At 57.5% G+C, this 218716-nt stretch carries 213 protein-coding genes; 121 read left to right on the forward strand and 92 right to left on the reverse strand.

Translation table 11 applies throughout. The annotated features are described in order from the left end of the window. Positions 1 to 225, reverse strand: a 225-nt coding sequence (locus tag SHM7688_RS17670; RefSeq protein ID WP_306341277.1) for an acetyl-coenzyme A synthetase N-terminal domain-containing protein, incomplete at its 3' end; no start/stop codon positions are given. Between the two features lie 459 nt (positions 226 to 684). After that, positions 685 to 1206 carry a CBS domain-containing protein gene (locus tag SHM7688_RS17675; protein WP_058241280.1) on the reverse strand — a complete coding sequence of 174 codons (522 nt, stop codon included), beginning with the start codon at positions 1204 to 1206 and terminating at the stop codon, positions 685 to 687. Between the two features lie 82 nt (positions 1207 to 1288). On the opposite strand from SHM7688_RS17675, the gene SHM7688_RS17680 reads away from it, so the two are divergent. Further along, positions 1289 to 1471 (forward strand): hypothetical protein, encoded by a 183-nt coding sequence (locus SHM7688_RS17680; RefSeq protein ID WP_058241550.1) that lies wholly within the window; start codon positions 1289 to 1291, stop codon positions 1469 to 1471. 100 nt (positions 1472 to 1571) lie between these two features. Here the strand turns inward: SHM7688_RS17680 and SHM7688_RS17685 are convergent, their stop codons facing one another. Further along, positions 1572 to 2336 (reverse strand): nuclear transport factor 2 family protein, encoded by a 765-nt coding sequence (locus SHM7688_RS17685; protein ID WP_058241281.1) that lies wholly within the window; start codon positions 2334 to 2336, stop codon positions 1572 to 1574. 181 nt (positions 2337 to 2517) lie between these two features. On the opposite strand from SHM7688_RS17685, the gene SHM7688_RS17690 reads away from it, so the two are divergent. Continuing rightward, positions 2518 to 2895 (forward strand): winged helix-turn-helix transcriptional regulator, encoded by a 378-nt coding sequence (locus SHM7688_RS17690; RefSeq protein WP_058241282.1) that lies wholly within the window; start codon positions 2518 to 2520, stop codon positions 2893 to 2895. A gap of 68 nt (positions 2896 to 2963) precedes the next feature. Here the strand turns inward: SHM7688_RS17690 and nqrM are convergent, their stop codons facing one another. Beyond that, entirely contained in the window at positions 2964 to 3212 is a 249-nt protein-coding gene (gene nqrM, locus SHM7688_RS17695) for a (Na+)-NQR maturation NqrM (protein WP_058241283.1), read from the reverse strand. Positions 3213 to 3228: 16 nt separating this feature from the next. After that, a complete protein-coding gene (locus tag SHM7688_RS17700; RefSeq protein ID WP_058241284.1) occupies positions 3229 to 4251 on the reverse strand; it encodes an FAD:protein FMN transferase in 1023 nt (340 codons plus the stop codon). A 247-nt stretch (positions 4252 to 4498) separates the two neighbouring features. Between SHM7688_RS17700 and SHM7688_RS17705 the strand changes: the two genes are divergently transcribed. From SHM7688_RS17705 to SHM7688_RS17745, 9 genes are all read left to right on the forward strand, one after another. Next, entirely contained in the window at positions 4499 to 5836 is a 1338-nt protein-coding gene (locus tag SHM7688_RS17705; RefSeq protein ID WP_058241285.1) for a Na(+)-translocating NADH-quinone reductase subunit A, read from the forward strand. A gap of 3 nt (positions 5837 to 5839) precedes the next feature. Beyond that, positions 5840 to 7039, forward strand: coding sequence for an NADH:ubiquinone reductase (Na(+)-transporting) subunit B (locus SHM7688_RS17710; RefSeq protein ID WP_058241286.1), 1200 nt, complete (start codon positions 5840 to 5842; stop codon positions 7037 to 7039). Further along, positions 7032 to 7838: a Na(+)-translocating NADH-quinone reductase subunit C gene (locus SHM7688_RS17715; RefSeq protein ID WP_058241287.1), complete on the forward strand. Its 807-nt coding sequence runs from the start codon at positions 7032 to 7034 to the stop codon at positions 7836 to 7838. Before SHM7688_RS17710 ends, SHM7688_RS17715 begins: the two co-directional genes overlap by 8 nt. After that, positions 7838 to 8491: an NADH:ubiquinone reductase (Na(+)-transporting) subunit D gene (locus tag SHM7688_RS17720; protein ID WP_058241288.1), complete on the forward strand. Its 654-nt coding sequence runs from the start codon at positions 7838 to 7840 to the stop codon at positions 8489 to 8491. The genes SHM7688_RS17715 and SHM7688_RS17720 overlap by 1 nt, the downstream gene beginning before the upstream one ends. Next, the gene (gene nqrE / locus SHM7688_RS17725) at positions 8491 to 9099 is read left to right on the forward strand and encodes an NADH:ubiquinone reductase (Na(+)-transporting) subunit E (protein WP_058241289.1); all 609 of its coding nucleotides are present in this window, start codon (positions 8491 to 8493) and stop codon (positions 9097 to 9099) included. The genes SHM7688_RS17720 and nqrE overlap by 1 nt, the downstream gene beginning before the upstream one ends. Before the next feature lie 16 nt (positions 9100 to 9115). After that, complete coding sequence (nqrF, locus tag SHM7688_RS17730; protein ID WP_058241290.1) at positions 9116 to 10339, forward strand: NADH:ubiquinone reductase (Na(+)-transporting) subunit F; 1224 nt, start codon at positions 9116 to 9118, stop codon at positions 10337 to 10339. A 175-nt stretch (positions 10340 to 10514) separates the two neighbouring features. Continuing rightward, positions 10515 to 11117 (forward strand): NAD(P)H-dependent oxidoreductase, encoded by a 603-nt coding sequence (locus SHM7688_RS17735; RefSeq protein ID WP_058241291.1) that lies wholly within the window; start codon positions 10515 to 10517, stop codon positions 11115 to 11117. Beyond that, positions 11114 to 13057 (forward strand): cation:proton antiporter domain-containing protein, encoded by a 1944-nt coding sequence (locus tag SHM7688_RS17740; protein ID WP_083499105.1) that lies wholly within the window; start codon positions 11114 to 11116, stop codon positions 13055 to 13057. Before SHM7688_RS17735 ends, SHM7688_RS17740 begins: the two co-directional genes overlap by 4 nt. A 2-nt stretch (positions 13058 to 13059) precedes the next feature. Then, positions 13060 to 14448 (forward strand): MATE family efflux transporter, encoded by a 1389-nt coding sequence (locus SHM7688_RS17745; protein ID WP_223229212.1) that lies wholly within the window; start codon positions 13060 to 13062, stop codon positions 14446 to 14448. 21 nt (positions 14449 to 14469) lie between these two features. Here SHM7688_RS17745 and eda read toward each other — a convergent pair whose 3' ends face one another. Genes eda through gap form a run of 4 tightly spaced genes read right to left on the reverse strand, consistent with a single transcriptional unit; the run spans position 14470 to position 19439 of the window. Further along, complete coding sequence (eda, locus tag SHM7688_RS17750; protein WP_058241293.1) at positions 14470 to 15117, reverse strand: bifunctional 4-hydroxy-2-oxoglutarate aldolase/2-dehydro-3-deoxy-phosphogluconate aldolase; 648 nt, start codon at positions 15115 to 15117, stop codon at positions 14470 to 14472. Continuing rightward, complete coding sequence (edd, locus tag SHM7688_RS17755; protein WP_058241551.1) at positions 15117 to 16931, reverse strand: phosphogluconate dehydratase; 1815 nt, start codon at positions 16929 to 16931, stop codon at positions 15117 to 15119. Before edd ends, eda begins: the two co-directional genes overlap by 1 nt. Positions 16932 to 16970: 39 nt before the next feature. Then, a complete protein-coding gene (gene zwf, locus SHM7688_RS17760; RefSeq protein ID WP_058241294.1) occupies positions 16971 to 18425 on the reverse strand; it encodes a glucose-6-phosphate dehydrogenase in 1455 nt (484 codons plus the stop codon). A gap of 6 nt (positions 18426 to 18431) precedes the next feature. After that, positions 18432 to 19439, reverse strand: coding sequence for a type I glyceraldehyde-3-phosphate dehydrogenase (gene gap / locus SHM7688_RS17765; RefSeq protein ID WP_058241295.1), 1008 nt, complete (start codon positions 19437 to 19439; stop codon positions 18432 to 18434). A gap of 170 nt (positions 19440 to 19609) precedes the next feature. Here gap and SHM7688_RS17770 point away from each other — a divergent pair, with 170 nt between their 5' ends. Next, positions 19610 to 20608, forward strand: coding sequence for a LacI family DNA-binding transcriptional regulator (locus tag SHM7688_RS17770; protein ID WP_058241552.1), 999 nt, complete (start codon positions 19610 to 19612; stop codon positions 20606 to 20608). 22 nt (positions 20609 to 20630) lie between these two features. Here SHM7688_RS17770 and SHM7688_RS17775 read toward each other — a convergent pair whose 3' ends face one another. The 5 genes from SHM7688_RS17775 to SHM7688_RS17795 all read right to left on the reverse strand — a co-directional run bounded on the left by SHM7688_RS17775 (position 20631) and on the right by SHM7688_RS17795 (position 26107). After that, entirely contained in the window at positions 20631 to 21323 is a 693-nt protein-coding gene (locus tag SHM7688_RS17775; protein ID WP_058241296.1) for a sirohydrochlorin chelatase, read from the reverse strand. Then, on the reverse strand, positions 21320 to 21889 hold the full coding sequence (locus tag SHM7688_RS17780) for a DUF4202 domain-containing protein (protein WP_058241297.1): 570 nt from the start codon (positions 21887 to 21889) through the stop codon (positions 21320 to 21322). Before SHM7688_RS17780 ends, SHM7688_RS17775 begins: the two co-directional genes overlap by 4 nt. A gap of 103 nt (positions 21890 to 21992) precedes the next feature. Then, a complete protein-coding gene (locus SHM7688_RS17785; RefSeq protein WP_058241298.1) occupies positions 21993 to 24206 on the reverse strand; it encodes a hybrid sensor histidine kinase/response regulator in 2214 nt (737 codons plus the stop codon). A 3-nt stretch (positions 24207 to 24209) separates the two neighbouring features. Further along, positions 24210 to 25364, reverse strand: coding sequence for an FIST N-terminal domain-containing protein (locus SHM7688_RS17790; protein WP_058241299.1), 1155 nt, complete (start codon positions 25362 to 25364; stop codon positions 24210 to 24212). 56 nt (positions 25365 to 25420) lie between these two features. Beyond that, complete coding sequence (locus SHM7688_RS17795; RefSeq protein ID WP_058241300.1) at positions 25421 to 26107, reverse strand: response regulator; 687 nt, start codon at positions 26105 to 26107, stop codon at positions 25421 to 25423. A gap of 195 nt (positions 26108 to 26302) precedes the next feature. Between SHM7688_RS17795 and SHM7688_RS17800 the strand changes: the two genes are divergently transcribed. Beyond that, positions 26303 to 27061 carry an META domain-containing protein gene (locus SHM7688_RS17800; protein ID WP_058241301.1) on the forward strand — a complete coding sequence of 253 codons (759 nt, stop codon included), beginning with the start codon at positions 26303 to 26305 and terminating at the stop codon, positions 27059 to 27061. A gap of 132 nt (positions 27062 to 27193) precedes the next feature. After that, entirely contained in the window at positions 27194 to 27376 is a 183-nt protein-coding gene (locus SHM7688_RS17805) for a hypothetical protein (RefSeq protein WP_058241302.1), read from the forward strand. Here the strand turns inward: SHM7688_RS17805 and SHM7688_RS17810 are convergent. Then, complete coding sequence (locus tag SHM7688_RS17810) at positions 27364 to 28146, reverse strand: alpha/beta fold hydrolase (RefSeq protein ID WP_058241303.1); 783 nt, start codon at positions 28144 to 28146, stop codon at positions 27364 to 27366. The two genes, SHM7688_RS17805 and SHM7688_RS17810, sit on opposite strands and share 13 nt — an antisense overlap. Positions 28147 to 28205: 59 nt before the next feature. On the opposite strand from SHM7688_RS17810, the gene SHM7688_RS17815 reads away from it, so the two are divergent. Continuing rightward, a complete protein-coding gene (locus tag SHM7688_RS17815; protein ID WP_144432628.1) occupies positions 28206 to 28601 on the forward strand; it encodes a hypothetical protein in 396 nt (131 codons plus the stop codon). An 18-nt stretch (positions 28602 to 28619) separates the two neighbouring features. Here the strand turns inward: SHM7688_RS17815 and SHM7688_RS17820 are convergent, their stop codons facing one another. From SHM7688_RS17820 to glyA, 4 genes are all read right to left on the reverse strand, one after another. Beyond that, on the reverse strand, positions 28620 to 29792 hold the full coding sequence (locus SHM7688_RS17820; protein WP_058241305.1) for a winged helix-turn-helix domain-containing protein: 1173 nt from the start codon (positions 29790 to 29792) through the stop codon (positions 28620 to 28622). Between the two features lie 144 nt (positions 29793 to 29936). Beyond that, positions 29937 to 30806: a LysR substrate-binding domain-containing protein gene (locus SHM7688_RS17825; protein ID WP_058241306.1), complete on the reverse strand. Its 870-nt coding sequence runs from the start codon at positions 30804 to 30806 to the stop codon at positions 29937 to 29939. Positions 30807 to 31080: 274 nt separating this feature from the next. Next, positions 31081 to 31788: a class I SAM-dependent methyltransferase gene (locus tag SHM7688_RS17830; RefSeq protein ID WP_058241307.1), complete on the reverse strand. Its 708-nt coding sequence runs from the start codon at positions 31786 to 31788 to the stop codon at positions 31081 to 31083. 115 nt (positions 31789 to 31903) lie between these two features. Further along, the gene (gene glyA / locus SHM7688_RS17835) at positions 31904 to 33202 is read right to left on the reverse strand and encodes a serine hydroxymethyltransferase (protein WP_370733631.1); all 1299 of its coding nucleotides are present in this window, start codon (positions 33200 to 33202) and stop codon (positions 31904 to 31906) included. A 187-nt stretch (positions 33203 to 33389) separates the two neighbouring features. On the opposite strand from glyA, the gene SHM7688_RS17840 reads away from it, so the two are divergent. Beyond that, the gene (locus SHM7688_RS17840) at positions 33390 to 34151 is read left to right on the forward strand and encodes an NAD kinase (protein WP_058241308.1); all 762 of its coding nucleotides are present in this window, start codon (positions 33390 to 33392) and stop codon (positions 34149 to 34151) included. Positions 34152 to 34250: 99 nt separating this feature from the next. Here SHM7688_RS17840 and prpE read toward each other — a convergent pair whose 3' ends face one another. Next, the gene (prpE, locus tag SHM7688_RS17845; RefSeq protein ID WP_058241309.1) at positions 34251 to 36143 is read right to left on the reverse strand and encodes a propionate-CoA ligase PrpE; all 1893 of its coding nucleotides are present in this window, start codon (positions 36141 to 36143) and stop codon (positions 34251 to 34253) included. A gap of 327 nt (positions 36144 to 36470) precedes the next feature. On the opposite strand from prpE, the gene SHM7688_RS17850 reads away from it, so the two are divergent. After that, positions 36471 to 37067: a YceI family protein gene (locus SHM7688_RS17850; protein ID WP_223229213.1), complete on the forward strand. Its 597-nt coding sequence runs from the start codon at positions 36471 to 36473 to the stop codon at positions 37065 to 37067. An 87-nt stretch (positions 37068 to 37154) separates the two neighbouring features. On the opposite strand, the gene SHM7688_RS17855 is transcribed toward SHM7688_RS17850, so the two are convergent. Then, on the reverse strand, positions 37155 to 39434 hold the full coding sequence (locus tag SHM7688_RS17855) for an NADP-dependent malic enzyme (protein WP_058241555.1): 2280 nt from the start codon (positions 39432 to 39434) through the stop codon (positions 37155 to 37157). A gap of 354 nt (positions 39435 to 39788) precedes the next feature. Here SHM7688_RS17855 and SHM7688_RS17860 point away from each other — a divergent pair, with 354 nt between their 5' ends. From SHM7688_RS17860 to SHM7688_RS17885, 6 genes are all read left to right on the forward strand, one after another. After that, positions 39789 to 40196: a cytidine deaminase gene (locus tag SHM7688_RS17860; protein WP_058241310.1), complete on the forward strand. Its 408-nt coding sequence runs from the start codon at positions 39789 to 39791 to the stop codon at positions 40194 to 40196. Beyond that, positions 40197 to 41501: a thymidine phosphorylase gene (locus tag SHM7688_RS17865; RefSeq protein WP_058241311.1), complete on the forward strand. Its 1305-nt coding sequence runs from the start codon at positions 40197 to 40199 to the stop codon at positions 41499 to 41501. Then, positions 41502 to 42710, forward strand: coding sequence for a phosphopentomutase (locus tag SHM7688_RS17870; RefSeq protein ID WP_058241312.1), 1209 nt, complete (start codon positions 41502 to 41504; stop codon positions 42708 to 42710). Beyond that, on the forward strand, positions 42707 to 43693 hold the full coding sequence (locus SHM7688_RS17875) for an adenosine deaminase (protein WP_058241313.1): 987 nt from the start codon (positions 42707 to 42709) through the stop codon (positions 43691 to 43693). Before SHM7688_RS17870 ends, SHM7688_RS17875 begins: the two co-directional genes overlap by 4 nt. Continuing rightward, the gene (upp, locus tag SHM7688_RS17880; RefSeq protein WP_058241314.1) at positions 43690 to 44322 is read left to right on the forward strand and encodes a uracil phosphoribosyltransferase; all 633 of its coding nucleotides are present in this window, start codon (positions 43690 to 43692) and stop codon (positions 44320 to 44322) included. Before SHM7688_RS17875 ends, upp begins: the two co-directional genes overlap by 4 nt. A 121-nt stretch (positions 44323 to 44443) precedes the next feature. Then, positions 44444 to 45874 carry an SPOR domain-containing protein gene (locus tag SHM7688_RS17885; protein ID WP_058241315.1) on the forward strand — a complete coding sequence of 477 codons (1431 nt, stop codon included), beginning with the start codon at positions 44444 to 44446 and terminating at the stop codon, positions 45872 to 45874. Positions 45875 to 45913: 39 nt separating this feature from the next. On the opposite strand, the gene SHM7688_RS17890 is transcribed toward SHM7688_RS17885, so the two are convergent. The 4 genes from SHM7688_RS17890 to SHM7688_RS17905 all read right to left on the reverse strand — a co-directional run bounded on the left by SHM7688_RS17890 (position 45914) and on the right by SHM7688_RS17905 (position 49795). Then, complete coding sequence (locus SHM7688_RS17890; protein ID WP_058241316.1) at positions 45914 to 46924, reverse strand: hypothetical protein; 1011 nt, start codon at positions 46922 to 46924, stop codon at positions 45914 to 45916. Positions 46925 to 47066: 142 nt separating this feature from the next. After that, the gene (gene fsa, locus SHM7688_RS17895; RefSeq protein WP_058241317.1) at positions 47067 to 47720 is read right to left on the reverse strand and encodes a fructose-6-phosphate aldolase; all 654 of its coding nucleotides are present in this window, start codon (positions 47718 to 47720) and stop codon (positions 47067 to 47069) included. 229 nt (positions 47721 to 47949) lie between these two features. Next, positions 47950 to 48987, reverse strand: a complete 1038-nt coding sequence (locus SHM7688_RS20180; RefSeq protein WP_058241318.1) for a calcium-binding protein — start codon at positions 48985 to 48987, stop codon at positions 47950 to 47952. Between the two features lie 124 nt (positions 48988 to 49111). Continuing rightward, positions 49112 to 49795, reverse strand: coding sequence for a helix-turn-helix domain-containing protein (locus SHM7688_RS17905; RefSeq protein WP_058241319.1), 684 nt, complete (start codon positions 49793 to 49795; stop codon positions 49112 to 49114). A 78-nt stretch (positions 49796 to 49873) separates the two neighbouring features. Between SHM7688_RS17905 and SHM7688_RS17910 the strand changes: the two genes are divergently transcribed. The 4 genes from SHM7688_RS17910 to SHM7688_RS17925 all read left to right on the forward strand — a co-directional run bounded on the left by SHM7688_RS17910 (position 49874) and on the right by SHM7688_RS17925 (position 55001). After that, positions 49874 to 52069, forward strand: coding sequence for a primosomal protein N' (locus SHM7688_RS17910; RefSeq protein ID WP_058241320.1), 2196 nt, complete (start codon positions 49874 to 49876; stop codon positions 52067 to 52069). Positions 52070 to 52222: 153 nt separating this feature from the next. Next, complete coding sequence (locus tag SHM7688_RS17915) at positions 52223 to 53455, forward strand: MFS transporter (RefSeq protein ID WP_058241321.1); 1233 nt, start codon at positions 52223 to 52225, stop codon at positions 53453 to 53455. A 71-nt stretch (positions 53456 to 53526) separates the two neighbouring features. Beyond that, positions 53527 to 54402, forward strand: a complete 876-nt coding sequence (locus tag SHM7688_RS17920) for a 50S ribosomal protein L11 methyltransferase (RefSeq protein WP_058241322.1) — start codon at positions 53527 to 53529, stop codon at positions 54400 to 54402. Between the two features lie 251 nt (positions 54403 to 54653). Next, on the forward strand, positions 54654 to 55001 hold the full coding sequence (locus tag SHM7688_RS17925) for a hypothetical protein (RefSeq protein WP_058241323.1): 348 nt from the start codon (positions 54654 to 54656) through the stop codon (positions 54999 to 55001). 165 nt (positions 55002 to 55166) lie between these two features. Here SHM7688_RS17925 and SHM7688_RS17930 read toward each other — a convergent pair whose 3' ends face one another. Beyond that, the gene (locus tag SHM7688_RS17930; RefSeq protein ID WP_058241324.1) at positions 55167 to 55355 is read right to left on the reverse strand and encodes a DUF1127 domain-containing protein; all 189 of its coding nucleotides are present in this window, start codon (positions 55353 to 55355) and stop codon (positions 55167 to 55169) included. Between the two features lie 437 nt (positions 55356 to 55792). Between SHM7688_RS17930 and ruvC the strand changes: the two genes are divergently transcribed. From ruvC to SHM7688_RS17960, 5 genes are all read left to right on the forward strand, one after another. Continuing rightward, the gene (gene ruvC, locus SHM7688_RS17935) at positions 55793 to 56299 is read left to right on the forward strand and encodes a crossover junction endodeoxyribonuclease RuvC (RefSeq protein ID WP_058241556.1); all 507 of its coding nucleotides are present in this window, start codon (positions 55793 to 55795) and stop codon (positions 56297 to 56299) included. Beyond that, positions 56296 to 57030 carry a Holliday junction branch migration protein RuvA gene (gene ruvA / locus SHM7688_RS17940; RefSeq protein ID WP_058241325.1) on the forward strand — a complete coding sequence of 245 codons (735 nt, stop codon included), beginning with the start codon at positions 56296 to 56298 and terminating at the stop codon, positions 57028 to 57030. The genes ruvC and ruvA overlap by 4 nt, the downstream gene beginning before the upstream one ends. A gap of 3 nt (positions 57031 to 57033) precedes the next feature. Further along, a complete protein-coding gene (gene ruvB, locus SHM7688_RS17945) occupies positions 57034 to 58068 on the forward strand; it encodes a Holliday junction branch migration DNA helicase RuvB (RefSeq protein WP_058241326.1) in 1035 nt (344 codons plus the stop codon). A gap of 542 nt (positions 58069 to 58610) precedes the next feature. Beyond that, positions 58611 to 59528, forward strand: a complete 918-nt coding sequence (locus SHM7688_RS17955; RefSeq protein ID WP_058241328.1) for a transferrin-binding protein-like solute binding protein — start codon at positions 58611 to 58613, stop codon at positions 59526 to 59528. 85 nt (positions 59529 to 59613) lie between these two features. Continuing rightward, a complete protein-coding gene (locus SHM7688_RS17960) occupies positions 59614 to 60885 on the forward strand; it encodes a porin family protein (protein WP_058241329.1) in 1272 nt (423 codons plus the stop codon). Here SHM7688_RS17960 and SHM7688_RS17965 read toward each other — a convergent pair. Beyond that, on the reverse strand, positions 60836 to 61690 hold the full coding sequence (locus tag SHM7688_RS17965; protein ID WP_223229222.1) for a DMT family transporter: 855 nt from the start codon (positions 61688 to 61690) through the stop codon (positions 60836 to 60838). The genes SHM7688_RS17960 and SHM7688_RS17965 overlap by 50 nt on opposite strands. A gap of 141 nt (positions 61691 to 61831) precedes the next feature. Here SHM7688_RS17965 and dacB point away from each other — a divergent pair, with 141 nt between their 5' ends. After that, a complete protein-coding gene (gene dacB / locus SHM7688_RS17970; RefSeq protein ID WP_058241331.1) occupies positions 61832 to 63331 on the forward strand; it encodes a D-alanyl-D-alanine carboxypeptidase/D-alanyl-D-alanine endopeptidase in 1500 nt (499 codons plus the stop codon). A 237-nt stretch (positions 63332 to 63568) separates the two neighbouring features. Then, a complete protein-coding gene (locus SHM7688_RS17975) occupies positions 63569 to 65158 on the forward strand; it encodes a PAS domain-containing sensor histidine kinase (RefSeq protein WP_058241332.1) in 1590 nt (529 codons plus the stop codon). A 54-nt stretch (positions 65159 to 65212) separates the two neighbouring features. Here SHM7688_RS17975 and SHM7688_RS17980 read toward each other — a convergent pair whose 3' ends face one another. After that, the gene (locus SHM7688_RS17980) at positions 65213 to 65581 is read right to left on the reverse strand and encodes a tellurite resistance TerB family protein (RefSeq protein WP_058241557.1); all 369 of its coding nucleotides are present in this window, start codon (positions 65579 to 65581) and stop codon (positions 65213 to 65215) included. A gap of 197 nt (positions 65582 to 65778) precedes the next feature. Here SHM7688_RS17980 and SHM7688_RS17985 point away from each other — a divergent pair, with 197 nt between their 5' ends. Both SHM7688_RS17985 and SHM7688_RS17990 read left to right on the forward strand, forming a co-directional pair. After that, entirely contained in the window at positions 65779 to 67428 is a 1650-nt protein-coding gene (locus SHM7688_RS17985; protein WP_058241333.1) for a lysine--tRNA ligase, read from the forward strand. A 154-nt stretch (positions 67429 to 67582) separates the two neighbouring features. Beyond that, positions 67583 to 68014, forward strand: a complete 432-nt coding sequence (locus SHM7688_RS17990; RefSeq protein ID WP_083499106.1) for a DUF4864 domain-containing protein — start codon at positions 67583 to 67585, stop codon at positions 68012 to 68014. A gap of 37 nt (positions 68015 to 68051) precedes the next feature. Here SHM7688_RS17990 and SHM7688_RS17995 read toward each other — a convergent pair whose 3' ends face one another. Further along, positions 68052 to 68942 carry a DMT family transporter gene (locus SHM7688_RS17995; RefSeq protein WP_058241334.1) on the reverse strand — a complete coding sequence of 297 codons (891 nt, stop codon included), beginning with the start codon at positions 68940 to 68942 and terminating at the stop codon, positions 68052 to 68054. A gap of 314 nt (positions 68943 to 69256) precedes the next feature. Here SHM7688_RS17995 and SHM7688_RS18000 point away from each other — a divergent pair, with 314 nt between their 5' ends. The 3 genes from SHM7688_RS18000 to SHM7688_RS18010 all read left to right on the forward strand — a co-directional run bounded on the left by SHM7688_RS18000 (position 69257) and on the right by SHM7688_RS18010 (position 72596). Continuing rightward, positions 69257 to 70438, forward strand: coding sequence for an aspartate aminotransferase family protein (locus SHM7688_RS18000; protein ID WP_058241335.1), 1182 nt, complete (start codon positions 69257 to 69259; stop codon positions 70436 to 70438). 11 nt (positions 70439 to 70449) lie between these two features. Further along, positions 70450 to 71373: an ornithine carbamoyltransferase gene (gene argF, locus SHM7688_RS18005; protein WP_058241336.1), complete on the forward strand. Its 924-nt coding sequence runs from the start codon at positions 70450 to 70452 to the stop codon at positions 71371 to 71373. A gap of 185 nt (positions 71374 to 71558) precedes the next feature. Beyond that, positions 71559 to 72596 carry a 2-dehydropantoate 2-reductase gene (locus SHM7688_RS18010; protein ID WP_058241337.1) on the forward strand — a complete coding sequence of 346 codons (1038 nt, stop codon included), beginning with the start codon at positions 71559 to 71561 and terminating at the stop codon, positions 72594 to 72596. 18 nt (positions 72597 to 72614) lie between these two features. Here SHM7688_RS18010 and SHM7688_RS18015 read toward each other — a convergent pair whose 3' ends face one another. The 4 genes from SHM7688_RS18015 to SHM7688_RS18030 form a co-directional block, all read right to left on the reverse strand. Beyond that, on the reverse strand, positions 72615 to 74096 hold the full coding sequence (locus tag SHM7688_RS18015) for an inorganic phosphate transporter (RefSeq protein WP_058241338.1): 1482 nt from the start codon (positions 74094 to 74096) through the stop codon (positions 72615 to 72617). Between the two features lie 88 nt (positions 74097 to 74184). Next, complete coding sequence (locus SHM7688_RS18020; RefSeq protein WP_058241339.1) at positions 74185 to 74643, reverse strand: NUDIX hydrolase; 459 nt, start codon at positions 74641 to 74643, stop codon at positions 74185 to 74187. Between the two features lie 104 nt (positions 74644 to 74747). After that, positions 74748 to 77192 carry an ATP-dependent helicase HrpB gene (gene hrpB, locus SHM7688_RS18025; RefSeq protein ID WP_058241559.1) on the reverse strand — a complete coding sequence of 815 codons (2445 nt, stop codon included), beginning with the start codon at positions 77190 to 77192 and terminating at the stop codon, positions 74748 to 74750. A gap of 38 nt (positions 77193 to 77230) precedes the next feature. Then, a complete protein-coding gene (locus SHM7688_RS18030) occupies positions 77231 to 77983 on the reverse strand; it encodes a DUF3108 domain-containing protein (RefSeq protein ID WP_058241340.1) in 753 nt (250 codons plus the stop codon). 34 nt (positions 77984 to 78017) lie between these two features. On the opposite strand from SHM7688_RS18030, the gene meaB reads away from it, so the two are divergent. The 5 genes from meaB (at position 78018) to SHM7688_RS18055 (ending at position 81257) form a co-directional block, all read left to right on the forward strand. Next, positions 78018 to 78989 (forward strand): methylmalonyl Co-A mutase-associated GTPase MeaB, encoded by a 972-nt coding sequence (meaB, locus tag SHM7688_RS18035; protein ID WP_058241560.1) that lies wholly within the window; start codon positions 78018 to 78020, stop codon positions 78987 to 78989. Between the two features lie 135 nt (positions 78990 to 79124). Further along, positions 79125 to 79823: a hypothetical protein gene (locus SHM7688_RS18040; protein ID WP_058241341.1), complete on the forward strand. Its 699-nt coding sequence runs from the start codon at positions 79125 to 79127 to the stop codon at positions 79821 to 79823. Between the two features lie 154 nt (positions 79824 to 79977). Next, positions 79978 to 80268 carry a 50S ribosomal protein L28 gene (rpmB, locus tag SHM7688_RS18045; RefSeq protein ID WP_058241342.1) on the forward strand — a complete coding sequence of 97 codons (291 nt, stop codon included), beginning with the start codon at positions 79978 to 79980 and terminating at the stop codon, positions 80266 to 80268. A 111-nt stretch (positions 80269 to 80379) separates the two neighbouring features. Next, on the forward strand, positions 80380 to 80730 hold the full coding sequence (locus tag SHM7688_RS18050) for a hypothetical protein (protein ID WP_144432629.1): 351 nt from the start codon (positions 80380 to 80382) through the stop codon (positions 80728 to 80730). Positions 80731 to 80765: 35 nt separating this feature from the next. Then, positions 80766 to 81257, forward strand: coding sequence for a copper chaperone PCu(A)C (locus SHM7688_RS18055; RefSeq protein WP_058241344.1), 492 nt, complete (start codon positions 80766 to 80768; stop codon positions 81255 to 81257). Between the two features lie 73 nt (positions 81258 to 81330). Here SHM7688_RS18055 and SHM7688_RS18060 read toward each other — a convergent pair whose 3' ends face one another. Continuing rightward, a complete protein-coding gene (locus tag SHM7688_RS18060) occupies positions 81331 to 82026 on the reverse strand; it encodes an NAD-dependent deacylase (protein ID WP_058241345.1) in 696 nt (231 codons plus the stop codon). Between the two features lie 133 nt (positions 82027 to 82159). Between SHM7688_RS18060 and SHM7688_RS18065 the strand changes: the two genes are divergently transcribed. After that, positions 82160 to 82591 (forward strand): low molecular weight protein-tyrosine-phosphatase, encoded by a 432-nt coding sequence (locus tag SHM7688_RS18065; protein ID WP_058241346.1) that lies wholly within the window; start codon positions 82160 to 82162, stop codon positions 82589 to 82591. Between the two features lie 141 nt (positions 82592 to 82732). Here SHM7688_RS18065 and SHM7688_RS18070 read toward each other — a convergent pair whose 3' ends face one another. Continuing rightward, on the reverse strand, positions 82733 to 83698 hold the full coding sequence (locus tag SHM7688_RS18070) for a LysR family transcriptional regulator (protein ID WP_058241347.1): 966 nt from the start codon (positions 83696 to 83698) through the stop codon (positions 82733 to 82735). 89 nt (positions 83699 to 83787) lie between these two features. On the opposite strand from SHM7688_RS18070, the gene hisD reads away from it, so the two are divergent. Further along, positions 83788 to 85098, forward strand: coding sequence for a histidinol dehydrogenase (hisD, locus tag SHM7688_RS18075; RefSeq protein WP_058241348.1), 1311 nt, complete (start codon positions 83788 to 83790; stop codon positions 85096 to 85098). Positions 85099 to 85100: 2 nt separating this feature from the next. On the opposite strand, the gene SHM7688_RS18080 is transcribed toward hisD, so the two are convergent. Then, positions 85101 to 85421, reverse strand: coding sequence for a hypothetical protein (locus SHM7688_RS18080; RefSeq protein WP_058241349.1), 321 nt, complete (start codon positions 85419 to 85421; stop codon positions 85101 to 85103). Positions 85422 to 85628: 207 nt separating this feature from the next. On the opposite strand from SHM7688_RS18080, the gene SHM7688_RS18085 reads away from it, so the two are divergent. From SHM7688_RS18085 to SHM7688_RS18100, 4 genes are all read left to right on the forward strand, one after another. Further along, a complete protein-coding gene (locus tag SHM7688_RS18085; RefSeq protein ID WP_058241350.1) occupies positions 85629 to 85949 on the forward strand; it encodes an antibiotic biosynthesis monooxygenase family protein in 321 nt (106 codons plus the stop codon). Positions 85950 to 85996: 47 nt separating this feature from the next. Continuing rightward, positions 85997 to 86404 (forward strand): universal stress protein, encoded by a 408-nt coding sequence (locus SHM7688_RS18090; RefSeq protein ID WP_058241351.1) that lies wholly within the window; start codon positions 85997 to 85999, stop codon positions 86402 to 86404. A gap of 25 nt (positions 86405 to 86429) precedes the next feature. After that, positions 86430 to 86930: a hypothetical protein gene (locus tag SHM7688_RS18095; RefSeq protein WP_058241352.1), complete on the forward strand. Its 501-nt coding sequence runs from the start codon at positions 86430 to 86432 to the stop codon at positions 86928 to 86930. 453 nt (positions 86931 to 87383) lie between these two features. Beyond that, positions 87384 to 87683, forward strand: a complete 300-nt coding sequence (locus SHM7688_RS18100; protein WP_058241353.1) for a TFIIB-type zinc ribbon-containing protein — start codon at positions 87384 to 87386, stop codon at positions 87681 to 87683. A gap of 63 nt (positions 87684 to 87746) precedes the next feature. On the opposite strand, the gene SHM7688_RS18105 is transcribed toward SHM7688_RS18100, so the two are convergent. From SHM7688_RS18105 to uvrB, 3 genes are all read right to left on the reverse strand, one after another. Beyond that, on the reverse strand, positions 87747 to 88130 hold the full coding sequence (locus tag SHM7688_RS18105; protein WP_058241354.1) for a hypothetical protein: 384 nt from the start codon (positions 88128 to 88130) through the stop codon (positions 87747 to 87749). A gap of 99 nt (positions 88131 to 88229) precedes the next feature. Next, positions 88230 to 88745 carry a hypothetical protein gene (locus tag SHM7688_RS18110; RefSeq protein ID WP_144432630.1) on the reverse strand — a complete coding sequence of 172 codons (516 nt, stop codon included), beginning with the start codon at positions 88743 to 88745 and terminating at the stop codon, positions 88230 to 88232. Between the two features lie 126 nt (positions 88746 to 88871). After that, entirely contained in the window at positions 88872 to 91064 is a 2193-nt protein-coding gene (uvrB, locus tag SHM7688_RS18115) for an excinuclease ABC subunit UvrB (protein WP_058241356.1), read from the reverse strand. Between the two features lie 519 nt (positions 91065 to 91583). Between uvrB and SHM7688_RS18120 the strand changes: the two genes are divergently transcribed. Then, positions 91584 to 91895 carry an ETC complex I subunit gene (locus SHM7688_RS18120; protein ID WP_058241357.1) on the forward strand — a complete coding sequence of 104 codons (312 nt, stop codon included), beginning with the start codon at positions 91584 to 91586 and terminating at the stop codon, positions 91893 to 91895. 95 nt (positions 91896 to 91990) lie between these two features. Here SHM7688_RS18120 and SHM7688_RS18125 read toward each other — a convergent pair whose 3' ends face one another. Continuing rightward, the gene (locus SHM7688_RS18125; RefSeq protein WP_083499125.1) at positions 91991 to 92932 is read right to left on the reverse strand and encodes a LysR substrate-binding domain-containing protein; all 942 of its coding nucleotides are present in this window, start codon (positions 92930 to 92932) and stop codon (positions 91991 to 91993) included. Between the two features lie 157 nt (positions 92933 to 93089). Here SHM7688_RS18125 and ugpB point away from each other — a divergent pair, with 157 nt between their 5' ends. From ugpB to SHM7688_RS18150, 5 genes are all read left to right on the forward strand, one after another. Continuing rightward, positions 93090 to 94394: a sn-glycerol-3-phosphate ABC transporter substrate-binding protein UgpB gene (gene ugpB, locus SHM7688_RS18130; RefSeq protein WP_058241359.1), complete on the forward strand. Its 1305-nt coding sequence runs from the start codon at positions 93090 to 93092 to the stop codon at positions 94392 to 94394. An 88-nt stretch (positions 94395 to 94482) separates the two neighbouring features. Further along, positions 94483 to 95364 carry a sn-glycerol-3-phosphate ABC transporter permease UgpA gene (gene ugpA / locus SHM7688_RS18135; protein ID WP_058241360.1) on the forward strand — a complete coding sequence of 294 codons (882 nt, stop codon included), beginning with the start codon at positions 94483 to 94485 and terminating at the stop codon, positions 95362 to 95364. Further along, positions 95364 to 96215 (forward strand): sn-glycerol-3-phosphate ABC transporter permease UgpE, encoded by an 852-nt coding sequence (gene ugpE / locus SHM7688_RS18140; protein ID WP_058241361.1) that lies wholly within the window; start codon positions 95364 to 95366, stop codon positions 96213 to 96215. Before ugpA ends, ugpE begins: the two co-directional genes overlap by 1 nt. Positions 96216 to 96226: 11 nt before the next feature. Further along, entirely contained in the window at positions 96227 to 97276 is a 1050-nt protein-coding gene (locus SHM7688_RS18145) for a sn-glycerol-3-phosphate import ATP-binding protein UgpC (RefSeq protein WP_058241362.1), read from the forward strand. Continuing rightward, on the forward strand, positions 97276 to 98199 hold the full coding sequence (locus tag SHM7688_RS18150) for a glycerophosphodiester phosphodiesterase family protein (protein WP_058241363.1): 924 nt from the start codon (positions 97276 to 97278) through the stop codon (positions 98197 to 98199). The genes SHM7688_RS18145 and SHM7688_RS18150 overlap by 1 nt, the downstream gene beginning before the upstream one ends. 68 nt (positions 98200 to 98267) lie before the next feature. On the opposite strand, the gene SHM7688_RS18155 is transcribed toward SHM7688_RS18150, so the two are convergent. Together SHM7688_RS18155 and SHM7688_RS18160 are read right to left on the reverse strand one after the other, a co-directional pair. Beyond that, positions 98268 to 101861 carry a hydantoinase B/oxoprolinase family protein gene (locus SHM7688_RS18155; protein ID WP_058241364.1) on the reverse strand — a complete coding sequence of 1198 codons (3594 nt, stop codon included), beginning with the start codon at positions 101859 to 101861 and terminating at the stop codon, positions 98268 to 98270. Between the two features lie 98 nt (positions 101862 to 101959). Next, positions 101960 to 102466 carry a winged helix DNA-binding protein gene (locus SHM7688_RS18160; protein WP_223229214.1) on the reverse strand — a complete coding sequence of 169 codons (507 nt, stop codon included), beginning with the start codon at positions 102464 to 102466 and terminating at the stop codon, positions 101960 to 101962. Positions 102467 to 102649: 183 nt separating this feature from the next. Between SHM7688_RS18160 and SHM7688_RS18165 the strand changes: the two genes are divergently transcribed. Both SHM7688_RS18165 and SHM7688_RS18170 read left to right on the forward strand, forming a co-directional pair. After that, positions 102650 to 103285 (forward strand): sigma-70 family RNA polymerase sigma factor, encoded by a 636-nt coding sequence (locus SHM7688_RS18165; RefSeq protein ID WP_083499107.1) that lies wholly within the window; start codon positions 102650 to 102652, stop codon positions 103283 to 103285. Beyond that, entirely contained in the window at positions 103282 to 103917 is a 636-nt protein-coding gene (locus SHM7688_RS18170; RefSeq protein WP_058241366.1) for a ChrR family anti-sigma-E factor, read from the forward strand. Before SHM7688_RS18165 ends, SHM7688_RS18170 begins: the two co-directional genes overlap by 4 nt. Positions 103918 to 103975: 58 nt before the next feature. Here the strand turns inward: SHM7688_RS18170 and SHM7688_RS18175 are convergent, their stop codons facing one another. The 3 genes from SHM7688_RS18175 to SHM7688_RS18185 form a co-directional block, all read right to left on the reverse strand. Then, on the reverse strand, positions 103976 to 105085 hold the full coding sequence (locus SHM7688_RS18175; protein ID WP_058241367.1) for a CobW family GTP-binding protein: 1110 nt from the start codon (positions 105083 to 105085) through the stop codon (positions 103976 to 103978). Positions 105086 to 105186: 101 nt separating this feature from the next. Continuing rightward, positions 105187 to 105912 carry an SDR family NAD(P)-dependent oxidoreductase gene (locus tag SHM7688_RS18180; RefSeq protein ID WP_058241368.1) on the reverse strand — a complete coding sequence of 242 codons (726 nt, stop codon included), beginning with the start codon at positions 105910 to 105912 and terminating at the stop codon, positions 105187 to 105189. After that, a complete protein-coding gene (locus SHM7688_RS18185) occupies positions 105909 to 106694 on the reverse strand; it encodes a DUF1365 domain-containing protein (protein WP_058241369.1) in 786 nt (261 codons plus the stop codon). The genes SHM7688_RS18180 and SHM7688_RS18185 overlap by 4 nt, the downstream gene beginning before the upstream one ends. Positions 106695 to 106858: 164 nt before the next feature. Here SHM7688_RS18185 and SHM7688_RS18190 point away from each other — a divergent pair, with 164 nt between their 5' ends. From SHM7688_RS18190 to SHM7688_RS18200, 3 genes are read left to right on the forward strand one after another with little or no spacing between them, the layout of a single operon-like run. Then, the gene (locus SHM7688_RS18190) at positions 106859 to 108205 is read left to right on the forward strand and encodes an NAD(P)/FAD-dependent oxidoreductase (protein WP_058241370.1); all 1347 of its coding nucleotides are present in this window, start codon (positions 106859 to 106861) and stop codon (positions 108203 to 108205) included. 16 nt (positions 108206 to 108221) lie between these two features. Next, on the forward strand, positions 108222 to 109475 hold the full coding sequence (locus tag SHM7688_RS18195; RefSeq protein ID WP_058241562.1) for an MFS transporter: 1254 nt from the start codon (positions 108222 to 108224) through the stop codon (positions 109473 to 109475). Further along, positions 109472 to 110050, forward strand: coding sequence for a DUF3833 domain-containing protein (locus SHM7688_RS18200; RefSeq protein ID WP_058241371.1), 579 nt, complete (start codon positions 109472 to 109474; stop codon positions 110048 to 110050). Before SHM7688_RS18195 ends, SHM7688_RS18200 begins: the two co-directional genes overlap by 4 nt. Before the next feature lie 436 nt (positions 110051 to 110486). Here the strand turns inward: SHM7688_RS18200 and plsY are convergent, their stop codons facing one another. The 5 genes from plsY to SHM7688_RS18225 all read right to left on the reverse strand — a co-directional run bounded on the left by plsY (position 110487) and on the right by SHM7688_RS18225 (position 114425). Further along, positions 110487 to 111098 (reverse strand): glycerol-3-phosphate 1-O-acyltransferase PlsY, encoded by a 612-nt coding sequence (plsY, locus tag SHM7688_RS18205; protein ID WP_058241372.1) that lies wholly within the window; start codon positions 111096 to 111098, stop codon positions 110487 to 110489. Next, positions 111098 to 112372 (reverse strand): dihydroorotase, encoded by a 1275-nt coding sequence (pyrC, locus tag SHM7688_RS18210; RefSeq protein ID WP_058241373.1) that lies wholly within the window; start codon positions 112370 to 112372, stop codon positions 111098 to 111100. Before pyrC ends, plsY begins: the two co-directional genes overlap by 1 nt. Further along, the gene (locus tag SHM7688_RS18215) at positions 112369 to 112806 is read right to left on the reverse strand and encodes a hypothetical protein (RefSeq protein WP_058241374.1); all 438 of its coding nucleotides are present in this window, start codon (positions 112804 to 112806) and stop codon (positions 112369 to 112371) included. Before SHM7688_RS18215 ends, pyrC begins: the two co-directional genes overlap by 4 nt. Next, positions 112806 to 113366, reverse strand: coding sequence for a hypothetical protein (locus SHM7688_RS18220; RefSeq protein ID WP_058241375.1), 561 nt, complete (start codon positions 113364 to 113366; stop codon positions 112806 to 112808). The genes SHM7688_RS18215 and SHM7688_RS18220 overlap by 1 nt, the downstream gene beginning before the upstream one ends. 105 nt (positions 113367 to 113471) lie before the next feature. Next, positions 113472 to 114425, reverse strand: a complete 954-nt coding sequence (locus SHM7688_RS18225; protein ID WP_058241376.1) for an aspartate carbamoyltransferase catalytic subunit — start codon at positions 114423 to 114425, stop codon at positions 113472 to 113474. 147 nt (positions 114426 to 114572) lie between these two features. Here SHM7688_RS18225 and SHM7688_RS18230 point away from each other — a divergent pair, with 147 nt between their 5' ends. From SHM7688_RS18230 to SHM7688_RS18250, 5 genes are all read left to right on the forward strand, one after another. Continuing rightward, positions 114573 to 115376: a uracil-DNA glycosylase gene (locus SHM7688_RS18230; RefSeq protein ID WP_058241377.1), complete on the forward strand. Its 804-nt coding sequence runs from the start codon at positions 114573 to 114575 to the stop codon at positions 115374 to 115376. Next, the gene (locus tag SHM7688_RS18235; RefSeq protein WP_058241378.1) at positions 115373 to 115978 is read left to right on the forward strand and encodes a metallophosphoesterase family protein; all 606 of its coding nucleotides are present in this window, start codon (positions 115373 to 115375) and stop codon (positions 115976 to 115978) included. The genes SHM7688_RS18230 and SHM7688_RS18235 overlap by 4 nt, the downstream gene beginning before the upstream one ends. A gap of 49 nt (positions 115979 to 116027) precedes the next feature. Continuing rightward, positions 116028 to 116570: a molybdenum cofactor biosynthesis protein B gene (gene moaB / locus SHM7688_RS18240; protein ID WP_058241563.1), complete on the forward strand. Its 543-nt coding sequence runs from the start codon at positions 116028 to 116030 to the stop codon at positions 116568 to 116570. Positions 116571 to 116709: 139 nt separating this feature from the next. Then, positions 116710 to 118164: an efflux RND transporter periplasmic adaptor subunit gene (locus SHM7688_RS18245; RefSeq protein WP_058241379.1), complete on the forward strand. Its 1455-nt coding sequence runs from the start codon at positions 116710 to 116712 to the stop codon at positions 118162 to 118164. Between the two features lie 3 nt (positions 118165 to 118167). Then, positions 118168 to 121566, forward strand: coding sequence for an efflux RND transporter permease subunit (locus SHM7688_RS18250; RefSeq protein ID WP_058241380.1), 3399 nt, complete (start codon positions 118168 to 118170; stop codon positions 121564 to 121566). Here SHM7688_RS18250 and SHM7688_RS18255 read toward each other — a convergent pair. After that, positions 121558 to 122376, reverse strand: a complete 819-nt coding sequence (locus SHM7688_RS18255; protein ID WP_223229215.1) for a protein-disulfide reductase DsbD domain-containing protein — start codon at positions 122374 to 122376, stop codon at positions 121558 to 121560. The genes SHM7688_RS18250 and SHM7688_RS18255 overlap by 9 nt on opposite strands. Before the next feature lie 180 nt (positions 122377 to 122556). Between SHM7688_RS18255 and SHM7688_RS18260 the strand changes: the two genes are divergently transcribed. Next, on the forward strand, positions 122557 to 123111 hold the full coding sequence (locus SHM7688_RS18260) for a YqgE/AlgH family protein (RefSeq protein WP_058241564.1): 555 nt from the start codon (positions 122557 to 122559) through the stop codon (positions 123109 to 123111). Between the two features lie 56 nt (positions 123112 to 123167). Here the strand turns inward: SHM7688_RS18260 and SHM7688_RS18265 are convergent, their stop codons facing one another. Beyond that, positions 123168 to 124115: an L-threonylcarbamoyladenylate synthase gene (locus SHM7688_RS18265; protein ID WP_058241382.1), complete on the reverse strand. Its 948-nt coding sequence runs from the start codon at positions 124113 to 124115 to the stop codon at positions 123168 to 123170. A 117-nt stretch (positions 124116 to 124232) separates the two neighbouring features. Between SHM7688_RS18265 and SHM7688_RS18270 the strand changes: the two genes are divergently transcribed. The 5 genes from SHM7688_RS18270 (at position 124233) to SHM7688_RS18290 (ending at position 128392) form a co-directional block, all read left to right on the forward strand. Next, complete coding sequence (locus tag SHM7688_RS18270) at positions 124233 to 125954, forward strand: acyl-CoA dehydrogenase family protein (RefSeq protein ID WP_058241383.1); 1722 nt, start codon at positions 124233 to 124235, stop codon at positions 125952 to 125954. After that, a complete protein-coding gene (locus SHM7688_RS18275; RefSeq protein ID WP_058241384.1) occupies positions 125954 to 126997 on the forward strand; it encodes an MBL fold metallo-hydrolase in 1044 nt (347 codons plus the stop codon). Before SHM7688_RS18270 ends, SHM7688_RS18275 begins: the two co-directional genes overlap by 1 nt. Positions 126998 to 127011: 14 nt before the next feature. Beyond that, positions 127012 to 127461 (forward strand): DUF6173 family protein, encoded by a 450-nt coding sequence (locus SHM7688_RS18280; RefSeq protein ID WP_058241385.1) that lies wholly within the window; start codon positions 127012 to 127014, stop codon positions 127459 to 127461. A 121-nt stretch (positions 127462 to 127582) separates the two neighbouring features. Next, the gene (locus SHM7688_RS18285) at positions 127583 to 127717 is read left to right on the forward strand and encodes an aa3-type cytochrome c oxidase subunit IV (RefSeq protein WP_058241386.1); all 135 of its coding nucleotides are present in this window, start codon (positions 127583 to 127585) and stop codon (positions 127715 to 127717) included. 39 nt (positions 127718 to 127756) lie between these two features. After that, a complete protein-coding gene (locus tag SHM7688_RS18290) occupies positions 127757 to 128392 on the forward strand; it encodes a hypothetical protein (RefSeq protein WP_083499109.1) in 636 nt (211 codons plus the stop codon). Positions 128393 to 128471: 79 nt separating this feature from the next. Here SHM7688_RS18290 and SHM7688_RS18295 read toward each other — a convergent pair whose 3' ends face one another. Continuing rightward, positions 128472 to 128798: an AzlD domain-containing protein gene (locus tag SHM7688_RS18295; RefSeq protein WP_058241387.1), complete on the reverse strand. Its 327-nt coding sequence runs from the start codon at positions 128796 to 128798 to the stop codon at positions 128472 to 128474. Continuing rightward, the gene (locus tag SHM7688_RS18300; RefSeq protein ID WP_058241388.1) at positions 128795 to 129511 is read right to left on the reverse strand and encodes an AzlC family ABC transporter permease; all 717 of its coding nucleotides are present in this window, start codon (positions 129509 to 129511) and stop codon (positions 128795 to 128797) included. The genes SHM7688_RS18295 and SHM7688_RS18300 overlap by 4 nt, the downstream gene beginning before the upstream one ends. Positions 129512 to 129673: 162 nt before the next feature. Between SHM7688_RS18300 and SHM7688_RS18305 the strand changes: the two genes are divergently transcribed. From SHM7688_RS18305 to SHM7688_RS18320, 4 genes are read left to right on the forward strand one after another with little or no spacing between them, the layout of a single operon-like run. Continuing rightward, positions 129674 to 130561 (forward strand): formate dehydrogenase accessory sulfurtransferase FdhD, encoded by an 888-nt coding sequence (locus SHM7688_RS18305; protein ID WP_058241389.1) that lies wholly within the window; start codon positions 129674 to 129676, stop codon positions 130559 to 130561. Further along, complete coding sequence (mobA, locus tag SHM7688_RS18310) at positions 130558 to 131181, forward strand: molybdenum cofactor guanylyltransferase MobA (RefSeq protein WP_058241390.1); 624 nt, start codon at positions 130558 to 130560, stop codon at positions 131179 to 131181. The genes SHM7688_RS18305 and mobA overlap by 4 nt, the downstream gene beginning before the upstream one ends. Then, entirely contained in the window at positions 131178 to 131672 is a 495-nt protein-coding gene (gene mobB / locus SHM7688_RS18315) for a molybdopterin-guanine dinucleotide biosynthesis protein B (RefSeq protein ID WP_058241391.1), read from the forward strand. The genes mobA and mobB overlap by 4 nt, the downstream gene beginning before the upstream one ends. Positions 131673 to 131690: 18 nt before the next feature. After that, positions 131691 to 132962 carry a molybdopterin-binding protein gene (locus SHM7688_RS18320; RefSeq protein ID WP_058241392.1) on the forward strand — a complete coding sequence of 424 codons (1272 nt, stop codon included), beginning with the start codon at positions 131691 to 131693 and terminating at the stop codon, positions 132960 to 132962. 59 nt (positions 132963 to 133021) lie between these two features. On the opposite strand, the gene SHM7688_RS18325 is transcribed toward SHM7688_RS18320, so the two are convergent. Together SHM7688_RS18325 and greA are read right to left on the reverse strand one after the other, a co-directional pair. Beyond that, positions 133022 to 134044, reverse strand: a complete 1023-nt coding sequence (locus SHM7688_RS18325) for a hypothetical protein (protein WP_058241566.1) — start codon at positions 134042 to 134044, stop codon at positions 133022 to 133024. Positions 134045 to 134069: 25 nt separating this feature from the next. Next, a complete protein-coding gene (greA, locus tag SHM7688_RS18330) occupies positions 134070 to 134540 on the reverse strand; it encodes a transcription elongation factor GreA (RefSeq protein ID WP_058241567.1) in 471 nt (156 codons plus the stop codon). Between the two features lie 251 nt (positions 134541 to 134791). Here greA and SHM7688_RS18335 point away from each other — a divergent pair, with 251 nt between their 5' ends. Both SHM7688_RS18335 and SHM7688_RS18340 read left to right on the forward strand, forming a co-directional pair. Then, positions 134792 to 136441 carry an electron transfer flavoprotein-ubiquinone oxidoreductase gene (locus tag SHM7688_RS18335; RefSeq protein ID WP_058241393.1) on the forward strand — a complete coding sequence of 550 codons (1650 nt, stop codon included), beginning with the start codon at positions 134792 to 134794 and terminating at the stop codon, positions 136439 to 136441. A gap of 235 nt (positions 136442 to 136676) precedes the next feature. Beyond that, a complete protein-coding gene (locus SHM7688_RS18340) occupies positions 136677 to 138383 on the forward strand; it encodes a tetratricopeptide repeat protein (RefSeq protein ID WP_306341278.1) in 1707 nt (568 codons plus the stop codon). Positions 138384 to 138536: 153 nt separating this feature from the next. Here the strand turns inward: SHM7688_RS18340 and SHM7688_RS18345 are convergent, their stop codons facing one another. Continuing rightward, positions 138537 to 139538 (reverse strand): polyprenyl synthetase family protein, encoded by a 1002-nt coding sequence (locus SHM7688_RS18345; RefSeq protein ID WP_058241395.1) that lies wholly within the window; start codon positions 139536 to 139538, stop codon positions 138537 to 138539. Positions 139539 to 139597: 59 nt separating this feature from the next. Here SHM7688_RS18345 and SHM7688_RS18350 point away from each other — a divergent pair, with 59 nt between their 5' ends. The 3 genes from SHM7688_RS18350 to SHM7688_RS19485 all read left to right on the forward strand — a co-directional run bounded on the left by SHM7688_RS18350 (position 139598) and on the right by SHM7688_RS19485 (position 140933). Continuing rightward, the gene (locus SHM7688_RS18350; RefSeq protein WP_058241396.1) at positions 139598 to 139819 is read left to right on the forward strand and encodes a putative signal transducing protein; all 222 of its coding nucleotides are present in this window, start codon (positions 139598 to 139600) and stop codon (positions 139817 to 139819) included. Further along, complete coding sequence (locus SHM7688_RS18355; protein ID WP_058241397.1) at positions 139816 to 140568, forward strand: tRNA1(Val) (adenine(37)-N6)-methyltransferase; 753 nt, start codon at positions 139816 to 139818, stop codon at positions 140566 to 140568. Before SHM7688_RS18350 ends, SHM7688_RS18355 begins: the two co-directional genes overlap by 4 nt. A 200-nt stretch (positions 140569 to 140768) precedes the next feature. Beyond that, positions 140769 to 140933 (forward strand): YdcH family protein, encoded by a 165-nt coding sequence (locus tag SHM7688_RS19485; RefSeq protein WP_083499111.1) that lies wholly within the window; start codon positions 140769 to 140771, stop codon positions 140931 to 140933. Positions 140934 to 141039: 106 nt separating this feature from the next. On the opposite strand, the gene yddG is transcribed toward SHM7688_RS19485, so the two are convergent. Next, positions 141040 to 141906: an aromatic amino acid exporter YddG gene (yddG, locus tag SHM7688_RS18360; protein WP_058241398.1), complete on the reverse strand. Its 867-nt coding sequence runs from the start codon at positions 141904 to 141906 to the stop codon at positions 141040 to 141042. Then, positions 141903 to 142853, reverse strand: coding sequence for a transcriptional regulator GcvA (gene gcvA / locus SHM7688_RS18365; protein WP_058241399.1), 951 nt, complete (start codon positions 142851 to 142853; stop codon positions 141903 to 141905). Before gcvA ends, yddG begins: the two co-directional genes overlap by 4 nt. A gap of 116 nt (positions 142854 to 142969) precedes the next feature. On the opposite strand from gcvA, the gene SHM7688_RS19800 reads away from it, so the two are divergent. Next, positions 142970 to 143128, forward strand: coding sequence for a hypothetical protein (locus tag SHM7688_RS19800; protein ID WP_158500712.1), 159 nt, complete (start codon positions 142970 to 142972; stop codon positions 143126 to 143128). 75 nt (positions 143129 to 143203) lie between these two features. On the opposite strand, the gene phbB is transcribed toward SHM7688_RS19800, so the two are convergent. The 5 genes from phbB to SHM7688_RS18390 all read right to left on the reverse strand — a co-directional run bounded on the left by phbB (position 143204) and on the right by SHM7688_RS18390 (position 147868). After that, positions 143204 to 143926 (reverse strand): acetoacetyl-CoA reductase, encoded by a 723-nt coding sequence (gene phbB / locus SHM7688_RS18370; RefSeq protein ID WP_058241400.1) that lies wholly within the window; start codon positions 143924 to 143926, stop codon positions 143204 to 143206. A gap of 195 nt (positions 143927 to 144121) precedes the next feature. Next, positions 144122 to 145300, reverse strand: coding sequence for an acetyl-CoA C-acetyltransferase (locus SHM7688_RS18375; RefSeq protein WP_058241401.1), 1179 nt, complete (start codon positions 145298 to 145300; stop codon positions 144122 to 144124). Positions 145301 to 145547: 247 nt separating this feature from the next. Further along, entirely contained in the window at positions 145548 to 146393 is an 846-nt protein-coding gene (locus tag SHM7688_RS18380; protein WP_058241402.1) for an EAL domain-containing protein, read from the reverse strand. Positions 146394 to 146596: 203 nt separating this feature from the next. Further along, entirely contained in the window at positions 146597 to 147223 is a 627-nt protein-coding gene (locus tag SHM7688_RS18385) for a DUF4189 domain-containing protein (RefSeq protein ID WP_144432631.1), read from the reverse strand. Positions 147224 to 147256: 33 nt separating this feature from the next. After that, positions 147257 to 147868, reverse strand: coding sequence for a TlpA family protein disulfide reductase (locus SHM7688_RS18390; RefSeq protein WP_058241568.1), 612 nt, complete (start codon positions 147866 to 147868; stop codon positions 147257 to 147259). Positions 147869 to 147890: 22 nt separating this feature from the next. On the opposite strand from SHM7688_RS18390, the gene argH reads away from it, so the two are divergent. The 5 genes from argH (at position 147891) to SHM7688_RS18415 (ending at position 154050) form a co-directional block, all read left to right on the forward strand. After that, positions 147891 to 149282 carry an argininosuccinate lyase gene (gene argH / locus SHM7688_RS18395; RefSeq protein ID WP_058241404.1) on the forward strand — a complete coding sequence of 464 codons (1392 nt, stop codon included), beginning with the start codon at positions 147891 to 147893 and terminating at the stop codon, positions 149280 to 149282. Positions 149283 to 149357: 75 nt separating this feature from the next. Then, positions 149358 to 149555, forward strand: a complete 198-nt coding sequence (locus SHM7688_RS18400) for a hypothetical protein (protein WP_058241405.1) — start codon at positions 149358 to 149360, stop codon at positions 149553 to 149555. A 101-nt stretch (positions 149556 to 149656) separates the two neighbouring features. Then, entirely contained in the window at positions 149657 to 149974 is a 318-nt protein-coding gene (locus SHM7688_RS18405) for a DUF2834 domain-containing protein (protein WP_058241406.1), read from the forward strand. A 187-nt stretch (positions 149975 to 150161) separates the two neighbouring features. Further along, complete coding sequence (gene lysA, locus SHM7688_RS18410) at positions 150162 to 151433, forward strand: diaminopimelate decarboxylase (RefSeq protein WP_058241569.1); 1272 nt, start codon at positions 150162 to 150164, stop codon at positions 151431 to 151433. Between the two features lie 43 nt (positions 151434 to 151476). Next, positions 151477 to 154050 (forward strand): TIGR02302 family protein, encoded by a 2574-nt coding sequence (locus SHM7688_RS18415; protein WP_058241407.1) that lies wholly within the window; start codon positions 151477 to 151479, stop codon positions 154048 to 154050. Positions 154051 to 154084: 34 nt separating this feature from the next. Here the strand turns inward: SHM7688_RS18415 and SHM7688_RS20115 are convergent, their stop codons facing one another. Continuing rightward, positions 154085 to 155260: a zinc-ribbon domain-containing protein gene (locus SHM7688_RS20115; RefSeq protein ID WP_058241408.1), complete on the reverse strand. Its 1176-nt coding sequence runs from the start codon at positions 155258 to 155260 to the stop codon at positions 154085 to 154087. Between the two features lie 143 nt (positions 155261 to 155403). Between SHM7688_RS20115 and SHM7688_RS18425 the strand changes: the two genes are divergently transcribed. The 4 genes from SHM7688_RS18425 (at position 155404) to SHM7688_RS18440 (ending at position 158492) form a co-directional block, all read left to right on the forward strand. Beyond that, entirely contained in the window at positions 155404 to 156081 is a 678-nt protein-coding gene (locus SHM7688_RS18425) for a cell division ATP-binding protein FtsE (RefSeq protein ID WP_058241409.1), read from the forward strand. Next, positions 156078 to 156980, forward strand: a complete 903-nt coding sequence (locus SHM7688_RS18430; protein WP_058241410.1) for a cell division protein FtsX — start codon at positions 156078 to 156080, stop codon at positions 156978 to 156980. Before SHM7688_RS18425 ends, SHM7688_RS18430 begins: the two co-directional genes overlap by 4 nt. Then, positions 156980 to 157723 (forward strand): lysophospholipid acyltransferase family protein, encoded by a 744-nt coding sequence (locus tag SHM7688_RS18435; RefSeq protein WP_058241411.1) that lies wholly within the window; start codon positions 156980 to 156982, stop codon positions 157721 to 157723. The genes SHM7688_RS18430 and SHM7688_RS18435 overlap by 1 nt, the downstream gene beginning before the upstream one ends. Before the next feature lie 130 nt (positions 157724 to 157853). Then, the gene (locus SHM7688_RS18440) at positions 157854 to 158492 is read left to right on the forward strand and encodes an N-acetylmuramoyl-L-alanine amidase (protein ID WP_058241412.1); all 639 of its coding nucleotides are present in this window, start codon (positions 157854 to 157856) and stop codon (positions 158490 to 158492) included. A gap of 50 nt (positions 158493 to 158542) precedes the next feature. Here the strand turns inward: SHM7688_RS18440 and lpdA are convergent, their stop codons facing one another. From lpdA to mdh, 9 genes are all read right to left on the reverse strand, one after another. Continuing rightward, positions 158543 to 159940, reverse strand: a complete 1398-nt coding sequence (gene lpdA, locus SHM7688_RS18445) for a dihydrolipoyl dehydrogenase (RefSeq protein WP_058241413.1) — start codon at positions 159938 to 159940, stop codon at positions 158543 to 158545. 78 nt (positions 159941 to 160018) lie between these two features. Next, a complete protein-coding gene (locus SHM7688_RS18450) occupies positions 160019 to 160408 on the reverse strand; it encodes an MAPEG family protein (RefSeq protein ID WP_058241414.1) in 390 nt (129 codons plus the stop codon). A gap of 827 nt (positions 160409 to 161235) precedes the next feature. Continuing rightward, positions 161236 to 162729 (reverse strand): 2-oxoglutarate dehydrogenase complex dihydrolipoyllysine-residue succinyltransferase, encoded by a 1494-nt coding sequence (odhB, locus tag SHM7688_RS18455; protein WP_058241415.1) that lies wholly within the window; start codon positions 162727 to 162729, stop codon positions 161236 to 161238. A 3-nt stretch (positions 162730 to 162732) separates the two neighbouring features. Then, complete coding sequence (locus tag SHM7688_RS18460; protein ID WP_058241416.1) at positions 162733 to 165693, reverse strand: 2-oxoglutarate dehydrogenase E1 component; 2961 nt, start codon at positions 165691 to 165693, stop codon at positions 162733 to 162735. Between the two features lie 231 nt (positions 165694 to 165924). Next, positions 165925 to 166812 (reverse strand): succinate--CoA ligase subunit alpha, encoded by an 888-nt coding sequence (gene sucD / locus SHM7688_RS18465; RefSeq protein ID WP_058241417.1) that lies wholly within the window; start codon positions 166810 to 166812, stop codon positions 165925 to 165927. 13 nt (positions 166813 to 166825) lie between these two features. Beyond that, positions 166826 to 167359 carry a hypothetical protein gene (locus SHM7688_RS18470; protein ID WP_058241418.1) on the reverse strand — a complete coding sequence of 178 codons (534 nt, stop codon included), beginning with the start codon at positions 167357 to 167359 and terminating at the stop codon, positions 166826 to 166828. 5 nt (positions 167360 to 167364) lie between these two features. Then, positions 167365 to 168558 carry an ADP-forming succinate--CoA ligase subunit beta gene (gene sucC / locus SHM7688_RS18475; protein WP_058241419.1) on the reverse strand — a complete coding sequence of 398 codons (1194 nt, stop codon included), beginning with the start codon at positions 168556 to 168558 and terminating at the stop codon, positions 167365 to 167367. A gap of 343 nt (positions 168559 to 168901) precedes the next feature. Beyond that, positions 168902 to 169558, reverse strand: coding sequence for a hypothetical protein (locus SHM7688_RS18480; protein WP_058241420.1), 657 nt, complete (start codon positions 169556 to 169558; stop codon positions 168902 to 168904). Positions 169559 to 169725: 167 nt separating this feature from the next. Then, the gene (mdh, locus tag SHM7688_RS18485; RefSeq protein ID WP_058241421.1) at positions 169726 to 170688 is read right to left on the reverse strand and encodes a malate dehydrogenase; all 963 of its coding nucleotides are present in this window, start codon (positions 170686 to 170688) and stop codon (positions 169726 to 169728) included. A 221-nt stretch (positions 170689 to 170909) separates the two neighbouring features. Between mdh and SHM7688_RS18490 the strand changes: the two genes are divergently transcribed. Next, the gene (locus SHM7688_RS18490) at positions 170910 to 171116 is read left to right on the forward strand and encodes an SHOCT domain-containing protein (protein ID WP_058241422.1); all 207 of its coding nucleotides are present in this window, start codon (positions 170910 to 170912) and stop codon (positions 171114 to 171116) included. Between the two features lie 84 nt (positions 171117 to 171200). Then, the gene (locus SHM7688_RS18495; protein WP_058241570.1) at positions 171201 to 171896 is read left to right on the forward strand and encodes a sulfite exporter TauE/SafE family protein; all 696 of its coding nucleotides are present in this window, start codon (positions 171201 to 171203) and stop codon (positions 171894 to 171896) included. 9 nt (positions 171897 to 171905) lie between these two features. Here SHM7688_RS18495 and SHM7688_RS18500 read toward each other — a convergent pair whose 3' ends face one another. Further along, entirely contained in the window at positions 171906 to 172223 is a 318-nt protein-coding gene (locus SHM7688_RS18500) for a hypothetical protein (protein ID WP_058241571.1), read from the reverse strand. 308 nt (positions 172224 to 172531) lie between these two features. Between SHM7688_RS18500 and SHM7688_RS18505 the strand changes: the two genes are divergently transcribed. The 15 genes from SHM7688_RS18505 to SHM7688_RS18570 all read left to right on the forward strand — a co-directional run bounded on the left by SHM7688_RS18505 (position 172532) and on the right by SHM7688_RS18570 (position 185006). Continuing rightward, positions 172532 to 173386, forward strand: a complete 855-nt coding sequence (locus SHM7688_RS18505) for an HpcH/HpaI aldolase/citrate lyase family protein (RefSeq protein ID WP_058241423.1) — start codon at positions 172532 to 172534, stop codon at positions 173384 to 173386. 78 nt (positions 173387 to 173464) lie between these two features. Then, complete coding sequence (locus SHM7688_RS18510) at positions 173465 to 174016, forward strand: NnrU family protein (protein ID WP_058241424.1); 552 nt, start codon at positions 173465 to 173467, stop codon at positions 174014 to 174016. 4 nt (positions 174017 to 174020) lie between these two features. Next, the gene (locus SHM7688_RS18515; RefSeq protein WP_058241425.1) at positions 174021 to 174224 is read left to right on the forward strand and encodes a DUF1737 domain-containing protein; all 204 of its coding nucleotides are present in this window, start codon (positions 174021 to 174023) and stop codon (positions 174222 to 174224) included. Continuing rightward, positions 174224 to 175255 (forward strand): MaoC family dehydratase, encoded by a 1032-nt coding sequence (locus SHM7688_RS18520; protein ID WP_058241426.1) that lies wholly within the window; start codon positions 174224 to 174226, stop codon positions 175253 to 175255. Before SHM7688_RS18515 ends, SHM7688_RS18520 begins: the two co-directional genes overlap by 1 nt. Before the next feature lie 7 nt (positions 175256 to 175262). Further along, a complete protein-coding gene (locus SHM7688_RS18525; protein ID WP_058241427.1) occupies positions 175263 to 176015 on the forward strand; it encodes a DUF4344 domain-containing metallopeptidase in 753 nt (250 codons plus the stop codon). 53 nt (positions 176016 to 176068) lie between these two features. After that, positions 176069 to 176737: a DUF1194 domain-containing protein gene (locus tag SHM7688_RS18530; protein WP_083499112.1), complete on the forward strand. Its 669-nt coding sequence runs from the start codon at positions 176069 to 176071 to the stop codon at positions 176735 to 176737. 256 nt (positions 176738 to 176993) lie between these two features. Next, a complete protein-coding gene (gene sdhC / locus SHM7688_RS18535) occupies positions 176994 to 177377 on the forward strand; it encodes a succinate dehydrogenase, cytochrome b556 subunit (protein ID WP_058241429.1) in 384 nt (127 codons plus the stop codon). A 12-nt stretch (positions 177378 to 177389) separates the two neighbouring features. Next, positions 177390 to 177761 carry a succinate dehydrogenase, hydrophobic membrane anchor protein gene (sdhD, locus tag SHM7688_RS18540; RefSeq protein WP_058241430.1) on the forward strand — a complete coding sequence of 124 codons (372 nt, stop codon included), beginning with the start codon at positions 177390 to 177392 and terminating at the stop codon, positions 177759 to 177761. A gap of 21 nt (positions 177762 to 177782) precedes the next feature. Then, the gene (gene sdhA, locus SHM7688_RS18545) at positions 177783 to 179597 is read left to right on the forward strand and encodes a succinate dehydrogenase flavoprotein subunit (RefSeq protein WP_058241431.1); all 1815 of its coding nucleotides are present in this window, start codon (positions 177783 to 177785) and stop codon (positions 179595 to 179597) included. Continuing rightward, a complete protein-coding gene (locus SHM7688_RS18550) occupies positions 179597 to 180232 on the forward strand; it encodes a hypothetical protein (RefSeq protein WP_058241432.1) in 636 nt (211 codons plus the stop codon). The genes sdhA and SHM7688_RS18550 overlap by 1 nt, the downstream gene beginning before the upstream one ends. 46 nt (positions 180233 to 180278) lie before the next feature. Beyond that, positions 180279 to 181109: a hypothetical protein gene (locus SHM7688_RS18555; protein WP_058241433.1), complete on the forward strand. Its 831-nt coding sequence runs from the start codon at positions 180279 to 180281 to the stop codon at positions 181107 to 181109. A gap of 53 nt (positions 181110 to 181162) precedes the next feature. Beyond that, positions 181163 to 181942: a succinate dehydrogenase iron-sulfur subunit gene (locus SHM7688_RS18560; protein ID WP_058241434.1), complete on the forward strand. Its 780-nt coding sequence runs from the start codon at positions 181163 to 181165 to the stop codon at positions 181940 to 181942. A 176-nt stretch (positions 181943 to 182118) separates the two neighbouring features. Then, the gene (locus SHM7688_RS19805) at positions 182119 to 182280 is read left to right on the forward strand and encodes a hypothetical protein (protein ID WP_158500713.1); all 162 of its coding nucleotides are present in this window, start codon (positions 182119 to 182121) and stop codon (positions 182278 to 182280) included. Positions 182281 to 182414: 134 nt separating this feature from the next. Continuing rightward, positions 182415 to 184055, forward strand: coding sequence for an FAD-binding dehydrogenase (locus tag SHM7688_RS18565; protein ID WP_223229216.1), 1641 nt, complete (start codon positions 182415 to 182417; stop codon positions 184053 to 184055). A 90-nt stretch (positions 184056 to 184145) separates the two neighbouring features. Next, complete coding sequence (locus SHM7688_RS18570; RefSeq protein ID WP_058241436.1) at positions 184146 to 185006, forward strand: urea carboxylase-associated family protein; 861 nt, start codon at positions 184146 to 184148, stop codon at positions 185004 to 185006. A 191-nt stretch (positions 185007 to 185197) separates the two neighbouring features. On the opposite strand, the gene SHM7688_RS18575 is transcribed toward SHM7688_RS18570, so the two are convergent. From SHM7688_RS18575 to SHM7688_RS18600, 6 genes are all read right to left on the reverse strand, one after another. Beyond that, complete coding sequence (locus SHM7688_RS18575) at positions 185198 to 185785, reverse strand: HNH endonuclease (RefSeq protein ID WP_058241437.1); 588 nt, start codon at positions 185783 to 185785, stop codon at positions 185198 to 185200. Between the two features lie 231 nt (positions 185786 to 186016). Further along, positions 186017 to 187738: a DUF1302 family protein gene (locus tag SHM7688_RS18580; protein WP_058241438.1), complete on the reverse strand. Its 1722-nt coding sequence runs from the start codon at positions 187736 to 187738 to the stop codon at positions 186017 to 186019. Between the two features lie 112 nt (positions 187739 to 187850). Continuing rightward, a complete protein-coding gene (locus SHM7688_RS18585) occupies positions 187851 to 188516 on the reverse strand; it encodes an alpha/beta hydrolase (protein WP_058241439.1) in 666 nt (221 codons plus the stop codon). A 121-nt stretch (positions 188517 to 188637) separates the two neighbouring features. Next, positions 188638 to 189342 (reverse strand): purine-nucleoside phosphorylase, encoded by a 705-nt coding sequence (gene deoD, locus SHM7688_RS18590; RefSeq protein WP_058241440.1) that lies wholly within the window; start codon positions 189340 to 189342, stop codon positions 188638 to 188640. 201 nt (positions 189343 to 189543) lie between these two features. Continuing rightward, positions 189544 to 189858, reverse strand: coding sequence for an H-NS histone family protein (locus SHM7688_RS18595; RefSeq protein WP_058241441.1), 315 nt, complete (start codon positions 189856 to 189858; stop codon positions 189544 to 189546). A 175-nt stretch (positions 189859 to 190033) separates the two neighbouring features. Beyond that, positions 190034 to 192028, reverse strand: coding sequence for an ethylmalonyl-CoA mutase (locus SHM7688_RS18600; protein WP_058241442.1), 1995 nt, complete (start codon positions 192026 to 192028; stop codon positions 190034 to 190036). 190 nt (positions 192029 to 192218) lie between these two features. Here SHM7688_RS18600 and SHM7688_RS18605 point away from each other — a divergent pair, with 190 nt between their 5' ends. The 8 genes from SHM7688_RS18605 to SHM7688_RS18640 all read left to right on the forward strand — a co-directional run bounded on the left by SHM7688_RS18605 (position 192219) and on the right by SHM7688_RS18640 (position 200537). Then, complete coding sequence (locus tag SHM7688_RS18605) at positions 192219 to 193577, forward strand: 1-acyl-sn-glycerol-3-phosphate acyltransferase (RefSeq protein WP_058241443.1); 1359 nt, start codon at positions 192219 to 192221, stop codon at positions 193575 to 193577. Positions 193578 to 193727: 150 nt separating this feature from the next. Further along, entirely contained in the window at positions 193728 to 195014 is a 1287-nt protein-coding gene (gene ccrA, locus SHM7688_RS18610; protein ID WP_058241444.1) for a crotonyl-CoA carboxylase/reductase, read from the forward strand. 171 nt (positions 195015 to 195185) lie between these two features. Next, positions 195186 to 195884, forward strand: coding sequence for a substrate-binding periplasmic protein (locus SHM7688_RS18615; RefSeq protein ID WP_058241445.1), 699 nt, complete (start codon positions 195186 to 195188; stop codon positions 195882 to 195884). 111 nt (positions 195885 to 195995) lie between these two features. After that, positions 195996 to 196523, forward strand: coding sequence for a hypothetical protein (locus SHM7688_RS18620; RefSeq protein ID WP_144432632.1), 528 nt, complete (start codon positions 195996 to 195998; stop codon positions 196521 to 196523). A 211-nt stretch (positions 196524 to 196734) separates the two neighbouring features. After that, positions 196735 to 197457: a hypothetical protein gene (locus tag SHM7688_RS18625; protein ID WP_188128112.1), complete on the forward strand. Its 723-nt coding sequence runs from the start codon at positions 196735 to 196737 to the stop codon at positions 197455 to 197457. 287 nt (positions 197458 to 197744) lie between these two features. Beyond that, entirely contained in the window at positions 197745 to 199277 is a 1533-nt protein-coding gene (locus SHM7688_RS18630) for an ATP-dependent DNA helicase (RefSeq protein ID WP_058241448.1), read from the forward strand. A 2-nt stretch (positions 199278 to 199279) separates the two neighbouring features. Beyond that, positions 199280 to 200008, forward strand: coding sequence for an SDR family oxidoreductase (locus SHM7688_RS18635; protein ID WP_058241572.1), 729 nt, complete (start codon positions 199280 to 199282; stop codon positions 200006 to 200008). Between the two features lie 58 nt (positions 200009 to 200066). After that, the gene (locus SHM7688_RS18640) at positions 200067 to 200537 is read left to right on the forward strand and encodes a GNAT family N-acetyltransferase (RefSeq protein ID WP_058241449.1); all 471 of its coding nucleotides are present in this window, start codon (positions 200067 to 200069) and stop codon (positions 200535 to 200537) included. Between the two features lie 304 nt (positions 200538 to 200841). On the opposite strand, the gene SHM7688_RS18645 is transcribed toward SHM7688_RS18640, so the two are convergent. Then, positions 200842 to 202755, reverse strand: coding sequence for a PhoX family protein (locus SHM7688_RS18645; protein ID WP_058241450.1), 1914 nt, complete (start codon positions 202753 to 202755; stop codon positions 200842 to 200844). A gap of 310 nt (positions 202756 to 203065) precedes the next feature. Further along, complete coding sequence (locus tag SHM7688_RS18650) at positions 203066 to 203551, reverse strand: VOC family protein (protein WP_058241451.1); 486 nt, start codon at positions 203549 to 203551, stop codon at positions 203066 to 203068. A gap of 205 nt (positions 203552 to 203756) precedes the next feature. Here SHM7688_RS18650 and SHM7688_RS18655 point away from each other — a divergent pair, with 205 nt between their 5' ends. Beyond that, a complete protein-coding gene (locus tag SHM7688_RS18655; protein WP_158500714.1) occupies positions 203757 to 204695 on the forward strand; it encodes an alpha/beta fold hydrolase in 939 nt (312 codons plus the stop codon). 59 nt (positions 204696 to 204754) lie between these two features. Here SHM7688_RS18655 and trpS read toward each other — a convergent pair whose 3' ends face one another. Continuing rightward, complete coding sequence (gene trpS, locus SHM7688_RS18660; RefSeq protein ID WP_058241453.1) at positions 204755 to 205795, reverse strand: tryptophan--tRNA ligase; 1041 nt, start codon at positions 205793 to 205795, stop codon at positions 204755 to 204757. A 74-nt stretch (positions 205796 to 205869) separates the two neighbouring features. Between trpS and SHM7688_RS18665 the strand changes: the two genes are divergently transcribed. Continuing rightward, a complete protein-coding gene (locus SHM7688_RS18665) occupies positions 205870 to 206556 on the forward strand; it encodes a rhomboid family intramembrane serine protease (RefSeq protein WP_058241454.1) in 687 nt (228 codons plus the stop codon). A 15-nt stretch (positions 206557 to 206571) separates the two neighbouring features. Here the strand turns inward: SHM7688_RS18665 and SHM7688_RS18670 are convergent, their stop codons facing one another. The 4 genes from SHM7688_RS18670 to SHM7688_RS18685 form a co-directional block, all read right to left on the reverse strand. Then, positions 206572 to 207117 (reverse strand): HdeD family acid-resistance protein, encoded by a 546-nt coding sequence (locus SHM7688_RS18670; protein WP_083499114.1) that lies wholly within the window; start codon positions 207115 to 207117, stop codon positions 206572 to 206574. A gap of 135 nt (positions 207118 to 207252) precedes the next feature. Next, on the reverse strand, positions 207253 to 208800 hold the full coding sequence (murJ, locus tag SHM7688_RS18675) for a murein biosynthesis integral membrane protein MurJ (RefSeq protein ID WP_058241456.1): 1548 nt from the start codon (positions 208798 to 208800) through the stop codon (positions 207253 to 207255). Then, positions 208797 to 211607 (reverse strand): [protein-PII] uridylyltransferase, encoded by a 2811-nt coding sequence (locus SHM7688_RS18680; RefSeq protein ID WP_058241457.1) that lies wholly within the window; start codon positions 211605 to 211607, stop codon positions 208797 to 208799. The genes murJ and SHM7688_RS18680 overlap by 4 nt, the downstream gene beginning before the upstream one ends. Further along, entirely contained in the window at positions 211567 to 212745 is a 1179-nt protein-coding gene (locus SHM7688_RS18685) for a penicillin-binding protein activator (protein ID WP_370733656.1), read from the reverse strand. The genes SHM7688_RS18680 and SHM7688_RS18685 overlap by 41 nt, the downstream gene beginning before the upstream one ends. Before the next feature lie 113 nt (positions 212746 to 212858). Between SHM7688_RS18685 and rsmI the strand changes: the two genes are divergently transcribed. From rsmI to gshB, 3 genes are all read left to right on the forward strand, one after another. Beyond that, a complete protein-coding gene (gene rsmI, locus SHM7688_RS18690; RefSeq protein WP_058241458.1) occupies positions 212859 to 213719 on the forward strand; it encodes a 16S rRNA (cytidine(1402)-2'-O)-methyltransferase in 861 nt (286 codons plus the stop codon). A 34-nt stretch (positions 213720 to 213753) separates the two neighbouring features. Further along, the gene (locus SHM7688_RS18695; protein ID WP_058241459.1) at positions 213754 to 214128 is read left to right on the forward strand and encodes a YraN family protein; all 375 of its coding nucleotides are present in this window, start codon (positions 213754 to 213756) and stop codon (positions 214126 to 214128) included. A 68-nt stretch (positions 214129 to 214196) separates the two neighbouring features. Next, positions 214197 to 215138: a glutathione synthase gene (gene gshB / locus SHM7688_RS18700; RefSeq protein WP_058241460.1), complete on the forward strand. Its 942-nt coding sequence runs from the start codon at positions 214197 to 214199 to the stop codon at positions 215136 to 215138. A 104-nt stretch (positions 215139 to 215242) separates the two neighbouring features. Here the strand turns inward: gshB and SHM7688_RS18705 are convergent, their stop codons facing one another. The 4 genes from SHM7688_RS18705 to SHM7688_RS18720 all read right to left on the reverse strand — a co-directional run. Beyond that, positions 215243 to 216757, reverse strand: coding sequence for a YifB family Mg chelatase-like AAA ATPase (locus tag SHM7688_RS18705; RefSeq protein ID WP_058241461.1), 1515 nt, complete (start codon positions 216755 to 216757; stop codon positions 215243 to 215245). Between the two features lie 78 nt (positions 216758 to 216835). Continuing rightward, a complete protein-coding gene (locus SHM7688_RS18710; RefSeq protein ID WP_058241462.1) occupies positions 216836 to 217708 on the reverse strand; it encodes a glutathione S-transferase in 873 nt (290 codons plus the stop codon). 58 nt (positions 217709 to 217766) lie between these two features. Beyond that, positions 217767 to 218345 carry a histidine phosphatase family protein gene (locus SHM7688_RS18715; RefSeq protein ID WP_058241463.1) on the reverse strand — a complete coding sequence of 193 codons (579 nt, stop codon included), beginning with the start codon at positions 218343 to 218345 and terminating at the stop codon, positions 217767 to 217769. After that, positions 218342 to 218716: bifunctional adenosylcobinamide kinase/adenosylcobinamide-phosphate guanylyltransferase (locus tag SHM7688_RS18720; protein WP_083499115.1), on the reverse strand; the 375-nt coding region annotated here is incomplete at its 5' end. The genes SHM7688_RS18720 and SHM7688_RS18715, both read right to left, overlap by 4 nt.

Genomic DNA, 218716 nt, shown 5'->3' on the forward strand with positions numbered 1-218716 from the left:
TTCAAACCATTTGATGTCCACATTGCCCGGGGCGAAGGAGGTGTTCTTCACCTTGCTGTAAGGCTTGATCCACTCCACGCGCTTGCCATGCTCTCCCCAAAACGCCTCAGGATCCGCAAGCGAAGACGCATACATCTCCTCGTAGGTGGCGGTGTCAATATGAGCGTTTTGGGTCAGTTCGGCAGATGGCGAAAAGCTGGTGGGTGCTTTGGCGTCCAGTGACATGAAGGCTCCTCCCTCGGTCCAATAACTTAATCTCCTCTCTCAGGTGCGATGACCTGAGACCCCGATGGCAGAATAGGCAAATGAGAAAACAAGTGAATAAGGCGCAGAAATAAAACAGAAAATCTGTAAATATATTTCCTGAACAGCATGTGTTTTTGTAAAGGAATTATGGGTGGGCCGAGGAAACCCTCTATTTGCAAGGAGTTGGTTAACCTGTGTGAATCCGGGGTTAACGGGCTCTGTGCTGGTAAATGCAGCTGTTACCGCGAACATCTTGTGGCCCCACCCTGTGACAAAGCGGAGCAGAGGTGTGGGCGCAGAGGCCGTGAGGTTGAATTTGGCGATTCTTGGAGGGGGAGATCAGCGATAAAGTGTGGGCGCCAGCTGCGCAACGGTGCGCTGTGGCTTTATGCTGACTTTGAGGCGCGCAGACGGGGGCCGCCTGCGCGCGACTGGGTGTCAGCCCACGATGAGTTGTTTCATTTGCAGGGCTTCATGCTCAAGCTGGGTGAGACGGAAATTGACAAGATCGCCGATGGTGACCATGCCCAGCAGGCCGCTGTCATCTGCAACCGGCATGTGGCGGAAGCGGCCTTCGGTCATGCGGCGCAGCACATCCACCATGGCATCGCCGGGCGCACAGACCTGTACCTCGCTGGTCATCACGTCTTCGACCTTCTGGGGGAGGGTCTGGCCGGGGGTGTCAGCCAGCTTGCGGACAATATCACGCTCCGACAGGATGCCTTGGAGGCTGCCGTTGGCATCGGTCACAAGAAGCGCCCCGATGTGTTTGTCACGCAGCACTTCCACAGCCTTGCCCAGGGTATCTTGTGGGCGGATGGCAAAGACATTTTTGCCTTTCTGGTCCAAAACCATATGCACCGAAGCGGAGGCTGCCGACATATTGGAGCTGGCAGACTGGCTCACGGTCTTGGCTTTTTCTTCCGATTTGCGGTTGGGTGCTTGGTAGGAACTGGGCATGTATGAAGGCTCCTTGCATGGAAAAAGTTCAGAGGTTATGGGTCCAGCCTAACCACAAGTTTCGCCTTTGGGGGATTTTTCTTTGCCTGACGTGACGCTTTCTCCGGCGCTGGCCACTGTGCTGTTTGTGCTCGCCTGTCTGGCGGGCCACCGCTATCGCCGGGTCTGGAAAGAGGAGGGCCCACGCTGGCAGCTTTGGGTCTCGGGCCTGCTGGCGGCGGGCTGTCTTTTGGCAGTGGCTTTGTTTCCCGTGGTGCCCGTCTAGGATCAGACCCTTTTGGGCGGTACGCGGTACGCGCCCGCCCTGCGGCCGTCTGGCGTTATTTGGGATACAGCCAGATCGACCGACTTTAGGATGAGGGGCGTTAGAACTTGCCGTTGTCATGCGCCATCTGGGCAGGTGTGGGGGCAACCACATCCCAGTGCTCCACGATCTTATTGTCTTCGATCCGCCAGAGATCAAAGAAAGCCCATGGCTCCCCGCTGACGTTGGCATCTGAGGCGACAAAGACAAAGTTGCCTTCTGCAACAACGATCTGTGGTTCAAATTTGGTGATGACATAGCCCTGGTCAGCCCAGGCCTTTGTGCCTGCCATCAGCCCATCGATGCCGTCGGCAAGTTGTGGATTGTGCTGCATGTAGACTTCTGAATATTGCGGTGCCTTCTCGGGCGCGGCGCCGCCAAGGACGTCGCGCACAAACCCCAGCACCAGCGCTTTGTTGGCTTCTGTATGGTCGTGGTCCTTGATCTCTGTTGGGCCGTCAAGCATGCCGCGCCCGGAGGCTGTGGTTTGCGGGATAGGCTGTAGATTGTCCCAATGTTCTGCGACTTTGCCGTCTTGCACGCGGAAGATATCAAAGGCCGCGAGGCTGGGTGCGCCGAAGGCATCGGCGTTGTCAAAGCTGCTGTGCAGTACCACCAGATCCCCTTCGGCGAGGACGCGGTGGGTTGTCACGGTCATGCCGGATTGTGCGACCATTGGAATGAAGCCAGCCAGCCCCTGTGCGCCGGTGGGGATCTGTGGATTGTGCTGAATATAATCCGGGGTGACCAAGGCGTCTGCAGCCTGTGGATCGTGATCAACGAATGCGGCGGTGAAAAAGGCGAGGACGAGTTCTTTGGGGGTCATGTTGTTTTCCTTTGATTCGATGTTTTTCCTTAAGTGGTAGCTAATTAATACTAGATAGCAATTACGTACTTTGAACGAACCAGGTAGGGTGAAAGCTACCACCTAGGACAGGCGAGCTTGCGTATTCAGATGTTCTTGGCGTAGATGTGCAGATGGTCTTCAGTTGATACGAGGGTGTAAAATGCTACCGATTGGTGTTGCGAATAAGGCGGAGGCGTCCAACTGCTCGATCCGTTCTGTGCTGTCTAATGTGACGGGCAAGTGGCGGATGATCATCATCCTTGCGCTTGAAGATGAGCCCAAGCGGTTTGGAGATTTGAAGCGCTGTATTGGCGATGTTACGCAAAGTGTGCTGACGGACAATCTGCGCGGATTGCAGCGGGACGGCTATATCACCCGTTCGGTCGAGACGGGGCCGCCGATCGCCGTGTCATATGAGCTCACCCCTCTGGGGCGCACGCTTTTGGAGATGCTCAAGCCACTGGTGTTTTGGTCTCATGAGCAGATGGAAGAAGTGCGCCGGCAGCGTATGGAATATGATCGCGCACAGACCAAGTGAGGCGCGCAACAAAAAATGCCGCACGAGACGGTGCGGCATTTGAAAAATTCAAACTAACAACAGATTTTTCAGCTCTGAACGGTGTCTTCCGCTTCCATTTGTTCAAGCATTTTGCGTGCACGTGGACATTGCAGACGTTCCCGCAGCGGGCTGTCCGGATCGATGTCTTTGGCGCAGACCACGCATTTGTCGGAACCGCTGATCGCGTTGAGCCCGCCGCAGGATCCTTTGATGGTTTTGCCCATGAACATCACCCCAAGCGACATGCCCAGCGTGACCAGAAGCAGCAGCGCAAATGCGATCATAAACGTTTCCATGAGAGGTATGCCTTTTCTACCCGAGTTGCACGACGTCAAATTGCGTGCTGGCTTCGGAGACGAATCGCATGTCTCCGGAAGACGTGTTCCTGTCTATAAAGAGCGCCGCAATGCCGCGCTCTTCGGCGATCTGCATACCGCGTTTTGTGCCAAGTGCAAGCAATGCCGTGGCCCAGGCGTCTGCGAGCATGGCGTTTTCAGCCAGCACCGTGACGGACGCGGTGGTATGTGTGACCGGGCGCCCGGTCTGGGCGTCCAGAATATGTGAATAGCGGATGCCATACTTTTCGAAGTAGTTGCGGTAATCTCCAGAGGTGGCCATGCCAACGTTGGATACACCCACAACCTTAAGAATACTTCTTTGCAGAGCATCTGGCTCTTCTATGGCGATTTGCCAAGGCCTGCTCTCAGCATTTTGACCGGAAGTGACGATATCGCCACCGATTTCCACCATGTAGTTGGTGAGGCCAAAATCCGCGAGCACCGCGCCAAGGCGATCGACGCCAAAACCCTTGCCTATGGCGGAGAGATAAAGGCCTCCCTCAGGCACATGTTTGGTCACGGTCTGCCCATCTAAGGATAGAACGCGGCTTTGGCCGGTGTGAATCTGTGTGGCCCGAACCTCGGCATCGGGCGGCACGCTGCCCGGTGGCCGGGCTGCGCCGAAGCCCCAGAGATCAATCAAAGGGCCAAGCGTGATGTCAAACTGCCGGTCGCTGGCGTGATGCACATCCTCTGCGGCCTTCAGTAAGGTGGCCATGTCTGCGGAGAGGGGCAGGGGATCGGCTCTTCGGTGCGCATTGATCGCGGAGACCTCTGAAGCGGGGTTCCAGTTCGACATCTTGATGTCCACGTCCTGCAGCGCGTCCTGCAATGCGGCATCCAGCTCTTTTGGGTCGACGTCCGCGTCATTGACTGCCACCACCGAATAGCTTGTGCCCATAGTCTGTCCGGTGAGCAGCAGGTCAGCGGCACCGCGTTTGCAGGCTGCCAATGCCAGCGTCATGAAGATAAAGCTGCGGCGGGAGAGTTTGGGCATAAGAATCAACGTTACGTCAACTGGGCTAAGGAAGGGCAAACCGCCAGCGCATCAGCGAATTTTTGCGGCAGTTTGCAACGCCTGCTGGTCTGGCGCGGAATTTCGAGCGCACGTTATTGCTCTGGTAAGTCAGAAACAATAGGAAAGTGACCGTATTGGGACTGGTTGTTGGGCGAGACTCCGCGTATACGGCAGGCGCAATCAGACAAGACTTGTAAGACGAACCTAACGACAGGATGGCATTGGCGTGCAGCATTTTGCGCTACGAAAAGGCCTAAACCTTCCGATCACCGGGGCCCCCGGCGACGGAATCCATGAGGCTGCAGCGGTAAAAACCGTGGCGGTCTTGGGGGCCGACTATATTGGATTGAAGCCACGTATCGCCGTATCAGAAGGCGATATAGTAGCCGCAGGAGCGCCGATTCTGGCGCATAAAGACTCACCAGAAACAAAAGTGGTTTCGCCGGTCTCCGGTCGCGTCAAAGCGATCAACCGGGGCGCGCGCCGAAAGCTTTTGAGCGTTGTGATCGAGGTGGATGCTGCCGCGGCTGAGCCGGTGGACTTCTCCGATGTGGGAGACATCAGCACGCGCGAAGGTCTGGTTGAGCGGCTCTGTGCGGCGGGTCTGTGGACCGCATTCCGCACGCGGCCTTACTCAAAAGTGCCTGAAGCGGATACGACGCCCGCGGCGATCTATGTGAACGCAATGGATACGGAGCCGCTTGCGGCGGACCCGGCGGTTGTGATTGCAGATGCGGCAGAGGCCTTTGCCAAAGGGCTGGCGGCGATCGCGGGTCTCACTGAAGGTAAGACGTATCTCTGTCATGCGCCGGGCGCTGATGTGCCAAGTGTGGACGGTGTTGAGGTCGCGACCTTCTCCGGTCCGCACCCTGCCGGGCTTGCAGGCACACATATGCATTTCCTGGAGCCACCAAGCGCCGCGAAGACGGTCTGGACCATCGGGTATCATGATGTGATTGCCATTGGGCGTCTGCTGACCACGGGTAAGATCGACAGCACACGCGTCGTGGCACTGTGTGGGCCGCTCTGTGCCAAGCCGCGTCTGGTGCGCACCGTGGATGGGGCTTCTCTGACGGATCTGACCGCAGGTGAGATGAACAGCGACGTGCCTGTGCGTCTGGTGTCCGGCTCGATCCTGAGCGGCTATGCCGGAGAAGAGGTGGAAGCTTATCTTGGGCGCTATGCACGTCAGGTGACGCTGATCGAAGAAGATCACAAGCAGATCCCGATGGGCTGGATCCGTCCGATGCCAAGCAAATACTCTTTCCTGCCAGTGCTGGGCTCTGCTTTCTCCAAGAAGCTTTACCCGCTGACCTCCAACCTGAATGGTGGACGGCGTGCGATGGTGCCGCTGGGCACTTTTGAAAAACTGATGCCGCAGGATTTCCTGCCAACGCAGCTCACACGGGCCTTGTTGGTGATGGACACCGACGAAGCACAGAAGCTGGGAGCGCTGGAGCTGGACGAAGAAGACCTCGGTCTGATCGGGTTTGCCTGTCCGGCGAAATATGAATACGGCGAAGCGCTGCGCGATAGCCTTACTAAGATTGAACGGGAGGGCTGATTGATGGGAGTGCGTAACTTCTTTGATCGGATCGAACCGAACTTCACGAAGGGTGGCAAATACGAAAAGCTGTTCCCCATCTATGAGATGGTGGAGAGCTTTCTGTTCACTCCGAAGACGGTCACGACTGCGGCGCCACACGCCCGCTCTTATGTCGATATGAAGCGGATCATGACCTATGTCGTGATCGCCACAATCCCCTGTATCATCATGGGGCTTTACAATGTGGGTCTGCAGGTCAACTCGGCCTATGAGACTTTCCCACCAAGTGGCTGGCGCGCGGCGATTATCTCTGCGCTGGGCATTGGTTTTGATGCCAGCAACCCGCTGGCAAATTTTGCCCATGGGTTGCTGTATTTCTTGCCGATTTACATCACCACGCTTGTGGTTGGGGGCATCTGGGAAGTGATCTTTGCCACGGTGCGTGGCCATGAGGTGAACGAAGGCTTCCTTGTGACCTCCATGCTGTTTGCCCTGATCATGCCACCGTCTGCCCCATTGTGGCAGGTTGCGTTGGGCATTTCCTTTGGGGTGGTGATCGGCAAAGAAGTCTTTGGCGGGACCGGCAAGAACTTCCTGAACCCGGCGTTGACTGGCCGTGCTTTCCTGTATTTTGCCTATCCGGCAAACATGTCCGGTGACACGATCTGGACCCCGGTTGACGGCTTCTCTGGTGCAACCGCGCTGTCTGTCTCTTCCTCTGCTGGCTATGAGCAGCTGGCGGCACAGGGCATGAACTGGATGAACTCCTTTGTGGGCACCGTTCAGGGCTCCATTGGTGAGACCTCGGCACTGGCCTGTCTGATTGGTCTGTGCTTCCTGCTGATCACGCAAATTGCCAACTGGCGTCTGGTTGTGGGCTGTATGGCGGGGATGATTGGCTTCACCCTGCTGCTGAACGCCATTGGCTCTGACAGCAACCCGATGTTTGCCATGCCTTGGTACTGGCACTTTGTTGTGGGCGGTTTCGCCTTTGGCATGGTGTTCATGGTGACCGAGCCTGTGTCTGCGAGCCACACCAATGTGGGCCGCTACATCTACGGCGCGCTGATCGGTTTCATGGTTGTGATGATCCGTGTGATCAACCCGGCCTTCCCTGAGGGCATGATGCTGGCGATCCTGTTCGGCAACGTGTTTGCGCCGCTGATCGACTACTTCGTGATCCAAGCCAATATCAAACGGAGAGCTAAACGCCATGCCTGAGGATACTAAGCAAATGGGCCCGATCCGGCGTTTTCTGGCACTGCCACCTGACTCTGTGCCAAAGACCGTTTTTGTGGCCGTAACCCTCTGTCTGCTCGCCTCCATGGTGGTGTCCGCTGTTGCGGTATCCCTGCGGCCTGTGCAGGAAATCAACAAGCTGAAAGACAAGCAGATCAATATTCTGCAGGTTGCCGGTGTCTATGATCCTGAAGTGGACGTACTGGAAGCCTTTGCCGCGTTTGAGCCGCATGTTCTGGAGCTGGCGACAGGTGAATTCACCGATAAGTTCGATGCGGCCACTTTTGATGACCGTGCGGCTGCCGACAATCCAGAGACCTCTGTGGCGCTGGAAGACGATCCGGCCGGTATCGGACGTCAGTCCCGCTTTGTGACCGTTTATCTGTTGCGCGATGACGCGGGCGCCATTGACCGGGTGATCCTGCCGATCCACGGCTATGGTCTTTGGTCGACGCTTTATGGCTTCATTGCGCTTGAAGCCAACGGCAACGACATTTTTGGTCTGCAGTTTTACAGCCACGCCGAGACTCCCGGTCTGGGTGCGGAAGTGGACAACCCACGCTGGAAAGCGCTGTGGCCGGGCAAGCGGCTTGCAGATGAAGATGGCAATTTGCAAATCACCGTTGCCAGAGCTGCGCCGCCTGCTGGTGCAGACTTCCACGTAGATGCGCTGGCTGGGGCGACCCTGACAAGCGTGGGCGTGAACAACCTCGTGCGTTTCTGGATGAGCGAAGCTGGCTATGCGCCCTTCCTTGAGAACCTCAAAGCGGGAGAGATCTGATGGCACAAACTCGTAGAGAAATGCTGATCGACCCATTGGTCGACAACAACCCGATCACCTTGCAGGTTCTGGGCATCTGTTCTGCGCTGGCGGTGACGTCTTCGTTGCAGGTGGCTTTCGTGATGTCCATCGCGGTGACCGCAGTAACGGCGTTTTCATCCATGTTCATTTCGATGATCCGCAACCAGATCCCCGGATCGATTCGGATCATCGTGCAGATGGTGATCATCGCCTCGCTGGTGATCATCGTGGATCAGGTGCTCAAAGCCTATGCCTATGAGATCTCCAAAACCCTGTCGGTGTTTGTGGGTCTGATCATCACCAACTGTATCGTGATGGGCCGGGCGGAAGCCTTTGCCATGAAGAACCCACCGATTGCGTCCTTCATCGACGGTATCGGCAACGGTCTTGGCTATGGTCTGATCCTGATGCTGGTGGGTGTGATCCGTGAACTGTTTGGCTCTGGGTCGCTGTTTGGCATCACCATAATGGAAACCGTGAACAACGGTGGCTGGTATGTGCCCAATGGTCTGCTGTTGCTGCCGCCATCTGCGTTCTTTGTCATCGGTCTGTTGATCTGGGCGTTCCGCAGCTGGAAGCCAGAACAGGTTGAAGCGCGTGAATATAAAATCCAAGTGGTGGAGGCGCACTGATGGAAGCCTTGATTTCTCTGGCAGTCAAAGCGGTTTTTGTTGAAAACCTCGCGCTGTCCTTCTTCCTCGGCATGTGTACCTTTATCGCCGTGTCCAAAAAGATTTCCACGGCCATGGGGCTGGGGATTTCGGTGATGATCGTGCAGGCCATCACGGTTCCGGCGAACAATCTGATCCTGAACAACCTGCTGGCGCCCGGCGCACTGGCATGGGCCGGGTTCCCGGATGTGGATCTGACCTTTCTCGGCCTGATCTCCTATATCGGGGTGATTGCCGCGCTGGTGCAGATCCTTGAGATGGTGCTCGATAAGTATTTCCCACCGCTTTACAACGCGCTGGGCGTGTTCCTTCCGCTGATCACAGTGAACTGCGCGATCATGGGCGGCTCGCTGTTCATGGTGGAACGCGGCTACAACTTTGCTGAGGCAACCACCTACGGTATTTCCTCCGGCTTTGGCTGGGCGCTTGCAATCACCGCGATGGCCGGTGTGCGTGAGAAACTGAAATATTCGGACATTCCCGATGGTCTTCAGGGCCTAGGCATCACCTTCATCACCGCAGGTCTGATGGCGATGGCCTTCATGTCCTTCAGCGGCGTGAAACTCTGAGGAAGGCAAGACAGATATGGCAACTTTTGGATTAGGTATCCTTCTGTTCACCCTGATCGTTATTGCATTGGTGACGATCATTCTGGCGGCACGGTCTAAGCTTGTGTCCACGGGTGACGTGAACATCACCATCAACGGTGAGAAAACCATTTCCGTTCCCGCAGGTGGCAAGCTGTTGCAGACGCTGGCGGAGCAGAAGCTGTTTGTGCCGTCCGCCTGTGGTGGTGGTGGCACATGTGCGCAGTGTCGTGTGAAAGTGCATTCCGGCGGCGGGTCGATCCTGCCGACGGAAGAGAGCCACATCACCAAGCGTGAAGCGGGCTGTGGCGACCGTCTGTCCTGTCAGGTGGCAGTCAAGCAGGACATGGACATCGAAGTGCCTGAAGAGGTGTTTGGCGTGAAGAAGTGGGAGTGTACTGTACGCTCCAACGACAACGTCGCGACCTTCATCAAAAACCTCGTTCTGGAACTGCCGGAAGGCGAAGATGTGAACTTCCGCGCTGGTGGTTACATTCAGATCGAGGCCCCGGCGCACAAGCTCTCCTACAAGGATTTTGCGATTCAGGAAGAGTATCACGAGGATTGGGACAAGTTTAACCTGTGGCAGTATGAATCCACAGTGAGCGAGCCCATTGAACGTGCGTATTCGATGGCGAACTACCCGGATGAAAAAGGCCTGATCATGCTGAACGTGCGTGTGGCCTCGCCCCCTCCGGGCAGTCAGGGCATTCCTCCGGGTCAGATGTCGAGCTACATCTTCAACCTGAAGCCAGGTGACAAGGTGACAATCTCTGGTCCGTTTGGGGAATTCTTTGCCCGCGAGACACAAAAAGAGATGGTCTTCATTGGCGGTGGTGCCGGTATGGCGCCGATGCGCAGCCACATCTTTGATCAGCTCAAACGCCTTGAGAACCGTGATCGCAAGATCACCTTCTGGTATGGTGCGCGGTCCAAGAAAGAGATGTTCTTTGTTGAGGACTTCGACCAGCTGGCAGAAGAATTCGACAACTTCGAATGGCATGTGGCGCTGTCGGATGCGATGCCGGAGGATGACTGGAAAGGCTACACGGGCTTTATCCACAATGTTCTCTTTGAAGAGTATCTGAAGAACCACCCAGCCCCAGAAGACTGCGAGTTCTACATGTGTGGTCCGCCCATCATGAACCAGTCTGTGATCAACATGCTGCTTGATCTGGGTGTGGACCGCGAAGACATCATGTTGGATGACTTCGGCGGTTAAGCCAAAGCAAGACAAGATCAGAAAACGCCGCTCTCCGGAGCGGCGTTTTTCTTTGCAGCCCTCGTTGTGAGTGGATGCACAGCTTGCAGGCTTGGCCTTCGGAAAAACTGCTGGCAAGGTGCTCTGAGCGAACAAAAACCCCGGTAGGGCATTCCGGTGGGGAGGACATCATCCAATGCGTGTATTGGTCTATCAGGCGCATCCCGGTGCCGTGCATTCCATGGCCAACAAGGCGATGAATGCGGCAACACAATCGGTCGAGGGTATCACCTTTGTCGATTTATACGCGGAATATCCGCGAGTTGATATTGATGTGGCGCGCGAGCAGGACCGCCTGTTGGCGCATGATGCGATCCTGTTTCAATATCCGCTGTTTTGGTATTCGACCCCGTCTCTGATCAAGGAATGGCAGGATCTGGTGCTGCAGCATGGGTTTGCCTATGGCCGCGAAGGTCAGGCGCTTGCCGGAAAATACTGGTCTATGGGCATCACCTGTGGTGCGCCGCAGGAGGCCTATGGGGCGGATGGCTACAATGGGTTTGATCTGCGCACGCTGCTCACCCCGATGGAGCAGACAGCCCGGCTTTGCCACATGCGCTTCCTCTCTCCCTATGTGCTCTACGGTGCGCTTGAGAAGCGGGAGAATGGCGGTTTGGGGCCGCATGCCGAAGGCTGGCGGCGCTGGTTGATCGGGCTGCGTGATGACCGGGTGCTGCTTGAGAAAGCCAATGCGCTGGATGTGGTGCAAGAGCATGATCTGAACGAGGTGATCCAATGACCGGTTTTTTGTTGCTGGCCACTGTTTTTCTGATTGCCGGGGTTCTGGCGGTGCCTTTGGCGTCGCGACTGGGGCTGGGATCTGTGCTGGGCTATCTGATCGCGGGGATTGTGATTTCGCCAATCCTGCATTGGTTGCATGTGGATATCATTGAAATTCAGCATTTTGCCGAATTTGGCGTGGTGATGATGCTGTTCCTTGTCGGGTTGGAGCTGGACCCGAAGATGCTTTGGGCGATGCGCAGGCGTCTGCTGGGGCTTGGCGGGTTGCAGGTGGCGGTGACCACGGGGCTGATTGCGGTGATCTGCATGGGCTTTGGCCTGAGCTGGAGTGTTGCGCTGGCTTTGGGCATGGTTTTTGCGCTCTCCTCCACGGCGATTGTGCTGCAGACTTTGAACGAAAAGGGGCTGATGCAGGCGCAGGGCGGGCAGGACTCTTTTCAGGTGCTGTTGTTTCAGGACATTGCGGTCATTCCCATGCTGGCGCTGTTGCCGCTTCTGGCGATGCCTGAGCTTGCGGATGTGGCCGGGCAGGTTTCTGCGGACCAGCACGGTGATGGACATGGGGATGGACATGGGGATGGGCACGCTGCGATGAGCCTCGTGGAGGGGCGCCCCGGCTGGCAGGTGGCCATGATCACGCTTGCGGCGGTTGCGGCGATTGGTGTGATTGGCAATTTTCTGGCCCGGCCGCTGTTTCGCTTTGTGGCGATGGCTAATCTGCGCGAGGTCTTTGTGGCCACGGCGCTGGCATTGGTGGTGGGGATCGCGCTGTTGATGTCGCTGGTGGGGCTGTCGCCTGCTTTGGGCACGTTTCTGGCGGGCGTGGTGCTGGCCAATAGTGAATACCGCCACGAGCTGGAAAGCGATATCGATCCGTTTCGGGGGCTCCTGTTGGGGCTGTTTTTCATGACTGTGGGCGCGGCGATCGACTTTGGCCTGTTGTGGGGGAATTTTGCCCTCGTGATCGGCGCCGCGCTTGGGGTGATGGCGCTGAAGGCAGGGGTGCTTTATGCGCTGGCCCGGATGTTCAAGCTGACCGGCAGCGACCGTTGGCTGTTCACTTTGGGGCTCGCACAGGCCGGGGAATTTGGCTTTGTGTTGTTGAGCTTTACGGTGGCAAGCCATGTGATCCCGCCGGAGGTGGCACAGATCGCGCTGTTGGTGGTGGCCCTCTCTATGTTGCTGACGCCGGGGCTGTTTATCCTCTATGATCGGGGGATTGCGCCACGGTTTTTACAGGCGCAGGACGCGGCGGCGGAGGATATTGATCACCGCAGCAAGATCATCGTGGCAGGGTATGGGCGGTTTGGTGGGATCGTGGCACGGATGCTGCGCCAGATCGGGGAACAGCCGGTGGTGGTGGATTATTCCTCCCACCAACTGGAGATGCTGCGCCGCTTTGATACCAAAGTGTTTTTTGGCGATGCCACGCGGGCGGATCTGTTGCATGCGGCCGGGATTGAAGACGCAAAGATGCTGGTGATTGCCATTGATGGCAAAGATCAGATCACCCATCTGGTGGAGCATGTGGCCCGCCATCATCCGCATGTGCATATCGTGGCGCGAGCGGTAGACCGGGGCCATGTCTATGATCTTTACAGTGCAGGCGCCAAAGACATCATTCGCGAGACGTTTGACAGTGCGGTTCGGGCCGGACGGGCCGCCTATGAGGCGCTTGGGATCCATCCTTTTCAGGCCGAGCAACTGGCACGCCGCTTTACCAAAGCGGACCGGGATTTGCTGGTAAAAACGGCGGCGGTGCATAAGCCGGGGGTCTTGCTGGCGGACAATGCCGAGTTTGTTGAGCTGGCCAAGGAGCTCAATGCGCGTATGGAAGAAGAGCTGTTGAATGCCAAGGACGGGTTTGGCGTGGATGGCCATCAGGGCTGGGTGCCGCCGCCTGCCAACGTTGGATCAGACCCGGAAGAGGGGCGCTGAGTTTGGCGAAAGCGGTCTTTTTGCAAGGGGCTTTGATGCGCCATGTGGCGGTGATGTCGCTGACCTCATCTGTGGGGTTGATGGCGATCTTTGCGGTCGATTTTGTCGATATGATTTTCATTTCGATGCTTGGCAACAAAGCGCTTGCTGCGGCGGTGGGCTATGCGGGCACGCTGTTGTTTTTCACCAATGCCTTCAACATCGGGCTGTCGATTTCGGCAGGCTCTCTGGTGGCGCGGGCGATTGGCGCGGATCAGCCGGACAGGGCGCGGGAATATGCCGCCTCCGTGGCGGTGCTGGGCGTGCTGATGGGGCTGGTGCTGCCTTTGGTGGTTCTTGGCAATCTGGCTCCGATCCTGAGCTGGCTCGGGGCGGAGGGGGACACGCTGGCGCTGGCGCAGCGCTATGTGCGGATTGTGATCCCCACGATGCCATTGATGTCGCTGGCGATGGTCGGCATGGCAGTCTTGCGCGCCCATGGCGATGCGCGGCGCTCGATGATGGGCACGGTCTTTGGTGGGGCGGTCAACGCCGCGCTGGATCCCCTCCTGATCTTTGGTCTGGGTCTGGGGCTTGATGGGGCGGCCTATGCCTCGGTCATGGCGCGGATCGTCATGTGCAGCTACGCCGTGGTAAGCGTGTGGCGGGTGCACAATGGATTTGCCCGCCCAGCGCTGCCTGTGCTGATGCGGGATGCGCGGGCGATTGCGGCCATTGCCGCCCCGGCCATTCTCACCAATGTGGCCTCGCCTGTTGGCAATGCGATTGTCACGCGAGAGGTGGCGGCCTATGGCACCGATGCGGTGGCGGCGATGGCGGTGATTGGGCGTCTGATGCCGGTGGCTTTCGCGGTGGTTTTTGCGCTCTCAGGCGCGATTGGACCCATTGTTGGCCAGAACTTCGGGGCCGGGCTGTTTGCGCGGGTGCGCGGCACGCTGGTGGCAGGGTTGCAGTTTCTGCTGGGCTATACGCTTCTGGCCGCACTCATTCTATTTGTGGCGCGTCAGATGATTGCCGATGTGTTTGAGGCCAGTGGAGAGATGCGGACTTTGATCTATCTGTTCTGCGGGCCTTTGGCGTTGATGCAGTTTTTCAATGGGGTGATCTTTGTCTGCAATGCCTGTTTCAACAATCTCGGCCATCCGATCTATTCCACATATGTGAATTGGGGGCGGCACAGTTTGGGCACCTATCCCTTTGTCATCGCAGGTGGCGCGCTTTGGGGGGCGTCTGGTGTGCTGATGGGGCAGGCTGTGGGGGGCGCGTTCTTTGCGTTGGCCGCGTTGCTGCTTGCGCTGAAGACCATCCGCAGGATCAGCACGCCCGAACCGGTGGATCCCTTTGCCAAAGACAGCACATTGCATCACGTCAGTGGGCGGCGGAACTGGTAGTCGGGCGCGGCAGCATCGGCGTTAGCGCGGCAGTTGTGCGGCGTCCTGTGCGAGTGCCTCGATCTGATCCCAAGCGCCCGCGTTCATGAGGTCTGCGGGGGCGACCCAACTGCCACCGGCACAGACCACATTGGCCAGCTTGAGATAGTCCGGCGCATTCTGAGGATTGACGCCGCCGGTGGGGCAGAAGCTGATCTGGGGCAGGGGGCTGGCCAAAGACCCCAGGAACTTTGCGCCGCCTGCGGCCTCAGCCGGAAAGAACTTCAGCATGTCATAGCCGCGCTCAAGCAGGGCCATGGCTTCGCTTGCGGAGGCCGCGCCGGGCAAGAGCGGCAGCCCTTCGGCTTCGCAGGCCTGCAACAGCGTGTCCGTTGCCCCCGGCGAGACCCCAAAGGTGGCCCCGGCGGCTTTCGCCGCTTTGACATCTTCTGGTGTGAGCAGCGTGCCTGCGCCAACCATGCCGCCGGGCACGTCTGACATGGCGCGAATGACATCCAGCGCGGCTGGGGTGCGCAGGGTGACTTCCAATGCGGGCAGCCCGCCCGCCACCAATGCCTGCGCCAGAGGTTTGGCATGGGCGACATCCTTGACAACCAGAACCGGCACAATCGGCGCGGCGTTGCAGATTTCACGGGCGCGCAGGCTGGCCTCTTTGGGGGTGATCGGCATCAGTAGGATCCTTCAAAAATGGAGGCGCCGGTTGTGGCAGCGCCCACGGCATTGCGGAACGCGGCAAAGAGTTCGCGGCCTGTGCCCGCTTCATATGCGGAGAGATCGGTGCTGGCAGGGGGGCGGTCTGTGACGCCTTCGGTCAGAATTGTAAGCGCCCCGCCTTCGGCATCTACCCGCAGGATGTCGCCATCTTTGAGCTGGGCAATTGGCCCGCCATCCAGCGCTTCTGGGCTGACGTGGATTGCGGCAGGAATTTTACCGGAAGCACCTGACATGCGCCCATCGGTGACAAAGGCCACTTTTTGACCGCGGCCCTGCATGATGGACATGAGAGGTGTCAGGCTGTGCAGCTCGGGCATGCCATTGGCTTTGGGACCCTGAAAGCGCACCACGATGATCACATCTTCGGTCAACTCCCCGGCCTGAAAGGCCGCTTTGACCTCATCCTGATCATGGAAAACCCGTACCGGGGCCTCCACAAAGCGGTGCTGGGGGGCGACGGCGGAGATTTTCATTACAGCGGTGCCAAGATTACCGGTCAGGCGGGCCAAGCCGCCGGTGGGCTGAAACGGACCATGGGCGGGGCGCACAATTTTTTCGTTGAGCGAGGTTGTGGTGCCGGGCTGCCAGGACAGCGCGCCATCAATCAGCTTGGGCTCTTGCGTGTAATGCGCCAAGCCATCGCCTGCGATGGTTTTTGTGTCAGGGTGCAGCAGATTGGCGGAGAGCAACTCGCCGATCATGTAGCCCAGCCCACCTGCGGCGTGGAAGTGGTTCACATCGGCCAGTCCGTTGGGATAGACGCGCGCCAGGAGGGGAGTGATGTCAGAGAGCTCGGCGAAATCTTCCCATGTGAGCACCACGCCACCCGCGCGGGCCATGGCGATCAGATGGATCAGAAGGTTGGTTGAGCCACCAGTGGCATTGAGACCGATCATGCCATTCACAAAGGCTTTTTCATCCAGAATGTCACAGGTGGGCGTGTAGCTGTTGCCCAAGGCAGACAGGGAAAGCGCGCGGCGGGCGCCTTCTGCGGTGAGGGCATCGCGCAGGTCCGTGTTGGGTGAGACAAAGCTGGCACCGGGCAGATGCAGGCCCATAAATTCCATCAGCATCTGGTTCGTGTTCGCCGTACCATAAAATGTGCAGGTGCCGGGACCGTGGTAGGCGGCCATTTCTGAGGCCATGAGTTCGGCGCGGTCGGCTTCACCGGCGGCAAAACGCTGGCGGACTTTGGCTTTCGCGTCGTTGGAGATGCCGGAGCTCATCGGGCCTGCGGGCAGGAAGACCGCCGGGAGGTGGCCAAAACTCTGTGCGGCAATCACAAGGCCGGGCACAATCTTGTCACAGACGCCCAGATAGACCGAGGCGTCAAAGGTATTGTGGCTGAGTGCGACACCTGCGGCGAGGGCAATCACATCGCGTGAAAACAGCGACAGCTCCATGCCCGCTTCGCCCTGCGTGACGCCATCACACATGGCGGGCACGCCGCCAGCCACCTGTGCCGTGCCGCCAGCCGCGCGCACAGCGTCGCGGATCACGTTGGGATAGCGTTCAAAGGGCTGATGGGCGGACAGCATGTCATTGTAGGCCGTGATAATGCCGAGATTTCCAGCGGATCCGGTGGCCAGCGCGGCTTGATCTTCCCCTGCGCCTGCGTAGGCGTGGGCCTGTCCTGAGCAACTCAGGTGGGCGCGGGCTGGGCCTTTGCTGGCCGCTTGTGACATGCGCTCCAGATAGGCATCCCGATGCGGTTTGCTGCGTGCGATGATGCGCGCGGTGACTTTTTCAACGGTTGGGTGGAGCGGCATCAGGGCCATCCTTCCTATTTTGAGCGTCGAGGCAGGGGGTTAGTCGCCAATGGGGCGCCAGCGGCGACCGCCCTGATGCATCAGCATCAGCGCTTCTTCGGGGCCGGAACTGCCAGGGTCATAGAGCATGGGGCGTTGGCCAGCCTCTTCCCATGCGGCAATCATCGGATCGGCCCAGGCCCAGGCCGCTTCGACTTCGTCGCCGCGCATGAAGAGGGTTTGATCGCCGCGGATCACGTCCATCACCAGACGTTCATAGGCGTCCTGTGAGGTGAGATCCTTGCCCAGCGCATCGGCAAAGGACATGTCCATCGCCACCTCAGTAAGGCGCATGCCGCCGGGGCCGGGTTCTTTGATGGTGGTGCGCAGGGTGATGCCTTCGTCTGGTTGCAGGCGGATGATCAGCGCGTTGCCTTTGCGCCCCTCCATCTTGTTGGGGAAGATGTTGTGGGGCGGGTCCTTGAAGATCACGGCAATTTCGGACACGCGATCGCGCAGATGTTTGCCGGTGCGCAGATAAAACGGCGTGTTGGCCCAGCGCCAGTTGCCCACGGTGAGCTTCATGGCGATGAAGCTTTCTGTGCGGCTGTCGGGGTTTTCCACATCGTCAAAATAACTTTGGTTGTCCCGCCCGGTGCGGTACTGGCCGCGCACAATGTCCCGCAGGGGCACCGGATCCAGCGCTTCGATCACCTTCACTTTTTCATCGCGCACCGAGTTGGGCGTGAATTTGGAGGGTGGCTCCATGGCAATCAGGCAGAGCAGCTGCATCAGGTGGTTTTGCACCATGTCGCGCATCGCGCCGGATTGATCATAATAGCCGCCACGCCCGGCCACGCCGAGGCTTTCGGCCACGGTGATCTGGACATGATCGATGTGGGTGGCGTTCCAGAGCGGTTCAAACAGGGAGTTGGCAAAGCGCAGGGCCATGAGGTTCTGCACGGTTTCTTTGCCGAGGTAGTGGTCGATCCGGTAGATCTGTGCCTCATCAAAATGGCGCAGCAGATCCCGGTTGAGGGCGCGGGCGCTTTCCAGATCGTGACCAAATGGTTTTTCTACCACGATACGGCTTTGCGGTGTGGCGATGGCATGGGTGCTGAGCCGTTCGGCAATGGCCCCAAAAAGTGCAGGGGAGACCGAGAGATAGAAGGTGCGGATCGTATCGGGGCGCAGGATCTTTTGCAGAGCGTCCCAGCCGGTGTCGCCGGTAGCGTCGATATGCACATAGTCGAGCCTTTGTAAAAAGGCGTCGAGCTGATCCTGCGGGCGCAGGTCTGGGGCGACGAATTCCGCGATGGCTGCGCCGACCAATGTGCGGAACTCGGCACTCTCCATTTCTGAGCGCGCCGAGCCGATGATTTTGGCATCAGATGGCATTTGTCCCGCGCGAAAGCGGTGGAAGAGGCCGGGCAGAATTTTGCGCCGGGCCAGATCCCCGGTGGCGCCAAAAATCACAAGATCAAAAGGCTCTACCGGAATAACGCGCGCGACCATCTGTGTTTATCCTTTCAAAAGGGCGCCTATGCGGCGGCCGGTGTCGAGCATGCGGTTGGAGAACCCCCACTCGTTGTCATACCAGCTTACCACACGCACCAGCCCGTCGTCTGTGACGCTGGTCTGTGCCGGGGCAAAAACAGAAGAATGCGGATCATGGTTGAAGTCAGCGGAGACCAAGGGCGCCTCTTCATATCCCAGCACCCCTTTCAGAGGTCCTTCGGCGGCGGCTTTGATGGCAGCATTAACGTCTTCTGCGGTGGCCTCTTTGGCTGGCACAAACACCAGATCCACCATGGAGACATTGGCGGTGGGCACACGGATTGCGGAGCCTTCAAGCTTGCCTTTCAGATGTGGCAACACAAGGGAGATCGCACGGGCGGCCCCGGTGGAGGTGGGGATCATCGAGAGCGCGGCGGCGCGAGCGCGGTAGAGATCCTTGTGGTTGGTATCATGGGTGGGCTGATCGCCAGTATAGGCGTGGATCGTGGTCATATAGCCAGTTTTGAGGCCAAAGGCATCGTCGAGCACCTTGGCCACCGGGGCCAGGCAGTTGGTGGTGCAGGAGGCGTTGGAAACGATGATGTCCTCAGCCGTCAGCGTGTCATCATTGACGCCAAACACCACGGTTTTGTCGGCGTCTTTGCCGGGAGCGGAGATCAGCACGCGCTTTGCACCGGATTTCAAAAGCAGCTCGGCCTTGTCTTTGGCGGTGAAAATACCGGTGCATTCATAGGCCACATCCACATCAGACCATGGCAGTTCCTGCGGGTCGCGGATGGCGGTGAGGCGGATGGTCTGACCGGCCACTTTCATCACGTCGCCTTCCAGAGTGACATCGGCATTCAGGCGGCCATGCACGCTGTCGTACTTCAGCAGGTGCAGCAGGTGATCGTTTGGGGAGAGGTCGTTGATGGCAACGATTTCGATATCATTTGCGCCGCTCTCAATCAGGGCCCGCAGGACGCCGCGTCCGATGCGGCCAAACCCGTTGATGGCAATCTTGGTGGTCATGTGTCTTTCTCCAACAGCAATAGTCTGCGCTTTTCGATCGTGTCGCCGATAGCGCCACCGTTAGCGCTATCGGTATCTTGGTTCACGATTGAAATCAAGAGGCGTCTTGTCTGGTTTAATTTGTCGCTTTGGGGTTGCTTTTGGGCAGAGTTGTGTCAGACGATCTGATCATGGGAAAAAAGCTTCTGCTGAAAGACATAGCCAAGTTGGCCGGAGTCAGCGAAATGACCGCCTCACGCGCCATGCGTGGGGCGCAGGACGTCTCCGAAGCCACACGCCAGAAGGTTGAAAAGATTGCGCGCGAGGTTGGCTATGTGCCGAATCGCATTGCCGGGGCTCTGGCCTCCAAGACGGTGAACCTTGTTGGGGTGGTGGTGCCGAGTCTGAATTCCTCGGTATTTCCGGAGGTCTTGTCTGGCATCAGCTCAACATTGAAAGCGACGCCTTTGAAGCCGGTGATCGGTGTGACTGGCTATGATCTTCTGGAAGAAGAGGAAGTGATCCGCGAGATGCTGAGCTGGCGGCCCACGGGTGTTGTGGTGGCGGGGCTTGAGCACAATGAGGCGGCGCGCACCATGCTGGCCAATGCGGATTGTCCGGTGGTGGAAGTCATGGATGTGGATGGCACCCCTGTGAAACACTGTGTGGGGATTTCACATCTGGAAGCGGGGCGCGACATGGCGCGGACGATCCTAAAGGCGGGATATCGGCGCATCGGTTTTATCGGCACAAAGATGCCGCAGGATTACCGTGCGGAAAAGCGCTTCAAGGGATTTGTCGAGGCTCTGGCAGCGGAGGGGATCTCGCTGGCTGATCAGGAGCTTTACTCCGGTGTGTCTTCCATTGAGACGGGGCATAAGCTGACCGAGCTTTTACTGGCACGGACGCCGGATCTTGAGTGCATCTATTTTTCGAGCGATGTGCTGAGCGTTGGGGCCTATATGCATTGTCTGTCAAAGGGGATTTCGGTGCCCGGTGATCTGGCTTTGGCGGGCTTCAACAATCTGGAGCTGCTGCGCGGGTTGCCCTTGACTTTGGCCACAACCGATGCGCATCGCTTCCAGATTGGGCAGAAGGCTGCGGAAATCATTCTGGAAAGTCAAAGCGGCGAGCACCCGGCGCAGGTGGTGACGTTGCAGCCGGAGGTGACGACGGGACAGTCGCTCTGAGATCGCGCCGCTTGGCTTGGGTTCAGGCGGTGTCTTTGAGAGACTGAGCGACCATCTGGGCCACCTGTGGCCAGGTGCCAAGGGGCGGCAGTAAGTCTCCTGCAAACGCCGCTTTGTTCAGCGCTTCGGGAATGTCTTCGCGGCAGTGATCCCCTTCGAGCGCAAAAAATGGCAGGCAGAGGGTCTGTGGTGGCAGATCTCGCGCAGCCTCCTCCACAAAGGGGGCCTCTTCGACAAAACCCACCGAGATGGGAAGATCGGGCAGTTGGGCGGCCAGTGCGGCCTTGAACGCATTGGCGGATTCTGCGGCTTTGGGGCCTTTTGCAGAGCCATGCGCCGCCAGCAGCAGGCGGCTTTCGCTCAGGGCCCATCCCCGTGCTGTCAGGGCATCTCTCACCAATTGCGCGGCAAAACCCGGCAGGTTCGGGTCAAAGCCCAACGGGGGGAGAATGGTCACCTCAGCGCCGTTCAGGCGACGCGGCAGGACTTTGCCCACAAACCAACCATCCGCCATGAACATGGGGAAAACCGGCGCGTTGGGAGGCAGCGCAGCCGCTTCGCGTTCCAAGGCTTCGGGCATGGCCAAAGTGGCCGCCCGAATGGTCCAGTCCGGCAGGTGTTTGCGCACGGCTTCTGCGAACCCCATGAGCCAGAGCTCTGGCGGCACGGGGGCAGAAGGCTGGCCGTGGGCCACGATGAGAGCCTCACGGCTCATGCGGCAGGCTCTTGGAAGGCGGCGGCGAGGGCGGCGGGCAGGTCAAATTCGGCCAGCACGCGCGCGCGGCCTGCATCAGACATTTTGCGCGCGGTTTTCACAACGATATCGAGTACTTTCTCTTCGGGGTGCTTGGCGGCAAAGGGCGCAAAATACCATTTCAGGAAGACAAAACAGATGATGTCTTCAAGCGCCTGCACTTCGGCGTTGCGCTTCAGACCCTCTTTGCGCAGCATGGTGCCGGCCGCGATGATGTCTTCTTCTTCATAGCCCGCTTCCGACATGATGGCGGACACGCGGTTGGCATGGTGAATGCCCAGCTCACGGCGCCATTTCAGATAACCTGCGCGGCCCTCGGGGAAATCGGCCCGTTTGAGCACCCAGCGTTCGATGTGTTGACCGCGTGCAGCGATCTGAAAGGCCTCGGATGCCTCGGGAAAGAGGCGGTTGGCCTCTTGTGTCATACGACTACCATAGAGCAGCGCTTCGGGCTGGCCATCCTCGATATTTGGATCTTTGGCGTTGGCGGTATCTATGGCGTCCAATACGGATTGAAGGCGTGTCATGACTGGCTCCGGGCTGCGGTGTTTTGAGCGATTTTAGGCAGCAAGCTGCTGTCGGGAAAGGGGATATTCTACGTCGGCGCGGGATGGATGTTTTCAGGATACGTCAGGCATCGGGGTTTGGTGCATTTTGTAGCGCTTTTTGCAGGTGTTCCAAATCGAGAGGTTTGTGCAGCAGCGGGGCCTGAAGCTTCTGGCACAGGGCGGTGACCTCCGGATCGCGATTGGCAGTGATCACACAGGCCGGTAGCGGGCCATATAGCGCACGTAGCACAGAGATCAGATCGGTGCCGGTGGCACCGTTTTCAAGCTGATAATCGGCCAGAACCACATCCGGGGCGATGTCGATTTCGCGCAGCAGATCAAGCGCTTCGACGTCGCTGCCACAGGAGAGCACCTCCGCGCCCCAGTTTTCCAAGGTCATGGTGATGGCTTCGCGCAGTTCAGCATCATTTTCCACAAGCAGGATGATGCGATGGGCCAGTGGCGTGCGGTCGGGGGGCACAGGGGGCAGGGACGGGTTGGGGGCGGCTGGGGCGCAGGCCAGCGGCAGGGTGACGCAAAATCGGGTGCCGCGACCGGGATCAGATTGCAGGGACAGCGGATGGTCCAGCAGGCGGCAGGCGCGCTCGACAATGGCCAGACCGAGCCCAAGGCCTTCGGCGGGGCTGGCGGGGGCATGGATGCGGTGGAACTCGTCAAAGACTTTTGTTTGTTGATCCAGCGCGATGCCGGGGCCGGTGTCCCAGATCTCCACAGTGACGCAATCGCCGCGCCGTCGGGTGCCGATGAGCACACGCCCCTGATCGGTGTAGCGCAGGGCGTTGGCGATCAGGTTTTGCAGGATGCGCCGCAGATAGGTGGCGTCAGACTGTACTGTGGTGTCTGGCGCGCGCAGGTCAAAGCGGAGATTCTTGTCGCGTGCGGCGGGCGCGAATTCATCATGCAGCTGACGCAGTAAAACACCCAGCGGGATCTGGGCGCGATGCACCGCGGCGCGGCCTGAATCAAGCCGGGAGATGTCCAGCAGAGCGCCGAGAATGTCTTCCACGCTTTGCAGCGCGCTGCTGGCTTTGGCGAGACGATCGCGGTGTTCGTCATTGTCCAGATCGCTGTCCAGTGCCGCCATATAGAGTTTGGCGGCGGAGAGTGGCTGTAACAGATCATGGCTGGCGGCGGCCACGAAGCGGGATTTGGAGGCATTGGCGCGTTCTGCGTCTGCCAGCGCGTCGCGCAGCTCCAGCGTGCGATCCTGCACCCGGCGTTCCAGCGTTTCATTGACCTGAGAAATGGCGCGCAGGGCGCGGCGTTCGGTGGTGATGTCTGTGAAGGAAATCACAAATCCCCCATCCGGCATGGTCTGCGCAAAGACCGCCAGAATGCGATCTGCGCCCAGTTCCACCTCGAATGTGAGCGCGGCGCGGGCGCGGGTTTGAGAGGCCCATGTGCAGAGCGCCTCCGCATCCGCAGCACTTTGAAAGGCGAGTTTGCGGGAGAGCTGTTCGAAGATCGTGGCAAAGGGCAGACCGAGACGGAAGCGGCGCAGGGGAATGGACAGAAGCTCCCCAAGGCGCCGGTTCCAGCCCACCAGACGGGCTTCGCGGTCAAAGATACCAACGCCCTGTTTGAGGTGTTCGAGCGTGGCTTTGATCAGGCGGGCCTGATCATCAAGCAGGCGTTCGCGTTCCTGCCGCTCAATCAGCATCATGTCGGTGACATCGGTCTGAAGCACCACGGTGCCGCCATCCCGTGTGCGGTGCTCAGAGACCTGAAGCCAGCGGTCCCCGGCCATGCGGGCGTTGAACACCACATGCTGTTCGCGGTGGCGCGTCATGCGGCGATCCTGCCACTCTTGGGGCGTGGTGCCATCGGGCAGCTCCAGAAACGGGCTTTGGGAGACGATGCGCACATAGTCGGCAAAGGGCAGGCCCGGTTTGAAGAGGTGGTGCACGTCGCGCATATGTTTGCCAAACCGCGTGTTGCAGAGCACGAGCGTTTCATTGGCATCAAAGAGTGCAAAACCCTCCTGTACGGTTTCAATGGCATTGGCGAGATTGGCACGGGCGGCCTGTGCTTCGGCATTGGCGCGCGCCAGAGAGGCGTTGGAGGTGTTCAAAAGATCGAGCGCATGCTCCAGCTCCAGCGTGCGGGCGCGCACCTCCTCTTCGAGGCGCACGGCACGTTCAAACTGGGCATAGGCGACACCGGTGGTGTCTGGGCGGGCCTCGGCGCGGCGCATGAGTGTGCCCACGATGGTGAGCAGTTTGGCGTTTTGTCGCTCCAGCGTGTCTTTGGGATCCACAAGGGCGCTGGCTTCCATGGATTAGCCCTCCTGTGGGGGGTAGATGGCGACGCCGGTGAAGGTGTGGTTCACATGCATCGAGTTGACCTGTTCGCCATATGTGGAGAAGCCCACCACACGGTGTTTTACCAGCACGCGGGAGATGTCATTGGTGAGCTGTTTCTGCGTGGCTTCTACGCGGCGCAGCAGGCAATCGCAGCCGAGTATAAGCGCGGGCGCGTGTTTGCTTGAAAGGCTGGCCAGCTCACGATCCAGATGCGCCACCATATCATCTGGTTCCGCCAGAGACAGCACAACGCCTTCGTCTATCGCGGAAAAGAAAACCAGATCGCCATTGTCGGCCACTTTTTGAATGGCGCGCACGTGGGTTTGGTCGCCGATGCGCACAACCACCGGATGGGCGGCGAACGTGAAGGTGGAGAGCTGCTCGGGGTCTTTGCCCAGCAGGCGGGCATATTCGCGGGCGGCGGGTTCAGCGTTGATTTCCTGCACCAGGCGCTTGGCGGGATCTGCGGCGGTGACGACCATGCGGGTTTCCGTGGGTTGCAGGTGATCGGTTTTGAACACATGCACGGGACAGCGGGACCGGATCTGCACCAGAACAGCTGCATTTTCATGGAAGCGGCCGCTGTGCAGCACATAAGTTTGACCAAAGGCGTCGCCATCTCCGGCGGAGCCGCCAAACAGTGGCACGGGGCCAAGGCCCATGGCCAGATCCGCGGCCAGCGCGTCTTCGCGCATCGACAGGCCATCCACCATGAGAAAGGCAAATTCGGAGGTCCAGCGCGGATGGCTTTCGGCCAAGGCTGTGCGGTTGTGGATCATCGTGGTGATCCGATCCTGCGCGCGGATGTCGTTCAGATCTTCAATGAGCAAGGTTTTGGTGGCGAAATGACTTGAGGGCAGCCCTATGGCCACAATCTCGCCTTCGGTGTAGCCGGTTTCGCCCAGCTCGCCTGCGGTCGTGCAGCCCACGACCTCGGTGGCTGTGAAGTGGCGCTTAAGCCCGGTGATCAGTGCAGGCAGATCGGTTTGGGGCGAGACAAAGAGAATGATCAGCGCCAGAGGATCCGGCCCAAGTGTCGCCGCCAGTTGAGCAAGTGCATCGGCGTGGTCTGCGGCGGCAAAACCGCGGCGCACGATGTCTGTGGTTGTGAATGGCGTGCTGGCATCCATGCTGGCAAACTCCTTCTGCGGCCTCTCCCTTGACCGCTGAGGGTAGAGTAGGCGCGCTAGCCGTTGCTGCGCAAGTGCTCCTCAAAGCTGGCCTCTTTGGCAATCAATACGGCCTGTGTGCGGCTATGAACGCCCAGCTTGCGCATGATGGCTGTGACATGGGCTTTGACTGTGGTTTCCGCAATGGTCAGTTCAAAGGCAATTTGCTTATTGAGTTTGCCTTCGCAGATCAGATCAAGAATGCGCGCCTGCTGTGCGGTCAGGGATGTGAGGCGGGCCACAGCATCTTGCGTGGCATCCTCAGTGTCGGGCGTAGGCATATGACCTTCTGGCAGGAAAGTCGCGCCACTTGCCAGCGTATCCAGAGCGCGGCGGAACATATCACGCTGGCTGTGTTTGGGGACAAAGCCTGCGGCACCGGCCTGAAGCGCGGCATTGATGGTGCGGCTGTCGGCCATGGAAGAGACAACAAGGATCTTGGCTGGGGTGGCTTTGCGCAGGCGGATTAATCCGTCAAACCCATTCACGTCCGGCAGATTGAGATCCAGCACCACCACGTCTGGGGTGGCCTTGGTTTCCAGAGCGGTCAGGGCTTCGGCCAGACAGGGCGCAGTGGCGATCTCGGTGATTGGGGAGACCGCCTGAAGTGTCATGACCAAAGCGTCGCAAAACAGCGGATGATCATCCACGACCAGTGCGCTGGTGAACCGATTGGGGGGCAAGGAAGCGTGAACGGTAGCCATGGTCCAACCGTAACAGAGCCTGCGGGGAGGCCAAGGGGGTCAAAGGTCGTATCATGGGGCTTTGCTGGAAATGCGAGGTTGTGACTAAAGGGAGGCGGGGAGTTGCCGAAAGGATGCCGCAGGCTTTGTGCGAAAGGTGTTTCGTGCTTAGGTAGAGAGAACGCCCGATTGGGGCTGCAACGCAGGAGCAGAGATATGGCACGTATGCGTATGGGTACTATTGGGCGAACCGTCGGCTTGGCCGCAGGGCTTGTGGCTTTGAGCGTCGGCGGGGCCTTGGCGGAGTTTCAGACCTTGGAGGGCAGCGTCAGCTACCGCGAGAAGATCGCCCTGCATCCGGAGGCTTTGGTTGAGATCACGCTTGAAGATGTGAGTAAAATGGATGTGGCCGCCACGGTATTGGCGCATCAGACTGTGCGCCCGCAGGGGCAGGTGCCTGTTGATTTTGCGCTGCGCTACGATGACCGCATGGTGGTGGACAGCGGGCGCTATTCCGTGCGGGCGGTGATCCGGCTCGGAGAGGATGTGCTGTGGCGCAGCACGCGCAGCTTTGCGGCGCTGACACAGGATGCGCCAGAACAGGTAGATGTCATGGTGGAACGTGTCAGGCTGGATGCCCCTTCGGCCCTGACCACGGGGGCGTGGCTTGTGGTGCGGATAAACGGCGAGGATGTGGCGGGTGATCGCTTGCCTCAAATGGAATTTGGCGAGGATGGTCGTGTCAGTGGCACGAGCGGATGCAACCGTTTCAACGGCAGCTATACGGCCAAGGGCAGCGCGCTTGAGTTCGGCCCGTTGGCGAGCACACGAATGGCCTGTCCCGGGGCGCTGGGCGCACAGGAAATGACGTTTTTTCAAGCGCTGGAGACGGTGGTTGGCCATGCGGTGCAGGATGGGCATACCGTCTTTGTGGATGCGGAAGGCACAGCCGTGATCAAGCTTCTGGCACAGTGACCTGCCGCATGGATTTGGCGTCAGATCAAGCGCGATGCGTCTGTTTGGGCTGATCCAAATCAAGGTGATTCTTGAGGTGCTGTGTCAGGGAGGACAGGATCACATCAAAGGACCAGAACAAAGGAGAGTCCCATGTTGCGTCTGTCGTTGATCCTGCATCTGTTTATCGGTTCCACACTGGCTGGCGTCGGCGTGATTGCGGCGCTTGTGTCAGGCTATGACACGGCCATGGGATTGGCCTGTGCCGCGCTGATCGGTTTTTTGGTGGCGTTCCCAGTTAGCTACAAAGTGGCGCAGGCGCTTTACGCGCGCTGATCCATATCCAGCCAGGTCTTGACAGAGGCCACAAACTCTCGCGGTTTTTCCGCATGCAGCCAATGGCCCGCGCCTGTGATCTTCGCAAAGCGGGCCTTGGGGAATTTTTCCCGGATCACCGGGCGGTGCGCATGGGTAACATAGTCGGACTGCGCGCCGCTCAGAAACAGGGTGGGACCGTCAAAGTGGCCAGCCACCTCCGGAAAGCCCAAAACATTGGGCATGTCCCGTTCCAGCACATCCAGATTGAGCCGCCAGCGCATTTCTTTGAGATCCAGTGACTGGGTGAAGAAGGTTTGCAAGGTAGGATCGTCCAGCATGTCAGCAAGTTGGGCGATCGCATCTGAACGTTTGTTGACTTTGGTCAGATCCACGGCGCGCATGGCTTCGATGTTGCGGTTCTGATCATGGCCATAGGTCACCGGCGCAATGTCTGCCACGATCAGGCGGTTGACCAGCTCAGGCTGGGTGAGCGCCAGCAGCATGGAGGCTTTGCCGCCCATGGAATGCCCCAGCACATCCATAGGGACTGGCTTGAGGCGCATCTGCGCGTCGATCACCTCTGCGAGATCGGCGGCCATGCCTTCATAGGAGTGGCTGTCCTGCCAGGGGCTGAGACCATGGTTGCGCAGATCCACGCAGACCACCCGGCGCTCTGTGGCCAGCCGTTTCGCCACGGCACCCCAGTTGCGGCCGGAGCCAAACAGCCCATGCACAATGAGAAGATCAGGTTGGTCAGTGGCGGTGCCGTGTTCGATCAAGTTCAACATGGTGCCGTGATAGCGCGGTGCGTGCGCGGGGGCCAGAGTTGTGCGTTGCAAATCCCGCAATGAGACGCCTAAATGACCTTATGACAGCGGATCTGGACATTGATACAAAAGTGGCGCGGCTTTTGCTGTTGGCGCGGCAGAAATTTGGTGTGCGGGCAAAATCGCTGGAGCGGGCGATGCGCAAGATCGGGCGTCGTGTGCCAGCGCGGCTGCATCGTCAGGCCAAGGTGATCAGCACGGCGCAGCGACTGAGCGTACATCCCAAGCTGCGAATGCAGGTTGATGCGGCGGCTGTGACGCTGGCTTTTGAAGAGATCGAGCGCCATCTGGCCGCCATAGATGTGCGGGCGCGGCGCATGGATCGGCTGTTGGATGTGCTAGGGTCTGTGAGTTTCAACCTGATCGCTTTGACTGCGCTGTTGATGATTTTTCTCCGCTGGCGGGGGCTGGTTTGACGGCCCAATGCCAAGCGTTCAGGCGGGCTGGCGCGGACAGTCCCACAGAATGGTCGGAGCGCCAATGAAGCGGCCCATGCGGGTCAGTTCGGCATCAAGCTTGCGCGCCCGTGCCTCCGTCCATCGGACAGAGGTCTCGCGCCAGAGGTTTTTCACCATGATTTCGCCGGATTTTCGGTTGGCTTTGGCTTCGAGGCGCCCGACAAGCCGATCGCCTTCCAGCAGTGGATAGACATAGTAGCCCCATTGTCGCTTGGCGGCAGGAACAAAGATTTCAATGCGATAGTCAAACCCAAAGAGCTGTGACAGCCGGTTTCGGTCCCGGATCAGGGGATCAAACGGGTTGAGGATGCGCAGGCGAGATGTGGGGGTAGAGGTGTTGGCGAGGGTTTTGGCAATATCAGGCGGGGCGAGCATGGGGCGCCAGTCGCCCTGCGCAGTTTCGATTTCCACCTCGATCAGTGAAGTATTGGCGATCCAGCTGCGCACATCGGCGGTGTCTACGGCCTCCCAGAAACGCTTGATGTCGCCGGTCGTGGCAAACCCAAGCCGGGCGAGCGCGGCATTGCAAAGCCATGAGATCTGCTCTTGTGCGGGTATGTCGATGGCGCGGACTTCCGCAGGGATCACCCGCTCTGGCAGATTGTAGAATTTCTTGAAGTTGTGGCGAAAGCAGGTGGCCAATTCCCCCGCGTACCACATGTAGTCCAGCGCGCGTTTGTGTGGGGGGCGGGCCCACATTTCCTTGGGGCCGTCAACTTTGGTGTCAAAGGCTTCGGTAGAAAGCGCCCCCTGCGCCGCGATGCGGTCTTTGATGTTCAGGTCTGTGCAATCCACCATGGCCTGTGCATACCAGCCTTTGGCGTCCATCCGCGCTTTGCGGCGGGCAAATTGCGCACGCCAATAGGGGTAGGTTTCGATGGGCAACACCGAGGCATCATGGGTGAAATGCTCAAACACGGCGCGCTCTTTGGCCAGAAGGTGGTCAAGCATGGGCTCGCGGTAGTTCTGATTGCGCGACCACAGAATATGGTGATGGGCACGGGAGAGCACCTGAATGCTGTCGAGCTGCACAAATCCGAGCGCCTGAATGGTGGCGCGCGGATCTGCTGGGCCGGTTGGGGGCTTAGACAGCCCCTGTTTGGACAGCCACAGATGGCGCGCGGCACGGTTTGATATCTGCAAGCTCATGGGCGCAGCCTAGCGCAGGGATGAGAACATTTAAAGAACAAATGCGTGGCGACAGGCTCAGCTGCGCTGAGCCGGGCCCAAGGCTTTGCGGCTTCAGCTGTGCTGAAGTGTCAAAGGCGCGGGAGTGTTTGTGTGTGATCCCCATCAGGCCGTCGCATGGAGCCATTTGGCAAAGCGGCGCAGGCGGGGGCTGTCTCGGCCGTTAACTGTGAGCACATGATAGCCAAGCCCTTCGGTGGGGAGGGCACAGAGACAGGTCAGCGCGCCTGTGCCCACATCGCGTTCCACCAGCGAGCGTGGATGTACCGAGACCCCAAGACCGGCCAGCGTGGCAGAGAGCACAAGTTCATTGCTGTCCAGCACGGTGATGTTGACCCGATCCAGATCAAGCCCGGCTTCTTTGACAACCCGTCGCCATTCCATGAGATGCGGCTCCATCAGCCAGGGCAGGCTTTCGGCCTCCTGCAACGTCTGTGTCCCATGGGCATGCAACAGCTCGGGCTGGGCCACCACCCAGAACTCTCCGGCGGTCAAAGGCGTGCTTTGGACGCCGGGCCAGTCGCCATTGCCAAAGCGGATCGCCATGTCAAACCCGTCTCGTTTCAGATCCACAAGAGCAATGCTGGGGGTGATGGCCACGGGAATGTCGGGATGGGCCTGCCAGAAGGCGCCGATGCGCGGCATGAGCCAGTTCATGGCAAAGGAGGGGGTCACGCTTAGGGCAAGAGGGCGGTTTTCCTGTCTTTGCCGCAGGCTGTGCACCGCATCAGACAGGATGCCAAAGCCTTCATTGAGCTGGCCTGCGAGCTGTTGTCCGGCCTCGGTCGGGGCCACACCTCGGCCTGCACGAAACAGCAGGCTTTGTCCAAACTCCGCCTCCAGATGGCGCACATGTTGGGCAATGGCCGCGTGGGTCACATTCAACTCGCGGGCGGCGGCGCTGAGGCTTTTGTGGCGCGCGGCGGCCTCAAAGGCGCGCAGAGCAGACAGAGAGGGCAGTGCGGACCAGTCCATATGAAACCTCAACTTACATTTCAGAAATCATATTGAATCGCATGTGGGCATAAAGTCTAGAACAATAGGTGCATGGTATCAATGCAGAGGATCACGGTATGTTGGGAATTCTTTCAAGTTCAATCCGAGTGGCCACACGAGAAGAGCGCTGGGCGCCAGAGACGCGTGCGGCGGCTTCGCCTGCGCCGCTCTCACAGACGCCGCAGGATATGCGCGCCCGTGATGCGGGGCGTTCGTCTTGGCCGTGGTCACGCGCACGGGGTGGCGTCTGAGCCTAGGAGGCGGGTTTCTGCCATTCCATGATGTGCAGATAAGGCGCGCGGTTGTAGGTTTCTGCCCGCGCGCCGCCGGATGCGCGCGGCTCATCAAAATGGATGAGCTGAAATCCCGCAGAGAGCAGGGCCTGCATGTAGAAGGCTTGGGGGCGGTGCCAATTCTGAATGCGAATCCCGCTCCATTCTGCCCAGCTCGGGAAACTGTCCAGATAGCGATCCATTGTGAGCGTTGTTGTGCCATCCGCGTTTTTCACGGGGGTCCCTTTGCTTTGGCAAGCGGTGGTGAAGCTGTTGAGATTGGCAATGAGAAAGCGCCCGCCGGGGCGTAGAACGCGGTGCGTTTCGCGTAGGGCCGCTGGGATATCGGGAATGTCGATCAGTGTCAGGTAGCTGACGACCATATCGAACTGAGCCTCGGAGAAGGGCAGGTCTTCGGCTTTGGCCACATGGTAGCTGGCCTGCCCGCGCGAGCGGGCATGCGCCACCAGGGATTCTGTTGGATCAATGCCCACAACCGTCTGAACCGCTGACGCGAGACGCCGGCAAAAGCGCCCTTCACCACAGCCCAAGTCCAATACCGATTGAGCCCCGGAGGCGACAACGCGCGCCTGCATCGGCGCATCCAGTACAAACTCGCGACTGAAATCTCCTGTTTCTCCCATGCTGGCGATCCAGGCAGAGGCGGAGGTCTCCCATCCATCATTCATCGTTTGTCTTACGTCCTGTTTGTGGCGCGATGCCTGTTCCGAAAGGGATGTCACAAAAGCAAAGACCGCCGCTGGGATGTCCAGCGGCGGCCTGCAAAAATATAAAATCCGAGAGTTACAGGTTCGGATACATTGGGAAGCGGGCGCAGAGGGCCGCCACTTTGGCTTTGACAGCCTCTTCCACAGCGCCGTTGCCCTCTTCGCCATTGGCGGCAAGGCCATCGACCACTTCAACAATCATGTCAGCAATCGCGCGGAACTCTTCTTCGCCAAAGCCACGGGTGGTGCCGGCTGGGGTGCCCAGACGGATGCCGGAGGTGACCATTGGTTTTTCAGGGTCAAACGGAATGCCGTTTTTGTTGCAGGTGATGTGCGCGCGGCCCAGTGCTTTTTCGGTGGCGTTGCCTTTCACGCCTTTGGGGCGCAAGTCGACCAGCATCACATGAGTGTCGGTGCCACCGGTGACGATGTCCAGACCACCTTTGACCAGTTGGTCGGCCAGCGCCACGGCGTTTGCACGCACCTGCTTCTGGTACTCTTTGAACTCTGGGCGCAGGGCCTCGCCAAAGGCCACGGCCTTACCTGCGATCACATGCATCAGGGGGCCGCCCTGAATGCCGGGGAAGATCGCGGAGTTCACCTTCTTGGCGATGGCTTCATCGTTGGTCACGATCATGCCGCCGCGTGGACCGCGCAGAGTTTTGTGGGTCGTGGTGGTGGCAACATCCGCATAGGGGAACGGGGAGGGGTGCTCGCCTGCGGCAACCAGACCGGCGAAGTGCGCCATGTCGACCATCAGATATGCGCCTACGGAATCAGCGATTTCGCGGAACTTGGCGAAGTCGATCTGACGTGGAATGGCAGAGCCGCCAGCGATGATCAGCTTGGGTTTGTGCTCATTGGCCAGCGCCTGAACCTGATCGTAGTCCAGCAGGCTGTCTTCTTTGCGCACACCGTATTGCACGGCGTTGAACCATTTGCCGGATTGGTTTGGCTTGGCACCGTGGGTCAGGTGGCCACCGGCGTCCAGAGACATGCCGAGGATGGTGTCGCCGGGCTGCAGCAGGGCGGTGAAGACACCTTGGTTGGCTTGGGAGCCGGAGTTTGGCTGCACGTTGGCAAATTCCACACCGAAGAGCTCTTTTGCGCGGTCGATGGCGAGGTTTTCGGCCACATCCACAAACTGGCACCCGCCATAGTAGCGGCGGCCGGGGTAGCCTTCGGCGTATTTGTTGGTCAGCACAGAGCCCTGCGCTTCCATCACGGCGGCGGAAACGATGTTCTCGGAGGCGATCAGTTCGATCTCGTCGCGCTGGCGGCCCAGCTCATCTGTGATCGAGCCAAACAGTTCAGGGTCGCGGGAGGCGAGGGTTTCGGTGAAAAAACCGGCATCACGGGTCGTGGTCATGGGCATCTAGCTCCTGATGAGAGGTTCGCGTTGGATGTTTCCTAATGGAAACACAGAGGGGTTGAAAGGTCCCAAAGCGACGCAACGCCTTGCCTGAGCGCCGCAGATGGTGCAGGGGATAAACATATGTCGCTATAGGAAACCTTTGGCGGAGCAGGGAAACTTGGCCGCTTGTCTGTAAGTGGGGACCGTGATGTCCGAGAGAATCGCCTTTATGGCCAGCAATGCGCCGGTGGCACAGACCGCGCGGGCGGCACTGATCGGGCGCTATGGGGATGTGGCGCCGGAAAGTGCGGATGTGATTGTGGCGCTGGGCGGCGATGGCTTCATGCTGCACACGCTGCATGACACGCAGGAGCTTGAAGCGCCGGTCTATGGTATGAACCGGGGCACGGTGGGCTTTCTGATGAATGCCTATTCTGAAAGTGATCTGCTTGAACGTCTGGCAGCGGCAGAAGAAGAGACGCTGAACCCGCTGGCGATGCGGGCCACCTGTGTCAACAATTCGGTGCATGAGGCGCTGGCAATCAATGAGGTCTCGCTGTTGCGGGCGGGCTCACAGGCGGCCAAGCTGCGCATCAAGATTGACGGGCGTCTGCGCATGGAGGAGCTGGTCTGTGATGGCGCCTTGATCAGCACGCCTGCGGGATCGACCGCTTATAATTATTCTGCACATGGGCCGATCCTGCCGATTGGCTCTGATGTCTTGGCTCTGACGGCGATTGCGCCATTTCGCCCCCGTCGCTGGCGTGGGGCGCTTCTGCCCAAGCAGGCCACTGTGCGCTTTGAAGTGCTGGAGGCAGACAAGCGTCCGGTGATGGCCCATGCGGACAGTCGATCCATTGAACATGTGGCGGCGGTGGAGATCCTGTCGGATGACCGGATCGCTCACCGCATTCTGTTTGATCCGGGCCACGGTTTGGAAGAGCGGTTGATCCGTGAGCAATTTGTCTGAATAGAAACAGAGAAAGCCGCGCCCAATCTGAGCGCGGCTTTTTTGATTATGTATCAGATCCTGAGCGGAGGGCGGAGCAGCGCCCCGCCAGCCACTGGATCAGGCTTTGGCATAGCCGAGGCTTTGCAGCGCCACGGTGATCTCATCAAGGATGGCCGGATCATCGATCGTGGCGGGCATTTTCCATTCGGTGCCATCGGCGATGCTGACCATGGTGCCGCGCAGGATTTTGCCAGAGCGGGTTTTGGGCAGGCGATCCACCACAACGGCCAGTTTAAAGGCGGCCACCGGGCCGATCTTTTCACGCACCAGCTTGACCACTTCCTTGACTACCTCTGCATGGTCACGATCTGCGCCTGCGTTCAGGCAGAGGAAGCCCACAGGCATCTGGCCTTTGAGTTGATCTGCAACGCCGATCACGGCGCATTCTGCCACATCCGGGTGTCCGGCCAGCACTTCTTCCATGCCGCCGGTGGAGAGGCGGTGGCCCGCCACGTTGATGACGTCGTCGGTGCGCGCCATGATGTAGACATAGCCATCTTCATCAATCATGCCCGCATCGCCGGTTTCATAATAGCCGGGGAAGTTGGTCAGGTAGGATTTTTTGAAGCGGTCTTCTGCATTCCACAGGGTTGGCAGCGTGCCGGGAGGCAGCGGCAGTTTGCTGACAATGGCGCCAAGCTCTCCGGGAGGAAGCTCGTTGCCACCCTCATCCAGCACTTTCATGTCATAGCCGGGCATGGGCACGGAGGGGCTGCCGAGTTTCACCGGCAGGAGTTCGATGCCGACCGGGTTACAGATGGCGGGGTAGCCCAGCTCTGTCTGCCACCAGTGGTCGATGATGGGTTTTTGCAGCTGTTCCTGTGCCCAGATGATCGTATCCGGATCGGCGCGTTCCCCGGCGAGGAAGACCTGCTCCATACAGGACATGTCATATTTTTTGACAAATTCCCCTTGCGGGTCTTCGCGTTTGACAGCGCGGAAGGCGGTGGGCGCGGTGAAGAAGGTTTTGACCTTATGCTCTGAAATCACGCGCCAGAACGTGCCGGCATCCGGCGTGCCTACGGGCTTGCCTTCAAACACGATTGTGGTGTTGCCGTGGATCAGAGGCGCATAGGTGATGTAGCTGTGGCCCACCACCCAGCCCACATCCGACGCTGCCCAGAAGACGTCGCCGGGATCGACGTTGAAAACGTTTTTCATGGTCCAGTTCAGTGCAACCAGATGGCCTGCGGTATGACGTACCACGCCTTTGGGCTGACCGGTGGTGCCGGAGGTGTAAAGAATATAAGCGGGATGGTTGCCTTCGACTGGCACGCATTCAGCAGGTTCCACGCCATATTGGAAGCCATGCCAGTTTACATCCCGGCCTTCGATCAGTTGGGCCACTTCCTGTTCGCGCTGAAAAATCACGCAGAAGTCGGGTTTGTGAGTTGCCAGATCAATCGCGCCGTCCAATAGGGGTTTGTAGTGCACCACGCGGCCGGGTTCCAGACCGCAGGAGGCGGCGATGATGGCCTTGGGTTTCGCATCGTCAATCCGTACCGCCAGTTCGTTGGAGGCAAAACCGCCAAAAACAACGGAATGGATTGCGCCGAGACGGGCGCAGGCCAGCATGGCTTCGAGAGCTTCTGGGATCATCGGCATATAGATGATGACACGGTCGCCCTTTTCCACACCCTTGGCGCGCAGTGCGCCTGCGAGAGAGGCGACGCGATTGCGCAGCTCTACATAGGAGATTTCCCGTTTGGAGTGGGTGATCGGGCTGTCGTGGATGATGGCGGTCTGTTCACCGCGACCGGCTTCGACGTGGCGATCCACGGCGTTCCAGCAGGTGTTGACCTTGGCATCGGAAAACCACTCGTAGAGATGGTCGCCTTTGTCAAACAGGGCCTTTGACGGAGCTGTGTCCCAGTCAATGGCCTCAGCGGCATTCATCCAAAAGGCTTCCGGATCATCTTTCCATGTCTGATAGACGTCCTGATACGTCATGGTGGCTCCTCCTCATTCTATAGCAAATGGATAAGGGAGCCTTTGCCAAGGCGGCAAGCCCCGTGGGCAAGACCTGTAAGAATATCGTAAATAAATTTGCAGGAAACTTTTCGTGCTTTCTGCAAATTTTTGCAAATCCCTTGATATCCCCCGTCTTCGCAGGAAATTTTGCGAGTTTTGCAAATTAGCAAAGTTTGCAGCTCTGGGCGAGAGCTCTCCGAGCGCTCGCGTGATTGTGTGGCGGTTGTGACCTTGGAAGTTGAGCCAGTGGCCACAGGGCGCCGTAATCTGTGGTATTGTGAAACGGGAAACGGTTGGGATGAGTTTATGGGACTGATGGATTTGCGCCAGATCAGGCGCGGTGTATGGGCGCTGCTTTGCTTGCTGGGAGGGGCGGTGGCTGCGCTTGCCGCGCCGGAGCACTATGTGCTGGATAAGGAAAACAGCGTTGTGGGCTTCACCTATTATCTGAGTGACACAGCTACGGAAGGGACGATGCCTGTGGCCTCAGCTGATCTGTTGCTGGATTTGCAGGATGTGCGGCGGAGCAAAATTGACGTCACGCTGAGTCCGGCACAGGCGAAAGCTGGGTTTATCTTTGCCACCGAAGCGTTGAAAGGGGCGCGGGTGCTGGATGTGAGCAATCACCCCACCATTCGGTTTGTGGCTCGCGAAATCAGTGGCACCATCCATGGCGCGCAGGTGACGGGGGATTTGACGGTACGCGGGGTGACGCGCCCGGTGACGCTGGCAGCGCAGCTGTTTCGTCAGCGTGGCACTGAGGCGGGGGATTTAAACAATCTGTCGATCCTTTTGACCGGGCAGTTGGACAGGCGGGCGTTTGGGGCGGTGGGCTATCCTGATCTGGTTGGCCCAAACATTGATCTGCGCATTCTGGCGCGGGTGACCAAAGACAGCCGCTGATGTTGGTGCCTCGGGTGTTGATGGACCTGAGCGCATAAAGGGCGCCTGCGCGGCGCCCTTTGTGTTGTAAAAATTTTTGCTAAGGCTTTACCCGTAGTGGGTGACAGGAGAGCCCGCGATGGCGGCCATATTGAGCAGGCCGCGTGTGGTGATCGAGGGGCTGACGATGTGGGCGCGGTTGCCCATACCCATCAGGATTGGACCCACTTCCAACGCGCCCGCCCGCATTTTCAGAATGTTGCGAACACCAGAGGCGGCGTCGGCATGGGCAAAGACCAGCACATTGGCTTCGCCCTCCAGGCGGGTGCGAGGGAAGATGCGTGCCCGCAGCTCCGGATCCAGCGCTGTGTCCACGTTCATTTCGCCCTCATAGGCAAAATCACGTGGCTTGCTGTCTAGAATTTCGATGGCTTCGCGCAGCCGTTTGCCGGAGCCGACGCGATGGTTGCCAAATTGGCTCTGGGAGCAGAGCGCGATTTTGGGCTCCAGACCAAAGCGGCGCACATGGCGGGCTGCGCCTTCGGCGATGCGGGCAATGTCCTCGGGGGAGGGCAGCTCATGCACCTGCGTATCGGCGATAAACAGCGGGCCGTCTTCAAGGATCATCAGAGAGAGCGCGCCATGGGGGGAGAGGTTTTTATTGCCCAGAACCTGCTCCACATAATTCAGGTGCCAGCGGTATTCTCCAAAGGTGCCACAGATCAGGCTGTCGGCTTCTTCGCGGTGCACCATGATGGCGCCAATCGCGGTGGAATTCGTGCGCATGATGGCCTTGGCCAGATCCGGGGTGACACCTTCGCGCTCCATCAGCTCGTGATAGCTGTTCCAGTAGTCGAAATAGCGCGGATCGTTTTCCGGGTTCACAATCTGGAAATCCTGACCGGGACGGATGGCAAGGCCTGCGCGTTCGCAGCGGGCTTCGATCACCTCGGGGCGGCCAATCAGGATCGGGGTTTCCGTGGTTTCCTCCAGAATGGCCTGCGCTGCCCGCAGAACGCGCTCATCTTCGCCTTCTGAGAAGACAATGCGGCGGGAGGCTTTGCGGGCCGTTTCAAACACCGGGCGCATCAGCAGGGCGGATTTGAAGACCGACTGGTTGAGCGTATGCACATAGGCGTCGATGTCAGGGATGGGGCGGGTGGCAACACCGCTGTCCATGGCGGCCTGAGCCACAGCGGCGGAGACCACGCCGACCAGACGCGGGTCAAATGGTTTGGGAATAAGGTATTCTGCCCCAAAGGTGAGTTGCTCGCCCTTATAGGCGGCGGCCGCTTCGGCGGAGGTGGTGGCACGCGCGAGCTCGGCGATGCCGTTCACACAGGCCACGCACATTTCGTCGTTGATTTCCGTCGCCCCAACATCCAGCGCGCCGCGGAAGATGAAAGGGAAGCAGAGCACGTTGTTGACCTGATTGGGGAAGTCAGAGCGACCTGTGGCGATGATCGCATCCGGGGCCACTTTGCGTGCCCCATCCGGCATGATCTCCGGGGTTGGGTTGGCCAGAGCAAAGATGATCGGCTGCGCCGTCATTTTTGCGACCTGTTCGGGTTTCAGCACGCCGGGGCCTGAGAGGCCGAGGAACATATCCGCGTCGTCGATGACGTCGTCCAGTGTGCGCAGGTCAGAGGCTTGGGCAAACTCGGCTTTCTGCGGGTTCATATCCTCTTCGCGGCCTTCATAGACCAGACCGTGAATGTCGCAGAGCCAGATGTTTTCACGCTTCACGCCCAGTTTCACCAGCATGTTCAGGCAGGCAATGCCCGCTGCACCGCCGCCGGTGGAGACAATTTTGATGTCTTCAAAGCGCTTGTTGGCCACGCGTAGGGCGTTGGTTGCGGCGGCGCCGACCACAATCGCCGTGCCGTGTTGATCGTCGTGGAACACCGGAATATTCATGCGTTCGCGACAGATTTTTTCGACGATGAAGCAATCGGGGGCTTTGATGTCTTCGAGATTGATGGCGCCAAATGTCGGGCCCATGGCACAGACAATCTCTGCCAGCTTTTCGGGGTCTGCCTCGTCCAGTTCGATGTCAAAACAGTCGATATTGGCGAAATTCTTGAACAGAACCGCCTTACCTTCCATCACGGGTTTGGAGGCCAGAGCGCCGATATTGCCAAGGCCCAGCACGGCAGAGCCGTTGGACACCACGGCGACAAGGTTTTGACGCGCGGTGTAAAGCGCTGCGTTTGCGGGATCTTCTTTGATTTCGAGGCAGGCTTCGGCCACGCCGGGAGAGTAGGCGCGCGAGAGATCACGGCCATTGGCCAGAGGTTTGGTGGCGCGGATCTCCAGTTTTCCGGGTTTAGGATGAGCGTGATAAAAAAGCGCCGCATCCCGCAGCGATTGATTGCGATTGTCCGACATTGGAGACCTCTGTGTGGCACTGTTGGTGCGGAAAAAAGAAATTAGTTCAGCTTTAAACCAGTTTTCATGCGGTGAAAACGCGGAATTCTGACGCAACGGCATTGGCTTGTATTTTTGACCGTTTGGTTACATTCTGTGGCGATCGAAAATTTATGCGTGCGCAGGGCTGGGGCGCGGCGAAGATCGTCCCTTTACCTTTGTGCTGGACGGGAGGAAGCTGGTGCCAAGATGGCGCGGGTCTGGTTCAGCGCCATGTGACGTCATGCCGGCTGTCTGTCCGGCTTTGTGAAACTCAACGGCGGCATCGCAGGGCTTCTGGCGATGACGGACGTGATCCATTGAAGGTGAACGGGAATGACACTGGAAAAAACAGCCTTTGAGGTGCGTGAAAACGCCTATGCGCCATATTCCAAATTCAAGGTGGGGGCGGCTGTGCGGGCGCAAAGCGGTGCCATCTATGCGGGCTGTAATGTGGAAAATATCGCCTATCCTGAGGGGACCTGTGCCGAAGCCGGGGCGATTGCGGCCATGGTCGCGGCGGGGGAGACGCGGTTGACCGAAGTGTTTGTGGTCGCTGACAGCAAGGAGCCGGTGAGTCCCTGCGGTGGGTGCCGTCAGAAATTGGCGGAGTTTGGCGGTAAGGACACGACGGTGACCTTGGCCAATCTGGATGGGGTGCGTGTGACCATGACCATGGCAGAGTTGCTGCCGGGCGCATTTGGCACGGATCACATGGATGCGGATCACGAGGACCGGGACTAAATGGACGCACGTTCAATCATCGCGCATCTGCGTCGTGGAGAAACACCGAGCCGTGAGGCATTGGCGTGGTTTGCGCGGGGGCTTGCTGAGGGCACGGTCAGCGATGCGCAGGCTGGAGCCTTTGCCATGGGAGTCTGTTTGCGTGGTCTGTCAGAAGAAGGACGCGTGGCGCTGACGCTGGCGATGCGAGACAGCGGCGACCGGATGGCATGGGATCTGCCTGCGCCAGTATTGGACAAGCATTCCACCGGTGGTGTGGGCGATTGTGTATCGCTCATTCTGGCCCCGGCTTTGGCAGCCTGTGGGGCTTACGTGCCGATGATTTCAGGCCGTGGCCTTGGGCACACGGGAGGCACGCTGGACAAGCTGGAGGCCATTCCGGGATTGTCCACAGGCTTGAGTGAGGCGCGGTTCAAAGAGGTTGTGGCACAGGTGGGCTGTGCCATTGTCAGTGCGACAGCGGAGATCGCGCCCGCGGACAAGCGGCTTTACGCGATCCGGGATGTGACGGCGACTGTGGAAAGTCTAGATCTGATCACAGCGTCCATTCTGTCCAAAAAACTGGCGGCTGGTCTTGAGGGGCTGGTTCTGGATGTGAAAGTCGGAACCGGTGCCTTTATGAAATCCCCCCAAGAGGCACGCGCGTTGGCGCAATCCTTGGTGGGCACCGCCAATTTGGCAGGCTGTCCGACAAGTGCGGTGATCTCGGATATGAACCAGCCGCTCGCGGCGTCGCTTGGCAATGCGCTTGAGGTGGCTGAATGTATGGCGGTGCTCTGTGACGGGGCGGGTGGGCCTCTTGCGGAACTGTCTGTGGCTCTGGGTGCGCGTCTGCTGGCCAATGCAGGCATGGCACGCGACATGGACGCAGGGCTGCGCCAGATGCGTGACGTGTTGGACAATGGCAAAGCCGCAGAGGTGTTTGGCCGTATGGTGGGCGCAATGGGTGGTCCGACGCGCTTTACAGAGGAGTGGCGGCGGTTTTTGCCTGAAGCGCCGGTCATACGGGAAATTGCTGCGCCCGAAACGGGCTATATCACTGCCATTGACGGCGAAGCGCTGGGCCTTGCTGTGGTGGGGCTTGGCGGGGGGCGTCAGGTTGAGAGCGATGTGATCAACCCTGCGGTCGGGTTCTCGGATGTGGTGCGCCTTGGGCAGTATGTGGAGGCGGGCCAGCCGCTGCTGCGGGTGCATGCGGCGCGGGAAGCTGCTGCGGAGGCGGCTGCGGTGCAGGTGCGCGCGGCCATTGCCATTGACGCCACAATGCCGGATATACCGCCGCTTGTTCATGAGGAGAGCTCATAAATGGCACGGGTGTTTTTGGTGGTGATGGATTCCGTTGGCTGCGGTGGGGCCGTGGATGCGGATCGCTTCTTTAATGAGGCCTTGCCGGACAGCGGTGCCAATACGCTGGCCCATATTGCGCAGACCTGTGCAGAAGGGCACGCCGATGAAGGGCGTTCTGGGCCTTTGATGCTGCCGCATCTGGATGGGCTTGGGCTTGGCGCGGCGGTGCGGCTGGCGTCTGGGGCGCAGACACCGGGCCTTGCGGCGACACCAACCGGTTTTTGGGGAGCCGCGAATGAGCGCAGTCCGGGAAAGGATACCCCCTCTGGACATTGGGAACTGGCCGGACTGCCCGTGCCATGGGACTGGGGATATTTCCCCAAAGGCTCGCCCTGTTTTCCCGAAGACCTCGTAGCTAAAGTGTGTGAGCTGGCGCAGACCGACGGTATTCTTGGCAACTGCCACGCCTCTGGTACGGTGATCATCAATGAACTGGGCGCGGAGCATCTGCGCAGCGGATGGCCGATTTGCTACACCTCTGCTGACAGTGTGTTCCAGATTGCGGCGCATGAGACGCATTTTGGGCTGGAACGGTTGATTGATCTCTGTCGGGCGTTGGCACCAAGCCTGCATGCGATGAAAATTGGCCGGGTGATTGCGCGGCCTTTTGTGGGCGATGCGGAAACCGGATTTGAGCGGACCACCAATCGCCGGGATTTCGCGATTGCCCCACCGGAGCCGGTGTTGACCAACTGGGTGCAGGATGCCGGGGGCGCGGTGCTGGGCGTGGGCAAGATCGGCGATATTTTCACCATGGCAGGCATCGACAGCTGCACCAAGGGCAGCGACGCCAAATTGATGCAGGATTTGCATGGGCTGGCCGAAACCGCGCCGGATGGTAGTCTGACATTTGCCAATTTTGTCGAGTTTGACAGCCTGTATGGGCATCGCCGTGATATCGCGGGGTATGCACGTGCACTGGAGTGGTTTGACCGAGAAATCGGTGCTTTTATGCAAAAGATGACACCGGGAGATCTGCTGATCCTGACGGCGGATCATGGCAACGATCCGAGCTGGTCGGGCACAGATCACACGCGCGAACGTGTGCCGGTGCTTTGTGCAGGTGTTGGGCCGGGAGAAGCCGGATTGATTGACTTTGTGGATGTGGCGGCGACGGCGGCGGCTCATCTTGGCATCATGCCGCCGCGCGGAAGGAGCTTCCTATGACTGTGGCAGACCTGCCAAAGCTGGAGTTGCATATCCACCACGAAGGCGCGGCGCCGCCAGCCTTTATCAAGCAGCTCGCCCATGAAAAGAAAGTGGACCTAAGCCGGGTGTTTACGCCGGATGGCGGGTATGCCTTTGAAAATTTCGTGCATTTCCTGAGCGTTTATGAAGCGGCGAGCTCTGTGCTGACCGGGCCTGAAGAGTTTGCCCGGCTGACGTCGGCCTGGCTTGAGGAAAGCGCGGCCAATGGGGTTGTGTACACGGAGAGTTTCATCAGCCCGGATTTCTGTGGTGGCGGAGATCTTGGGGCCTGGCGCGAATATCTGGCTGCCATTGAAGAGGCGGCGGCAGCAGCGGAGCGCAAGCATGGCATCACGCTGCGCGGTGTGGTGACGGCCGTGCGCCATTTTGGCCCGCAAAAATCCAAACGTGCATCGCTGTATGCCGCCGAGACGGCGGGTCGGTTTGTGGTTGGCTTTGGTATGGGCGGAGATGAGGGGCAGTTTGCACAGGGCGATTTTGCCTATGCCTTTGATCAGGCGCGCGAAGCCGGGCTTAAGCTGACGACCCATGCGGGGGAGTTTGGTGGCGCCGAAAGCGTTTGGGATGCGCTCAATGATCTGAATGTGGCGCGCATTGGCCATGGTGTGCGGGCGATAGAAGACCCTGATCTGATCAAGGAACTCGTGGCGCGTCAGATCACGCTGGAAGTCTGTCCCGGATCCAATGTGGTGTTGGGACTGTTTCCTGATTTTGCTGCGCATCCAATTCAGGCATTGCGCGAGGCGGGTGTGCAGGTCACCGTGAGTACAGATGATCCGCCATTTTTTCACACGACCATGCGCCGTGAATATGAGATGCTTGCGCAGGCCTTTGGCTGGGGCGTTGAGGATTTTGCAGAGATCAACCAGACCGCGCTGAGGGCGGCGTTCTGTGATGAAGAGACCAAGGCCGTCGTGGCCAAGAGACTGGAGAAAGCCTGATGGATCATTTGACCGTAGTGGATCACCCGCTGGTACAACACAAACTGACAATCATGCGCGATGCGGCCACCTCAACCGGGGAGTTTCGCCGCCTGCTGCGTGAGATCAGCCAGTTGCTGGCCTATGAGGTGACACGTGAGTTGCCGATGACCACCAAGACCATTCAAACGCCGATGGTCGAGATGGAGGCCCCGACATTGGCGGGGCGCAAGCTGGCCCTGGTGTCCATTTTGCGGGCAGGCAATGGCTTGCTTGATGGGATGCTGGAGCTCGTGCCGTCTGCGCGGGTTGGCTTTGTGGGGCTGTATCGGGATGAAGAGACACTGGAGCCCGTGCAATATTACTTCAAAGCGCCGGGTGAGTTGGATGAACGTCTGGTGATTGCTGTGGATCCGATGCTGGCCACGGGCAACAGCTCTGCGGCTGCCATTGATCTTCTGAAAGAGAAGGGGGCGAAGAATATCCGTTTCCTGTGCCTGCTGGCAGCGCCCGAAGGCGTGGCGCGGATGAAGGAAGCGCATCCGGATGTGCCGATCGTCACGGCCTCTTTGGATGAGCGTCTCAATGAGAAGGGCTATATCCTGCCCGGGCTTGGAGATGCCGGAGATCGGATGTTTGGCACGCAATAAGACGCTGTAAAGGCCCTAATTTGGTTAATTGTGTCTAAAATTTGACCACAATAGGGCCTTTCCTTGGTTTACTCATCTTCCATGTATTTGGTAGGATGCCCCTACATCTTGTGGGGGCATTATGAAGCTGAGCAGATTTCTAGCGATTGGCGTAATCGCAGCATCTACGGGACTGGGGGTGGCACATGCCCAGTCGATCAATGCCAGACAGACGCCGGCGGAATTTCCTCCGGCGAGTTTCAAAGGCAAGCAGTTTGTCGATAGCCGAGGTTGTGTCTATATCCGTGCGGGTGTGGATGGGGCCACAACCTGGGTGCCGCGTGTGACGCGGGACCGCAAGGTGATTTGTGGTTTCAAGCCGACGTTTGATGCGGCGGCGCGTACCGCGCCTGCTGCGGCCCCCAAGCGTGACAAGAACGTGGTGCAAATTCAGCCCGCAGCATCGGAAAGCACAGCTGCAGCGGCAACATCTGCACCTGCTCCTCAAAAAACGCAGCCAAAAACCGTGAAGAAGACCTCGGCGCCTACCGCAAAAAAGGTGGCCACACCTGCGGCTGCGACCGCGCCTGTGGTGACGACCGCAGCGCTCAAGCCGCCCAAGAAAGTGGTCAAACAAAAAAGAGGCGAGCCGCTTTACACCACGCCCACGGCAGTGCGCCCGACAACAAATGCCAAAGTCATTGCCCCGGCTGCCGCGCCAGTGGCTGCGCCAACTACGACGACCCCGGTTAAAACGGCACCAAAGGCCGCTGTTGCGCCCACCGCAACAAAGCCGCGCCGCACATCCACGCAGGCGCCCCGCGCATCGGGCATCGTTTCGCCCTGTCGTGAGGGCATTACCACTTACAAGGGTTCGCCGGTGCGTTGTGGTCCGCAGGCGCAGTCACCTGTGACACCAGGCACGGGGCGGCCGACTGCCACACCGCCGCAAATGCGGTTTGACAAGAACAGTTCATTGCGCCGCCCTGCGGTAGGGACGGTTGTGAAGGTCAGTGAGCTTGCAGAGGTTGCGCCGGATGTGCGTGTTGTGCCTTTGCATGTTTATGAGAACAACCTGACCAATCAGGTGGATTCCAGAGTGCGAGAGGGATACCGCCGCGCCTTTGAGGATGGCCGGTTGAGTGAGACACGTGCCCAGATGACTGTGGCTGGTATTGCGCAGACCGAGGCGATCTGGACCAATACGGTGCCGCGTCGGTTGATCCAGCGCACTGTTGATGATGCGGCATCTCCTGTTGCCCGAGCGGCCACTTCGGATGACGTCATTGCCCCGACAGCTGTGGCCACCAAATCGGAACCAGTGACAAAATCTCTGCGTCTTGCGGGCACGCCTTATGTGCAGGTCGGCACCTTTGGGGATGCGGCGCAGGCGCAGGCAGCAGCCAAAAAGATCCGCCGGATGGGGCTGCCGGTGCGTATTGGCAAATACAGTCAGAATGGCGCGACGCAGCGTATTGTTCTGGCCGGGCCGTTTGCCGCAGAAGACAACGCGAGCGCTGCGCTTTCCAAGGCGCGCGGTGCGGGCTTTGGAGGCGCGTTTTTACGCCAGTGACTGACGCTGCGCGCTGAGATTTGGTAAGGCTGTGGCAGGTCAGCTGCCGCAGATTCCCTGCAGTGCGACCCAGTAGCGGTCGCTCAACACCGGTTCAGGCAATTCCTCGGTGAAAGGCGCAGCTTCAATCAGGGGCAGGGTGCTTTCGCCGGAAGGATCCATAGCCAGCGCATAGGGTTTCAGTCGCACGCGCCGCTCCTCAAAGGCAGCGATCAGTGTTTCATCGGCCGTGGCGCGGGGGGGGGTGGCGAAAAGATCTTCGAGATGGCGGACCAGAAGCGCTTCGGGCAGGGTTCCAGAAGTCAGCAGGCGCAGGCTGGCGGAGATGCCTCCGCTTTCCAAGACCCCGCGCAGCGGATCGGGGCTGGCGGTCTGGGCGGCCACCACAAACCCTGCCGCCACATCTGGTTCTTCATAGTCTTCGACCGCATCGCGCCCAAGCAGCACGATATTGCCGGGCAGGGCCACGGCCTCGCGCAGGGCGCTGGGAATGACGGTGATCACGCGCACTTTGAGACGTTTTTGCAGAGCATCCACCGCAGCGATGGCATCTGTGCTGCGACAATGCTGCCCGGTGAGGCGGGTGGTGAGCTGCATCATGTCCTGACCGATGGTCTGGCGTGCCACATTTGGCACGACGCGCAGCGCATGGTTGACCAAGGCCCCCGGCAACCAGAACACACCCAGCCCCAGAATGCCAAGCGTTGTGGCGGCGATCACCCCTTTGCGCAGGCGTCCACTGTTTTTGGTGGGCCGTGCCACAGCCTTGCGCAGTTGCTCAATCGCCTCAATCACTTCGAGATGATCTTCGCCAATTTCGATTGTTTCGCCCTCATCGCCATCGGGGAAGAACACCGCAGGCAGGGTGCCCGAGTTTTGGCGGCGCACGGCAGGCAGCGACCAATGTGCCAAGGCGCGGTCATTGGTGTCTTTGATCACCAAAGTCGCGTCCCCGAGGGAGACAATCACGTCGCGCCGTTGGGCTTCGGGAGTGTCACGCCAGAGGGCCATGGCTTCGAGGCGTTGGAATTTATCTAGTGCGGTGCTCATGTAGGATCTGGTGGGCGGGTCTGCTCTGCCTCTTCTCCACAGTATGGTAGCATGGGGCGAGAGGCCGGGGCAATCTGCCTCACGCAGGCCGTCATGAAAAAGGCCCGGTAAAAACCGGGCCTTTCCATGTCTTGGAAGAGACTTACAGGATTTTGATGCCTGCGTCTTTGATATCAGCCAGGAAAGCGTCGAGGCCTTTGTCTGTCAACGGGTGGTTGATCATAGATTTGATCACGGCTGGCGGTGCGGTCATCACGTCGGCACCAACCAGCGCGCATTGGGTGGCGTGGTTCACGGTGCGCACGGAGGCTGCCAGAATTTCGGTTTCAAATCCGTAGTTGTCATAGACCTGACGGATGTCTGCGATCAGATCCATGCCGTCGAGGTTGATGTCATCAAGGCGACCGATGAAGGGCGAGATGAAGGTTGCGCCAGCTTTAGCGGCCAGCAGCGCCTGATTGGCGGAGAAACAGAGGGTTACGTTGACCTTGTGGCCGTCGTCTGTGAGCGCCTTGCAGGCCTTCAGCCCGTCCCAGGTCAGAGGAACTTTGACAGCGATATTGTCGGCGATTTCGACAAGTTTGCGGCCCTCGGCGATCATTGCATCTGCTTCGGTGGAAACCACCTCTGCGGACACAGGACCGTCTACAAGGTCACAGATTTCTTTGGTGACTTCCAGAATGTCACGGCCGGATTTTTTGATCAGAGACGGGTTGGTTGTCACGCCGTCGACCATGCCGGTGGCGTTCAGTTCAGCAATGGCGTCGATCTCGGCGGTGTCTACGAAGAATTTCATATCGGTTCCTCTACTGCAGTGAGCAGGCAAAAAGGCGATGCGCGCAACTGCGGGATTGCACTGCGGCTGGCACCGCTTTACCCGATCAGGCGCTTTGCGAAAAGCAGGAAGTCACTTTCCATACTGAAATTCCGTTAGCGATAACGAAATTTGCTTCTGAACGCCAAAGGGCGGAGACCGCATTGGGCCTCCGCCAGTATCTCTTGGGGTAAGCTGCGCAGGCCAGTGCTTAGCCGAATTCGGAATAGGGTTCGGTGACGCCATAGAAGACGCCCCGGTCTACGGCGATATCGGCCGCGTCAATCTGCTGATCCAGGATCACAACTTGCCCGACCGCGTCACCATCGTGGGCGCCGCCATTACCGCCTTGGTTTGAGACGAAGGTCAAAACCGTATCGATGTCGCCATCATTGTCAAAGTCCGTATAGATCGCTTCTTCGAGTTCCACTGTGTGGCCCTTGAACACCAGCGTGTCGCCTTCTGCGGCGTCGAAATCGGTCACCACTTTGGTGCCGATGGTTTCCACCCAGTGGTCATGGGCGTTGTCGTTTTCGCCTGCCACGCCATTCATGGAGTAATCCGTATCGCCATTGGCATCGGTGTGTTTGGCAAGGATCTCTGCTTTGGCGTCGATCAGCCAGCGGAATTCCAAGGTGTCTGCACCGCTTCCGCCTTGCAGATAGTCCGTGTCTTCCACTGGCTCATCTGGGTTGACCAGAGCATCGGCATCCTGTGCAGGCACAGGCTCGCCGCCCCATGAAAATCCATAAAGGGTGTCGTTGCCTGCGCCTCCATAGAGCATGTCATTGCCTGCGCCGCCTTCCAGAACGTCATCGCCGGAGTTGCCGTAGAGCCTGTCTGCGCCCTCGCCCCCATGCAGGGCATCTGCGCCGCTGTTGCCATAAAGTAGATCTGCACCGTTGCCGCCATGAACAATATCGTCGTCGCGCCCGCCTGACATGGTGTCGTTGCCCGCGCCGCCATTGAGCATGTCATTGCCGTTGCTGCCTTTGAGAAGGTCATCGCCCGCGCCGCCATCCAGCATATCCGCCCCGTTGCCGCCATTGAGCACGTCATTGCCAAGCCCGCCATAGGCCATATCATCGCCGTCGCCAGCTTTGACGCTGTCATGGCCTTCACCGGCATCAATGGTGTCGTCGCCACCATGTGCCGTGATCGTATCATTGCCCGCCAGACCGCGGATCACATCGGCAAACTGTGTGCCGGTTAGAACGTTGTCCAAGAGGGTGCCCAAGAGAGTGCTCATTTTACCCGATCCTTTTCTCGTGTTGCTACACCTCAGTGCTAGGCGGTCAGGATGGGGGAAGTACACAGGTGGTGTTATGCCGATTTATGCACTATATTTCAGCGTGTTATCGGCAGTTTTTTGCTCATTTATCTGGTCGTGGTTTGGGCCCGGAAGTTATCGCTTCAAAACCGGGAATGCGGCTGTAAGCAATCTGTGATTGGCCTGCCTTGCTGCCGGCAAAGGTGATCTGAATGTCCCCGGCGTTGTCCAGCGGCTGGGCGAAGACATCGTGATCATGTACCGCCAGAACAGCCAGTTCATCGCCCACATCGTGCATGGGGAACATCGACACCACGATGACACCTCCCGCTTCCACGCGCCGAGGCTGCAAGAATGGGTTGATTTTCATCACGGCGAGCAGCACATCTCCGTCAAAGAAACCGTGTTCATTCAGAATGTGCATGATATGGGCGAGAACCTTTGTGTCCTGAAGCAAGGAGCCGCCGTTGTCGTTAGACAGCGCTTCGCGTTCAAAGCGGGGAGAGGCGCCTAGCAGCGTGCCATCCTTTTGCCAGAGCGCCACCGCAGAGCCGCTTTGCTCCATCAGCAGGCGCATGGTTTGATCCGGTGCCAGTGTGCGATTGCGCAGCACGTCCTCCAAGATGGCCTGTTTCACCTGCAAAGACGGCTCGCGTATACCGCGTTCCCACCGGCTGACTGCGGATTGATCTACATTGAAGTCCTGAGCCATTGCTTCTTGTTTCAGGCCGTGCCGCTCGCGATAGTCGCGACATAACTTGGCCCAGTCTTGCCCTTTTGGCAGCATGTGGGATACCTCTGAGTGCCAATGCGCCGAAAAGAGGCGCGGCGCGCGCGAATGCAAGCTATCCGGGAGCAGAGTGTAATGGAAGAGGGCGATTTCTTTGGCAGTGGCGCCCCTGTTTCGGTGCTGACTGCGCAGCCCTTGGACCGGTTTCTGGATTACAAAGCCCCAGAGGGAGGCTGTGTGCTTGGCGCTTTTGTCGAAGTGCCGCTGGGGCCGCGCAAAGTTTTGGGCGTGATTTGGGGGCCGGGCAGCGGCGGCTTTGATCTGAGCCGTCTGCGCGCGGTGAACCGTGTTCTGGATGTCGCCCCCATGGGGGCAGATATGCGCGCCTTCTTGCAGCGTGCCGGGGAGTATACGCTCACGCCGCTGCATGCCATGTTGCGGCTGGCCACCCGTGCGCCGGGCTTGTCGGATCCGCCCTCGATGCGCAAGATCTATCGGCGGGGCACAGGCACGCCGGATCGGCAGACCGATGCAAGGCGGCGTGTGTTGGCCACATTGGAAGATTACGGTGACCTGTCGTTCACCATGGGGGAACTGGCCGATATGGCTGGGGTCACAAATTCGGTCATCAAAGGATTGGTCAAACAGGGTGTGGTGCGGGAAGAAGCTGCGCCCCGGGATGTGCCTTTTGCCAGACTGGATCCTGAATATGGCGGCAAGGCCCTGACAGAGGATCAGGAGGCTGGCGCGGCCCAGTTGCGCGCAGGGGTGCAGACAGGACGCTATGGCACAACTCTGCTGCGCGGAGTGACCGGCTCTGGCAAGACAGAGGTCTATCTTGAGGCGGTCGCTGAATGTCTGCGCAAGGGGCGGCAGGCGCTGGTGCTCTTGCCGGAGATTGCGCTGACGGCGGAGTTTCTGACACGGGTTGAGGCGCGTTTTGGCGCGAAGCCTGCGGAGTGGCATTCGGGTGTGACGATGACAGAGCGCCGCCGCACCTGGAAGATGGTGGGGGCCGGAGGCGCGCAGATGGTGATTGGCGCGCGCTCAGCGTTGTTTCTGCCCTATCGTGATCTTGGCTTGATTGTGGTCGATGAGGAACATGACACCTCCTACAAACAGGAAGATGGGGTGCTTTATAATGCGCGCGATATGGCGGTGCTGCGCGCTGCACTTTGTGAGGCGCAGGTGGTGCTGGCCTCAGCAACCCCAAGCCTTGAGAGCTGGACCAACGCAGAACTGGGCAAATACAGCAAGCTTGAGCTAACCAGCCGCTACGGCGCCTCGGTCCTGCCGGAAATGCGCGCGATTGACATGCGGGCAGAAAAACTGCCTGCCAGTCACTGGATCTCTCCAACGCTCAAGGCGGCGGTGGATGCGCGGATTGCCAAAGGGGAACAAGCGCTGTTGTTCATCAACCGCCGTGGCTATGCGCCGGTCACCATCTGCCGGGCCTGTGGTCATCAAATTGGTTGTGACAGCTGTGATGCGCGTATGGTGGAGCACCGCTTCCTCAAGCGCCTGATGTGCCACCAGTGCGGCGAAACCAAACCCATGCCGGAGGCCTGTCCTTCCTGTGAGGTCGAAGGCAAGCTGGCGCCGGTTGGCCCGGGGGTGGAGCGTCTGGCAGAGGAGGCCAAAGAGCTTTGGCCGGAAGCGCGTCAGGCGGTGCTAAGTTCGGATCTCTTTGGCTCGGCGCGGGCGCTGAAAGAAAGTATCGAGGCCATCGCACAGGGCGGTGCCGATATTATCATCGGCACCCAACTGGTGGCCAAGGGGCACAACTTCCCCTTGCTCACGCTGGTTGGGGTGATTGATGCGGATCTGGGGTTGCAAGGCTCTGATCTGCGCGCCGCAGAGCGGACCTTCCAACTGATGCGTCAGGTGGCGGGGCGTGCGGGGCGCTCCGAGCGGGCGGGGCTGGCGCTGTTGCAGACCTTTCAGCCCGAACATCCGGTAATCCGCGCCATCCTGAGCGGCGATGAGACAGGGTTCTGGCGCGCCGAAGCAGATGAGCGACGCCATGCGGTGGTGCCGCCCTTTGGGCGCATGGCCGGCATTATTCTCTCTGGCAGCGACGTGAGCCAGGTGTTTGATCTGGGCAATGCATTGGCGCGCAATGCGGGCGCACTCAAGGCGATTGGTGCAGATGTCTATGGGCCCGCTCCGGCCCCAATCGCGCGGGTACGCGGACGCCATAGGGTGCGCCTTTTGGTGAAGGCAGACAAATCCGCACCGCTACAGGCCGCCCTTGCGCAATGGGTCGGCCAATTCCGGCTGAAAGGTGACTTGCGCCTTGCGGTGGATATCGACCCACAGAATTTTTACTGACGGCCTGCTTCATTTGACCAAAAATATTCCGGAGCGCGAGGCAGCGCCTCGCTTACACGATCTGTTCCAAGTGACAGGTGGTGCGGAGGTGCGCAGGTCTCTCTACCATGGTCGGGGGTCGCCTTTCGTGGTCTTTGGGCGTATGCGCTGTGTATGTTTAGGAAAATCCCCATTGATGACGCGCATCTCCTGCCGTGGTGGCGGCGTCCGATCACACTCCTGTTTCTGATGGCGTTGGCGATGCCGATTGCCTTCAACACCTGGAGTGCGCTGCTCAATAACTTTGTGATTGAGGTAGCGGGCTTTGACGGCTCTGACATTGGCCTGCTGCACACAGTGCGCGAAATTCCCGGATTTCTGGCAATTGGCGTGATTTTCCTATTGCTGTTCATCCGCGAACAGGTGTTGGGCATGATCTCCCTGCTACTGTTGGGCGTGGCCACTGCGCTGACCGCCTACTTCCCCAGCATGGGGGGGATTTTGATGATCACGCTGCTCAGCTCAATTGGCTTTCATTATTATGAGACGGTGAACCAGTCGCTGCAGCTGCAATGGCTGGACAAAAAGCGCGCGCCTAAGATGTTGGGGTGGCTGGTTGCGGCGGGTTCTGGCGCGACATTGGTGGCCTATGGGCTGATTGTGTTGAGCTGGAAACGCTTCGATCTGAGTTATGAGGTGGTTTATCTGGCGGGCGGCGGTATCACGGCGGTGATTGCAGTCTATTGTCTCTTCGCCTTCCCGCAATTTGAGGGTCGCACGCCGCAGTCGCGCAAAATGGTGCTGAAAAAGCGCTATTGGCTTTATTACGCGATGCAGTTCATGGCCGGGGCCCGTCGTCAGATTTTTGTGGTGTTTGCCGGGTTCATGATGGTGGAACGCTTTGGCTTTGATGTGCATGAGATCACCGCGCTCTATCTGATCAACCTTGTTGCCAATATGATCTGTGCGCCTTTGATTGGGGCCGCTGTGGCGCGCTTTGGTGAGCGGCGCACGCTGATTTTTGAATATGCCGGGTTGGTGATCGTGTTTTTGGCCTATGGTGGGATCTATTTCTTTGGCTGGGGAATTGTCTTGGCGGCGACGCTGTATGTGGTGGATCACCTGCTCTTCTCGCTGGCTTTGGCGTTGAAAACCTATTTTCAGAAAATTGCCGATCCGGAAGACATGGCGCCGACCGCGGCTGTGGCCTTCACCATCAACCACATCGCCGCCGTGTTTCTGCCGGTGCTTTTGGGGCTGTTGTGGCTGATCTCACCCGGTGCGGTTTTTGTATTGGCGGCCTCTATGGCGGCGATTTCACTGGGGCTGGCCTTTTTGATCCCGCGCCACCCGGAAAAGGGTAATGAAACCCGTTTGACCCGACCTTTGGCGGTGATGGCCAAGTAAAACAATGGTCTCAGGCTTGACGGCGGCGAGGGGAGACCCTAGGCCGCTGTCAAAGCTTCAGGAGACCGCTCATGCCCACATTTACCGCATTCACCACGCTGCCCGGAAAAGCCCAAGGCGAAGCGCTTGGCGAGGCGATGGAGCGTCTTGTGCCCGAACCCACCGGCGTTGGGGTTTTTGAAATCGAGGATGGCTCTGGTCTTTGGGAAGTTGGGGGCTACTTTACGGAAGCGCCTGATGAGGCAGGGCTTGCCGTGCTGGCGGCGGCTTTTGACGCCAAGCCTTTTGTGGTGTCTGAGTTGCCAGAAACGGATTGGGTGGCCAAGGTGAAGCGTGAACTTGCTCCGGTGCAAGCGGGGCGGTTCTTTGTCTACGGCAGCCATGATGCGGACAAGGTGCCCGCAGAGGCGGAACCTCTTTTGATTGAAGCGGCCATGGCCTTTGGCACTGGTCACCATGGCACCACGCTGGGCTGCCTGAAGGCTTTGGACCGTCTGGCCGTAGAAGGTTTTGTGGGACAGAATGTGGCGGATATCGGCTGTGGCACAGCCGTGCTTGGCATGGGAGCAGCCCGGATCTGGCCCAACCCGGTGCTGGCCAGCGATATCGATGAAGTGGCTGTGGATGTGGCGAAGGCCAATGTGGAGGCCAATGGGTTGTCCGGGCGTGTGATCTGTCTGGAGGCCGCTGGTTTTGGGCATCCTGATCTTGCGGCGAAAGCGCCATATGATCTGGTGTTCGCCAATATCCTGAAAGCACCGCTGGTCGATCTCGCCCCTGATATGGGAGCCAACATTGGTGCGGGGGGACATGCGATCCTGTCCGGTATTCTCAATGAACAGGCGGATGAGGTGGTTGCGGCCTATGCTGCGGCGGGCTTTGCGGTGCACACCCGCGAAGAAATTGGGGAATGGACCACGCTGACGCTGACCCGCCAAAGCGCCTGATCCACGCTTTCACAGCTAGAATCACATCACAGGGCGTCTCTTCGGAGGCGCCCTTTGTTTTTGTGTTTGTTTCCAATCTGAAGACAGTTTTTGCTATCTTATTAGGTTGTTTCGCCTGCGGTGGGGTATTTGTGAAATTGTGAGCAGTTTTGTCTCGAATTGGCCCTATTTGGAGGGCTGCGCCTTATTTTCGCCACATTTCGCGACCAGTTTTAGCCATGTTTGGTGGGGGCCAAACCTGAGTTGATGCCATGAGTGAATCTCAAGCAGAATTTCACGACCGTCTTGCCCGGATTTATCGGAAGCAAGCTGAAACCGGTCTCACATCTCGCAAATCCGTCACCATTGATCGCAATGGGTACGTCATTGTGCGTGGCGCCGGACGTGGCCGCGGTTTCCCTTGGGCGGGGCTGATGATGGTTGTGGTGTCATTCTTCGTCATCAAGGGTGTGATGATGTCTCAGATCGGGGCAGATTTTTACACGCAGAATGTTGTGCGCCTGAGCGGTGGCACGCAGGTGGAAAAGGCGGCGGCCTGGACCATGCGGCCAGACCCGATTTCCAGTTGGCTGGCAACACAGATCAAGGCCAACCTTTGATCACATAGAGTTTCGTGGATCCCTCCAAGATCCCAGACGGCCCCGGGTCTCTCTCCCCGGGGCCGTTTCTTTTTGTTTGGGCCAAAAGAAAACCGCAGCCCCTTGGAGGAGCTGCGGTTTCGACCCAAGGGCCCGAAAACCATGTGAGTGGGGCAGTGCCGATGCTCAGCGGAAAGAGGCGATGTCGGCGCGGGAGAGGCCGATGTCGTTGAGTTCGCGATCCGAGAGCAGTTCCAGGGCGTTGCGGGTCTTACGTTTGTCGTTCCATTCCACGAACAGCGCGGTCAGTGCTGCGAAAGTGTAGCCGAGACGACCGGCAAAACGGGTGGACGTAGTGGTTTCAAAAGTGGCCATGTCAGCGTTCCTTCTCTTTGAGTGCTTGAGCACCATGCGTCTGATCTGCCATGCGCTTTGGGCGTCACACCGCAGAAGGCGGCACAACAGGCAAGCGTATGGTTTTGGAGAAAACGCACAGTACTGAATGGTCTGTGTTTTCGATGGAGGGCACATATGGAATGCAATCTCCACAAACAAGACAGTTTTGTGACATAGGTGGCATGCGAAAAATGCATGGGTGTGAAGCGCGAATATTTCCATAAAAATAAGGGGCAAATGCGACGTCTTATTGACCATTTTCGACGTGTCTTCGAAGGGGGAGGCGGCCCGGTATGGCTGAGGGCGCTGCGCGCAAAAATACGCATGTTTCGCCCCGCTTGCGTGATCAGGCTTGGCGTTTGTTCTTGTTTCGTGCTACTGCGGATGGAACAACAACAAAACAAATGGGGCAGCAGATGCGCGTATTGGGAATTGACCCGGGATTGCGGAACATGGGCTGGGGCGTGATTGACGCCAATGGCAGCCGACTGACGCATGTCGGCAATGGCATTTGCCATTCGGTGGGACAGGATCTGGCGGCGCGACTGTTGTCGCTGCATGAGCAGCTGACCGATGTGGTGGCCCGGTTTCTGCCCGATCATGCTGCGATTGAACAGACATTTGTCAACAAAGATGGGGCGGGGACGCTGAAGCTGGGACAGGCACGCGGCGTGGCGCTGCTGGTGCCGGCGCAGGCGGGGCTGACCATTGGCGAATACGCGCCCAACAAGGTCAAGAAGACGATTGTTGGGGTTGGTCATGCGGAAAAGCATCAGGTGGAACATATGGTGAAGTTGCAGTTGCCCGGTGTGCAGATTGCTGGGCCGGATGCTGCAGATGCGCTGGCCATTGCCATGTGTCATGCGCATTATGCGCGCGCAGGGGCAGGCTATTCGGAAGCCTTGAAGAAAGCGACGGCATGATTGGAAAGATTTCTGGGCGGCTTGAGTATAAGACGGCGGACCACGCACTGATTGATGTGCGCGGTGTCGGCTATATTGTCTATTGTTCGGAGCGCACGCTGGCGGGACTGCCTGCGGTCGGGGAGGCGGTGGCGCTTTATACGGATTTGCTGGTGCGTGAAGACCTCTTGCAGCTTTATGGCTTTGCCAGCCTGTTTGAAAAGGAATGGCATCGCCTGTTGATGAGCGTGCAGGGGATTGGCGCCAAGGCCAGTCTGGCCATTCTCAGTGCTTTGGGAGCCGAAGGCGTGAGCCGGGCAATCACGCTGGGTGATGTGGCGGCGATTAAAGTTGCGAAAGGTGTTGGCCCCAAGACCGCGCAGCGGGTTGTGATTGAACTGAAGGACAAGGCACCGGAGGTGATGGCGCTGGGCGGGAGCCTGAGTGCGGCTATGGCCGGAGCCAGTGATGTCGCGCCAGAGGTAGAGGACGCGGCGGCACCGGGGTCTGATGAGGTGATTGAGGAACCGGCACGTGCCCCGGTGATGTCCAGCGGCGCGTCTGCGGCGAGCGGGGCTGCGGCTGCGGCTTCGATGAGCGTGCAGGCGGATGCGCTTTCGGCATTGGGCAATCTCGGATACGGACCTGCGGATGCGGCCACGGCGGTGGCGCAGGCGGCCAGCGACATGCCGGGGGCAGATACAGCGGCTCTGATCCGTGCAGCGCTGAAACTTCTGGCCCCGAAGGGATAAGACATGGACCAGCCTGATCCGACATTGCGCCCGGAGCCGCGTCCGGAGGATGCTGACCGCGCCTTGCGTCCGCAGGATCTCAGCGCCTTTATTGGCCAAGCGGAAGCGCGCGCCAATCTGCGCATTTTCATCGAGAGTGCCCGGCGTCGTGGCGAGGCTATGGATCATACACTGTTTCACGGGCCACCAGGCCTTGGCAAAACCACGCTGGCACAGATTATGGCGCGTGAATTGGGCGTGAACTTCCGCATGACCTCGGGGCCGGTTCTGGCCAAAGCGGGGGATTTGGCCGCGATCCTGACCAATCTTGAAGCGCGGGATGTGCTCTTTATTGATGAGATCCATAGGCTCAATCCGGCGGTCGAAGAGGTGCTCTATCCGGCGATGGAAGATTTTGAGCTGGATCTGGTGATCGGGGAAGGCCCCGCCGCGCGCACGGTGCGTATTGAATTGCAGCCTTTTACGCTGGTGGGGGCGACGACGCGACTGGGGCTGTTGACGACGCCTTTGCGGGATCGCTTTGGCATCCCGACACGCTTGCAGTTCTACACGGAAGACGAGCTCAATGAGATCGTGACACGCAATGCGCAGAAATTGGGCGTGCCCGCGATGGACGGCGGCGCACGTGAGATCGCGCGGCGCTCGCGCGGCACACCAAGAATTGCTGGGCGGTTGTTGCGTCGGGTGGTGGACTTTGCCCTGGTCGAAGGCGATGGCGTGATCACCAAGGAACTGGCTGATGGCGCGCTGACCCGCTTGGGCGTGGATAACCTTGGGCTGGATGGGGCGGACCGGCGCTATCTGATCTTCATTGCGGAGAACTATGCCGGTGGTCCGGTGGGGATCGACACAATCAGCGCCGCGTTGAGTGAAAGCCGCGATGCACTGGAAGAGGTGATTGAGCCATTTCTATTGCAACAAGGGTTGATCCAGCGCACGCCACGGGGGCGCATGTTGGCGCAGAAGGCTTGGAAGCACCTTGGATTGGCGGCCCCCAAACGCCCCGATCAAAGTGACTTGTTTACCCCTGAAAAGTGACTTTTGGGCCTGTGCACAGGTGCAGAGACAGCTGTGCACGGCGTGTCTGTTTGTGACACACGTGGTCTCTCCGACTCATAAGGAAGCTGCGGGGCGCGTGCATGCGTTGATCGGGCGGCGAATGCTGCACCAATCGCGCGAAAATATCCGTTGGTTGATATTTGAGACAAATTCCCTCGAAATAACACTTGGTAAAGACGCTGTTAATTTTCCCGTAATTCGGGTGCAGACTTTACGTGTTTATCTATTTTGTTGAGGATTTTTAAACCCGGCTCATCACGCATTTGTGTCGGAAAATGCAGGGTTTTTCGCGACTGTGCTCGAAGCATGGAGGGCTTTTCCACAAGCTGCAATAGGCCCGTTTTTTATGGGTTTTTTGGCAAATTTCCTTCGAGCTTTTGTCGTTAACAAGCTGGCAAGGTCCGCGCAACCGCTCGTTAAGAGTCTGGGTGTTCATTGGGTCTCGGGATTTGGGCGGATGACTATAAGGCTGAAAAAGCTTTTCGCTCTTCAACTGAAACGTCAATGTAGTGGGTACTGAAATGCTGAAATTCTCTCTCAAAACAGCACTTTTGTTGGGCGCCGTTGCTTCTGTGGCAAGCTGTGGCAAGACAATTGAAGACTTTATCGAAGATGAAGTGGGCCGCCGCGCCAATGATCTGGCGGGTGAACGTCTGTTGCAGGTGCACGGCGAAACCACTTTGAATGGCCGCACACGCAGTGGTGATATGTCCACGGATGGGAGCGGCACCGTGACCAGCGGTCGTCTTGATGGCGAGCGCAATGGCAGCATGCGGGTCAATGCAACCTTGGGTGATATGGACGAGCTGAGCTTCTCCAATGGCACCACAACCACCCAGTTCAGCAAAGCAGCTGGCGACAATATTGATGATGGAGCGGATCAACTGGTGGTGCGTGCCACTTCTAGCGACGGCCGTCGTCGGGCTTGGTTGGGCAATGCTATCGCCTTGGACTTTGATCACCAGACCTTCGGTGTTTGGGCAGATGGCGTAGGTACCACCAACGGCAGCGTGAATGTGGGCAGCTTTGGGCGGCGCACCGAGACTGCTGACATGCCGATTAGCGGCACGGCGACTTATCTTGGTACATCTGCAGGTGTGTCTGTCACTTCGGATGGGCGGGCGTTGCAGACACAGTCGCAGATCGCCGTAACCACATCGGATTTCTCCAATGTGAACATCGCGAGTACCAATACTTATGTCAGCAACATGTCGGGTGGCAGTGCTTGGCGCGGTCAGCATCTTGATTTTGTGGGGACTGGTACGATCTCTGGTAACCGCTTTGAAGCCAACATCAATGGTGTTATCCCCTTCAGTGCAACCAGCACGGGTGATGTGGATGGCTATTTCTACGGTGATAATGCCGAGGAAGTTGGCGGCACATTTGAGATGAATGGTGCTGTTGGTAACTATACCGGAGCCTTTGGTGCAGACCAATAAACGGGTTCCATAAACACAGATGCCGTCCGACTTGGCCGTGGGGGCTTGGGGCGGCATCTGAGCCAGTAATAATAGGAATGCTAGTATGGCCCGGGGTTTCTTCAACAAGGTGCGCAGCACGACGACGGCTTTGTCTATTTCACTGATGACCGTAGCCATTGCGCCATTTGCTCAGGCTTCAAATACTGCGACGCCACAAGTGATGGAGATTGAAGAGGCCTTTGATTACGCGATGTTTGCGGTTCATGAAGGCAAAGCGGCAGCAGCCATTCCTGTCTTTGAAGCCATTCTGGCGGAAGATCCTACTTTGGTGCGTGTGCGTCTGGAATTGGCGCGGGCTTTGTTTATGGCCGAGCAATGGGCGCGGTCGCGCGAAGAGTTTTTTCGTGTGTTGTCTGGGGATCTGCCAGAACCGGTGCGCCAGAAAGTTCTGGCCTTCATCCGTCAGATTGATGCCAGACGTGGGTTTGACTGGGATCTGTCGCTAGGATTCACCACCGCAGGCAACAGTTTGGACTACAAAAGCGAGCGGGTCCATTTTGACAACCCTACCGCTCCACATTTTGATTTTGATCGGCCCGTAGAGCGCGTGCCTGCTGTACGGTTGAACGGCACCATGAGTCTGCGTCGGCAAATTGACGGATTAAGCTCAGACGCAGTGGGCGTGATGGGGTTTACAAGCCTCTCTCTCAATGCGTTGGAGGCCAAAGGCAGCCAATATGATGACTACACTTTGCGCGCCCGGTTCGGTCTGCGCTTGTTGACACAAAGGACAACTGTGTCCCTCGCGCCTGTGTACTCAATACGCTTTCTTCAAGGTGATCGTTATGAAGACCGTGCGGGCCTGGAGTTGGCCTTTGAACGTCGCAGCTTGGTAGGGGGATCCGCCTATGGGCGCGTGAGCTATGTTGCTGTAGACAACGCGCGGGATGATGGGCGCGATGGTACAGATTTTGAGACCACACTTGGGTTCCGGCGCTCTGTGGGAGGGCGTGCGATTGTTGGCGGTGAGATCAGTTATCAGGATCGCCGGACCGATGACTTCATCCCCTTGGTCAAAGGGAGCAAGTATTACACGATTAGCCTGTATTCCTCTGTGGATGTGGGCGGCGGCTGGACGCTTCAGCCGCGTGTCTTCCGGCGCTTTCAAGACGCTCAAGAGACGTTCCCGAACCTTATCAACAACCCGGATGCATACACCACAGGGGCCAGTCTCAAGGTGGAGCGTTCCGACATTTTCCTGCCCGGAGGCTACACACCCTTTCTGCAGGTGGAGTATGAGCGCCAACGCAGCGGGATGGACGCGTTTAGCTACGACTCCCATTCGGTCCAGATCGGGATTGAGCGGCGGTTTTGAGGCGAGCCGCTATGGCGGAGGCGATGCCTGCGCCTATAATAAGAAGAAGGCCGAGCCATGTAAGGCTATCGGGGAGCTGGGCAAAGACCAACCAGCCGAGGGCCACGGCACTGACCAGTTGCAGATAGACGAAGGGCGCGAGCACGGCGGCTTCGGCGCGGGCGTAGGCAAAGAGCAAAAGCAAATTGCCGCCCATGGAGAATGCGGCACTTGCGAAGGTGAGACCTGCCATCTCCAACGTCATTGGCGGAATGTGTGACAGGCTGAAAGGGGTCAACAGTAGGGCGCTGATCAGCAGTTGTGTGAAGATCATACTTCCGGGGCGGCCTGCGTCCGCAAGCCAGCGTGATGCGGTCAGGAAGCACCCATAAAACAGCCCGGCGAGAGCGGCCCAGAGCAGTCCCGGCGACATGTCTACACCGGGGCGAACAACGAGCAGCACGCCGACAAAGCCGACACCCATCAGCAAGGAACGTAAGAGGGTGACACGTTCTCCGAGCAGGAGTGCAGAGAGGACGTAGGAGACGATTGGACCTACAAAAAACGCGGCAAAGACGTCAGCCAGAGGTGCGGTTTGCAGCGCGGTCTGGATGCTGCTGATGCCGCCGGTCAGGATGAGGGCGCGCAGCCAGATGCGCCAATTGGTCAGAAGACGGAGCGTGTCAGCGCGCATGAGAGGCAGGGCGAGAAGACCGCCCAGAGCGAAGCGAGACCAGGCCACAAAAAGCGGGCTGGCGCCATGGGTCTGAGTCAGCAGCTTACCTGCCGTATCGCCCGCGGGGATCATCGACATGGCGACGAACATCAACACAAAAATCTTCCACATAAGATGCAGGTAACATGTTGGCGCTATGACAGAAAGAGATAGTCTCCAGATGCGTTTTATGATCAGGCGGGGCAATCGAAGCGCTTGAAAGCTGCGTCGGCATGAGGGTAACGTTTTGCCATGAAAAAGGTATTTTCGCGTCGTGCATTTTTGACAATGGGAGCTGCCACTTTTAGCAGTACGCTTTGGGCGGAGGCGCCTGCGCGGTCGTTGCGCCCGGTTCTGCGGCCTGCGGGGGGGCACCAGAGTGCGCGGCCACAGGCTCCGGCTTTGGAAGAGCTGATCCGGGAAAGCGGGCTGAGTGGCAAGGTGAGCGTCGCTGTGGCTCGTCAGGGGAGTGCGTCAGTGCTTGAGGGGCATCAGGCCGCATCCGGGCAGCCCCCCGCAAGTGTGACCAAGGTGCTTACGGCGCTTTATGCGCTGCACTATCTGGGCCCTTCACACCGGTTCATCACGAGCCTTGTTGCGGTTGGTGACGTGAGCAATGGGGTGTTGCGGGGCGATCTTGTGCTGCGCGGCGGGGGGGATCCCACGCTGGACACCAATGGTCTTGCTGATCTTGCGCGCACATTGAAGGCTGCGGGCATCCGTGAGGTGAAAGGGCAGTTTCTTGTCTGGGGCGGCGCGATGCCATCTGTGCGGCGGATTGATAAAAAGCAGCCTGATCATGCGGGGTATAATCCGGCGGTGTCCGGTATGGCACTGAACTACAACCGGGTGCATTTTGAATGGAAACGCGCTGGCAGTGGCTATGCGGTCAGCATGGATGCGCGCAGTGATCGGTATCGTCCTGATGTCACCATGGCGCAGATGAAAATCGCAAATCGCCAGCTGCCAGTTTACACCTATAAGTCACAGGGTGGGCGTGACCAGTGGACGGTGGCCAGCGGCGCCTTGGGCAAGGGGGGCGCGCGGTGGCTGCCTGTGCGGGAGCCTGAAATCTACGCTGGTGAGGTTTTCAGAACTCTGGCGCGGGCACATGGCATCGTGATGAAGGCGCCGAAAAAGGCCAATGGTGCGCCGCGTGGTGTGGTCGTGGCGCGGCATCAAAGTGCTGATCTGCGGACCATATTGAAAGGCATGCTGAAGTATTCCACCAATTTGACCGCCGAAATGGTTGGCATGGCGGCCACGCAGGCGCGTGGCACGCCGTTTACAACCCTCAAAACCTCGGCGGGGGCGATGAACCGCTGGGCCCGGGATCATCTGGGTATGCAGGATGCGGCTTTGGTGGACCATTCGGGATTAGGAGAGGCTTCTCGGTTACGTGCGGATGAGATGGCATTGATGTTGGCGCGGGCTGGGCAGCAGGCGGTGTTGCGCCCGATTTTGAAGGTCATTCCTTTGCGTGATGCCAATGGCCGGGTAAACAAGAACCATCCCATCAAAGTGAAGGCCAAAACAGGCACGCTGCATTTTGTGAGCGCGCTGGCTGGCTATGCGACAGCTGCGGACGGAGGCGAATTGGCGTTTGCGATCTTTGAGGCAGATGTCAGTGCGCGCAACAGGCTGATTGGTGCCGATCGGGAGAGGCCGAAAGGTGCACGCAGTTGGAATGGGCGTGCGAAGAAGCTTCAACAGAAGCTGATTGAGCGCTGGAGCACGGTTTACGGAGCTTAGTCAAAAAAATTCAACTCAGCCTTGTAAAATTGGTGTTTTAAGGGGCTGGTGCGACATTTTGGCTTGAATTTCTGGACAAAGATACGAACTGATGGCTGCCGGTATCGCGACGGTGCCAAATGTTGGGGCACGCGGCGAGCGGCGTTCTGGCAAGGGTTCGGTAACCAGTTTTCGTTAGGACATGGAAAATTGCTCACACCTCCAAAAGTTGGAGGGCAAGGTGCGAAACGGCGCGGCATGGAATTCGACTTCCCAAATCCTCATGATCTTCTGGATGCCATTTCGGTGGGTATCTTCTTGCTGCAGGTCTGTGACGACGGGATGCCGCGGTATATTGCCATCAATGACATCGGGGCAGCCCGCATTCGAAAGACCAAAGACGAGGTGCTTGGCAAAACAGCCCTGGAAATCTTTGGTGGCTCAATGGGGGAACGTGCCTTGGCGCAGCATTTGCGTGTTGTTGCCGCTGCGGAGACCACGACCTATAACACGGTGCTTCCGTTTCCTAAGCGGGTGATGGATATGCGCACCACGCTGACGCCGATCTTTGATGCAAGCGGCAAGCTCACGCATCTGCTGGGAACGGCATTGGATGTCACATCAGAGCGCGAGAGAGATACGGCGCTGGAGCTCACGAGACTTGCCAAGGAAAAGGCGGAGCAGGCGGGGCAGGCAAAAGAGCAGTTCCTTGCCAATATGAGCCATGAGATCCGCACGCCGATGAATGGCATTCTTGGCATGTGTGAGTTGTTGCGTGAAACTGATCTGGATGGGACGCAGAGCCTCTATGCGGGTACGATCTTCAATTCTGCGAATGCGCTTTTGGGGATTGTGAATGATGTTTTGGATTTCTCTAAAATTCAGTCTGGCAAAGCCTCTCTGAAGGAGGTGCCGTTTTCGTTGCTGGATGTTGTGATGGATGTGACCACGCTTTTGCGCACCAGAACAGATGGAAAGGGGCTGGCGCTTTATGTTGATTATGCCCCGACGGTGCCAACCACGTATCTTGGTGATGCCAGCAAGATCCGGCAGATATTGCTCAACTTGCTGGGCAATGCGATCAAGTTTACGGACAAAGGCCATATCGTGGTCAAGGTGGAGCGAGACGCCGAAGATGAGGCGTTTGTGCTGTTGTCTGTGACAGACACAGGTCCAGGTATTGAAGAGACGCGTCGCGAGGAGATTTTCTCGGCCTTTGCGCAAGTGGACGGTCCCTCCCATCGCAAGGAAGAAGGCACTGGGCTAGGCTTGGCCATTACGCAGGCTTTGGTTGAGTTGATGTCTGGACGTGTGGACGTGGTGTCGGAAGTAGGGGTGGGATCAACCTTTACCGCTCGGGTGGCGTTGCAAGGGACCGATGCTCAAGTAGAAGCACTCATACATGACCCTGATACCGTGGCGGCGGCATCCGTTCACGACACAGTGCCGATTGCCAAGGTCACGCGCCCCACTGCGCCTGCGTTGGCTGGCGTGCGTGTGTTGGTTGCTGAAGACAATCGCACCAATCAACTGGTGGTGCAAAAGATGTTGGGGCAAACGGGTGCGGATGTGCAGATTGTGCCCAATGGGCAAGCCGCCGTTGACGCTTATCAAAAAGAGGGCTGGGACATGATCCTGATGGATTTGTCTATGCCGATCATGGGCGGTTTGGAAGCGACCCGTGTCATTCGTCAATTTGAGAAAGACACGGGCCGGGACGCCTGCCGGATTGTGGCTTTGACGGCAAATGCACAGCCCCGCGATGCTGTGGCCTGTCGGGAGGCCGGAATGGATGAATTCCTGACCAAGCCGTTTCGCAAAGACGAGCTTTTTGCGGTTATCTCATAAAAAACGCGCCCGGATCGGGGCGCGTTGGTTTTTGCTTTAACGGCAGACGTTTGCTTAGGTCATATGGCGGGCGCGGGCGCCACGTTCGATGGCCGCCGCGTGCAACCGGTCGATATCCAGCTCATAGCGGATTTCCTCTAGAATGCGCAGCTCTGGTTCCTGAAGCGTGCCATCGGCTGCGGCAACGTCACAGGCCAACGCATAGGCGGTTTCATAGAGGTGTTCGGGCAGATCATGGCGCACGAGGCCAAAGAGAGCGGAAAGGCCGTCTTCTTGTTCAAACAGGTCAAAGACCATTTGGCTGATGTGTTTCAACCGGTCGATGTCATACTCACCAAACACTGGCAGGTTGTTCACAGCCACCTGGATTTTGACCAGTTCTGCGGTGCGGATGTTCTCATCTGAGGCCGAAACGGCGATCATCACCGCCACCAGACAATCCTGCGGGGTGAGCGTTGTTGGGGTCTTATCCGGCACGGGGGCATCCTTTGAAATAACCTTGTTGCGGTGCAGAATATTGACTGACAGGGCAAGGAGCAATAGGAAGCGGCGGATTGTCGGGCGCAATGAGGCGCTTGGCATGATTTTGCTGAAACCAATCCCGACATCGGAGATGGACAATGTCTGACCTGCGCGACGCAGCCCTCGTATCCAAAGCCTGGCCATTTGAAGAAGCGCGCAAGCTTCTCAAACGCTACGCAAAGGGCGCGCCGGAAAAGGGCTATGTTCTGTTTGAAACCGGCTATGGCCCTTCTGGTCTGCCGCATATCGGGACATTTGGCGAAGTCGCCCGGACCACGATGATCAAAGTGGCCTTTGAGGCGATCAGCGACATCCCAACCAAGCTGATCTGCTTCTCTGACGATTTAGACGGGCTGCGGAAAGTGCCGTCGAATGTACCAAACCCCAATACGCTTGAGCCTTATCTGCAGATGCCTCTGACGGCTGTGCCTGATCCGTTTGGCACCCATGACAGCTTTGGTGAGCACAACAACGCCATGCTGCGCCGGTTCCTAGACACTTTTGGCTTTGAATATGACTTCTACTCGGCGCGGGAATTTTACAAATCCGGTCAGTTTGACGAGGTGCTGAAACGTGCGGTGGACAACTATGACGCCATCATGGCGATCATGTTGAAATCCCTGCGTGAAGAGCGCGCGGCCACCTATTCGATCTTCCTGCCGCTGCACCCGGAAACCGGCCGTGTGCTGTACGTGCCGATGAAAAAGGTCTGTGCAGAGACCTACACCGTCACCTTTGACGATGAAGACGGCAAAGAATGGACCGTGCCGGTGACCGGCGGCAATGTGAAGCTGCAGTGGAAGCCGGATTTCGGGGCACGCTGGGCCGCGCTGGGCGTGGACTTTGAGATGTATGGCAAGGAGCATGCCACCAACGAAAAGATCTATGATGCGATCTGTCGCGCTTTGGGCGGACGTGCGCCAAACCACTTCTCCTACGAGTTGTTCCTGGATGAAAACGGGCAGAAGATTTCCAAGTCTTCTGGCAATGGCGTGTCGATTGATCAGTGGCTGACTTATGCCTCTACTGAAAGTCTTGCGTATTTCATGTACCAGAAGCCCAAGACAGCAAAGCGCATGCATTTTGATGTGATCCCCAAGGCGGTAGATGAGTATCACCAGCAGTTGCGCGCCTATCATGGGCAAGACATTAAGGCGCAGCTCAACAATCCGGTCTGGCACATTCACGGGGGTGACGTGCCGCAGTCAGATATGGTGGTGCCCTATTCGATGCTGCTCAATATTGCCTCGGTGTCAAACGCAGAGGACAAAGAGACGCTCTGGGGTTTCATCCAGAAATATGCGCCAGAGGCAACCGCAGAGACCCATCCAGGTATGGATGCAGCGGCAGGCCATGCTGTGCGCTATTTCAATGATTTTGTGAAGCCTGCAAAAACCTATCGTGCGCCCACAGATCAGGAGCGCGCGGCGCTGGAAGATTTGGCTGGCGCTTTGAGTTCTGCAGAAACCGCTCTGGCGGTGATTGCGGCCAAAAACGCGTTGGTGGGCAATGAGGAACCGCTACCAGAGCCTGATTTTGGTGATGAGGAATTCCTGCAGTCCATCGTTTTTGCGATTGGTAAAACCCATAAATTTGATCCGCTGAGGGATTGGTTCAAGGCCATTTATGAGGTGCTTCTGGGGGCCTCACAGGGGCCGCGCTTTGGGGGCTTCATTGCGCTTTATGGCGTGGAAGACACCGTGGCCCTGATCCATAAGGCGCTCGCTGGCGAACTTGTGGCTGGGTGATGCGGCGTTGATTCAGCGGACTGCGCCTGCGGGCGCAGACAGATTTCACAAGGCCCCGTTTTGCGGGGCCTTGTCCATTTTGAGGTTGGTGTGACGCTGATGTTTTGATCTGGTTTCCTGTTGAAGGCGTATCTTCAGCAAGGGAGGAAAGATCATGAAACATGTGTTACTGGCCCTTGTGGTTGTGATGGAGTTTTCTCGCAGTGGGTTTGCTCAGGCGCAGGTCTCGCGTCAGGAGATGGGCGCAGCGGCTGATATTCAGGCGGTGATCAGCGCACAGATGGACGCTTTTCGCGGAGATGATTTTGTGCAGGCCTTCAGTTTCGCAGCGGAAAACATTCAACGTCTGTTTGGGACGTCGGAGAATTTCGCTGTGATGGTAAAGCGGGGCTACCCGATGGTGCACCGTGCGGAGGATGTGCGGTTTGGTGCGTTGCGCCCTGACGGTAATGCGCTGTGGCAGCGGGTTTTGATACGCGATGCCCAAGGTGTTGTGCATGTGCTGGAGTATCTGATGATCAGTGATGGGGAGAGCTGGCGCATTGCGACGGTACAGCTTTTGCCGCCATCAGATGTGGGAGCGTGACCGGGGTGTTGGCTACGTAAGTCATTGAGGTGATATGTTACTTTGACGCGTGGCGTGCCTCTCGCCAAACCAGAATGGCTGCGGCGCAGAGGATGAGTGCTGTGCCGATCCAGCTCACGCGGTCGGGAATTACACCGAAGATGATGGCATCATAGAGCGCCGCGAAGGCCAGAGCGGCGTAGAAAAACGGCGCGACAAAGCTGGCGTCGGCGAGACGCATGGCATTGATGAAACAGGTTTGCGCAGTGGCCATCAAGAGCCCGATGCCTGCAAGCCCTGCCCATTGAGCGGGCGTGGGAGTTTGCCAGACAAAAATCACCACAGCAGAGGCGATGGTGAGTCCCAGCGCGTTGTTGATCAGCAGGATTTGAAAAGGGCGCTCCCGGCCCGTGAGTTTTTTCATGAAGATGACCTCGCCGCCCAAAAAACAAGCCGCGCAGAGGGCCAGAATGGCGCCAAGTTCCAGCGCGCCTGCACCGGGGCGGGTGAGGACCATGGCCCCCGTGAAGGCCAGTGCGGCGGAGCCCCAGCGCCATGGGCCGATCTTTTCGCCCAAAAAAGGAATCGCGAGCAACATGCCCACCACAGGGTTGAGGAAGCTGATCGCGGTGGCGTCTGAAAGTGGGATAAAGGCGGCGGCTGCGAACATGAGTGTCACACCGCCCCAGCCCAGAGAAGATCGGCCGATATGCAGCTTCCAATTGGGGCGTTGCAGTGTAGGTCGTAGGATCATCGCCGCAGTTGCAAAGCCCAGAAAGGCAAACAGGAACCGCCCGTGGCTGATCTGTAGCGGGTGCATCGCAGGGCCCAGCGTGCCTGTGCCGAGCGCCTTGGCCAGCAGTGTTGTGCCAGCGACAAAGGCGGAGGCCAAAAGGGTCAACCCAGCAGCGAGCGGCGGGTTTTGGGAGGTCGCGGCATTATTATCCATGCTGGTGTTATGGGGGGTGTTGGCAGGGGGAGCAAGGTGTCGGAAATCATGCCCGATTTGGTGACCTCTTTGCGCAAAAAGCGCCAAAATGCGCCGTATCGAAATATAGGGGTTCCCATTTGGATGTTTTCATTCTAGGGAGGACACATGATCAAACGCTGCGATATCCTTCACCTGCGACGCCGACGCCTGACCGCGTAACCGGCCCTTGATCTCTTGCGCCACAAACTGGCGCAAACATTCTCAAAAACATTGACGCAAACGCCTCCTGTGATGCAGTCACTGAGGCTCATGATCTAAAGAGGAAGATCGATATGATCCCGTCTATTTTGCCGACGTACAACCGCGCCCCGCTCACTTTTGAGAGCGGTGAGGGAAGCTGGATGATCGAGGCGGATGGCCGACGTTTTCTGGATCTGGGCGCGGGTATTGCAGTGAACGTGCTTGGACATGCCAATCCGGTGCTTGTTGAGGCGTTGACGGCGCAGGCGGGTAAGCTCTGGCATGTTTCAAATCTCTACAACATCACACAGCAACAGGCGCTTGCAGATAAGCTGGTGGCCAGCACATTTGCGGATACGGTGTTTTTCACAAATTCCGGCACAGAGTGCTGCGAGCTGGCGGTGAAAATGGCACGCAAATACTGGTACGATAAGGGGCAGCCCGAGCGCGTGGAGATCATCGCTTTTGAAGGGGCGTTTCATGGCCGCAGCTCCGCTGGTATCGCTGCGGCGGGTTCTGAGAAACTGGTTGCAGGCTTTGGCCCTTTATTGCCGGGCTTCCACCAGGTGCCTTGGGGGGATGTTGATGCGGCCGAAGCGCTGGTTGGTGACCAGACCGCGGCGATTATTGTCGAGCCGGTACAGGGGGAGGGCGGTATTCGCCCGCTGCCAGATGCGGATCTTAAGGCACTGCGGGCGCTCTGTGATGCGGCGGGCATTCTGCTGATCATGGATGAGGTGCAATGCGGTGTGGGCCGGACCGGCAAGCTTTTTGCCCATGAATGGGCCGGTGGGACACCAGATATCATGATGGTGGCCAAAGGCATTGGTGGCGGTTTTCCACTGGGCTGTGTTCTGGCGACGGAAGAGGCTGCAAGTGGCATGGTCGCAGGCACGCATGGGTCAACCTATGGCGGAAACCCCTTGGCCTGTGCCGTGGGTGGCGCGGTTATGGACATGGTCGCCAATGATGCATTTCTAGGCGAGGTGAACCGCAAATCCGGACTTTTGCGTCAGAAACTTGAAGGTCTGGTTGCGGCCCATCCGGAAGTGTTTGAAGAGGTACGCGGTGCAGGGCTCATGTTGGGGCTCAAATGCGCAAAAGTGACCTGTGGCGATGTGGTGGCTGCCGGGTATGACAATGAGGTTGTGACGGTGCCAGCGGCGGACAATGTTGTGCGTCTGTTGCCGCCGTTGACAATCAGTGACGAGGAAATTGCCGAGGCCGTGGCGCGGCTGGAGAAGGCGGCGTCCCAGTTGGACGCAGGGAAATAAGGACCATAGCGATGAAACATTTTCTGGATATCAACACCACCGATGTGGCCGACCTGCGCGGCATGATTGAAAGCGCTAAGACCATCAAGAATGCGCGCAACGGACGCCCCAAGGGCGCGCTTGACGACGATCTTCCGCTGAAAGATCACATGGTGGCGCTTATTTTTGAGAAGCCTTCAACGCGGACGCGTGTGAGCTTTGATGTGGGTGTGCGTCAGATGGGCGGGCGGACCATGGTGCTGTCAGGCTCAGAGATGCAGTTGGGTCATGGAGAAACTGTGGCGGACACGGCAAAGGTGTTGAGCCGCTATGTGGATCTGATCATGATCCGGACCTTTGAAGAGGCGACGCTGCTGGAGATGGCGGAAAATGCCACGGTTCCTGTGATCAATGGTCTGACCAACCGCACGCACCCTTGTCAGATCATGGCGGACATCCTGACCTTTGAAGAAAAGCGCGGCCCCATCGCGGGCAAAAAAGTGGTCTGGTCTGGGGACGGTAACAATGTGTTTGCCAGCTTTGCCCATGCGGCGGGGCAATTTGGCTTTGACTTGACCTTTACTGGTCCGCAGACCCTCGACCCCGAAGCTCTGTTTATTGAAGAAGCGCGTGCCAAGGGCGTCAAGGTGGAGATCGAGCGCGATCCGATCAAGGCGGTACAGGGCGCTGATCTGGTGGTGACGGACACATGGGTGAGCATGCATGATGCGGCCTCCATGCGGGAGCGTCGGCACAATCAACTGCGCCCCTATCAGGTCAACGAAGATCTTATGAAAGAAGCTGCGGATGACGCGCTGTTCATGCACTGTCTGCCGGCGCATCGCAATGAAGAGGCCACTGACGCAGTGATGGATGGCCCGGCCTCTGTGATCTTTGATGAGGCGGAAAACCGGCTGCATGCGCAAAAGGCAGTAATGAAATGGTGTCTGACGTAACCCACTGTTGAGGCATCGCAAAACAGAAGGCGCGACCGCAGGGTGGCGCCTTTTTTGCGTTCAGATCAGCGTGGTTTCGGGGGCTTCAATACCGTGGTGAACTTACGAAGGACCCAGATTGCCGCAGTTTTGCCTCAAACTATCCTTATTCAGCGGGCGGGACAGAAGCAGGGAGTGCGTTGGGGATGCGCGAGGCACCACAAAGGAAAACGCGGCCACGGATCGTGGTGGCCGGGGCGGGCAGCATTGGCTGTTTTGTTGGCGGTATGCTGGCAGAAGGAGGCCATGATGTGACTCTGCTGCTGCGTGCGGCAACGCGGGAGGAGCTTTCCAAACATGGGCTCCTGCTGACGGATTTTGCCGGGATGGATACGGCATTGTCACCAGATCAGTTTGCCATGGACACGGATCCCGCCTGTCTGGCTGGCGCGGACATCGTGTTGCTGACCGTGAAAAGCGCGGCGACAGCGGAGATGGCAGCACAGATTGCGCGCCATGCGCCACAGGGGGCCGTTGTTGTGAGCCTGCAGAATGGCGTCCAGAATGCGCCTTTGTTGCATGATCTGTTGCCGGAATTTGATGTGCGCGCCGGAATGGTGCCTTTTAATGTGCTTTGGGTTGGTGGCGGGCGGTTTCATCGGGGCACCAGCGGCGACATTTGCATCGCAAAGGGCAAGGGGCATGTGGCGCGTCATCTCAGTCTGCCGGGGCTGCAGGTGCATGAACATAAAAACATGGCTGCGGTGCAATGGGGCAAGTTGCTCATCAATCTCAACAATGCGTTGAATGCCCTTTCAGGTTTGCCGCTGCGCAAACAAATAGGGGACATGCGCTGGCGACGGCTCATGGCGGCGCAGATGGTTGAGGCACTCGATCTGCTGAGGGCGGAGGGGATTGCAACAGTCAATCCGGTTGCTGCCGTGCCCATGCGCTGCGTGCCTGTGATCCTGAGGCTACCAACATGGGCGTTCCGGTGGGTGGCCAAGGCCATGCTGTCAATTGATCCAAATGCGCGCAGTTCGATGTGGGAGAATCTGGATCGGGGCCGCATGACAGAAATCGAAGAGTTGCAGGGCAAGATTGTGGCTCTTGCGGCAGATCAGGGAACCACAGCCCCCATCAATAGTGCGATTGCAGAGTTGATCCGAGAGGCCGAAGCGGCGGGCGCGGGGGCACCGGTCTTGTCGCCGCGAGAGGTGCGGCAAAGATTGCGGGCGGCGTGAACCGCCCGCGCTTTTCGTTTAGCCAGTGATGCCGTTGAGAATGAAGAAGATCACAGCGGACATAGATGCGGCCGCAGGCACGGTGATGACCCAGGCGGCGACGATGGTCATGAAATGACTGCGGCGCACCAGTTTGCGGCGGCGCCGTTCTTCCGGCGCGATGCGGGCTTCTGCTGGGCGTTTGTCGGCGGACTTGCGCAGACGCCGCTCCGCATCCCACTCGCGGAAGAAGCCAACGCCAAAAATGCCGCCGACGGCGATGTGGGTGGAACTGACAGGCAGGCCGAGCCATGAGGCGACAATCACTGTGATGGCGGCAGAGAGTGCCACACAATATGCGCGCATTGGGTTCAGTTTTGTGATCTTCTCGCCGACCATGCGGATCAGTTTGGGGCCAAAGAGAAACAGGCCGAAAGAGATGCCAAAGGCCCCGATGATCATCACCCATGTTGGGATCGCCACTTTTGCGGCAATATCGCCAAATTCGGCAGCATGCACGATTGCGGCCAGTGGGCCGACGGCATTTGCCACGTCATTGGCACCATGGGCAAAGGACAGCAGGGCGGCCGAGAACACCAGTGGGATGCCAAAGAGCACCTTGAGCGATTTGTTGCGGTTTTCCAGCCCTTCGGATTGCTTGCGAATGAAAGGTTTGGAGACTGCGTAGAACAGTACGCCCGTGCCGAGACCGATCAGCAGAGCAGTCTGGATGTCGATTTTGATGATCCGCTTGAGGCCTTTGAGGGCCAGATAGGAAGCGAAGGCTGCGGCCATGATGCCGATCAGCACAGGCACCCAGCGGCGCGCGGCGGCGATTTTGTCATCCTGATAAATGATGCGTGATTTGATGAAGGCGAGGAAGCAGGCTGCGATGACGCCGCCGAGCACAGGTGAAATCACCCAAGAGGCGGCGATCTTGCCCATGGTGGGCCAGTTCACAGCCGCAAAGCCTGCGGCGGCGATCCCTGCGCCCATGACGCCACCCACAACAGAGTGTGTGGTGGAAACCGGCGCGCCCACCCAGGTGGCGATGTTGACCCAGAGCGCGGAAGAGATCAGCGCAGCCATCATGGCCCAGACAAAGATCTCAGCCTGACCGATGCCAGAGGGATCAATGATGCCTTTAGAAATGGTGGACACCACATCGCCCCCAGCCAAAAGCGCGCCTGCGCTTTCAAAAATAGCTGCGATGGCAATTGCACCGCCCATGGTAAGCGCATTCGCCCCTACGGCCGGGCCCATATTGTTGGCCACGTCATTTGCACCGATGTTGATCGCCATGTAAGCGCCAAAACCGGCTGCTGCGATGATGATCATGGTGTTGGGCTGTTCGCCCGTGAGCAGGCCTGCGATCCCAGCGGCCAAAACGATGAAGGCGAGGGCGATGCCCAGACCAACCATGGGGCGCGCGACATAGAGCGTTGCGGATTCAAGATGTGAGATGCGGTGAAGGTCGCGGTCCAGCGTGGACCAGTGCTTGCCGTCGTGAGGCGTAGACATAACAAAGTTTCCCGGCTTGGTTTGAGCGGGCTGTATCCTTGTCACACAGGCGATGCAATGGGGGTGTTACAAAACCGTTACAAAACTGTCACATTTGCCGCAAAAGCGCCTGAAGCTCTGGTTCATGCACCATTTCGGCCGCTTCGGCAGGGGCAACCCATTTGCGGGTGCGTTGATCAGCCTCTGGGAAGTCATCTACGATCTTTTCGACTTTGGTTTCGAAAACGGTGACATCCACGGCAATTTCCAAACCACCGTCTAAGCGCTTGTCATAGCCATATACACCAAAGGGGTCTTCGTTGATGTTGGCTTTCTTCACGCCAGCTTCTTCCCAAGCTTCTTGCAGAGCCGCGCCGGCGGCGTCGAGACCTTTGATGGGCCATCCTTTGGGCAGTACCCAACGCCCGGTGTCACGGGAGGTGACCAAAAGCACCTGACGGCTTCCGTCGTGATCGCGTGTACAGAGCGCGGCCACCTGAATGCGGCGCGGACGCTGCAACATTGGAGCCAGCACGTTTTCATACGCGATTTTGAGAGGATTGGTCATGGGCTGCTCTGGTCGTTTTTATGTATTTATAATGTCACATTATTTTGTCGTTGCATTGTATATACGTTTGCTTGTGGAAAACGTCAAGGTGTCTCACGTTTTTCTTATCTGGCCCGACGTTTGGCGCGCAAAGTGGGATCTGCTTGTGTGGGATCTTCAGGCCAAGGGTGTTTGGGGTAGCGCCCGCGCATGTCTTTGCGCACATCGGCATAGGAACTGGCCCAGAAACCGGGGATATTCATGGTGGTCTGCACGGGTTTCTGGCCAGGCGACAGAAGGGTGACGCGCAGGGGCGTGTTGCCAATCATGGGGTGGGTTGTCTGACCAAAGAGCTCTTGGAGGCGCAGGGTGATTTCGGGGTGCTCCCCCGCGTAATCAATCGGAATTTTGCGGTCCAGAGGTGTTGTGAAATGTGCTGGGGCGAGGCGGTCCAAGAGACTCATCTGGTTCCAGTCAAGTTGCGCGCGCAGAGCATCAAGGATGTCAAATTTCTTCCAATGTTCCGCCGTTTTGACGCCACCGATATGGGGCAAAAGCCAATCTTCTATGCCCGCGAGCAGCGCGTCTTCTGTCATCTCTGGTAGTGTATGGCCTGAGGCTCGGATCAATTCCACCCGTGCAACAAAGCGTTTGGCGGCCGGGGAGAATACCAAGCCAAGATCACGGACACCATCCAGCATGGCCAGAGCGATGGATTCTTCGGGCGCGTCTTGCCAGATGCGGTCATCAAGGGCAATCGCGCCGAAGAATTCTTGGCGTCTTGCGATTACGCGGCGGTCTCGTTTTGACCATGCGCAATGATCCTGCCACGAAATCTGATCGGGAAAAAGATCGCGGATCTGCGCTTCGGAAATCTGGATGGCCTGACGAATGCGGGCCTCGCGCGGATTTCCGTCAGTGTCGGTGACCACAATCAGGCGCGTGTTTGCCATCGGGTCGCTGTCATCCATGACGGCGCCTTTGCCTCCTGAGAGTACAAAACGGGGCGCGTCACCTTTGCGGTGCAGGCCGATCCGGTCCGGATAGGCTAGAGCGGCGAGTTCTGCGGCACTGTGCGTGGTGTGTTGTTGGTTTGGCGCGGTTTTGGCAAGGCGTTTTGCTTCGTCTCGCAAGGCATGCAAGGCGGTGCGGTTGACCCCATAGGGGCGCCGCTCTGTGAAGGCTCGCACGTCGGACAAAGCCTCCAGTCTGAGGCTCAGGTCGGTGGGCGCGCCGCGGCTGAGGGGATCGCGGGCTGCCAGAAGGGTAGCCATCTGCGCAGCCTGCGGCCCTGCGAGGATCAACATATGCGCCAACCGTGGGTGAAGCGGCACTTTGGCGATGGCTTTGCCATGGGCAGTGATGCGGTTGTCGCTGTCCAATGCGCCCAGCATGCGTAGAACGGTCTGCGCCTCGGCAAAGCTGCCAGCATTGGGGTGGGTCAGGAATGCCAGATCGGTTGGAGAGGCACCCCAGAGAGCCAGTTCCAGTGCCAGCCCTGTGAGATCGGCGGCTTCAATCTCGGCAGGTGGATATGGCAGGAGCGCCCCTTCTTCGCCCTTTGTCCACAGGCGATAGCATGTGCCTTCGGCGACACGGCCCGCACGGCCTTGTCTTTGAGTCGCTTCGGCGCGGGTCACACGCTCAGTGACAAGGCGTGACATGCCTGAGCCGGGATCGAAGCGCGCGCGGCGCGCGCGGCCGGCATCTACGACGACGCGCACGTCCTGAATGGTGAGAGAGGTTTCCGCAATCGACGTGACGAGCACCACTTTGCGCCCCTGAGCCGCAGGGCGAATGGCGGCCTGCTGATCCTTGAAGGGCATGGAGCCATAGAGGGGATGGATCGTGCAGTCGGCAGGCAATTTCAGCAAAGCCTGCGTGCGGCGGATTTCACCTTCGCCGGGCAGAAATACGAGCACACCGCCTTCCGTTTCCTTGACCGCCTGTGCAATCAATTGTGCAGTGGCCTCTTCCAGATGTGTGTTTTTGGGCAGTGGTTTTTCCAGCCAGCGGGTGGTGACTGGAAAAGCGCGCCCTTCTGAGGTGATGACGGGGGCGTCACCCATCAGCTTTGCCACCGGTTCGGCATCCAATGTGGCCGACATGGCCAGCAGCAAAAGATCGTCGCGCAGCGCGTCGCAAATCTCCAGACAGAGCGCGAGGCCAAAATCCGCGTTCAGCGAGCGTTCGTGAAATTCGTCAAAGATCACTGCACCGATGCCAGAGAGTTCCGGATCGGATTGAATCATGCGGGTCAGAATGCCTTCGGTGACGACTTCAATGCGGGTGTTTTTTGACACTTTGCTTTCGCCACGCACCCGGTAGCCGACGGTGTCGCCGGGTTTCTCGCCCAATGTCTGGGCCATTCTCTCGGCGGCGGCGCGGGCGGCAAGACGGCGGGGTTCGAGCATCAGAATGCGTCCATCCGTCAGCCCGGCATCGCGTATGGCCAGAGGCACCACAGTGGTTTTGCCTGCGCCTGGTGGGGCTTGCAGTACCGCGCGATTGTGGGATTTGAGGGCCTTGAGAAGTGGCTCCAGGGCGTTGTGAATAGGCAGATGCATCATGGGGCCGTTATCGGTCAGCGCGCGCGTGGCGTCCAGTGTCACTCTTGCCGGATGACCTTGGCCTTGCCATGGCGGGACGTCAGATGCACCTCTTGCGCACGCCAGACGTTGCCTTGCTTTTGATAGACAATCGACAGGGGGGAGGTTTTTAGCTCTGCGAGATCTTCAGCGGAATAGCCGCCGATGCGATCATAGGTGCCTGAACAGGTCACCCCCTCTGCCGAGGTCCGACGGGTTTTCAATGTGATACGTACTAGGCGCGTTCCATCAAATTGGGTCTGATCGACCGTGCAGAGCGTTTCTTCGGTTTGGTCTCGCAGGGTGAGCCACATCATGGAAAGCGGATCAAAGGCCCCTTTGAGAGCGCTTGGCTCAATAGGGACATCTGGTTCTTGTAGCCCCTTGGTTTTGACCATGCGATCTCCTTGCCTGCGCAGGCTGGTTTCAGAGATGCGCTTGCCGGTGTTGATGCGCCCTGTATAGGCGCGCGGCAGGAGGTCGGATCCTTTCAGGCCGCCACCTCCCTCAATTGAGAAACGGATTTTTTTCAACACGCCTGCAAGGCCGGTGGTTTCAAAAATGCCCTTGCCAGAGTAGTTTTGCGCGGTCTCTGACATGGTCACGCGCAATTCACCAACCTTGATACCGAATGCATGAACGGACCAGCGTTGTGTGATCTGTTCTGCTGTGGCCGCGGGAGGGGCCATGACTGCGGCACAGAGCAGCAGAGCCCATAAAGTGGCATGGCGCAGGAAGCGCTGGGCTAGACAAAGGCAGGTGTCACGCGGCATGAAGATTTCCAAACAGAAAACACGGGTACCGGCAATGAATATCGCAGATCTGCGTGACAGAATACTGAAACAAGAACGCCGTGCCTTGGCACGGGCGATTACGCTGGTTGAAAGTGCACGAGAGGATCACCGTGCCCAAGCAACGGAACTTCTGGAAGGGCTGAGCGGGGCAGGGCGGCAGTCGCTCAGAATTGGTTTGTCAGGTACGCCGGGCGTGGGCAAATCTACATTCATCGAGAGTTTTGGGATGATGCTCACAGCGCAGGGGCTCAAGGTCGCCGTGCTGGCAGTGGATCCTTCTTCCGCGCGCAGCGGGGGATCCATTCTTGGGGATAAGACGCGGATGGAACGGCTGAGCCGGGATCGCAATGCTTTTATTCGACCGTCGCCAAGCCAGACACATCTTGGCGGTGTGGCACGTCGTACACGTGAGGCTGTGGCGCTCTGTGAAGCGGCCGGTTTTGATGTGATCTTGATTGAAACTGTCGGCGTCGGTCAGTCTGAAACCGTGGTCGCGGAAATGTCCGATCTGTTTTTGTTGCTGTTGGCACCAGCAGGGGGCGATGAGCTTCAGGGTGTGAAGCGCGGCATCATGGAAATGGCGGACATCATTTTGGTAAACAAGGCTGACGGTGCGTTGAAAGCCACCGCCATGCGCACCTGTGCGGATTATGCGGGGGCTTTGCGCCTTTTGCGCAAGCGCCCGCAGGATCCAAAAGGCTTCCCCAAAGCGATGACCGTCTCCGCGCTGGAAGAAGATGGGCTCAGCGCGGCATGGGATGAAATGACGGAACTGATGGAATGGCGCAAGACCGAAGGGCATTGGCGCGCGCGGCGTGCAGCTCAGGCACAATTCTGGTTTCATGAAGAGGTGCGTCAGGGTTTGTTGGCGCGGCTCAATCAGATCTCTGCGCGCACAAGGATGCAGGAACTGGACGCGCAGGTCGCGGCAGGGGCGATGACCCCGTCACAGGCGGCGTTGAGCATGCTGGAAAATCTAGAATAAGACGCCGCCCTGCCTCTCGATTTGTGTTAAGATATTGGTCGCACTTGCGCGATAGTCATATTTTGTTCAGTCTGAACAGATACCTGCCAGTAGGCATGTTCGAAGTGGCCCTGATGCAGAGAGGGAGGGTGCCATATGGATCTTCCAGAGCCGCGCGACTTTGGATGGGACCTGAAGGGTCATGGGGGTGCGTTTTCTACTGTGACGCATCTTTCTGATGGGCGAACACTCTTTGAAGTGGAGCATTCTCCTGTGCAGGGGGTGACCGCCGAGATGCTGCATTGGTGGTATGGTGTTTATGCGGATCTGACTTTGGTGATTGATGGAGAGCGATACCCAGCTTTCTTGGTGGCACACCCAACGGAACATGTCTCACTGACAAGTGAGAAGCACGATGCGGGCGCGCCCCTTGCGCCGGGCGACCATGTGACTTTGGTGGAAGTCTACGGTGGTGATCTCCGGCGTTTGGTGAACCAACGCTTTGAAGTTACCCATCTGGATGCGTCTCGCTATGCTTTGCAGGTCAAAGTCAAAGGTGTGGTGATTGCAGATGTCGAGTTTCGCTACAGGGATGGCGATAATGGTGCCGCAGTGCGCAACACCTTTACCCTAGGACTGCGCAGAGGGTTGTGGAAACCTTTTGTAAACCGGCTTTTACTGCCGTGGGTTTATCATGAAGACAAGACTTATGCCTGGGTCCAACACAGTATTGAAGAGATTGGAAATCTCGAGAATTTCCTGCCCGAGATCTACGCCCGGCGGGATCAAGGCATGACGATCTACTGGAATCGTAATCAGCCTCCCGATAGAGATCCACATTATGTTGCGACCTGAGGTGCTATTTCGGTGAACGGCGTGTTGAATCACTTGACGCCCCCTCCAAATGCGCCTAATGACGCCAAACGAAATTCCGGGCGCGGCCTTGGCAGCGCCTTTTTGATTTTGACGGGGCCGTATCCCCGTAGACCGTTAAAACGAGGATGAACCCATGTCGCGCCGTTGCGAACTGACCGGAAAAGGCCCAATGTCTGGCAACAATGTCAGCCATGCTAACAACAAAACCAAGCGTCGCTTTCTGCCGAACCTGAACGACGTGACACTGCAGTCCGAGACACTGGGCCGTGGCGTTAAGCTGCGCATCTCCGCAGCCGCCCTGCGCACGGTGGATCACCGCGGTGGGCTGGATGCGTTCTTGGCAAAAGCCAAAGACGAAGAGCTGTCCACAAACGCTCTGAAAGTTAAAAAAGAGATCGTGAAAGCACAGGCCGCAAACGCCTGATCGCATGGCTCTTTTTGAGAGTATTGGCAGCCTCGCAGAATTGCGGGGCTGTTTCTTTTTGTCGCTCTTTTCATTCCGTAGAGCGCGTGGCTATATGCGCGCATGGTGAGGATGATCCGGACATATGTGAGCCTGATGCTTGTGGCGGTGCTTGTGCTGACTGGGCACAGTATGGCCATTGCGCGTGGCATGCCCGGTGCGCAGGGGTACGCAGAGTACTGCATTGGCGAAACGCCGGTGATGGTGCCGGTAGATGCCGAGGGTAACCCCACGGGCGCACCGCATCTGTGCCCGGATGCAAGTTTCTCTTTGCTGAATTGGGTGGATGTGGCTCCGGGTGTGGCCGCAGCTCCGGTGGCATTTGTGCGCCTTGTGCAGATGTCGCCGAACACTCTGCCACCTGTGATTCGAGTGATTGCCTCGACAGCCCGTGCGCCGCCTACTGGTGTGTCTCTTTCTTAAATTCCAACTGACACACTTGCGGACAGGAGAAACTTATGTCCTTCAAAACCATTGCTCTTGCGGCGACCACCGCTCTTTCTTTTGCTCTGCCGGCCTTTGCTCAGAGCGCTATCACGGTAGAAGATCCATATGCCCGTGTTGCTGGCAAGATGGCCAAAGCTGGCGCAGCATTCATGGTGATCGAAAACAGCGGTGATGAGGATGATCGCCTGATTTCAGCGACATCTGATGTGGCGAAGCGCACTGAGCTGCACACACATAAGGAAAACGCTGAGGGCCATATGCAGATGCTGCATGTCAAGGAAGGTTTTGTTATCCCCGCTGGCGGGACGCATGCTTTGGCGCGTGGCGGTGATCACGTGATGTTCATGGGGCTGACCCAGGGTTTGGATCACGGTGACATTGTGAATGTGACTCTGATCTTTGAAAAGGCTGGTGAGGTTGCGCTGGAGATCCCTGTGGATTTGGAACGCAAAGCCGATCATGGCGCGATGAAGCACGGTGACCACGCAGGCCACGGCAACTGAGGCTGAAGGCCATAAAGGGCGCAGTGTTGCGCCCTTCTGAAGGTCACCATTGGGTGGCCTTTTTCATTGGTGATTAGCGCAGAAGTTCCTGCTGTACCCAAGCTGGGACAATCTCGGTTGCCGGGCCGAGATGGACTTCGGCAAAGCGTGAGACGCCGGATGATGGCTCCAGATTCAGTTCTACGGTGTGGGCACCGTGGTAGTCTGCCTCCGCGACAAAATTGGCTGCTGGGTAGACTTCACCTGATGTGCCAATCGAAACAAACAAATCTGCTTGTGTAAGGGCGTCGCTGATCTGTTCCATATAGTAGGGGATCTCCCCGAACCAGACGACGTCGGGGCGCGTCGCGGGCGCCGTGCAGGCGGGGCACCTGTCGTCTGGCCGCATGTCCACAGGCGCGCGCCAGCGATGCCCGCAGCTGTGACATAGGGCACCAGCCAGTGCACCATGCATGTGAAGCACATTCTGGCTGCCCGCTTTCTCGTGGAGGCCATCCACATTCTGCGTGACGATCAACACATTGCCGCTATGTGTTTTTTCGAGATCCGCAAGCGCCTTATGTGCCGCGTTTGGGGCTGCTTGTGCGGATTGTTTGCGGCGCGCGTTGTAAAAAGCGTGCACCAGCTCAGGGTTGCGGGCAAAGCCCTCCGGCGTGGCGACATCTTCGATGGCATGCTGTGCCCAAAGACCGCCTTCGTCACGAAATGTGCCCAGTCCGCTCTCCGCGCTGATGCCTGCGCCAGTCAGGATGACGATGTTGTCGGCCATGGTGATGTCCTCGTGCCTGATGATCGAAGCCCCTTATTCTTGCGGGTACTGTGCCAAGGCTGGTTTTGGGACACAAGACGCTTGACGCAAAGGTCAGACAGAGCACAATCGCGCCAGACATAGGAAGGCCATAATGAAAATACTTTTTGTCTGTCTTGGGAATATCTGCCGGTCCCCCACGGCGGAGGGGGTCGTGCGACGTTTTGCACCTGAAGCAGAGCTTGATAGTGCAGGGGCCAGCGGCTGGCATGTGGGCGAAGCCCCCTATGCGCCCATGCAAGAGGCAGCGATGGCGCGGGGATATGATTTGTCTGATTTGCGCGCGCGCCAATTTGTGGCGACGGATTTTGCTCGGTTTGATCTAATCATTGCCATGGACGCGGACAATCTCGCCAATGTTGAGGCGCTGCGACCGGCGGGCAATGAGACGCCTGTGCGCCTTTTTACAGAATACGCACCGCAGAGTGGCGCTGAGGCGGTGCCGGATCCTTATTATACGCGGGACTTTGACCAGACACTCGATCTGATCGAAGACTGCGCAAAAGGCCTTATAACGACGCTCTGAGCAGCAGGGCATGGTTCTATATTTCGTTTTTTGGAATTTGTGGCGTGGAGTTTGTGAAGCAGCAGTCGCGCGCCTTGCACAACACGATGGGGCTCTGAAAGGGTTTGAGAAACGCTCTCAGGACCCGTGCCCATGTCGCTCTCAGCGCTCCAAAACTCGAAAGTCTCTTTCCAGCCAGGGGAATTTCTCGATGGCGGGGCTGATCATATGGGCGCGCAGGAGGTTGCGCATGGTTTGGGCCACGTCGCGCGGAACAGTATCGGCCCAGTCCCCGCTGGCCAGAAGAGAAATGGTGCGGCTGAAGGGCGTGAAAGGCAAAGGGTGGGCCGTGACCTGATCGTGAAAGCGCGCAGCGCGCAGATAACCCAGAGGCGTTGTGATCGCCCAGCCGATGCCGCGCGATACCATCGCCATAAGGGAAGGATTAGAGCCGATTTCAAAACGCTGCGGAAACTCCAGCTTGCACCGTTTCAAATGCGCTTCGATCTGACGGCCAATCAGTTGTTCCTGTCCGTAGCGCAGCATGGGCAGGTTTGTGAGTGCGGTCATGGTGTCGCCCTGAGCAGGCAAATACCCCACCGGTGCAACAAGAATAAAAGGATCACGGGTCAAAGGGTATTCTGTAATGCCGTCAATGACTTCTCCAGAAGAGGCTGTGATGGCAAGGTGCAGATCTCGGGCGCGGATCGCCTCGGTGATTTCGTGGCTTGGCGCGGTGACAAGGCGGAAGCGACAGCGTGTCATCGACTCCGCCAAAGTGGTCACGAGCCGGGGCGTCAGATCGTTGTCGAAGTCATCAATGATGCCCATAGAGAGTTGGGTGAGGTGCGTGAGGTCCATCACCGAGAGTTCGCTTTGGGCAAGGCGCAGTTCGGCGAGCACGGCACTCGCACGGCTGAGGTAGGCGCGTCCCGCTGGTGTCAACTGCATCGGGCGTTTCCCATGGTCCAGAAGATCTGTGCCAAGGGCGCGTTCCAGATTTTTGATCTGCTGCGACACAGCTGGTTGAGACAGGCCGGTGATTTCTGCTGCCTGCGCAACAGCACCAGTCGCGGCCAGCGCTTCAAACACTTCAAGCCCCCGCAGGGTGACGCCTTTGTTGAGCATTATGTCTCTCCCGTAGATTTGCTTTTTGTGAATAGGGATACGGGGTGGGTCAAGACAAGACTTCAGGAAATGTGAGCAAGGAGCCGGTTATGGCGGTGACATATTTGAAAAAAGCGGATCCGGCCATTCTGGCTGCTGGCCAAGCGGAGGCACGCGATACTGTGGAGATCATGCTGACGCGTATCCGGCAGGGCGGTGAGGCCGTCGTGCGTGACTATGCGCAACGGCTGGATCAGTGGGATGGCGCTCTTGTGGTGGAACGGAATGAAATGGCGGAGGCCGCAGCGCAGGTGGCGCCTGAATTGCGTGACGCGCTGCGCTACGCACATGACAATATCCGGCGTTTTGCTGAAGCACAGAAAGCGAGCTTGACGGAGTTTGAAACCGAACTGCGCCCGGGGCTATTTGCAGGGCAGGGGGTGATCCCATTGCAGGCTGCGGGCTGTTATGTTCCGGGGGGGCGATACAGTCATGTTGCCAGTGCGCTGATGAGCATCACAACTGCGCGCGTGGCCGGGGTGGCTGACATCACCGCCTGTTCCCCCCCGCGTTTGGGTGAGGGCATTCCATCAGCAATTTTGTACGCCATGTGGCTAGCGGGCGCAGATCGGGCCTTGGCTTTAGGTGGCGTGCAGGCGATTGCGGCCATGACAGAAGGGTATTTTGGCGCGGGAAAAGCCGATATTCTGGTTGGCCCCGGCAATCAATATGTGGCTGAGGCCAAACGGCAATTGTTTGGTGAGGTCGGAATCGACATGTTCGCAGGACCAACAGATGTGCTCATCGTCGCGGATGAAACGGCCGATGCGGAAACGGTTGCTTGGGATCTCGTCGGGCAGGCCGAGCATGGGGCCAATTCACCTGTTTGGCTCGTGACCACATCGAAGGCGCTTGCGGCGGATGTGCTCGACCTTGTGCCTGCATGTTGTGCGGCGTTGCAAGAGCCTAATCGCAGCGTTGCGAAGCAGGCATGGGAGGAACGCGCAGACGTCATGCTCTGCGATACGCGCGAGGAGATGGCGATCTGTGCGGATCGCTATGCACCGGAGCACCTCCATGTTCAGGCGGCTGATTTGGCGTGGTGGCAGGGCAGGTTGCAGTCCTACGGGTCGTTGTTTTTGGGCGCTGAAGCCTGTGTGACCTTTGGCGATAAGGCGGCAGGGCCCAACCACGTGCTGCCCACGGATCAAGCCGCGCGCTATACGGGGGGACTGTCGGTGCATAAGTTTCTGAAAACAGTGACGTGGCAGCGTGTGGAGGCTGATGCCTTGCCAGATTTGGTGCGCGCCTCCGCCACAATTTCGCGTCAAGAAGGCATGGAGGGGCATGCCATCAGTGCAGAACGGCGCGGCGATTTGCACCGCCCAGCACCAAATTTGAAAGTCGCTCAGTCTGGCTGATATTAGCGCAGGTGATTGCAGCTTGCGGTGACGTCATTGCCAAAGCTTTTGTAGCGCAGCCAGAAGGTTTCGTGGCTGCGGCGATCTGATTGGCGAATTTCCTGCGCCTTGTGGGGCTCTTTGATGAAACTCGCAGCCAGTTTTTGATCAGAGCGGGAGAGCGATTGATTTGCCACCTTCTGAATGCAGCGGCACATGGATCGCGTTGCGCCATCGCGATCTGACCGCAGGCAGGCGCGCGTCATGGTGCCTGCTTCAGTTTCAGAAGGAAGAAATGGTATCAAAATCGCTGCTGCAAGCAGCGTGCAAAGGATGTTTTTCATGACTGCCTCGTACTCGTATCCGGGGCCGTGGTTTTCCATCTGTGCGCCCGGTTCTTACCTCGCCTCACTATGATGCAGTTGCGCAAAGGATGCAATCACAAGCGCGTGGGCTCTCATTTGTACAAATTTGTAGCGCGGATCTTGGGGGAAATATGTGGTCAACGCGGTTTTTGCTGGTCTAGGCTAAAGAGTATGGAGGAGACATAGATGCCAAAAATCTCTCAGGAGGCGGCCCTTCAGACCGTCATAACAACTTTCGAAATGACACCGGGGACCTGTCAAGATCTGATGGATGAGCTGACAGAGGCCTATGCGCAATTCATATCTAAGCAGCCGGGGTTTATTGCGGCTGGACTGCATGTGAATGACGCACAAACGCGCATTGCCAACTACTCGCAATGGCAGCGTCGTGAGGATTTTCAGGCGATGTTGCGCAGCGAAGAGATGCGCATGCGCAATCGCCGTATCACGCAGTTGTGCCGCAGCTTTGAACCGGTCATGTATGATGTTGTCGCTGCCTTTGATTGACCCTATCTTCTTGAGAAGACACCCAATCCGTTGGTTAGGAGAGTGCTTTGTATAAACATGTTTTGGTGCCTGTGGCCTTTGATGAAGATCATGATCCTTCTGAAGCGATTGCGGCGGCGGGGCTTTTGGTGAGTGAGGGTGGGAGGGTCACATTGCTGCATGTTATGGCACATGTGCCAAGCTACGTGATCAACTATGTTCCTGAGGGGTTTCAGGCGGAGGCGCAGGCGGCAATAATCGCCAGTCTGGAGGCCATGGGGAGCGAGTTGCCCCATGCCACTGGCGTTGTCGCCGAAGGCACGGCTGGCAAGACAATTGTGAAATGGGCCGGGCAGGAAGATGTGGATTGTATCGTGATCGCCTCTCACCGCCCAGGAATGCAGGATATTGTGCTTGGAAGTACCGCAGCACAGGTTGTGCGCCATGCGGCCTGTGCTGTACATGTGACCCGGTAGAATTGGTTCGGAAAGGCTGACACATATGAAGATGTTCAAAAGGTTGCGCGGTGTGGCTGCGGTTTTGACGTTTGCTGTTGCGCAGCCGGTGTTGGCGGAAACGGACTATGGGTTTTCCAATCAGCAGACCAAACGTACAGTAGACACATTCACCTATGGGATTGAGCAATGTGCCACTGTGGATGTGGTGTATCGGTTGGATTGCTTGCGCCAGACCTACAGTCAAACGGTGCGCGTGATTTCCAAAGCGTCAGTGTATTGGGAGGCGGAAGTAGCGCTTACGCGCGTAAATCGCGGCCTTTATTCCTTTGTGCGGGCCAACATGGATGCCGAGGTCGGCCGTGCGCGGGTCAATGGTGGACGGATCAAAGCGGTTACCGAGGAGTCGCTGCCACAAGCGCGTGCCCAGTATATGGCCGCGGTTGATCGCGCTGCAGAGGAGATGCGGAGCGGATCCTCGGTTGAGGCGCGCTATTTTGAGCCCATCGCAGAAGCGATTCTTGCCTCTAAAGAGCTCCTTCAATAGGCGCTTTCATCGGCGTGTGATCTTGGGCGCACACGTATCAGCGGTGAAGCGCGGTACAAACTGAAGACAATTAGACGTAAAACAAAAACGGCGCGTAGGAAAAACCTTGGCGCCGTTTTTTGTAGCTGGCTGGACTGTGTCTTCCTGCGTGCGTGGCTTGCTGTCTTGCTGGACCTGGCGAATGGCTGGGCCTTGCTGGATTGCTTGCTTCGTACGTGAGTGGGCAGTCTGGCTCGCTCTCTTTTGAGATCTACATAAGATGATTCAGTGTGGTTTGCAAGAAAAACGTTTAAAAACAAATAATTGATTAATTTTGTCGGGCATTGGGTGTCGTGAGTATTTTTGTCGGAATTGGCATTGGGTCGCTTCTGGATCGGTAAATTACTACTCTCACACATGAAATTCGGGAACGGCCTCCTATCTAAAGAGAGTGACGCAGTTAGGAGGAACTTGATGAAATGTCCAATTGATGGTGCGACGCTGGTGATCGCGGATCGCAATGGTGTTGAAATCGACTATTGTCCGCAATGTCGGGGCGTATGGCTGGATCGCGGCGAATTGGACAAGATCATTGAGCGCGCCGCAGCTTTTGCGGCACCTCCACCACCTCCGTCCTCCGAGGCCGTCCAGCCAGCCCCGCAACGGGGCTATGACGGACGTGGACAGGAAGCGCACTATGATCCGCGCTATGACAGCAAACGGCGCAAAAAGAAAAAGATGAGCAGCTTTCTGGATGACATCTTTGATTTCTGATGCAGGCTAGATTTCGGGGGGCTAAGGCCCCCCCTTTTGTTGCTGTGGATATGATTGTGTAGGTTAAGCTTCGGGATAGCTGGCGAAACACTGTTGAGACTGAAGGGCGGCCTGACCGCGGGTATAGATCAGATCGTCACGCAGCTCGTCGCGCCTTTCACGCTCTGCCCAGATGTCGATTTCTACCGGCACTTCGAGGGTGTGATATTCAGTTTCATCACAGCGGTACTTGCGGCCTTTGTCATCGTGGCAGTGTTTGGGGACAACAAATGGTTCTTCGTAGCGGTGGATTGCATAGCCCCTTGCAATATTGGCATCTGCTTTGGCGATGGCGTGTTCAATACGTTTTACGCTGCGCTCTGATGTGGCGAGGCACCGCTCCAATGGCGTGGCGCAGGCGGCAATAGAGGAAAGAGTGAGCAGGGTGAGGGCGCATTTTGCGTGCATGTGTGACTCCGTTGTTTGAACGGAGCCATGGTGCAGGGTGGCCTGACAGGCAAAAACGCGATGGTGTTATTGGATAGCACGGTCTGCAATGGGCATGAGTTACCGTTTGAAGGCAACACGTAAGTCATCAATGGCGCTGATTTGACCTTCTGAGAGCTCGCCCTGCACAAGTGGATAGAGCACATCCTGAAGTTGATCCCAGGCGGCGCCATTATCGATTTTATTGAGACGTCGTGCCAGACGCGGCACCGCAGCAGCAGGCCCATCACATTGGGTCATCAGCCAGCGGCCAAGCACTTCCATTTCTTTGGTCTCTTCCTCGGTGCAGCGCAGCTTTTGACGTAATAAAAAATGGAGCTTGTCGCGCTGTTCCTGTGTGGGCAGCCCGTCGGCTTCTACGAAGGCCTGCGCGATCGCACAGATCGCAATTCGCGGGTCATCAATTCCCTCAACAGGATGTTGCCCAGTTTTGCGGCGAAAAGCGAGACGGCGCGGGGCGTTGATTACAGTGGTGCCGATGTCGGCGGCGGTGTCGATGGCTTCGCGCGGGTTCATCCGCACCCACCACCATATGGCACCGCCAATAGCGGTAAGAAGAGCGATAAGAATATGCATCGGGAAACAACCCTGGAAGTATTGATGAAAACTACGGTAGTTTAATCAACTTCGGGTGGTGGTGAGAAGGGGCGTTTCAGTGTGACGTTTGGTCGGCGGTGCGCAGTGAATGCGCACCCTACGGGGTTAGCGGCTTCGTTTGCTTCTTGTATTTCCGCCGCGTTGTCCGGCGCGACCCGCTGTTGAGCGGCCTTTGCTTTTCACAGCCTGTTCTTCGGCGGCTTTGATCGCGTATTGCCGCGCCATGGGGTCGTCAGCAACGGCGAGGTCCACGGCTTCAAGCCGTTTGATCTCATCGCGTAGGCGGGCGGCTTCCTCAAACTCGAGGTTCTCAGCTGCCTTGCGCATGTCGTCGCGCAAGCCAGAGAGCACAGCTTCGAGATTGCTACCAGCAAGCGGGGTGTCGATTTTTGCGGTGACGCGGCTTTGGTCGGTGTCGCCCTGATAAAGCCCGGCAAGCACATCCTCGACGTTCTTTTTCACCGTTGCCGGGGTGATGCCGTGCTCTTCGTTATAGGCGATCTGTTTGGCGCGCCGACGGTTGGTTTCGCCAATCGCGCGCTCCATGGACCCGGTCATGCGGTCGGCATACATGATCACCCGGCCATCGGCATTTCGCGCGGCGCGGCCGATGGTTTGTACCAAGGAGGTTTCAGAGCGCAGGAAGCCTTCTTTGTCGGCGTCCAGAATGGCCACCAGACCACATTCGGGGATATCCAGACCCTCACGCAGTAGGTTGATGCCGACCAGCACGTCAAAGGCGCCAAGGCGCAGATCGCGCAGGATTTCAATGCGTTCCAGCGTGTCGATGTCGCTGTGCATGTAGCGGATCTTGATACCCTGTTCGTGCAGATATTCGGTGAGATCCTCGGCCATCCGTTTGGTGAGTGTGGTCACCAGCGTGCGCAAGCCTTGTGCGGTGACTTTGCGGATTTCATCCAGTAGATCATCCACCTGCATTTCTACAGGACGGATCTCCACCTCTGGATCCAAAAGTCCGGTTGGGCGGATCACCTGTTCTGAGAAAACGCCGCCGGATTGATCGAGCTCCCAGCCCGCAGGGGTTGCGGAAACAAAGACGGATTGTGGGCGCATGGCGTCCCATTCCTCAAACTTGAGCGGGCGGTTGTCCATGCAGGACGGCAGGCGGAAGCCGTGCTCGGCTAACGTGAACTTGCGGCGATAGTCGCCGCGATACATGCCGCCGATCTGTGGCACCGACACGTGACTTTCATCGGCAAAGACAATGGCGTTGTCGGGGATGAATTCAAACAGGGTGGGCGGCGGTTCGCCCGGTGCGCGGCCAGTGAGGTAGCGGGAGTAGTTTTCGATGCCGTTGCAGAAGCCCTGTGCCTCCATCATTTCCAGATCAAAGTTGGTGCGCTGCTCCAGCCGCTGCGCCTCAAGCAGTTTGCCTTCGTCCACAAGCTGATCCAGCCGCTGGCGCAGTTCTTTTTTGATGTTGATGATGGCCTGGTTCAGCGTTGGCTTTGGGGTCACATAGTGGCTGTTGGCGTAGACGCGGATTTGCTCAAACGTATCGGTCTTTTCGCCAGTGAGCGGGTCAAATTCGGTGATGCTTTCCAGTTCCTCACCAAAGAAGGAGAGTTTCCAGGCGCGGTCCTCAAGGTGGGCGGGGAAGATTTCCAGACTGTCGCCGCGCACCCGGAAGGAGCCACGCTGAAAAGCTGCGTCGTTGCGGCGGTATTGTTGGGCGACGAGATCGGCAATGACTTGGCGTTGGTCGTATTCGCCGCCTGCTTTGAGATCCAGGGTCATGGCGGAGTAGGTTTCCACCGAGCCGATGCCGTAGATACAGGAGACCGAGGCCACGATGATCACATCGTCCCGCTCCAGCAGGGCGCGCGTAGCGGAGTGGCGCATGCGGTCGATCTGTTCGTTGATCTGGCTTTCCTTCTCAATGAAGGTGTCAGAGCGCGCCACATAGGCTTCGGGTTGGTAGTAGTCATAGAAGCTGACGAAGTATTCGACGGCGTTTTCAGGAAAGAAGCCTTTCATCTCGCCATAAAGTTGCGCAGCCAGGGTCTTGTTAGGGGCGAGGATGATGGCAGGGCGCTGAGTTTCCTCAATCACCTTGGCCATGGTGAAGGTTTTACCGGTGCCGGTTGCGCCAAGCAGCACCTGGTTGCGTTCGCCATCGTTCACGCCTGCGGATAGTTCTGCAATCGCGGTCGGCTGATCACCGGCCGGTTCAAACTCCGTATGCATGACAATGCGTTTGCCGCCCTCCAATTTGGGGCGGCGCGCTGCCTCCGGATCAGGGCCATTGAGAAGCGGGGCGTTGGCGGCGTCACTCATTTGAGATTCCAATTGCGGGTTGTCTACGCGTCTGGGTGATTTTGGTCTTCTTTTGTTCTTATGCAAGGGCGAAAGTGCGCTCCGCGCTGCAATAGGCGGTGACTCAAAATTTTGCGACGCAGCAAAAATTTACTTCGCAAGTGCAGAAGTTTTTGATCGACGAGTCAGTAAAAAACCCAAGAATGACGTAGGGTCATGTGTCTTTGTGCGGTTTTTGGTAAGAAATTCTGGGTGATATTGAAATTTTAGAATAAAAATTACAGCCGTCTCGCAATTAAATATGTGTTGCGCTTGCCAAAGGAATGGGTTGCTCGTTATGGTCATGCAGCAAGCAGCCGGGTGCAAAGCTCTGTTCAAACCGCACTTACACCCCTCGCTCCCCGCGGGTTGGCCGAGTTTTCTGGTTGCTTGCAAGCTTCCCTTTCCAAAGATTGAAGATTTACAGCGAGTTCTGCGCTATTCTGTCTCTTGCCGCTGAAGCGAGAATCCTTGATAAAGCAGCAAGCCAAGGAGAGCCTTATGATTGCGCGCATCTATCAGCCAGCCCGTACGGCCATGTCCTCCGGGACAGCCAAAACTCATCAATGGGTTCTGGAATACGGACCATCGGAAGCCAAGGACATTGACCCGCTGATGGGGTGGACCGGTTCCGGTGACACGCAAAGTCAAATACGCCTGAAGTTTGACAGCAAGGAAGCTGCTGTCAGCTACGCGCGTGAGCACAATATCGAGGCAGAGGTGATGGAGCCACATCAGCGCAAGCCCAACATCCGTGCGGGTGGTTATGGTGAGAATTTTGCGACCAACCGCAGGGCCCCCTGGACACACTGAATTTTGCATAGAGCGCTGTGAGAGGCGGCTCATCCAGAATTTCTGAAACGCCGATGGGGAAACTTTCCGTCGGCGTTTTTTGATGAAGTTCTTGGCTAATGGGCGGAGGACGCGGTTGCACCAGACCTGGTGCGCCGGGACATTGGTACCGTGTATGGGGCCAGACTGTCGGTGAAGGCTTTGATAAAGTCAAAGACCAGTGGCGAGGCATTTCCCGTAATGGGGCGTAGAATGGACAGACGGTGATCAAGTTGTGGGGCAAACGGACGAATGATCAGGCCCTGATCTCGGTATTGCTCGGCATCTAGCGCGCTGACGACTGAAACACCGTGGCCCTGTGCCACAATTGTGCATGCGGCGGTGAATTGACGAACTTCGATCCACGAGTTTATTTGGGCACCATCCTCCGCGAAAGCGCGCTCCAATTGGCGAAAGAACGGGCTGTCTCTGCGAGAATGAATGAGTTTTTCCTGTTGTATGTCGCTTGGTCGCAACAATGCCCGCTCCGCGAGGGGGTGACCCTCGGGCATGATCAGGACAGAGCGGATTTTTACGTCCGTTGCTTCCGTCGCGGGGTGGCCGGAGAATCCATCAGTGATGGCGCAGTCATACTGTTCTCCAATGATCCATTCCAAGATGCGTTCGGGGCGGTCGGGCTCCAGTGTGACAGTGACTCCGGGGCGGTCGGCCAGAAAATCCACCAAAACGCCGGGCAGGTGACTGGTGGCGAAGCCGGGCAGGCATGCGATACGAATGTGCCCGCTCTTGCGTTCTGCAATGTCGCGGCGCAAGTCATCCAGATGGTCCAGTCGGTCCAGAATCCGACTGACTTCTGCCAAAAGATAGCGCGAGTCGCTGGTGGGTTCCAGAACACCACGGCGACGTTGGAAGAGCTCAAAACCCACAGATTTTGAAAAGTCGGACATCAAGCGACTCACAGCAGGTTGTGAGATGCCTAGAACGGCTGCTGCCTTTGTTATGGAGCCGGTTTCAGCCACGGCGCGGAAGGCTTCAAGCTGTCGGATTTGGAATTTCAACGCGGTGTTTCCTTCGGTTTTGTCCATAATTGCATTGCTTTATGACATGCATATAACATTGAGCTATGTTTGTGTCGCAAAAGTTTAACTTGAATTATTTTTGGGATCGGCGAATTCTCTGCCTGAAATTTAGTCAATTCACCGAGGGACAAGAGAGATGAATTTCACTAAAGCAACTTTTTCGGGGGTCGCGCTGGCCAGTTTGATGGCGGGCGCAGGGTTTGCCCAGACTGAAATTCAGTGGTGGCATGCCATGGGTGGTGCAAATGGCGAACGTGTGGACAAGATCGCCGCCGACTTCAATGCCAGCCAGTCTGAGTACAAAGTTGTTCCGACCTACAAGGGGAACTACACCGAGACCATGACGGCGGCAGTTGCGGCGTTCCGTGCCAAAGAGCACCCGCATCTGGTGCAGGTTTTTGAAGTTGGCACAGCGACAATGATGGCGGCCAAAGGCGCGATCTACCCTGTGGAAAAAATGATGGCGGATGCGGGCGAGAGCTTTGATAAATCTGATTACCTTCCAGCAGTGATTTCCTACTATCAGACGCCGGAGGGTGAACTGCTTTCCATGCCATTTAACAGCTCTACACCTGTTCTTTGGTACAATGCCGACGCTCTGAAAGCGGCCGGTGTTGAGGCACCAAAAACTTGGGATGACGTCAAAGCCGCGTCTCAGGCGCTGGTGAACAACGGTATGGAGTGCGGCATCAGCTTTGGCTGGCAGTCCTGGGTGATGGTGGAGAACTTCTCCGCTTGGCACGACCTTGAAATGGGCACTAAAGAAAACGGCTTTGCTGGTTTTGACACAGAGTTCACCTTCAACAATGAAAAAGTGGCCGCACGTCTGGATGACATCGCAGCCATGTCTGAAGGCAATCTGTTCAAATATGGCGGTCGTCGCGGCGACTCGCTGCCGATGTTCACCAATGGTGAGTGCGGCATGTGGATGAACTCTTCTGCATACTATGGCTCCATCAAAACGCAGGCGGGTTTTGAGTTTGGTCAAACCATGCTGCCATTGGACACCAATGTCGCAGATGCGCCGCAAAACTCTATCATTGGCGGCGCGACCCTCTGGGCTTTGGCAGGGCATGAGGCTGACGAGTACAAAGGTCTGGCACAGTTCATGACATATCTGTCTTCGCCAGAGGTTCAGGCGTGGTGGCACCAGGAAACCGGCTATGTGCCGATCACCACAGCGGCCTATGAGCTGTCCAAAGAGCAGGGGTTTTACGATGCAAACCCAGGCACTGATACGGCCATCCAGCAGTTGAGCCTGAACACGCCAACCGCCAATTCCCGTGGCATCCGCTTTGGTAACTTCGTGCAGGTGCGCGACGTGATCAACGAAGAGATGGAAGCGCTCTGGGCGGGTGACAAAACCGCTCAGCAGGCGCTGGATGCGGCTGCGGATCGTGGCAACGATCTGCTGCGCAAGTTTGAGCGCGCTGCGAAATAAAGACGGGTAACTCCGAGCGCCTGGTGGCTTGTGTAAGCTGCCGGGCGCTTTTGCCGTCTCACGACCTTTCTCCTATAGCCGGGGTAGCATGCTTAAGCGCGTTCATTTCCCTTCTTCGGTGCTGCCCTTTTTGCTGGTGGCCCCTCAGATCATTGTCACGGTGGTCTTTTTCCTCTGGCCTGCAGCGCAGGCGATCTATCAGTCGTTCTTGATTGAGGACGCTTTTGGGCTGTCCACCGAGTTTGTCTGGTTTGAGAATTTCGAACTGTTGTTTGCCGATGCGCATTACCTCGACAGTTTTTGGCGCACGCTGTTTTTCAGCGCGGCGGTGGCCCTCCTGTCGATGTCAGTGGCTCTGATCCTTGCTGGCTTTGCAGACCGGATCGTGCGCGGAGCCACAGCCTATCGCACGCTGTTGATCTGGCCCTATGCGGTGGCGCCAGTGCTGGCCGGGGCGCTGTGGGTGTTTATGTTCAACCCCACGCTGGGCATCTTCCCATATTTTCTGGACATGCTGGGTGTCGACTGGAACCACTATCTGAACGGGTCTCAGGCGATGGCATTGGTGATCTTTGCAGCCGCCTGGAAGCAGATTGCCTATAACTTCCTGTTTTATCTTGCCGCGATGCAATCCATTCCTCTATCTCTCATTGAGGCGGCCGCGATTGACGGCGCGGGGCCGGTGCGCCGGTTCAAGGATTTTGTATTTCCGCTGATCTCTCCGACGACCTTTTTCCTTCTGGTGATCAATGCGGTCTACGCCTTCTTTGACACTTTTGGCATCATTCACGCCATCACTCAGGGTGGTCCGGCCAATAGCACCACGATCCTGGTCTACAAAGTCTTCAATGATGGTTTCGTTGGTCTCGATCTGGGCGGATCTGCTGCACAATCCGTGATCCTGATGTTCCTTGTCATCATCATGACGGTTGTCCAATTCCGCTATGTTGAAAGAAAGGTGGAATACTGATGGTTGAAAATCGTCCCCTTCTTACGTTTATTTCCCATCTGGTGTTGATCCTCGGCGTGGTGATTGTCGCGCTGCCGATCTGGATCACCTTTGTGGCGGCGACGCATGATGCCGTGCGCATGACGCAGGCGCCCATTCCTTTGCTGCCTGGGGCGCATTTCTGGCAAAACTTCAAAGACACGCTGTTTGGCTCCGGACTTTCCAGTTCGGCTGGCGCGCCGGTATGGCGTATGTTGCTGAATTCGCTGGTGATGGCACTTCTGATTGCCTCGGGCAAGATTGTGATCTCCCTGCTGTCAGCTTTTGCGATTGTCTACTTCAAGTTCCCATTCCGCATGGGGTTCTTCTGGATGATCTTCATCACTTTGATGCTGCCAGTAGAGGTACGCATTCTCCCGACTTTTGAGGTTGTCGCCAATTTGGGCATGCTCAACAGCTACTGGGGGTTGTCGGTGCCTTTGATTGCCTCGGCAACAGCGACATTCATGTTCCGTCAGGTGTTTCTGACCATCCCTGATGAGATGCTGGAAAGTGCGCGGATTGATGGGGCAGGGCCGATGCGGTTTTTCTGGGATATCCTGATCCCACTGAGCCGCACCAATATCGCCGCGCTGTTTGTGATCCTCTTTATCTTTGGCTGGAACCAGTATCTTTGGCCTTTGCTGATCACAACGGACAGCGACATGACGACCATTGTCATGAGTATCAAGGAGATGCTGGAAGTCGCTGAACAATCTCCACAGTGGCACATCGTGATGATGACCGCACTTTTGGCAATGATCCCACCGGTGTTTGTGGTGATCGGCATGCAGAAGCTCTTTGTGCAAGGGCTGACTGAGACAGACAAATAGGCAATACGACCATGGCATCCATTACACTCAAAGACCTTGTGAAGGCCTATGGCGACACAGAGGTTCTGCACCACATTGACGGACAGATCGCGGATGGCGAATTTGTCGTTATCGTTGGCCCTTCGGGATGTGGCAAATCCACCTTGCTGCGCATGATTGCGGGGCTGGAAACCGTGACAGGGGGCGACATACAGATCGCGGATCAGGTGGTGAACGATCTGGAACCGGCCGACCGTGATATCGCGATGGTGTTCCAGAACTACGCGCTATACCCCCACATGACCGTGCGCGAGAACATGGCCTATGGCCTCAAAATTCGGAGAATCTCCAAGGCGGAAATCAATCGTCGGGTGGAAGAGGCTGCGGATATTTTGGAAATCCGTCCCTATTTGGAGCGTAAGCCGCGCCAGCTTTCCGGTGGCCAGCGCCAGCGTGTGGCCATGGGGCGTGCGATTGTGCGCGATCCGCAAGTCTTCCTGTTTGATGAGCCATTGTCGAATCTCGACGCCAAGCTGCGCGTGCAGATGCGTTTGGAAATCCGCAAACTCCAACAGAAACTTGGTGTGACATCAATTTATGTGACCCATGATCAGGTAGAGGCCATGACGCTCGGCGACCGTTTGATGGTGCTCAATGGTGGCTATGTGGAGCAGTTCGGCACACCGATTGAACTCTACGATCGACCGCAATCAATGTTTGTGGGCGGCTTTATTGGCAGCCCTGCGATGAATTTTCTGCCAGCGGATGCCGACGGGGCGACGATCACCTTGGCCAACGGCACAACATTGGCCGGCGAAGTACGTGCGGGGGCGGTGACAATGGGTATTCGTCCAGAGCATTTGATCCGTTCTGAGGCAGGCCCTGTGCGTCTAAAAGTCCAGATGATGGAACAACTGGGTGCGAACACCTTGCTGCATGGCGTTTTGGAGGGTACGCAGACCGAAATGGTGGCGAGTTTGCCCGGTCACGTGACGGCAGAGCTCGGTGCTGTTTTGTCTTTTGAGGCGGCCGCAGAGACACTGCATTTCTTTGCGCCTGATACGCAAAAACGGATCGAGTGATGAGCCAATTTTTACAACTCGCAGGCTTTCGGGCTGGTCCCGATGGTCCGCGTGTCTCTGGACACCGGGGCGCGCGTGGTGTTTTGCCTGAAAACACCTTGGAGGGTTTTGCCTTCTGTCAGACCATCGGCGTGGACTCGATTGAGTTTGATGTGGTGATGACCAAGGATCGTGTGCCGGTTGTTGTTCACAATCACACGCTGGATGGATCGCTGGCGCGAGACGCCTCTGGTCTGTGGTTGCCAGATCCTGGGCCTCGCGTTGCAGAAATGACGTTCCAAGACCTGCGCGCCTGTGACATTGGTGCCGCCAACCGCGCGACGGAATATGGGCGCCGTTACAGCGATCAGGCCAGATTGCCCAGTGCGAGAGTGCCGACTTTGGATGAGGTCTTGGCATTTGCGGCCAAGAGCGATCTGTATCTTTTCGTGGAAATGAAAACGGATCCGGATGCGCCCGACATGGAGCAGGAACGCCGTGATATGGCGCAGGCGGTGGTTGCCGCCGTGCGCAAAGCCGGAGTTGCAAATCGGGTGGCCATGCACAGTTTCGACTGGGGCATTCTGGATGTTTGCCGAAAGATCGCACCAGATCTCCCAACCTCTTATCTGTCTTACGTGACAAAAAATCCGCAGGAAGAGGCGCAATCCGCTGACCGCACAGTTGAGCCAGACTTGACGCAGTTGACCATGTCACTGCCTCAGGCGGTTGCTGATGCGGGGGGGCAGATGTGGTGCCCCTTTTTTATGGAGGTCACCCAAGAGCAGGTCGAGGAAGCGCATGCGCTTGGCCTCTTGGTGAATGCATGGACTGTCAACAGCGTGCGAGACATCAATCGGATGATTGATATGGGGCTTGATGGAATCGTGACAGATTTTCCTGGACGCGTGCAAGATTGCCTTCTGCGGCGCAACCTCAAGTGAGGATTGGTGTTCAAGTGTCTGTTTTTAGTAAAATATAGCGGACACTTGAACGATTAAGTGTTTATTAATCAGACTGGGCCAAAGCCGCCGCCGCCCGGTGTTTCCATGATGAAGACATCTCCGCAGGTCAGCTCTGTCTGATCATTTCCTTTCAGTGTCTCGACCCGGCCATCTGCCCTTTGGACGCGATTGATACCAATGCCTCCAGGAGCGCCGCCTGCGGTGCCATGTGGAGGGATGATCCGGTGAGAGGATAGCACTGTCACGGTCATGGGTTCGTTAAATCGCAGACGCCGCAGGATGCCCTCACCTCCAGACCACTGGCCTGCGCCTCCTGATCCCTGCCTGATGGAGAACTCCTCCACTTGCACTGGGAAGCGGGTTTCCAGCACTTCAGGGTCCGTCATGCGGGTGTTCGTCATGTGGCTGTGGACCGCGCTCGTGCCATCAAAGCCTTCCCCTGCACCCGTGCCGCCACAAATGGTTTCGTAGTTTTGATGGGTGTCATTGCCATAGACAAAATTGTTCATGGTACCTTGGCTGCCGGCGATCACGCCAAGCGCGCCATAGAGTGTATCGGCAATCGCCTGACTGACTTCGGTGTTGCCTGATATCACGGCGGCAGGCGCTTTGGGGTTGATCATACACCCTTCAGGCACGATCAAAGAAAGCGGCTTCATACAGCCTTCGTTCATAGGAATGTCGCTGCCGACCAGTGTCCGGAAGACATAGAGTACCACCGCGCGGCAGATTGCCAGAGGCGCGTTGTAGTTTGTTGGGCTCTGGCCAGAGGTTCCGGTGAAATCAAGCGTGGCACTTCGATTGGCTTTGTCCACCGTAATGGACACCTCAATTTTGGCCCCACTGTCCAATGGGTAGGAGAAAGCGCAGTCATGCAGCACGTCGAGCACGCGGCGCACGCTTTCTTCTGCGTTGTCCTGAACGTGCTCCATATAGGCTTGCACAGTGGCGTGGCTAAACTGTTTGGTGATTTTACGCAGTTCTGCTGCGCCGGTTTCGTTCGCTGCAATCTGTGCCGCCAGATCGGCCATGTTTTGATCAATGTTGCGGCAAGGGTAGGGGCCCGATGCCAGCAAGGTGCGCGTGGCCTCTTCCTGTAAGGTGCCTTGGTTCACGAGCAGGAAGTTGTCGATCAAGATGCCTTCTTCTTCGATGTGTCGGCTGTCAGGCGGGGCGGATCCCGGCGTTTTGCCGCCAATGTCGGCGTGGTGCCCGCGTGAAGCCACCGTGTAGAGGATCTGCTCCCCTTCCGGGGCAAAGACCGGGGTTATGACGGTGACATCGGGGAGATGGGTGCCACCGTTGTAGGGGTTGTTCATCATGAAGACGTCGCCGGGGCGGATCTTGCCTGCGTTCAGGCGCAAGATGGTGCGCACGCTTTCCGACATGGAGCCAAGGTGCACAGGCACATGCGGCGCGTTGGCCACAAGGTCGCCGTTCTGATCAAAGATGGCACAGGAGAAGTCGTAGCGCTCTTTGATGTTCACGGAATAGGCCGTGTTTGCCAGCGTCGCGCCCATCTGCTCTGCGATGGACATGAAGAGGTTGTTGAAAACCTCCAGCATGACCGGGTCTACGGAAGTGCCAATGGCTTCGGAGCGGGCCAGTGGCACAACACGTTTGAGCACGAGATTGCCACCTTGGGCGCATGTGGCCTGCCAGCCTTCTTCAATCATATTGGTGCCAGTCGGTTCTGTGAGAATGGCTGGGCCGGTCACAGATTGTCCGAGGCTCAATGTCTCGCGGTCCACCAGCGGGACATCTTGCCAGCGACCTCCAGTGTAAAGTCGCACGTGGGCTGGGGTGGTGTTTGCGCCTACTGGATCAGGCAGTGTGACGGGCTCGCCGGTTTGGCCAATGGCCTCGGCGACCACCACATCGATGATCAGATCACTGGTGTCCGGGGCAAAGCCGAAGCGCTGTTTGTGTGCCGAGACAAACGCCGTACGCATGTTTTTGATATCGCCGTAGGGTACGCTGAGGCTTTGTTGTGCTCCAGCGGGGCGGATATGTGCCGCCTGAGTGACGGTGATGTCCGCATCTGAGACGCCTTGCTCTGCGACCTCTGTGCGTGCCGCCTGTGCCAAGATGGCCAATTGGGTGGCCGCTTCTGGGGCATCAAGCGCACATCCCAACTGGCTTTCGCGCATGGCGCGAATATCTGCCAACCCCATTCCGAAAGCCGAAAGAACACCTGCGAAGGGGTGAATGAAGATGCTTTCCATCCCCAGCGCATCGGCAACAAGGCAAGCATGCTGCCCGCCAGCTCCGCCGAAGCAATTCATGGTGTATTGCGTCACATCATAGCCACGCTGTACGGAGATTTTCTTGATTGCATTGGCCATATTTTCAACGGCAATCCGCAAGAAGCCTTCGGCCAATTCTTCAACAGATTTGTCTGTGCCGATTTCTGTGCGCAGGACGTTGAACTTCTCTCGTACGGCGTCTTCATCCAGTGGCAGGTCTCCATTGGGGCCAAAGACATGCGGGAAGTGTGCGGCTTGCAGTTTGCCCAGGAGAACGTTGCAGTCGGTGACGGTGAGTGGGCCGCCACGGCGATAGGCGCATGGCCCTGGATTTGCCCCGGCGCTTTCGGGGCCAACTTGCATGCGGCCATCGCGGAAACTGAGGATGGAGCCACCACCGGCAGCCACTGTGTGGATCGACATCATTGGCGCCCGCATGCGCACACCGGCGACCTCTGTTTCAAACGAGCGTTCGTACTCACCGGCATAGTGACAGACGTCGGTGGAGGTGCCGCCCATGTCAAAGCCTATGAGTTTTTCAAAACCGAGTTCGGCCGCAGAGCGCACCATGCCCACTACGCCGCCTGCCGGACCGGAGAGAATGGCGTCGCGCCCCTGAAACAGCCGAGCATCAGTAAGCCCGCCATTGGATTGCATGAACAACAGCCGTCCACAGCCTCCATTCGCAGTATCCAATGCCGTGGCGACCTGATCCACATAACGGCGCAGGATTGGAGAGAGATAGGCATCAACGACGGCTGTGTCGCCGCGCCCGACCAGCTTGATAAGGGGGCTTGTTTCGTGGCTGAGGGAGATTTGCGTGAAGCCCAACGCCTGAGCAGCTTGGCCCAGAGCCTTCTCATGATCGGGGAAGCGATAGCTGTGCATCAGTGCGACTGCGACAGAGCGGTAGCCGGCCTGATGAGCGCCCTTGAGCGCGGCGCTGGCCTGCGGCAGATCAAGCGGCGTAAGGATATTGCCATCGGCATCCAAACGCTCCTCGATTTCGATCACCTCGTCATAGAGCAGTTCAGGCAACTCGATGTTGAGGGCAAAGAGCGAAGGGCGATTCTGATAGCCGATCCGCAGCAGATCCCGCAGACCTTTGGTGATCAACAGTACGGTGCGCGCACCTTTGCGTTCCAAAAGCGCGTTGGTGGCCACCGTTGTGCCCATTTTAACGGAGTCGATGGCACCGGCGGGAATTGCAGCGTCCGTCGGGAGCTTCAGAAGCTGTCGGATGCCATGCACGGCCGCATCGTTGTAGCTTTCGGGGTTTTCGGAGAGCAGTTTGTGCGTTTGCAGGTGCCCATCCGGCGCTTTGGCCACGATGTCTGTGAAAGTGCCACCTCGGTCGACCCAGAATTGCCATGCACCGCTGTGTTCTTTGCTCATCACTCTCTCCTGAATGAGGTGTTTTCGATTTATGCGCAAAACATCGATATTTTGTCAACGTAACCGAATGCAGCGTCCCTGCCGCTGTTGATGCTGGGTTAAAGTGAGGCTGCCGCGCGGCTTGCTTGATCGTATTGGCCAGACAGAGAGCGCAGAGATGAGGCGATTTCGCGCATATCCGCGCCTGAGAGATCCAGCTTGGACAGGCCATCAATGAAACAGCGCTCACGCACTTGGCGATAGGCATCACAGGCGGCTTGGCCAGCCTCCGATGTCCGATAGAACACTTCTTTGCCGCGTTTCTCGGATTGGATAAGCCCAATCTTTACAAGCTTTTTCAAGGCATAGTTCACTGTGTGGCTGTCTTCGATATTGAGCAGGAAGCAGATGTCGGTAAGACGTTTTTCTTTGTTGCGATGATTGACGTTGTGCAATGCGAGAATTTCCAGAGACGTCAATTCTGCGTGCCCGGCGGCGGACATGCAGCGTGTCATCCACCGGGAGAAGGCATTGTAGGCGATGATCATCCCATATTCGATTTCAGAGGCTTCCCAGCCTTCCCCTTCTGCGAGGTGACGGGAAGAGACAATAGGGCGCTTTTCCATGAGGATATCCATCTGTTTTGTCGGCATTACATCTGTAATCTGTTGGTATCCGATCCGATCCAAGGTGCAAAGAGCGCTGATTTGAGGGACGAACTTTCAGAGTGGAGCGCCGGGCGTTGGCAAAAAAACACAGTTTTTGTTCAGTGGCGTGATCTGCTTTGCAAGTGTCCGCGTAGTAGGGATATGGTGAGTGCAACACTTGATATCCCCCGCGTCCGGCTCAAAGCGCCAAAGGCGCGCCCGAAAGAAAGGCAGCGCGTGACGCAGGCCAAGGCGGAGCCCTCCCGAGAAACCCTGTGGATGATCGCTGTGCGTGATCACCGCGATAAGGCGGCGTTTTCCGCGCTGTTCGATCATTTTGCGCCCCGGTTGAAGGGCTTTGTGATGCGTAATGGCACGTCTGCTGCTCAGGCTGAAGAGATCGTGCAGGACGTCATGCTGACCCTGTGGCGCAAGGCACATATGTTTGATCCACACCGCGCACAGGTGTCCGCTTGGGTGTACCAAATCGTGCGTAACCGTCAGATCGACGTGGCACGTAAGGAAAATCGGCCGATGCCGGAGGCATTGAAGGAAGAGCCTGAAGCAGAGCCGGATGCGAGCCAGATTGTTTCGATTGAGCAGGAAACAGGGCAGTTGCGCGATGCTTTGCAAAGGTTGAGGCCTGAACAGCGTGAAGTGATAGAAAAGGCCTATTTGGGAGAGCTGACTCATCAGGAGATCAGTACGCAAACAGGCCTGCCGTTGGGAACCATCAAATCGCGAATTCGTCTTGGCCTGCAGCGTCTAAGGCATGAGTTGAAAGATCTGAGTGAATGACCTCGATTAGCCATCATATCCCGGAGCCGATGCTGGCGGCTTACGCGGCAGGTACGCTGCCGCATGCCTTTTCCGTGGTTGTAGCAACCCATATTTCAATGTGTTCTGAATGTCGGGCCGTTGTGGAGGCACATGAAGCCGTGGGCGGCATTGTGTTGGACGACATGCTGCGCGCTGATGTTTCGAGTTCCATGAAGTCCAACGTGCTTGCGATGTTGGATGATCCTTTCCAAGATACGCCGGTTTATCAGCGGCGTGGTCCTTACCCGGGGCCTGTGATGGAGGCGCTGAAAGGTCAGGAGCCACGCTGGAAGAAGCTTGGCATGGGGGTTAGACAGGATATCTTGTCGGAAGATAAACACGGGAGCGTCCGGTTGCTTTACATTCCGCCAGGCCAAGCCGTACCAGATCATGGGCATAACGGCTTGGAGTTGACGCTTGTGCTGCAGGGTAGCTTTTCGGATGAAACCGGTCAGTTCGGCGTTGGCGATGTCGAGGTCGCAGATGAAACCTTGGAGCATACGCCGATTGCGGGCATGGAGGATGTTTGCATCTGCCTTGCGGCAACGGACGCGCGTTTGCGTTTCAATGCGTTTGTGCCACGGCTTTTGCAGCCGATATTCAGGATTTAAACGTCTAAACATCGAGACATGGCCACGCAAAAGGGGCCTTTTGTGGCCCTGAGTTTTCTCAGGGCCAGTTTTTTTGTTCAGTTTTCTGCCAACCCGGAAAGACGTCTGGCTGCGGCGGTGCTTTGGTTGCGCGTAGCATATCAAAGCTGCGTTCCAGCTCTTTTGATGTCATGTCGCGTGCGATCACAACAATCCGCGTGGTAGTGTCGTCTTTGGGCCAGTTATTGAGTGGCACCGGCGGATCAAAGATATGCTGCACACCATGAAACACAAAAGGTGTGGGGATGTCTTTCAGGAACACAATGCCCTTCACGCGCAGGAGGTCAGGGCCTTTTACGGCAACGAGTGTATCCAGCCAATGGTCAAAAACGCGATCATCTAGCGGAGCCTCCAGCTGCATTGAGGCTGTTTCAATGCGTGCGTCATGGGGAGAGAGCGTTGGTTTGGATGTGGATTGAGACAGGCCGGACAGATTGGCAAGGGGATCTGCCATCGGTGCGCGTGTTTCGCGAGTCATCCAGGCAAGGACATTCTCGGTTTCCGAGCCGCGACGCATTCCTGAGAGGCCAAAAAGAAGTGCGGGCGACTGTTTGGCCTCGCGGGTTGTTAGAATTTTTGCAGAAGGGTTCAGGGCCTCAAGTCGTGTGTGCAACGCCTTTACATCACGACGATGTGCCAAATCGGTTTTGCTGATCAGTAGGAGGTCCGCTGTCGCTGCCTGAGACACAGCCTCAAACTGCGCATCAAGTGTAGCTTGACCGTTGATGGCATCTACAAGGGTCACAACACCATCCAGCATTGTATTGCGGGCGAGGTAAGGATCGACGATCAGCGTTTGTCGGATTGGTGCGGGGTCTGCAAGCCCGGTGGTTTCGATGACAATCCGGTCAAAGTCGAGACTGCCACTTTCGCGGCGTTCCATCAGGCCAGCGAGCGTATCTGACAGGTCTCCGCGGATGGAGCAACACAAGCAGCCCGAAGACATCAGAACCACTTCTTCGTCTGTGGCTTCGATTAGATCATGGTCTAGGCCGACTTCGCCAAACTCATTCACAACAACAGCAATTTTGCCTGCACAGTTGTCAGAGAGCACCGCATTTAGGAGGGTTGATTTACCGGCCCCCAAGAAGCCCGTGAGCAATGTGATTGGAAGGCGGGTTTCGGCCATTACGATCATTTCTTATCAGCGCAAACGATACGTAGCCACTTAATGGTATATTATAACAATATCAAGCGCTGGGTTTGAGCCTCTCTGGGATCACCATTATATCATTTGCCGCGATAGATTATCCAATCTGGCAGAATGTGCAGCAATTTGAGCGCCCAAGAGAACGGGCGTGGAAAATCTGTGCGAAACCGGCGCCCGCGCATGGCGCGCAATACGTGTTCTGCGGCTTCGTCTGGCGTCATCAGCATCGGCATTTTGAATGCGTTTTTATCCGTAAGGCGCGTTTTGATGAAGCCGGGGTTTGCAAGCCGCACCGTGATGTTTAAATCCTTGAGATCATGGCGCATGGTTTCCGCCAAACTGACAATGGCCGCTTTGCTGGCACCGTAGCCAATTGCTTTTGGCAGACCGCGATAGCCAGCCAAAGAGCCGATAAGGGTAATGTCACCGCTGTTTTGGGCGACAAATTTTGGCATCACGGCTCCCAAGACACGCATCGCGCCCGTGAGGTTGACATCCACGACCCGCAGGGCGGTGTCCTGCTGCCATTGCTGTGCCGACATCGGCTCATAAGCTCCAGCATTGTAGATCACGCCATCCAAGCCTCCGATCGAGTTGGCGGCGGCTTTGACAGCGGCATCATCCGTGACATCCAAGATCAACACACGTGTGTTTGGCAGTCCAGCCGCAAGGGAGGCAAGGCGAGGACCATTGCGCGCGGAGATGACCAAATGTGCGCCTTCAGCGCTCAGCTTCTCAGCCAATGCGCGGCCCAGGCCTTCACTTGCCCCCACAAGCCAGAAGGTTTTGTCTTTGAAATGGGTCATTTTTGGGTCACCGGCGAAGAGGAACCTTCAGACAGAAGTCCGTCTGGCGGGGCTTTGCGTTTGTGAAAGCGAGCTCCTTTCAACTTAAGGATTAGAGCTTGCCACAAGATAAGAGCGACAACACGCCCTGCACCCAGTGGCCGCCGCAATGCGCCCCACAAAAGGCTGCGGTTCGAAACCGGCGCACGTGGGCCAAAGAGCGTGGCAATCACACCTTGGTCGCGATTCTCATAGGCAATGCGAATATGTAGGTCTTTGTCTGTCAGGGAAAAGTTGAAACGGTAGGCCCCCTCAACTGTCTGAAACGGGGATACATGCATGAGTTTTTCGGCGTGCATTTGATCTGAGGGCGTGATGGGGCGGAAATCGTCATGCGCACAGAAATAGCAATGGCGATCACCTACCGTATTGTTCACCTCCGCGACAAAGGCACATGGCTCTCCGTCGATCAGCGCAATCCAGAAGCTCACCGGATTGAAGTGGAACCATAGAAAATTTGGCTGCGTCAAAAGCAAGATTTCGGCGTTGGCCACGGGGAAGTCACGTGCGCTTAGGACGTCGTGGAACCACGACATCCCGATCCCCTGTCCGCGTTCGCCTCCATGATGACGATCGTGGATCGACCACAGGTTAAAGTGATTGCGAGACAGTAGAGCTGCCGGTGCATCGGTTGCATGCTCAGCGAGGTCAATCAGCACATAGTCCACGCTGTAGCGAAACGCATTTTTCAGCGCGCCGCGTCGTGCATGTGTGGTATGGCCCTGAATATGATCTATGGTCATGGTTGTTTTACGTTACCTGCATCGTGACAGATCACAAGTTACGGGGAAGTTGGGGGAATTTCGATGTCGTTGTTGGCCTGATCAGCTATTGCGGCTGTGGCAGAATGAACCAAGTTGCTCATCGCGTCGTATCTGCCTCAAAAGGACCAAAAAACGAGGATTTCATGTTTGATCAGACAACGAATTTGCGCCGCAAGATTGCAATTGTTGGCTCGGGTATTTCGGGCCTCTCTGCTGCTTATGCCTTGTCTGAGCATCATGATGTGACTGTGTTTGAGGCAGAAGGGCGGCTTGGGGGGCATGCTCGTACTGTGCTTGCGGGGCGCAATGGCGACCAACCCGTGGATACGGGGTTTATCGTCTTCAACTATGCGACCTATCCTCATTTGACCAAGCTTTTCGATGAGTTGAAAGTGCCTGTGGCCAAGAGTGAAATGAGCTTTGGGGCCTCAATTGACAATGGCTGGCTGGAATATGGCCTGAACAATCTGAGCGCGATTGGAGCGCAGAAACGTAATCTTCTACGGCCCAAGTTTTACGGCATGATCGCTGACATCCTGCGATTTGGAAAACGCGCGGAGCAAGCGGCTCAAAATGATGATAAAACCATTGGCGAATTGGTCTCTGAACTGGGGTTGGGTGAGTGGTTCCGAAATTACTACTTGATGCCAATGTGTGGGGCGATTTGGTCCACACCAACGCAGGACGTCGATCAGTTTCCCGCCAAGTCCCTTGTGCAATTCTTCAAAAACCATGCGTTGCTGGCTGGTAACAAGCAGCATCAATGGTGGACGGTTGATGGCGGCAGCATTGAATACGTAAAGCGTCTGGAGACTGCGCTGCTGCAGCGTGGATGCAGCTTACGCCTCAATGCGCCCGTGCAGTCCATTAAGCGCGGCTTCCTGGCAGGGCGCGTTGTTCCGGGCGTCATGGTTAAGGCACAGGGCAGTGATGAAGAGGTGTTTGATGAGATCATTCTCGCCTGTCACTCAGATCAGGCGCTGCGTATCCTTGGTCAGGATGCAACGCCAGCAGAGAGCGCGGCACTTGGCGCTATCCGCTATCAACCCAACCGGGCCGTGCTGCATCGAGACCCTTCCTTGATGCCAAAGAACCGCAAATGCTGGTCCAGCTGGGCGTATCGCTCTCAAAATGGGGCTATCGGCGTGACTTATTGGATGAATCGTTTGCAGAACATCGCGGACAGTGATCCACTTTTCGTGACTCTCAATCCAACGCAGGACATTCCAGCCGATCTCATTTACGATGATGTGAACTTTGCACATCCTGTCTTTGATAAAGCGGCTTTGAGGGCGCAGCGCGAGATTGCAGCCATGCAGGGAAGTAACAATACTTGGTTTGCAGGGGCCTACAACCGCCATGGGTTCCATGAAGATGGCATTCATAGTGCGATGCAGGTTGTGGCGGGCATGGCGGAGAAACAACAAGTTCTGAAAGCCGGTGTTGTCGATGTGGCCGCCAATGAAACCTGGCTGCGAGACAGTGCCTGAACGGAGGCCTGCCAACTTGGACGTTAAGCCCACGCGTGGGGTTTATTCCCGCGTCAGCCTATACGCGTTTGTTTTGGCGGCAGCGGGCATCCCCCTTTATATTCATTTGCCGCGGTTCGTGTCTGTCGAACTTGGAATCAGCCTTGCTTCGCTTGGCGCAATCTTGTTGGCGATACGCGTTGTGGACCTGGTACAAGACCCGTTTTTGGGGTGGCTGATTGACCGGTTTCCCAAGGCACAGTTGTATTTTGGCATGGCCGCGATTGTCGGTCTTGCGGTGGGCTTTCCTTTACTTTTCAGTCGCGCAGATGTGTTGGCCGCCGGTGGTTTGGGCGCACTTGCTCTGGTTTTGGTGCTGTTGTTTTCAGCCTATAGCCTCGGCATGATCCTTCTGTATGGGCGCAGCGCGACCCTCGCGCGTGTCCCCACATCAGCAGAACTTCTGAAACTCGCAGGCTGGCGGGAAGCGGGGATGTTGCTGGGCGTGATTTTTGCCGCGCTTTTGCCAACCATCTTGGTCAGCTTGGGCGCCTCAGGGCAAGGCTACGGGCCCTTCGGTTGGGTGTTGGCAGTCGCAGCGCTAGCTTTGGGGGTTCTGAGTGCCCCGATATGGTTGCGCCCCGTGGTGCAGGGGGAGCGGTTTTCGCTTGTGGAACTTCGGCAAGCCGGCGCAATACGGTTGTTGCTTTTGGCACTCGTGAACAGTTTGCCTGTGGCAATCACCTCAACACTTTTCTTGTTTTTTGTGGAAGATCGCCTTGCGCTACAGGGGCTGGCAGGGCCGCTTCTGGTGTTATTCTTTCTGAGCGCCGGGATCAGCGTGCCGCTTTGGACCAGAGCAGCGGCACGTTTTGGTGGGCGGATGACGCTTTTGATAGCCATGCCGTTGGCAATAGGGGCGTTTGTTGGTGCGGCTTTTCTGGCTTCGGGAAGTGTTTTGGCTTTTGCCGCGATTTGCGTCGCCTCAGGGGCGGCGCTTGGTGCAGATATGGTGATCCTCCCAGCGCTCTTTTCCGTATCCCTCACAAAGGCACGGCTGAGTGCTGCATTGGCATTTGGGATCTGGTCCTTCGCTGGAAAACTGGCATTGGCCCTGGCGGCTTTTCTGGTGTTGCCTGCCTTGCAAGTGAGCGGGTTTGAACCAGGCGCACCCAATACGCCGGAAGCGTTACAGGCCTTGAATATCGCCTACGCGGTTGTGCCCTGCGTGTTGAAACTTTTTGCGTTGGCTTTGATGTTAACGCTCCCTGCCGAGGAGGCGGATGTATGAAACTCTTGACGATCCTATTGGTGCTTGTGGTTGGAGTATTGATTGCCAAAAATCGACTGTGGAGTTTTCGTGCTCAACAGTCGAGTGATTACGCGGGGCTCGGCCCCAGTATTTCTCTTATGGAGCATCTGAATGGAGAAATACTTTCAGAGGGTTTGATCTATGGTCCGAACGGGCGCGTTGCCAATAGTTTCGTGGCGCGCATGCATGGGGTTTGGAATGGAAATACAGGCACGTTGACTGAAAATTTCACCTATTCTAATGGCAAAGAACAGGCCAGAAAGTGGAATTTGACGATTATCGATGACACTCGGTTTACGGCCATCGCAGATGATATTGTTGGCGTTGCTACCGGGGAAGTTTCGGGGGCTACGATCCGTATGGACTACACAATCGTGCTGCCGGAAGATGCTGGTAGCCACAGGTTAAACGTCACGGATTGGCTATATTTGACCAACAGTGGTGTGATCTTGAACCGCTCGGAAATGCGAAAGTTCGGACTAAAAGTGGTTGAGTTGGTTGCTACCATGCGCCCAGACCCCGAAGCACTGATGCAACAGGAAGCTGCGGAATAGGGCGCAAGGATTAGGGCACAGGCACGCGCCCATCGTTCACAACCAGATACTCGTTACCCAATAGGACGCGTGCCCGCTCGGCGGTAAGAGGCTCACCGCCTTCTGTGCGTGGCGCAATTACGCACGCCACTCATTCCAAACCTACAAACGACGCAACTTACACGCCGCCGCGACATAAAAGTTTTGTCAGAGTTCTTCCGGCTTCAATTCTGCCTGGAGTGTCTCGCCAAAAGGCGGAGTGTATTGCATCGAAAATTTAGCTGGCGCCTTATACTCAAAATAGGCAGACGCGCGCTCTTGGCCTCTTATTCAAAGTAAATTTAGTTTAGTTGAAGTGTGGAAATTATGCCGCAGAGCAGCATTTTGGTCAAGTTAGGTTTGTAGGACTTGAAAAATAGGGCGATCTATTCGCCCTTTAATTGATTTTACTTTTGAATCAGCTTTTCTTTGAGCCGATTTTAGGTTCTGTGCCGGAGCGTAGGCGCGTCAGGTTTTCACGGTGTCTCCAAAGAATGATCCCGGTCAAAGCCAGCGACAGGCAGGCCGCAGATGAAAATCCCAATACCAACATCCAAAGTGTGCTTGCGCAGGCGGCAACCAGTGCTGAGAGCGACGAGATACGGCTAACAGCGGCAGTGGCCAGCCAGGTCAGGCAGCAGGCGATGCCGACAGGCCATGCCAATGCGAGCAACAGGCCGAGGAACGTGGCGACTCCTTTGCCACCTTTGAAGCCAAGCCAGACTGGATAACAATGACCCAGAAATGCCATGAGACCGGCCAACTGTGCCGCATCTTCCCCTGCCACGCAGCGCGCCATAAGCACCGCGACAGCCCCTTTGCCGCCATCCAGCAAAAGGGTTAGCGCGGCTGCTTTCTTGGAGCCGGTGCGCAGAACGTTGGTGGCACCGATGTTGCCAGACCCAATGTCACGTAAATTGCCGAGCCCCATGAGCTTGGCCAATACCATGCCAAAGGGAATGGAGCCGAGCAGATAGCCGAGCACGGCCCAGAGGGTCAGCCCAAAGGGCGCAGTTTCAATGATTGGCATCAGTCTCTCCGATAGACGGCTTCGCCCGCCACATAGGTTGCCAGAACTTTACCCTGCATCCGGGCACCATCAAACGGGGTGTTCTTGGATTTGGACTTGAGCTTGAAGCGGTCCAAGACAAATGGTGCATCCGCATCAAACAGGACGAGATCGGCAGGCGCTCCTTCTGCGATGCGGCCAGATACCAGTCCCAGGCGTTTGGCCGGATTGAGCGCGAGGGCGCGGAAGAGCTCGGGCAGGGTGAGGTCACCGTTGTGATAGAGCCGCATCGCTGCTGGCAGAAGCGTTTCCAACCCGACGGCACCAGCGGCCGCTTCTTCGAACGGCAGGCGCTTGCTTTCTTCATCCTGCGGTGTGTGCATGGAGCAGATAACGTCGATCAAACCGCTTTTGACGGCTGCGATCAGCGCAAGACGGTCATCCTCTGACCGCAGCGGCGGTGTCACTTTGAAAAAGGTGCGATAGTCCGCAACATCCAGATCGTTCAGCGTCAGATGATGGATGGATGTGCCCGCCGTGATATCCAGCCCGTTCTCCTTGGCGCGTTTAAGTGCGGGCAGCGCGCGTGCGGTTGTGATCTGATCAGCGTGGTAGCGTGCACCGGTCATTTCTATCAAGGCAATGTCGCGGTCTAGCCCCATACGCTCTGCCATTGGAGATACCGCCGGCAAGCCGCGTAGCGCGGCAAATTTGCTGGCTGTGGCAGCGGCACCTTTGGACAGGATCGGCTCTTGAGGATGGGCAATGACCAATGCGCCGCACGTGCGCGCATAGGTGAGCGCGCGAGAAAAGACCTTGGTGTCGGCAGTCACATGCTCACAATCGGTGAAGGCCACGGCACCTGCGTCCATCAGGAAGCCGATTTCGGTCATTTCGCGGCCGTCACGGCCTTTGGTCAGGGCAGCCATGGGCACGACGTTGACTGGCGCAGCTTCATTGGCACGTCGTCCAACAAATTCCAGAACTTCTGGTGTATCAATTGCGGGCTGCGTGTCTGGGCGGGTGACCATGGTGGTGATACCGCCTGCTGCGGCAGCCGCGCCTGCGGTCTTATAGCTTTCTTTGTGCCGTTCTCCCGGTTCGCAGACTTTGACGCCAATGTCGACGATGCCCGGCGCGAGACATTTGCCATGGCAATTCACCACTGTTGCGGCTTCTGGCGGTTCCTGCGTGCCACAACCTGCGATTATCCCGCGATCTACCAGCAGCCAGCCCAAGGCATCGGTGTCCAGCTCCGGGTTGATGATGCGTGCGTTTGTGAAGAGAGTGCTCATAGCGGGCCTCCGTGTTGTCTTTTTATGGCGGCCATAGTGGCCTGAGGGTCGGCTTGATATTTGATCAGGTGTTTGTCACCGGATTTGGTGATGACCTGCACGAAGCTGCCGAGCTTGTTCAACTGATCCATGTCTTCCAGGGGGATTGCGCGTCCGCCCGGCCCCAAGAGGCGTAGGTTGGTCAAATCCCAGCGCACAGCCAGTTCATCGGACATGAGATACGCCCCGCGTACCAGAACGGCTGCGAGGCCACCGACCGCACCGGTCCAGACAAACGGGTTTCCAATTGCCCAGAGAATGCCCATGCCTGCGGCCATGGCTCCGGCTGCAATCCAAGCGTTTGTGCGGATATAGCTGCTGCGGTTGCCTTGGAAGCTCTCCAGCACGGTTTCATCTTCATGAAGGTCAGCGGTTGGGGTCAGAAGGTCTGCCATTACAAGATCCACCAAAGAAACAGGCCAAAAAGGAGCGCCGCAAGCGGCAGGGTGAAAAGCGCGAGTAGTAGGGTGAGATGCGGGTTGCCTTGAGGTGTAGGGAGCACAGAGCCTTGGGTCGGCGCGCTGCCTTTTGCGGAGGCATCTGGCAGAGCCTCGAAGGAGACGGGCGCGCCTTCTTCTTTGTAGGTGCCGATCCAGCGAAGAGGGGGTTGTGGTGACAGCGTTTGCGCCGCCCCTTCAAATGCGGAGGACAGCACAACAAGAATCCAACCCTTTTGGGAAGATAGCCGTGCGGCGTCCTCCTTCACGTCTGCTTCCGCAATGCCTAAGCCCTGTACCATGTAGCCGGTGAGACCAAGATCTTCTAAATCACTGATTGGAAAAATCTCGATGAAGTCTTCATCCAAATATGTAAAGCCAAGGGCGCGTTGCAGCGGCCAGTCCGTGATGTCTCCATCGGTATCATAGACGGGTTCACGGAAAGCCGTGATCTCCTCAGAGGGCAGGTCAAGGGCGAAGAGCCTGACAAGACCGCGTTCTGAGTCTGTCACCTGCACGGTCTCAGCCTCCGATCCAGATCATCAGTCCGACAAAAGCGAACATGACAATAAGGGCAACTGTTGCCACCATGCCGGACATGCGGGGATCTTTGGGATCTTCGCTCATGAGGTTTCCCCATATTGACGAATTGCGCGGAGGTTGCGCGCCAGAAGGTCCATCGCAGCCATACGCACAGCGACGCCCATTTCCACCTGCTCCTGAATGACAGAGCGGTTGATATCGTCTGCAATCTCCCCATCAATTTCCACGCCCCGGTTCATTGGTCCGGGATGCATGACAATGGCATCGGCTTTGGCATGGGCGAGTTTCGCGGCATCCAGACCGTAGCGATGATAGTATTCACGTTCAGAGGGGATAAAGCCGCCATCCATGCGTTCTTTCTGAAGGCGCAGCATCATCACCACATCCACGTCCTTCAGGCCTTCCTCCATGTCTTCGTAGATTTCGGCACCAAACTCGGCAAAGCTGGCAGGCACCAGTGTTGGTGGGCCGATCAAGCGCACACGGTTTTCCATTTTACCCAGAAGGATCAGGTTTGAACGTGCGACACGGGAGTGGGTGACATCTCCGCAGATGGCGATGTTCAAACGATGCAGGCGTCCCTTGGCGCGACGGATGGTCAGCGCATCCAGCAAAGCTTGTGTGGGGTGTTCATGCTTTCCATCACCTGCGTTGAGCACTGCGCAATTCACTTTTTGCGCAAGCAGATCCACCGCGCCCGAATGGGGATGGCGTACCACCAAGAGATCAGGGTGCATGGCGTTGAGTGTCATGGCGGTATCAATCAGGGTTTCTCCCTTTTTGATCGAACTCGCCTGCATGGCCATATTCATCACATCTGCGCCCAGTCGTTTGCCAGCGAGTTCGAAACTGGCCTGCGTACGGGTGGAGTTCTCAAAGAACATATTGACTTGGGTTAGACCGGTCAGAGCATCAGAATGCTTAATGTCGCGGCGGTTTAAATCCACATATTCATCAGCAAGGTCCAGCACGGTGGTGATTTCATCGGGCCGCAGTTGCTCGATCCCCAGAAGGTGCTTTTGGTCAAAGCTCATGGCCTGCTCCTTATGCCGGTGTCGGCCCGCTTATAAGAAGCACAGCGGGGCGGGGCAAGCGGGCGCAGCTATTCTGATAAGACCGCGACGCATTGAACGCGGCAACTGGCCTTTCCCCTGCCGTGGGGAGGGGGTAGTCTGGCGGTCATGGAATCGGGATTTGACACTCAGGCGCTGGACTATCACACCGCGCGGGCCTTGCTGGAATGGCAAGTGGAACTGGGGGCAACCGAGGCTATACTTGATGCGCCCTTTAATCGATATGAAACTCCCAAGGAGACCCCCAAAGCCAAGAAGGCGGCACTTCCACCGGCCGATGCGCCAGCGGTGCCTCAGCCCGCATTCGATCCCGTTGCTGAGGCAAAGTCTGCTGTTAAACCCGTCAAGACGTTGGAAGAGCTGCGGGGCGCCATGCATGCGTTTGAGCATTGTCAACTTAAGAAAGGCGCGCGCAATCTTGTGTTCTCGGATGGAAATCCTGCGGCGCGAGTCATGATTATTGGCGAGGCACCGGGGCGTGAGGAAGACCGCATTGGCAAACCTTTCGTTGGGCGTGCGGGACAATTGCTTGATCGCATGTTTGAGGCCATCGACATGGGGCGTGAGGTGCCTTTGTCCAAGGATGCCATCTACATCACAAATGTGCTGCCGTGGCGCCCGCCACAAAATCGTGATCCTAAGCCTGATGAAATTGCCATGCTCAAGCCTTTTCTGGAGCGGCATGTGGAAATCGTGGCTCCAGATGTGATTGTTTTGATGGGTAATATTTCTTGTATGGCCGTCCTTGATAAGAAAGGCATCACACGTCTGCGCGGTCAGTGGCATGAGGCTTTCGGCAAGCCAGTCCTACCCATGTTTCATCCGGCCTACCTGTTGCGTCAGCCTCACGCCAAACGGGAGGCCTGGGCAGACCTTCTGAGTTTGAAATCCAAGCTGGAGGAGAGCGTTTGAGGGTCCTTGCTTTTTCTGATCTGCACCGTGCGCGTCATGCGGCAGGCCAATTGGTTGAAATGAGCCGAGATGCCGATCTTGTGATCGGGGCAGGGGACTTCACAAATCATCGCCAAGACTTGTCCGGAGCGCTGGATCTGATTGCGGATATCAAAGCGCCTATGGTTCTGGTGCCGGGAAACAACGAAAGCGAAGATGAGTTGCGCGCGACTGCGCCTGCGGCGGTGACAGTGTTGCACGGCGAAGCTTTTGAGTTTGGAGGACTTCAAATCTTTGGCCTTGGCTATGCTGTACCAGAAACGCCGTTTGGAGAATGGTCCTGTGATTTGAGCGAAGTCACAGCGGCTGCCATGCTGGAACAGTGCCAGCGTGCCGACATTCTGATCAGCCATTCGCCGCCCAAAGGTGTGGTCGATGTTTCCTCTGCGGGACAGTCTTTTGGCTCCACCGCAGTGCTCTCCGCCATTGAACGTATCGGTCCTCGGCTTGTGGTCTGTGGCCATATCCATGACAGTTGGGGGCAAAGCGCGATGGTCGGGCAGAGCCGCGTTGTCAACCTTGGGCCATCGGGCACCTGGTTTGACTTAGAGCCTCTGTCTTGAGCCCGCATAGCATCCCATCCGACACAGCGCACTTTCAGGAGAGATGACATTGAACCGCATTGATGAAGACAAAGAGTTCATTCCAGTCAGGGTCGCTATCTTGACTGTCAGCGACACGCGGGGACTGTCAGAAGATCGTTCTGGTGACACGCTTGTGCAACGGGTGGAAGCCGCCGGACATCTGCTGGCCGACCGTAAGATTATTCGGGATGAACGAGACGAAATTGCCGCGCAACTGCGTGCCTGGTGTGAGGATGAGGCCGTTGATGTGGTGATTTCGACGGGTGGCACAGGACTGACGGGGCGCGACGTGACCGTCGAAGCGCATCGAGATGTTTATGAGAAAGAGATTGATGCCTTTGGCACTGTCTTCACCATGGTCTCCATGCAGAAAATCGGCACCAGTGCCGTGCAAAGCCGCGCGACCGGAGGCGTGGCCAATGGGACCTATCTCTTTGCGCTGCCCGGTAGCACGGGGGCCTGCAAAGACGCTTGGGATGAAATCTTAAAATATCAGCTCGACTATCGTCACAGGCCGTGCAACTTCGTGGAAATCATGCCGCGGCTGGATGAACATATGCGTCGCAAGTAAAAGCGTTCCGTTGTTTTGGGGCTGTCCAAAATAAATGTGACGGAAATTTATACGCGCTGCGTATCATATGTGTGTTGTCTTGGACATTGAGCGCGGCGTGCGCATTATTGAGCGTGAGCCACGCATGGAGACGTAGCCAATGAGATTTTTGCGCCAGAGTTTGACAGGGTTGTTTTTGCTCGCAGTGACCGCTGTGTTTCTGCTGTACGCGGGGCATCTGGTGCACGGCGCAATTCAAGATCGCTTGGCGCAAGACACAAAAGGTCCTCCTGCGCGCGAGCGGGTATTTTCCGTTAATGTTCAAACCGCCACGCATGGTGCAGAAACGCCCGAGCTGGTGGCGTTTGGGGAGGTGCAGAGCCGCCGCTCGCTCGAAGTTCGGGCCGCTGCCTCGGGCAGAGTGGTGCAGCTGTCTGAGACCTTTGAAGATGGGGCAGAGGTCTCGGTGGGAGAGGTTCTTGTGAAAGTGGATCCGACCAAGGCACGCTATGCTTATGATCGCGTATCCAATGATCTTCTGGATGCACAGGCCGAACAGAGAGATGCGGATCGTACACTTGTGCTCGCGCAAGACGAGCTTGCCGCAGCACAGGCGCAGTTCGCGTTGCGGCAAAAAGCCTATGACCGGCAAACGGATTTGCGGGAACGCGGCGTTGGCACGGCCGCAGCAGTGGAGACCGCAGAGCTGGCTCTTGCGGGTGCCCGGCAAGCGGTTTTGTCAAATCGTCGTGCTCTGGCGCAGGCTGAGGCGCGCGTTGATCAGGCGATAACCCGTTTGGAACGCACAAGTATTCTTTTGGCAGAGGCGCAAAAAGACCTTGATGATACAGTTATTACTGCTGGCTTCAGCGGTACACTGTCGGAGGTATCGGTGGTCCAAGGGGGGCTTGTGTCGCTGAACGAGCGCCTCGCCACCCTGATTGACCCCAATGCTCTTGAAGTGGCGTTTCGGGTATCCACCACACAGTACGCGCGATTGCTGGATAGCAATGATGATCTGCATCGTGCGGAGGTCACCGTTTCGATGGATGTGCTTGGCGCGGATTTGTCCTCAACCGGCGTGATTACACGCGATGCCGCAGCTGTAGGAGAGGGGCAGACGGGCCGGGTGCTTTATGCACGATTGGATAGTGCACGGGGGTTGAAGCCCGGAGACTTTGTCACGGTGCGTGTGAAAGAACCGGAACTTGAAGATGTTGTGCGGTTGCCAGCCTCGGCTCTGAATGCGGCTGGAGATCTATTGTTCGTGGGTGAGGGCAACCGTCTGCAAAGTTTGAAGGTGCAGCTTGTGCGGCGTCAGGGGGATGAAATTCTTGTGCGCGGGGAAGGGCTGGCTGGACAACAGATCGTGACCCGGCGCACGCCCCTGCTGGGGGAAGGCATTGCCGTCAAGCCGCTGTCTGCGACCATATCAGAAATTGTGGCACCGGAGATGGTTGCGTTGAGCGCGGAGGAGCGTGCCAAGTTTGTGGCTGCGATCGAAGCCAACGGGCGCATGCCATCAGACGCCAAGCAACGTATTCTTGAGGCGCTTGATAAACCCGAAGTGCCTGCGCAGATGGTGGAACGTCTCCGTCATCGAGTGGGGGGCTGACCCATGCGGGAGATTGGAGCACGCGCCACGGGAATTCTCAGCTATTTCACCCGGCACAGCACTGCGGCCAATCTTCTTCTGGTGATTTTGCTGATTGCGGGCATTGCCGCGATGCCGCGCATGCGCGCGCAGTTTTTTCCCGATGTTGTAGTCGACAATGTGCGAGTCAACGTGCAGTGGGAAGGCGCCGGAGCCGAAGATGTGGATGCGGCGATTGTGCAGGTTCTTGAGCCTGCTTTGCTGGCGGTTGAGGGTGTTGAGAGCACGTCTTCACGGTCTACCGAAGGCAATGCTCAACTTACCATGGAGTTTGAGCCCGGTTGGGATATGGCCCGCGCGACTGACGATGTTCAGGTGGCGGTGGATGCTGTCACAACCCTTCCGCAAGAGGCCGATGACCCTGTTGTGCGCCGTGGCGCATGGCGCGATCGCGTGACGGATGTGGTGCTGACTGGACCTGTGAATGTGGATCAGCTGGCGCGCTATGCAGATGAATTTGTAGCACGTCTGTATGCGGAAGGGGTCACGCGGACCACCATTCGCGGACTGGCAAAGCGGCAAATTATCATCGAAGCCTCATCCGTTGATTTGATATCACATGATGTCTCTATTGCGGAGATCGCGGATGTGGTGTCCCAGGAGGTCAATGCAGATCCCGCCGGCGACGTCACTGGGGCATTTGCAAGGGTGCGCACCGGTGTGGAAAAGCGGGCACCTGACGAAATTGCGGCCATTGTTTTGCGCTCAAATCCCGGTGGCACAAAGCTGACTGTGGAGGATGTCGCCAACATTCGGCTTGAAGGCGTTGATCGTAATCGATCTTATTTTGTCGGTGAAGATCCAGCCATTTCTATCCGTGTGGATCGATCCAACAGTGGGGACGCCATTGAGATCCAAAGGCAGGTGGAAGCGGTGGTCGCAGAGATGCAGGCCACCCTGCCACAAGGGGTGCGACTGGAGTTGATCCGTACGCGTGCAGAAGCGATTACGGGGCGGCTTAACCTTTTGGTGGACAATGGCCTGATGGGGCTTGCGCTTGTGCTTGTGCTGCTTTTTTTGTTTCTCAACGCGCGCACGGCTTTTTGGGTCGCGACCGGCATTCCAACGGCTATGTTCGCGGCCATTGCATTGATGTATGCGGCGGGCCTTACGATCAACATGATCTCGCTTTTCGGGCTGATTATTACGCTGGGGATTGTTGTTGATGATGCCATTGTGGTTGGTGAGCATGCAGACGCCCGCGCGCGACGGCTCTCCGAGACGCCTTATGTGGCTGCCGAGAATGCCGCGCAGCGGATGGCAATGCCGGTGTTTTCCTCGACGCTGACCACAGTCATTGCATTCTTGGGGCTGACGGCAATCGGTGGCCGCTTTGGGGATTTGATCGCAGACATCCCCTTCACGGTGGTCGTCGTTTTGATTGCCTCTTTGGTGGAGTGTTTCCTGATCTTGCCTCACCACATGGCCCATGCCATCAAACATTCCGCCAAAGAGCATTGGTACGACCTGCCCAGCAAATATGTGAACCGCGGCTTTCGCTGGGTACGTGAGACTTTGTTTCGTCCTTTCATGCGTTTTGTCATCCTTGCCCGCTACCCTGTGTTGGCGCTGGCGGTGGTTGCTCTAGCATCTCAGGCGGCCTTGTTTATCAATGGGGATGTGAAATGGCGTTTCTTTAATGCGCCTGAGCGTGGCTCCGTGACGGCCAATTTTGCCATGTTACCAAGTGCCACGCGAGAAGACAGCCTCGCGATGATGCGTGAAATGCAGCGTGCGACGGAGGAGCTGGGGCAAGAATATGAAGGGCGCTATGGCACCAATCCCCTCGACTATGTGATTGCAGAGATCGGTGGCAACTCAGGTCGTGCCCTTCCTGGAGCAGAGTCTCTTGATCCTGACTTGTTGGGGGGCATCGCCATTGAGCTGATCGATGCGGATCTTCGGCCCTATTCCAGTTTTGCCTTCGTGGGAGAGCTACAAGATCGCGTCGCGCGCCATCCGCTGGTGGAAACCGTCAGCTTCCGTGGCTGGCGCTCTGGTCCCGGTGGGGATGCGCTGGACGTGGAGTTCTACGGCGCAGATAGCGAAACGCTGAAGGCCGCCAGTGAGGCTTTGAAAACAGCACTTGAGGAGTTTGCGGAAGTTTCAGCAGTGGAGGACAATCTCAGCTATGACAAAGAAGAGTTGATTTTGGAACTTACGCCGCAAGGTCGCGCTTTGGGCTTTTCGATTGATGCGCTGGGCCGTGAGTTGCGCCATCGCCTGAACGGGCTTGAAGCGGCCACCTTCCCAGACGGGCCTCGCAGTGCAGAAATCCGGGTGGAGTTGCCAGAAGGTGAGCTGACAGCTGATTTTCTGGAAGGCAGTTTGATGCGAACACCTCAGGGCACATATGTGCCTCTGGCGGATGTGGTGACCGTCGAGAGCCGCACAGGATTCAGCACGGTGCGACGTGAAAATGGCATACGCCTGATCAATGTAACAGGGGACATTTCCGAAGACGATCCTGCGCGGGCGGAGGCGATTCTGGAACAATTGCGTAATGAAATATTGCCTGAGATTGCGAGCGCCAAACAAGTTGAGTGGCGTCTCTCGGGACTTTCCGAGCAGGAGGATGATTTCCTCAAAGACGCGCGCACGGGTTTGATCCTATGTCTGACTGGGATCTACCTTGTGCTGGCTTGGGTGTTTTCAAGCTGGACACGGCCTGTGGTGGTGATGGCGGTGATCCCCTTTGGCCTCGTGGGGACGATTTATGGGCACTACATGCATGCCGTGCCGCTCAGCATGTTTACTGTTGTGGGGTTGTTGGGGATGACGGGGATCATCATCAATGACAGCATTGTTTTGGTCACGACGATTGATGACTACGCTAAAGAGCGTGGCATTATTCCGTCAATTGTTGACGGAGCGGCAGATCGTTTGCGCCCGGTGTTCTTGACCACTGCCACCACTGTGCTTGGCCTTGCGCCCTTGTTGTTTGAGCGCAGCGCGCAGGCTCAGTTCCTCAAGCCTACTGTGATTACTTTGGTCTATGGTCTTGGTTTCGGCATGGTGCTTGTGTTGATTGTGGTGCCCGCTCTGATGGCGATTCAGCGAGATGTGGCGCGTCAGGTTCAAGCCTTTGGGCGTGGGCGGCGTGCCAAACGGCTCAGAGCTCCAATCTGGTTTGCGGGAAGTGCCATGACTCTTTGGGCGGGGGCGACCGTTGGTTGGTTGGTCGTTCAGGGAAACACCATGCCTGCGCTCTCTGCATTCCTTCCGGCGTCAGCACGCGAAAGTGCACCGCTTGTGAGTCTCGCCTTGTTTGTTTTAGGGGCGATGATCATTGCCTGCGTGGCGTACGGTGTGAGTGCTGTAATACTAAGGCGGAAGGCGCGCAGGAGCGCGATTTCAACCTGATGAGCATCCTTTGATATCGACAGCATCCCCAGAACTGAGCACCGTGAAGCGCAGATCATTGCGGTTCACCATGAAGGAACTTTCGGAAACATGTAGCATTTCGGTTTCCGTCACCAAGGTGTTGCCAGATCTTTGTGTCGTGCCCTCTGCAATCCAAATTTCTGGATTGGAGGTTTCAATGATGGTCACCTCATCCGCCCCGGCGCGTGGCATGGCAATATGTGCCTTAAGTTTGACGCCTTGGTCGGTGGGCGACAGGGTGCAGGTCACCGATTTGACACCAGCCTCGTCTGCTGAGAGCGGTTGATCGACCAATGCTGCAGCAATACGCGCATCACGCGTGCCTTCGTTTGGCAGCTCCGCTTTGACTTTCAGGCGTTGAGGAACGCAGATGTCGCGACATACACCGATATCAAGCTGTGCTTTCAGACGTATCGGCGCGTCTGCCGATTTTGGGGTGATCTCGATCGGTAAGACCAATTCCTCGGAATAGCCAATGGAACGCAATCCATTTTCCCAGAACACGTCGGGAGTGGGCCAGGCGACTGTGGCGTTGGCCAAGTTTCGGGACCCTTGCCATGATATTTGCGGAGGAATGCCCGCATCGCCGGGCGCGCGCCAATAGGTTTTCCAGTTCGGATTGAGTGTAATGCGCACAGCAGCTGTATGGGTGCCATCGGCATTGCGCCATCCTGGAAGCACCTCCGCCTGAACCACCTGATCAAAGGACTGTGCTGACGCAGTAGAGAGCGTTAGCGCGCAGGTCGCTGCGGAAAGTGCGGTGGTGAGCAAAGTGGAGCGTATGGTCATAGGCATGACATGAGGGATTTGGCGCTAAAATCCAACTCACAAATGGGCGAGAACTGCGCGATCAATTGAAACAGATTGCTTACCTCTTGCGCATAGGCTGTGTGCAGCACATGTTGGTGTGATGCAACAGCGTACGCGCGAGGAGGCCGCTTGGATAGCACCGAAGATAGCAGCCAAACTTTGGATTTAACAGGACAATTACTGGTCGCTATGCCCGGTATGTCGGACCCGAGATTTGCCCATTCCGTGGTGTTTCTCTGTGCCCATTCCGAGGAAGGGGCCATGGGACTGATCGTCAATAAAGCCATCGACGGGGTGAACCTTGCAGATCTTTTTGAACAGCTGTCCATTACGCCGAAGCATCGTGAGATCCGTTCCAAGCTCTATTTTGGTGGTCCCGTTGAAACGGGGCGTGGGTTTGTTCTGCACTCTCCTGAATATCAGTCTGGATTGAGCAACCTGCGCGTTGAAGACGATTTTGCCCTGACCACGACGCAGGATATCCTCGATGACATGGCGCAGGACCAAGGGCCGACAAAGTCGTTGACCTTACTGGGCTACAGCGGTTGGGGGCCTGGTCAATTGGAGCGGGAACTCGGCGAAAATGGTTGGTTGGTGGCACAAGCGACGCCGCAACTGATTTTTGAAACTGATACGGCGGACAAATGGGCCGAAGCCCTAAAGAGCATCGGTGTTGATCCTCTGACGCTTAGTGCGGCGGCAGGGCGGGCCTGAACGCCGTTAAAATCCGGCGCTTTTAACGCGGGAACGGATTGGCATTGCAAACTGCTTTACATGTCTCTCGGTGCCGCTGCGCGTTTGAGGCGGTCGTTGATTGCGCGCCCTAGGCCTGTATTCGGAATAGGGGACACGGCGATGGGACTGTCGCCTGCGGCGTCCAGCGCGTGCAGGTGCCCAAACAGGTTGGCTGCGGCTTCTATGAGATCGCCCGAGGCGCTGAGGTTCAGTGCTGCGTTTTTCACATCCCCAAAGCCCAGAAGGCGCTCCTCATTCCGTATCTCTGTAGCATTCAGACGAACCGCAGCGCCGGGTGCATAGTGAGATAACATTTGTCCCGGTGCTGTTAGTGGATCAGCTTCCTGACGCGTTTCAAGTCCTTGCCCCAGAGCTTGTTCCAGCGCTTCTTGGGGGAGGCCGCCGGGGCGCAGCAGGGTGGGCTTGCCAAAGGCCCCTAAGATGGTGCTTTCGACGCCAACATCGCAGGATCTGCCATCCAGCACGGCTTCAATACGCCCAGAAAGGCCATTGATAACATGTGCGGCCTGTGTCGGGCTAATCTTCCCGGAAGGATTGGCGGATGGGGCAGCCACGGGGCCATCGAAGGCTCTGAGCAGAGCCCGTGCCACGGGATTTGCGGGCACGCGGATTGCCAATGTGGGCAAATTGGCCGTGACGAGAGGGGAGAGGCCGGAATCAGAGCGCAGTGGCAGAACCAAAGTGAGTGGTCCGGGCCAGAAGGTGCTGCTCAGCCGCTCTGCAAGATCATTCCAAACGACGTAGCGTTTTGTCGCAGAGACATCGGCAACATGGACGATGAGTGGGTTGAATGTGGGGCGATTTTTCGCCTCAAAAATACGTGCAACTGCTTTATCCTGACGCGCGTCTGCGCCAAGCCCATATACGGTTTCGGTGGGAAAAGACACCAATCCGCCTGCCTGAAGAATGTTTGCCGCCTGCGTGTAACCCCTTTGATCCGGGGAGAGGATTTCAGTATGCACGGGCTCGGCTCCTGTGACGCTGCGTTCTTCTATGATAGGGTGCTTGTGACCCTTACCGTAAGGCCAAATGCTGCATACAAGCGCCAGCACTCAATGCCAAGCCTGCCGGAGAAACAGATGCCCTTTCGCGCCCCAGTAACCGATTTCCAATTTCTCTTCGATCACGTCGTCGATTTTGCTCAGATCATCGAAACTGAACGTTTCGCGGAGACGGACAATGACACCCGCGATGCCATTCTGCTGGAAGCTGGGAAAATGGTTGAAGAAGTCATGGCACCGCTTCAGCGCGTTGGCGACCTGCAGGGCGCTGTGCTTGAGAATGGTGTCGTGCGCACGACACCGGGTTTCAGTGACGCCTACCAACAGATCGCGGAAGGTGGCTGGATTTCCATGAGCGCGCTGCCTGAAAATGGCGGCATGGGCTTACCCCATTCTGTGACGACCGCTGTAAATGAGATGATGGGTTCAGGCTGTCTGTCCCTGCAGCTCAATCCGCTGATGACACAGGGACAGATTGAAGCGCTGGAGCATCACGCCTCTGATGAGGTCAAGGAGATGTTCCTTTCCAAACTGGTCACTGGTGAGTGGTCCGGCACCATGAACCTGACAGAGCCCGCGGCCGGATCGGATGTGGGCGCGCTGCGCACCAAAGCGGAGCGCAATGACGATGGCACGTATTCCGTGACCGGTCAGAAGATTTACATCACCTGGGGCGACAATGATTTTACATCAAATGTGTCGCATCTGGTCCTTGCGCGCCTTCCTGATGGTGGCAACGGCACCAAGGGCATCAGCCTGTTCATCGTGCCGAAATTCCTGCCGGATGAGAATGGCGATTACGTGGTGCCAAACACGCTTAAAGTGGTCAGCCTCGAACACAAGCTTGGCATCCATGGCTCGCCAACAGCTGTGATGCAATATGACGGTGCTAAGGGTTGGCTTGTGGGCAAAGAGCACGACGGCATGAAAGCCATGTTCACAATGATGAACAATGCCCGTCTTGGCGTTGGTGGTCAGGGTGTTGGCGTTGCCGAGGCAGCCTATCAACACGCGCTCGCCTATGCCATGGACCGCGTTCAGGGGCGGAGCCCGATCCAAGGCGGCACTGGTTCGATTATGGATCATGCGGATGTGCGCCGCATGCTGACCGGCATGAAGGCCGATATTTTTGCTGCGCGCGCCATTGAGATGGCCTGTGCTGTGGCGCTGGATATGGGCACGGCGACAAATGCCAAAGACTGGCACGCCCGCGCCGCCTTCCTGACGCCAATTGCCAAGGCCTTTGGCACGGATACCGGAATCAAGGTGGCCGAAGACGGTGTGCAGGTGCATGGCGGCATGGGCTTCATTGAAGAAACCGGTGCGGCGCAATTCTCCCGCGATGTGCGCATCACTGCTATCTATGAAGGCACCAACGGGATCCAGTCTATGGACCTTGTCGCGCGTAAGCTGATGGACGGTGGTGACGCGGCCTATGCGATCCTTGATGAGATCGAAGACTGCGCGGAGAAAGTGCGCGAAAGCATGGCAGATTTGGCCGAGCCGCTTTGGCAGGCGACAGAAACGCTGCGCGAAGCCACGGAATGGATGGTCGCGCAGGGCGATCTCAATGACCGCTTTGCTGGTGCGGTGCCGTTCTTGCGCGGTTTTGCACGCGTGCTTGGCGGGTATTATCACTTGCGTGCGGCGATTGCAGAAGGTGGAGAAGGCCCACGCAGCAAGCTTGCCAAATTTTACATCAAGCGCTTGCTGCCTGAACATGCGGGGCTTCTGGCGCATGCCATGGAAGGCGCAGGCGACCTCTACGCCTTGAGCCCGGAAGAATTGGGCGCCGCTTAATGAAAGACGGCACTGCAGGCATTCGATATCCTTGGCAGACACCCCCAGCAGAGGGGGAGGCGATTGAGGTCGCTGATGGTGTGCTGTGGATGCGCCTGCCGCTGCCGATGAAACTGGACCATGTCAACATCTATGCACTGGATGACGGTGACAGTTGGACGGTGATTGACACAGGTTTTGATAGCCGCAAGTCACGAGTGATCTGGCAGAAGCTTTTGGATGGCCCGCTTGCTGGCAAGCCGGTTGGGCGGGTCGTCGTCACGCATCATCATCCCGATCATGTAGGGCTTGCGGGGTGGTTCCAAACGGAACACGGCGCAAGCCTCTGGACCACGCGTACGGCTTGGCTTTTTGCCCGCATGCTGCAACTGGATGAGCAGGCGGTGCCGCGCCAGGAAACGCTGGATTTTTACCGTTCTTGCGGGATGGATGAGGCGATTTTCAAACAGCGGGCCAGTGAGCGACCTTTCAACTTCGCGGATATGGTGGCGCCAATGCCGCTGGGATTCAAGCGCATCAAGCAAGGCGATGTGGTGCGCATTGGCAGACGTGACTGGGATGTGCATATCGGCAACGGCCATGCCCCAGAGCACGCGACATTCTGGAGCCGGGATGATCATCTTGTGCTTTCAGGTGATCAGATTTTGCCATCGATCAGTTCAAACATTGGCGTCTATGCCACAGAGCCCGAAGCGGATCCGTTGGCTGATTGGCTTGAAGCCTGTGAGCGGCTGTCACAATACGCACGGGATGATCAATTGATCTTGGGCGGACATAAGCTTCCTTTTACAGGTGCGCCGTTGCGCATGCGTCAGTTGATCGACAACCATCATGGCGCCCTTGAACGGCTCAAGGCTTTTCTGGATCAGCCCAAGACTGCAGGGGAGTGTTTCCCGCCGTTGTTCAAGCGGACGATTGACGAAGGTGCCTATGGGCTCGCTTTGGTGGAAGCTCTTGCACATCTCAATCATCTCTACCAAGTTGGCGAGGTAAGCCGCACGATGCGCGAGGATGGCGCGTTTCTGTGGCAGCGAATAACCTGAACTGGCGCGACCTTATGACCAATGACATCAAAACAACCGCTGAGGCCATAGAGGCCGCGGCGCTGCCCCACCGTGAAGAAATCCATGCGGACCCGGACGTGAAGGCGGTGGATGTGCCAGAGCAAATGGCACAACAACCCGTTACTCAGAAGAGTGATGCGCAGTGGGCCTATGAACGTCTGATTCTCTATATCCAGAACTTTGAAAAGCAGCTCGACAGTGAGCATGAGGTTGCGATGGGCTTTACTGGAGGGGATGCAGGTGTCTTGCGGATTGAGGGCATGGGGTATTTTGATCCGGATATCGTAACGTTTTATGGCTCCGATACCAGCGGCATCAAAACGCAACTGGTTCAGCATGTGAGCCAGCTCAACGTCATGTTCCGGGCGTTGCCAAAACAGGGTGATGCCGAAGTTGAGCCAAACCGGATCGGCTTTCGCCTCGCTGAAGCGCTGAAGAAGTAATCATGTATTGAGACGCAAGGTGTTTTCTATTTCAGCAGCGGCTTTGGGTCGCGATTGAGACAGGGTGACAGGCTCTGATGAATCAGCTATCAGGCAAAAAGCAAACAGGAAGGAAGTACCCATGGCGGAGCATAAGCACGGTTCGATGAATATCGAAGCTCAGGAAAAAGCCTTTGCAGGTTTCATCAAAGCCTCCAGCTACGTTGCAGGCGCAGCGATTGCCGTTTTGATTTTCCTCGCGCTTTTCAACAGCTAAGCGCTTGAGGGCGGGGGCTTCCCGCAAGGTGTATCTGTGATGAAGAACCTGATACGGGGCAGTTTCGTTTTGGCGATGTCCCTTTCTGTTGCGGCCTGTTCGGTCCGCAACCCGGTTGAAACCAATGCACCAGACAGCGAAGTGGCAGCGGCCCGTTATGTGCATGACGGGCCTAAGCGGCTTACGCTCTATACTATGATTTCCAATGAGACGGGCGCAGGTGCGCATACGTCGCTCATGATCAACGCCAGCGAACGTGTGGCTTATGATCCGGCGGGTTCCTTCCGGACGGAGGGCATCACCGCGAAGAATGACGTGGTATACGGCATGACCCCCTATCTTGTGGACCAATACACGCGCTTTCACGCACGTGAGACCTATCATGTGGTGGTTCAGTCGATTGATGTGAGCCCTCAGGTGGCCGAGATTGCCCTGCGTGAGGCACAAAGCCTTGGCCCGGTGCTTGAGGCGCAATGTGCCCTGACGACATCACAGTTGATGTCGCATCTGCCTGGTTTTGAAGATGCGCCGCGCTCTTATTCACCAAAAAAACTGAGCGCTTATTTTGCCGACAAAGGTGCGAGTTATGATCGTCTGTTTGAGTATGACGATGATGACAAGTCCAAAGTTTTGGCGGCTTTTGTGCCAGAGTATGAGCGCGCTGCGCAGAACTAAGGCCGAGACTTGTGCTCTAAGTGAATTTTTGACGATCCCAACTGTTCTTGTGGGGGGCTTGCCGTTATGCTGGCCAGAGCTATGCCAGCAGATACAACATTAAAAACAAGGTTCCTGCACCTGCAAAAATTGCCGCTAAAACGTTTTTAGTGAGATAGCCCACAACCAAAGTCACGGCAGCGGCAGACATGCGCGCGGGGTCTGGCTGACCTCCTGTGGCGGCAGGCCAGATCACGAGAGGGGCTACAAGGCCGGGCAGAACAGCCACGGCGGTATAGCGGAGGTGGCGTAAAATCCATTCCGGCATTTGACGGTCGCCAATCACGCCGAGGAAAATATAGCGCAGTCCGAAGCTGCCAATCCCCAGGCTGACGATGATCAGCCATATGGTTGCGGTCTCACTCATTGGGCTGCCCTCGCCATTTCAACGCGACGCTCGACTTCCGCGCCAGTCACCATACCTGCGATTGCAGCCACGATCAGACCAAGATTCCACGGCAGGAACGCAAAGATCAGAGCCATCGAAACTGAAACCGCTGCGGCCAATACGTGCGCCTGCGTGCGCAACATGGGGCCAATCATTGCCAGAAATGTGATGGGCACAGCGAAATCCAGCGCAAGGGCAGGAGGAATCGCTTGGCCTACCATGGCGCCCGCCACGGTCGCTGCGTACCAAAGGGGGACAACGGGTGTGATGGCGCCCATGAAGTAAGAGAACTTCTGCGCCAAACTCATCTCTGGGCGCTTTTCATATTCTAGAATTGAGAGCGCATAACTCTGATCTACGAGGCAATAGGCGACAAATGCGCGTCGCATGAAAGGCAGTGCCCCAAGGTGAGGTGTGAGCGAAGCGGAGTACATTGCCATGCGCAGATTAACCGTCAGGGCGGAGATTATGATGACCAGAGTGGGCACATTTTCAGCCATTAGCTGCAACGCGGTAAACTGTGCCGCCCCTGCAATCACCACCACCGAAAAGGATAGAACCTGAAGCAGCGGCAATCCCGCTTCGGTGGCGACAACGCCAAACAGTAGCGCGAAGGGGACCACAACCAAGACAAACGGCAGTCCGCCCCGGACGCCGCGCAGATATTCTGTTCTGTCGTAGTAAGATGCCATGAAATCTCAAAGCCTCGCATGCAACGCGACAGACCTATCCAAACCAGTGAGGTGATGCAATCCAGTCAGCGTAGTTTCGCAGTGGTCAATCATTTCAAACCCGACTAGTTTCGCTTTTGACATAGGCATCAGGCGCATGCCTGAGACTGGGGAGGAAGCGCTATGACACAATCGTCTGATATTGCGGACTACATCATTGCGCCCAATCCGGGAGCATCGCGATTGACGCGCTCTGTTGTGGGCTCCGACCAGCGCGGACAAGAGGTGGAGATTTCCGTCGTCGAAGAGCGGCCTTTGACCATCTATCTCAATAGCCGTGAAATCGTGACAGCGATGACAATCGGGGATTACCCGGCCTACCTCGCTCTTGGGTTTCTGCTCAATCAAGGCATGTTGAAGGCCGACGATGTTGTGACGCGCGTTGACTATGACGAAGAACTGGAAGTGGTTGTCGTGCGCACAGAGACAGAGACCAACCACGAAGAAAAGCTGAAGAAAAAAACGCGCACATCAGGCTGCGCCGTGGGCACTGTATTTGGCGATATGATGGAAGGTCTGGATGGCGTGACCTTGCCGGAGACACAGGTGCGCACCAGCGATCTTTATGCGCTGGCGCATAAAATCAATCGTACACCATCACTCTACTTAGAGGCGGGTGCCATTCATGGAACGGTTTTGTGTCAAGGAGACCGGCCCTTGGTCTACATGGAAGATGTTGGGCGGCATAACGCAGTTGATAAAATTGCGGGATGGATGTTTCAGGAAGCTGTCAGCCCTGCTGACAAGGTTATGTACACAACCGGGCGACTGACGTCAGAGATGGTGATCAAATGCGCGCTGATGGGCATTCCCGTGCTTGCGTCGCGCTCAGGATTTACGGCCTGGGGCGTGGAGATTGCCCGGCAAGTCGGCTTAACGCTGATTGGGCGTATGCGCGGTCAGCGCTTTGTGTGTTTGAACGGCGAAGAGCGTCTTTTGCGAGACGCTGATCCGTCACTGGTGCCCGAAGAGGATCGCAAGCATGGGCGCAAAGGAGAAGCGAAGCTTTGAAACAGCCATTGGGAGTAATATTGGCAGGTGGACTGGCCACGCGCATGGGCGGAGGGGACAAAGGCCGTCTGGAGTTGTCTGGTCAATCTATCCTGGATCATGTGCTGGCGCGTCTTCAGCCGCAGGTGGCGACTGTTGCTTTGAATGCGAATGGCGATCCAGCAAGGTTTGCAGATCTTGGTCTGCCTGTGATTGCGGATAGTGTGGAGGGATATGCTGGTCCGCTGGCAGGGGTGCTGGCTGGGTTGGACTGGGCCGCTACACAGGGAGCAGACACGATTGTAACTGCGGCAGCTGATACACCCTTTTTCCCATGTGATCTTGTACCGCAATTGCTTTTGGCGGCCGAAGATCGGCGCTATCCGCTGGCATTGTCCGCAAGCCAAGGAGCGGATGGGAAGGTATGGCGCCAGCCGACTTTTGGTCTTTGGCCTGTTGCGTTGCGGCATGATTTGCGGGCTGCACTGGATGACGGTTTGCGGAAGGTTGTGCTGTGGACCGACAAGCATGAGGCGGGGCAAGCTGTATTCCCCGTTTCGGATATTGATCCGTTTTTCAATGTGAACACCCCGGAGGAGTTGCAGACAGCCCGCCGGTTGGCAGGAGAACAGACGCGATGAAACAGGTCTATGGTGTCGTTGGTTGGAAAAACTCGGGCAAAACGGGACTGATGGAGCGTTTGGTGACAGAGATCACAGGGCGAGGATATTCGGTTTCCACGATAAAACATGCACACCACAGTTTTGACGTGGACCAGCCCGGAAAAGACAGTCACCGACACCGTGTGGCGGGGGCGCAGGAGGTGCTCTTGGCGAGTGGTGCCCGTTGGGCTTTGATGCATGAGCTGCGCGCGCAGGATGAACCGTCCCTCTCATTTTTGCTTGAAAAATTGGAACCCGTGGATCTCATTCTTGTGGAAGGGTACAAGCGGGACACGCACCGGAAAGTAGAGGCGCATCGGCAAGAGACAGGCAATCCTCTGATTGCGCCGCATGATGATACAATCCGCGCGATTGCTTCTGATGTTAAAGTGCAGAGTGATCGCCCTGTCTTGCATTTGGATGACACCAAAGCGATTGCGGATTTTATTCTGTCGGATTTGGGCCTGTGAGCCGATTGGGAGCCCCCTATGAGTGAGCCAGCCAAGCTTGTCCCGCCTCCCTTGAAAAATGACTGCTTTGCGCTTCCTGCTGACACGCATTGGACGCCCGTTGATGAGGCGCATGCTTTGTTGAAAGAGCGTTTGTCGGTGTGTGTCGGGGCCGAACCTGTGCCGCTTGCAAAGGCGTTGGGTCGTGTTTTGGCCCAAGATTTGAGTGCCGCGCGGGCGCATCCGCCACAGCCGAATTCCGCAGTGGATGGTTATGGACTTGCACATGCCGCTGTGACGGAAGGGCCGCAAAGCTTCCCGCTTGTAAGTGGGCGATCTGCGGCTGGGGCGCCTTTTGAGGGTCATGTGCCAGCAGGGCAGGCCATACGGATATTGACCGGCGCGACTGTGCCTGCTGGCGTCGATACGGTGATCTTGCAAGAAGATGTGGCCACTGACGGAAAAAGCATCGCGTTTCACGGCCCACTTAAACGTGGCGCGAACACACGTAAAGCTGGTGAAGATGTGCAGCAGGGGGATGTGATCTTAAGTAAGGGGCGAAAACTGACACCTGCGGATCTTGCGCTGGCGGCGGCAACTGGCGTGTCGGAGGTGCAGGTCTTTAAGCCTTTGCGGGTTGGGGTAATTTCGACTGGGGACGAGCTGGCCGAGGCAGGTGCCGTTGCGCGTGTGGATCAAATATACGACGCAAATCGTCCGATGCTTTTGGGATTGATCGCACAGTTTGGATATGAACCGCTGGATTTGGGACGTGCACCAGACGACCGCGCAACGCTGAAGGCGTTTCTAGATGAGGCTGCAGCGCGCGCCGATGTGATTTTGACCTCTGGCGGGGCCTCTGCGGGTGACGAGGATCACATGTCTGCCTTGTTGCAGGAGACAGGATCCATGACGCTGTGGCGTCTGGCGATCAAACCTGGGCGGCCTTTGGCGCTTGGTGTCTGGAAGGGCGCTCCGGTTTTTGGCTTGCCGGGCAATCCCGTGGCTGCATTAGTGTGTTCTCTGATCTTTGCACAGCCTGCGATGCGGGTTTTGGCCGGGCGTGACTGGAAGCTGCCTCAGTCTTTTAAAGTGCCTGCTGCATTTTCCAAATCCAAGAAAGCTGGTCGGCGTGAGTTTTTGCGTGCGCGCATAGGGGAGCGGGGCGTGGAGGTCTTTGGCTCGGAAGGCTCAGGGCGCATCAGTGGGTTGAGCTGGGCTGAGGGTTTGGTCGCCCTTCCAGATGAGGCTCTTGAGATCTCAGAGGGTGATCTGGTGAAGTATTACCCCTACAGTGCTTTTTCGGTGTAGGCCCAAAGAAAAAGGCGCCAGAGGGGCGCCTTTTATTTCCACGATGCTCTGCTTGCTTGTCAGTCGAAAATCCCTGCAACACGGCCCAACAGCATGAATGCGCGCGCCGTGCGTGTCTCTGAGAGGGCCGCGATGTCGGCATCTGAGGCCGTTTCTTCAAACTCCACAAAACTGCGATCAAACCGGCGCATGAAGTGATGGGCCGCATCTCTAAAAATCGGATCCTGCTTCATCCGCCCCGCTGCGAGGGCCAGTGAACTGCGGTCACGCACACCGCCGAGGGAGGCAATGGCTTTACCACGCTCGCCAGCGGCGAAGCGGCGCCAGATCTCAGGACGAGCAAGATCTGGGCGAAGGTCATCCATATAGATGCCGTCCTGACTGAGCAGGGTAAGCACATCTTGGCTGGCTTGAATCAAATGTGCGGCTTGACGGTCGCGCAGCGCTTTGCGCAAAGCTGCGAAACCTGCACTGTCATCGGCATCTTCAGGGAAGTTAAGAGCCTGAATGAAATCAGCGCGGGACAACGGCGGAGACAGCTCTTCTGCTGGCGTGCCCAGAGCAAGGGTGCCTTGATCAGCTGCGTCCTCGACTTCTGGCTCCGTTTCCTGAGGCTTGCGGATGCCATCGTCGCGATCACGACTGGTGGTGAATGTGGCCAGTGCGGTTTCCGTTTTTCGAGTGGCTGCCGCGATTTCATCCAGCTTTTTTGCCACCGAAGGTTCCATGTTCTGCGGGCTTTGTTCGCCGCGTGCTTGGCTCACGTATGTGCGGCGCATGGCGTCGATGGCAGCCTGAAGACGGGCGCTTTCTTCGCGCATCACGCGTGAGGAGCGCGCGGCCGTGGCGGCGACCCAGATCATAGCCACAGGCATGAATATGGCCAAAAGTGTCATCAGAAACTGAAGACTGTCGGCCTGTCGTAATGGGTTGCTGGGGAGAATCAGGAAAAAAACCACAGCGCCAAGCAGCCATGCAAAGCTGAGACCCACGGCAATCAATTCAATGCCGGTGATCTTGGGGCTTTCGGGTTTGTCGTAGATTCCCAGCGGGGTATGCTGGGAATCCGTGTCATCTTTCATGCGAGAGCGCATTTATACCACTTGGTCACTTGTAAGAAATACTGAGAACTTCGTAGCTTTTTTCGCCGCCCGGCGTGCGTACTTCTACGCTGTCGCCTTCCTCCTTGCCGATCAGAGCGCGTGCGATAGGCGACTTGATATTCAGAAGGCCTTTTTCGACATTTGCTTCATGCTCGCCAACGATTTGCCAGGTTTTTTCTTCATCAGTGTCTTCATCCACCAATGTGACGGTCGCGCCAAATTTGATGGCACCTGACAATGTGGTGGGATCAATGACTTCGGCCAGGCCGATGACACCTTCGAGTTCTTTGATGCGGCCTTCGATGAAGCCCTGTTTTTCGCGCGCAGAGTGATATTCGGCGTTTTCTTTCAGGTCGCCCAACTCGCGCGCAGAGGCAATGGCCTCAATGATCGCGGGGCGTTCCACCACTTTCAGTTGCTTCAATTCCGCTTCGAGCGCCGAATGGCCGGCGCGGGTCATTGGTATTTTTTCCATGGGTGCGGTCCCGTTGGTCATTGGCCATCTCAGGCATGAGGTGGCGTGTCAATTTCACATGTTGCAGTGCAGAGTGCCCTGAGCTCTCCTTCAAAAGCAAGAGGGACTTCTAATGCAAGGAGAAATATGCCGCTTTGCCGCAAAAACGCTCTAATGAGGCGAAATGTCGTTGGGTTCTGATTGACCTAATCATTATTGTCGCGCTAGCAGGAGCGAAAGAATATTACCCAGCGATCCGAAAGGGGAAGCCAATGTCGGAAATCGAACGCGAAGCCATGGAGTATGACGTTGTCATCGTTGGTGCAGGACCCGCGGGCCTGTCGGCCGCGATCCGTCTGAAACAATTGGATGCCGACCTTGATGTCGTGGTGCTTGAGAAAGGCTCCGAAGTGGGGGCGCATATCCTCTCTGGTGCCGTTTTGGATCCTTGCGGTTTGGATGCGCTGATTCCCGATTGGAAGGAAAAAGGTGCCCCGCTGAATACGCCGGTGAAAGAAGACAACTTCTATATGCTTGGCGCTGCAGGCGAAGTGCGCATTCCGAACTTCCCGATGCCTCCACTGATGAACAACCATGGCAACTATATCGTTTCTATGGGTAATGTGTGCCGCTGGATGGCCGAGCAAGCTGAAGAGCTGGGTGTCGAGATCTTCCCGGGCATGGCATGTTCAGAGCTGGTTTACGGTGACAACGGCGAAGTCAAAGGTGTTGTGGCTGGTGTCTTTGGTCTTGAGGCGGATGGATCTTATGGCCCGGGAACAGAGCCGGGTATGGAACTGCACGGGAAATACGTCTTCCTGTCAGAAGGTGTGCGTGGTTCGCTCGCCAAAGAGGTGATCGCAAAGTACAATCTTCAGGACGGCAAAGAGCCTCAGAAGTTTGGCGTAGGCATGAAAGAGATCTGGGAGATCGATCCTGCCAAGCACAATGAAGGTGAGGTGACACACACCATGGGCTGGCCTTTGGGCAGCAATGCGGGTGGCGGTTCCTTTGTCTATCATCTCGAAAACAATCAGGTCTATGTCGGTTTCGTAGTTCACTTGAACTACAAAAACCCACATCTGTTCCCATACATGGAATTCCAGCGCTTCAAGCACCACCCGAAAGTGGCCGCGCTTCTGGAAGGTGGTAAGCGCGTGGCATATGGCGCGCGTGCGATCTCTGAGGGCGGTTATCAGTCCATGCCTAAGATGGTGGCCCCCGGCGTGGCGCTGTTGGGCTGTTCTGTTGGCATGGTCAACGTGCCGCGGATCAAGGGCAACCACAATGCGATGCTGTCCGGTAAGGCCGCTGCGGAAGCTGCTTTTGATGCCATCAAGGCCGACCGATCCGGTGATGAACTGACTGACTACGAAGTCGAAGTGCGGACAGGTGCGATTGGTCAGGACCTTAAAAAGGTCCGCAATGTTAAGCCGCTTTGGTCCAAGTGGGGACTGGTTGCGTCCTTGATGCTGGGCGGCATGGATATGTGGACCAATACGTTTGGGTTTTCGCTTCTTGGCACGCTCAAGCACGGCAAGAACGACGCGGAATCCACAGAGGACGCCAGCAAGCATAAGCCGATCGACTATCCCAAGCCGGATGGAAAACTGTCCTTTGATCGTTTGACCAACGTCAGTTTCTCCATGACCAACCATGAGGAAAGCCAGCCGTGCCACTTACGGCTGGCGGATGACAGCCTGCCCGTTTCTGTGAATTTGCCAAAGTTTGCAGAGCCAGCGCAGCGGTATTGTCCGGCTGGGGTTTATGAGGTTGTGCAGGAAGAAGGCAGCGATCCACGTTTTATTGTGAACTTCCAGAACTGCGTGCACTGCAAGACGTGTGACATCAAAGATCCAAGCCAAAACATCACATGGGTCACACCGCAGGGTGGCGATGGGCCAAACTACCCCAATATGTAGGCACCAGCGCCGCATGGCGTAGTGACAGATCAGTATTGGAACACCGGGCCCATCCACGGCCCGGTGTTTTTGCTTTGTGAGCCCTCAGACTACGCGGTTTGTCGCGCAGAGCGGGCGTCATTTGGTTGGCCACGCGAAAACTTGATGGCAATTGCCGTCAAAGCGCTCCAGTGCCCATTGCGTGTCGTGTGGCGCACCACTAGTTTTAAACGACATCATTCTTATGGAGATACACGTGGCCTCAAAGCTCATCAGATCCGTTGCCCTATCCGCCGTCATGGCGGCGATGTCTCTCCCGGCCTATGCAGAAGGGCTTGCAGGGTCTTATCTGGCGGCACGGCACGCGGTGTATGGATCGGATTATGCCGAGGCAGCGCGCTATTTTAGCAAGGCTTTGTCAAGCGACCCCAGCAATCCGGCTCTGCAAGAGAATGCGGTTTTGGCCTATTTGTCTTTGGGGCAACTGGATCGGGCGCTGCCGATCGCGCGTAAGATGGTTGCAGATGGCCACAGGAGCCAGATCGCTGAGATGGCACTGACAACCGGACTGGTGGAAGATGGCAATTATGCGGAGTTGATTGATCGTATTGAAACCGCCGGCATTGGGCCACTTGTGGATGGTTTGATCAAAGCCTGGGCCGAAGTCGGCCGGGGTGCCATGTCTGAAGCGTTGCAAGCTTTTGACGAAGTTGCGAAGGAGCCAGGGCTCGGAGGCTTCGCGGCCTACCATAAGGCAGCAGCGCTGGCCTCTGTTGGGGATTTCGAGGGCGCTTATGCCATCTTTGAATCCGGTGACATGAATGGGCTTCAGCAAACCAGACGTGGTGTGATTAGCGGAGTGGAAGTGCTCTCGCAGCTTGATCGCAACACGGATGCCATTGCACGCATCGATGAAGCTTTTGGGGCCGATCTGGATCCAGCTTTGCGCGACATCCGTGATGCGCTCAGCGACGGCGAAATTCTCCCTTACACCCATGTGAGAAGCGCCAAAGATGGCATCGCTGAGGTCTACTTCTCTATTGCAAATGCGCTGCGCAATGAAGCGAACGCGGACTACACGCTGCTTTATGTGCGTATGGCAGAGTTTTTGCGCCCAGATCACACCGTGGCGCTTTTGTTGACGGCTGAGCTGCTGGAGACACTTGGACGCTATGAACTGGCGTCTCAGACCTATCAGCGGGTTCAGGAGACTGATCCCTCCTTCCACGCCGCGGAGATGGGGCGCGCCGAAGCCCTGCGTGAGGCGGGCAAAACCGAAGCCGCTCTTGAGGTGTTGGAATCCCTGAGCCGCAGCCATGGAGATGTGCCCTATGTCCATACCGCGCTTGGTGACTTGCGCCGGCAGGAACGCAATTTTGAAGGTGCAATAGACGCTTATGACACTGCCATTGGGCTTTATGATACGCTGGAACGGCGTCAATGGTTCTTGTTCTATGCGCGCGGAATTTGCCATGAGCGTATGGGGAATTGGGAGGAGGCCGAAGCGGATTTTCGCAAGGCGCTAGAGCTTAATCCTGAGCAACCACAAGTGCTGAACTACTTAGGCTATTCTCTGGTTGAGAAACAGATCAAGCTCGATGAGGCGCTCGATATGATCGAACGCGCTGTCGCAGCGCGGCCAGATAGCGGTTATATCGTCGACAGCCTTGGCTGGGTGCTTTTCCGCTTGGGGCGTTTTGATGAGGCTGTGGAGCATATGGAGCGTGCCAGCGAGCTGATGCCTGTTGACCCTGTTGTGACGGATCATCTTGGGGATGTCTATTGGGCGGTCGGGCGTAAGCTGGAGGCGCAGTTTCAGTGGCGTCGCGCTTTGAGCTTTGTGGATGCTGACACCGAGGAAGAGGCGAAGCCTGATCGTATTCGGCGCAAGCTTGAAGTGGGGCTGGATGTGGTTCTCGAGGAAGAGGGCGCGGAGCCTTTGACCGTTGCCAGTGACGAGTAACCACGCATGCTTCATCAGCTAAGTTTCGGCGGATAGTCATCAGTTGAAGAGCGTGCCGAGAGCATATTGGGAAATAAAGAAAGAGGCCGAGCTATACGCTGCGGCCTCTTTCTTGTAGAGCCATGCCCTCATGAGAGGGAGGGCGCGGGGGTTTTAACTCAAGCGCGCCACAACGTAATCAGCGATCTCCGCAAGCAGATCGCGAATTTCATGATCAGGCAGCTTGGCAATTGAGGATTTGGCCTTTTCTGACCAGACAAGGGCGTCATCACGCGTGGCGGCAAGCGTGCCGTATTTGTCCATAAAAGCAAGGGCTTGATCAAGGTCGCCGTCTTCCTGACGGCCTTTTTCAATGGTGCGCACCCAAAAAGCGCGCTCTTCGTCGGTGGCTTGTGCAATTGCCTTGATCACAGGCAGGGTCAACTTGCGCTCGCGGAAGTCATCACCGATGTTCTTACCGGTTTTGGCGGTGTCGCCCTGATAGTCCAGCAGATCATCCGCGATCTGAAAGGCAATGCCGAGAGCATCACCATAGTCAAACAAAGCCTGCACGATATCGGCACTGGCACCGGCGATCACGCCGCCCACTTCTGTAGCGGCTGAGAACAGCGCAGCGGTCTTGCCGCGTACAACCTGTAGGTACACGCTTTCGTCTGTGCGCAGATCGGTTGCGGCCGTCAACTGCAAGACCTCTCCCTCGGCAATGGTCGCGGAGGCGTTAGACAAGATGCGCAAGACATCAATGGAGCCGGCTTCTGTCATCAGCTGGAAGCTGCGAGAAAAGAGATAATCGCCGACCAGAACGGAACTTTTGTTGTCCCACAGCAAGTTGGCGGTCGGGCGCCCCCGGCGCTGGGCGCTTTCATCGACCACGTCATCATGCAGCAATGTGGCGGTGTGAATAAACTCCACCGTCGCCGCAAGATGCACATGATAGGGGCCGTCATATCCGCAGAGTTTGGCGGCTGCGAGCGTGAGCATGGGGCGCAGCCGCTTGCCGCCAGCGCCAACCAGATGTGCGGTCACCTCTGGAATGCGCGGGGCATGCTCAGACGCCATGCGGGTCTCAATCAATGTGTTCACAGCGTCCATATCGTCGCGCAGTAGTGCGGCGAGGGCTTCATGCGGTTTTGATGCTGCGTGATCCAGGCTCATGTGTGTATTCCTAGTGTGAGGGGTCGACAAGCGCCGTCCCCCGACCTTACATCCCCAATATGAAAGAGCTTTTGCGCAGCACAGATCCGACTGTCATCGCCTTTGCCACCGCCCTTCTTCAGGGGGAGGGTATAGACTGCTTTGAAATGGACGTAAATATGAGCGTACTTGAAGGCAGCATTGGCATTTTGCCGCGCCGTCTTATGGTGCGGAGCAGTGATTTGCTGCAGGCAGAACGGGTTATGCTGGATAATGAGATTACTTTGGGGCGGTCGTTTTGAGCGACAACTTGACACAAAACGATTTTTTGAACGGGCGTGTGCGGCTTTGGCAGCCTAAGGATGGCTATCGGGCAGGGGTTGATCCCGTGCTGTTGGCTGCGAGCATAGAGGCGCGTGCCGGAGAGCGGGTTCTGGAGCTTGGTTGCGGGGCTGGCGCGGCCTTTCTATGTCTTGCAGCACGGGTGCCGGGATTGGTCTTTCATGCCGTGGAAATACAGTCGGCATATGCCGAACTGGCGCGCCGGAATGTTGAGGAAAATGGCGCAGATGCGACGATCTGGGAGGCGGATCTGACGGCCTTGCCTGAAACACTGCGTCAGTTTCAGTTTCACCATGTCCTTGCAAACCCACCCTATTTTGACCGTACGGCCAGCACGCGTGCACAGGATGCCGGGCGGGATGTGGCCATGGGGGAGGCGACGCCGCTGGCAGATTGGGTCGCGGTTGCGGCCAAGCGGCTTGCGCCAAAAGGCACGGCAACCTTCATTCATCGTGCGGAGAGATTGCCGGAGCTCTTGTCCCTGATGGGCGCGCATCTGGGGTCTTTGGAAGTGCTGCCCTTGCAGGCGCGTCTCGGGCGTGCCGCGGGGCTTGTGCTGGTGCGTGGCAAGAAAGGTGGGCGTGCGGATTTTCAACTGCATGCGCCTGTCACGCTACATGACGGGGCGGCGCATTTGCGCGATGGTGAAAGTTATTCTGCAAAAATTCGCGCGGTTTTACGGGACGGCGCAGCGCTGCCATTTGGCTGAAAAGGCGCAACGTGCGCTTTGGTTACGAAAGCTGATTCGGTTCAAAAGGCAGTTCGGTGTCGCGTCTGTATTGCGGCGGTATCGCGTCGGTGTCGGCGGAAATCATCCAATGTCTTAAATTCGTTACATGTGACAGGTGACAGAGCTTAAAATCTGTGCTGCAGTGGTAGGGTTAAACATAGTTTGCATAGGAGAACACGATGAGCGTAACCGCACACCTCGCAGAGCTGAAACGCAAACACGAAGCCCTCTCTGAGCAAGTCGAACAAGAACAACGCGCCCCCGGCAGCAGCGATCTTGATGTCGCGGATCTCAAGAAACAGAAACTCCGCCTTAAAGAAGAAATCACGCGATTGTCTGCGTGACGTTATGGCGCTTCGGGCTTAAGTTGAGACACGAATACCCTGCCGTGCCTACGGCATTCTCGGGACATTCGTGTCGGGAGATGATTAAGGTAAAACCCGAAACGCTTTAGTTTGATTTTAAGCTGGCGCGCGCAGCAAGGATTGCGCCGCCAGTGATCAGCAAGGCCGCTGCAACCAACTGAAGCGTTGGTTGCGCAAACCCCGCCACAATCAACGCCACAGTCGATAGCAGGGGAGCCGCATAGGAGGCTGTGCCCAAGAGCTGTATGTCGCCGCGTTTGACCCCGATGTCCCAGACATAGAAGGCGAGCCCGACGGGGCCGAGGCCAAGGGCCAGAACGGAGGCCCATGTGGGCGTATCTTGTGGCCAGATGGTCTCTTCCAGTGCGAGATGCAGAAGTGTGGAGAGGGCTGCCGTGGCGAGGCAAAACACCACAACAGAAACCGTTGGGATGTCCCCCAGTCGGCGCGACATGACGGAATAGGTTGACCATGTGAAAGCGCAGGCCAGTGCGAGGCCGTATCCGGGGAGGTGGGCAGGGTTAAAGCCTACACCGCCACCACCGATGATCAGAGCGGCGCCCAGAAAGCCGAGGCAGGCCCCCATAAGATGGCCCGCGCGCAGGGTCTCTCCGGGCAGTAGGCCAGACATCAAGACAATCAGCAGCGGCCAGAGGTAGGCAATGAGCCCTGCCTCTGCTGCAGGCGCGAGGCGCAGCGCGGAGAAGTAGAGCGCATGATAGCCAAAGAGGCCGATGGTGCCGAAGAGGTATACTTTGGCCGGCACATGGCGGAGCGCACGCCACTCTCCGGTGACGAGGGCCCAGAGCACCCCCAGAGAGCCGCCCACCGTGAAACACAGGGCGTTGAGCATCAGAGGCGGCGTAGGAGCGCTGCCAACGGTGAACAGGGCGAGCAGGGCCCATAGAAGAACGGCCACAAAACCGATGGCGGTTGCTTTGGTGCGGGTCATGCGGCGGGAATCTCCTCAATCGGGGTCAGCGTCAATGCATCTGTCACTTCAGCGGTTTTTTCAATCTCTTCCATCATCCATTTGTGCAGTGCTGCGATGTGGGGGCGGTCCTGCGTGCCTTCGCGGCACAGAAAGCGAAAGCGCGCCTGCAGCCAAATGGCATGGCGATAGGGCGCAACCAACCGTCCTTCATGGATGTCTTTCACCACAAGAGCCCGGCGGCCCAGTGCGATACCGGCACCTGCCAAAGCGGCGTCGATGCTGTGGTCTGCGCCGGTGAATCTTGGTCCATGGCTTGTGTCGATGTTCAAATCCATCAGGCGGCACCAAGCGGCCCAATCGGCGCGGGGGCGGAGGAAATCGATGGATTCATCATGGATCAGGGTCGCGTCGCGCAGGCTTTCGGGGGTGGGAAAGCGCTCTGCCATATCAGGTGTCATGACCGGCGTGACCCATTCGCGGGCCATTGGAAAGGACCAGAGGCCGGGCTCTTCTTTGTCGGTGCCAAAGCGAATGGCGACATCCACTTCATCACGATTGAAATCCAAATTCCGTAAGGTGGCAGAAAAGCGCAGGTCGATATCCGGGTGCGCCCGCGCAAATTCATAAAACCGCGGTGCAAACCATTTTGCGGTAAACGCGGGGCCCGCAGTCACCATCAAAGTCGCGTCATCCATCTGGCGCTGGGCAGAGCGCCAGGCCGCAGAGAGGGCCTGAAACCCTTCCTGAATGCCCGGGGCCAGAGTTTCGCCCATTTCTGTGAGAGCAACGGCTCGGTTGAGGCGGTGAAACAGCGCTGCCCCCAGATGCTCTTCAAGAGATTTGATCTGATAACTCAGCGCAGCTGGCGTGACATGGAGTTCCTCAGCCGCTTTGGCGAAGGACATATGGCGTTGTGCAGCATCAAAGGCGCGTAAGGCGGTGAGGGGCGGTAGGCGATCTGGCATGTTCAGTTAAATACAGCTTAAGTGAAGCTCTGGAAAGTCTCGTTTGTCGATTGTCTTTATTGAGCGCATATTGGCTGCAGTTAAGTTTTTCATCATCAGACAGAAGAGAGGCTAAAATGATCGAGACTGCTGCCAACGCCCGCATTCAACAAGCCTACCGCGACGCTCATGACGCCCGTGGTGCTGCCTTTGTCGGTTTCTTCAAAGCTCTGTTTGGTGCCAAATCCGTTCCGCTGGACCCTATGGTTCTTACGGAACCGTCCCGCTGCGCCTGATCCTTCAGACACTTACGGGGCAAAAGAGAAGGGCCGGTCGTATGACCGGCCCTTTTGGTGTGTGGCGCAATGCGATCAGACGAAGAACTGACCGCCATTTGCGGAGATGGTGGAGCCGTTGATAAAGCCCGCATCATCGGATGCCAGGAAGGTCACGCAACGTGCGATTTCCTCTGGTTCGCCGAGACGACCAGTTGGGATTTGCGCTACAATCGAGTCGCGCACTTTCTCTGGGACGGCCATCACCATTTCTGTCGCAATGTAGCCGGGGCAGATGGCGTTGGCAGTGATGCCTGCACGCGCACCTTCCTGTGCCAGAGATTTCACGATGCCGAGGTCTCCCGCTTTGGTGGCGGCATAGTTGACCTGTGCGAACTGACCTTTTTGCCCGTTGATCGAAGAGATCACGATCACGCGGCCAAATTTGCGCTCACGCATGCCAGCCCATACCGGATGTACGGTGTTGAACACGCCGGTCAGGTTGGTGTCGACCACTTCGTGCCATTGCTCTGGCGTCATTTTGTGGAAAGGCGCATCACGGGTGATGCCAGCATTTGCGACAACGATGTCGATGGGGCCAAGATCCGCTTCGACCTGTGCCAGACCTGCCTTGGACGCCTCATAATCTGCGACGTTCCATTTGTAAGTTTTGATGCCGGTGGCTTCGGTGAAGGCCGCGGCCTTCTCGTCATTGCCTGCATAGGTTGCTGCAACTTCATAGCCTTCGGCCTTGAGTGCTTTTGAGATGGCTTCACCGATACCGCGGCTGCCGCCGGTGACGAGTGCTACTCTTGCCATGGGGTCCTCCAGTTAATTAGATGTCTTGGTAACTCTGTTACTTTTTTAAAAACAATTGCGCAAGAAAATTGCGCGATGAATTGCCGCGCTGCAGATACTTTTTTGCTGCTTCTGCAAAAATAGGGCCTGTTTTACGAAAAAAAGGGGCGCCAGACAGGCGCCCCTTTTGGTGTCATACCATATCAGGGCGCAGCCTTAGGGGCGCTCAAGGCACATAGCCACACCCATGCCGCCGCCGATGCAGAGAGTTGCGAGACCTTTCTTGGCGTCGCGACGCTTCATTTCGAACAGCAGCGTGTTCAGAATACGCGCACCGGAGGCACCAATCGGGTGGCCGATTGCGATGGCCCCACCGTTGACATTGACGATGGCCGGATCCCAGCCCATGTCCTTGTTCACGGCACAGGCCTGTGCAGCAAAAGCTTCGTTTGCTTCCACAAGATCAAGCTCTTCTGCGGACCAGCCTGCTTTGTCCAATGCCTTGCGAGAGGCGTAAATTGGACCAACACCCATGATGGATGGGTCCAGACCTGCGGTGGCGTAAGAGGCGATGCGCGCCAGCGGCTCGATGCCGCGTTTCTCAGCTTCATCAGCGGTCATCAAAAGCGCACCTGCCGCACCATCGTTGATGCCAGAGGCGTTTGCTGCGGTGACCGTGCCGCCATCGCGGACAAAGGCCGGACGCAGCTTCTGCATGGCTTCCATGGTTGCGCCGTGGCGAATGTATTCGTCGCTGTCCACAACGATGTCGCCCTTACGGGTCTTGACGGTGAAAGGGACAATCTCATCGACAAATTTGCCTGCCTTTTGAGCGGCTTCGGCCTTATTCTGAGAGCCGACCGCAAATTCATCCTGCGCGTCGCGGCTGATCTGCCACTGTTCGGCGACATTCTCTGCGGTTTGGCCCATGTGGTAGCCGTTGAAGGCATCCCACAGCCCGTCGCGGATCATGGAGTCGATGTATTTCACATCGCCCATTTTGGTGCCGGCACGCAAATGTGCGACATGGGGGGAAAGCGACATGTTTTCCTGACCACCAGCGGCCACGATGGCGGCATCTCCCAACTGAATGTGTTGCGCGGCAAGCGCAACAGCGCGGAGGCCGGAGCCACAGACCTGATTGATGCCCCAGGCGGCGCTTTCAATCGGCAGGCCCGCGTTGACATGTGCTTGACGCGCGGGGTTCTGGCCCTGACCACCGGTCAAGACCTGACCCAGAATGGTCTCTGAGACGTCGGCTTTTTCGATGCCTGCGCGCGCGACCAGTGCTTGGAGAACAGTGGCGCCGAGATCATGGGCGGGGGTGTTGGCGAACGCGCCGCTGAAGCTACCGACAGCGGTCCGGGCCGCGGAAGCAATCACTACGTTGGTCATATGCAAATCCTCTACCAAATGCTGGGCGAAGCATGGTTGCGGTCGCCCCCCTCAGGCAAGTCGCATTGCTCCGTCCCCAAGCGTCCATAGCGCATTTGCCGCATTGCGGCAACGGTCACGCTCAGGTGGCGGGGATATTGGCAGGGCAGCGCCGGCGTTCGACCAGCCGAACTGCCAAAGCGCCGCTGCACAGGGCCCCTCCCAAATTGGGAGGACTACTTTCATGATGCTGAGGTGGGATCCCCGATCAGGCGGCGGATTTTCCGTCTTTGCGGGCTTTCCAGGGAGGCGAAATTGTCGGCGCACCGAAGGCAAATCCCTGTAGGCAGTCAAATCCCAGATCGGCCATCACGGCCGCATCTGCCGGACTTTCAATGCGGCTTGCGACAGAGTGCATATCAAATCGTTCAGCAATCGCCGCCACGGCGCTTGCAAGAATTTGATTTGCGGCATCAGAGGCGATGTTGCGGCTGTAGCTGCCGTCCAGTTTGACGATGTCAAAATCGAAGTCTCGGAAAACAGAGAGTGTCGTAAGCCCACTGCCATAGTCGTCCAGCGCGAAGGACATGCCTTTGATTTGCAACTCTTCCATGAAACCCTGCACAATTTCGGGCACTTGGACTACGGACTTTTCCGAAATTTCAAAAATCAGCCGCTCCGGGATCGTCGCCGCACGGGTGAGGCCGCGCTGTAGACAATCCATCCACGGCGCATAGCCAATGGAGCGCGCTGACATATTGATCGACAGACGCAGGCTGGGCTGTTCAGCCAGAGCTTGAAGCCCCAACTCCAGCGCCAGCATGTCAAGCTGACGACCCAATTCGCTGTCCTCAACGGCGCCCATGAAATCCTTTGCCGGAATGATCCGGCCGGTTTCATCCAGCACGCGCACAAGGCCTTCGTAGAAAGCCGGACGCTTCGTGTTGGAGGCTTGCACAACCGGTTGGTAGGCCAACATAACCTGCTTATGTGCAATGGCTTCGCGCACCATGTCCAACGTGGATATGTCGCGTTTGTTGACGGCATAGGCAAGCGGGTTGCGATGCTCTCGCGGGGCTCCGGGTTTACGCTTTTTTTTCTTTGGGCGATCCATGGCAGACTCTCGATATCCCAAGCTGAGGTGCTCCATGATATGAACACATTGGTGAAACAACGCTTAAGGTGACGGCGAGCAGAAGCTTTGGCGATAGGGGTTTTAGGCCTGTTTTTAACTAACTTGGGTGAAAATGCGACGCAGGCGGTCCAAGTCTGAACACAGATCCTAAGCCATTGTTAAGCTCGACAGAAAGGTGATTTTCAGTCAGCCCAATGGATCAGACGACAGCCCTGGCGCGCGGGGCTGGAGACGGCGGGCTTCAGGTGGTCCGGGGTTTTGCGTAAAATGGTGCGTGCGGATTTGGCGCAGCGTTTGAGTGCGTGTTTCTCGGCAGCACTTTTTGAGGCCTCGGCCCAGGAATACCCCACAGCACCGTTGTCGGAGGCTGCAAACGCCCCAAAGCGTCCTTTGTTTTGCAGGCGGGAATATTCCTGAAATTCCTTGTTGGCATCCCGCGACAGCGTTTCGCCTTGCGCATTGGGATCGTAATCTTTGGGAAGAACGCGGGCATAGAGTACGCAATATTGCGGGTTTTTAGACTGTGCGTGGCAGGCTGCGCGGGCGTAGTAATCGGCTAGAAATTTGGTGTTTGCGTTCGAAAACGATCCGGTCAGGCGCTCAGAGCGATTCACATAGATGGTGCCAAAATATTCCGCTTTTCTGCGAAACTGCCGAAAGCCTGATTTTGCATCGCCCTTCAACTCAAAGTCTTTGACCTGTTGAAGGACGCTGCGGTTGCTATGAATAATCACATCCTGTGCCTTGCCCTGAGACACAGGGAGACAAAACACACACATAAGAGTCAGGGCCAAAAACAGGCGGGTCATCATAGTCTCTTTTTGCCGGATCGTTTCTCCGGCTTAGTCTTTTTGAGTTGCCGTCACGTTAATTACTTCGGCGACGATAGCACGGGCATTTTCACTGGACCAGTCGGCATCCCCATGTAAACGCGCAATTTCTTTGCCGTTGCGATCCAGCAGGACCGTCGCCGGAAGGCCGAGAACACGCATGTCACGAGCCAGAGTGCCCTTCGGGTCGCGGTGCAGAGGAAGGTTGGTGACCTCAATTTCTTCAAAAAACTTCACCATGGCGGGCACCATGTTGCGTCCGGTCGCTATGGTGACCACTTCGAAATCTTCTCCGCCAAGGATCTCCTGCAGCTCTGAGAGCATTGGCATTTCGTGGCGGCAGGGGGCGCACCAGGTTGCCCAGAAATTCAGCAAAACCACTTTGCCGTCATAGTCTTGAAGGGTTGCATTGCCTTCATCGCCGGTGATGAAGGAGATTTCGGAAATCTCCTTTGGTTCTGCATGAAAGATCAGCTTGCGCATGTCGCCCTCGCGCAGCTCTTTCACGGCTGAATAATCTGTGGCTTCAGCAAAAGCTGGAGCTGCCTGTGTGACAAAGGACATGGCGGCAATTGCGATTGCTGCCAAGCCTGTATAAACCGACGCGGACCTAATTCGTTTCATTTTCGCTCCAAAAGGGCTGCTCATGACCAAAGATACCTCGAACCAGATGTGGGGCGGCCGTTTCGCCGCTGGACCGGACGCCATCATGGAAGCGATCAACGCATCCATCGGGTTCGATCAGCGAATGGCAGCACAGGACATTGCTGGCTCTCGGGCCCACGCGGCGATGCTCGCCAAGACAGGCATCCTGACAGATACCGATGCGGAGGCCATTCGGGAAGGTCTGCTCACGGTCTTGTCAGAGATTGAAAGCGGTACGTTTGAATTCTCCACCGCGCTGGAAGATATTCACATGAATGTGGAGGCCCGCCTCAAGGATCTGATTGGTGAGCCTGCCGGGCGTTTGCACACCGGGCGCAGTCGTAATGATCAGGTGGCCACAGATTTCAAACTCTGGGTGCGTGATCAAATTGACGCCGCCATCAGTGGAATCGAGGCGCTGATCCGTGCCTTTGTGGCGCAGGCCGAAGTGGGCGCAGATTGGGTGATGCCGGGGTTCACGCATTTGCAGACTGCCCAGCCGGTCACATGGGGCCACCACATGATGGCCTATGTTGAAATGTTTGGGCGCGACCTTTCCCGTTTCAAGGATGCGCGGGTGCGTATGAATGAATCGCCCTTGGGGGCAGCCGCATTGGCGGGGACGTCCTTTCCGATTGACCGCGCCATGACCGCTGAAGCGCTGGGCTTTGATCGGCCGGCGGCCAATTCGCTGGATGCTGTGGCGGATCGGGACTTTGCCTTGGAGTTTCTCTCTGCGGCCAGCATTTGTGCGATGCATCTCAGCCGCTTTGCCGAGGAGCTGGTGATCTGGTCGTCTGCGCAATTCCGCTTTGTCACGCTGTCAGATCGGTTCTCCACCGGCAGCTCGATTATGCCGCAGAAGAAAAACCCGGATGCCGCAGAATTGATCCGTGCCAAGATTGGCCGGATTTTTGGAGCCAACACCGCGCTTTTGATGGTGATGAAGGGTCTGCCACTGACCTATTCCAAGGACATGCAGGAAGACAAAGAGCAGGTGTTTGATGCGGCTGACAACCTGATGCTGGCTTTGGCGGCGATGGAGGGCATGGTGAAGGACATGACCGCCAACCGCGACAGCCTTGAAGCGGCAGCGGGCAGCGGCTTTTCCACGGCGACCGATTTGGCCGACTGGCTGGTGCGGGCGCTCAACATGCCGTTCCGCGATGCGCATCACGTGACCGGATCGCTGGTGGCTCTGGCAGAGAGCAAAGGCTGTGACCTGCCGGATCTGACGCTTGAGGATATGCACTCCGTGCACGCCGCCATCACAGAAGATGTGTTTGGTGTGTTGGGGGTTCACAATTCAGTGTCGTCTCGCATGTCCTATGGTGGCACGGCGCCAACGCGGGTGCGTGAGCAGATCGCCGCTTGGCAGGCCAAACTGGGCTGAGCCTGACATGTGTTTGTTTTGCGCCCAGTCTTGCAATCGGGTAAGACTGGGCGTGCTGTTATTGGGAGATGTGCCGTGCTGCGAGTCGTTTTTGCCTGTCTGAGCCTTGGAAGTTTGGCTGCCTGTGGTGTGGATGGCGCGCCTTGGACGCCACGTGCCAATGCAAATATTGGCATTGGCTCTGATGGGGTGCACACCTCCGGCAGCGTTGGGGTGAGCAACGGCACTGTGAGCATCTCTGTTGGCGGTGGCTGTCGTTGGTACGGCTGCTGATGCTTTTGGGGCTTGAATAGGTCTCTACAATCCGGACAGTCTGATCTGAGCAAGTTGCGCCTCCGTATTCTGGAGGCGTTATCAATTGGATTGGGGAAATCATGTCACCATTGCGTTGGGTGTTTTTGGGATTGGCCATCTGGGGTGGGATACAGCCCATGCTGTATTTTGCGCCGTGGATTGTGGAAAATGGTTTTGATTTGCAGGCGATGGTGGCCTTGTGGAAGGCCAATGACATGGTCACGGGGATCTATTGGGATCTGGTGATCTCGGCTATTGTGCTGACGGTTTGGGTGATCAGCGAGGTCTGGGTGCGCCGCAACTGGCTTGCTCTGTTGGCGATCCCCGCGACCTGGATGATTGGGGTCAGCTGTGGATTGCCGCTCTATCTGTTTTTGCGCGCGAAACCTGTGAGGTAGGGCCCTGTCATCTCTGCGTGGCGCTTGTAGTGGGCTGTGCGCAGACCTTTTTGCCTCCGGCGGGGATATTTGGATCAAGAAGAAGGTGCTGGGATACAGCCGTAGCCGCCTCTGAGGATTGAATGGTGAGGCTGTGACGCGTATGAGGGATCAGACCCAGAAGCGCGGCAGGCAGGAGACAGCAGGCATGGATCATTTTCTTTATCGTGACGGTGTTTTGCATGCCGAAGATGTGCCGGTGACGGAAATCGCCGCCGCAGTAGGCACACCGTTTTATTGCTATTCCACGGCGACGCTTGAGCGGCACTTCCGCCTGTTTGATGATGCGCTGGAGGGCATGGACCACCTTGTCTGCTACGCAATGAAGGCGGCGTCCAACCAAGCCATTTTGAGAACGCTTGCCGCATTGGGAGCCGGTATGGATGTGGTCTCTGGTGGAGAATATGCGCGGGCCAAGGCCGCAGGCGTGCCTGGGGAAAGGATCGTTTTTTCGGGCGTCGGCAAGACCGAGGAGGAAATTGCCGCCGCGCTGAGTGGTGGCATTCGGCAGTTCAACGTTGAAAGCGAACCGGAAATGGCGGCCATCAGTGCGGTGGCCAGCAGACTTGGACGTGAGGCCCCCATCACCATTCGCGTGAACCCGGATGTAGATGCCAAGACCCATGCCAAAATTGCCACCGGAAAATCGGAAAATAAATTTGGCATTCCGATCAGCCGGGCGCGGGACGTCTATGCTTTGGCAGCCTCACTGCCAGGGCTAAAAGTTGTTGGCATTGATGTGCATATCGGCAGCCAGTTGACGCAGCTGGCCCCTTTTGAAGCTGCTTATCGCAAAGTTGCAGAGCTCACCGAGACCCTGCGCGCGGATGGGCATGACATCAAGCGTCTGGATCTGGGGGGCGGTTTGGGCATCCCTTATGAGCGCTCCAATACTGCGCCGCCGTTGCCAGTGGAATATGGCGCGATGGTCAAGCGGGAGCTGGGCCATCTGGGCTGTGAGATCGAAATTGAGCCGGGGCGTCTGATTGCAGGCAATGCGGGCATCATGGTCAGCAAAGTCATCTATGTGAAATCCGGCGAAGACCGCGAGTTTCTGATTGTGGATGGGGCGATGAATGATCTGATCCGTCCGGCCATGTATGAGGCGCATCATGATATTGTGCCGGTGGTGGAAGCCGCGCCGGGGCAGGTGCCTGCGACTTATGATATTGTTGGGCCGGTATGCGAATCCGGTGACACCTTTGCCAAGGGGCGGGATATTGCCAAGCTGGAGGCGGATGATCTGATCGCCTTTCGCAGTGCGGGAGCCTATGGTGCCGTGATGGCCAGCGAATACAACACCCGGCCTTTGATCCCTGAGGTTTTGGTGAACGGGGATCAATTTGCGGTTATCCGCCGACGCCCGAGCTATGAAGAGATGATAAATCGCGATAGCATTCCAGAATGGTTGGAGGGCTGACACCTCCGAAGATCCTTGAGCACAGAGTGCGGATTGGAGCAACGTGGCTGAACACAACGGGTCCGAAGCTGCCTTAAAGCGTCTCAGTTGGGTGATTTTCCTGACACGTATGGGCTTGTTTGCCGAAGCCGTGACACGGGCTTTCTGGCCGCTCTGGACTTTGGTTTTCTTTGTGCTGGCTGTTGTTTTGGCCGGGGCATTGGACAGGATGCCCCTTGAAGCTGTGTGGTTGGGTGGCGTTGTCGCCGTTGGTGTTGCGATCGCCTTTCTTGTGCGTGGTGTGCGACGGTTTGAATGGCCGAGCCAGGAGATGGCCGTGCGGCGTCTGGATGCGACTCTTCCTGGGCGTCCCATTCAAGCGCTTCAGGACAGCCCCGCGATTGGGCGCAATGACAGTGCGTCACAGGCACTTTGGCAGGCCCACCAAAGCCGGATGGCCGCTCGTACAGTGCAGGCGCGCCCGGTGTCTCCGGATTTGCGGATCTCCAGTTTAGACCCTTTTGGGCTGCGGTTCATTGCGCTGTTGTTTCTTATGACCGCTTTTGTTTTTGGATCGGTGTCCAACCTGACCGCGGTGAAAGATCTTGGTGCAGCGCGGGGCGCGGCCTTGGCAAGCGGGCCAACGTGGGAAGGTTGGATTGAACCGCCGGTCTATACAGGTAAGCCTGCGATGTATCTGAACGATCAGGCGGAGGGCATGCTGACTTTGCCGGAAGGCAGCCGTGTGCTTTTGCGGCTCTATGGGGAGGTGGGCGCTCTGACCGTGTCGGAAACGGTGTCAGGGCGTGCAGGCGTGATCGAAAGCGCAGCGGATGCGGAGCAGAGTTTTGAGGTGTCTCAATCTGGCGCACTGGAGATTGCCGGTCCGGGCGGCGCAAGCTGGCAGATTGATATGCTCCGTGATGGCGCGCCGAAGGTTTCCGCGCGTGCGGCCCCCGAAACATCAGATCGCGGCGAGATGACCCTGCGCTTTGAGGCGGTGGATGATTATGGCATCATCGGCGGCACCGCGCATGTGACTTTGGATTTGCCTGCGGTGGCGCGGATCTACGGGCTGACAGTGCCGCCTGAGCCGCGTGATCCCATAGAGGTCGCGCTGCCTTTGCCAATCTCCGGAGATCGGGCGCAGTTTGAAGACGTGTTGATCGAGGATTTCTCCAAACATGTCTGGGCACATTTGCCGGTCAGGGTGGCGCTTTTCGTTGAGGATGACAGCGGCCAGAGTGGCACCACCGGGGCGTTGCAGTTTGAGCTGCCTGCGCGGCGGTTTTTTGATCCTTTGGCGGCGGCGGTGATTGAGCTGCGCCGGGATTTGCTCTGGTCCAAGGAAAATGGTCGGCGCGTGGCGCAGATCATGCGGGCGCTTTCGCATCGGCCGGAAGAGGGCGTGTTTCGACGGGACACCGATTATCTCAGGTTCCGTGCGATTTTGAGGCGTTTGGAAATCAATCTGGAACATGGGCTGCGCGATGAAAAGCGCGATGAATTCGCTGAGGCGCTCTGGGCTTTGGCTGTGGATCTGGAAGACGGGGATCTGGGCAATGCCGCGGAACGTTTGCGCCAGGCGCAGGAACGCTTGTCAGAGGCGATGAAAAACGGCGCCAGTGATCAGGAGATTGCCCGTCTCATGCAGGAGTTGCGCGAGGCCACTGAAGATTACATGCGAGAGCTGGCGCGGCGCAATCAGCAGGACGGCGAGGACGGTGGTGACCGCCAAAGCGCGGAAAACAGCATGCAGCTTGATCAGAATGATTTGCAGCGGATGATGGACCGCATTCAGGAATTGATGGAGCAGGGCCGCATGGCCGAAGCGCAGCAGGCTCTCGAAGAATTGCAGCGCCTTATGGAGAATATGCAAGTCACGCAGGGACAGGGGCAGCAGAGCCCCGGTGAACAGGCCATGGAAGGTCTGGCGGATACGCTGCGTGAACAGCAGGGCCTGTCGGATGAGGCCTTCCGTGAGTTGCAGGAGCAGTTCAACCCGGGTGCGCAATCGGGCCAATCGCAGGAAAATCAGGGCTACAGCGGTGGAGAAGGCCGTGGGCAGGCGCATGATGGCACCGGCGGTGCAGGCCAGGAAGACGGCTCTGGTGAAGGCGCCTCTGGGCAAGCGGATGCCGGAGAGACCGGAGAGCCGGGGGCGCTTGAGGATCGCCAGAATGCGCTGCGGCAGGAGCTGAGCCGTCAGTTGGGCACCTTGCCGGGGCAGGGCTCACCTGAAGGCGATGCAGCACGGCAGGCGTTGCGCGGTGCGCAAGAGGCCATGGAAGGCGCGGAAGAGGCGCTGCGCGAAGATGATCTGGCCACGGCTATCGATCGTCAGGCCGAAGCGATGGATGCCCTGCGTGAAGGGATGCGCAGCCTTGGGGAGGCCATGGCGCAGCAACAACAGCAGGGACAACAGGGCACGGCAGAAGCTCAGGGACAGGGGCAGGACCCGCTTGGGCGCAGTCAGGGCAACCGGGGTGCTGCCGGAACCGATGAAGGCGCGTTGCAGGGCGAAGATGTGTACCGGCAGGCGCGCCGGTTGCTGGATGAAATCCGCCGCCGCGCCGGGGAAGCAGAGCGCTCTGAGGCGGAGCGCAGCTATCTGGAACGCCTGCTGGAGCGGTTTTGACCGCATATCAGCGCGCGGCTGGGGCTCTGCGTCGTCAACCGATCATCTGATTCAGCTTCAAAAACAGCTGCGCAATCTGATCATCAAGCCATATGCGCGTGGCATCGGCGGAGACCACGAAGCTCTCTATGTAAGGGGACATGGCAGGGTACTTCTGGCTCAGCATGTCATGGGAGCCATAAACAAAGACCGCACAGATCGCGAGCAGGACCACCAGACCAAACCCAAGCCTAAAGCCACGGGCACGGCGGGCGCGATTGTCCGGACCTTGTCCGAGATCGGGATTGCGTTGCGGCGTGGAGGTGCTGCGCAGGGTTGAATTGATGTCTTCGATATCTGGCAGAAGATCCCGGCGGGTGTCTTTTTTACGCGCGGCGGCTGGCTCTGCTGTGGGATCGGTATCGTCAGAGCGGCGCGGCTTGCGCAGGGTGCTTTGGACAGTGGGCTCGATGCGCGTTGACATAGGAGCCGGAGCTGCCGCTTCGTCCAGTCCGAGGTCGCCCTGTGTTTCCAGTGCCTGTGGTTCTTCGGCGGCGCGGGCCTGGCTTTCGTACTCTGCTTCTGCGCGCAGAATGTCCGCGACAGAGTCGTCTATGCCACGGCGTTGGCGCTGTGGTTCGTCTTCTGGCTCTGGCGCTGTCTCCTCCGCTTCGGTACCAGTATCGTCTTCGGAAGTTTCATCCTGTGCCGTGAGCGTGTCGGCGTCTTCGCTGGCGACCTGCGCAATGGTTTGTGCCAGCGCGGCTTCCAGGCTGTCATCATTTTCTGTCTCAGCCTCATCGCCAAAAGTGGCCAAGGCTGCAGCGGTGCCGGATATCGTATCTTCTGGCTCGAGCCAAGCATCGTCTGTTTCCAGATCCCAATCCGCTGCATCCAGATCAAGATCATCAGCGTCTGTGCTTTCGTCCTCCAGAACGTCAGCTGGCTCTGCCGCGTCGGAGATGGACAGCGCAGGCGGTTCTACTTCCTCAAAGGGTTCCTGTTCCGATGCCAATGTTGTGTCTTGCGAGACCATTGCCTCGTCAGGATCGTGTGGGGCACTGTCCGGCTCTTCGGAATGCGGGGCCTCAATGCTGGGATCCACATGGTCAGGATGGACCTGAAACCAAGTGTTGCCGCAGCTGGAACACTGCACATCCCGCCCGGAGGTCGGGATGATATCGTCCGGCACCTCATACTGCGCACCACAATTTGGGCAAGTCAGCCGCATCCTGATCCCCTGTTGATCCGTTCTTATACTTGTTTATGAACCATATTCTGTAACAAGCCATTGCGAAAGTGCAAAGCCTGCGCACAACGGATTGCAACCCAGCCGATGCTCGTGCACAACAATCGAGATATGAGAGGCCTGCTGTGATCGAACTGGACAATATTGCCTATAGCTATGGCGGTGGTGAGCTTTTGAGCGATGTGACGCTGAAGCTTGCGCCGGGATCGTTTCATTTTCTGACCGGCCCGTCCGGTTCTGGGAAAACGACCTTTATGAAGCTGTGTTACGGCGCGCTGACACCTACGGCAGGCCATGTGCATCTGTTTGGCAAGAACGTGCGTGAGATGAGCCGCGATGACCATGCCATGACACGCCGCCAAATCGGTGTGGTGCATCAGGATTGTCAGTTTCTGGATCATCTGCCACTGCGCGAAAATGTGGCGCTGCCACTCACAGTGTCGGGGCGGGATTCGCTGGAACAGCATTCCAATCTCAAGGAGCTTCTGACCTGGGTCGGGCTTGGACATCGCGCCGGCGCGTTGCCACCGGAGCTTTCAGGCGGGGAACGCCAGCGGGCGGCTTTGGCCCGTGCGGTGATAATGTCGCCTGAAATTGTCCTCGCAGATGAGCCAACCGGCAATGTGGACTGGGAAATGTCGCAGCGGTTGTTGCAGTTGCTGGTGGAGCTCAATCGGATGGGAAAAACGATCCTGATTGCCACCCATGATCTGAATTTGATCCGCTCTGCCAAACATCATGTACAGGCGCGCGTCTTGCGGATCTCGGGCCGCAAACTGCAACTGGCGGGGGCGGATCTATGAGCCGGGGGTTGCGTTTGTCCGCGCTTGTGATGGGCGATGCTCAGGCGGATCGTATTGTGCCGCCCACCGGTTTCACTGCGCGGCTGACGTTATTTGCCGCCGGGGCCATGGCGTTTCTGACCGTTTTTGCTTTGGCGCTGTCCCTTGCCAGCGGGCGGTTGGCGACGCGTTGGGGGGATGAACTGGCGCAAAGTTCAACCCTGCGCATCTCCGCCCCCGCCGAACAGAAAGAGGCGCAGACCGCTGCGGCGCTGGCGGTTCTGGACAGCACGCCGGGGATCGCCTCGGCGCGGGCGCTGAGCCCGGATGAGCAGGCGGCGTTGTTGGCCCCTTGGTTTGGGGCCGATCTGCCGATTGATACGCTGCCTATTCCGCAATTGATCGAGATTGTGGAAACGGAAGAAGGCTATGACGCGGCGGGGCTGCGGCTCCGGTTGCAGGCAGAAGTCCCGGCTGCGGTGCTGGATGACCACACGCGGTGGCGGCGCCCGCTGGAACGCGCGGCATCGCGCCTGCGGTTGCTGGGCTGGGTGTCTATCCTACTGATTGGTGGGGCGACCGCCGCGATGATCACGCTTGCTGCCAATGCCGCGCTTGCCGCCAATTCGCAGGTGATTTCGGTGCTGCGTCTGATCGGCGCGCAGGATGACTATATTGCCAGTGCGTTTGTGCGCCGCTTTACCTTGCGGGCGCTCACAGGGGCTTTGGCTGGCACAGTGCTCGGCGCGCTGGCCATTTTTCTTTTGCCGTCGGCGCAGGAAGAAGGCGGATTTCTTACCGGGCTGGGGTTTGAGGGAGCTGGCTGGGTAAGCTTGATCCTGATCCCAGGCCTTGCGGCTGTTGTGGCCTATTTTGCAACGCGGGCTGCGGCCCGAAAAACTTTGTCGGAGTTGACGTGATGCGCCTCGCTCTTCAATGGATTTTGTCCATCATCTATGTCGTTCAAAACGCCATCATGATGTTGGCGATGGGCATCGTTTTCTTCCCTTGGGCGTTGTTGTCTCCTAGAGGCGCAATGGCGGCCTGCAACAGCTATGCTACATGGGCGATCTGGACCGCGCGCTGGCTGGTGGGGATCCGCTGTGAAGTGCGTGGAGAGGTGCCAAGCGGGGCTGTGTTGATCCCGGCCAAGCACCAGTCGTTTCTCGATATTATGGTGATCTTCAAGGCACTGCCTCAGCCGCGCTTTATCATGAAATATGAGCTGCTCTTCACCCCGATTATTGGGGTCTATGCGTGGCGTTTGGGCTGTGTGCCGGTGCGGCGTGGCAAACGGGGCGCAGCGATCAAGGCAATGCTGGCAGATGTGGAGAGTGGTCGCGTGCCGCCCGGACAGCTTGCCATCTATCCACAGGGCACGCGGGTGCCAGTGGGCGATTATGTGCCCTATAAGGTTGGCCCCTACGTGCTCTATCGTGAAACAGGGCAGGCGGCGGTGCCGGTTGCCACGAACTGTGGCATGTTCTGGCCCAAGGGCACGATGTTGCGCACACCGGGGCATGCGGTGGTCGAGTTTCTGGAGCCAATTGCACCCGGTTTGGATCAGAAAAGCTTTATGGCGCAGTTGGAGGAGGTCATTGAAGACGGCTCCAATGCGCTGATGGCAGAAGCGGGGTTTGTACCGGAGACGGGTGACCGCTGAATCGAAATGCCGATGCGACGGGTGATTGCCACTACGGCGCCTCTATGTTTTTGCGCGTTTAAGGCGATGTAGTGGGACCTATAGGCCGCGTGCTGTTTTCATGGTATGATATCCTTTTTTGAGGTTTGTTATGCCTAGTGTTAAATATCTTTTTGTTCATACCGCCGCGGCGGATATCCGAAATGTCGATGCAGTCAAAATTGACGAATGGCACCGGGCCAAGGGATGGAATGGTATTGGATATCACTATGTTATCCTGGATGACAGCCATGATCTCAAACCGGACGGGCAAGTTGAGACAGGTCGGGCTGAACATAAAAATGGAGCGCATGTTTACGGCGTAAACGCGATATCGTTGGGAATTTGCTGTGCGGGACATGGCAACATAAGAGATTTCACACATGCTCAGAAGCAATCGCTCGTAAAGCTATTGGTGGGTTTGGCCGAAAAATACAGTGTTCCAACATCGAACATATTGGGGCATCGAGAAGTGAATATGTTAGTTGATCAGGGTGTTGTAGGATCCTACGCTAGGACGACTAAATCCTGCCCCGGAGATAAAGTGGATATGGATGCTATGCGTAGCGCCGTTGAAATGGCCAGAGGGGACTCAGGTACGGGGCCAGTTGTAGGTCAGGTTAGCCCGACCGATGCCGTTGAGGCTTTGAAGATGTTAGCAAAATCCGAAGCGCTTATGGGGGATGCCGTTGACGAATGGCGGCAATTTTTATTCAACGGAGAAATTCAATCTTTGATTGAGAGCGTCTGAAAAGACGAGGTTGGTACAGAGGTAGTCGGCCTGCCTCTGTACCAACTTATTTAGCTGTGGATTGCGCCGTCGCCACAGGCCAGCGCGGCTTCGCGCACGGCCTCAGAATAGGTTGGGTGGGCGTGACATGTGAGAGCGATGTCCTGTGCAGAGGCACCAAATTCCATCGCCACGCAGAGCTCGTGGATCATGTCGCCGGCTGCTGGGCCAATGATGGCGGCACCAAGCACGCGGTCGGTTTCTGCGTCTACGATGATCTTCACAAAGCCGTCACCCTGATGCACCGCTTTGGCGCGGGCGTTGCCCATGAACATGAACTTACCCACTTTGATCTTACGGCCTTCGGCTTTCAGAGCGGCTTCGGTGGCGCCTACGGTGGCAACTTCGGGGGTTGTATAGACCACGCCGGGGATCACGCCGTAGTTCACATGGCCATGTTTGCCTGCGATGACCTCGGCAACAGCCATGCCCTCATCTTCGGCTTTATGTGCCAGCATCGGGCCTTCGATCACATCGCCGATGGCGTAGATGCCCGCCACATTGGTGGCCCAATGTGCGTTGGTGGCGATCTGGCCGCGTTCTGTCATCTTCACACCCAGAGCGTCCAGACCCAGACCTTCGGCGAAAGGCTTACGGCCAGTGGCAACCAGCACCACATCCGCATCCAGCACCTCTTCGCTGTCTGGCGATTTCTTGAGCGCGTATTTGACCTTGGCTTTGGTTTTGGTGGTCTCAACGCCGGAGACAGCCGCCCCCATGACAAATTTCAGACCCTGCTTTTCCAAGATACGCTTGAAGGTGCGTTGAACATCCGCGTCCATGCCGGGGCAGACGGCGTCCATATATTCCACCACGGTCACATCGGAGCCCAGGCGCGCATAGACGGAGCCCAGTTCCAGACCAATCACGCCTGCGCCGATCACGGCCATCTTCTTAGGAATCTTAGGCAGATCAAGCGCGCCGGTGCTGTCGATCACGATGCCTTTTTCGTTGTCGACATCCACGCCGGGCAACGACGAGGGCACAGAGCCGGAGGCGATGACGATGTTCTTCGTCTCATGTACCTCATCGCCGATTTTGACTTTGCCCGCCGCAGGGATGGAGGCCCAGCCCTTGAGCCAGTCGATCTTGTTCTTCTTCATGAGGAACTCGATGCCGCCGGTGTTCTGCCCGACGACGTCGGACTTATAGGCTTTCATCTGATCCCAATCCACAGAGGGGCTTTTGCCTTTCAGGCCCATGTCGGCGAAGTTGTGCTCGGCCTCATGCAGCATGTGGGTGGCGTGCAACAGCGCCTTGGAGGGGATACAGCCCACGTTCAGGCAGGTGCCGCCCAGCGTTTCACGGCCTTCCACGATGGCGGTTTTCAGGCCCAGCTGGGCGCAGCGGATGGCGGACACGTAGCCGCCGGGGCCTGCGCCGATGATGATGACGTCATATTGTGCCATGTTGAGGGTCCTTTTGATTAGGGCAGACCGGGCGATGTTTGCTTGTGATGCCGGGTCCAGGTCTTGAGATTTGTGAGGTTAGATAAGGGCGGCGATGAGCATTGCCATGGTGGCAAAGAAACCCGCCATCCAGATGAGGGTGCGCCATGGCTGCCAGCCAAGTGCGTAGGCGGGCACGTAGAGCAGGCGCGCGGCAAGGTAGGCCGTTGCGCAGCCTGTGGTGACGGAAGAGGACTGACCTGAGAGCGTGACCACCAGCGCGGCGATGCCAAAGAGCACAAGACCTTCGGTGTGGTTGCTCAGTGCGCGGTGCATGCGGCCAGAGGCGCCGGGGCGCTTGCCGTCTTCATCCCGTGGCCCCATGGCCCAGTTGAGATCCATCTTACCATGGCTGACGGCAAGATAGGCGAAGAACTGTCCCCCCCAGAGCAGGGCGGCATAGGTCAGGATGGTCAGTTCATAGGTCATGGGAGCGTCCTTTTGACGGAGGTGAAGCTATGAGACGGTTGTTTTTCAGAGGGGCTCTGCCCCTGACACATCTGCGATGTGTCCACCCCGGGATATTTAGGGTCAAATGAAGGAGAGGGGCGCTCTGCCATTCGGAGACACTCCTCTTTGTGGCCAAACACTGCGATTTTTCAAACCGAGACAACGCGAGTTGACAGGGGAAAACAAAAAGAAAGCAGACAATGAGGAACCCCAAAAAATTTGGTTCATTGTGCCCACGGGCGACATGAAAGTCATGCAGTCCTTCGAGGTGATTCATGATGGTAAAACCAACAAATATGGATGCGAAAAACAGGGGAGTGCCAACTAAAATGAAACGGAGATTGCGCCTTTTTCCCGTCAAATAAAAGTTTGCGCCGCATCCGTCACATTCGTGAGCTTCTGTTTTATTCCATCCACGCCAAGGGTTGGTCTTGATCAACCAGCTTGCGGCTTGCAAGGTTCTGCATTCCGGACAGCGCATGCCGCAGATCTTGGAAAAGAGCATCGGGCCTTCGCCTTTTCGGAGCCTGCTTATGCGTGCTGGATGTTGTGTGGAGCGCATCTCAGCTCTCCGCACGTGCCAAGTCTGGCGCAGCGCATTTGGCACAGCAGGTGACCGGCCACTCAGTCTTGTCAAAGGCAACCCTGCACTTTGGCAGGAGGGGCCTAAAGCACCCACCCCGAGGTCCGGGCGACGCCCTATATTGGGGAAGGATGGTCAACTGATTGATCCTTTGCGTGGTGTGGTGCGCAGTGAATGCGCACGCTACGGGGGGAGGGTGCGCCCTTGGGGCGCACCGCAGTCGTTACAGATCCATCAGCAGGCGGCGTGGGTCTTCCAGCGCTTCTTTCACGCGTACGAGGAAGGTCACGGCACCTTTGCCGTCCACGATGCGGTGATCATAAGACAGCGCCAGATACATCATCGGACGGATCACAACCTGCCCGTTGATCGCCATGGGGCGGTCCTGAATTTTATGCATGCCCAGAATACCGGACTGCGGTGGGTTCAGGATCGGCGAAGACATCAGCGAGCCGTAGACACCACCGTTGGAGATGGTGAAGGTGCCGCCCTGCATTTCCGCCATGGAGAGCTTGCCGTCACGGGCGCGGCGGCCTTTTTCCGAGATTGCTTTCTCAATCTCAGCAAAGGACATCGCGTCGGCGTCACGGATCACCGGAACAACCAGACCCTGCGGGGTGCCGGCCGCCACACCCATGTGGACGTAGTTTTTGTAAACGATGTCGGTGCCGTCGATTTCGGCGTTCACTTCGGGTACTTCTTTGAGCGCATGCACACAGGCTTTGGTGAAGAAGGACATGAAGCCCAGACGCACGCCGTGCTTCTTCTCAAAGTCGCCTTTGTACTGGTTGCGCAGCGCCATCACCTCGGTCATGTCGACCTCGTTGTAGGTGGTCAGCATGGCGGCGGTGTTCTGGCTGTCTTTCAGACGGCGGGCGATGGTCTGGCGCATCTTGGTCATTTTCACGCGCTCTTCGCGTGCCGCATCATCTGCGGCAACCGGTGCGCGTGGGGCCGCTGCGACAGCAGGAGCTGGTGCGGCGGGGGCCAGTGCGGCTTTCATGACGTCTTCTTTCATAATACGCCCATCGCGGCCTGTGCCAGTCACAGACGCTGGGTTGATACCTTTTTCGGCCATCAGCTTGTTGGCGGAAGGGGCATTCTCCACATCAGCGGACGCCGCAGGTGAGACCGCGGCGGCAGGCGCAGCAGCCGGGGCGGCGCTTGCGGCACCGCTGGCACCGCCGATGATGGCGAGTTTCGCAGTGGCGTCGACGGTTGTGCCTTCGGGAGCGATGATTTCGCTCAGCACACCTGCGGCAGGGGCTGGGACTTCCACAGACACTTTGTCGGTTTCCAGTTCGCAGAGCATTTCATCCTGCGCCACGGTGTCGCCAACAGCCTTGAACCATGTGGAGACGGTTGCTTCGGTGACGGACTCGCCCAGAGTTGGCACCATCACGTCAACGGCCTCGCCGCCACCGCTGGCGGCTGGAGCGGCCGCCGGAGCGGCCTCAGCCGCAGGGGCAGGGGCTGCGCCATCACCCGCCACGAGGGTTGCGAGCAGCGCATCAACACCCACAGTGTCGCCTTCTGCGGCCACGATCTCACCGAGCACACCTGCCGCAGGGGCGGGCACTTCGACGGTCACTTTATCGGTTTCCAGCTCGCAGAGCATTTCATCCACGGCAACCGCATCACCCGGTTTCTTGAACCATGTGGCAACGGTGGCTTCGGTGACGCTTTCACCAAGGGTGGGGACTCGAACTTCGGTCATGGATCAGTTTCCTTCCATGGAGAGCGCGGCATTCACCAGCGCGGCTTGTTGTGCTTTGTGTTGGCTTGCCAGACCTGTGGCGGGCGACGCAGATGCGGCGCGACCGGCATAGGTCGGACGGGTGTGTTTGGCTTTGATGCGGGTCAGGGCCCACTCAATGTTGGGTTCGATGAAGGACCATGCGCCCTGGTTTTTGGGCTCTTCCTGACACCAGACCATCTCGGCATCTTTGAAGCGATCCAGTTCCTTGATCAGCGAATGCGCCGGGAACGGATAATATTGCTCGATGCGCAGCAGATAGATGTCGTCAATGCCGCGTGCATCGCGCTCTTCCAGCAGGTCATAGTAGACCTTGCCGGAACACATCACGACTCGCTTGATGTCTTTGTCGGCCTTCAGTTTGGTGTCGGAATGGCCTTTTTCGGCGTCATCCCAGAGCACGCGGTGGAAGGAAGAGCCATCGGTAAAGTCCTCAACATCGGAGATGCAGAGCTTGTGGCGCAGCAGGGACTTTGGCGTCATCAGGATCAGCGGCTTGCGGAAGGTGCGGTGCAGCTGACGGCGCAGGATGTGGAAGTAGTTCGCTGGCGTGGAGCAGTTGGCCACAATCCAGTTGTCGCCGCCACACATCTGCAGGAAGCGTTCCAGACGGGCAGAAGAGTGCTCTGGCCCCTGACCTTCAAAGCCATGTGGCAGCAGGACGGTCAGACCGGACATGCGCAGCCATTTGCTTTCACCGGAGCTGATGAACTGATCAAACATGATCTGTGCGCCGTTGGCAAAGTCGCCAAACTGCGCTTCCCAGAGAGTCAGCGCGTTGGGTTCTGCCAGTGAGTAGCCATATTCAAAACCCAGCACCGCATATTCAGATAGCGCGGAGTCGATGACTTCATACTGGCTTTGACCCGCACGGATGTTGTTGAGCGGGTAGTAGCGCTCTTCGGTGTCCTGATTGATGATGCCGGAGTGGCGCTGAGAGAAGGTGCCGCGGGTGGCGTCCTGACCGGCCAGACGCACAGGGTAGCCTTCGGTCATGAGAGAGCCGAACGCCAGTGCTTCTGCGGTGGCCCAGTCAAAGCCTTTTCCGGTTTCAAACATCTTGCCACGCGTGTCCAGAAGGCGACCGACGGTCTTATGCACCGGGAAGCCCTCAGGGACGGAGGACAGTGCTTTGCCGACATCCTGCATGGTTTCAGATTTGATCGAGGTCTGGCCGCGCTCATAGTCTTCGCCACGTTTGTCCAGATGTGACCAGCGCCCATCGAGCCAGTCGGCTTTGTTGGGTTTGTAGTCTTTGCCGATCTCAAACTCAGTGTTCAGATGCGCTTGGAAGGTGGCCTTCATATCCTCGATTTCGCCTTCGGGGATCAGGCCGTCTTTCACCAGGCGCTCCGTGTAGAGCGTTAGCGTGGTTTTGTGCTTTTTGATGCGCTTGTACATCACCGGGTTGGTGAACATGGGCTCGTCGCCCTCGTTGTGACCAAAGCGGCGGTAGCAGAACATGTCGATGACGACATCTTTCTGGAACTTCTGACGGAATTCCGTCGCCACTTTCGCCGCATGCACGACCGCTTCTGGGTCGTCGCCGTTCACGTGGAAGATCGGCGCTTCCACAACCAGTGCGTTGTCGGTTGGATACGGGGAGGAGCGGGAGAAGTGCGGCGCGGTGGTGAAACCGATCTGGTTGTTCACCACGATGTGCATGGTGCCGCCGGTTTTGTGACCCTTCAGGCCAGACAGGGCAAAACACTCTGCCACAACACCCTGACCCGCAAATGCGGCGTCGCCGTGCAGAAGGATCGGCATGACAGCCGTGCGGTTGTCATCGTTCAGCTGGTCCTGCTTGGCGCGCACCTTGCCCAGCACAACCGGGTTCACCGCTTCAAGGTGAGACGGGTTTGCCGTCAGCGACAGGTGGACGGAATTGCCATCAAACTCACGGTCTGAGGAGGCACCGAGGTGATATTTCACGTCGCCGGAGCCATCCACATCTTCTGGTTTAAAGCTGCCGCCCTGAAATTCGTTGAAGATCGCGCGATAGGGTTTGGCCATCACATTTGCCAAGACCGACAGGCGCCCCCGGTGGGGCATGCCGATGACGATCTCTTTGACGCCAAGGTTACCTCCGCGTTTGATCACCTGTTCCATGGCCGGGATCAGGCTTTCGCCCCCGTCCAGACCAAAGCGTTTGGTGCCCATGTATTTCACATGCAGGAATTTCTCAAAGCCCTCGGCCTCAACCAGCTTGTTGAGGATCGCCTTACGGCCTTCGCGGGTGAAGGTGATCTCTTTGTCATAGCCTTCAATGCGCTCTTTCAGCCAGCTCGCCTCTTCGGGGTTGGAGATGTGCATGTACTGCATCGCAAAGGTGCCACAATAGGTGCGCTTCACGATGTCCATAATCTGGCGCATGGTGGCGATATCGAGCCCCAGCACCTTGTCGATGAAGATCGGGCGATCCATGTCGGCATCAGTGAAGCCGTAGGACTTGGGGTCCAGTTCTGGATGGGGGGTCTGATCGCGCATGCCCAGCGGGTCGATGTCGGCAATCAGGTGGCCGCGAATACGATAGGCGCGGATGATCATCAGGGCACGGATGCTGTCCAGCACCGCGCGTTTGATCGCTTCATCAGAGACCTCAACGCCTTTTTCGGCGGCTTTCTCTTTGATCTTTTTACCGGCGGCCTTGGCCTCGGCGGGTTCGGCCCATTCGCCGGTCAGGCTCTGGGTCCAGTCGTCATTTGGCTGCGGAGGCCAGTCCGCGCGCGCCCAAGACGGGCCGGCGGCTTCGGCTTTGACATCCAGTTCCGCATCACCAAGTTGGCGGAAGAACTCCTGCCAGACTTCGTCAACCGCGTTAGGGTCGGTGGCATAGCGGGCATACATCTGCTCGAGGTATTCCGCATTGTGCCCCTGCATAAAGGAGGAGGCGTGGAAGATGTCGTTTGGCGACTGTTCGGTCATGATGGCACCTCATGGAGACTGGGACCGGTTTTGATTTTGACCCCAGAGAGAGCGGGGTGGGGGTAGATGAACGCGGGAACGTTTCAAAACACTTAGCGTGTAATGTATTTAACGCTCAGAGGGGGGGCGTTCACCTTTTGGTTATGGGCGCACTGCTTAACAGGCGAAGCGCCCGCACCGATTGGGTGCGAACGCTGACGCTTGGAAAGATATGGTGCGCAAAGGGCCAAGTTAGCCCAGCTCGATCGCTTTGAGCACAGCTTCGCCGAGGCCGGCTGGGCTGTCTGCGACGACGATGCCAGCTTCCTGCATTGCGGCGATCTTGTCTTCTGCACCACCTTTGCCACCGGCAACAATCGCACCGGCGTGGCCCATGCGGCGGCCGGGAGGCGCTGTACGGCCTGCGATGAAGCCCGCGGTTGGCTTCCAGCGGCCTTTTTTGCGCTCGTTGGCAAGGAACTCTGCGGCTTCTTCTTCCGCGGACCCACCGATCTCACCGATCATGATGATGGACTGAGTTTCATCGTCAGACAGGAACATGTCCAGCACGTCGATGTGCTCGGTGCCTTTGATGGGGTCGCCGCCGATGCCCACAGCGGTGGACTGGCCCAGACCGATGTCTGCGGTTTGCTTGACCGCTTCATAAGTCAGGGTGCCGGAGCGGGACACAACGCCCACAGAGCCACGCTTGTGGATGTGGCCCGGCATGATGCCGATTTTGCAGGCATCAGGCGTGATCACACCTGGGCAGTTAGGGCCGATCAGACGGGAGGAAGAGTTTTCCAGCGCGCGCTGTACCTTCATCATGTCAAGAACAGGAATGCCCTCGGTGATGCAGATGATCAGTTCCATTTCCGCGTCAATGGCTTCGAGGATCGAGTCTGCCGCGAAGGGGGGCGGAACATAGATCACGGAAGCATTGGCTTCGGTTTTTGCCTTTGCGTCATGTACGGAGTCAAAGACCGGCAGGCCGAGGTGCTCTTGGCCCCCTTTGCCCGGGGTCACGCCGCCGACCATTTTGGTGCCATAAGCGATGGCTTGTTCAGAGTGGAAGGTGCCCTGAGAGCCGGTGAAGCCCTGACAGATGACCTTTGTGTTTTCGTCGATGAGGATTGCCATGTGATTGGCTCCTTTAATTTTTTGAGATAGCGGTCACTTCGAGAATGAGAAAATCGACGCCGGGCGCCTTTTCGCTCAGTCTGGGAGTTGACCAACCTGAATAATCAACGGGTATCCCTGTACCTCGGAAATCGTTGCCAAAGGCGTTTATCGGCTTGCCGATAGATGCCGTTTCTTCGGCGAGCATTTCGTCGAGGCTGTCTTGGGTGCCCCAACGAACTGCACAGGTTGAGCGGGTTTCGCTGACTTGCTCAACATCGAGATAGAGGTGTTTGCCGCTTACATATCCTGAGACGCGTCGCGCATTGCTCTCTGGTGATTTACCGGATTTTGCGCGTAGCTCTGCGACTTTGGCTTTCGCTGCCTCAAACTCGGGGAAGGAGGCAACGCAGTACTTTTCAAAGAAAGAAAAACCCTCAGCCATAGTCACAGACTGGATAGATGACGCCGAAGCGACCTTCGCAGCTTTTGAGTCTTCCATTGGCTCAACAGACGTTTGGCATGCCGCCACGGGGAGAGCGCACAAAAGAAGTGAAAGTCGTCTCATGGCGATTATCCCTTAACCGCTTTCACGATCTTCTCGGCACCGTCAGACAGGTTGTCAGCAGCGATCACATCAAGACCGGAGGTGTTGATGATCTCTTTGCCAGCTTCCACGTTGGTGCCCTCAAGGCGCACAACCAGAGGAACCTTCAGGCCAACCTCTTTCACAGCCGCCACAACGCCTTCTGCGATCACATCACAGCGCATGATGCCGCCGAAGATGTTCACGAGAATGCCTTTGACGTTTGGATCAGAGGTGATGATCTTGAACGCTTCGGTCACTTTCTCTTTGGTTGCGCCGCCGCCCACGTCGAGGAAGTTCGCTGGCTCTGCACCGTAGAGTTTGATGATGTCCATGGTGGCCATCGCGAGGCCCGCACCGTTCACCATGCAGCCGATTTCACCGTCCAGAGCGATGTAGTTCAGATCGTATTTGGACGCTTCAAGCTCTTTGGGGTCTTCTTCGGTTTCGTCGCGCAGCTCGGCCACGTCTGGGTGGCGGTAGATGGCGTTGCCGTCAAAGCCAACTTTGGCGTCGAGCACTTTGAGCTTGCCGCCCGGCATGACGATCAGCGGGTTGATCTCCAGCTGCTCCATGTCTTTTTCCATGAAGGCTTTGTAGAGAATGCCCATCAGCTTCACGCATTCTTTGACCTGTGCGCCCTCAAGGCCGAGAGCAAAGGCAACGCGGCGGCCGTGGTAGGCTTGGTAGCCGGTGGCCGGGTCAACGGAGAAGGACAGGATTTTCTCTGGAGTGGCTTCGGCCACTTCCTCGATGTCCATGCCACCCTCGGTGGAGCAAACGAAAGACACGCGGGAGGTCTGACGATCCACGAGCAGAGCCAGATAGAGTTCGCGCTCGATGTCGGACCCATCTTCGATGTAGATGCGGTTCACTTGCTTGCCAGCAGGGCCGGACTGGTGAGTCACAAGGGTGCGGCCCAGCATTTTCTTCGCTTCTTCAGCGGCTTCTTCGACGGATTTGGCAAGACGGACACCGCCTTTTTCGCCTGCATCCGCTTCCACAAAGGAGCCTTTGCCGCGGCCACCGGCGTGGATTTGTGCTTTTACAACCCAGAGCGGGCCATCAAGCTCACCAGCGGCGGTTTTGGCATCTTCTGCTTTCAGAACAACGCGGCCTTCGGACACCGGAGCGCCGTAGGAGCGAAGCAGGGCTTTCGCCTGATATTCATGGATGTTCATAGAACTGGTCCCATATTGCTGCGATTGGAGGAGTTCTGGCACAGCTCTGAGCGTGGGATAAGTAAATTCGACCAAGAAGGTGGATTTTTTCTAATTTGTGATCACAGGGCGAAAAAGCGTGATCACAAATTGATAAATTCTTAATGCACACAGAGGAGCGTTAGCGGAAACGTCTTATTCCTATGGGATTCTATGTCAGCGGGCGGCGTGCATTTTGAAATGCGCCCTAGCCGTCATTGCTGTTGGGGCAGAGGATTGGCTGGATGAGGCTGGATGAGATAAGGGCGGCGTCGCATGCGCCGCCCATCATTGCCTCTGGATGCGTCAATCCGCAGACATGGCCTCAGTCCGCCTGAAGCACGAAGGCGTGTTCGATCAAGCCAAAGGCACCGGGCAGCTGGATATGGCGCAGGGAATAGGCTTTGCCATTGATTGTGGTTACGCTTGTGCCGTTTGCATGGCTGATGCCCAGCGTGCCAAAGAGCGCGTTTTGCGCGGTCGCCTTGGTCACGCTGTCCTGAGTGATGGCCGTGACGGCGCACTCATAGGCGTATTGGCTCGCGATGTTTACCTGAACGGAGCTGCCGCCAGACGGGCTGAACTCGGTATTTGTGGCAAAGATCTGATCCGGGCCGGGGCGCTCGACATCCATGTTCTGTTGGGCTGCCGCTTTGGCGATGGTCTCGACATTCGGGGTATGGCGCAAGCAGGTGGCCTGAAACAAGGCGACGGCCCCGCTCAGATCGGTGTTGGAGCTTGCGCCGGGGGCGACAACGTCAATCACCTCGGTGGGGGAAATGCCAAGCGCCTCAAGATTTTCGCCAATGTTCTGCGCATTTGCCGCAAGCAGGCCGGGCGTTGCATAGCCGGTGTTTGGACCTGGCGTATAGGGCAGTTGGGTCTGAGGCCCGCTGCGGATGTTGGGTGCAGTGCTTGAGCCACAGGATGCGAGGGTGGCAATGAGAGCGGTGCAGAGAGAGGCGCGTAAAAAGGTGGCCATGCAGAAAATCCTGTGCCGGAATAGTATGATATATCTGTGATCTTCTTAGGTTGGTGCGCGCTATGCAATCGAAAGAAGAGATGAGGGCGGATCTTTTTCCTTAAAGATAGAAAAAGGCCCGCGAGTTTCGCGGACCTTTGGAATGTTCTATCGGCTGTCGGTAGGCCTTATGCCAGCGAGCTGTCGATGCCTTTGCAAGCGTCCACGAGGCCTTTCACGGCGTTCACAGATGTGTCGAACATCTCTTGCTCTTCTTTGTTGAGCTTGATGTTGACAACTTTCTCAACGCCGCCTGCGCCAATCACGGTTGGCACGCCAACATACATGTCTTTCACGCCCAGATCGCCGTCACAGTAAGCGGCACATGGCAGAACGCGCTTCTGATCTTTCAGGTAAGCTTCTGCCATTTCGATGGCGGAGGCCGCTGGCGCGTAGAAGGCAGAGCCGGTTTTCAGCAGGCCAACGATTTCTGCGCCGCCGTCACGGGTACGCTGAACCATGGCGTCCAGCTTCTCTTGTGTGGTCCAGCCCATTTCAATCAGGTCTGGCAGAGGGATACCGGCAACGGTGGAGTAACGCACGGAAGGCACCATGGTGTCGCCGTGGCCGCCCAGAACAAAGGCTGTCACGTCACGCATGGAGACGTTGAACTCTTCGGCGAGGAAGTGACGGAAGCGTGCGCTGTCCAGAACACCCGCCATGCCGCAAACCTTGTGGGTTGGCAGGCCGGAGAATTTCTGCAGCGCCCAAACCATCGCGTCCAGCGGGTTGGTGATGCAGATCACGAATGCGTCTGGTGCGTTGTCGCGGATGCCTTCGCCAACGGATTTCATGACTTTCAGGTTGATGCCCAAAAGGTCATCGCGGCTCATGCCTGGCTTACGTGCCACACCTGCGGTCACGATGCAGACGTCTGCGCCAGCGATCGCGGAGTAGTCAGAGGTGCCGGACATCGCGGCGTCGATTTTCTCAACAGGGCCGGATTCTGCGATGTCGAGTGCTTTGCCCTGCGGCAGGCCGTCTGCGATGTCGAAAAGAACAACGTCACCAAGTTCTTTGATTGCAGCGAGGTGGGCGAGCGTGCCGCCGATGTTACCTGCGCCGATGAGGGCGATCTTAGGTCTTGCCATTGGATCAATCTCCGGTCCGGTTAAATATCGCGGCTGGCTTAAGTCGAAAATGGCTTTGACGCAAGTGTTTGCACCTGCAGAACGGCCAACTGACGCAGGGCGACCAAGATTCAATCAATCTTTGGGCGAGTGTTGAGGCGCGACGTAGGTGCGCTTGATTTGCCGGTGCCGCTATGGGTAGATGGGTCAAGAAATGACACTCTTACTAAGGATGCAAAGCGATGACTTCTGCGACAAAAACCCTGATGGCACTGGCTCTCGTGGGCATGACCGTATCGGCCTGTGGTGGCGGCGGGAACAGCACCACGACTGTGCAGACTGTGGCGATCGGCGATCAGCTCGCTTCGTTGGAAAAGGCTTACTCTGAAGGTCTGGTGACGGAAAAAGAATACAAACAACAGCGTAAGAAAATTCTGGATGAAAGCTGAAGATAAGACGTGTTCGGAGCCAGTTGTTGATGTGTTTCAGTGACTGATTCTGTCTCGTTTTTCTTACTTGCACCGATTGCGGTGATGTTTGCAGGCATCTCCAAAGCCGGCTTCGGCTCTGGAGCCGCTTTTGCAAGTGCAGCATTGCTGGCGGTCATTTTGCCGCCAGCGCAAGCCCTCGGATTGATGTTGCCCTTGTTGATGTTGATCGATCTTGTAACTCTGCGCCCTTATTGGCGGCGCTGGAGTGTGCAGGATGCCTGGGTTTTAATTCTTGGCGGGATTCCGGGCGTACTGGCCGGGGTGGCCCTGTTTCGGATCGCCAACGATGACGCTCTGCGGCTGTTCATAGGCGTGATCTCGCTTGCCTTCGTGATTTGGCAGCTCTGGCCGCGCAAAGGCGCCCGCGGGGCATTACCGTTCCAAGCCGGTATTGTGGCGGGCACCGTGACTGGGTTTACCAGTTTTGTGAGCCATGCGGGAGGGCCACCTGCAGCGGTGTATCTTCTTTCGCGTGGCTTGGATAAGACAACCTACCAGGCGACCACCGTGTTGGTGTTCTGGGCGATCAACTTTGCCAAGGCGATCCCCTACGCCTTTATGGGGATATTTGCCTATGACACCTTGCAGGCGGGGGCTCTTCTGGCACCTTTTGCCCTGTTGGGGGCTTATCTGGGCGTGAAGCTCCATCACGCAGTGCCAGAAAAGCTCTTCTTTGCGTTGACCTACGTTCTGTTGACAGCCACAGGTGCGAAGCTGATTTTTGATGCTTTGACGTGACTTACCCGTTCAGGCGTCATCACCTTCTTTAGGGAGCACTTCCACAAGCTCTTCATAGGCTTGGCCGGTCGCCATCAAGCAGGTGGAGCCGTTGGGCATCGTCACAGTGATTGTCCAGCTGCCCGAGCTTTCGGATGCAAAAATCTCGACAACGGCACCTTGTGTGCCCAATCCCAATGCCTGTCGCGATTCTCCGTATTTCTCCGCAAGTCGTTCGACAACGGTGTCACGCTTGGCGCAGTGGCGCAGAGATTGCGCATGGGTGAGAATGGCGCTCAGAGCGAGGATGCTCAAGCTGGAAGTCAGGGTTAGAAGCGTCTTTTTCATCTGGTTTCCTTTCAGGAAATTCTTGTCACGCTCACGAGCTTTGCCTGTGATGCGCGCCATATGTGCCCGGTGCTTCGCCTCTTCTTGTTGTATTTGGCCCTTTGGCCAGATCTTCCTCCCATAGGAAGCGATGAGAACAGTCTGCGCTGATGGGGCCGAAAAAATGGTTAACGCGGCGTGCAAAACCAAAATGGCTGCATTTAGGGCGCGCTGACGGAGCGTTTTTTCTGCAATGCGGCAAGATTGCCCTTGAAGTTATCTGAGAAAAATGCACCTCTCTGCGCAACAATATTACGGAGAAGAGTTTCATGGATCAGCGCGCACGCCCCTATCGTTCGGTTCTGTATATTCCGGGTTCCAAGGATCGGGCCCTCGAAAAAGCACGCGGATTGCCGGTGGATGCCATTATCTTTGATCTGGAAGATGCCGTGGCGCCGGATGAAAAAGTCAACGCACGCGCGACTTTGGCAGCGGCGCTGGAGCAGGGCGGTTATGGCAACCGGATGCGCATCGTGCGCATCAATGGGCTGGATACGCAATGGGGCGAGGCGGATGCCAAGGCGGCTGCCAGTATGGATTGCGATGCTGTGTTGTTGCCAAAGGTGGAAACGACGGCGCAGCTTGATGCGTTGGTTGCCTTGATTGGTGACAAACCGATCTGGTCCATGATGGAAACACCTCGTGGCATGCTTAATGCGGCAGAGATTGCGGCGCATCCACAGTTGAGCGGCTTTGTGATGGGCACCAATGACCTCGCCAAAGAGCTGCAAACCCGTTTCCGTCCCGACCGTTTGCCGATGATGGCGGGGCTTGGTCTGTGTCTGCTGGCAGCCAAGGCTGAGGGAATTGTCGTGGTGGATGGCGTTTATAATGCCTTCAAGGATGCTGAAGGGCTCAAGGTTGAATGTGATCAGGGCCGGGATATGGGCTTTGATGGCAAAACCCTGATCCATCCCGCACAGGTCGATGTTGCGAATGCGGCCTTTGCCCCCTCGGAGGCGGAAATCGATTTGGCACAGCGTCAGATCGCGGCCTTTGAAGACTGTGAAGCCAGTGGTCAGGGTGTGGCCGTGGTAGATGGTAAAATCGTTGAGAACCTCCATGTGGTGACCGCGCGTGAAATACTTGCAAAGGCGGATGCAATTGCCGCTCTGGAGGGGTAGTTTCTGACCCAAGACCAACCGGAGAATTTGGCTCTGCAATCGTGTCGGGCCAAACCTCTAAATCCAGCGGAGAGCGAGATGACACTATTGGTTCTTGGGGTATTGTTGTGGGCGGCGGCCCATCTGTTCAAGCGGGCACTGCCAGACGTGCGCGCAGGTATGGGAGACAAGGGCAAAGCTCTTGTGGCTTTGGCGATTGCTGTGTCGATTGTTTTGATGGTGATCGGCTATCGCATGGCAGAAATCGAAGATGTGCTGTGGATCGCGCCAAGCTTTGCCTACCATGTGAACAATCTTTTGATTTTGATAGCGATCTTCATGATGAGCCCGGCCCCGCGCAAGGGCAGGCTTCTCAACAAGATGCGCCATCCCATGCTGACAGGCTTTGCCCTTTGGGCGGCAGCGCATCTTTGGGTGAACGGAGATATGCCGTCGGTGATCCTGTTTGGGGGGCTGCTGCTCTGGGCGTTGGTGGAAATGCAGGTGATCAACAAAGCCGAAGGCGCCTGGTCTCCATCAGAAATAGGGACGATCGCAAAGGATGGCATGTTCTTTGTGGCTTCGATACTCCTCATGGGGGTGATCGGATATATTCATGGTCTGATCGGTCCAAACCCATTTGGAGGCTAAACACATGAAACTTTACCGTTTTCTTTCTGAGGAAGACACATCAGCATTTTGCCACAAAGTGACAGATGCGCTTAACAAGGGGTGGGAGCTTTACGGCTCGCCAACACAGACTTTCTGTCAGGCCACAGGCGTTATGCGTTGCGGTCAGGCGGTGGTGAAAGAGGTGGACGGCACCTACACCCCGGAGACCAAACTGGGAGAACACTGATGGCCAAGACCAATCCGGGCCGGTTTTTTGAGGACTACACGCTGGGTCAGGTGATCGAGCACGCGGTGCCACGCACTGTTGGGGCAGGGGAGCGGGCGTTGTATCACGCGCTCTACCCTGCGCGTCATGCGCTGTATTCAAGTGATGAGTTTGCGCGGGCCTCTGGCCTGCCCGGCGCGCCGCTGGATGATCTGGCTGCGTTCCATGTAGTTTTTGGGAAAACGGTTCCGGATGTGTCGCTTAATGCGGTGGCAAACCTTGGCTATGCTGAAGGTCGCTGGCTCAAGCCAGTTTATGCTGGTGACACGTTGCGGTCCACCTCTGAAGTGATTGGTCTTAAACAGAACTCCAACGGTAAGACCGGGGTGGTTTATGTGCGCACCCGCGGCATGAACCAACGTGACGAAGTGGTCATGGAGTATGTGCGCTGGGTCATGGTGCGTAAACGCGATGTGGATGCGCCGGCGCCTGAAACAGTGGTGCCGGAGCTGTCCAAGGTGATTGCCCCTGCGGATCTTGTGATCCCTGAGGGGCTCACCTTTGCCAACTACGACTTTGCGCAGGCTGGCGAGGCGCATCGCTGGGGCGACTATGAGATCGGCGAGACCATCGATCACGTGGATGGTGTGACGCTTGAAGAGGCAGAACACATGATGGCGACGCGCCTGTGGCAGAACACGGCCAAGGTGCATTTTGATGCCACATTCCGCCCCGATGGGCAGCGCTTGATCTATGGCGGGCATATCATCTCGCTGGCTCGTGCGTTGAGCTTCAACGGTTTGGCCAATGCGCAGATGATTGTCGGATTGAATGGTGGTGCGCATGCCAACCCTGCCTTCTCTGGGCTGACGGTTAAAGCTTGGTCTGAAGTCTTGGACAAGGCGGAAACCTCAGCGCCGGGCGTTGGGGCCATCCGTCTGCGCCTTGTGGCGACCAAAGGCGGCGCGCCGTTTGAGCTGAAAGGTGACGATGGGAAGTACCAACCCGACGTTCTGCTTGATCTTGACTATTGGGCCTTGATGCCGATCTGATCGGCGCATGATAAGATCTGTACTCACCGCAATAAACCTATCTTTGGCCTGCCCCGCGCAGGCCGAGATTTCTTTTGAGCAGACAGATGAAGAGACGCTGGCGTTTGTCGAAGGCAATGTGCTGGGGATTTTTTATCACGAGCTTGGCCATGCGCTGATCGATGTGATGGGGTTGCCCATTTTTGGTCAGGAAGAGGACGCAGCCGATGTGCTCTCAATTTTCCTGATTGACGCCTTTTACGAGGAAGAGAGCGCCGTGCAGCTCGCCTATGACGCTGCCTTTGGGTTTCTCGGTGAGGCGGACGCCGTCGAAGAAATTGCGTTCTGGGATGTGCATGGCCCAGATATGCAGCGGTATTTCAATACGGTTTGTCTTTTCTACGGAGCCAATCCGGAGGAGCGGGAGGACGTGGCCGCAGATTTAGGGCTGCCAGAGGAGCGTGCGGCCTATTGCCCGGATGAATATGATCAAGCCGCGCAGAGCTGGGGTGGTGTATTAGACGAGATCATGGATTCAAGCGGTGCTGAGACCTTTGTGCTTGGCGAAGTTACCGTGGAAACCGATGGCGGGCGGTTGACCAAGGATGTGGTTGCGCAAGAAATTGCAGCGTTGAATGGCGAGTTCAAATTGCCGCAAACGCTCACCGTTTCAGTAATCCCCTGTGGGGAGGCGAACGCCTACTATGATCCGGAAGCGGTTGAAATCGTCATGTGCACTGAGTTTGCCGATGTGCTCGCCAATATGGCTCCGGATTTTTGACGCACACAGGGAGTTGATCACGCATCCTGCGGTCCTCCGCTAGGTTGAGGCTCATGCGACCTTGGATATCTTTGGGAATGGCTTTTGCCGCTTTGCCCTGTGCTGGGCGGGCCTGTGAGTTGGCTTTGCTGCTCGCGGTGGATGTATCGGGGAGCATTGATGCGGCAGAATACAGGTTGCAGATGGATGGGTTGGCTTTGGCCTTGCGGGACGGGATTGTTGTAGAAGCGCTGGTGGAGCAGCGCGCAGCTGTTGCGCTCATGCAGTGGACAGGGGCGGGGCGGCAATTCATCGGCGCGCCATGGACCTCTATCACATCTTCTGAACAGGCCGAGGATTTTGCAGATCAGGTGACGGCAATGCCCCGCCGGTGGCACCAGTATTCTACAGCGATTGGTGACGCGTTGGTGGCTGCGGATCATGCCTTCGAAAACGGACCAGAGTGCAGGCGGCGTGTTGTGGACGTCTCCAGCGATGGCATTTCTAACGAAGGCACGGTGATACAGGAGGGGCGGCGCGCGCTCAGAGCGCGGGGCGTCACGGTCAATGCTTTGGTAATCGAAACGGACGATAGTGACCTGACGGGCTATTTCTGGGAAAATGTGATCACAGGTTCGGGTGCTTTTGTGGTGACGTCAAACGGGTTTGAGGAATACTCGGAGCGCATACGTCAAAAGCTGGTGCGCGAAGTCGCGAAGCAACTGGCCGAGTTGAGGAATTGATGGTGTGATACATATAAACTGTGAGCGCAAACACTTCACAGGGGTCGCCATTTGCCTATGGGGTGCCGTTAATCACTATGTTTTTCTGACAAAAAGACTCTGCATGATATTTGTGATCACGAATAAAAAGGCGTGATCACAAAATTAAGAAAATCCGCAGAATTGCGCCAAAAAACCGCGGCATTTAGGTGATCGTAACGGTGACAGTCGGCAAAAATGCGGTAGAAGAACGCAAGAGAACCGGAAAGGATTCAAAATGGCTGACGTGAAAAGGATCGAGCGACCGCTCTCGCCGCACCTGACGATCTATCGCCCACAGATGACATCTGTGTCTTCGATCATGGTGCGTATCACCGGAATTGCACTCATCCCGATCACGGCGATTGTCGTGTGGTGGCTTCTTGCGGCTGCGACCTCTGAAACGGCTTTTGCGTTTATCGATGGTCTTATGCGCAGCTGGCTGGGTGATCTGTTTTTGATCGCGGCAAGCTGGGCGGCGTACTATCACATGCTTGGCCGCCTGCGCCATGTGATCTGGGACTTCGGCTATGGCCTTGAAATCAACGTTGCGTTGAAACTGGGCGCTGGCATGTTCATTGGTGCCACTGTCCTGACCATTCTGACCGCACTGATCGTGTAAGGAGCTGGATTGATGAACTTTCTTACTGACCGTAAGCGCGCCCAAGGCATGGGTGCTTCTGGCCAAGGCACGCATCACCACTGGCAGATGATGGTGAGCTCTACGTTGTTGGTCGTTCTGATCCCGGCGTTTGTCATCACCTTCGGCCTTAGCCTGGGTGGCACCTATGAAGAGGTTCTGGCCTTCTATGCCAAACCTGTTCCCGCCATTATTTCTGCACTGACTTTGATCGTTGGCGTTGTGCACATCATGCGTGAAGCGCAGATGGCGATTGAAGATTATATGCATGGCCTGGCAGAGAAGCTCACCTACATCGCCGTAGGTGCGCTTTGCTACACAATGATCGCCGTGGGCTTGTTTGCTCTCGTCAAACTCGCCCTGTGATGTTGCGACAAGGATAAGATAATGACTGCTGCATACGAATATGAAACCCACGAATACGACGTCGTTGTTGTAGGCGCAGGTGGAGCGGGTCTGCGCGCGACGCTGGGCATGGCAGAGCAGGGGTTGCGCACCGCCTGTGTGACCAAGGTTTTCCCAACCCGTTCTCATACCGTTGCCGCACAGGGCGGTATCGCCGCCTCTTTGGCAAACATGGGCCCCGACAACTGGCAGTGGCACATGTATGACACTGTGAAGGGGTCCGACTGGTTGGGTGACACGGATGCGATGGAATACCTCGCCCGCGAAGCCCCCAAGGCTGTTTATGAACTGGACCACTACGGTGTGCCATTCTCCCGGACGGAAGAAGGCAAAATCTACCAGCGTCCCTTTGGCGGCCACACGACCGAGTTTGGCGAAGGCCCTGCGGTGCAGCGGACCTGTGCTGCGGCGGACCGGACAGGCCACGCGATCCTGCACACGCTCTATGGTCAGTCTGTAAAAAACAACGCGGAATTCTATATCGAGTATTTCGCGATCGACCTGCTGATGTCGGATGACGGTGAATGTCAGGGCGTTGTCTGTTGGAAGCTGGACGATGGTACCTTCCATGTATTCCATGCCAAAATGGTTGTCCTGGCCACCGGTGGCTACGGGCGTGCCTATTTCTCCGCGACCTCGGCGCACACCTGCACCGGTGATGGTGGCGGTATGGTCATGCGCGCAGGCCTGCCAATGCAGGATCTTGAGTTTGTGCAGTTCCACCCAACTGGCATCTATGGCTCCGGCTGCCTGATCACCGAAGGCGCACGTGGTGAAGGGGGCTACCTGACCAACTCCGAAGGTGAACGCTTTATGGAGCGCTATGCGCCGCAGTATAAAGACCTGGCGCCACGCGATTATGTTTCCCGTTCCATGACAATGGAAATTCGCGAAGGCCGCGGTGTGGGAGATGAGGGCGATCATATTCACCTCAACCTGAGCCACCTGCCTGCGGATGCTTTGGCAGAGCGTCTGCCGGGTATTTCGGAATCTGCGAAAATCTTCGCCGGCGTTGATGTTACCAAAGAGCCTATCCCCGTGTTGCCAACGGTGCACTACAACATGGGCGGTATTCCGACCAACTATTGGGGTGAGGTTCTGAACCCGACCGAGGACAACCCCACGGGTGTCGTGCCGGGCCTTATGGCTGTTGGTGAGGCAGGTTGTGCCTCTGTGCATGGTGCAAACCGTCTGGGCTCCAACTCGCTGATTGACCTCGTGGTCTTTGGACGTGCCGCCGCTATCCGGGCGGGTAAGGTTGTGGATCGCGATGCACCGGTGCCGACCCCACCGCAGGCTCAGATTGACAAGTGTTTCGCACGCTTTGATGGTCTGCGCTATGCGAAGGGGGCGATCCCGACGGCGGATCTGCGTCTTGAGATGCAGAAAACCATGCAGCGCGATGCAGCTGTGTTCCGGACTGCCAAGACCATGAAAGAGGGGGTTGAGGCGATGACGGAAATCGCTGGCAAGATGGGTGATCTGCATGTCACCGACACTTCGCTGGTGTGGAACTCCGATCTGATGGAGACATTGGAACTGACCAATCTGATGCCATCTGCGATTTCCACAATTGTGTCCGCAGAAGCGCGCCATGAGAGCCGTGGTGCGCATGCGCATGAGGATTACCCTGAGCGTGATGATGAGAACTGGCGTGTTCACACTGTGAGCCGTGTTGACGAAACCGGTACCAAAGTGGACCTGAGCTATCGTCCGGTGATTGTTGATCCTCTGACCGGGGAAGACGAAGGCGGTATCAACCTCAAGAAGATCGCGCCGAAAGCACGGACGTTCTGATGAAGCTGGTTTCGGTTGCCCTGATTTCTGTGTGTGTCCTTCTGCCAGGGATGTCTCTGGCGGAAAGCGCGCTCAATCGGGCAACCACCCAGTGTATGTTTGAGGTGGACAATTCCAGCCAGATCCATGTGACCCTAACGCAAAAGCGTGATGGTACGGAAAAGCTGCGGGTCAAGAACAAGGAAACCGGACGCTCCAGCAATGATCCGGTGATTGATGCGTATATGGCTTGCGTTTCGGCAAAAGTTGGACAGCCGATCAGCGCGACAGCCACGGTGCAAGCTGATCGCCCTGTTGTTGCGGCTGATGCCTCGACATCTGAAGTGCGGGCGTCTGGAGTTCAGGCAGTGGTGCAACAGGTGCGTTCTTGCATGGTTCAAACGCGTGCGCCCGGCAGTTACGGTGTGTTCGTGAGCCGCCCCGTGCCGGTTGTGCAGGCAGAGCCTGGTGGCACAGAGCGTGGCGCACGTCATGTGAACGACTGTTTGCAAGACAGATACAGCGTACAGTACAGCCTGCTTGAAACTGGCACAGTGGCAAGCACTGAAAGCGTATCGGCCCAGCCTGCCATCGCGGCAAACGCATGTCCGCGCCACGCAGGCGTGCTCTATGCCGGGAGCGGATATTGCCGGTAAGTTTGTCGACATATCGCTCAGTCAGGGCTGTGCAAGGAGGGCGGATATGACGCTTTCCCAGACGCACCGCCGTGTCATCGTGCATATCGGGGCCCAGAAAACCGGGTCCACGTCGTTGCACAGATTCCTGAGCCGCAATCGCGCGGCGCTGGCGACGCGGCTTGATCTGCGTGTGCCAGAAAAGGGCTCGCTGACGCGCGAAGTTGGACGCAGTTGTACGCTTTACAGCATGCGGCCTGACCGGCATGAAGGCACTCTGATTACTTTGATCAAGGCTCTGAAAGAGGATCTGAGTGGGAATGAAACCGTTTGCATCGTCAGCCATGAGAACATTGCCGGGGCCATGATGGGGCGCGGATCGGTGCGGGATCTTTTCCCGCGTATTGCTGATATTGTGCGCCTGTTTGATGAGCATCTGGCCCCCATTGTGCCGGAGTATGTGCTCTATACACGTGAGATGGCGGGCTGGAAGCGCAGCGTGCACAATCAGGCGGTTAAGTCTGATGGATATACCGGCACGCTGGAGACGTTTTTGAAAGAAACGGCTGATAGCCGTGGCTGGCAGGACGTGGCAAAAACGCTGGAAGCCTGCATCGGGACAGATCGAGTGCGTGTGTTTGCCCTAGAGGATGAGACCACACCGGAGCGCCCCGGACGGCAGTTGCTAAAACTTGCTGGGCTGTCTGATGAGGACATCGATGTGCTGGAGCCTTTGGCTTCGCGTTCTAATCAAAGCCTCAACCCGGGGGCTTTGGAGTTTATGCGCCAGTTGAACATGCTGGCGGTGGCGCAGCCTGCCCGTAAACAGGTGGCAGAGCTGATCAAGAACAATCAATCGCTTTTCGCTGCGGGCCCGATGCCTCAGCGTGAAGCCTGAACAGGAACGAAGGTAAGCGTATCGCACGCTCCCACGGATAGGAAGGAAAGACCATGGTCGAATTTGCCCTCCCCAAGAACAGCCGGATTGTGACTGGCAAGACCTGGCCCAAGCCGGAAGGTGCCACCAATGTGCGGAAGTTCCAGATTTATCGCTGGAACCCGGACGATGGGAAAAACCCTCAGGTGGATACGTATTTCCTCGACATGGACAAGTGTGGTCCCATGGTTCTGGATGCGCTGATCAAGATCAAAAACGAGATCGACCCAACGCTGACTTTCCGCCGCTCCTGTCGGGAAGGCATTTGTGGTTCCTGTGCGATGAACATCGACGGTATCAATACATTGGCCTGTATTTACGGGTTGGATGAGGTCAAGGGTGACGTGAAAATTTACCCGCTGCCACACATGCCTGTGGTGAAAGACCTGATCCCGGATCTGACACACTTCTACGCTCAGCATGCTTCGATCATGCCGTGGCTGGAAACCAAGACCAACCGCCCTGCCAAGGAATGGCGGCAGTCGATTGAAGACCGCAAGAAACTTGATGGTCTGTATGAATGCGTGATGTGCGCATCCTGTTCCACCTCTTGCCCAAGTTACTGGTGGAACGGCGACAAATACCTCGGCCCAGCTGCGTTGCTGCATGCTTATCGCTGGATCATTGACAGCCGTGATGAGGCGACTGGGGAGCGTCTGGATGAGCTGGAAGATCCCTTCAAACTCTACCGCTGTCACACCATTATGAACTGCGCAAAAACCTGCCCCAAAGGCCTGAACCCGGCCAAGGCGATTGCAGAGATCAAAAAGATGCTGGTTGAGCGTCACGTTTGATCGCGCTTTAGATTACGTAGTGAAAGCCCCGCTGTGCGGGGCTTTTGCTTTTCATGTGACGCGCACTGGGCTTGCGTAGATTGCATGGCGACCTTGCAAATCCAGAACTTTATGCCTTTGAAACTGCGCCATATATTGCGACCCAAGGAGGAGGTTGACAGAATTTGGAGATGACGATGTCTGCCTCAAACACCAAAGTTGCCGAGACCACAGAAGACTTCGCGGCGCGCGCGCTGGAACTGCTTGAGCAATCCTATGAGTATTACTCTCAGCCGGTCCGGGTTGTGGAAAATAAACAGCAGAGCGAAACCTACTACGAATACGTCAAAGCGGCCTGATCGCTTCCGACATGGCTTTCAAAAGCGCTTCTCCACAGGAGAGGCGCTTTTGCTGTTTTTGGGGTGACGTATGGTTAGTCTTGGCGGCGTCTTTGACCTGCGGATAGCCTTCTTGGCAAATGGGAGGAGATTTGATGCAGGATGTGATCGTCGTGGGCGGTGGCCTTGCCGGTTTGGTCGCGGCACAGGAGGCCGCAAGCCGGGGCAAGCGTGTGTTGCTCTTGGATCAGGAGGGCAGTCAGAGCCTTGGCGGGCAAGCGTTCTGGAGCCTTGGCGGGCTTTTTATGGTGGACACGCCAGAGCAGCGGCGCATGGGTATTCGAGACACCCATGCGCTCGCAACCTCAGATTGGATGGGGTCCGCCCAGTTTGATCGGCCCGAAGATGCCAATCCACGTAGGGTGGCCGAGGCTTATCTTGCCTTTGCCGCAGGAGAAATGCGGCCATGGTTGCACAGCATCGGCATGCGTTGGTTTCCTGTGGTTGGCTGGGCGGAACGTGGCGGCGAGATGGCGCATGGGCATGGCAATTCGGTGCCGCGGTTTCATGTGACCTGGGGGACAGGACCGGGGGTTGTGGCACCTTTTGAAAGGTTGGTGCGGGCACAGGAAGATGCTGGGCGCATCCGCTTTGGATTTCGTCATCGTGTGACCCATCTCATTGTCGAGAATGGCGTGGCCAAAGGGGTTCGGGGCGCAATTCTCGCTGAAGATCAAGCGGATCGGGGGAAATCTACCAGCCGTGAGATTGTGGGTGATTTTGAACATCGTGCAGAGGCCATTGTTGTGACCTCTGGCGGCATTGGCGGAGATCATGAGAGGGTGCGTCACTATTGGCCGGAAGACCGATTGGGCAAGGCGCCAAAGCGCATGGTGGCGGGGGTGCCGGATTATGTCGACGGACAGATGCAGCGTGTGGCTGAAGCAGCAGGCGCAGGGATCATCAACGGTGACCGGATGTGGCATTACACCGAAGGGGTGGCCAATTGGGATCCGATTTGGCCCAACCACGGCATTCGCATTCTGCCGGGTCCCAGTTCCATGTGGTTTGACGCATTGGGCACACGGATGGAGGCCCCTTATATGCCGGGTTTTGACAGCCTTGGCACGCTCAAGCGCATTCTCTCCACAGGATATGAGCACAGCTGGTTTGTGCTGACGCAGAAGATCATCGAGAAAGAGTTTGCCCTGTCCGGCTCTGAGCAAAATCCGGATCTGACATCTGGCAAATGGCGTGAGGTGCTTAAGGGGCGTCTGATGTCTAAAGGGGCGCCGGCACCGGTGGAGGCTTTTAAGGCGCATGGTGAAGATTTTGTTGTCGCGGATCGCTTGGAAGATCTTGTTGCGGGGATGAATAAGATCACACCTCAAACACCTGTTTCATTTGAAAAAATACGGGATCAGATCGTGGCGCGAGATGCTCAGGTTGACAGTCCCTATTGCAAAGACGCACAGGTGACGGCGATCCGGGGCGCGCGTAATTATCGTGGGGATCGATTGATCCGAACGGCGAAGCCACATCGCATTCTGGACGCCTCAAACGGGCCGTTGATAGCGGTGCGCCTCAATATTCTGACACGAAAGTCTTTGGGTGGGTTGCACACGGATGAAACGGGGCAGGTGCTGCGCGCGGATGGCTCTGTTTTTGAGGGTCTTTTCGCCGCGGGAGAGGTGGCCGGTTTTGGCGGGGGAGGCTATCATGGCTACAATGCGCTGGAAGGTACGTTTCTTGGCGGTTGCATCTTCTCTGGTCGGGCAGCTGGACGCGCCGTCTAGACAAATTGACATCACAGCGGCGTGAGGCGAGGGAGGTCTAAGTCCTTTTGCCCATTGCCAAATCAACGTGCTTGCGGGCAGGATCGGCGCATGACTGATCTGCCTTTGCCCCCCGCTGATGCTGAAGACCGCCGCGCTATTGCTCCGGTGATCTGCTATCCTAATGAGACGCTGCCACCCCCGCCTTTGGCGCTTTACCGCGCGGCGCGGGAGGGGGCTGTGAAGGTGGATGAGGTGCTTGTGCCTGCGAGGGATGCGCGGTGTTTTGAAGTCCCAGCAGGTCATTTTTTTCGCATTTCTTCGATGGAAGGACCACAGGTTGGGGATCTGAATCTGTGGCATCGAGATGATCTGAATGAGAGGTTTTATTCAGGTAAAACAAGAGCTTTGCATGGGACACACATCACAGCGGGAGAGCGGATGTGGAGCAGTTTTCCAACCTTGCGCCCCATGGCCACGCTGACGGCGGATACGTTAGGCTGGTATGGCATCGATGCATATGGTGGCTCTGTGCATGATGTCATTGGCACGCGCTGTGATCCTTACACGGGCAATCTGCTGAAGGGGGATCAGTATCACTATTGCTGTCATTCCAACCTGACCCGTGCCTTGGCTGATCATAGTGGCATGTCACTGACAGAGGCGGAGCCCTATGTGCATGATGTGCTTAATGTTTTCATGTGCACTGGCTTCACACGCGACACCGGGCAGTACTTCATGAAAGCCAGCCCTGTACGCCCGGGGGACTATCTTGAGGCCTTTGCAGAGATCCCGCTTCTGGGGGCGCTGAGCGCCTGTCCGGGGGGAGATTGTTCGGCGGAGCACAGTTCGGATACGGCCGCCTGCTATCCGCTTCTGGTGGAGGTCTTTGCACCAGAAGAGGGCGCACTGGAGGGGTGGGTGTCGCCGACGGTGAATGGCTATGATCGCAGCCATGGACGTGGGGATTAACCTTTTTTCGCGCTGTCTGTATCGCGTCTGTGATGCGTCGGTATCCCGGAGGTGTCCCAACACCTGTCTGAAACGACGTTAAGAATTCTCACGGGCTGTAACACTGCGCGGCATTTTCCCTCTGCGAGGGGGAAGCCCGGAGGGCTTTGGACGAGACAAACAGCGCGCCCTTCAGGGCGCTCCGTTCAGGTTCAGACCGCATCCAGTTCCGCGTCCCAATACAGGTAGTCCATCCAACTTTCATGAAGAAAGTTTGGCGGGAATTTACGCCCCACGTTGCGCAGCTCTTCAGAGCCGGGTTGTCGTGGAGGTTTGCGTAGTGCCATGCGGGCCTGTTTGAGGCTTTTGGAGCCTTTCCTCAAATTGCAGGGAGAGCAGGCCGCAACCACATTCTCCCAGCTGGTCACGCCGCCCGCGGCACGGGGCACGACATGGTCAAAGGTCAGATCCCCCCTGGCACCACAATACTGACAACAGAATTCATCCCGCAAAAATAAATTAAAGCGCGTGAAGGCCACGCGCTTTTGCAGTTTTACATAGTCTTTCAGGACCACGACGGAAGGGATGCGTATTTCAGTTGAGGGGCTGCGCACTACGTGGTCGTATTCAGCGACAATATCAACACGATCCATGTAGGCGGCTTTGACGGCATCCTGCCAGGGCCAGAGGGAGAGCGGGTAATAAGAGAGTGGGCGGTAATCGGCGTTGAGTACAAGAGCGGGGTGGTGTTTCAACCCGCCGGGACTTCGTGTGAATTCTGTCCTGAAATCGCCGTCCATGATGGCTCTCCCTTCAAGCGCGAGGCGCGGAGGATGGCCTCACATATCAATACTATATCTCGTGTTCTAATTCTGGCAAGCCTCACGATATGCGCAATTGGTGCGGATGATGAGGCACGTGCAGGGTGCCATTGTGGGATGACGGTTTGATGACAGGTGGGGGCCCAAAAACAAGGCAGCCCGCCTCTGGAGGAGGCAGGGCGCAAATATGCGAAAATGCGGACAGGCGCCTTAGAAAAGACTGCCCGGATCAAAGCTCTTGGACAGGGTCACGGCAAAACGGGTGTCGTCCTGTGCGATCATGCTGCCGATGCCTTGACGGCCAATGGCATTGGTGGCCATGGCATCCACAGAAAACCCTGATTTGCCAAAATGATAGCGGGCGCCGGCGGCCCATGTGGCCTCGTCGTTGTCGCGCCCGATTGGGGTGACTTCGGCGATCAGCGCCAGACCATTGTCAAAGGTATAATCCAGCCCCAACCCCAGCCCGACCAGCTCAACAGACCCCCAAGCGGCGATTTTGGGGCTGGCGGTGAAAGAGAGGCGGTTGGGCATTTCGTAGTTGGCGATCAGGTCCGTATAGAAGACGCCGATTTTGACCGAATTTGAGGTGATCTGGCGGCCATACATCATGCGCCCGGCCAGCGAGAAGGCATTGCCGTTGTCCTGATCCATGAAGCGCAGCTTGGGCCCGATCATGTAGTGCACATCGGTGGAGGGGCGGATGTCATCAGGGGCGGTATCACTGTCAGAGAACTGTTCAAAATGGACCTGAATTTCCGTGTCGCGGTCCGTGCTGAAGTTCAGAGAGATACCGGCGTTGCTGTCCGATCCGCCCCAGATTTCGGTGCGCATATGGCCCGGCTCCAGCGTGGCAGCCGTGCCGAGCGTGAAGCCGTCTTGCTGTGCGTTCAACTGTGCCTGCGTAGGGGGCAGGGACAGATCCCGGTAGCTTTCATCGTATTTGGAACCCGGCGTGTAAACCAGACGCCCGCCCACCAGAATATGGTCTCCGTCCGGCCAGAAGGTCATAATGCTTGTGGCCGGGGTGACACCCCAGCCATTGGTGACATAGCCTTCCAGAGCCACGCGCGGGGTCACATTGTAGCGTCCGCCCACCGTCCAGACCGGGAGCTTTTCCCATTCACCCTGACTGTTGATGGTGTTGTCGTTGCTGATCGGCGCATCAAGCGTTCCGAAAAGCGCCACACGGTTGTTGGGTTTGAAGGTCAGCCCCGCCCCCAAAGAGAAGATGGTGCCATAGAAGCGATCCCCGGCGATGTCATTGGGTGCAAGGGTCAGGCTGGGGGTGAGGTGCAACTGTAGCTTGGAAGAGGCTTTATAGGTGATCGGGGCCTTTACCGCACCCAGAGTGATGCCGGTCTGCTTGTTGAAGAAGCCGCCCCAGATGTCGGATTGCATGGTCAGGAAGGCTTCGGCAGAGGCCAGTGCGGAAATGGCCCAACGCTCATCCTGATAGAGCTGATACTTGCCCCAGAGCGCCAGTTCGTTGGTTTCCAACTGAGGGATGCGGTCCGGGCCGACGCCGGGCACGCCGTCGATGGGGCCGCCGATGGGATCGACGTAGTTCTGCAATTGCAGGCCAAGTGTGAACCTGTCGGTGAAGGCATAGCTGCCACCGCCGTGATAGACCTGATTGCCAGTGCCTGCGCGGTTGTCCGGGCTGGTCTGGCGGGCACCAACGTTCAACTCAAAGGTGCCGGCGGGATTGATATTGCCAGTCTCAAATGCGGCGACACGGCCGGGCATGGCATCCAGCGGATTGACGCTTTGGGCCATGGCGGAGGTGCTCAGCATCAGGCTTGTCGCCAGCGCAAGGCCGGACAGGCCAGACAGAGCGCCTTGTGTACGGGTCGAAATGTGCTGCGCCTGAGAAGAGGGAGACAGGCGGAGACGGACGGGGGGCGTGAAATCGCTTACAAAATCGCTCACAGTAAATTCCAATGCGTAATAACTAACGAAAGTTTAACGCAGGATGGCAGCGGGCCAAAACAAAACTTAGCCGCGCTGTGTGAGGATGCTGCTTTTTAGAGCTGCCGTTGCGTCAAAGGCCCAATTTGTCGCGCATGAAGGCGAGGGCAACACCGAGACCGTCGGGGGCGATTCCATGGGCGGTGCCCTTCATGATGTGGGCGTAGACATCTGTGAACCCGGCTTCTTGCAGCGCTTCGGCGGCTTCGGGAAGGGACTGCGGGGGGACCACATCGTCCTGATCCCCATGGATCAGCAGAATGGGGGGCTTGCTGACAGCTTGGTCTTTAAGCAGCTCTGGTTGCAGCAGGCGACCAGAGAAGGCGACAACACCAGCGACAGGATCTTCGCGGCGTGGGGCGATATGCAGGCTCATCATGGTGCCTTGTGAAAACCCGAGCAGCACAACCTGCTCGGGCAGGAGGTCTTCATCGACCATGACCGCATCCAGAAAGGCATTGAGATCATCCACGGCGGCCATCAGGCCGCGTTCGCTCTCTTCCTCAGAGGAGCCATCGATCCAGGGGATTGGGAACCACTGGCGGCCCATCGGCATGCCGGGGATTTCTTCGGGGGCATCTGGTGACAGAAAGAGCGTGTCTGGCAAGTGCTCGGCCAGTGGATCTGCGAGCCCCAGAAGATCGGCACCATTGGCGCCATAGCCATGCAGGAAGATCACTGCGGAACGGGTTTCGCCGGAGGCGGGCTCTTTGCGGAGGGTTTGCAATACACGCGTCATGATCTGGCCTTTTGTGAGCTTTGGTCAGAGCGTGTGTGGCACGTCGCGGGGCGCATCGCAAGCGTGACGGTGGGGGGCGACGCAACGATGGCGTCGCCCCTGCATTGGTGAGGTGAAGGGGTCAGGCGAAGGCGGCCTGAAGCGCGATCTCGACCATATCGCCAAAGCTCTTTTCACGATCCTCAGAAGGCAGGGCTTCGCCGGTGAGCAGGTGGTCAGACACGGTGAGCACCGCCAGTGCGCGGCGGCCATGGCGGGCGGCGAGATTGTAGAGTTCGGCGGCTTCCATTTCGACGCCAAGAATGCCGTGGCGTGTCATCTGTTCGTTGAGATCCGGGCGCTCGTCATAAAACACATCCGAGCTGTAGATGCCGCCCACATGGGTGGGGGTGCCTTTGGCGGTGGCCGCATCTGCGGCGGCGCGCAGCAGGCCGTAATCGGCGCAGGGGGCAAAATTGATCTCTTTGAAGATACCGCGCGACGGGGTGGACAGGGAGGTTGCGGTCATGGCGATGATCACATCGCGCACTTTCACGCTGTCTTGCATGCCACCACAGGAGCCGATGCGGATCAGGGTCTGTGCGCCGTAGTCTTTCATCAACTCATTGGCGTAGATGGACAGCGAGGGCATGCCCATGCCAGATCCATGGATGGTGACACGGTTGCCGTTCCACATGCCGGTGAAACCAAGCATGCCGCGCACTTCATTGACCAGTTTCACGTCGGTCAGAAAGGTCTCGGCCGCCCATTTGGCGCGATAGGGGTCGCCGGGCAGCAACACAGTTTCGGCAATGTCGCCGGGTTTGGCGCCGATGTGGACGGTCATGAGATTTCCTTTCGCTCAGACGGGGACGGCCCTTGGCCGTGAAAAAAGAGGGGTTCACATGACCGCCTTTGCCCGTGCCCTGCAAGGGAAAAACGTCTGGGTTGACCCCTGAAAATGTGAAAGCCGGAGGCGACTGCCACGGTGGGCATCGGCGCTCCGGCTTTGAAAGTCGTGATGGCCTAATTGTCAATTGACCAGATTTCAGATTTCCATCTGATCTGGTGTCACCCCTGCGGCGAGGGCTTCGTCAAACCATTTTGGCTTGCGGCCTTTGCCGGTCCAAGTTTTGCTTTTGTCATTGGGGTGTGCATATTTTGGCACGCCTTTCATCAGGCCGCCTTTCTTCTTACCGCTGACATTTGCCAATTCATCCAGTGAGAAGCCGTATTTTTCTGCGGCTTCTTCAATGGCCTTCAGAGCATCCGATTTGCGCTGCGCTTCTTTTTTCTCGATCTGAATGTCGATTTCTGCGCGCAAGTCCAAAAGCTCGTCGCGGTTCATTTCGTCCAATTTCATCCCAAAGTCCTACGAGTTTACCTAGTACTATTTGATGTGGCAGAGGAATTCCCTTTTCTGCAAGGCAATTCTGGACAATTTGGTAAAATTTTTAGCTTTACACACGGGAAAGTTGAGGGTAAGGAATACCTTACCCTCATAATGTAATCTAAGTGCATGATTCTGTGGCTGAATTTTATTCAGCCGCTTCCGGTTTTGGGTCTGCCAAGGTCACGATATCCGACATGATCGTGTTCAATTCGAAGTCCTTTGGCGTGTAAACGCGGGCCACGCCCATGGCTGTCAATTTCTGGGCATCTTCATCAGGAATGATGCCGCCGACAATCACAGGTGTTTCCTGCAGGCCCGCTTTGGACATGCGCTCCATCAGGTCTTCAACCAATGGGATATGCGAGCCGGACAGAATAGAAAGTCCGACCACATGCGCGCTGTCTTCGAGGGCTTTGTTCACAATTTCCTCGGGGGTCAGGCGAATGCCGTCATAGGTGATGTCCATGCCGCAGTCGCGCGCCCGGAAGGCAATTTGTTCTGCGCCATTGGAATGCCCATCCAGACCGGGCTTGCCAATAACAAATTTCAGGCGGCGGCCGAGCTTGTCTGAGACCGCATTGACCGCATCGCGAATGTCATCAAGTCCTTCGGTCTTGTTGGATGGGGCGCCGGAGACGCCAGTTGGGCCGCGATATTCGCCGTGAACCACCCGCATCTGTGCCGCCCACTCGCCGGTGGTGACACCCGCCTTGGCGGCGGCGATGGAGGCAGGCATGACGTTTTTGCCAGAAGCTGCGGCTGCGCGCAGATCTGCGAGGGCACGTTCAACGGCTTTGCTATCGCGGCTGGCGCGCCATTCTTGCAGGCGGCCAATCTGTTCCTGTTCCACGGCGGGATCCACAACCATGATGCCACCGTCGCCGGTCATCAGTGGGGAGGGCTCGCCCTTCTGGAATTTGTTCACACCCACAACAATGGTCTCACCCGCCTCAATCCTGTTGAGACGGTCAGCATTGCTGTCCACAAGGCGGGATTTCATATAGTCGATGGCACCGATTGCGCCGCCCATGCTGTCGAGGTTTGACAGTTCGCTGCGCGCACCGGCCTTGAGTTCTTCGACCTTGGCATCCACCGCCGGGTTGCCGTCAAACAGATCGTCATATTCCAGAAGATCGGTTTCAAACGCCATGATCTGCTGCATGCGCATGGACCATTGCTGATCCCAGGGGCGGGGCAGGCCGAGGGCTTCGTTCCACGCTGGAAGCTGGACCGCGCGGGCACGGGCTTTTTTGGAGAGGGTCACGGCCAGCATCTCGATCAGGATGCGGTAGACGTTGTTTTCCGGCTGCTGTTCGGTCAGGCCAAGGGAGTTCACCTGCACCCCGTAGCGGAAGCGGCGGGATTTCACATCTGTGACGCCATAGCGTTCCACAAGAATTTCATCCCAGAGATCCACGAAGGCGCGCATTTTGCACATCTCAGTGACAAAGCGGATACCGGCATTCACAAAGAAAGAAATCCGGCCGCAGAGACGTGGGAAGTCTTCTTCGGCCACGCGGGGGCGCAACGCATCCAGAACCGCGATGGCGGTGGCCAGTGCGAAGGCCAGCTCTTGTTCTGGCGTCGCGCCTGCCTCCTGCAAGTGGTAGGAACAGACGTTCATCGGGTTCCATTTGGGCACGTTGGTGTAGCAGTATTCTGCCACGTCCGCGATCATCTTCAGGCTGGGCTCTGGCGGGCAGATGTAGGTGCCGCGCGACAGGTATTCCTTGATGAGGTCGTTTTGCACCGTGCCCTGCAGCTTGGTGACGTCTGCGCCTTGCTCTTCGGCGACAGCGATATAGAGCGACAACAGCCACGGCGCGGTGGCGTTGATCGTCATGGAGGTGTTCATCTGCTCCAGCGGGATCTGATCAAACAGGGTGCGCATGTCTCCCAAGTGGCACACAGGCACGCCGACTTTGCCCACTTCGCCACGGGCCAGAATGTGATCGCTGTCATAGCCGGTCTGTGTGGGCAGGTCGAAAGCCACGGAGAGGCCGGTCTGACCTTTTTCCAGATTGGAGCGGTACAGCGCGTTGGAGGCTTTGGCCGTTGAGTGGCCCGCATAGGTTCGAATCAACCATGGGCGGTCCTTTTGAGGGCGGTCATCGGGCTGGATTTGCTGCGTTTGCGACATGGATCGTCCCTTTTCTGGAGGGGCCTGGCTGGCTTGGTAATAATCTTGCGTTGGAGCGTATGTATGCGAAAGATCATATGCAAGTCAATTCGCTGCGTCGCGGCAAATACGTTCCGTCATAGCGAGATTGATGAGAGGGGCATTTGAGTTTGATGTTTACCTCCCCCGGCGCAATTGACAGAGTCCCGCCATGACGTCGACTGTTGAACTTCCTATCTGGCTGTTTGTCCTGATCCTGCTGTTTGCGATTGTGACTGCGGCGAGCCATCTCCTGTTTCCTTCGGTGCGCTGGTTCTTCCGGCGGAGGATGGAGCGCGTTGTTGCGAAGGTGAATGACCGCTTGGAGCGGCCGATCGAGCCTTTCAAGCTGGCACAGCGCCACGACATGATTCAGCGTCTGATTTATCAACCGGACGTCACAAAGGCCGTCGCGGAACATGCTGCGCAGGAAGGCATACCGGATGCGGTGGCCTTTGAAGAGGCCAAACGCTATGCGCGTGAGATTGTGCCCTCCTTTTCGGCGACCATGTATTTTGGGGTGGCGATCCGCATTGCGCGGTTTCTGAGCCGGGCGTTTTACCGCGTGCGACTGACCCATGTGGATGAGGCCGCACTTAAGGACATTCCACAGGACAGCACCGTTGTGTTTGTGATGAATCACAAGAGCAACATGGATTATGTGCTTGTGACCTATCTGGCGGCGCAGCGGTCGGCTTTGTCTTATGCGGTGGGCGAGTGGGGGCGGGTCTGGCCGCTCAGTCGCCTGATCCGGGGCATGGGCGCCTACTTCATTCGACGTCGCTCCCGCAATGATCTGTATCGCAAGGTGCTTGCGGCCTATGTGCGTCTGGCCACCGAAGCGGGGGTGACGCAGGCGATCTTTCCGGAAGGGCGGCTCTCGCTGGATGGGGCCCCGCAGGATCCCAAGCTGGGGCTTTTGAAATATATCACCGATTCCTATGAGCCGGAGGGGCGGGATGTGGTGTTTGTGCCAGTAGCGATCAATTATGACCGGGTGCTGGAGGATCGCATTCTGCTTGAGGCCAAGGCGCGCGGGGGCAAGGGATTTCGGGCGCGCATCAGTGTGATTGTCGGGTTCTTCTTCAAGCAGCTCCTGTTTCGCCTGCGGGGCAAGGTGCATCGCTTTGGCAACGCGACGGTGCGGTTTGGGCAGCCTGTGTCGCTGCGGGGCTTTGCCCATGCGGTGGAGGGCGATGTGGCGAAACCGCTTGGAGTGGAGCTGATGCGGCGCATCAATGCGGTGGTGCCGATCTTGCCGGTGCCGCTTTTGGCCAAGGTGCTGGAGGGGGCCGAGGAGCCGATGACGCGGGCACAAATCTCTGAAACGTTTGAGGGGCTTTTGGCGGGTTTGCCGGAAAACAGGGCCCAGTTTATGCGCGCGGCGCCTCAAGAGGTTCTTGAGAGTGCTTTGCAGACATTGTTGGGGCGTCGGGTGCTGCAGGAAAGTGACGGAACGTTCTTTGTGGACCCCAAACAGAGCGACATTGTCGGCTTTTATGCCAATTCTATTAGGCATTTGCTGAAGTGATTGTGCGTGCGCAGCGAAAAATGCTGCGATTGCGAGGTCATAAAATTACAAAATGAACCTCTTGAAGGTTGCAATGTTACTCTCTCGCCGATATCTCGGTGGCAGGAACGCGATTCTGCATCGCGGCAAACAAGGTAACAGGAGGCGAAGATGGCTCTGGACACTGAAAACAGCATTGCAACCTATGATGCGCCCAAGAAAGATCTCTACGAAGTAGGTGAAATGCCTCCGATGGGGCATGTGCCAAAGCAGATGTATGCTTGGGCGATCCGCCGGGAGCGTCAGGGGGAACCTGATAAGGCGATGCTGCAGGAAGTTGTGGATGTGCCGACGCTGGACAGCCATGAAGTGCTGGTTCTGGTGATGGCCGCTGGTGTGAACTACAACGGCGTCTGGGCAGGTCTTGGCGTGCCGGTTTCCATGTTCGATGTGCACAAGCAGCCTTATCACATTGCCGGTTCTGATGCCTCTGGCATCGTTTGGGCCGTGGGTGACAAGGTGAAACGCTGGAAAGTGGGTGACGAAGTTGTGATCCACTGCAACCAGGATGACGGTGACGATGAGCACTGCAACGGTGGCGATCCGATGTATTCCGACAGCCAGCGCATCTGGGGTTATGAGACACCGGACGGGTCTTTCTCGCAGTTCACCCGCGTGCAGGCACAGCAGCTGATGCCGCGTCCCAAGCACCTGAGCTGGGAGGAGAGCGCGTGCTACACGCTGACGCTGGCGACCGCCTACCGCATGCTGTTTGGCCATGAGCCACATGACCTGAAGCCGGGCCAGAACGTTCTGGTTTGGGGCGCGTCCGGTGGTCTGGGCTCTTATGCGATCCAGTTGATCAACACCGCCGGTGCCAATGCGATTGGTGTGATTTCTGACGAAACCAAGCGGGACTTTGTGATGGAGCTGGGCGCCAAGGGCGTTCTGAACCGCAAAGACTTCAACTGCTGGGGTCAGCTGCCCACCGTGAACACCCCGGAATATGCGGAGTGGTTCAAAGAGGCGCGTAAGTTCGGCAAAGCCATCTGGGACATCACCGGCAAGGGCGTGAACGTTGACATGGTGTTTGAACACCCCGGCGAAAGCACCTTCCCTGTCTCCACCTTTGTGGTGAAAAAGGGCGGTATGGTTGTGATCTGCGCGGGCACATCCGGCTTCAACTGTACCTTTGATGTGCGCTACATGTGGATGCACCAGAAGCGTCTGCAGGGCAGCCACTTTGCGCACCTCAAGCAGGCTTCTGCGGCGAACCAGTTGATGGTGGAGCGTCGTCTGGATCCTTGCATGTCCGAAGTGTTCCCATGGGCCGAGCTGCCGGAAGCGCATATGAAAATGCTGCGCAATGAGCACAAGCCGGGCAACATGTCGGTTCTGGTGCAGGCACCAAAAACCGGCCTGCGCACGCTGGAAGACGTGCTTGAGGCCGGCAAGTAACCGGCACGGATTGGTCTGACGGGTTTCCCCGTTTTCCTCCAGCCCTCGGAGCCGCAAGGCTTCGGGGGTTTTTCTGTTTCGGATCCTGAGTGTCGATCGGGGTAGATGCGGTTTTGGGTTTCTTAAGGCCTGCGTTGTAGGCCGTGAGGGATTAAAAAGCGGAGATACCTGATGAAATTGACCAGCATGATGGCCGCAGTGGCCCTTTCAGTGAGCACTTGGGGGAGCGCACAGGCGGAGACCATCACTTTTGCGGCGGGGGAATGGGCACCCTACATCGGCGCGGAACTCCCAAACAATGGCCTGCATTCTGAGCGTGTGCGAGAGGTGATGAAGGCGGCGGGCTATGACATTGCGCTGGAATATATGCCCTGGAAACGCTCTTTTGAGCTGACCAAGAAAGGCGATTATGTCGCCACGTTCTCCTGGTCGCGCACAGACGAGCGTCTGGCGGATTTCCACTATCCTGAAGTGGCCGTAGATGATCAGACGGATGTGATTTTCTACAGCAAAAGCAAATATCCCGATGGGCTGAATGTGGCCTCTATTGATGACATTCAGGCGCAGGGGCTCTCGGTGATCGGCTACTCCGGCTATTGGTATGAGGCCGAGTATAATAAGCGCGGTATGGAGATGCGTACGGTGACCACGCCAGAAAGCGCTTGGAAACTGTTGAACTCTGGCCGGGTGGATGTGCTGATTGAAAACCGGGTTGTCGGGGAGCTTTCCGTGCAGGAAGTGCTGGGTGATGCGGCAGGTGATATTGCCGTGGCCGCTGAGGTGCGTGCAGCGCCGGTCTATGTGTTGTTTTCAAAGGCCCACCCCGACGGGGCGGCGATGCGCGATGCCTGGGATGCGCATGCGAAGTAAGACGCAGATCTGCATTTGAATACGCCCCCGCGCCAGTGATGGTTGCGGGGGTTTTTTATTGGAAAAGATGAAGAATTTTGCGAGCCTCTTTGGGGACATGGAGTGTTTGAGATGTCTGAGACGGATGATGATTTGCGGCGAGAGTTGCTGCGGCTGCTTGAAGGGCTGGAGCTCTATCGCAATTGGCGCCTTTCTGGACTGCGTGCGGCCAAGGGGGAGGTGACACAGGAGGATCTCGATCTGATTGTGATGCCTGCGGCAGTCTTCAGGGACGTATTTGAGCGCTCCAAAGGGGCTGCGCGGCGGGCTGTGCTCAAAGAGGTGCAGAGCTGGTATGCCCATACAGCAAGCGATTTGCAGCAGTGGCGCGTCTCTGGCGGGCTTTACACAGGTGGCGATGTTGAGGCGTTTCTGAAGGCTTTTCGGGAAACACAGGGTTGCAGCTTCTGGGAGGAAAGCGGGTATCTGAAAAAGCTGGCGCGGAAGGTGTTGCGGCGTGGCTACATTGCACGGGAGCAGGAGTTCTATGCGCTGCGGGAATTGGACATGGATCTGTCGCAATCGGTTTTGACAGAGGCGGAGATGGGGCAGGTGCGGGCGCTTTTGACGGCTTATGAAGCGCAGCAGGAGGCGGGCTGAGGCGCGCAGGGAAGGTGCGCAGTGAATGCGCACCCTACGGGGGAGTGGTGTGACCGTGCCGAGGGGCCGAGATGCGCGATGCGTGGGATGCGCATGTGACGATCTGCATATGAACACGCCCCCGTGCCCGCTATGGTTGCGGTTTTTTTGTTTGTAGGGGCGCATAAACCTAAAATGGGGCATGTCGCATCATCAATCCGAGGTATTCAAAGTGGATCAATCGTTGACAGCACAAGAAAGAGTTTTGACGGTGGCCTTGGCAACGTGGCTGCGTGAAGAAATGGTCAACAGCTTATCGAATCCTGAGTTGGGATTTGATCCGGACACTTTGTATGATATCGGGCAAAGTAACTACGAGTGGGGATGTGATGCTCTTTCTGCAATCGGCGTGCTTGAATTTGTCGAGCTGTGCATATGGCGGATTAAGTGTCCGTTAGGCGCAGATATTATTCTTCCTGAGACGGTCGGTCGCGAACACCTCGATCAATTGTTGGATGCGCTCGTAAAACAAGCCCCATATGTTTCTGAACTCTCTCGCTTCTATGAACCTGTAGCTCCTAAAACAGAGACACTTTTGGTTTTGTGTGAGGCTTTGTGCGATTGCGGCTATATGGAGCGCTTTTGTAAAGGAAAGTATGAATGGCACGACCGGTTTGGACCTTGGATGGTTTGGAATGGGGAATGGGATTTGCTTGAATTCGAACCTGCGCCAAAAACCGAAGTGGAAGCCGTTCTTGCGTCTCTGCCAGATTGGCTTGTGAATGAGTTGTCTGACATTAAGTGCAAGCGCCCGGGTGCATTCCAGCGCACTTATTTTCAGCATTGGGTTTCTAACGAGTGGCAGGAAAACATATCTAGGTACAGGACGTTCCCCAGCGATGACATGGACTTGCCATTGGTCGCCGGATTGTACGAACAGATCCAAGAAAAATAGTTATCCGGTTTTTGTTTCTGAGGCATTGCAATGCGGGCAGCGCCCGACGTCGGGTGGGCGATGTTTGTTTCGAATTGCCGGGTGATCTGCCAAATTCACGGGCCTGTATGGCGGTCGAGACATTGCAAAGTTGCGCTCCTTGCGGGGAAGGTGCGCAGTGAATGCGCACCCTACTGGGGATCGGTGTGACCGGGCCGAGGAGGGGGCGAGGCCCCGGTTCACGACCGGGGCGGGGGGAGGGCAGAATGCGACTGGTGCCTTGGGGGTGCGCCCTGTAGGGTCGCGCCATGAGCAGTACCTCCATCACATTCAGCCACGATCAGGCCGAGGCCTTTGACAATATCTCCCTCCTACTCAAGGGGCTGGGGGTGGATCTGGAGCAGAGCCTTCTGACCCCGCCCGTGGAAGGCAAACAGGCCATTGCAGCGGTGACGGGGAAGGCTGGGTCTGGCAAGACCATGCTTTTGTCCGAACTTGTGAAGACGCTGCAAGAGGCGGGCGTAGAGATTGTCTCGGGCGATTATGAGGGCAAAAAGAAGAAGGATCAGCGCACGCTGGCCATTCTGGCCCCCACCAATAAGGCTGCGAGCGTGCTGCGGATGCGTGGTGTGCCTGCAACCACGATTCACCGCATCATTTATACGCCGGTTTATGACCCGGAATATGAGAAGATTGCCGAGTGGCTGGCCGAAAATGGCGCGCGACCGGAGATTGAAGGGCTGACCGATGAGGCGCTGGACCGGGCGCTGGAGTTTTACAAGCTGCATAAATCCATTCCAGGCGCTCTGGCGGCTGCGGGGCTGCGGGGCAGTGATTTCATCACTGGCTGGAAGCGGCGGGATGATCCGCTGGACATTGGCTTTATTGATGAAAGCTCGATGCTGGATGACAAGCAGTTTGATGATTTGAAAGACATTTTCAGCACGCTTGTGCTGTTTGGGGATCCGGCGCAGTTGGCCCCTGTGAACCAGTCGGGCGCGATGGTGTTTGATAAGCTGCCAGCCCCTGCGGTTTACAATCTGGAGCGCATTCACCGGCAGGAGGCGGACAATCCGATTTTGGATCTGGCCCATGCGCTGGCGGATCCGCAGCTGGGGTTTCAGGATTTTGAGCGCATGGTGGAGGAGACCGCCCGGCGCGATGATCGGGTGCAATATGCCCAGCGGGTGGAGGTGGATCTGATGGCGCGCTCGCCGGTTCTGGTGTGGCGCAATGCGACGCGGATCCGGCTGATCCATGCCTTCCGCCATGTGCATGATGCGCCCGAAGACGCGCTGCTTGAGGGGGAGCCGCTGATCTGTGATGGGATTGAGCTGCCGATGAAACATCGCAAGAAGCGGTTGGATCTGGAGGCGCGGGGGCTCATCAAAGGGGCGCAGGTGATCTACCTTGGCCCCGGGCGCAAGCCGGGGTTTTCGCGGTTGCATGTGATGGGGGCGGAAGACCCGCGCGTGTCTGCGGCCTCGATTGTGAAGATTGAGGCGCCGGAGGAAGAAGAGCCGTTTATTCCTTTTGCCGCGCGCATGGGGGCGACGTTTCTGCATGGGGCGGCGGTGACCATTCACAAGGCACAGGGGAGCCAGTGGAAGGATGTGCAGGTGTTTGCGCCCGATCTTTATGTGGCGGCACGGATGAACCGGCAGGAGGCGGGCCAGCCGTTGTGGAAGCGACTGGCCTATGTGGCCATCACCCGGGCCAGTGAGCGGCTGCATTGGGTTGTGCGCAATCGTTTGGCCAAACCCACGGGGCCTTTGGTGGTGGATGATCTGATCGCGGCGCCCGCCCCGTTGACGTTGCAGGCGCAGGAGGAGAGCGCATGAGCATGAAGAGTATTCTTGTGACCGGCGCAAGCCAGGGCATTGGCAAAGCCACCGCAGAAGCGTTTTTGCAAGCGGGCTGGCGTGTGGGGGTGCTGGCGCGCAGTGCGGATAAGCTTGCGGCGCTGGCCGAGACATATGAGCACGCCATCGCCTTGGAAGCGGATGTGACGGATGCTGCGCAGATGGAGCGCGCCTTTGACCACTTTGTGGCGCAAAGCGGGCGGTTGGATGCCTTGTTTAACAATGCGGGGATTTTTGGCCCTGCCGGGAGCATTGATGACGTTGATCTGAGCGGGTTTGACCAGGTGCTGAATGTGAATGTGCGCGGCATGTTCATTGCGGCGCAGCTGGCCTTTGCGCAGATGCGACGGCAGGATCCACAGGGGGGGCGGATCATCAACAATGGCTCTCTGGCGGCGCATGTGCCGCGCGAAGGGGCGGTGTGTTACACGCTGAGCAAACATGCGATCACGGGGCTGACGCGGTCTCTGTCACTGGATGGGCGGGCGTTTGACATTGCCTGTGGGCAGATCGACATCGGCAATGCGGCCACCGACATGGTGTCTGATCTGAACGCGCGGTTGGTGGCGGAGGGCAAAGAGCCCAACCCCACCATGGATGTGCAGGACGCTGCACAATCGGTGCTGCATATGGCAGCGCTGCCGCTGTCGGCCAATGTGCAGTTCATGACGGTGATGGCGACTAAGATGCCTTTCATCGGGCGGGGCTGAGGGAGACACTTCTGAACCAACGCAAGCATGTGACTGCAAGAAAGAGAGCGCTAATAAGATGCAGAGCGATATTTTAGTCAGGGATGCTATGGCCGACGATTACGATAAATGGCGGCCATTGTGGGACCAGTACAATGCGTTCTACGGCAGGTCCGGGGACACCGCGCTCTCAGAGCAAATCGTTCAGTCTACTTGGTCGCGTTTCCTTGATCCGGATGAGCCAGTGCATTGTTTGCTCGCTGAATGCGACGGTGAGATTGTCGGCTTGGCCCACTTTGTTTTTCATCGAAACACCATCACCATTGAAAACACCTGTTATTTACAAGACCTTTTTTCAACGCCGGTGATGCGCGGCAAGGGCGTTGGCCGAAAGCTCATATTAAGCTTCTACGACAGGGCACAGCAAGCGGGCACAGTAGGCGTGTATTGGCACACGCAGTCGACCAACCACACCGCAATGCGGCTCTACGATCAGGTTGCGACAAACACGGAGTTTGTTGTGTATCGGCAATCCCTGCGCAACACTTGAGAGATATTGGGGAGTGTCGCCCCAAGGCGTGCTTGGTTGGTGTAGCTTCCATCGTGGCATAGATGGATCCTTGCGTGAGCCCGCACGCTTCAAGAGGTTATGGATTGCTTTCTAATTCCAGCTTCGGGTTACCTCCCCTCCACGAAAAACCCCCGACCGGGGAAGGTCGGGGGCCAAAGGTTTGGTGCTGAAAAGCGCTTATGGAAAAGGTCTTTGGTCGTCAGAATAATTTGGCGTAGTCAGAATATTTTGGTCAGTTGCCGCACGACGCGGGGGGCACCGCGCGACATGGGTAATGGGGTCTTTAGCCGATCAACCCGCCATCGCTGCGACGGATTGCGAAGACGCCGGAGCGCGGAACGGAGGTGCCGCCATCCGGGAAGTGCGAATTGCCTTTTTCACCGGGGTGCTGAATGCCCACAAACATGGTGCGGCGATCCGGAGACCAGCAGACACCGGTGACTTCACATTCTTTGGGCCCCACCAGAAAGCGGCGAATTTCACCGGTCACTGTATCCCCTGCGAGCATCTGATTGTTGCCCATGCCCGCAAAATCTCCTTCATCAGAATACTTCCCGTCGGTCTGGATCCACAACAGGCCAGTGCTGTCAAAGGCCATGCCATCCGGGGCATTGAACATATTTCCGGCATTGATGTTCTCGCTGCCTGCATATGCGTCACTGTGGATATCGGGATTCCCGGCAAGCGCGTAGAGGTTCCAGCTAAACCCGTTAGAGCTGTGATCGTCTTCATCTGGCATCCAGCGGGCGATTTGACCGTAATGGTTTTCCACGCGGGGATTGGGGCCATTGACGGAGGTGTCATCGCCACCGGCGTTTGGTTTTTTGCCCCGGTTTTTATTATTGGTGAGCGCCACATAGGCCTCTGCCTTGGTGGGGTTCACGGCGACCCATTCGGGGCGATCCATTGTGGTGGCGCCGACGGCGGAGGCGGCCTGACGGGTGTGGATGCGGATTTCTGCATCTGACATGCCGGTGGTTTCCGGCGTCAGCGCCAGCCATTCCCCGCGCATGTCATCGTGGAATTTGGCCACAAAGAGATCGCCATTTTCCAGCAGATCGGCATTGCTCCCGCCGGCTGTGTAGGTGCCATGGGAGACAAACCGATAGAGGAATTCCCCACGTTCATCATCGCCAAGATAGACCACGGCTTTGCCATTGGGGGCGAGGACAACTGCGGCGTTTTCATGTTTGAAGCGACCGAGGGCGGTGCGTTTTTTCGGGGTGGATGTGGGATCAAACGGGTCGATTTCCACAATATATCCTGCACGGTTTGGCTCATTGGGGGTCTGCGCCACATCAAAGCGCGGGTCGATCTTGGCCCAGCCATAGCCCCAGTCCTTGGCGGAGACACCATAGCGTTTCAGCTCAGCGGAGACTTCATGGTTCTCGTCGTCGGCAGAGAAATAGCCGTTGAAGTTTTCTTCGCAGGTCAAATAGGTGCCCCAGGGGGTCTCCCCATTGCCGCAGTTGTTCCAGGTGCCTTTGCTCTTGCGCCCGGAGGGATCATCGGCGGTTTTTAGCAGGTCATGGCCTGCGGCGGGGCCGGTGAGATCCATCTCGGTTTGGGGCGTGATGCGGCGGTTGAGATCGCTGTCGATCACCACTTGCCACTGGCCCTGATCATCGCGGGCCACTTCAAAGAGAGAAACCCCATGGGCCATCATGCCTTTGGCGATGTCATCCTCAGAGACCCATTTGCCGTCCGGATTGTTGCCCCAGAGGATTTTGCGGTTGGTGTATTCATTGTTGATCGCCATGACGGTGCGCCCGTCTTTGGTAAAGATCGACATGCCGTCGTTATTGTCGCCAAAGGCGCGGGCCTGACTGGCGGCGGTGCCGCGGCTGGCTTCGTCAAAGGCGGGGGTGTCAGAGAAGAGCGGATCGCCCCAGGTGATCAGTGGCTGCCATTCAAAGCCGTCAGGCAGGGTGATGGTATCCTCTGTGTTGGCCGCCACCTGTGCAAAGCCGAAGCGATCTGCCGGTGCGGCCATGCCCTGGCGGCTGAGCAGGGTGGTGCCCGCCAGAAAGCTGCCCAGACCAAACGTCATCACCCCGCCAAGAAACCCGCGCCGGGACAGGGCCTGATCGACCACACGGTCAAAATCGGTCTCCACCGCGCGGGGGGAGATCACCTCGTCAATCTCATCAAAGGAGAGATCCTCGATCTGGGGTTTTGTGTGCGTGTCTTGAGGCATTCCTGGCTCCTAAGGCTTGGAGGGGCCCAGAGACGTCCCCGAGCAGGCCCTGAGAAGGTTGGGGGGGCGCTGCAGGGGCCTGGGCCGGTTGCGTTAAGGAAATATTAGGAAGCCGGTGAATCAGACAGATGACAAGAGGATTTCAATTTTGTGACGGGGCGGAGGTGCCGATGCTTTGGATCTGGGCAAGAGGCCGGGCTCTGATGCCGCCCGCGCCCCCTTGGGGGCGCTGGGCCCAACATCTGGCAGAGGCCCCTTTGGGGGCTCGAAGATGGCGGGAGCTCTGCGTGGTTTATGCTCTGCGCTGCGGTCAGGGGTGTTCTGATAAAAGGTTTTGGACGGAGAGCGGACGGCTGTACATCTGCAGGCTGCCATCGCTGTGGCGGGGCCATTCGGCCGGGTCGCGGTCTCGGTAGAGTTCCACGCCATTGCCGTCCGGGTCGTTGAAATACACCGCTTCCGAAACCCCGTGATCAGAGGCCCCCAACACGGGGTAGCCTGCCGCCAGCACCCGTTTGACCGCCGTGGCCAGATCTGCGCGGCTGGGATAGAGGATCGCGGTATGAAACAGCCCGGTGTGGCCTTCCGGGGCAGGGATACCATCTTTGGAGCGCCAGGTGTTGAGCCCGATGTGGTGATGATAGCCATCAGCCCCTAAAAAGGCCGCCTCTGTGCCAAGGCGGGTTTGCACTTCAAAGCCGAGCACATCTCCGTAAAAGGCAATCGCGCGGTCCAGATCGGCGACCTTCAGGTGGACATGCCCGATACGGGCGGAGGGGGCGTAGGGCGCGGTCATGGTTGGCTCCTGATTGTTGCGATGATCCGTAATGTTAGGGGCCTTGGGGCATTGCGAAACCCTCAGGAGCGCGCGGCGGCTGTGCGGGAGCGCGCATTGGCTCCCCCAACGTCGCCTGTGTCGCAGGATTGCAATGATACGGGCGCTCTGGCTTTCTGCTGTCAGGGGCCGCGGCAATCGGGGCGCGTTGGTGAGGAGAGCGGATGTGATTAAGAGTTTGAAGTATGTGGCGCTGGGCTTTGCAGCCCTCGTGGGGGCGGGGTTTGCGGCCAGTTTTTTGTGGCCGCAGAAGACGGCGGAGGTGATGCTCAAAGGCTTTGTGGCATCCGCAGGCCTGTCGCGCCATGTGGTGGAGACCCCTTTGGGGCCGGTGCATTATCTACAGGGCGGGGAGGGTGAAACCGTGGTGTTTCTGCATGGTATCTTTGCCCTTAAAGAGCATTGGGTGGATATGTCCCGGCAGATTTCCGGCAGCCATCGCGTGATCTTGCTGGATTTGCCGGGCTTTGGGGAAAATCCGCGTCTGTCACCAGAAGCCTATGATCTGAACCAGCAGACCAAGAATGTGCAGATGGTGCTGGATGCGATTGGGGTGGAGCGGTTTCATGTGGCGGCCAACTCCATGGGCGCGCATATGGCGATGGTGATGGCGCAGCAGGCACCGGAGCGGGTGCAAAGCGTTGCGCTGATTGGCAGTCCGATCAATGTGGCCGCACCAGAACTGAGCGATATGCAGAAAGCCATTGAGGCCGGGCAGGCCCCTTTGGTGGTGACCTCACAGGAGGGCTATGAGGCGCGGATGGCATGGCTGTTCCCTGATAAACCGCCGTATTTGCCCAAACCCATCATGGACAAATGGCTGGCCGAAGAGGTGGCGCATGCAGAGATCAATCGAGAAATCTGGCAGGCGGTGGGCCGGTCAGAGGTGCCAAACCTGGAAGAGATGGCCCCGGATGTTTCCCAGCCTGTTCTGATCCTCTGGTGTCAGCAGGACCGGATTTTTCACCCCTCCGGGGCTGCCGTTCTGGCGCAGGCCTTGCCTGACAGCACTGTGATCATGCCGGAGGGCTGTGGCCATCTGCCGATGCTGGATCGCAAACGCGCCAGTGGCAAGGAGTATGCAGAGTTCTTGAAGGCCCTGTGACCAGAACAAAAAGCCCCGCCGGATTGGCGGGGCTTTCTTATCTGGGCTGAAAGGCGCAGTTAAGCGCCGACCATACCGACAATCTCGTAGGTTTTTTTCAGGATCGGTGCCGCGATCTCGCGGGCCTGATTTGCGCCATGGGCGAGAATTTTGTCGATCTCATCCTGATGCTGCATGAGGCGCGCCATTTCGGTGGAAATCGGCGCGAGTTTTGCCACAGCCAGATCGGCCAGCATGGGCTTGAATTCGGAGAACTGCTTGCCACCGACCTCTGCGAGTACCTGCGCCACAGTCTGCTCTGACAGGCCCGCGTAGATGTTGACCAGATTGCGTGCCTCTGGGCGATCCTCAAGGCCGTCTTTCTCAGAGGGCAGGGCCTCTGGATCGGTTTTGGCTTTGCGGATTTTCTTGGCAATGGCGTCTGCGTCATCGGTCAGGTTGATGCGGGAGGCATCAGAGGGGTCAGACTTGGACATTTTCTTAGTGCCATCGCGGAAGGACATCACGCGGGTGGCCGCGCCCTCAATCACCGGTTCGGTGATGGGGAAGAAGTCCACGCCATAGTCATGGTTGAACTTGATGGCGATGTCGCGGGTCAGCTCAAGGTGCTGTTTCTGGTCCTCGCCCACGGGCACGTGGGTGGCGTGGTAGACCAGAATATCCGCTGCCATCAGAGCCGGGTAGGCAAACAGACCCAGCGAAGCATTCTGAGAATTCTTACCAGCTTTGTCTTTCCATTGGGTCATGCGCTGCATCCAGCCCATGCGGGCGACACAGTTGAAGATCCACGCCAGCTGCGCGTGTTCGGCAACCTGGCTTTGGTTGAACAGGATCGATTTTGCAGGATCGATGCCCGCCGCAATGAAACCGGCGCAGAGCTCACGGGTGTTGGCCGCCAATGTGGCAGGCTCAAGGAATTTTGCGGTGATCGCGTGCTGATCGACCATGCAGTAGACGGTCTCATGAGAGCCTGCGTCCTGCATATCGACAAAGCGCTTCATGGCGCCGAGGTAATTGCCCAGCGTCAGGCCACCCGAGGGTTGAATCCCGGAAAAGACGCGTGGGGTAAATGTGGAGGACGTTTGGACCGCCTCTGTCATTGGAAATACTCCGTCTGGATTTGTTAACGCGCTTGGCTTACCTACGGGGCCAAACCCCGTCAAGGAGCGCAGGCATGTCCCACCCCGATGATCAAAGTCCCGTGAACCCGTTGCCCCCGGTGGTGACGGCGCTTTTCCTGTTACTGGCGGGGGTGGAAGCGGCTTTGTGGCTGGGATCCCAAGGGATTGTGGGCGGGCCCACATCCGTGGGCTGGCGGCTCGAAGCGATCCAGCGCTATGCGTTTTCCGCAGATATTTTTGACTGGATGGTTGCGACTGGCCAATGGCCGATGGAGCATGTGATCCGTTTTGTCAGCTATCTGTTTGTGCATGGAAATTTCACCCATGCGCTGTTTGGCGGTGTGCTGTTGCTGGCGATGGGGAAAATGGTGGGAGAGGTCTTCTCCGGTGCGGCCACTTTGGCGATTTTTCTGTGCTCGGGTGCCGTGGGTGCGCTGGGCTATGCGGTTGTTTTGAACAGCGCTGTACCGCTTTTGGGGAGCTATCCCGGGGTCTATGGGCTGATCGGGGCCTTCACCTTCCTGCTGTGGACACGGCTTGGGGCCGTAGGAGCCCCGCAGGCGCGGGCGTTTTCGCTGATTGGTATGCTGGTGGGCATTCAGCTTCTGTTTGGTCTGATTTTTGGGGGGAACCCGGATTGGGTGGCCGATGTGATCGGTTTTGGCACCGGGTTTTGTCTGTCTTTTGCCCTGACACCGGGCGGATGGCAGCGGATCCGCGAAAAGATCCGCCGCCAGTAGTGTTGTCAAATCGGCTTAGGCGGCGCTTGCAGCGCCGTCTTCTGTTTTGGACAGATCGCGTACAGCAAAGGCCAGTGCGATGGCGCTGATGCCGTTGGACAGCAGTTCCACCGCCAGTAAAACACCCAGCAGCACCGCGGCAGATTGTGGGAAGTTGCTCAGTACCATCACGCCCAAGACAATGGAGACCACAGCGGAGAGCAGCATTGCCAGACGTGCGGTGCCTTTGAAGTTAAACAGGCCGAAGCTCGCCTTGAAGACGCCAGATACCAGAAACAGAATGCCGGAGACCAAGGTCAGCGACAGCAGGCCCTGAAGCGGTTCCGCCACAATGTGCACGCCGATGATCATGGCCAGCAGGCCGATCAGAACGCCGGCGATTTTGGCCCCAGTCGAGGCGGATCCAAAGGCGGCGAAAATCTGAAAGCCGCCCATGAAGATAAAGCTCCATCCCACAAACAAGGTGGCGGTGACGGAGGCGGCGAAAGGGTTCGCCAAGGCGATGAGCCCCAAAATCAAGGCAAGAATGCCCACAACCAAAAGTACTATCCAATTACGCATTTTGCTCTCCTAGAGATACAGGTGTGAGGTCACTAAAACCCGTTTAGGCAGTGAAGCAACCGTTTTTTATGTGGTGTCAGGATCAAGTCCCATGAATGTTCCTCGCTGGTGGGGGAACACGAGAGGGTCTTGAACCTATGGCTTGCTGCGGCGGGCTGCGGCTTTCAGATCGGCAGGGTCAAAGGCTCCAATCAATCGGCCTGTGCCAAAATAGACTGCCATGCCGAAGCTGATCAATGCCAAGAGCGCCAAATAGCGCCAGCCGGGGGTGCCAAACCATGGGATCAGCACAACCCACGCGCTCCAGACCGCGCCGCCCATCACCGCAGCGGCGATGCAGATGCGCCACAGACGGCGGCGCAGGCGGGCGTCAAACTTGGCGGTGTCGCCAAACTGACGGGCGCCAATGGCCAGTTGCAGCACCATCAGCCAGGCCGAGGTGGTGGCGGCAACCGCCGGAGCCATCCAGCCGATCAGGGGCTGCAGACCAAAGGCGAGGCCCGCGTTGACCAGCATGGCCCAGACCGCGTAGCGGAAGGGGCGTTTGGTGTCTTCGCGGGCGAAGTACAGGGGCTGTAGCAGCTTTTGCAGCACAAAGGCGGGCAGCCCTATCGCGTAGATTGCCAGCGCCACGGCAATCGCTGCGCTGTCATCGCCGCTTGTGGCACCGCGTTCAAACAGCACGGAGACCAGGGGCAGGGGGATGACCAGAAAAGCCACAGCGGCGGGGGTGGGGAGGAACATGGAGAATTCCCCGGCGCGGGAAAAGGCATAGCGCGCGCCTTCGGCATCGCCCGCTTTCAGGCGGCGGGACAGATCGGGCAGCAGCACAATGCCCACGGCGATACCAATTACGCCCAGTGGCAATTGATAGAGCCGGTCAGCCGCATAAAGCCAACTGACCGCGCCGGGGGTGGCGGAGGCCACGATCTGTCCGACCACAAGGTTGATCTGTGAGACGCCGCTGGCAAAGGCGGCGGGCAGGGCGATGCGCACCATCTGGCGCATCTCTGGCGAGAGGCGCGGGGCTTTGAGACGAATGCGCAGGCCCGTGGCGCGGGTGGCGCTCCAGACCAGCAGCAGCTGTGCAATCCCTGCCACGGGCACCGTCCAGACCAGCCAGAGGACCACATCGCCGCCCACGGCATGGCCAATCAGCAGGGCGGGGATGATCAGGATGTTGAGCAGCACCGGCGCGGCGGCGGCGGCGGCAAAGCGGCCGGTGGCATTGAGCACGCCCGAGAAAAGCGCGGCCAGCGACATGAAGAAAATATACGGGAAGACAATGCGGCCAAAGCCTACCGTCAGATCAAACCGTTCGTCTGCGGCAAAGCCCTCGGCGGTGAGCCAGACCAGCGCAGGCATGAAGATCATGCCAAGTGCTGTGAGCAGGACCACGGCGGTGGACAGCAGGCTGAGCGCGTCGCTGGCAAAGCCTTCGGGGTTTTCATCGCCCTCCAGCCGCTTGGAAAACATGGGCACGAAGGCGGCGTTGAACGCCCCTTCGGCAAAGAGGCGGCGGAACATATTGGGCAGGCGGAAGGCGGCAACAAAGGCGTCCAGCACGGGGCCGGGGCCAATCAGGCTGAGCAGGAGGATTTCCCGGACAAAGCCAAGCACGCGGCTTGCCAATGTCCAGAACCCCACCGTGAGAAAGCCGCGCATCAGGCGGATGGGCTTCATGAATTGGCCCTTTCCGCACCCTGTTTGATGGCATCGCGCAGCTTCTTCTCCAGCGCGCGCTGTTTACTGTCAGCGTGGAATTTCAGGCCGAACATGTCCTTGACGTAGAACGTGTCGACCACCTGTTCGCCGAAGGTCGCGATCACGGCGGAGGCGATGTAGACATTGGAGCTTGCCAGCGCGCGGGTCAGATCATTGAGAAGGCCCGGACGGTCGCGGCTGTCGACCTCGATAATTGTATAAATTTCAGAGCCTTCGTTATCAAAGGTGATGGTGGTTGGCACGTTGAAGGCACGTTCGCGTTTTTTCAGAACATCGCGGGATTTGATGGCTTCGGTGGTCACAACCTCGCCCGCAAGCGTGCGTTCGATCATGGTGCGCAGGCGCGGCAGGCGGGACGCTTCATAGGGTTTGTCCTCACCATCCTGTACCCAGAAAGCGGCAGTGGCATAGCCATCTTTGGAGGTGAAGGTGCGGGCATCGACGATATTGGCTCCCACCAGCGCAAGCGCGCCGCACATGCGCGAGAAAATACCGGGGTGGTCGGCCATGGCAAAGCAGACGCGGGTGGCGTCGCGGTCATCGTCCGGGTGCAGGTCGATGCGGATTTCATCATCCGGAATATCACGCAGCAGCTCTGCAAAGACCTTGTGGGCGGTGATGTGTAGCCCCTGCCAGTAGGGTTCATAATGGCGCGCGGTCTCTTTTTTGAGATCCTTGGCGGGCCAGTCTGAGAGCTCCTCGCGCAGCAGTTTCTTGGCCTTGGTGCCGCGGTTTTCGCGGGTGATCGCCTCCATGCCGTCTTCCAGCACCAGCTTTGTCTGGCGATAGAGCGAGCGGATCAGCACGGCTTTCCAATTGTTCCAGGTGTTTGGCCCCACGCCCCGAATATCGCAGACCGTGAGCACGGTCAGCAGGTTGAGACGTTCTACAGTTTTCACGGCTTTGGCAAAGTCGCGCACGGTGCGGGGATCGGCGATGTCGCGTTTCTGCGCCATGTCCGACATCAGCAGGTGATAGCGCACAAGCCATTCCACCGTTTCGCTGTCCGCTTTGTTCAGACCCAGACGCGGCGCCACTTTGCGCGCAATCTGTGCGCCCAATACGGAATGGTCGATGTCGCGGCCCTTGCCAATGTCATGCAGCAGCATGGCCACCATCAGCACCTTGCGGTTGATGCCCTTCTTGAGGATCTCAGAGGACAGCGGCAGCTCTTCCTCCAGCTCTTCGCGTTCAATCTTGGCGTAGTTTGAAATCACCTGAATGGTGTGTTCGTCCACCGTGTAGGAGTGGTACATGTTGAACTGCATCATGGCGACGATGTGTTCAAATTCCGGGATGAAGGCTGCGAGCACGCCCAGCTCATTCATGCGGCGCAGGGCGCGTTTGGGGTTGCCGTGTTTGAGCAACAGATCCAGAAAGATGCGCTGTGCTTCGCGGTTTGCGCGGAACGTGTCATCAATCAGATGCAGGTTTGCGGTGACCAGACGCATGGCATCTGGGTGGATCAGCATGCCGGTGCGCAGGCCTTCCTCAAAAACGCGCAGCAGGTTGAGCGGGTTTTCCAGAAACGCCGCCTCATCGCTGACGTTCAAGCGATTGTGCGTGACCTTGTAGCCGGGTTTCATGCGCGGGCGGCGGCGGAAGATGCGATCCAGCAGAGGGGCCGCTTTGGCGTGGTCTGCTTCTAGTTTGGTGAGCAGGATGCGGGTCAGATCGCCCACCGATGTGGCGTGGCGGAAATAGTCCTGCATGAAATGTTCGACACCCCGGCGGCCGCCTTTGTCGGCATAGCCCATACGATCCGCTACTTCGATCTGCACATCAAAGGTGAGCTGTTCGACCGGGCGGCCTGCGATCAGGTGCAGGTGGCCGCGCACGGCCCAGAGGAAATCTTCGGCGGCAATGAAGCGTTCGAGTTCATCCTGATGCAGTACGCCCATGGCCACGAGTTCGGAGACATCGGAGACGTGATAGACATATTTGGCAATCCAGAAGAGGGATTGCAGATCGCGCAGGCCGCCTTTGCCCTCTTTGACGTTGGGCTCCACCACATAGCGTTGTCCCTGTTTCTGATGGCGGCTGTCACGTTCTCCGAGTTTGGCCTCGATGAACTCGCGCTCTGTGCCCTTAAACAGCTCCGCCTCAAGCCGTTTGTCGAGTTCTTCGGCGAGGGGGGCGTAGCCGCGCAGGAAACGGTTCTCCAGTAGGGCGGTGCGGATGGTGAAATCCTCACGTCCCAGGCGGATGCAGTCTTTCACAGTGCGGGAGCTGTGGCCGACCTTAAGGCGCAGGTCCCAGAGGATGTAGAGCATGGATTCAATCACGCTCTCTGCCCATGGCGTTATTTTATAGGGCGTCAGGAACAGCAGGTCGACATCGGACTGCGGGGCCATTTCTCCACGGCCATAGCCGCCAACAGCGAAGAGCGCGATCCGTTCTGCTTCGGTTGGTGTGGAGAGCGGGTAGAAGCGGCGGGTGGCAGCAAAAAACGCGCAGCTGACCAGGCAATCGGTCAACCATGTATAGGAGCGGGTCATGGCGCGTGCCGCGCGTGGGTTCTCCTGAAAGGCGCTGGCGATTTGAGCCATGGCGGCTTTGCGCTGGGCCAAAAGCAGCGTCACAAGCTCTTTGCGCAGCACGTTTTCCTTGCCGTCCTGCTTAAGAATTTCGGCAATGGCCTGTGCCACTTCGGCACGGTTGAAAATGTCATCTGCGGCGCAGATCAGCCCCGCTGTGGGCGGGGCTGGAAAGATGTCACCGGCTTTAGAAGCCAGCGCCTCCAAATCTCGTTGGGGCAGGGTCAATGATTACTACCTTCTTGTCGCGGATTGTGGCCACAGCCATACCGCGTTCATTCGTTCCGTCTGAGAGCAGGCGGAAGATGCCGTTCACACCTTGAAAGCCTGCGCCCTGTGTCAATGCGTTGGTGGTCAGAGCGTCCTTTTTGCCCGCTTTGACCAATGCGCCGATAGCGGCGATCCCGTCATAGGCCAGACCGCCAATGGGGTGTGGCAGGCCCCCATAGGTCTGAGCATAGCGGTTTTGAAACTGTTGCGTTAGGGCTGGATCAGGCATGGCGAACCAGCTGCCCTGTACGCCGGGCAGTTCCAATGTCTGCGCCGGGATGTCCCAGCGGGTCAGGCCCATATATTGGATGGTGTCAGGTCCAAGCCCCGATTCTGGCAACAGCTGTGTCAGCAAAGGCAGGGCGCCTGAGGTGTTGGAGGTGAAGAACAAGGCATCTGCGCCGCTCTGCTCGGCAGAGAGTTTGATCTGGCTAACGGCCGCAATCACGCCTTCTTGCGAGAACTGGTAGCCAACCGCACCGGCATTGTCTGCGCCTTTGGCTGCGATGGCCGCACCAATGGCCTGATTGCCAAGCTGGCCTGAGCTGTTTTCAGAATAGACCGACATGATGTTGGTTTTGTCATTGGCGCGCGCATAGGCCACCAGACGTTCCGCGGTGTTACCAAATGTGGGGCCAAGCACAAAGAGGTTACCGCCGGCAATGGTGGTGTTGTTGGAGAAGGACAGCACGTTCACATTACGAGCGGCGACTGCTGTAGCCGCAGCATTGGCGGCTTCGCCAAAGACCGGGCCGAGAATGATTTTTGCACCTTCATCCACCGCTTTGATCGCCGAAGCCTGTGCGGTGGCAGGATCGCCCGCCGTGGCATAGACGCGCAGATCAATCTGCACTCCATCCAGATCGGCAATCGCCAGCCGGGCGGCGTTTTCAAGGCTTTGGGCCAGAAGCGCGTCGCCTGCATTGTTGGAGCCCGCGGGCACCAGAAGCGCCACGGGCACGGGCGCGGATGTCGAAATGGTCTGGCCACTGTTGCCTGTTGGCAGATCACAGCTTGCCAGAGCCAGGGTGGTGGCCCCAAGGACCGCCCCTTTCACAAAGCGCCGGGCAGGTTTAAGAAAAGACAAAAGAGACAAAAGTTCCACTCCCGTTGGATTGCGCCTGTGATGGTAACGACGTGATTGTAACGACAAGTCAATGCCAGTCGCGTTGGCGCGGATAATAAACGAGTGGAAAGGCGGGTCCAGATATGAATTTTCAGAAAGTGAAATTACAGCCGGGATTATACTTTGTCGCCACACCTATCGGTACGGCACGTGATATCACATTGAGAGCATTGGACATTTTGGCGTCTGCGGATGTGATCGCTGCAGAAGATACCCGTTCGATGAAGAAATTGCTTGAAATTCACGGAGTGGCTTTGGAGGGGCGGCCTGTGCTGTCGTATCATGATCATTCCGGCGAGGGCGCGCGCGCCAAGCTTTTGGCGCATCTGGAGGCTGGTCGCAGTGTGGCCTATGCCTCTGAAGCAGGCACGCCGTTGATTGCGGATCCGGGCTATCACCTGTCTGTGGCGGCGGCAGAAGCTGGGCATCTTGTGACCAGTGCCCCCGGACCCAGTGCCATTATCACCGCCTTGTCGCTGGCGGGCTTACCTACAGATTCGTTTTTCTTTGCGGGGTTTTTGCCCAATGCCAAGAAAGCGCGCCAGAGCGCGCTGGAGGCCGTGCGGGACGTGCCGGGCACTTTGGTGTTTTACGAATCCCCCAAGCGGGTGGCGGCCATGGTGGCGGATGCGGCGGCTGTGCTGGGGGGCGCGCGCAAGGCAGCCGTGGCGCGCGAGTTGACCAAGAAGTTCGAAGAGGTGTTGCGCGGGACATTGGACGAGCTGACCCGCGATTTGCCGGAGCGGACGATCAAAGGGGAGATTGTGGTGCTGATTGACCGTCAGCGTGGCGAAGCGGCCAGTGAGGCCGATGTGGAAGCCGCCTTGAAAGAGGCTTTGGAGACATTGTCGGTGCGCGATGCCTCTGATGCGGTGGCCAAGGCCTATGGCATCAACAGGCGCAAAGTGTATCAATTGGCGTTGAAGCTGCAAAAGGCGGAGTAGGCCGCCTCAAAGCTGCGGTATTTGGTGTTTGGTGATGCGTAAACCGGGTAAGCGTGCACAGGGGCAGGGCAATTATCATGCCGGGCTTGCGGCAGAGGAGATCGTTCTGCGCCATTACATGGCGCAGGGGCTGACCCTTGCCGCACAACGCTGGCGCGGCCATGCTGGCGAGATTGATCTGATTTTGCACGCCGATGACGGGTTTGTCTTTGTTGAGGTCAAAAAGAGCCAGAGTTTTGCGACTGCTGCCGCACGGCTTTTGCCCAGACAGGTGGCACGTCTGCAGGCGGCGGCACAGGAATATGTTGCCGATGCGCCTTTGGGCTTGCTCACGCCAATGCGCTTTGATGTGGCCTTGGTGAATGGGCAGGGCGTGGTTCACATCCTTGAGAATGCGCTTTGGGAATAAGCCCCGCCCCATTGCAAGCGCGCATGGCATGGGCCATGTAGGTAGGGACTTTTATTCAGGGTGCGCACATGAAAATCGCCTTTCAAATGGATCCGATCACCTCGGTGGACATCAACGCCGATAGTTCCTTCCGGCTTGCCGAAGAGGCGCAGGCCCGTGGGCATGAGCTGTTTTACTATTCACCTGATCATCTGGCCTATGAAGAAGGTGAGATCACCGCGAAGGGCCACAGCATGGTGGTGCGTCGCGAACAGGGCAACCATGTGGATCTTGGCCCGCTGGAGCATGTGAGGCTCAAGGATTTTGATGTGGTCTGGCTGCGGCAGGATCCGCCGTTTGACATGCATTATATCACCAGCACGCATTTGCTGGATCGGCTGGCACCAGAGGTTCTGGTGGTGAATGATCCCTTCTGGGTGCGCAACTATCCGGAAAAACTGCTGGTGCTGGATTTCCCTGAGCTGACCCCACCCACCACGATTGCGCGGGATCTGGAGACCATCAAGGCCTTCAAAAAGAAGCACAGTGATGTGATCCTCAAGCCGCTTTACGGCAATGGCGGCGCGGGCGTGTTCCGGCTGGATGCCACGGATCGCAATTTGACCTCGCTGCATGAGCTGTTCACAGGGTTCAGCCGCGAGCCGTTGATTGTGCAGAAATTCCTGCCGGATGTGTCCAATGGGGACAAGCGGGTGATCTTGGTGAACGGTGAGGCCGTGGGCGCGATCAATCGCGTGCCCGCCAAGGGGGAGACTCGCTCCAACATGCATGTGGGGGGGCGCCCAGAGAAGGTGGGGCTGACCGAGCGGGATCTGGAAATCTGCGCCAAAATCGGGCCGTTGTTGCGTGAGAAAGGCCAGATCTTTGTCGGCATTGATGTGATTGGGGATTACCTCACGGAGATCAATGTGACTTCGCCGACCGGCATTCAGGAGCTGGAGCGGTTTGACGGGGTCAATATCGCGGAGAAAATCTGGGAAGCGATCGAAGCCAAACGTGCCGCGCTCTGAGTGGGGGGCCAACCTCTGCGGCAGGCGCGGGCAGGCTCAGCGTGCGCTGAGCCGGACCCAACGCCAAGCGGCGCCCTTGGGGCGCTGTCTTGGGGGCGGGAGGGCTACATGTCGTCGGTGGTGCTCAGGCGGAAGCTGATCGCTTCGGCCAGATGGGGGCGGAGGATCTCGGCGCTGTCACTCAGATCTGCGATGGTGCGTGCGACGCGCAACACCCGGTGATAGCCGCGCGCAGAAAGCCCAAAGCGGGTGGCCACCTGGGTCAGCAGGGCGCGACTGTCTTCGTCCAGCTCACAGATCTCTTCCAGCATCCGCCCTTGCATATCGGCATTGGCGCGTAGCGCACTGTCTGTGCCAAAGCGTTCTGTCTGGCGCAGGCGGGCCTTGGCCACGCGGGCCGCGACCTGCGCAGAGCTGTCGCCATCATTGGGCAGAGCGAGATCCTGATAGGCTACAGGGGGCACTTCTATGCGCAGATCGAGCCGGTCCAGCAAGGGGCCGGAGAGCCGCCCGAGATAGTCATTGCCACAGTCTGGCACGCGGGCGCAGGCCTGTGCAGGGTCAAACATATGGCCACAGCGACAGGGGTTGGCTGCGGCCACCAGCATGAATTTGCACGGGTAGGTCACATGGGCATTGGCGCGTGCGATCATCACATGTCCGGTCTCGATCGGCTGGCGCAGGGTTTCCAGCACCGGGCGTGCAAACTCCGGCAGTTCATCCATGAACAACACACCATTGTGGGCCAGAGAGATTTCGCCGGGGCTGGCGCGGCGGCCGCCGCCCACGATGGCGGCCATGGAGGCGGTGTGATGGGGTTCGCGAAAGGGGCGTGTGCGGGAGATGCCACCCTGATCCAGTAGTCCTGCGATAGAGTGGATCATGGAGGTTTCCAGCGCCTCGGCCGGGGTGAGCGGCGGCAGGATGGAGGGCAGGCGGGCGGCCAGCATGGATTTCCCAGAGCCGGGCGGGCCAACCATAAAGAGGTGATGACGCCCTGCGGCGGCAATTTCGAGTGCGCGTTTGGCGCGTTCCTGTCCTTTTACATCGCGCAGATCCTTGTGGTTTGGCGGGCTGAGCACTTCGCCGGGCTCAGAAGGGGGTAGCGGGGACTGGCCGGTATAATGGCGCACCACATCTGCCAGTGTGGCCGCACCGATCACTTGGGTTGCGGTGACCCAGGCGGCTTCGGGGCTGGACACACGCGGGCACAGCAGGCTGCGGTCTTCTTCTGCGGCGCTCATCGCGGCGGGCAGGGTGCCTGTCACCCCCACCAGAGAGCCATCCAGCGACAGCTCGCCCAGACTGACGGTGCTTTCGGAGGCGTCTTCGGGAATGATGCCAATCGCCGCCAGCAGGGCCATGGCGATGGGCAGGTCAAAATGGCTGCCTTCTTTGGGCAGATCGGCGGGGGAGAGATTGATGGTGATGCGTTTGGAGGGCAGGGCAATGGCCATGGCGGCCAGAGCAGAGCGTACACGGTCGCGCGCTTCGGAAACGGCTTTGTCCGGCAGGCCCACAATTGAGAAGGCGGGCAGGCCGGGTGTGAGCGCGCATTGCACCTCAACCTGATGGGCCTCAACCCCTTCAAAGGCCACCGTATAGGCGCGTGCGACCATGGCAAAACCCCGCCAGAAACATGCTTAACAAACGTTAACCATGATGGCGGGGGGAGGTTAGCGAAAGGTTAATACGCGTTAGAGCAGGGCCATGAAGGCGGGCCAGGCTTCGGGATCTGCCACGGTTTTGTCGCGGCAGAAGGCATTGCACATGCCAAAGATCCGTCCGTCGATTTCCATCAGATGGGTGACCGGTTTGCCGGAATAGGGGCAGAGCGTGTTTTCTGGCGTGCCGCTGTTCACGGCTTTGGCAGTGCGGGGTTTTGGGCCGGGCCAGTCATGTGTTTGGAAGTCTTTTGCATACCACGGCAGGGTGGCCCCATGCACCATGCCCATGGTGCGCCAGCGGCGGAAGGCCGGATCTGCCAGATGGGACTGCACGTAAGCCTGCGCGGTGGGGCCGACGGGAAGGTTGTAGCCTGCGATCCGCGCCGCCACTGGAGCATAGAAGGCATCGGCAACGCTATAGGGGCCGCAGAGCCAAGGGCCATGCTCTTGCGCATCTGTGACGCCACGTGCGTGTTCCCAAATAACTTCAAGGCGTTGCAGGTCTTGCTTCACCGCGTCAGAGGGGGCGGTGTCCGTATAAGAAAGGCGCAGGTTCATGGGGCATTCGCTGCGCAGGGCCATAAAGCCCGAATGCATTTCGGCCGCAAGGTTGCGGGCCGTGGCGCGCGCGATTGGGGCCTGTGGCCAGAGGCCTGCATCTGGATGGCGGCTGGCCAACTCTTCTGCGATGGCGAGGCTGTCTGACAACAGCGCGCCCTCTGGTGTGAGCACTGCGGGCACCGTGCGCGCGGGGGCAATTTTGGCCAGTTGTGCGCCGACGGAGCTGTCGGCAAAGTCCACCATTGTGGTGCTGCGGGAAATGCCGAATTTTTCAAACAAAAGCCAGCCGCGTAGCGACCAGGAGGAATAGGCGTAATCGCCGAGATACAAATCATAGGTCATGCCAGCACTATAGCATGCGCACAATCATCACCATATCGAATTTATTTGATAGAATTGATCACAAAATGTGATTTATTGTCTGTGTGCTCCAGCCGGTGTCGTGCCGTGTGAGGGAGGTCAGTGACAGGTTGTCGATGCGGTGGCCAAAGACTTCTTCCGTAGTCAGGCGTTCTGCACGCTGGATTTGGGTCAGGATCACTCCAAAGTGCACCACAACGATCAGTTTGCCACCGCGGTGGGTGTCAATCAAGCGGTCCATGGCCGCATCCACGCGCTGGGCGACCTCATTCCAACTTTCGCCATTGGGCGGGCGCACATCTCCGGGGGTTTCCCAATAGGCGCGAATGCGCTCTGGATCCTCAGCTTCGATCTCTTTGAAGCTGCGCAGCTCCCAGTCGCCAAAGTTGATCTCGCGCAGGTGAGGGTCATGAGGCAGGCGCAGACGGTTGCCTTGAATGGCATCTGCGGTGGCTACGCAGCGTTGCAGATCAGAGCTGATCACCAGACCGTCTTGTGGCAAGTGGTCAGACAGGCGCGCGAGCGCGGCGGTGTCGGACAGATCGGCGGGCAGATCGGACCAGCCAACCATGGTTTTGGCATGGGTCGGGCCGTGACGCACGAGATGGATTTCTGTCATGGCAATTGTCCTTTCAAAACCATCGGCAGGCCAGCGACCACAAGCACCGCAAGTTCGGCCTGCGCGGCGAGCGCCTGATTGAGGGTGCCTTGCAGGTTTCGGAACCGCCGGGCAAGGGCATTTTCCGGCACCACGTCGAGCCCCACTTCGTTTGAGACCACAACCACCCGTGCCGGGCAGGCGGCCAGCGCGGCCAGCAGATGCGCCTGTTCCGTGGCCAGATCGGTTTCAGCAAACATCTGATTGGACAACCACATGGTGGCACAATCCAGAAGCACCACCGCATCGGCGGGCAGATCTGCAAGCGTATCGGCTGCGCTCAGGGGGGCCTCGATGGTGTGCCAGTCCGGGCCGCGCTGGACCTTGTGTTT

The sequence above is a fragment of the Shimia marina genome (genome assembly GCF_001458175.1).
Lineage (GTDB): Bacteria > Pseudomonadota > Alphaproteobacteria > Rhodobacterales > Rhodobacteraceae > Shimia > Shimia marina.

Coding starts and splice junctions, on each gene's coding strand:
- SHM7688_RS17675 (WP_058241280.1), bottom strand. CDS start 1,206: ATGCCCAGTTCCTACCAAGCACCCAACCGCAAATCGGAAGAAAAAGCC.
- SHM7688_RS17685 (WP_058241281.1), bottom strand. CDS start 2,336: ATGACCCCCAAAGAACTCGTCCTCGCCTTTTTCACCGCCGCATTCGTT.
- SHM7688_RS17690 (WP_058241282.1), top strand. CDS start 2,518: ATGCTACCGATTGGTGTTGCGAATAAGGCGGAGGCGTCCAACTGCTCG.
- nqrM (WP_058241283.1), bottom strand. CDS start 3,212: ATGGAAACGTTTATGATCGCATTTGCGCTGCTGCTTCTGGTCACGCTG.
- SHM7688_RS17700 (WP_058241284.1), bottom strand. CDS start 4,251: ATGCCCAAACTCTCCCGCCGCAGCTTTATCTTCATGACGCTGGCATTG.
- SHM7688_RS17710 (WP_058241286.1), top strand. CDS start 5,840: ATGGGAGTGCGTAACTTCTTTGATCGGATCGAACCGAACTTCACGAAG.
- SHM7688_RS17715 (WP_058241287.1), top strand. CDS start 7,032: ATGCCTGAGGATACTAAGCAAATGGGCCCGATCCGGCGTTTTCTGGCA.
- SHM7688_RS17720 (WP_058241288.1), top strand. CDS start 7,838: ATGGCACAAACTCGTAGAGAAATGCTGATCGACCCATTGGTCGACAAC.
- nqrE (WP_058241289.1), top strand. CDS start 8,491: ATGGAAGCCTTGATTTCTCTGGCAGTCAAAGCGGTTTTTGTTGAAAAC.
- nqrF (WP_058241290.1), top strand. CDS start 9,116: ATGGCAACTTTTGGATTAGGTATCCTTCTGTTCACCCTGATCGTTATT.
- SHM7688_RS17735 (WP_058241291.1), top strand. CDS start 10,515: ATGCGTGTATTGGTCTATCAGGCGCATCCCGGTGCCGTGCATTCCATG.
- SHM7688_RS17740 (WP_083499105.1), top strand. CDS start 11,114: ATGACCGGTTTTTTGTTGCTGGCCACTGTTTTTCTGATTGCCGGGGTT.
- eda (WP_058241293.1), bottom strand. CDS start 15,117: ATGCCGATCACCCCCAAAGAGGCCAGCCTGCGCGCCCGTGAAATCTGC.
- edd (WP_058241551.1), bottom strand. CDS start 16,931: ATGCCGCTCCACCCAACCGTTGAAAAAGTCACCGCGCGCATCATCGCA.
- zwf (WP_058241294.1), bottom strand. CDS start 18,425: ATGGTCGCGCGCGTTATTCCGGTAGAGCCTTTTGATCTTGTGATTTTT.
- gap (WP_058241295.1), bottom strand. CDS start 19,439: ATGACCACCAAGATTGCCATCAACGGGTTTGGCCGCATCGGACGCGGC.
- SHM7688_RS17770 (WP_058241552.1), top strand. CDS start 19,610: ATGGGAAAAAAGCTTCTGCTGAAAGACATAGCCAAGTTGGCCGGAGTC.
- SHM7688_RS17775 (WP_058241296.1), bottom strand. CDS start 21,323: ATGAGCCGTGAGGCTCTCATCGTGGCCCACGGCCAGCCTTCTGCCCCC.
- SHM7688_RS17780 (WP_058241297.1), bottom strand. CDS start 21,889: ATGACACGCCTTCAATCCGTATTGGACGCCATAGATACCGCCAACGCC.
- SHM7688_RS17785 (WP_058241298.1), bottom strand. CDS start 24,206: ATGGAAGCCAGCGCCCTTGTGGATCCCAAAGACACGCTGGAGCGACAA.
- SHM7688_RS17790 (WP_058241299.1), bottom strand. CDS start 25,364: ATGGATGCCAGCACGCCATTCACAACCACAGACATCGTGCGCCGCGGT.
- SHM7688_RS17795 (WP_058241300.1), bottom strand. CDS start 26,107: ATGGCTACCGTTCACGCTTCCTTGCCCCCCAATCGGTTCACCAGCGCA.
- SHM7688_RS17800 (WP_058241301.1), top strand. CDS start 26,303: ATGGCACGTATGCGTATGGGTACTATTGGGCGAACCGTCGGCTTGGCC.
- SHM7688_RS17805 (WP_058241302.1), top strand. CDS start 27,194: ATGTTGCGTCTGTCGTTGATCCTGCATCTGTTTATCGGTTCCACACTG.
- SHM7688_RS17810 (WP_058241303.1), bottom strand. CDS start 28,146: ATGTTGAACTTGATCGAACACGGCACCGCCACTGACCAACCTGATCTT.
- SHM7688_RS17815 (WP_144432628.1), top strand. CDS start 28,206: ATGAGACGCCTAAATGACCTTATGACAGCGGATCTGGACATTGATACA.
- SHM7688_RS17820 (WP_058241305.1), bottom strand. CDS start 29,792: ATGAGCTTGCAGATATCAAACCGTGCCGCGCGCCATCTGTGGCTGTCC.
- SHM7688_RS17825 (WP_058241306.1), bottom strand. CDS start 30,806: ATGGACTGGTCCGCACTGCCCTCTCTGTCTGCTCTGCGCGCCTTTGAG.
- SHM7688_RS17830 (WP_058241307.1), bottom strand. CDS start 31,788: ATGAATGATGGATGGGAGACCTCCGCCTCTGCCTGGATCGCCAGCATG.
- glyA (WP_370733631.1), bottom strand. CDS start 33,202: ATGCCCATGACCACGACCCGTGATGCCGGTTTTTTCACCGAAACCCTC.
- SHM7688_RS17840 (WP_058241308.1), top strand. CDS start 33,390: ATGTCCGAGAGAATCGCCTTTATGGCCAGCAATGCGCCGGTGGCACAG.
- prpE (WP_058241309.1), bottom strand. CDS start 36,143: ATGACGTATCAGGACGTCTATCAGACATGGAAAGATGATCCGGAAGCC.
- SHM7688_RS17850 (WP_223229213.1), top strand. CDS start 36,471: ATGGGACTGATGGATTTGCGCCAGATCAGGCGCGGTGTATGGGCGCTG.
- SHM7688_RS17855 (WP_058241555.1), bottom strand. CDS start 39,434: ATGTCGGACAATCGCAATCAATCGCTGCGGGATGCGGCGCTTTTTTAT.
- SHM7688_RS17860 (WP_058241310.1), top strand. CDS start 39,789: ATGACACTGGAAAAAACAGCCTTTGAGGTGCGTGAAAACGCCTATGCG.
- SHM7688_RS17865 (WP_058241311.1), top strand. CDS start 40,197: ATGGACGCACGTTCAATCATCGCGCATCTGCGTCGTGGAGAAACACCG.
- SHM7688_RS17870 (WP_058241312.1), top strand. CDS start 41,502: ATGGCACGGGTGTTTTTGGTGGTGATGGATTCCGTTGGCTGCGGTGGG.
- SHM7688_RS17875 (WP_058241313.1), top strand. CDS start 42,707: ATGACTGTGGCAGACCTGCCAAAGCTGGAGTTGCATATCCACCACGAA.
- SHM7688_RS17885 (WP_058241315.1), top strand. CDS start 44,444: ATGAAGCTGAGCAGATTTCTAGCGATTGGCGTAATCGCAGCATCTACG.
- SHM7688_RS17890 (WP_058241316.1), bottom strand. CDS start 46,924: ATGAGCACCGCACTAGATAAATTCCAACGCCTCGAAGCCATGGCCCTC.
- fsa (WP_058241317.1), bottom strand. CDS start 47,720: ATGAAATTCTTCGTAGACACCGCCGAGATCGACGCCATTGCTGAACTG.
- SHM7688_RS20180 (WP_058241318.1), bottom strand. CDS start 48,987: ATGAGCACTCTCTTGGGCACCCTCTTGGACAACGTTCTAACCGGCACA.
- SHM7688_RS17905 (WP_058241319.1), bottom strand. CDS start 49,795: ATGCTGCCAAAAGGGCAAGACTGGGCCAAGTTATGTCGCGACTATCGC.
- SHM7688_RS17910 (WP_058241320.1), top strand. CDS start 49,874: ATGGAAGAGGGCGATTTCTTTGGCAGTGGCGCCCCTGTTTCGGTGCTG.
- SHM7688_RS17915 (WP_058241321.1), top strand. CDS start 52,223: ATGTTTAGGAAAATCCCCATTGATGACGCGCATCTCCTGCCGTGGTGG.
- SHM7688_RS17920 (WP_058241322.1), top strand. CDS start 53,527: ATGCCCACATTTACCGCATTCACCACGCTGCCCGGAAAAGCCCAAGGC.
- SHM7688_RS17925 (WP_058241323.1), top strand. CDS start 54,654: ATGAGTGAATCTCAAGCAGAATTTCACGACCGTCTTGCCCGGATTTAT.
- SHM7688_RS17930 (WP_058241324.1), bottom strand. CDS start 55,355: ATGGCCACTTTTGAAACCACTACGTCCACCCGTTTTGCCGGTCGTCTC.
- ruvC (WP_058241556.1), top strand. CDS start 55,793: ATGCGCGTATTGGGAATTGACCCGGGATTGCGGAACATGGGCTGGGGC.
- ruvA (WP_058241325.1), top strand. CDS start 56,296: ATGATTGGAAAGATTTCTGGGCGGCTTGAGTATAAGACGGCGGACCAC.
- ruvB (WP_058241326.1), top strand. CDS start 57,034: ATGGACCAGCCTGATCCGACATTGCGCCCGGAGCCGCGTCCGGAGGAT.
- SHM7688_RS17955 (WP_058241328.1), top strand. CDS start 58,611: ATGCTGAAATTCTCTCTCAAAACAGCACTTTTGTTGGGCGCCGTTGCT.
- SHM7688_RS17960 (WP_058241329.1), top strand. CDS start 59,614: ATGGCCCGGGGTTTCTTCAACAAGGTGCGCAGCACGACGACGGCTTTG.
- SHM7688_RS17965 (WP_223229222.1), bottom strand. CDS start 61,690: ATGTTCGTCGCCATGTCGATGATCCCCGCGGGCGATACGGCAGGTAAG.
- dacB (WP_058241331.1), top strand. CDS start 61,832: ATGAAAAAGGTATTTTCGCGTCGTGCATTTTTGACAATGGGAGCTGCC.
- SHM7688_RS17975 (WP_058241332.1), top strand. CDS start 63,569: ATGGAATTCGACTTCCCAAATCCTCATGATCTTCTGGATGCCATTTCG.
- SHM7688_RS17980 (WP_058241557.1), bottom strand. CDS start 65,581: ATGATCGCCGTTTCGGCCTCAGATGAGAACATCCGCACCGCAGAACTG.
- SHM7688_RS17985 (WP_058241333.1), top strand. CDS start 65,779: ATGTCTGACCTGCGCGACGCAGCCCTCGTATCCAAAGCCTGGCCATTT.
- SHM7688_RS17990 (WP_083499106.1), top strand. CDS start 67,583: ATGAAACATGTGTTACTGGCCCTTGTGGTTGTGATGGAGTTTTCTCGC.
- SHM7688_RS17995 (WP_058241334.1), bottom strand. CDS start 68,942: ATGGATAATAATGCCGCGACCTCCCAAAACCCGCCGCTCGCTGCTGGG.
- SHM7688_RS18000 (WP_058241335.1), top strand. CDS start 69,257: ATGATCCCGTCTATTTTGCCGACGTACAACCGCGCCCCGCTCACTTTT.
- argF (WP_058241336.1), top strand. CDS start 70,450: ATGAAACATTTTCTGGATATCAACACCACCGATGTGGCCGACCTGCGC.
- SHM7688_RS18010 (WP_058241337.1), top strand. CDS start 71,559: ATGCGCGAGGCACCACAAAGGAAAACGCGGCCACGGATCGTGGTGGCC.
- SHM7688_RS18015 (WP_058241338.1), bottom strand. CDS start 74,096: ATGTCTACGCCTCACGACGGCAAGCACTGGTCCACGCTGGACCGCGAC.
- SHM7688_RS18020 (WP_058241339.1), bottom strand. CDS start 74,643: ATGACCAATCCTCTCAAAATCGCGTATGAAAACGTGCTGGCTCCAATG.
- hrpB (WP_058241559.1), bottom strand. CDS start 77,192: ATGATGCATCTGCCTATTCACAACGCCCTGGAGCCACTTCTCAAGGCC.
- SHM7688_RS18030 (WP_058241340.1), bottom strand. CDS start 77,983: ATGCCGCGTGACACCTGCCTTTGTCTAGCCCAGCGCTTCCTGCGCCAT.
- meaB (WP_058241560.1), top strand. CDS start 78,018: ATGAATATCGCAGATCTGCGTGACAGAATACTGAAACAAGAACGCCGT.
- SHM7688_RS18040 (WP_058241341.1), top strand. CDS start 79,125: ATGGATCTTCCAGAGCCGCGCGACTTTGGATGGGACCTGAAGGGTCAT.
- rpmB (WP_058241342.1), top strand. CDS start 79,978: ATGTCGCGCCGTTGCGAACTGACCGGAAAAGGCCCAATGTCTGGCAAC.
- SHM7688_RS18050 (WP_144432629.1), top strand. CDS start 80,380: ATGATCCGGACATATGTGAGCCTGATGCTTGTGGCGGTGCTTGTGCTG.
- SHM7688_RS18055 (WP_058241344.1), top strand. CDS start 80,766: ATGTCCTTCAAAACCATTGCTCTTGCGGCGACCACCGCTCTTTCTTTT.
- SHM7688_RS18060 (WP_058241345.1), bottom strand. CDS start 82,026: ATGGCCGACAACATCGTCATCCTGACTGGCGCAGGCATCAGCGCGGAG.
- SHM7688_RS18065 (WP_058241346.1), top strand. CDS start 82,160: ATGAAAATACTTTTTGTCTGTCTTGGGAATATCTGCCGGTCCCCCACG.
- SHM7688_RS18070 (WP_058241347.1), bottom strand. CDS start 83,698: ATGCTCAACAAAGGCGTCACCCTGCGGGGGCTTGAAGTGTTTGAAGCG.
- hisD (WP_058241348.1), top strand. CDS start 83,788: ATGGCGGTGACATATTTGAAAAAAGCGGATCCGGCCATTCTGGCTGCT.
- SHM7688_RS18080 (WP_058241349.1), bottom strand. CDS start 85,421: ATGAAAAACATCCTTTGCACGCTGCTTGCAGCAGCGATTTTGATACCA.
- SHM7688_RS18085 (WP_058241350.1), top strand. CDS start 85,629: ATGCCAAAAATCTCTCAGGAGGCGGCCCTTCAGACCGTCATAACAACT.
- SHM7688_RS18095 (WP_058241352.1), top strand. CDS start 86,430: ATGAAGATGTTCAAAAGGTTGCGCGGTGTGGCTGCGGTTTTGACGTTT.
- SHM7688_RS18100 (WP_058241353.1), top strand. CDS start 87,384: ATGAAATGTCCAATTGATGGTGCGACGCTGGTGATCGCGGATCGCAAT.
- SHM7688_RS18105 (WP_058241354.1), bottom strand. CDS start 88,130: ATGCACGCAAAATGCGCCCTCACCCTGCTCACTCTTTCCTCTATTGCC.
- SHM7688_RS18110 (WP_144432630.1), bottom strand. CDS start 88,745: ATGCATATTCTTATCGCTCTTCTTACCGCTATTGGCGGTGCCATATGG.
- uvrB (WP_058241356.1), bottom strand. CDS start 91,064: ATGAGTGACGCCGCCAACGCCCCGCTTCTCAATGGCCCTGATCCGGAG.
- SHM7688_RS18120 (WP_058241357.1), top strand. CDS start 91,584: ATGATTGCGCGCATCTATCAGCCAGCCCGTACGGCCATGTCCTCCGGG.
- ugpB (WP_058241359.1), top strand. CDS start 93,090: ATGAATTTCACTAAAGCAACTTTTTCGGGGGTCGCGCTGGCCAGTTTG.
- ugpA (WP_058241360.1), top strand. CDS start 94,483: ATGCTTAAGCGCGTTCATTTCCCTTCTTCGGTGCTGCCCTTTTTGCTG.
- ugpE (WP_058241361.1), top strand. CDS start 95,364: ATGGTTGAAAATCGTCCCCTTCTTACGTTTATTTCCCATCTGGTGTTG.
- SHM7688_RS18145 (WP_058241362.1), top strand. CDS start 96,227: ATGGCATCCATTACACTCAAAGACCTTGTGAAGGCCTATGGCGACACA.
- SHM7688_RS18150 (WP_058241363.1), top strand. CDS start 97,276: ATGAGCCAATTTTTACAACTCGCAGGCTTTCGGGCTGGTCCCGATGGT.
- SHM7688_RS18155 (WP_058241364.1), bottom strand. CDS start 101,861: ATGAGCAAAGAACACAGCGGTGCATGGCAATTCTGGGTCGACCGAGGT.
- SHM7688_RS18160 (WP_223229214.1), bottom strand. CDS start 102,466: ATGGAAAAGCGCCCTATTGTCTCTTCCCGTCACCTCGCAGAAGGGGAA.
- SHM7688_RS18165 (WP_083499107.1), top strand. CDS start 102,650: ATGGTGAGTGCAACACTTGATATCCCCCGCGTCCGGCTCAAAGCGCCA.
- SHM7688_RS18170 (WP_058241366.1), top strand. CDS start 103,282: ATGACCTCGATTAGCCATCATATCCCGGAGCCGATGCTGGCGGCTTAC.
- SHM7688_RS18175 (WP_058241367.1), bottom strand. CDS start 105,085: ATGGCCGAAACCCGCCTTCCAATCACATTGCTCACGGGCTTCTTGGGG.
- SHM7688_RS18180 (WP_058241368.1), bottom strand. CDS start 105,912: ATGACCCATTTCAAAGACAAAACCTTCTGGCTTGTGGGGGCAAGTGAA.
- SHM7688_RS18185 (WP_058241369.1), bottom strand. CDS start 106,694: ATGACCATAGATCATATTCAGGGCCATACCACACATGCACGACGCGGC.
- SHM7688_RS18190 (WP_058241370.1), top strand. CDS start 106,859: ATGTTTGATCAGACAACGAATTTGCGCCGCAAGATTGCAATTGTTGGC.
- SHM7688_RS18200 (WP_058241371.1), top strand. CDS start 109,472: ATGAAACTCTTGACGATCCTATTGGTGCTTGTGGTTGGAGTATTGATT.
- plsY (WP_058241372.1), bottom strand. CDS start 111,098: ATGCCAATCATTGAAACTGCGCCCTTTGGGCTGACCCTCTGGGCCGTG.
- pyrC (WP_058241373.1), bottom strand. CDS start 112,372: ATGAGCACTCTCTTCACAAACGCACGCATCATCAACCCGGAGCTGGAC.
- SHM7688_RS18215 (WP_058241374.1), bottom strand. CDS start 112,806: ATGGCAGACCTTCTGACCCCAACCGCTGACCTTCATGAAGATGAAACC.
- SHM7688_RS18225 (WP_058241376.1), bottom strand. CDS start 114,425: ATGAGCTTTGACCAAAAGCACCTTCTGGGGATCGAGCAACTGCGGCCC.
- SHM7688_RS18230 (WP_058241377.1), top strand. CDS start 114,573: ATGGAATCGGGATTTGACACTCAGGCGCTGGACTATCACACCGCGCGG.
- SHM7688_RS18245 (WP_058241379.1), top strand. CDS start 116,710: ATGAGATTTTTGCGCCAGAGTTTGACAGGGTTGTTTTTGCTCGCAGTG.
- SHM7688_RS18250 (WP_058241380.1), top strand. CDS start 118,168: ATGCGGGAGATTGGAGCACGCGCCACGGGAATTCTCAGCTATTTCACC.
- SHM7688_RS18255 (WP_223229215.1), bottom strand. CDS start 122,376: ATGACCATACGCTCCACTTTGCTCACCACCGCACTTTCCGCAGCGACC.
- SHM7688_RS18270 (WP_058241383.1), top strand. CDS start 124,233: ATGCCCTTTCGCGCCCCAGTAACCGATTTCCAATTTCTCTTCGATCAC.
- SHM7688_RS18275 (WP_058241384.1), top strand. CDS start 125,954: ATGAAAGACGGCACTGCAGGCATTCGATATCCTTGGCAGACACCCCCA.
- SHM7688_RS18280 (WP_058241385.1), top strand. CDS start 127,012: ATGACCAATGACATCAAAACAACCGCTGAGGCCATAGAGGCCGCGGCG.
- SHM7688_RS18285 (WP_058241386.1), top strand. CDS start 127,583: ATGGCGGAGCATAAGCACGGTTCGATGAATATCGAAGCTCAGGAAAAA.
- SHM7688_RS18290 (WP_083499109.1), top strand. CDS start 127,757: ATGAAGAACCTGATACGGGGCAGTTTCGTTTTGGCGATGTCCCTTTCT.
- SHM7688_RS18295 (WP_058241387.1), bottom strand. CDS start 128,798: ATGAGTGAGACCGCAACCATATGGCTGATCATCGTCAGCCTGGGGATT.
- SHM7688_RS18300 (WP_058241388.1), bottom strand. CDS start 129,511: ATGGCATCTTACTACGACAGAACAGAATATCTGCGCGGCGTCCGGGGC.
- SHM7688_RS18305 (WP_058241389.1), top strand. CDS start 129,674: ATGACACAATCGTCTGATATTGCGGACTACATCATTGCGCCCAATCCG.
- mobB (WP_058241391.1), top strand. CDS start 131,178: ATGAAACAGGTCTATGGTGTCGTTGGTTGGAAAAACTCGGGCAAAACG.
- SHM7688_RS18320 (WP_058241392.1), top strand. CDS start 131,691: ATGAGTGAGCCAGCCAAGCTTGTCCCGCCTCCCTTGAAAAATGACTGC.
- SHM7688_RS18325 (WP_058241566.1), bottom strand. CDS start 134,044: ATGAAAGATGACACGGATTCCCAGCATACCCCGCTGGGAATCTACGAC.
- greA (WP_058241567.1), bottom strand. CDS start 134,540: ATGGAAAAAATACCAATGACCCGCGCCGGCCATTCGGCGCTCGAAGCG.
- SHM7688_RS18335 (WP_058241393.1), top strand. CDS start 134,792: ATGTCGGAAATCGAACGCGAAGCCATGGAGTATGACGTTGTCATCGTT.
- SHM7688_RS18345 (WP_058241395.1), bottom strand. CDS start 139,538: ATGAGCCTGGATCACGCAGCATCAAAACCGCATGAAGCCCTCGCCGCA.
- SHM7688_RS18350 (WP_058241396.1), top strand. CDS start 139,598: ATGAAAGAGCTTTTGCGCAGCACAGATCCGACTGTCATCGCCTTTGCC.
- SHM7688_RS19485 (WP_083499111.1), top strand. CDS start 140,769: ATGAGCGTAACCGCACACCTCGCAGAGCTGAAACGCAAACACGAAGCC.
- yddG (WP_058241398.1), bottom strand. CDS start 141,906: ATGACCCGCACCAAAGCAACCGCCATCGGTTTTGTGGCCGTTCTTCTA.
- gcvA (WP_058241399.1), bottom strand. CDS start 142,853: ATGCCAGATCGCCTACCGCCCCTCACCGCCTTACGCGCCTTTGATGCT.
- SHM7688_RS19800 (WP_158500712.1), top strand. CDS start 142,970: ATGATCGAGACTGCTGCCAACGCCCGCATTCAACAAGCCTACCGCGAC.
- phbB (WP_058241400.1), bottom strand. CDS start 143,926: ATGGCAAGAGTAGCACTCGTCACCGGCGGCAGCCGCGGTATCGGTGAA.
- SHM7688_RS18375 (WP_058241401.1), bottom strand. CDS start 145,300: ATGACCAACGTAGTGATTGCTTCCGCGGCCCGGACCGCTGTCGGTAGC.
- SHM7688_RS18380 (WP_058241402.1), bottom strand. CDS start 146,393: ATGGATCGCCCAAAGAAAAAAAAGCGTAAACCCGGAGCCCCGCGAGAG.
- SHM7688_RS18385 (WP_144432631.1), bottom strand. CDS start 147,223: ATGACCCGCCTGTTTTTGGCCCTGACTCTTATGTGTGTGTTTTGTCTC.
- SHM7688_RS18390 (WP_058241568.1), bottom strand. CDS start 147,868: ATGAAACGAATTAGGTCCGCGTCGGTTTATACAGGCTTGGCAGCAATC.
- argH (WP_058241404.1), top strand. CDS start 147,891: ATGACCAAAGATACCTCGAACCAGATGTGGGGCGGCCGTTTCGCCGCT.
- SHM7688_RS18405 (WP_058241406.1), top strand. CDS start 149,657: ATGTCACCATTGCGTTGGGTGTTTTTGGGATTGGCCATCTGGGGTGGG.
- lysA (WP_058241569.1), top strand. CDS start 150,162: ATGGATCATTTTCTTTATCGTGACGGTGTTTTGCATGCCGAAGATGTG.
- SHM7688_RS20115 (WP_058241408.1), bottom strand. CDS start 155,260: ATGCGGCTGACTTGCCCAAATTGTGGTGCGCAGTATGAGGTGCCGGAC.
- SHM7688_RS18430 (WP_058241410.1), top strand. CDS start 156,078: ATGAGCCGGGGGTTGCGTTTGTCCGCGCTTGTGATGGGCGATGCTCAG.
- SHM7688_RS18435 (WP_058241411.1), top strand. CDS start 156,980: ATGCGCCTCGCTCTTCAATGGATTTTGTCCATCATCTATGTCGTTCAA.
- SHM7688_RS18440 (WP_058241412.1), top strand. CDS start 157,854: ATGCCTAGTGTTAAATATCTTTTTGTTCATACCGCCGCGGCGGATATC.
- lpdA (WP_058241413.1), bottom strand. CDS start 159,940: ATGGCACAATATGACGTCATCATCATCGGCGCAGGCCCCGGCGGCTAC.
- SHM7688_RS18450 (WP_058241414.1), bottom strand. CDS start 160,408: ATGACCTATGAACTGACCATCCTGACCTATGCCGCCCTGCTCTGGGGG.
- odhB (WP_058241415.1), bottom strand. CDS start 162,729: ATGACCGAAGTTCGAGTCCCCACCCTTGGTGAAAGCGTCACCGAAGCC.
- SHM7688_RS18460 (WP_058241416.1), bottom strand. CDS start 165,693: ATGACCGAACAGTCGCCAAACGACATCTTCCACGCCTCCTCCTTTATG.
- sucD (WP_058241417.1), bottom strand. CDS start 166,812: ATGGCAATCCTCATCGACGAAAACACAAAGGTCATCTGTCAGGGCTTC.
- SHM7688_RS18470 (WP_058241418.1), bottom strand. CDS start 167,359: ATGAGACGACTTTCACTTCTTTTGTGCGCTCTCCCCGTGGCGGCATGC.
- sucC (WP_058241419.1), bottom strand. CDS start 168,558: ATGAACATCCATGAATATCAGGCGAAAGCCCTGCTTCGCTCCTACGGC.
- SHM7688_RS18480 (WP_058241420.1), bottom strand. CDS start 169,558: ATGGCCACCTTTTTACGCGCCTCTCTCTGCACCGCTCTCATTGCCACC.
- mdh (WP_058241421.1), bottom strand. CDS start 170,688: ATGGCAAGACCTAAGATCGCCCTCATCGGCGCAGGTAACATCGGCGGC.
- SHM7688_RS18490 (WP_058241422.1), top strand. CDS start 170,910: ATGACTTCTGCGACAAAAACCCTGATGGCACTGGCTCTCGTGGGCATG.
- SHM7688_RS18495 (WP_058241570.1), top strand. CDS start 171,201: ATGTTTGCAGGCATCTCCAAAGCCGGCTTCGGCTCTGGAGCCGCTTTT.
- SHM7688_RS18500 (WP_058241571.1), bottom strand. CDS start 172,223: ATGAAAAAGACGCTTCTAACCCTGACTTCCAGCTTGAGCATCCTCGCT.
- SHM7688_RS18505 (WP_058241423.1), top strand. CDS start 172,532: ATGGATCAGCGCGCACGCCCCTATCGTTCGGTTCTGTATATTCCGGGT.
- SHM7688_RS18510 (WP_058241424.1), top strand. CDS start 173,465: ATGACACTATTGGTTCTTGGGGTATTGTTGTGGGCGGCGGCCCATCTG.
- SHM7688_RS18515 (WP_058241425.1), top strand. CDS start 174,021: ATGAAACTTTACCGTTTTCTTTCTGAGGAAGACACATCAGCATTTTGC.
- SHM7688_RS18520 (WP_058241426.1), top strand. CDS start 174,224: ATGGCCAAGACCAATCCGGGCCGGTTTTTTGAGGACTACACGCTGGGT.
- SHM7688_RS18525 (WP_058241427.1), top strand. CDS start 175,263: ATGATAAGATCTGTACTCACCGCAATAAACCTATCTTTGGCCTGCCCC.
- SHM7688_RS18530 (WP_083499112.1), top strand. CDS start 176,069: ATGCGACCTTGGATATCTTTGGGAATGGCTTTTGCCGCTTTGCCCTGT.
- sdhC (WP_058241429.1), top strand. CDS start 176,994: ATGGCTGACGTGAAAAGGATCGAGCGACCGCTCTCGCCGCACCTGACG.
- sdhD (WP_058241430.1), top strand. CDS start 177,390: ATGAACTTTCTTACTGACCGTAAGCGCGCCCAAGGCATGGGTGCTTCT.
- sdhA (WP_058241431.1), top strand. CDS start 177,783: ATGACTGCTGCATACGAATATGAAACCCACGAATACGACGTCGTTGTT.
- SHM7688_RS18550 (WP_058241432.1), top strand. CDS start 179,597: ATGAAGCTGGTTTCGGTTGCCCTGATTTCTGTGTGTGTCCTTCTGCCA.
- SHM7688_RS18555 (WP_058241433.1), top strand. CDS start 180,279: ATGACGCTTTCCCAGACGCACCGCCGTGTCATCGTGCATATCGGGGCC.
- SHM7688_RS18560 (WP_058241434.1), top strand. CDS start 181,163: ATGGTCGAATTTGCCCTCCCCAAGAACAGCCGGATTGTGACTGGCAAG.
- SHM7688_RS19805 (WP_158500713.1), top strand. CDS start 182,119: ATGTCTGCCTCAAACACCAAAGTTGCCGAGACCACAGAAGACTTCGCG.
- SHM7688_RS18565 (WP_223229216.1), top strand. CDS start 182,415: ATGCAGGATGTGATCGTCGTGGGCGGTGGCCTTGCCGGTTTGGTCGCG.
- SHM7688_RS18570 (WP_058241436.1), top strand. CDS start 184,146: ATGACTGATCTGCCTTTGCCCCCCGCTGATGCTGAAGACCGCCGCGCT.
- SHM7688_RS18575 (WP_058241437.1), bottom strand. CDS start 185,785: ATGGACGGCGATTTCAGGACAGAATTCACACGAAGTCCCGGCGGGTTG.
- SHM7688_RS18585 (WP_058241439.1), bottom strand. CDS start 188,516: ATGACGCGTGTATTGCAAACCCTCCGCAAAGAGCCCGCCTCCGGCGAA.
- deoD (WP_058241440.1), bottom strand. CDS start 189,342: ATGACCGTCCACATCGGCGCCAAACCCGGCGACATTGCCGAAACTGTG.
- SHM7688_RS18595 (WP_058241441.1), bottom strand. CDS start 189,858: ATGAAATTGGACGAAATGAACCGCGACGAGCTTTTGGACTTGCGCGCA.
- SHM7688_RS18600 (WP_058241442.1), bottom strand. CDS start 192,028: ATGTCGCAAACGCAGCAAATCCAGCCCGATGACCGCCCTCAAAAGGAC.
- SHM7688_RS18605 (WP_058241443.1), top strand. CDS start 192,219: ATGACGTCGACTGTTGAACTTCCTATCTGGCTGTTTGTCCTGATCCTG.
- ccrA (WP_058241444.1), top strand. CDS start 193,728: ATGGCTCTGGACACTGAAAACAGCATTGCAACCTATGATGCGCCCAAG.
- SHM7688_RS18615 (WP_058241445.1), top strand. CDS start 195,186: ATGAAATTGACCAGCATGATGGCCGCAGTGGCCCTTTCAGTGAGCACT.
- SHM7688_RS18620 (WP_144432632.1), top strand. CDS start 195,996: ATGTCTGAGACGGATGATGATTTGCGGCGAGAGTTGCTGCGGCTGCTT.
- SHM7688_RS18630 (WP_058241448.1), top strand. CDS start 197,745: ATGAGCAGTACCTCCATCACATTCAGCCACGATCAGGCCGAGGCCTTT.
- SHM7688_RS18635 (WP_058241572.1), top strand. CDS start 199,280: ATGAAGAGTATTCTTGTGACCGGCGCAAGCCAGGGCATTGGCAAAGCC.
- SHM7688_RS18640 (WP_058241449.1), top strand. CDS start 200,067: ATGCAGAGCGATATTTTAGTCAGGGATGCTATGGCCGACGATTACGAT.
- SHM7688_RS18645 (WP_058241450.1), bottom strand. CDS start 202,755: ATGCCTCAAGACACGCACACAAAACCCCAGATCGAGGATCTCTCCTTT.
- SHM7688_RS18650 (WP_058241451.1), bottom strand. CDS start 203,551: ATGACCGCGCCCTACGCCCCCTCCGCCCGTATCGGGCATGTCCACCTG.
- trpS (WP_058241453.1), bottom strand. CDS start 205,795: ATGACAGAGGCGGTCCAAACGTCCTCCACATTTACCCCACGCGTCTTT.
- SHM7688_RS18665 (WP_058241454.1), top strand. CDS start 205,870: ATGTCCCACCCCGATGATCAAAGTCCCGTGAACCCGTTGCCCCCGGTG.
- SHM7688_RS18670 (WP_083499114.1), bottom strand. CDS start 207,117: ATGCGTAATTGGATAGTACTTTTGGTTGTGGGCATTCTTGCCTTGATT.
- murJ (WP_058241456.1), bottom strand. CDS start 208,800: ATGAAGCCCATCCGCCTGATGCGCGGCTTTCTCACGGTGGGGTTCTGG.
- rsmI (WP_058241458.1), top strand. CDS start 212,859: ATGAATTTTCAGAAAGTGAAATTACAGCCGGGATTATACTTTGTCGCC.
- SHM7688_RS18695 (WP_058241459.1), top strand. CDS start 213,754: ATGCGTAAACCGGGTAAGCGTGCACAGGGGCAGGGCAATTATCATGCC.
- gshB (WP_058241460.1), top strand. CDS start 214,197: ATGAAAATCGCCTTTCAAATGGATCCGATCACCTCGGTGGACATCAAC.
- SHM7688_RS18705 (WP_058241461.1), bottom strand. CDS start 216,757: ATGGTCGCACGCGCCTATACGGTGGCCTTTGAAGGGGTTGAGGCCCAT.
- SHM7688_RS18710 (WP_058241462.1), bottom strand. CDS start 217,708: ATGACCTATGATTTGTATCTCGGCGATTACGCCTATTCCTCCTGGTCG.
- SHM7688_RS18715 (WP_058241463.1), bottom strand. CDS start 218,345: ATGACAGAAATCCATCTCGTGCGTCACGGCCCGACCCATGCCAAAACC.